The sequence below is a fragment of the Pectobacterium carotovorum genome (assembly GCF_900129615.1).
GTDB classification, from domain to species: Bacteria; Pseudomonadota; Gammaproteobacteria; order Enterobacterales; family Enterobacteriaceae; genus Pectobacterium; species Pectobacterium carotovorum.
Window position 1 is genome coordinate 173,015 of the sequence record NZ_FQWI01000001.1, and the last position, 230,686, is coordinate 403,700.

The following is a 230,686-nucleotide window of genomic DNA, read 5'->3' on the forward strand; positions in this document are numbered from 1 at the left end:
TTTTTTGTATCAGCCGCTGACTTTTACGCCCGCAGCAACGCGCTTGGCGATTGCTACAGCATCATCCGTGGTTTCCGCACTGGCTAATGCGACACCCATACGGCGTTTACCGCTGATGTCCGGTTTACCAAACAGGCGAATTTGCGTATGAGGGAGCAGTGCGCTTTCCAGTCCCTGATAACGCACGTTGTTGCTATCCAGTTCCGGTAAAATCACGGCGGAAGCCGATGCGCCATACTGACGAACTGCGCCAATGGGCAGCCCCAGAAAAGCACGAACGTGTAGCGCAAACTCGGACAAGTCCTGAGAAATCATCGTCACCATGCCGGTATCGTGCGGGCGAGGGGAGACTTCGCTGAAAATAACCTCATCGCCGCAGACGAACAGCTCAACGCCGAACAGGCCATAGCCGCCGAGCGCTTTCACAACATCGCTGGCCATTTTCTGCGCGCGTTCCTGCGCCAGCGCACTCATCTGCTGTGGCTGCCAGGATTCACGATAGTCGCCGTCTTCCTGTCTGTGGCCGATTGGCGCACAGAAATGAATGCCGTCAACCGCATGGATGGTCAGTAAGGTGATCTCAAAATCAAAATTAACCAGTCCTTCCACGATGACGCGTCCGCCACCTGCACGTCCCCCCTGTTGGGCGTAGCTCCACGCCTGATCTAACTGCTCCGCAGAGCGAATCAGGCTTTGCCCTTTGCCAGAAGAACTCATGACAGGTTTAACAATACAAGGATAGCCAATCGCATCTACCGCCTGACGGAAGTTCTCTTCGCTGTCGGCAAAACGGTAGGTGGAAGTGGGAACGCCGAGTGTCTCGGCAGCCAGACGACGGATGCCTTCACGATTCATTGTCAGGTGCGTCGCTTCAGCACAAGGAACAACATGGTGACCCTGCTTTTCCAGCGTCACCAGCATGTCGGTCGCGATGGCTTCAATTTCCGGCACGATGTAATCAGGGCGTTCGGCTTCAACTAACGCTTTTAATGCATCGCCATCCAACATATTGATGACGTGGCTGCGGTGCGCAACCTGCATGGCGGGAGCATCGGCATAGCGATCGACCGCAATCACTTCGATTCCCAAGCGCTGACACTCAATCGCCACTTCTTTGCCTAATTCACCGGAGCCAAGCAGCATCACTCGTGTGGCATCCGCACGCAGGGCGGTTCCAATTGTTAACATAACCTTATACCTGATCGGGTTGTGAAAAATGGCCGCAGTATAAACGAAAACGTTTGCGTGCGCATTAAAGAGGGCGTGCAGTGGAATGCGATGCGCAAAAGCGCACCAAGAGACAAGGACGTGGCTTGGCATTGCTGGGCAATCGTGCCACTCTTCTTACAAAGCGAAAATTTTATGTCAAGACAACGAGATCCGACGCCATGAAGACACCGCAAGCTGAAAAAAGACCCCATGCACTAAGTACACATGGCGATACGCGCATCGACAATTATTACTGGCTGCGTGATGACCAGCGTACCGATCCGCAGGTGTTGGACTATCTGACGCAGGAAAACGCCTACAGCGAAGCCGTCATGGCACCTCATGAAGCACGTAAACGGTCGCTGTATGACGAAATGGTCAAACGCATTCCGTCGACGGATATGTCTGTACCGTATGTCAGAAAAGGCTATCGCTACCAAAGTCGCTATGAGCAGGGTAAAGAGTACGCTATCTATCTGCGTCAACCTGAGCAGGCAACAGACACGTGGGAAACGTTGCTGGATGGGAATCAACGTGCGGAAGGGCATGAGTTTTATAGCCTCGGCACGCTTGAGGTTAGCCCTGACAACACGCTGCTGGCGCTCTCGGAGGACTTTTTATCCCGTCGGCAGTACACGCTTCGTTTTCGCGATCTGAACAGCGGCGAGTGGCTGCCTGATGTGATCGAAAATGTGACTGCAGGGGCGGAATGGGCGGCGGATTCGACGGTTCTGTATTACGTGCGCAAACATGAGCAAACGCTGTTGCCGTATCAGGTCTATCGCCACCGTCTGGGTAGCGATCCGGCGTTGGATGAATTGGTCTATGAAGAGAAAGACGACACCTATTACGTTAGCCTGAGTAAAACGACCTCAGAGCACTACATCACCATTTATCTCAGTAGCACAACGACGAGTGAGGTGCTATTGCTCGACGCTACGCGCCCGGATGCGGTGCCGCAGGTATGCATTCCACGTCGAAAAGATCATGAATATGGCATCGATCACTATCAGGACACGTTTTATCTACGTTCCAATCGGGAAGGGAAAAACTTTGGCCTCTACCGTTCAGATAGGCCCGATGAGCAAGCGTTGGAAACGCTGATTGCGCCACATGAACACCGCGTGTTGGAAGGCTTTGAGCTGTTCCGTGACTGGCTGGTGGTTGAAGAACGGGAACGCGGTTTGACCAGCTTGCGCCAGATTCACTGGCATACGCGGGAAGAGAAAGCGATCACCTTTAATGATGCGAGCTATGTGACGTGGCTGTCGTACAACCCTACGCCAGAAACGACACTAATGCGGTATGGTTATTCATCAATGACGACCCCCAGCACGCAGTATGAATTGAATCTGGATACGGGCGAACAGCAGTTACTTAAGCAAGCCGAAGTGAAAGATTTCTCCCCGGACAATTACCGGAGTGAACGCTTGTGGATCACGGTTCGGGATGGCGTCGACGTTCCGGTTTCCCTTGTTTATCATCGCGATCATTTCAGCCCAGGTAAGAACCCGATACTGGTCTACGGCTATGGCGCGTACAGTCATAGCCTGGATCCCGATTTTAGCGTTAGCCGTCTGAGCCTGCTGGACAGAGGGTTCGTCTTTGCCTTAACGCACATTCGTGGTGGCGGCGAGCTGGGTCAACAGTGGTACGACGATGGCCGCCTGCTCAATAAAATGCATTCCTTCACCGATTTCATCGATGTGTCTCAGGCATTGATAGAAAAAGGTTATGGCGACAGGGACAATATGTTCGCGATGGGGGGCAGCGCGGGCGGACTATTGATGGGCGCGGTAGTGAACATGGCTCCCGATCTATTTAAGGGTGTCGTTGCTCAGGTTCCATTCGTTGATGTGCTGACGACAATGCTGGATGAGTCTATCCCGTTGACGACCGGAGAGTATGACGAGTGGGGCGATCCGAATGAACAAATCTATTATGACTACATCAAACAATATAGCCCCTATGACGGCATTACCGCGCAGCGCTATCCGCATTTGCTGGTAACTACTGGGTTACACGACTCTCAGGTTCAGTATTGGGAACCTGCGAAGTGGGTGGCGAAATTGCGCGAAGTCAAAACGGACGATCGTCTGGTGCTGCTATACACCGATATGGATGCTGGGCACGGCGGAAAATCCGGTCGCTTCAAACGGTATGATGATATTGCGTTGGAATATGCTTTTCTGCTGATGGTGCTTGAAATGGCTGCGGACGATCACGAATAAGGGCGAGCAACTGCGATTATGAGGGTAAACCCGTCTTCGGGTTTACCCTATCAGCATGGCATATTACTTAGGTAATAACAGTACTCAGGTAATATCAGCCTGTGGTTTCTTCGCCTTTTTATCGGCACGTTTTTCGGCTGCCGTTTTTAGTGGCTTCTTCTTACTGTTCTTTTTGCTATCCAAACCTTTACTCATATCTTGCCTCGTGTGATAAAGGGGTAGGTTGCTACTCCATTAACCTCTTGTGCGGGCCGATATGCAAGCAGAAAATCGTTTTTGCTGTGTAAGAATGTAACCCGTGGAAAGGGATGTTTTCCGCGGCAAGGTCGTCGTAGGTTGGAATAATGAAGGGATAAGCCTACTTAGACTTAGGTTCGTAGGGTAAACGAGAGAACTGCAGTGAACGCTGGCGATAAAACATCACGCGTTCGCGAAAATAGTCACGCAAGTACTCGGGTTGCTCTCTCTCAACGACCTCGGGAATGACTGGCATATTGTAACGTTCTTTGAAGGCTACGCCTGACGCCGCCAAGTCTACGTTAACTTTATCCATCTCTTCTTTGGACAATTCTGCCAGATTGTATCCCATATCGTTTTCTCCTGCCTATTGGCCACAGACTGATGCGTGTCACGGTAAAGTAGTGACAGGAAAATGGCAAGCGTTCACCTTGTTATGTGGATGTTTATTATCCTCATTACGAAATGGGAATCATTTTTAATACAAAAGTGTCATAAATGACATCGTTCACGGTTGTTATTTTTGATAATAAAAATGATTCGCAATAATATATTTACCCCAAGACTTAAGTGATAATAAATATCAATAACATAAATATTAACTTGTTGTTTAAATGAGGTTTTTTGTCAATTTGATATCAATGTTAATAAAGTGTTTTTTATTTTATTTTTTCAGGCATAATGCCCTGAATAATTTCACCTGCCGGGAAAATAGGGAGTTAATATGTTAAAAAAAGAAATGATTCAGAAGCTGAATGAGCAACTTAATCTGGAGTTTTATTCCGCGAATTTGTATCTGCAAATGAGCGCATGGTGCGGTGACAAAGGTTTTGAAGGCGCATCCAGTTTCCTGAAGACGCATTCTCAGGAAGAAATGCAACATATGCAGCGCCTGTTTGACTATCTGGACGATACCGGAAGTCTGCCTATATTAGGCGCGATTGCTGCACCGCCGATTGATTTCGATTCACTGGCTGATGTCTTCAAGCTGACCTATGAACACGAACAACTGATCACTGCAAAAATTAATGAGCTGGCGCATGAAGCGATGGCGCTGCAGGATTACTCTACATTTAACTTCCTGCAATGGTACGTTGCTGAGCAGCACGAAGAAGAGAAATTGTTCCGTTCTATTCTGGACAAATTGGCGTTAGTCAAAGCCAGCGAAGGCGGCCTGTTCTTCATCGATCAGGACCTGAAAAAAATGTCTGCGGCAGCGCCGTCAACCTAATGACAAGCGACGCTTCTGTCGGCCAATAATTAGTTGAATGACGCGGGATAACGCTTTTCTTATCCCGCCATTTTCCTCTCCCGAACGACCTTTCTGCCAGTACTAAACTACCGATATTATTCCTGAAATCCGCACTCGACTTCACCTTCCTCTGTCGCTATGATCGCATCAGTCGTGATATACAACGTTATGTTTTATAAGGGTTGAAGCTGTCTTTCTCTGATTCGGATAAGGCTGCAAAACCCACACATCATTGTTTGAATACGCCATGTCGGGAATACATGATGAAGAAATTTTTGCTATCTATCGTGCTTACTTCACTTTCTGTGAATGCTTTTGCTGCCGCTAAACTGGCAAATATCAGCCGGTTTGAGTACGGCGATCGCTGGGCTTTCACGCGTGAAGAAGTTCAACTGATTTGCCGCCCTGGCAATGCGCTGTACGCCTTACATACCGGTACGCTGATGCAATATCCGCTGAACGATGTCGCGATTGCGCAAATGAAATCTGGGCAGGTGAGTGCGCAGCCGATAGACGCGATCTGGCTGGACGATCCTAAGCATCCCGGACAGAAAAAAAGCCTTCAACCATTTATCGAACGTGCAGAGCAGTTATGTCAGCCAGACGATAAGCCATGAAGTGATTGATTTACTTATCAATGTTAAATAATTACTTCTTTATGGTTAAGATAAAGTGTGAAATCTGTTCCATTTGTGATGATTGCGAATAGGTTAAGGCTGGAAAACGCGAGGGAGTTGGCTAAGCTTAAGTCTACAGGGCTAGTACAGCTTGTATAAATGCCAACTTTTAGCGCACGGCTCTCCCAAGAGCCATTTCCCTAGACTGAATACAGGAATCGTATTCAGTCTTTTTTTTTGCTTCAAAAAATCAATGTACGAAATAAAGGATCTAACCTTCCATGTCTTTGGCTTACTCTGTACTTTGTATGTGCTCATAAAATAGTGCTGGTGGGTCTTTTAAAGGTTTTTAAAAATAAATGCTTGCTAAAGATATTGATACATGAGTTAATGACTCGTCGGTTTGATTCGCAGACGTAAAAAGCAGTTTAGTAAAGCAGTTCTCATTTCAAAGTGTTATCCATAGATATCCCTTCTTTTGAGCCTCCTTATTGTTGCTAATTAAATTCTGTGCACAGGCCCTATTTGCCGGAAGGCGCTATAAAATTAAGGTAATTTCTATGTCTAATAAAATGACTGGTTTAGTAAAATGGTTTGACGCTGGTAAAGGTTTTGGTTTCATTACTCCTGACAACGGCAGCAAAGATGTATTCGTACATTTCTCTGCTATTCAGAGCAACGATTTCAAAACGCTGGACGAAGGCCAAAAGGTTGAGTTCACCATTGAAAATGGTCAGAAAGGTCCATCAGCTGGCAACGTTGTCGCACTGTAAAAAGTCGCGCTACAATAAAGCCAAATGAATTAATGCTTCTCTTGCGATAGCGATGATGGTTTAACCGGAGCGGTCAAGAAAAGCACTGAAAACCCCTAGCGTAAAGCTGGGGGTTTTTGTTTTTATATCTCATCGCCGCTTACTGCATTTTATGTTCAGTACTCAGCAGCCTATATTTTTTATTCCTCATCATCCGTAAGTATTCAGCTTCATTAACTGTTGCATAGCGAACGGACATAATTCCTCTACCTTCATTATAAAATGCCTTTTATCACAATCTAATCGACAGGTTTATATCCCGTTTATAGCAGTTATCGACTAAATTGATAGAACACGACGTAATGGGAGGAAACAATGACTGAGAAAAATACGGGTACTAAACACAAGGATGAAAATGATCATCCGGCAAAAGATGCGCCAAAAGATCAGGGTGAGATTCCGCGCAAACGTGATGACAGCAAAGATGATGTCGAAGATCCGTTTGATGCGAATCAGGATTAATAGGTTGGCGACAGGCTTCTGTCGCCAATGTACAACGAAAGATTAGTGCGCTTTAGACGCCACGGTGACAGCTGAATCGGGAGTGAAATAATCGCTCTCATCCACAATCGGAATATAAACTCTGACCCATTCAGATCCTTCAACCATCTCCCAGCTATGTCCTTCTCCCTGCGTATCGGCGGCAATCAAGACAGTCCCAGGAGAAAGCAGAAAAGTGGAACCATCGCTGACCCGAAATTTCAACGTGCCTTTCAGCGTGATGACATATTGTTTGCGCGGTGCCGGGTGAACGTTCATCTCCCAGGCTTCAGTGGAATTACTAAGCCAAAATTTTTGCGCGGTAATTTTTTCCAGAGCGGGAACACTGCCTGTTACGAAGGCTGAGTGATTGTCTGGCGTATTGATCAGTTTGATGGCCGGTATCCGAGTTTCCTCCGGATGAGTTGGAGAGGGCGTTGCGGAATAAGCAGTAATGGAAACCAATAATCCGGCAAGCGCCAGAAGAAAACGCGATGTCTTTTTCATTTAAATAAAATCCATATTATTTACGCCCGATAAATGGGCAACTCTGTCTATGTCAGCCGTCTATGCACACGTCTTACAATATCGTGGATGGTACTGTTGGGGGATATTCTTCACCAGATGGTTAAAGCAATCACACTGATTGGTATATCGCTTGATTTGTTTATATTTTATTCATTCCGGTTCCGCAGTAGGATGAAATCGGTGAAGAATAAATCAGTAGATGAAGGGAAGAGATATGCAGATTTCAGCCAGTCGTCTGATGGCGACGATGCAAAGCGTATTGCAAAAAGCAGGATGTGAAGAACACGAAGCTCGTACTGTCACCGAACACCTCGTGGCGGCTAATCTGAAAGGGCATGACAGCCATGGCGTGGGGATGTTGCCACACTATGTGGAGTTCATCGAGAAAGGCATCATGCACCCGAATACGCCCGCGCGTTTAGTGCGTGACAGTGGGGCGGTGCTGCAATTTACCGGCGATCGCGGCTTTGGTCAGCGTACGGGCAAAGAAGCGATGCAGGCGGCTATCGATCGGGTAAAAACGACGGGCGTGTGTTTAATGACGCTGTCGTCGACCTGCCATTTGGGACGCATCGGCACTTATGGAGAAATGGCGGCGGACGCCGGGCTTGTGTCGATACACTTCGTCAACGTTAACGATCTCGACCCGATTGTGGCTCCCTGGTGTGGCAGTGAAGCTCGTTTCGGGACGAACCCTATCTGCATTGCATTCCCGCCAACGGATAATAATGCGGCTTTTGTTCTGGATTTCGCCACCAGCGTGGTTGCGCTGGGGAAAACGCGGGTCGCGTATCTGGCAGGCAAAACGTTTGATGAAGAGGTCATGTTGGATTGCCACGGTGTTTCCACTAACGATCCGAAAGTCATGTGGGAAGGTGAAAAGCACGGTGCCTTGAAACCCATCGCGAAACATAAAGGCGGCGGGTTGATTTTAGCGGCTGAAATGCTGGCAGGACTGTTGTCTGGCGGCGGAACGATTCAACCGGAGAATGCGCGTCAGGGGGCGATAGTGAATAACATGACGACGATTGTTATCGATCCCGCCAGTATGGTTTCTATGGCGTGGTTGCAGAAAGAATATGATGCGATGCTGGATTACGTTCGCACGTCAACGGCTCCCGATCCGACACAGCCTATTTTAATCGCCGGTGAACCGGAACGTATTTCGCAGGCGCAACGTAACGCTGATGGTATTGATTTGTCCGATCAGGAGTGGCAGAAAATCGTGGAGGCGGGGATCGCTTTGGGGATGAATCCGGCCGAATTCGCGTTAATAGCATAATATTATTCAGGAGAAGACAATAATCGGGAGGGGGTACTGATGCGGGGATGGGTAATCGTTGTGGTGATATTGGGGGCGTTAGTCGCTCTGGCGCCCTGGATCCAACGTCAACTCCCGCCCGGCTATGATCCTCTTTCTCCGCTGTCCGTCGATGACCCACCTACGTTTATTACCCGGCTGAAAATGAAGTCTGTCGCCAACGATCCTGAAGCCTGTTTGGCCGTGTTAAAGCAGGCGCAGGAGAACGGGCGTCTGCGATTCTCCGAGGCCAATGACATCAATGGACAATGTCCGGTCGCGTCACCCGTGCGGATACAAGGCTTTGGTGCGGTCACGCTCAGTTCCAGTTTTCTTGCCAGTTGCGCGCTGGCGCTGAGTAGCACCATGTTTGTTTCGCAAGTTGCGGTGCCGCAGGCGCAGTCTCTTGGCACGTCGCTAGCGCGCATCGACCATATGGGCAGCTATGCTTGTCGAAATGTTTATCACCGACCGGAAGGGCGTTTGAGCGAGCATGCGACGGCAGATGCGTGGGATATTGCCGCTTTTCGTCTCTCTGACGGTCGGCAGGTCAGCGTCCTGAATCAGTGGTCAGAAGCGGACGATCGTGGTAGCTACTTGCGTACCACGTTCAGAGAAAGCTGTCGTTTTTTCGGTAACTCGTTGGGGCCGGAATACAATGCCGCACACGCTAATCACTTTCATTTTGGCATGCGCGGTTTTGGTGTGTGTCGATGAGAATACTCAGGCGGGAAAACTAAAAATCAGCGTACTCCTGGGCGGGGATCCAGAAGCCATCAATATACTCTTCAATGGGGAAGCAACCCGCGCGGCGCAGGCGTTGTTCATCCATCGCTTGCAGACATTGCGCTTCGGTGTTGTAGGCACCGATGACCAAATCGTCACAGCCATGCCCGAGATAACAAACAAATATCACTAACGCAAACATGTCGCTCTCCAGACATTACCGAGTTTCTTCTGTCAGGATAATTGTAGATGAAAATCAGTGAGGAAAGGGAGAATGGGTGGTTCATCAGGTGGTTTTATCGCCACCTGATGCAGAAACCGCATTTATTCTTTAGAAAGAGGCTGGGCGGAGGCTGCGCCATCTCGCACTAAGTCGCGCGGCAGGCTGTTTTTTATCCGGCTGCTGATGCGTTTTGCCAGACCGACAGGCGTATTCTGGTAAGTTAAAATCAGCTCATCCGCAGCAGGAAGCGGTTCCGGATAGCTGTCTTTCCCCTGAAACCACTCGCAGGCGATGCGATCGGCCAGCGCGTAGGCATTCTTCGCGTTCGGATCGGCCAGCGCGACAATCGCTTCATGCTGCCAGCGGAAACCTTTAGGGAAGCGTTCAGCAAGCTTAATACCAATTCGTGAGAATTTGATATTGCCAAAAGCGGAAGTCAGCGCCGCAGGGAAGAGCCAGATTTCGCTATCACGCTGCCACAGTTGAAGTAACGCCTCATCCCAATGAATCCCCTGTTTACCTGCTGCCTGTGCGAGTAACGCAGACTCTTTGGGGGCAACCGGAGAAAACGGAAATTTACCGACTTTATAACTCGGACGCGGCAGGGGCGGCACGCTGGCGGTTTTCCGTAAGCGGGCAACAAAGAAGCCTTCGCTGTCATAAATCTGTGGGAAGACGTGCAGGAAGCCTTCTTCGGTTGTAGCGCGTTCGGCGTCGGTGAAGAGATCGTGTAACGATTCAAATTCGCACGCATCAGGAAACTGCGCCTGTAGCCAATGGCAGACCTGCTGGTTTTCGTGCCGATTCAGCGTACAGGTAGAGTAAATCATCACGCCGCCGGGCTTCAGAGCATGAAACGCGCTCATAATCAGGTCGCGCTGTGTGGCGGCAATATCGGTAATGCTTTCTTGCGACCAGTGGCTCATCGCCGCCGGATCCTTACGCACCACGCCTTCACCCGAACATGGGGCATCCAGCAGAATCGCATCAAAATACTCCGGCAGTGCCGCGCCGAAAACCCGCCCGTCGAAGTGTGTAATCGCGGTATTGCTGACGCCGCAGCGGCTGATGTTGGCATGCAACACTTTTACCCGGCTGGCTGAATACTCATTGGCGATGATAGCCCCTTCATTATTCAGTCTCGCCGCAATCTGCGTTGTCTTGGAGCCCGGCGCAGCCGCGACGTCCAAAACCGTTTCAAGCGCATCGTTACGATGGAACAGGGCGCTGACGGGCAGCATGGAGCTGGCTTCCTGAATATAAAACAGCCCACTCAGGTGTTCGAGCGTATTGCCTAGCCGCGTGTTTTCTTCTTCTGCATTCAGCAGCCAGAAACCTTCCTGACACCAGGGAATCGGCTCAAGCTGCCAGCCATAGGGTTGCACAAGCTGAAGAAAGGCATCGACGCTGATTTTTAACGTATTCACGCGGATGCTCCGACGCAGCGGACGCTGGCAGGCGGCAATAAAATCCTCCATCGAAAGCGATGAAGGCATGATGTCCCGCATTGTGTCGAGAAATTCAGCAGGCAGGTTGGCTGGGGTAAATTTTGCCACGGCGTGGTTCCGTACAGGTTATTCAGTAAAACGAGGGGAAGAAGCGGCGAAGTGTAGCACGGATCCTTCATACATCATGTGAAAACGGCAAAGCGACGCGTGAAAACGACAGGGCAACGATCGCTGCCCTGTCCGGTGGTGAGGTTAATTATTCGGTGTCGGAATCGCCGTACCCCATTGCCGCCACTCTTTGGGCTCTTCGTTCCTCAGCAGGAAATGTTTTCCTTCCTGTGCTTTGGGGGCGAGCGGCGTGCTGGGTGGCGTGGCAAACGCGATACCGCCGCGAATGAACTGCTGGAAGGTTCCGCTCTTGATGACGCCCCCCGTCAGGCCGAATTCCAGGTTGTAACCCGAAGCCAGCCAGAAGACGGAATTGTCGCGTACCAGATGCTGATAGCGTTTGCTGATGCGCAGCGACACGGCGATACGATCCGAAAGCGTGCCCAGAGACAGTCCGGTTACCGTACCGACTTCAATGCCGCGGAACAGCACTGGCGTACCGACCTGCAATGCGCCTGCTTCTGGCGCATCAACGCTGATATTCAAGCCGTCCTGATAGCGAGAGTCGGAGATAGTGGCCTGTTGCAGCTCAAAATTGCGCGTTACGCTGCCGTTACCCGGCTCGACGTTGATATAAGGCTGGAATAGCGTTTCCAGATGATTCACACCAGCGGCGGAAATTTCTGGCGTAACGACGGAAAAACGTGTCCCGGAGCGAGCGAAATTACGCACATATTCAGGGTAGAGTACGGCCTGCACCAGCACTTCGTTACGCTGATCGGACAACTTCAGCGAATCCAACTGACCGATATCGATTCCCAGATAGCGGATCGGCATGCCCGGCGCGAGTTTGCTGGCATCGTAGGTGCGCAGAATGATGCGGCTCCCCACAGCGCGCGCCGCCGTTTCGTTGTTGTAGAGGACGCGTTTACCGCCTTTAATTTCCGGTGCACCTTCCAGATTATCAAAACTGATCGCACCTTTAAGCGCTCGGTTCAGCGGGGAGGCTTGCACGGTCAGGCCCGACGTATTCAACTGCACACGAGCCCCGCCTTCTGCCCAGAACACGCTGTTTTCCGTCAGCAGTTTGCGGTGTTCAGGGCGAATATAAACTTCAACTTCAAAAGTATCCGCCTTTGGCCGCACCCGCATGATTTCGCCGACCTGGAACTTACGGTACAGCACGATGGATCCATCCTGAATATCCGGCAGGCTGTCGGTCACTAAGGTGAGAGTCGGAGAAGGCGTGGCACCGCGAATGCCTTCCTCGGCTTTTTCGAGATCGCTGAACAGCGGATAGCGCGCCTGAACGTCACCTTTGCTGCCCGGTAAAACCTGAATACCGCCGCTGACCCATTCTTGCGCGCTGGCACCCAGCACTTGAATCCCATCTAGCCCCATCTTCACATTCACACGGCTGTTAACGATGAATTTGCTGTCGCGGTGTAATAGCTGGCGATATCGTGGCTCGATCACCAAAAGGAAGCTGACACCTTGTTCGTCCAGCGTGCGCTTCACGACCTGACCGACCTGCACGCCGTGCAACAGCACGGGTTGACCGCTATCAATGCCATAGCTTTGTGCGGCCGTGAGCTGAATAGAAAGCGCGCCGGGCTGAGCGAGCTGCTGCTGTCCGCTATCCAGCACGTCAAAATGCTGGCGTGGTTCGCCTTCACCGGGGATGAGCGTCAGCGTTGGGCCGCTCAGCAGACGTGAAACATTCAGGTCGCTGAGAGAAAGCTGAGGTTTACTGAGTTCGATACGCGTACCTTCCCGCATCAGCGAAACCACGGAAGGATCGATGATGAGCTCCCCGCTGACCTTGCCGTCGTCCGGATTCAACGTAATTTTACTTAGCGTGCCGACTTCCAGCCCCTGATACATCAGCGGGGTGCGGCCTTCGGATAGGCTGTCGCCAGAAGGTAAGTCCAGCGTAATTTTCACACCGCGCTGGCTTTGTGCCAGATCGGGGTAGAGGCGGTAGGATTGCTCGGCACTGGCATCCTCGCTCTCTTCCGGCGAATCGAACGCGATCGCACCGTTAACCAACGCCGCCAGATTTTCCATCTCAATTTTTGCGCCGCTGACGCTGATGTCGGCATTAAAGCCGGACACATTCCAGAAGCGGCTGTTCTTCTTCACCAGATGGGTAAAGCGGCGTTCCACCAGCACGTCAATCATCACACCGCGGCGATCCTGAGAAACCGTGTAATCGTAGACTTTCCCTACCGGAATTTTACGGTAATAAACCAGTGAGCCGGTATTCAGTGAACCCAGATCGTCCGCATGGAGATGAATCAGCAGTTCCCCGGTATTCACGCGGTATTTGGGTTGTGTATCCAGTGCAGAAAAGTGCTCTTGCGGCTCGCCAGAACCGGGCATCATCCCGATGTAATTACCGCCCACCAGCGCATCCAGCCCTGAAACCCCAGCGAGAGACGCCTTCGGGGTCACCAGCCAGAACTGTGTGCCGCTGCGTAACGCTTCCTTCATATCGCTTTTGATACTGGTTTCGACCTGTATGGTGCGCAGATCTTCACTCAGCTTGATATTTTGCACGGTACCGACTTCAACGCCCTGATAGCGCACGGGCGTACGCCCGGCGACAATGCCGTCAGCGGAGACAAAATCGATGGTGACCGTGGTGCCGCGCTCCTGCTGATTGGTGTAAATCAGCCAGCCAGCAATCATCAACGCAATCAGCGGCAGTAGCCAAAAGGGCGACAGGCGGCGTTTGTTCTTCACGGTAGCTTCAGTTGGTGTCCCAGGCGTATTATCTTGCATTGTTATTCCACATCAGTGTTATCCCACATCAGTCGGCTATCCAGCCATTCAACGGCAAGGATAGTGAGAATCACCGCCGCGCCAAAGTAAAAAGCAGCAGGCCCCATGGTGAAAGCGAGTAATTGATCGCGGTTGACGAGCGACATCGTCAGAGCAATCACGAATAAATCGAGCATGGACCAGCGGCCGATCCAACGGATAACGCGCAGCATCTTCATGCGCATCATTATGTTGCCTTCCGATCGGAGATGGATACTCACCAGCAGCCCGAACAGCACAATAACCTTAGTAAACGGCACCAGAATACTGGCGATAAAGACCACCAGCGCGATCGGAACATTGCCTGAGGCAAGCGAAAGAATACCGGAAAAAATCGTGTCCTCCGTACGCGCACCGTTGACATAAATAATCGATATGGGCAACAGGTTAGCGGGGAACAGTAAAACGATAGAAGCAATGAGCGCTGCCCAGGATTTTTGCAGGCTTTGCCGCTGACGCAAGCGAAGAGGAATATGGCAACGGGGGCAGCGCCCCCGGTTGTCGGGTGAACTGGTGAAATGGCAGGAAAGGCAGATTCGGTAGCGATCCGGCGAAATCAACGGTCTCATGCGCGGATAAAACCGCTGCCAAAGCTGGTCGGTATTTAAGTGAATCAGCGTCAACAGGCTTAAGATCATCAGCGCCAGAAAGGCGACCAGCCCGATTCCCGCCTGAACATCCGCGAATTCACGGACTTTGATTGCGGCAACGGCCATGCCGACCAGATAGATATCCAACATCATCCACTCTTTTAGCCGTTCTAGCATGAGCAGGATGGGGCGAAGGTTCATCCCGATTCGGGGAGCAAAAAACAGGTAGAGCAGAGAAAAAACCAGCGTCAGCGGTGCGCCAACGGTACAGAAGGCGACCATGCTTGCCGTGAGCGGATGCCCTTGACGGGTGATTTGCCAAATGCCTTCAAACAGGCTGGCATTGATGGTGACGCCCAGCAATCGAATACTGATCAACGGTTCAGTGAAGGCAAACGGCATCAGTACCAGCATGGCGACGGCCATCGCAGCCAGCCGAGAAATATTCCAATCTCGGCCTGAACTGACTTTGGCATCGCAGCGTGGACAATTCGCCGTCTGGGTTCGCTTCAACGGCGGCAGCGCAAAAAAGGCATCGCATTCCGGGCAGCGATGATAGCGATCGACCGCAGGTACGGCACTTTTCGATCCCCCGGTTAACGGCGGCCGGGGAGAAGGAAACGGCGCAGGGCTGGCTATACTCTGTATTTTCATCTTTCCTGCGATCCGATAGAAAGTGTTAGTCTACGATGGATAACGTATTCACAGCTATTCAGTGTAACTGAAGGCTAACTGAATGATAAATTCATAAAAGGATATGATCTCTGACCGATATTATTTTACAGGTGGAAATAGCACGATATGCACGACAGCGGTACAGTAAAGCGGATGATTCTTCGCGCGAAGGCGCTAATCTTATGGCATTCTGTAACCGATGCTAATGCAGTTTGTGCGGGAATGGTTCGCACTGTTTTGAAAAGACAACGATATATTTTATGAATAAACAAGAATTTTATCAGGATCTCATCCGCGACATGTCATCGCTTATCGCGGATGAAAACCGTTTTATTACGATTTTATCAAACAGTAGTGCGCTGCTGTTTGAGCGTTTGGATGGGGTTAACTGGGCAGGGTTTTACCTGTTGGATAACGACACGCTTTTCCTGGGACCGTTTCAGGGCAAGGTTGCTTGTGTGCGTATTCCGGTTGGCAAAGGTGTATGCGGTACGGCAATAGCTGAAAATCGCATTCAACGTGTGGATGATGTCCATGCGTTCCCTGGTCATATCGCCTGTGATGCCGCGAGTAATGCTGAAATTGTGCTACCGCTTGTCGTTAACGGGCAACCGATTGGCGTTCTGGATATTGACAGTACCCTTTATCAGCGTTTTGACGCAGATGATGAAGAAGGGCTGAAGGCCGTGGTGAGCGTACTTTGTGCTCAACTGGAAGCGAGCGATGTGATGACATTCATCAATTCTCTCACGTTGAGACAAGGTTAACGTGGCAATTGCCGATGGCGTCATTATAATGACGCCTGTTCATGCCTGCGCCGGTTGGCAAACCCGTTGTAATCAGGAAATTTCATGGAAAATCAACCTAAGTTGAACAGTAGTAAAGAAGTCATTGCCTTTTTGGCAGAGCGATTCCCGCTTTGTTTCACCACTGAAGGTGAAACTCGTCCGTTAAAGATCGGTATTTTTCAGGATCTTGTTGAGCGTGTGCCGGAGTCCGATAACGTCAGTAAGACGCAATTACGCTCTGCGCTGCGTCTTTACACCTCAAGCTGGCGGTATCTGTACGGTGTAAAATTGGGTGCCCAACGTGTGGATCTGGATGGTAACCCATGCGGTGAGTTGGAACAGCAGCATGTCGATCATGCTCGTAAGCAGTTGGAAGAAGCTAAAGCACGAGTTCAGGCTCAGCGTGCTGAGCAACAGGCGAAAAAACGTGAAGCGGCCGGAGAATCGGCAGAAGCGGCGCGTACCCCTCGTCCCGCTCAGAAACGTGCGCCGCGCCGTGATGCTTCAAACAATGCATCCCAAAACCGTGGATCCCAAAACAGCGCATCACGTAAACCACGTCAGCCTTCTTCCGGCCAATCGCAGTCCTCTTCTCAGCAATCCGCTAATGCTCAATCTCGTCAGGCAAAGCCTGCCAGCAATGAGCCTCAACGGGTAGCGGTTACGGATGTTTCCAAACTGCAAATCGGTCAGGAAATCAAAGTCAGAGCCGGCAAAGACGCCATGGATGCCACCGTGCTTGAAATTGCCAAAGGCGAAGTCAGAGTACAATTGGCTTCTGGACTGGCAATGATTGTACGCGCAGAACACTTGCAGTTCTGATACGGAGGCCAACCTGGGCATGAACAACTTAGTCAAAATAACCGCCATCGCAGGCTTACTGCTGGCGGGCTCTAGTTTTGCAAATGAAAACATGACGCGTGTTGAACAGATTCCTCAGCTACATCAGGAACCTCAACATGCTACCGTTAGCGACAGGGTGGCCTCACGTTTCCTGCGTTCGCACTATCGCCAGTTTATGCTGGATGCGCAGTTCTCTGAGAAAATTTTTAACCGCTACCTCAATATGCTGGACTACAGTCACAACGTGCTGTTGGCCTCTGATGTGGCACAATTTTCCGGGCAAAAAGCCCAGTTGGGCGACGCGCTGAAATCCGGTCAACTGGATGTTCCGTACGCGTTGTACAATCTGGCGCAGAAGCGTCGGTTTGAGCGTTTTCAATATGCACTGTCGCTGCTGGATAAACCGGTCGATCTGACGGGCAATGAGACGTTTGAACTCGATCGCAGCAAAGCCCCTTGGCCGCAGAACGTGGGTGAACTTAACCGCCTGTGGGATGCCAAGGTAAAATATGACTGGCTCAGCCTGAAGCTGACCGGTAAAGATGATAAAGACATCAAAGAGACGCTGACCAAGCGTTACCAATTTGCGATTCGTCGTCTGGCGCAGAGCAACAGCGAAGATGTTTTCCAACTCGTCATGAACGCCTTTGCGCGTGAAATTGACCCGCACACCAGCTACCTGTCACCGCGTAACACCGAGCAATTCAATACCGAAATGAGCCTGTCGCTCGAAGGGATTGGTGCGGTGCTGCAGATGGATGACGACTACACCATGATCAATTCCATGGTGCCCGGTGGTCCGGCAGCGAAAAGCAAAAACATTACCGTCGGTGACCGCGTGGTTGGCGTAGGCCAAAACGGCAAGCCGATGGTGGATGTTATCGGCTGGCGTCTGGATGATGTTGTTGCGCTGATTAAAGGGCCGAAAGGCAGTAAGGTGCGTCTGGAAATCCTGCCTGCGGGCAAGGGGACGAAAACCCGCATTGTCACGCTGACGCGTGAACGCATTCGCCTTGAAGACCGCGCGGTTAAAATGTCCGTCAAGACGGTCGGCAAGGATAAAGTCGGCGTGCTGGATATCCCCGGTTTCTATGTCGGCCTGACGGATGACGTGAAAGTTCAGCTTCAGAAGCTGGAAAAACAGAACGTCAGCAGCATTGTGATTGACTTACGGACTAACGGCGGCGGCGCGCTGACGGAAGCAGTAGGGCTTTCTGGTCTGTTTATCCCCGGCGGCCCTGTGGTTCAGGTGCGTGATAACAATGGCAAAGTGCGCGAAGACAGCGACACCGACGGCATTGTCTATTACAAAGGCCCGCTGGTGGTGCTGGTAGACCGCTTCAGTGCTTCCGCTTCTGAGATCTTCGCGGCGGCAATGCAGGATTATGGCCGCGCTTTAATCGTGGGTGAGCCGACGTTTGGTAAAGGCACCGTGCAGCAGTATCGCTCGCTGAATCGGATTTACGATCAGATGCTGCGTCCTGACTGGCCAGCGCTGGGTTCCGTGCAATATACGATTCAGAAATTCTATCGCATTGACGGCGGCAGCACGCAGATGAAAGGTGTGACGCCTGACGTGATGATGCCAACCGGCACGGAAACGGTAGATACCGGTGAGAAGTTTGAAGACAACGCGCTACCGTGGGACAGCATCAAAGCGGCCAACTACACGAAGAGCGGCGATCTGAAGGCACTGATTAGCAAACTGAATGAACATCATCAGGAGCGTATCGCTAAAGATCCTGAGTTCCAGTATGTGGCGCAAGATATTGCCCGCTACAACGCGCTGAAGGATAAGCGCAATCTCGTGTCGCTCAATCTGGCCCAGCGCGAGAAAGAGAATGACGATGATGAAGCGATGCGTCTGAAGCGGATTAACGATCGACTGGCGAGAGAAGGTAAAAAACCGCTCAAATCGCTGGAAGATCTGCCGAAAGACTATCAGGCACCCGATCCTTATCTGGATGAAACGGTGAAAATCGCTAACGATTTGGCGCAGGAAGAGAAAGAGTAAAGCGTAAAAAGTAATACGTTAAAATCGTTCTGATCATCTGAGATCATCAAGCGCCTTGTGGGTTTATCCAACAGGGCGCTTTTTTTTTGAACCTGATCGTTGTTTTTGACGATGGTTGTTGTTGAGTGTTACAGGATGACCGCGCTGTACCGTCAATGACGGATTAACGAATCTTGGTTGGCGAACAGCCAAAACGATTTTTAAACCGTTCGGAAAAACGCGCTGAGGATTTATACCCACAGGCTTCGGCCAGACGTTGCATACTCCATGATGTCGTCTGTACCAGCATCATCGCGTGTTGCATGCGCGTCTCCAGCAACAGCACTTCAAAGCGTGTCTGCTCGGCGGATAACCTCCGGCGCAGCGTGGCTTCGCTCATCGCCAGTCGTCGCCCCGCAGACTGCGCGGTCCAGTGGCGCTCCGGCTCTTCGCTGATAAGCGTACGTAGCTGAGCGGTAACGCCGGGCTGTGGCGGTACGCCAAAGCGGTATCCCCGTTCCGACAGCACAAGCAGCATATCCATCAGCCGCAGTTCGAGACGTGATGCATTGAGCTTGTTGCTCGTTATTCCTTCAACCAGATGTTGTAATGTGCTGATAAGATCGTCATCCAGCGCGAGAGTAGTGAAGGGGCGCGGAGGATAAGTCGGAACGCATTCATCAGGATAGCGATGATAAAAACGCGCCAAAAGCGTGGGCGAAAATGTCAGAAAGATTGACCGGAAAGCGGAGTCGTGACCACCGGGCATTTTCGTCAAATCGGCACTTGCGTCAGGTGTAATCAGGCAGAGCTGAGACGATGTGTCGATAACCGTCGCTGTATCCTGCTCAAGAATGGTTAATTGGCCAGAGAGAACCAGCAGGAGCGTGGCCTCATAGAAATGGAAACACGTTGTCTGCTGCGGTGTACGCAAGTGGGGCTGAGCGAGTGCGCACAGGCCATACCGTTGCAGCGGCTGGCCTGATGGCAATCGCCAGTCCGCCTCTGCAATGAGAGACGGAGAAGCGGGGCGTAAAGCGGTCACGCTCATAGCCAGCCATTCTTATAACAAGTCATTATCATAACTTATTGTTATCACAACAATGCGGGATTCAGCGTATACAGCCCGGTGAGTGTCGCTTCTGCCAATACTGGCGCGCTAGCCAGCGCAGCGCGGACATTCGCTCCATTAAGCTCACCTTCTATTGCTAAAACAGGCGTCGCGATAGCGTAGAGAGTGAAGATGTAATGGTGGACGATCGCATCGTTCCACGGTGGGCAAGGGCCATCATAACCATAGTAGGTGCCATTCATCTGCTCATCGCTGGCGAACCAGGCGGTGTAATCGTTGACGCCGTGTCGGATCCCTGTCGGTGCATCCGGGCCTGCTTTACCACGTGGCGTGATGCCAGTGGAATGAGAGGCGGCAGGAATTTCATTGACGCTGGCTGGAATATCGAGCAATAGCCAATGGTAGAAATCGACACGCGGTAGAGAAGCGCTCACCTCGCGGCCTTCCTGATTCACATCGTCACCCCGGCTGGGGACATCCGGATCGTGGCAGATCAATACGAAAGACTGTGTCCCTTCGGGCGCGCCGTGCCAGGCAAGGTGGGGATTGTGGTTAGAAGACAGCGCAATGTGGCTAGTTGCGTCCGGTACAGCAAAGGCAAATTCGCCCGGGATAGTTTCGCCGTCCTGAAAACTGTGGCTGGAGAGTTGCAGCATGGTGGTACTCCTTATCGTGATTCCGGTGGGTGTGGAATCATTATAGAAGAAGCCGAACATAATTATTTTCCTAATACCGTCAGGATAATGCTTTTGGCTGTCAATTTGAGGGCTTGAGATATTATTGCTCGCTAATCGATATGAAAAAAACGGCTTCCGATAAGGGAAGCCGCCGTGACTTAGCCGATCTGCATCGCGATAGCGTGCGCGATTAACGACCCGCTTTTAGCTGCTGGAAGTAGGTTTCATACAGCGTGCTGGCGCTGCCGACGTCGTTCTGCCATTCGCCTTTCGCGATGGTTTCATCATCCGGGTACAGTGTTTTGTCCCCTGAAACCTCCGGTGGCAGTAATTTTTTCGCTGCCAGATTCGGCGTCGGGTAGCCGATAGTTTCCGCGACCTGTGCTGCTACTTCCGGGCGCAGCAGGAAGTCGATCAGCTTCATTGCGCCGTCAACGTTTTTGGCGTTGGCCGGAATCGCCAGACTGTCCATCCAGAAGATACCGCCTTCTTTGGGCCAAATGACATCCAGCGGTGTACCTGCCTGACGTGCCACGTAGGCAGAACCGTTCCACACCATACCCAAATTGACTTCACCTTCGATGAACGGGTTGCCGGGGTTGTCTGAGTTGAACGTCAGCACGTTCGGCATCAGGGCTTGCAGCTCTTTATAGGCCGCCTCAATCTCTTTAGGGTCAGTGGTATTCGCGGAGTAACCCAGTTTACGCAGGGCGATTTGGAACACCTCACGCGCGTCGTCCGTCAGCAGCAGGCTGTTTTTGTACTTGGTATCCCACAGATCGGCCCAACGGGTGACGCTGGCAGGGTCAATCATTTCATGATTAATACCAATCGCCGTTGCGCCCCAAATATAGGGAATGGAGTAGTCGTTATTTGGGTCGAAGGATTTGTGCAACAGATTCGGATCGAGATTATGGAAATTGCTGAGCTTGCTGGTATCAATCTTTTGCAGCATGCCTTCTTTGCTCATCTTAGAGATGAAATAAGTCGAAGGCACGACTAAATCGTAAGCGCCATCCTTATAGGTCTTCAGCTTGGCATACATACTCTCGTTGGATTCATAGGTGGAGTAAATCACCTTGATGCCCGTTTCTTTAGTGAACTGTTCCAACAGGCCCGGCGGCACATATTCGGTCCAGTTATAGAAATAGAGCGTTTTGCTGTCGTCGGCATTGGCGGTGCTGATGCCAAACGCCATTGCGCAGGCTGCCAGTAGGTGTGGCCACTTTTTCATTATGTTTACCTCCTTACGAGTCCCAAAGGAAATACCCGCCTGGAACCTATCCCATTAGGCTATTTTGTTTGCCATTTTGAACCAGGGCAGTGCTCGAAATCCTCACGTACTACGTGTACGCTCCGGTTTCTGTGCGCTGTCCGTGTCCAAACTGGCTGCACCAATAACGCCTACTGGAATAGGTCCTTACAAGCAGATATGAAAATAACAGTATTCATCGTGCTTACCGCAACCTTATTTTCCGGTGCGGTCGCGTAAAATCAGCTGGCTACTGAGCACCAGCACGAGCGATAGAATCAGCAAAATCGTTGCCAGCGCGTTGACTTCAGGGGAGACGCCGACCTTCACCATCGAGTAAATCTTCAACGGTAGAATCTCATACGCGGGCCCGGTGACAAACGAGGACACCACCACGTCATCCATCGACAGCGTAAAGCTGAGCAGCCAACTGGCGGCTACTGCCGGCATAGCTAGCGGTAGAATGATTTTGCGCAGAATAATCACTTCGCTAGCACCCAAATCGCGCGCGGCTTCCAGCATCCGCACGTCAAAGCCTTTCAGGCGCGAATAGACGGTCACCACCACAAACGGCAGGCAGAACGTGATGTGGGAAAACAGCAGCGACCAGAATCCAAGCGATATGCCCAGCAGCATGAAGAGCACCAGCAGTGAAATCGCCATCACGATATCCGGCGACATCATCACCACGAACAGCATGCCGCCGACAAAAGGTTTGCCGCGAAAGCGGTAGCGATACAGCGCGACGGCCGTCAGGGAGCCAATCATCGTGGCGAACGTCGCGGAAAAAACGGCCATCGTCAGTGAGTGTTGCGCGGCCTGGAGCAGGCTGTCGTTGTTTATCAGCAGCCGATACCAGTCTAGTGTAAATCCCTGCCAGTTGATGCCGAAACGCGCTTGGTTAAACGAGTTCACGATCAGAATAACGATCGGGATGTACAGGTAAGCGTAAATGATGGACATAAATCCACCGCGGATTAAGCGTCCGGTCATTCCAGCTCTCCTTTTTTATTCAGCAGGCGGGCTGTGCGGTAGTAGATAAAGAGCAGCACGCCCATGACCAGCGTAAGGCAGATGCTGGTGGCGGCACCAAACGGCCAGTCGCGGATATTGAGGAACTGGCTTTTAATAATGTTACCGATCAGCAAATTCTTGGCACCGCCCATCAGATCGGCAACAAAGAACAAGCCCATGGCAGGCAGCAGCACCAGCAGGCAGCCGGCGATAATCCCCGGCATGGTCAGCGGGATGACGACGCGAATGAAGGTTTGCCACTTATTGGCACCCAGATCGCGGGCGGCTTCAAGGTAGGATTTATCGAGTTTTTCAATGCTGGAGTAGAGCGGTAGCACCATGAACGGCAGCAGGATGTAAATCAGACCGAGAATCACCGCTTCAGAGGTATACATAATCCGCAGCGGCGTATCGATAAGACCCGTCCAGAGCAGAAACTCATTCAGATGTCCGCGTGTACTCAGAAAGATTTTCAGGCCGTAAATACGGATCAGCGAGTTGGTCCAAAAGGGCACAATCAGCAGAAACAGCATCAGCGGCTGAATTTTTTTCGGTAAACGCGCCAGAATAAAGGCAAACGGATAGCCCAGCAGCAGACAGCAGAGCGTGGCGATAACGGCCATGTTCAGCGAATGCAGCAGCACAGAGGCATAAAGCGGATCGGCCAGTCGCGTATAGTTTTCCAGCGTAAAGACCAGGCTGACGAAATGGGTGTCATCGCGCGTCAGGAAACTGGTTCCGATGATCATCAGGTTGGGCAGGAAAACAAACAGCACCAGCCAGGCCACGATGAGTGTGATAATGATGTTTTGAAAGCGTTTACGCGACTTCTTCATCGTGCAGGACTACCTCCCAACTTTCCACCCAGGTGACGTCTACTTTCTGGTTGAGTGAATGGTCGAAGTCGGGATCGTCTTCGTTAAAGAACTCGCTGACCATGACCATCTTGCCGTTTTCCAGCTCAATGTTGGATTCCAGCGTCATGCCTTTATAGTTACGCTCGCGCACATAGCCAACCATACCTTCCGCCTGCATGCCGTCGCCAAGCTCTTCGACGCGTAAATCTTCCGGTCGTAGCAGTACGTTGAGGTGTTGGCCGACGTTGACCGGAAAGCTGACGGTGATAACGCAGTCGTGGCCTTCGACCTGAGCGCGTACCCGCTGTTCGTTCAACAATTCCAGCACCACAGCATCAAAGATATTGATTTCACCGATAAAGCTAGCGACGAACAGATTTTTTGGCTCTTCGTAGATTTCACGCGGCGTGCCGTCTTGCTCGATGCGTCCATCGCGCATTACCACGATGCGATCGGACATGGTCAGCGCTTCTTCCTGATCGTGCGTGACGAAAATAAAGGTGATACCCAGCTTACGTTGCAGCGCCTTCAGTTCGTTCTGCATCTGCTTACGCAGTTTATAGTCGAGCGCGGACAGGGATTCATCCAGCAGCAGAACCTTCGGCTGATTGACGACGGCGCGGGCGATGGCAACGCGCTGTTGCTGGCCACCAGACAACTGGTGCGGGCGACGCTGCGCCAGCTCTTCCAGTTGCACCATTTTCAGCGCCTCAATCACGCGCGGCGCAATCTCTGCGGCGGGTGTTTTCTGCATGCGCAGGCCGAATGCCACGTTCTCAAACACGCTGAGATGAGGAAACAGGGCGTAACTTTGAAATACGGTATTCACGTGTCGCTGTTCAGCAGGCTGGTGGGTAATGTCCTGCTTTTCCAGCATGACGTTGCCGCTATCGACCGTTTCCAGACCGGCAATCAAACGCAGTACAGTGGTTTTGCCGCAGCCGGATGGCCCGAGGATCGTCAGAAACTCACCGTTATTAATGGTGAGATTAAAATGTGAAATGATGTCTTTGCCATCAAAGCCTTTATGGACGTTGAGCAATTCAACGACCGGCACAGTCAGGGAGTTTTCTTTCATTAAGGTATAGCTCTATGTCCTGATTTGGCCGATCAACGGTATCTCCGTTGCGATCGTACCAAGGGTTATCACCTTTCAGCCAGCGTGCGCAGTTAAGGGCGGCATTTTACGGGAAACGCTGCCTGACGCCAACTTGTGTGGCCCCACTTCTGCCAATGGATGTGTGAATGGTGACAATTCAGTCAATGAATTCGCGCACATGTTTCCTGATTGTTACCTGATTTAGAGGTTCTTCGTGACACGGTCGCTGCTTTTTGGCCTGAATTCTGGTCTGGCAGTTTGTTAAATCGGGAAAAAACTGACCTGACGCAATATCTACCGGGGTAGCCCTATCCATAATGCCTTTCAGGGTTCAGGGGGCATAAATAAGATGGATAAATTACTCGACAGATTTTTGAATTACGTTTCATTTGATACGCAGTCTAAATCCGGCGTTCGGCAGGTGCCGAGCACCGACGGTCAGTTGAAACTGGCGCGTGCGTTGCAGCAGGAACTGCTCGAACTGGGATTTGAGCAAGTTGCGCTGAGCAAGCAGGGCTGCTTGATGGCGACGCTTCCGGCAAACGTTGCCTGGCCCGTTCCGGCCATCGGTTTTATTTCACATATGGATACGTCACCGGATTTTAGCGGCAAGAATGTTAATCCGCAGATTCTGGAAAACTACCGCGGCGGCGATATTGCCTTGGGCGTGGGGGATGAAGTGCTGTCACCCGTGATGTTCCCGGTGTTACACCAGCTACTGGGGCACACGCTGATTACCACAGACGGCAAAACGCTGCTGGGAGCGGATGATAAGGCGGGAATCGCGGAAATTATGACCGCGCTGGTGCGTTTGAAGAAAAGCCAGCTCCCGCACGGCGATATTCGCGTTGCCTTTACGCCTGATGAAGAAATTGGCAAGGGCGCTCAGTTTTTTGATGTCAACGCGTTTAACGCACAGTGGGCCTATACCGTGGACGGCGGCGGTGTTGGCGAACTGGAGTATGAGAATTTTAATGCCGCATCGGTTCAGGTGAAAATCGTGGGCAATAACGTGCATCCCGGTAGCGCCAAAGGCGTGATGGTGAACGCGCTGACGCTGGCCTCGCGCTATCACCAACATGTGCCGGAGAGTCAATCACCGGAGCAGACGGACGGCTATCAGGGGTTCTACCACCTTCACAGCATGAAAGGCTCTGTGGAACGCGCAGATTTGCATTACATCGTCCGGGATTTTGACCGCAACGGCTTTGAACAGCGTAAACAGACGATGCTGGATATTGCGGAAAAAGTCGGCGCGGGGCTGCACCCAGATTGCTATATTGAAGTCACGATTACCGATACCTATTACAACATGCGTGAGCAGGTTGAGCAGCATCCGCACATTATTGCGTTGGCGCAGCAAGCGATGCGGGATTGTGACATTGAGCCGAATATGAAGCCGATTCGCGGCGGCACCGACGGCGCACACCTGTCATTTCAAGGGCTACCGTGCCCAAATCTGTTTACCGGCGGCTACAACTATCATGGCAAACACGAATTTGTCACGTTGGAAGGCATGGAAAAGGCGGTGTCTGTGATTATGCGCATTGCTGAACTGACGGCGCTGCGCGCGAAGCCGTAAGAGTTTCCATTTTGCAGAGACGAATAAGGCGGGATATTCCCGCCTTATCTTTGTAACCAGTATTCAAGATGGGTCTTAATCCGCAAAGTACCAGTAACCGCTGTTAATCAGCACAGTAAGCTGCGCGAGGAAAGAGGGGTCTTCCAGCGCATCGCCCAGCTGTTCTGCATCAATAGCAGGATGCTCAGCCAGCGCAAACAGCGCCGCTTTGTGCGTGCTATTCACTTTTTCCCCGTTAACGAAGCAGCTATCTCCAACGCAGATGACACGCAGGCCACCTAAACGACGCAGTGGTTCACCCTGTTGCAGATATTCATACACTTCGCCTGCCTGATAAGGCGGCTCCGGCGGTGAGAGATCGAGCTCGTGACGGGACTGGGAAATAAATTCGCCAAACCAGTTCTGGAAATGCTCCGGCTGCTGCACCAAATCCAACATCATTTTTTGCAGCGCATCCAGCTCTTGCGGCAGTACGCTGGCGATATGATCGCGGGATGGCACATCAGGATCGCTGTAGCGATAGCTGCCGAGTTCACGGGAAAGCACATAATCCGCAAAGCCGCTCACCAACTCGCGAGCATTCGGCGCTCGGAAACCTACCGAGTAGTTCAGCGAGTTCTCCAGCGAATAGCCTTCGTGCGGGAAACCCGGTGGAATATAGACGATATCGCCCGGCTCCAGCTCTTCATCAATAATGGCGTCAAACGGATCGACCTGAAGCAGATCGGGATGCGGACAGTGCTGCTTCATCGGTATTTTTTCACCGACGCGCCAGCGGCGACGCCCCGTTCCCTGAATGATGAACACATCATACTGATCCAGATGCGGCCCTACGCCACCGCCGGGAACGGAAAAAGAAATCATCAAATCATCGGTACGCCAGTCCGGCAGTTGTCGAAAGGGCAGCATCAAGGCAGAAGAGGGCTCATGCCAGTGATCGACGGCCTGCACTAACAGCGACCAGTTGCTTTCCCCCAGATGATCGTAGCTCTCGAAAGGACCGTGGCTTACCTGCCAGCGTCCGTTCTGATGGCTGACCAGACGGCTATCAACCTCATTTTCCAACGCCAGCCCGGCGAGTTCGTCGGGTGAAATCGGGTCGATAAAATGCGTGAAACCGCCTTTAATCAGGAGCGGACGTTTTTGCCAGTAGTTCGCTAAAAAATCCTGCCAGTCGAGATTGAGCTGATAGTCCATACTGTTTTCCAGAAACGTGTTTTTTTGAGGAAATGACTGTTCTTGAAGATATGATTTTTCTTGAAATAATCAGTATTTTAAAACAATCAGTATTTTGGCGATAAGTATAGCGGAAGCATCGCGCGCTGTACTGCCTTTCATCCCTCATTCTGGCTCAGGTTCTGGCGGGAGAAAATAGCTTCGACTCGGGCACCGCCCAGTGCGCTGTCGCTGATGAGTATCTCACCCTGATATTGTTCGATAATTTCGACGGCAACGGCAAGGCCGATACCTTGTCCGGGGCGCATACGGTCGGCGCGTTGCCCACGCAGGAAGATCATTTCGCGCTTGCTTTCGTGGATGCCGGGGCCATCGTCATCGATAATCAGATGCAGTTTGTGATCGGAGTATTGCACGCTAATTTCGACAAATTCCAGGCAGTACTTGCAGGCGTTATCAAGAATATTGCCCATAACTTCCATAAAGTCATTCTTCTCGCCCACGAAGGTCAGTTCTGGCGGAATATCGAGCGTCAACACTACGCCCTTGCGCTGATACACCTTATTTAATGCAGAACACAGGCCATCCAGCAGCGCTGGAACCGAGTGTACTTCGCGTATCAGCAGATTATGTTCGGAGCGTACGCTGGCGCGATGTAGGTAATAGCCAATCTGCTGCGAGATGCGGCTGATCTGCGACAGCATAATAGGCTCGGCCTGATCGATAGTGATCTCTTTACCGGTTCGCAGCGCACGTAACGTGGTCTGCAAAACCGCCAGTGGCGTTTTTAAACTGTGGGTGAGATCGGTGAGCGTTGTGCGGTACTTATGGTAGCGCTGGCGTTCGTTATTCAGCAAGATATTCAGGTTTTTTACCAGACTGAACAATTCGCGCGGCGGATTTTCATCCAGTTGATCGCGCGTCCCTTTTTCCAGCTCGGCGATCTGTTTTACCAGATGCTGAATAGGACGTAGGCTCCAGTGAGCGCCCAGCCACAGCAGGGGAAGCACCAGCAGAAGGTTGGCGATCAACACATAGCTGAACCATTCCCACACCACATCTTCCTGTTGCAGTTCCTGCGGGATGCGGTCAACCACGACAATGGTGATGGAAGGGAGATGCTCGGTCTTCGGGTAAACGTTCACGGCGATAGAATGCGTTAACGCATTGCTATGCGCACCGTTCAGCGCCCGCAGGCTGCTAAGCAGTAAGGTATTGCCCGTTAATACCGCGCTGCTGGTATCGGTATCGGTATCCAACTCGTGATAGGCCGTCTTATTCAGCCATTCCGGCTTGATTAGCGCTTCCAACTCGGGAACGTGTTTTTCGCGCCAGAGCACGTTGCCATTCTCATCGTATATCAACACCAGCGTGGGGAAATTGATGTCAACGTCGGGTGGTGTGACGATATTCAGTTGGTTATCGCGCCACTGCGCAAGGCTGTAGTAGAGGTTACTTTCGCCGCGCAGCAAGCGGAATGAGGTTTTATCAAAGTTGACGCTGTAACCGATAATGGCGACGACGCCATAGGCGAGCGACAGCGCCAGTACGATGGCCGCTGTCGCGAGTAAAAAACGAATACGAAGCGAGAAGGGCAGCTTCTTATCGCTCATGCTGAGCCTGAGGGTGTATCAATATCAAAGCGATATCCTTGTCCGCGCACGGTAGTGATCACATCCGGGGCTTCTGCCTGCTGAATTTTCTTACGTAATCGCCCCATCAACACGTCGATGGTGTGGCTTTCCCGCAGTTCTGCATCGGGGTACAACTGCAACATCAGCGACTCTTTGCTGACGACTTTGCCTTTATTGCGAATCAACGTCTCGATAATCGTGTATTCAAACGCGGTGAGTTTGATTGGACCGCCGTGGATTACCAGCTCGCGGCGCGATAAGTCGATCTCAAAGGGCGGCAGGCTGATGACTTGCGATGCCAGCCCGCTGTTACGCCGCATCAGTGCCTGCAGGCGCGCCACGACTTCTTCCATATGGAAGGGCTTGGTCACGTAATCGTCCGCTCCCGCTTCCAGCACCGCAACTTTGTCCTGCCAGCCTTCACGGGCGGTCAGCACCAGAATTGGGAGCTTGACCTGATGGGCGCGCCAGCGGCGGATCATGCTCATGCCGTCTTCATCGGGTAGCCCGAGGTCGACAATGGCGATATCCGGCATATTTTCATGCAGAAAATAATCCGCTTCTTTGGCGTCAGACGCCGAGTCAACCTGATGCCCCATTTCGTTCATCTGAACGGTTAAATGGTGGCGCAATAATACATTATCTTCAACGACCAGAATTCGCATCGCTATATCCTCTGTCGAATAGAAATGGCCATGTTTATCGAAATACTGCTATGCGCCATATCTTTCACGTATGTCGCCCCTGCGTATCAACATTATACGCAGAGAACGTTATTTATTTTATTTGTTAAATTATCCACAGGGAGGGTAAACCGGGTATAAACAGGCTGGAAATGCTTGGTCTTATGCAAAACTGGCGGGCAGGGCGCCCGCCAGAGAGGGATTGCGATCGGGTTTAAGAACGGTTATTTCAGGTCATCGACCATCGCGATAGCACGGCCGATATAGTTGGCTGGTGTCATCGCCTTCAGACGCGTTTTTTCCGCTTCTGGCAATTCCAAACTATCGATAAATTCCTGAATACCGGCAGCATCAACACGTTTGCCACGAGTCAGCTCTTTCAGTTTTTCGTACGGCTTTTCAATCCCGTAGCGGCGCATCACGGTTTGGATCGGCTCTGCCAACACTTCCCAGTTGTGATCCAGTTCGTCAGCCAGACGATCGCGGTTCACTTCCAGTTTGCTGATGCCTTTCATCGTTGCCTGATACGCAATCAGCGCATAGCCCACGCCTACGCCCAGATTGCGCAGCACGGTAGAGTCGGTGAGGTCACGCTGCCAGCGGGAAACCGGCAGTTTGCTAGCCAGATGCCCCAGAACGGCGTTCGCCAGACCCAGGTTGCCTTCCGAGTTTTCGAAGTCGATCGGGTTAACCTTGTGCGGCATGGTGGAAGAACCGATTTCGCCGGCAATAGTTTTCTGTTTGAAGTGATTCAGGGCAATGTAGCCCCAAATATCACGGTCAAAGTCGATCAGAATGGTGTTGAAACGCGCGATGCAGTCAAACAGTTCGGCGATGTAATCGTGCGGCTCGATCTGCGTGGTGTACGGGTTCCAGTTGATGCCCAGCGAGGTAACAAAGCTTTCGCTGAACTGGTGCCAGTCCACTTCCGGATAGGCCGCCAGATGGGCGTTATAGTTACCGACGGCACCATTAATCTTGCCCAGAATCTCAACCTGTTGCAGCTGGCGATATTGGCGATCCATACGGTAAGCCACGTTAGCGAACTCTTTACCGATAGTGGACGGCGTAGCTGGTTGGCCGTGTGTACGGGAAAGCAGCGGGATATCGCGATATTCCTGCGCCAGCGTTTTCAGCGCATCAATGATTTGACGCCAGTGCGGCAGGATCACATCGCGGCGAGCGGTATCCAGCATCAGCGCATGAGACAGGTTGTTGATGTCTTCTGACGTACAGGCAAAGTGGATGAATTCGTTGACGGCGTGCAGCGCGGGAATTGCGGCAACTTTCTCTTTCAGGAAGTACTCAACGGCTTTCACGTCGTGGTTGGTCGTACGCTCGATCGTTTTAATGCGCGCTGCATCTTCTTCACTGAATTCGGCGACAATTTTATCAAGGAAAGCGTTTGCGTCAGCGTCAAATGCAGGAACTTCCTGGATCTCTGCACAGGCTGCCAGTTTTTGCAGCCAACGTACTTCAACCTGCACACGGAATTTCAGCAAACCGAATTCGCTGAAAATGGTGCGCAACGTGCTGACTTTATCGCCGTAGCGTCCATCAATAGGGGAAACGGCGGTCAGTGAGGATAATTCCATCGCAAGCAACTCCTGAGATTGGTTTCAATAACGATTAATTTCGATAAGGACAATGAATTATTAACAATAATCAATTTCGTGACGCTGGCGTTACTCACACCAGCGTCGATCATAGCGGCAAGAATACCATCAAACGGACGGGCAACGCGCCAATATCTGTTTCGCTTCTTTGACCAACTGGCTGCGTGAGAACATCAGCTGCAAGCGTCCGCCGCCAATCTGTTGCCAGAGCACCGTAGAGCGGATACCGGCCAGCAGCGCGGCACGCACTTTAGCCTGCACCTGACTGTTTTTCAGCACTTCCGGTGAACCAGTAACCTGAATACGTGGCCCCAGCGTACTAATGACATCCACATAAATCGCGGCCAGCGCACTCACAATCGTCTCGGAGAGCAGCTCGAAATGCTCCAGTTGGCGCTCCAACTGCCCGATGCGTTTGCCCAATTCGTCAAGCGCGGCAGACTTCGCATTCAGCTTGCGTTCTAACGCAATCAGGCTGAAAGCGTAGCGTGATAGCTCTGCACCCGCGCCTTTATTGCTGCTGCTATTCAGAATGCCGAGCAGCGTTTCCAGCCCAACTTTCAGGTTCTGCTCGTCATTACCGTAAACGGCCAGCGTAGACGCCGGATTGAGATTCAAAACGCTGTTCAGCGAGGTATGCAGCACATCGTTATTACAGTTCCCGGTGTGGGCCAACTGTTGGACTAAGTGTGCCGACTGACAAACGCCCGCTAGTGCTAGCGTGATTTCATAATAGTTCTTAGCCACGGTTACTCCTGTAAGCGCTCTTCGATGATGCCGCCGCCAAGGCAAACGTCGTCCAGATAAAACACGGCAGATTGGCCCGGAGTTACGGCTGCGACGGGCTCATCAAAACGCACGGTAATGCGATCGTCGCCAAGTGGCGTGACGGTGCAGGGGATATCCGCCTGACGATAACGGGTTTTCACCGTACAACGTAATTCAGCGGTGAGCGGCTGACGATCGACCCAGTGTAGCTGCTGTGCGATTAAACCGTACGACATTAGGCGAGGATGTTCGTGACCCTGCGCGACGTACAGAATATTGTTGGCGACATCTTTATCCACTACGTACCAAGGGTCTTCGCCGCCGTCTTTGACGCCGCCAATACCCAGACCTTTGCGTTGCCCCAGCGTGTGGTACATCAGCCCTTGATGCTGCCCCATCGGTTTGTTGTCGTCGACGGACAGAATCGGACCGGGCTGTGCGGGCAGGTAGCGCGCCAGAAAATCGGTGAATTTGCGCTCACCGATGAAGCAAATACCGGTAGAGTCTTTTTTCTTCGCGGTTGCCAGTTCCAACTCTTCGGCAATTTTACGTACCTGCGGTTTTTCCAGCTCACCGACCGGGAACAGGCTTTGAGCGATCTGTTCGTGGCTCAGCGTATAAAGAAAATAGCTCTGGTCTTTGTTGCCGTCCATGCCGCGTAGCAAACGGCTTTTACCGTCAACGTCGTGACGACGGACATAGTGGCCTGTCGCGATATAGTCTGCGCCGAGATCTTCAGCGGCGAATTCCAGAAAGGCTTTGAATTTGATTTCTTTGTTGCACAGGATATCGGGATTGGGGGTACGGCCCGCTTTGTATTCTTCAAGGAAGAGTTCAAAAACGTTGTCCCAATATTCGGCGGCAAAGTTGACGGTATGTAATTCGATACCCAGCTTGTCGCAAACAGCCTGTGCATCGGCAAGGTCTGTGGCCGCTGAGCAATATTCCGTGTCGTCGTCCTCTTCCCAGTTCTTCATGAACAGGCCTTCAACATGATAGCCCTGTTGCTGTAACAGGTAAGCGGAAACGGAGGAATCAACACCGCCGGACATACCGACAATCACTTTTTTCTGGCTGTTATCTGACATGGAAGTCTCACGAACTGAAATTTACTGACGCATTGATGCGAAAAACAAGCGGCGTATTTTAGCATGTTGAACCGAGGGCTGCATCGCTATTCCTGCCGTACGGTGGTTAAGTCCGCTCACGGCAGGAATAGCAAGATGCCTAAAATGGCCAGTTAAACGCGCTCAATACGGTTAATGGATAGCGCTCTGGCTGCTGGTAGCAGCGAATACTTTCGGCTACCAGCGGCGAACGAAGCTGATGCGAATGCAGAATGTCCTCGGCGGTCAGCCAGCGGCAGCATTCGATATCGCTGTCATGCGGCTGGGTATCGACCCGCGCAGGCAGATCGAGCGCGAAGCAAAAGCGCAGAAACGGTGTGCTGTCGGGGGCGATCCATTGGTGCAGACGCAAGAAACTCTGCGGTGTGGCCTGAATGCCTGTTTCTTCCCACAGCTCACGGCTTGCAGCCTGAATCAGTGTTTCGTCGGCTTCCAGATGGCCCGCGGGCTGGTTCCACAATAATTTGTCGTTAATTAACTCTTCGACGACCAGAAAATGGTTTTCGGCCTGTACCACACAGGCGACTGTCACATGGGGTTTAAACATCCGTTATCTCCTTCCATTCTCCGGGTAACAGGTTTTCTACGGTCTGATTGGCCATGCCGTATCGAATCAGACGTAATGTAGGATACCCGATATTTGCCGTCATACGACGAACTTGCCGATTACGGCCTTCATGCAGAGTGATTTTTAACCAGCAGTCGGGAATGCTTTTACGCTCGCGGATGGGCGGATTACGCGGCCACAGCCAGTCAGGTTCCGGGACGATCTCCGCACTGGCGGGCAGCGTTTTGCCATCATTTAGGTCCAGACCCGTACGAAAGCGCGTCAGTGCGTCGTCGTCAGGAATACCTTCGACCTGCACATAGTAAATTTTGGCTGTTTTCTTCGTTGGCTGGGTTAGCTGTGCCTGAAGCTTGCCGTCATTGGTGAGAATCATCAGGCCTTCGCTATCGCGATCCAGACGCCCGGCAGCATAAATACCGCTAACCGGAATGTAATCTTTCAGCGTCCGGCGTCCGGCTTCATCAGTGAATTGCGGTAGCACATCGAAGGGTTTATTGAACAAAACGATGCGGCGCGGCGCGTTGTCAGGCTGCCTTTTTCTTGCCGGCTGTGAGCTGAATCGTTTAACTTTGTGATTTTTAACAGAGAATTTATTCATCATCTTTATAGTCGCGGATAACAAAAGCATTATACTCAAATGGTTTGCGATTGGCGCGGGCTAAATATTCAAGTAGTATTGACACGCATCTTACAAGTCATTAACAAAATTGCGCTCGAAGGAGAGGTTAATGGAAAGCAAAGTAGTTGTACCGACAGAAGGTCAGAAAATCACGGTTGACGCTCAAGGCAAACTGGTTGTTCCAAACAATCCGGTCATTCCGTTTATCGAAGGCGACGGCATCGGTATCGATGTAACGCCAGCCATGATCAACGTCGTTGACGCCGCCGTGAAGAAAGCCTATCAGGGCAAGCGCGCGATTTCCTGGATGGAGATCTATACGGGTGAAAAATCCACGCAGGTCTACGGTAAAGATGTCTGGCTGCCGGAAGAAACACTGGATTTGATCCGTGAATACCGTGTGGCGATTAAGGGCCCGCTGACAACGCCAGTCGGTGGTGGTATTCGTTCTCTGAACGTTGCACTGCGCCAACAGTTGGATCTGTACGTTTGCCTGCGTCCGGTACGCTACTACGAAGGTACACCTAGCCCGGTTAAACAGCCTGAGCTGACCGACATGGTGATCTTCCGCGAAAACGCCGAAGACATCTATGCAGGTATCGAGTGGAAAGCTGGCTCTGCTGAAGCAGACAAAGTGATCAAATTCCTGCGTGAAGAAATGGGCGTTAGCAAAATCCGTTTCCCTGAGCAGTGTGGTATCGGCGTGAAGCCGTGTTCCGAAGAAGGTACCAAACGTCTGGTTCGCGCCGCAATCGAATACGCGATCACCAACGACCGTGATTCCGTCACGCTGGTACACAAAGGCAACATCATGAAATTCACCGAAGGCGCGTTCAAAGACTGGGGCTACCAGTTGGCGCGTGAAGAATTCGGCGGTGAGCTGATCGATGGCGGCCCGTGGGTGAAAATCAAGAACCCGAACACCGGCAAAGAGATCGTGGTAAAAGACGTGATCGCCGATGCGTTCTTGCAACAAATCCTGCTGCGTCCTGCTGAATACGATGTGATCGCCTGTATGAACCTGAATGGTGACTACATTTCTGATGCCCTGGCGGCACAGGTTGGCGGTATCGGTATTGCTCCGGGCGCGAACATCGGTGACGAATGTGCACTGTTTGAAGCCACGCACGGTACGGCACCGAAATATGCGGGTCAGGATAAAGTGAACCCAGGTTCCGTTATTCTGTCTGCTGAAATGATGCTGCGTCACCTGCAATGGTTCGAAGCGGCTGACCTGATTGTTAAGGGCGTTGAAGGCGCGATCAAGAACAAGACCGTGACTTACGATTTCGAACGTCTGATGGAAGGCGCTAAACTACGGAAATGTAGCGAGTTTGCGCAGGACATCATCGATAACATGTAATCCAGTGTTAAGCATGGGTTAACAATAGGGGCCTCGATTGGCCCCTTATTTTTTGTGTTAAAAACCTTTCCCCAAAACCCTCCCCAAAATGTTTCCCCAAAACCGTTCAATAACTAGGCTAGTTTTGTGCCGATAATCACCTAATCCTTACCTCTGTCATCGTTATATTTGTCAGTCATTTTCCTCGATCTGTGACCTGGTAGTTTCTGAGTGTCGATCCCTCGATCGCGATAAAGCCTTTCTGAAAGAAATCGCTGTTCGTGAAAGGTTGGCTCAGTTCCCTAATCCCATATCGATCCGCTTTTATCTCTGACTTTTTGAATGTAGAAGTCAGTATTTTTGTTGATACGCGTTGCGTATACGGGCGGTTGTTGGAGAAAAATAATGTTGGAGGCGGTGTTATACGGAGTTTTCACACTAGCGGTGATTTTCGCTCTGGAATATCACGACGTCCACAATGAGATTGCCCATCAGGACAATCAGCACAGCACAAATATTAAAGTGAATTCAGATGAAACACAGATCGTTTATTGGACAATTATCAAATGTGACCCAATCGGTCGTCAGTGCGTTAGCGATGATGTTGCGGATCGGTTGCTTGACTACACGTACCGTTTACGTGCTAGCACAATACGTCCCGTTACAAGCGGAACTGACTTTCACTGCCACCGGTTGCAAACTGACGTATGCGCAGGTTGTTTATTGGGTTGATCCGCTATTGACGGCAATTGATCAAGCTAACAATCAGCTTTCTGGAATACGTAGAACGGAATCCATTTATTCCTCGCAATAGTGGGGATCTTTTATCAAGAGGAAGTGAAATGAAAAAATACGCTATTGCGTTAATGTGCCTGTTTTCGGTTTCAGCATTTGCCGAGACCTATAAAGGCTATCCTGATATCCCAGGCAATGCAGTTGGTTTTGCTACAGAGGTCATCAGTTATACTCCAGGGAAAAATGTAGACTCAAATCGTAAAGTGCCAGAGCGGGTTTTGGGGGAGCCTACTGTTTACAGTACCGGTAATGCGTCATTATCTCTTGGTTCAGCAGGCAGTATGGTTGTCGGTTTTGCTCCGTACGCTATTAAGAAAAGTGGCACAGCAGACGCTGATTTTTATATTTATGAAGTTGGGATTTACGAATCATGGGATGCTTATGTTTCTAATGATGGCAATTTATGGATCAAGGCTACTGCGGTATTTACTGAGATCAATCCTGAGCCGGACAGTATCGTCGCAACTCGTGGTTCAGTTATTGGCTATGATGTTGACGTTATTGATTCGACAGAAGATTCATTTGCCTATCTAAAAATTGTAGACACGAGCCTATCATCCTATACAGGGTCAGCCGGTTCAGATATTGATTCTATTGTTATTACGAGTGCTAAAGCACTCGGCACTGAAATATTTGTCGACACCGACTCACGCAACGGCAAGGTTTACAATCTGTATCAGAATGATGTCACTGGAGCAGTAGGCGTCAAAATCATTAATAAAGATAACGTTGTGTCGTATGTCCCTTTCTCTACCGATGACTCTTTGAAGGCTATGGCATTATCGCTACAAGGTGATTTCAATTGTGATGATGAAAAAGATATTAACGTCTTGGCAGCGCGTAAATCTGATAACATCCACTTAAACATCATCAAGCAGCAAAATGGCACAGCCATTAGGACTATCGATAACTCAGTTATCAAATAAGGCATTACAGCAGGCATTCACTGAGTGCCTGTGATAATGACTGACCTCAATGCAGCGCTTCATCAGCACCAGTGGTAAATGTAACACCGTTCCTCCTATAGCGAGCCTGGATGGGTTGTATTTTAACCAAATAACGCCATTAATCGGTAAGTCTCAATTCAGGGGAAACTACACTGGGCCGATTTGGCCCCTTTTTTACGGATGACCAATCCCCTGTGAGTCGGGAATGAGCCGGAAGTACATGTGTTCGGGAATCGGACTGTCCCAACTGCCGATATACATTGCAAAACCGATCATGCCAAAAAGAATGCCGAGCACCAGTACCGTCATCGCAATACCGGACAGCGCAGTTTGTCGCCATAGCGGTTTAGTTGTTTCGCTGCCTTTTCCCTGCGAGCCTGAGGGCTTCATCAGCGAAAAATGGAGCGTTGAGGCCACCGGGCAGGATTCGACGCAGGTCATGCAGGCCGTGCATTCCGCCGTTCTCACCTGAATCAGTTTATCTACCGGAATGTTAGACGGGCAGGCCTTGGCGCACTTGCCGCAATCGATACAACTGGTGGCGTTGCGGCGAATCTTGAAAGGCGACAGCAGCGAAAATACCCCCAAGAGCGCACCATAAGGACAGAGGTAGCGGCACCAAAAATGGCGGACGAACAGGCTGACAAACGTAAAAAGAAAAACGCAAACTAACGTGATGGTGCCGATATTACGGAAGAAGCCGAGCATTTTGACGTCGGCGATCAAACCGTAGGGCGACATCAGGAACATATAAATACCCTGTGCCGGCATCGATAAGGCGATATAGAGGAAAAAACCTAATAATAGATATTTCAGGCTACGCAGCGGAATATCCAGCCACTTCGGAAGAATGAAATGACGTCCAACTATCTTTTTCCCCACAGCGCCCACACACTCGGAAATCGTGCCGATAGGGCACAGCCAGGAGCAGAACGATTTCTTCAGCAACAGGCTGGTGAGAATAAATGCGATAAGTAATAGCATTGACGCAAGGTGGATAGGGGGAAAATTACCCGTTTCCCACGTGAATTTAACGTTCATCAATCCGGCAATTGGCAACCAGCCTTCAATACCACCGGGCCTCGACATATAAAGGCTCGTTCCGCCAGTTTCAAAGTAGCGTACCCAAAAATAGAAGGTGATGCCGATATAAACGTTGATTGCCAATAGCAGAACTTGCGTCGCTCTGCGCCAGGTCAGGGCGTTGCGCCAGTCATTCCAGGGAAGTTTACCGCCAGTGGTTCCTGGGCGGCGTTGCCACCGCTTTCTTGCTTTCTCGCTCATTGCTCTCAATTGCCCCCATTTATTTTTTTCACTCGGCGCTTTCAATACACCGAAGGGATTGTGGGGCAACGTTATCACGCTCGGAATGGTTAAAAATTGATTTGTGCATTGTAAATGCATGTTTGTGGTTTTTTTAGCTGATTGATTTGAATAAGAAGAGAGACAAGAGTGCAGAAGGACGATTTTTCTAAGAGCAAAATGAGAGATATAAAAAAGAATGGATACGCAAACGTACCCATTCTATTAATTACCAGACGGTATTATCTTGAATATATCTTTTATGCTTCAAATTGCGTATGTTGCCCGACGTCAGCGTATAGGAATACCTTGCTACATTTGCACAATTCTTATGATTTAGGTCATTTTTATTAAAAGCAAAGATTATAGTTATTATTAAATAATCTTTTTTATTTTTTTCTTTTAATTAGCGCCTGAGAGTTTAATTCATGAGTTTTTGCATTATGCCTGGGTATGCTGTTTTGCCTGTAGTTCCTCTTTTCGCATCGTTCTGACAATTTTATAAATCCATTGCAGTGAGACATTATATTTTTTAGCCAGAGCGCTGTGATTGCGCCCGTCAAACTCTTCATAGATTTGAAGATCGCGTTGAGACGCGCGCCAAGAGATTCCCATCGGGAAATAAACGTTTTGCCCACCCCATACGGTCATCATATGTTTGGCAACGGCATTGCCGACCAACTCAGCGGTTTGTGGATCTAACTCCGTGACGTTTTTGACCGTATCGGCAACGTGTTGAGAAAGTTCGACCAGAAGCTCAGGACCTTTACTGCGAAATTGTGGTTCAGTCATAAATCACCCTATTGTTATGTGTGTTGTTACTGACGTGAAAACTGGGTTGTTACCTTTGCAGGGATGCCCTGCTGCTATGTGTCTATTTAAAACTATAGTTGTTTTTGTGTCAACATCTTTAGTTTTAATTTGAGTTGTTTTTGGTTGTAAAAAGAAATGACAACCCGCGAGGCTACACGCAAAAGAGGCCAGATGAGGGGCAAAAAAAATCCCGCCACAGGGCGGGAAAGGAACAACATAGACAGGATGAATAACACAACATCAACAAGGGTTGATGAAACAATAGCACGGGGATTGTATAAAATTGTTGCGCGTAGGTAAGGTTACTTGGGCGGGGGTAAACGTTTTTTAGCGCTGAAACGTTTATTGGTAAAGCGGTTACTGGCAGCCCTTTTATTGGCAAAAAATGTATTGATCAAACAAGCCGGCGTCCGTATTGGTCCGCCGGCTTTGATGAGAGAAAAGATAGAACTATGGCGCGGGATACCGGCCAATACAGGACTACAGCAGCACCGAATACCAGAACACGCGGCCAATGATCTCGACTTCGGATTCGTAGGCTTCTTCGTCAGCCTCGCGATTGAAGCTATGGATGACGAGAAGACCGCCAGGCTTGCGATAAAGTTGTTTGATTCGTTTTAGTTTGTCGTTGCCGCCGCCTTCCTGAGCGATGGCGTAGAGCTTTCCATCAATGATGCGTTTGTTGTTGGTATCAACCGCGACAGTCGTTCCATCAGGAATGATGGGTTCCATACTGTCACCCGCAGCCGGGAAGCAAAGAACGCCTGAACCGTCCGTATTTGCACCAACCTTACGCAGTGTAGCTTTAGAGAAACGGAGCTTAAAGCCGTTGTAATCCTCACTTTGAATGCGTCCGTCGCCGCAGGCAAACTCAATATCCTTTAAAAAGGGCACTTCCACCTCGTCCTCTGATAGTTCTGTCGTGCTGTCCCAAGCTGATACGGTGCCCCATTCGGATTTTGGCGGAATACTGGGTTCCTGGAGCGAGCGAGTGACTTCGCTGCTACGCATTGGGTCTTCGCCGTTTGCCAACCATTCAGGACGAACATGTAGTGCATTGGAAAGCTCAACAATTTTGGTTGTCTGCGACGCTTTCCCCACCTCGATCTTCTGTATGGCGGCCTGAGATACGCCAATCATGTCGCCAAGTGCTTTTTGACTAAGCCCTTGGGCAGTTCTGGCGGTCTTTAATCGTTCTGCAAGTGTCGTTTTCATTCGTTCAATGTACAACCTAGGTTGTCATTTATCAAGCGGGTATTAATCTTGTTTAAAAAAAACCAACGCCATTCGTCATTACTACGTGTGAAAATCGCGCATAAATACAACTTAAAATACGACTTAGGTTGTTATGTTGTAAGGCTAACCTTGTGTGGCTGGACGAGATAGCGTCGACATCCCTAAACGCTATCGCTCAATTATCAAAAATCCTAATAAGTATCAGGCAACCATAGTATCGTCTTATTCCACCCCTGATTTGCTTTAAACGTGAGCGTCACTTGATCTAAATCACAATCTGAACGTATGCATTTTGCTTTTATGGAAATCCCGCTGTGGGAAATATAACCAATAAATTCGTTTCATTAAGCATACGCATGACTGCGTGTCGCGGAGGATGTATGTCTGTAATTCGCACGTGTTTAAGTCTGTTTGGTGGTGATACGGTAATTGTTCGGTGTACAAATACATTTGAAGTGCAAATGAGCAGTAGTGAACAGGCAACCATGACCGAAGAGAATAGTGCAACGCAGGATTCTATTTGCCGTCATGCAGAAGGCGAAGTGTATTTAACTGTGCCTTATACCGGGATCTGGGATGTCGTGATCCGAGCAAAAAATGATACACCTGAGCATTCAATAACCTATTTCCCCGCCTGATGACGTTCTGGTTGGTTATATTCTGTTAATAACTTGATAATACGTTGTCGTTATCTGGTCATGAGCACTTGAATATACCAACCTTCTCCTTCCTTTTCTTCCCCCATCGCTCAACGTTGTGAGTACGTCGGTATCTTTCTATTTCGCTTTTTATCTATTATCTTAATTGATTCTTTCACTTGTTATTATTAATGATTTTCAGGGAGGATAGAGTCTGGATCTTTTGCCATACTCATACCCAGCCACCATGCATTTTGACTCTTGGCAAGATAGGGGGCTTTGGTTTGTTAACGTTGGCTTGCTGTTCTTATCGTGCTCATTACTGCAACATTTTGGATTTATCGCTAAATTTTTGTCTAATCTGAACATTAATACGGTGGGAGGGGGGAACCCATGAGTCGTGCCCCAATAAGCAAAGATGAAGACAAACGTCTTGCTGCTCTTCGTGAGTATGGAATTAAGAACGTATTATTCGACCCGGGTTTGAGTAACCTGATTAGTCTGGCCGCTAACATCTTCAGCGTGCCTATCGTTTTAGTGTCGTTGGTAGAGGCTGAACGCCAACTGTTTGCCGCGAGCGTGGGCGTTCCTTTTTGCGAAACGCCTCGCGATATCTCTTTTTGCGCGCATACGATCCTAAAGAAAAAGATTATGGTAGTGCCCGATGCCCTTAAGGATGCGCGTTTTAAAAACAACCCGCTGGTTGTGGGCGTTCCCTACATTCGTTTTTATGCCGGTATTCCATTAATTACACCGTCCGGGCATGCCATCGGCACCTTGTGCATTATCGATTTGAAACCCAGAACGACATTCACCAAACGTGATGAACATAATTTGCAGGATCTGGCTTCATTAGTCATGGATAAGCTGGAGATGCGACGTCTGGAACTGGCGCGGAAAGCCAGTCAGGTGCGTTTTGAAAATATTGCCAATACCTCGCCCGATACCATTTTGTGCGTTAATGAGAAGGGGATGATCACCTTCTGGAATACCGCCGCGGAACACATGCTGGAATATACTGACGAGGAGATTATTGGCCGCAGTATTAATACCATCGTGCCCGATGCCTTTGTCGTGCAGCTCAATCATCTGGTCACCGATCGGGATTCGATGATGAAAGGCGTGACGCTGGAACTGAACGTACAAGCCAAAGGCGGTAGCCTGGTTCCAGTCGAATTGTCGGTTTCGATGTGGGAAGACAACGACAATGTTAGCTATGGCGCGATACTACGTGACATTACAGAACGGCGACGCAATGAAGAGCGGCTGTTTTTGCTGGCGCATCTGGATCCACTAACCGGATTGGCAAACCGCACGTTGCTGACATCCAATCTGGAAACTGCACTAAAGAATGAACCTGCAGTTTGTATCATGATGGTCGATCTGGACGGGTTTAAGGATGTGAATGACAGTTTGGGGCATTCCAGCGGCGATAATATTCTGGTGCATGTCGCCAAAAAAATAAAAGCCACGGTTCGCTCCGGTGATGTTGTGGCGAGAATGGGTGGGGATGAGTTTGCGCTGTTGTTTCCCGGTCTGAGTGACAAAAAGGTCGCGGGCAAAATTGCCGAGCAAATCATCCATGAAATTTCGCAGGCGATGATTATTGACGATCATCAAATCAATATTAGTGCCAGTATTGGCGCGGTGCTGTACCCAGAATACGGGTTGACCGTGCAGGATCTGTTGACCAGCGCGGATTTAGCACTGTATCAGGCGAAGTCTGAAGGTCGAAACTGCTACCGCTTTTTTACGCGCGAGCTGCTTGAGGTCTTTCAGGCTAAGCATGCCTTCCAGTTAGAATTTGTGCGCGCTTACGAGCAGCATGAATTTGAGATGTTCTACCAGCCACAGGTTAAACTGGCGACGAATGAGATTGTGGGTGCCGAGGCGCTGCTGCGCTGGCGTCATCCGGAAAGAGGGCTGCTTAGCCCCGCGGCATTTCTTACCGCACTGGAAAATGGCCCGTGGGCAGAACGAGTCGGGGATTGGATCGTCGAAACGGCATGCAGGCAGGCGGCGGAATGGTGCCAGGCGAGCGACAGCTATTTTCGTATCAGCATTAATCTTTTCAGCGCACAGTTTCGTACCGGTATGTTGGCGCAAAAGATTATGGATATTCTTTCGCGTACAGGGTTACAGCCAAGTTCGCTGGAGCTGGAAATCACGGAAAATATCATCCTGCGTTACGACGAAAGTATGCTACAGCCGTTAAATACGTTGCGTGAAGCAGGAATCGGTATTGCCTTTGATGATTATGGAACGGGCTATGCGTCGCTCAGTATGCTTAAAAACTACCCGGTGACTCGGCTGAAGATCGATCAAACTTTTGTCCGAACCATGTGCGAGTCTCCGCCGGATGCGGCGATTGTTCGAGCGATCCTGTATCTCGGGAAAAGTTTTGGTCTGGGTGTGATTGCAGAGGGGGTGGAAACATTAGAGCAGAGCGAGCGTCTGCGGGGTAAAGGGTGTGAGGAAGCGCAGGGATATCTGTTTGGACATCCAATGCCTGCAGAGGAATTTACCCAGTTACTGAAACTGAATAAGCCAATAGACGTTTAAGCAAGATAGACGAACAGCGGTTTTACCATCCCGCCTCACCAGAAAGCCAGCGTCCGCTGGCTTTCATACTTTGCGCTCCCCGCGCGGTTCACAGACTAAAAAGTGGAATATGGATCACATTTTTTCTATAGTGCTGGCTCGTAACCCAGTACCGGATGTCCCGTGCACGAAATATTTGAGATGCTCCTTGCGGTCTTTGACCGCGCCGCGCTGATGCTGATTTGTCTGTTTTTCCTGACCAGAACGCGCCAGTTCCGGCAATTACTGCAAAAAGAGCAACACTCGCCAGGAGAGCGAGTGACGGTGACGGCCATTTTTTCACTGTTTGCGCTGTTCGGTACGTATTCCGGCATTAATGTTGAAGGGTCGCTCGTCAACGTGCGCGTGATTGCCGTGATGTCCGGCGGTATTCTCTTCGGTCCTTGGGTCGGCATTGCGACGGGTATCATTGCGGGGGCACACCGTTATCTCATTGATATCGATGGCATCACCTCCGTCCCTTGCCTGATTACCAGCATCATCGCCGGTATCACTTCTGGCTACATCAATAAGAAAGTCAAAAAAGAACAGCAGTGGAGCATCGGTATTCTGGGCGGCATGCTGTGTGAGTCGTTAACCATGCTGCTGGTTGTAGCATGGGCGACGCCAATCGAGTTAGGGCTGGATATTGTTTCAAAAATTGCGGTGCCAATGATTCTTGGCTCCGTTTGTATTGGCCTGATTGTCCTGCTGGTGCAAAGCGTGGCGAATGAAAAAGAGGTCATTGCCGCCAGACAGGCTAAACTCGCGCTGGATATCGCGCACAAGACACTGCCATATTTCCGCAATATCAACAGCGATTCGCTGACGGCCATCTGTAGAATCATTCGGACTGAAATTAATGCAGATGCGGTGGCAATAACGAACACGCAGCACATTCAGGCGTATGTGGGGATTGGGGAAGAAAAGTATAATATCGGCCACGACATTATTAGCCCAATGACACAGCAGGCGATTCATGACGGGAAAATCATCATTAAAAATAATGATGAACAGCACCTGACGCCGGAAATCCATTCGATGATCGTCATCCCGCTGTGGGAACACGGGCAGGTAACCGGCACGCTGAAAATCTATTATCGCCATGCGCATAAAATTACCTATTCACTACGCGTGATGGCCGTCGGTTTATCGCAAATCATGTCAACGCAAATTGAAGTGTCCCGCACCGAGCAACTGCGTGATATGGCAAATAAAGCGGAGCTGAGAGCGCTGCAAAGTAAGATCAATCCGCATTTTCTTTTTAATGCGCTGAATGCGATCTCCTCATCTATTCGTATTAATCCCGATACCGCGCGCCAACTGGTGATCAATCTGTCTCGCTATTTGCGCTATAACCTCGAACTCAACGACGATGCGCTGATCGATATAAAGAAAGAGCTGTACCAGATTCAGGATTATATCGCGATTGAGCAGGCGCGGTTCGGCGCCAAGCTAACGGTGATTTACGATATCGACGACGATTTAGCGTACAAAATCCCCAGCTTGTTAATTCAGCCGCTGGTAGAAAACGCGATTGTGCATGGTATTCAGCCTTGCAGGGGCAAAGGAACCGTTGTGCTATCCGTGAAGGAGCAGGGCGATAAGCTGCTGGTGGCGGTAAAAGACACGGGTAATGGCATTAGTCAGGAAACGATGGATCGCGTTGCGCGTAACGAATTGCCCGGGAATAGAATTGGTCTGCTAAATGTCCATCACCGGGTTCGCTTGCTCTATGGCGACGGTTTGCATATTCGCCGGCTGGAACCTGGGACTGAAATTTATTTCTACATTCCACGAGAAGATAAAACCCCGTCGGCGTTGCCGGATGCCGTTCAGGTGCCGCAGCCGGGATATTCTGCTGCTGAACAAACAGGAGGCAACCCATGAAAGCCATTATTGTTGAAGATGAGTTCCTCGCGCAGCAAGAGCTGAGTTACCTTATCAAACAGCACAGTGATATTACGATTGCGGCGACATTCGATGACGGGCTGGATGTACTGAAATACCTGCAACATAACGACGTTGATGCGATCTTTTTGGATATCAATATTCCTTCGTTAGATGGCGTCTGGCTGGCGCAAAATATCAGCAAATTCGCGCATAAGCCTTACATCATTTTTATTACGGCGTACAAAGAACACGCAGTTGAAGCATTTGAAGTCGAAGCCTTCGATTACATTCTTAAGCCGTATCATGAATCGCGCATCATCACGATGCTGCGCAAACTGGAAACGACCTGGCAACAGCGACAAATGGCACCGGCTGTTGAAACAGGCACGCAGGCGGGGGCTCCGAGAGGCGCACAGCAAACCATTAATTTGATGAAGGACGAACGGATTATCGTCACGGATATTAACAATATCTACTATGCGGCCGCGCAGGAAAAGGTCACGCTGGTTTATACCCGGCGTGAGGAATTCATCATGCCGATGAATATTACGGAGTTTTGCAGCCGCTTGCCGGAAGACTATTTCTTCCGCTGCCATCGTTCTTACTGCGTCAACCTGACTAAAATCCGTGAAATTGTGCCGTGGTTTAACAATACCTATATTCTGCGATTGAACGATCTGGATTTTGAAGTCCCGGTAAGCCGAAGCAAGATAAAGGCGTTCAGGTCATTGATGCGTCTTTAACGGCATTTCATTCCGCGTTTCAGGCATCTCATTCCCCATTCGATCAACCACTGTCAGCCCGCTTGTATACTGGCCTCAGCCCATAAGCTGACAGTGTTTTGATGGATTTTCTCTTCTCCACATCAGCTTATATTTTTTAGCGTGCCGAGTGAATCGGACCAATTTTTGATGTAGGGGAAAGCCCATGAATACCAAACCTGTAAACCGGGGATTGATTGTCCTCGGTACTATCATCACCCAAATGGGACTCGGCACGATTTACACCTGGAGTTTATTCAACCAGCCGCTGGTGGACAAATTCGGCTGGACGCTGAGCTCTGTGGCGACGACGTTTTCTATTACCAGTTTCTGTCTGGCCTTTGCCACGCTGTTTGCCGGTAAATTTCAGGAACGTATTGGTCTGCGCCGATTAACAATGATCGCCGGTATCGCGCTGGGCGCGGGGCTGATGGCGAGTGCAGCAAGCCCGTCTCTGACGCTGATTTATCTGCTGATGGGGGGTGTTGTCGGTTTTGCAGACGGCACGGCTTACATTACGACGCTGTCCAATTTGATCAAATGGTTCCCTAACCGTAAAGGGCTGATTGCGGGCATTTCTGTTGGCGCATTCGGTACCGGAAGCCTGCTGTTCAAATACGTAAACAGTTTTTTGATTGCGGAAGTCGGTGTGTCAGAAGCCTTTTTCTACTGGGGCATTATCGTCATGGCGATGATTCTGGTCGGTAGTTCACTGCTGAAAGAACCTGCTGCGGTACCGGTTCAACAGGCTTCGGTTCAGGGGCAGACGCGTGATTTCTCACTGGCTGAAATGTTGGCGACCAAAGAATCGTATTTGCTGTTTATTATTTTCTTCACCGCATGCATGAGCGGCCTGTATTTGATTGGCATTGTGAAAGATATCGGTGTGCAAATGGCCGGAATGGATATGGCGACGGCGGCCAACGCCGTGTCTGCGATTGCGATTTTTAATACCGTTGGACGTATTGTGCTTGGCGCGCTTTCCGATAATGTCGGACGTATGCGGGTGATCAGTTTTACCCTGTTCGTGACGATTCTAGCGGTATCCGTGATGACATTCCTGCCGCTTAATCCGCTTCTGTTCTTTACCTGTGTCAGCGCCATTGCCTTCTGCTTTGGTGGCAATATCACGGTGTTCCCGGCGATTGTTGGTGACTTCTTCGGCCTGAAAAATCACAGCAAAAACTACGGCGTGATTTATCAGGGGTTCGGTATCGGTGCGCTGTCTGGCTCGTTTATTGCCGCACAGTTAGGGGGCTTCCAGGCCACCTTTATGGCCATCATCATTATGTCGGTTATCTCGCTACTGATTACCCTGTGGGTGAAACCACCGAAACATCAACCCGTTGAGGCCTCAATGCGTACGGATATGGCACACGCACAGAGCTAATCGAATACCGTGGCGGGCAGTCGAAAGGCTGCCCGCCACCACATTTTTCTGACATAAGGTTTTTCTGCCACACGATTTCCCCTCACTTACCTGCTGAAATATCGCGATACAGTTCATCACCTTCCCAGTCATCTACGTGTCACAGGCGAACCCTAGCGTCGTTATCAGCACGCCTTTTTCCTAAAACACGTTTTCCAAAATGAAATTTTCCTAAAAATAACGCGATTTTCCTAAAAACAAATCGTACCGGAGAAAACATCATGATGATTCGGTTTGGGTTCACGTCTGTCTTTTTGATGCTGTTAAGTGTGGTCTTGTTCATTCCGCTGTCTGCCAAGGCGGCTGTTGAACTGACGTTTTGGCATGGTATGGACAGCAACCTGAATACGGAATTGATACGGCTGGTCAACCGGTTTAACGAGTCTCAGACGATGTATCACGTTGAGCCTATCTATAAGGGCAGCTATGAACAGACGCTGGCTACTGGCATTGCGGCTTACCGCACGGGTAACGCGCCAGATATTTTGCAGGTTTATGATGTCGGTACACCGAATATGATGCACAGCGGGGCGATTATCCCGGTGTTCGATTTGTTCAAGCTGGTTGGTATCGATAATGACGAAAAAGCCTTTTTGCCTGCGGTGGAGTTGTTTTACAGCGATAGCCAGACTGGGCACCTGATTTCCCAGCCGTTTAACAGTTCAACCCCCGTCCTCTACTACAACAAAGATGCGTTTATTAAAGCGGGGCTCGATCCTGATAAGCCGCCACGCACCTGGAATGAGCTGGCGTACGACGCGATGCGGCTGCGTGAGAGTGGAATGACATGCGGCTATACGAATGCAGGTCAGCAGGGCTGGATATTACTGGAAGCCTTTAGCGTCTGGAACGGATTGCCGATTGCGACGAAAAACAATGGCTTCGATGGTGTCGACGCGCACCTGTTGGTGAATGGTCCGTTGCAGGTTGCGCACATCACCCAGCTTGCGGAGATGATGAAGAAGAAGGAATTCAGCTATTTCGGCCGCAATGATGAAGGCGCCACGCGCTTTTATAACGGTGACTGCGGAATATTGACCACGTCATCGGGCGGGCTACGCAAGATTCAGAACTATGCCAAATTTCACTACGGTGTCGGGATGCTGCCCTACAGCGAAGAAGCGAAAGGTGCGCCGCAGAATACGTTCATCGGAGGGGCAAGCCTCTGGGTCATGAAAGGGAAAGCGGCATCGCATTATCAAGGGATCGCTGAGTTCCTGCATTTCCTCACGCTGCCGGAAAATGCCGCAGAATGGCATCAGATGACGGGCTATATGCCCGTGACACAGCCTGCCTACGATCTCACGCGCGAGCAGGGGTTTTATGCCCGATATCCCGGCAGCGATGTTGCCATGAAACAGCTCACTAATAAACCGCCACTGCCTTATACGCGTGGGTTCCGCTTGGGCAACATGCCGCAAATTCGTACCATTATGGATGAAGAACTGGAGAAGGTCTGGGCAGAACAAGAAACGCCGCAGCAGGCGCTGGACAATGTGGTTTCGCGGGGCGATCTCCTGTTGCAGCATTTCGCGCAGTCGGTTTCCCGTCACTCGTGATATTTCCCGTTGATTTGGAGTTTTCGACAGATGACAAGGCAAAATAGAGGCATAACTCAGGACGTGATTGCGGCGCAAAACGCGACGGTTCTGGCAGTAGCACATCGCGGCGTGTGGGATTCGGCACCGGAAAATTCGCTGGCGGCGCTGCGTGAGGCGATTCGTCTGGGTGTTGATATCGTGGAAATTGATGCGCAATTAACGGCAGATAGCCACGTTGTCGTGATTCATGATGATACGCTCGATCGCACGAGCGATATGAGTGGCTGCATTGGCAAGATGACGCTGGCGGAGATTCGTCAGGCTCGTCTACGCGGGAGCGATGGCGGTTCTGCATGGCCATTGAGTAACGAAAAAGTCCCGCTGTTGTATGAAGTTCTCGAAGAGGCGCGGGGGCGTATTGTCATCAATGTGGATGTCAAACATGAGCAGGAATTTGGTGTGATTGCCCGCGATATTCGCGATAAAGGCCTGAGTACTGGCGTGATCATGAAAAGCCCGGTTGATCTTGCCTCTGCCCGTTTTCCCCTTGCATCACCGTCGCTGGATACCCAGGTGCCCTATATGCCGATGATCCACCTCAAACGGGGGAAAACCGTCGATATCTTGCGACAGATTGATGATATTGGCGTCGCCATGGTGGAAGCCAATTTTGATCATATTGATGCGGTGACCGAAGCGTATGCCGAGTTTCAACGGCTTGGGGTACGGATTTGGGTGAACACGCTGGATTGCTCGCATTCGCTCGACTATAGCGACACGCGAGCCTTAGCCGAACCTGACGCCGTATGGGGCGCATTAATTCGCGCTGGGGTGGGGGCGATTCAGGTGGATCACGCTGCCGAATTTATCGAGTTTCGCTCAACGTTGTCGCGCTGACATATTAGGATGACAGCCGGCAGGATGCCGCTTTCCTTTTGAAAAGTGTAAAGTTATGTGGATTTAGTAACTGAAAAGTTAAGAATGCTTGAAAATGCCACGGCAACCCATACGATGTATGGGTGCAAACTTTATCTTTCTGCAAGAGGAAATCAGACCTTTATGATGCGTATTGCGCTTTTCCTGATCACCAACCTGGCGGTGATGTTGGTTTTCGGGCTGGTACTCAGCCTGACGGGAATTCAGTCCAGCAGTGTCCAGGGCTTAATGATTATGGCTGGGCTGTTTGGCTTTGGCGGTGCGTTTGTTTCACTGCTGATGTCTAAATGGATGGCGTTACGGTCCGTTGGCGGTGAAGTCATTGAACAACCACGTAACGAAACTGAACGCTGGCTGATGGAAACGGTTCGTTCACAGTCACAGCAGGCTGGGATCGCGATGCCACAGGTGGCAATCTACCATGCACCGGACATTAATGCGTTCGCGACGGGAGCCCGTCGTGATGCATCGCTGGTGGCGGTGAGTACCGGTTTGCTACAAAACATGAGCCGTGACGAAGCGGAAGCGGTTATCGCGCATGAAATTAGCCATATCGCGAATGGCGACATGGTGACCATGACGTTGGTTCAGGGGATCGTCAACACCTTCGTTATCTTTATCTCTCGTCTGATCGCGCAGGTCGTTTCCGGCTTCCTGTCCGGCAACCGTGACGAAGGTGAAAGCAGCAATGGCAACCCGTTGGTTTACTTTGCTGTCGCGACCGTGTTGGAACTGGTGTTTGGTATTCTTGCCAGCATCATCACCATGTGGTTCTCACGCTACCGTGAATTCCATGCGGATGCCGGTTCAGCCAAGCTGGTGGGGCGTGAAAAAATGATCGCTGCACTGCAACGCTTGAAGACCAGCTATGAGCCGCAGGAAGAGAGCAGCATGATGGCTTTCTGCATTAACGGAAAATCGAAATCCTTCAGTGAACTGTTCATGTCACACCCGCCGTTGGATAAGCGTATCGAAGCGCTGCGCTCCGGCGAATACCTGAAGTAATTCAGGGAACTGTCTTCCCAACACTCTCATCCCAAAGGCTCATTCGGGCCTTTGTTATTTCTGCGTTTATGAGTTCATCGATTCTGCATTTTCTCCGCCTGAATGTTTTCATTAGATCTGAAACAGGTGGTGAAAATATGAAGAATGTTTTATAAAATAAAACCACGATCACGGAAAAATGAAACATTGTTTCTATAATGCCGATATAACAGGCGTCTCGCGTGAGATTGGTGGCCTGATTTTTGAACAACCGGTGTCGGGATGACCGATTTATCGGGCGATCGAAATGTCAGGTTATCGAAGAGTATGCGCGTGTGGCGTCAGATTCTTCATGATAAGTTCTAAGGATTTACGGATGGCCAAAGGTAACAAGATCCCCCTAACGTTCCATACCTATCAAGATTCAGCAACCGGCACCGAAGTTGTGCGTTTAACCCCGCCCGATGTTATCTGCCATCGCAACTATTTCTATCAGAAGTGTTTCTTCAATGACGGCAGCAAGCTGCTGTTTGGCGCTGCGTTTGATGGCCCGTGGAATTACTATCTGCTGGATTTAAAAGAGCAGAGCGCCACGCAACTGACGGAAGGCAAAGGCGACAACACCTTCGGTGGCTTCCTGTCTCCGAATGACGATGCGCTGTATTACGTTAAAAATACCCGTAATCTGATGCGTGTCGATCTGGCGACGCTGGAAGAGAAAACAATTTATCAGGTGCCTGACGACTGGGTCGGCTACGGTACCTGGGTTGCCAACTCCGATTGCACCAAAATGGTCGGTATTGAGATCAAAAAAGAAGACTGGAAACCACTGACCGATTGGAAAAAATTCCAGGAATTCTATTTCACCAATCCTTGCTGTCGTCTGATTCGCGTCGATTTGATAACGGGCGAGGCTGAGACCATCCTTCAGGAAAACCAGTGGCTGGGTCACCCAATCTACCGTCCGGGCGATGACAACACGGTGGCTTTCTGCCACGAAGGTCCGCATGACCTGGTGGATGCGCGTATGTGGTTCATCAACGAAGATGGCACCAACATGCGTAAAGTGAAAGAGCATGCAGAAGGCGAAAGCTGCACTCACGAATTCTGGGTTCCAGATGGTTCAGCGATGATTTACGTCTCTTACCTTAAAGACGATACCAATCGCTACATTCGCAGCATCGATCCCGTTACGCTGGAAGATCGTCAACTGCGCGTCATGCCGCCGTGTTCTCACCTGATGAGTAACTATGACGGTACGCTGCTGGTGGGTGATGGCTCCGATGCGCCGGTCGACGTGCAGGACGATGGCGGCTACAAAATTGAGAACGATCCGTTCCTGTATGTTTTCAACCTGAAAACTGGCAAAGAACATCGTATTGCGCAGCACAATACCTCTTGGGACGTGTTGGAAGGGGACCGTCAGGTTACTCACCCGCACCCGTCTTTCACGCCGGATAATAAACAAGTCCTGTTTACTTCTGACGTAGATGGAAAACCTGCGCTGTATCTGGCGAAGGTTCCTGATTCAGTCTGGCACTAATAATACTAATAAATCCGCGTCACATTTTATGGCGCGGATTATTTTAAAATATTTTCTTACATATTATTTTATTAAGTCTCTGACGCGGTTATTTCTCAAACTTAACTTGATTATCGTTATTGCTCCATTGCCATAATCAAAGCGTTCCCTTTATACTAAAACCATTGTTCTATTTTTTTTAAAACAAAAAAACCTGAGTAGGGTAACCACAAAAATGGCTAGTGCAGATTTAGATAAACAACCCGATTCCGTGTCGTCCGTTTTAAAGGTTTTTGGTATTTTACAGGCATTAGGTGAAGAGAGAGAAATTGGTATTACCGAGCTTTCTCAGCGCGTCATGATGTCCAAGAGTACCGTTTACCGCTTCTTGCAGACGATGAAATCCCTGGGCTATGTTGCGCAGGAAGGTGAATCAGAGAAATATTCGCTGACGCTCAAGTTGTTTGAACTTGGGGCAAAAGCATTGCAGAACGTAGATTTAATCCGCAGTGCGGATATACAGATGCGTGAGTTGTCTGCACTAACGCGGGAAACGATCCACCTTGGCGCGTTGGATGAAGACGGCATCGTTTATATCCACAAGATTGATTCGATGTATAACCTGCGTATGTATTCACGTATTGGCCGCCGCAATCCGTTGCACAGTACCGCAATTGGTAAAGTGCTGTTGGCATGGCGCGATCGTAGCGAAGTGGAAGAGGTTCTGTCGACCGTCGAATTTACTCGCAGTACGCCACACACGCTGTGTTCTGCTGAAGCGCTTCTCAACCAATTGGATGTCGTGCGTGAGCAAGGCTACGGAGAAGACAACGAAGAGCAAGAAGAAGGGCTGCGTTGTATCGCCGTGCCGGTATTCGATCGCTTTGGCGTGGTGATTGCGGGCCTCAGTATTTCTTTCCCAACGATTCGTTTTTCAGAAGAAAACAAACACGAATATGTCGCAACGCTGCACACCGCAGCCAGAAATATCTCTGAGCAAATGGGCTACCACGATTACCCTTTCTGATATTCCCTATCAATGCCTGAGCCTGTCCTTGCCGACAGGCTTTTTTTATTTTTGCACCAATATGATAGCGATGCGCATCAACACGATGTGGATAACGGATAGGGTTGGGTATCGAACTTGGCTATGCCACGGTGGTAAGATAGCCCACAGGTACCTGTCATAAGTGGTTATAAGTGGAGTCGTTGTGAACATATTAGAAGTGGTTTTTGTCTTGCTGATTGTGCTGCTGGCCGCGCTGGTCTGGTTTTTTGTTAATCGGGCGAGTGTCAGAGCGAATGAGCAAGTGAAATTGCTGCAGGAAATCGTAGAGCAGCAACGCCAGCAGTTAGCGTTATTGAAAAAATTGCTGCCCCAGAATGCAGAGAAAAGTGAGCCTGAAGCGCTTGCCGCTGAGCGCGATCGTGATGATGTGGAGTTAACGTTTAAAAGCGTCATCCCGGAACGTTAATGGCTCAATCACTGTGTAACGCGTAAAACACCTATCCCTTTGCCTGCTTACGTCATTCTTCATGCTGATGGCGTGAGCGGGCATTGTTATAAAATGAAGAAGGCTTTACAGGAAGCACAAAAACAACATGGCAAATGCTCAAAACAACATAGCAACTGATCAACAGGAATTGGTTTTAAAACGAGGGTTAAAGAACCGACATATTCAACTGATTGCGCTGGGTGGCGCGATTGGTACCGGATTGTTTTTAGGGATATCGCAGACTATCCAAATGGCAGGGCCGTCCGTTTTATTGGGTTATGCGATTGCTGGAATGATTGCGTTTCTGATTATGCGACAGCTGGGTGAGATGGTGGTGGAAGAGCCGGTAGCGGGTTCGTTTAGCCATTTTGCCTATAAGTATTGGGGCGATTTTGCGGGCTTTCTGGCTGGCTGGAACTACTGGGCGATGTTTATTCTGGTCGGAATGGCTGAGCTGACGGCCGTGGGGATTTATATCCAATACTGGTGGCCTGAAACGCCAACCTGGCTGTCCGCCGCAATATTCTTCGTGCTGATCAACCTTATCAATCTGGTCAATGTGCGGATGTTTGGGGAAACAGAATTCTGGTTTGCCCTCATCAAAGTCCTTGCCATCGTTGGGATGATTGTCTTCGGCAGTTGGTTGCTGCTGAGTGGCAATGGCGGTGAAACGGCGACGGTGCGTAACTTATGGATCCACGGTGGATTCATGCCGAATGGCGCAAGCGGATTGATCATGGCGATGGCTGTGATCATGTTTTCATTCGGCGGTCTGGAATTGGTGGGGATTACCGCTGCCGAAGCGGCCGATCCGAAACGTTCTATTCCGCAGGCGACCAATCAGGTGGTCTATCGCATCCTGATTTTCTATATCGGTGCGCTGTCTATTTTGTTATCACTTTATCCGTGGGGAAAGGTTGTCGATGGTGGGAGCCCGTTTGTCCTGATTTTCCAGGCGCTGAATAGCAATATAGTGGCAAACGTCCTTAACATCGTGGTACTCACGGCGGCATTATCGGTCTACAACAGCGGCGTATACTGCAATAGCCGGATGCTGTACGGTTTGGCAAAACAGGGAAATGCGCCAAAATCTCTTGCGAAGGTCAATGCGCGCGGTGTCCCTGTCCGTTCTATCGTGCTGTCCGCATTAGCGACATCGTTCGGTGTAGCGATCAACTACCTGATACCAGGCAAAGCCTTTGAGCTGTTGATGGCGCTGGTGGTATCGACGCTGGTGATTAACTGGATCATGATCTGCTTTGCGCACCTGCGTTTTCGTCAGGCGATGATAGAGAAGGGGATTGTCCCTGCGTTTAAAGCCTTCTGGTATCCGTGGGGCAACTACCTGTGTCTGGCGTTTTTGGCGGGGATTCTGGTGATTATGCTGTTGTCTCCGGGGATTCGTATTTCAGTCATCTTAATTCCGTTCTGGATTGCCGTTATTTGGTTTGGCTTCCGATTCTCCCGCAAAAATAATGCAGCGCTGAAGTCGGTGCAGACACCGTAAACACCCCGTGGCCTGTTCATCACGATGCAAAGATGAACAGGCTACCCATCCAGCTTTAACACGCAAGTTATAAGGTGTATTATTGCCCCGACGTTATCCATGTCACGCTAATGCGCTCCTTTAGTGTTCGCATCATGTGTATATATTTCACAGAGTAAAGAGAAATAGCATGGTTAACACTTTTGATTTTCAATTGATATACGATTTTTTGCATGTGAGCTTTCGTGTGGCTCACCACTGTAAATAAGGGAATTATAATGCCAGTTATCACCCTTCCTGATGGAAGTCAGCGTCATTACGACCACGCCGTTTCTCCCCTCGATGTTGCACTTGATATTGGTCCCGGCCTGGCAAAAGCCTGTATCGCTGGACGTGTCAATGGCGAGCTGGTTGACGCTAGCGATAAGATCGATACTGATGCGCAGTTAGCCATCATCACTGCCAAAGATGAAGCCGGTCTGGAAATTATTCGCCACTCCTGTGCGCACCTGCTGGGCCATGCGATTAAGCAACTGTGGCCAGATACCAAAATGGCGATTGGTCCAGTTATCGATAACGGTTTTTACTATGACGTTGATATCGACCGTACCCTGACTCAGGAAGATATTGAGCTGCTCGAAAAGCGTATGCACGAGCTTGCTGACACCGACTATGACGTCATTAAGAAAAAAGTCAGCTGGCAGGAAGCACGCGATGCGTTCGCTGCACGCGGTGAGACCTACAAAATTGCGATTCTGGATGAGAACATCAGTCGTGACGATCGTCCAGGTCTGTATCACCATGAAGAATACATCGATATGTGCCGTGGTCCGCACGTACCGAATATGCGTTTCTGCCATCATTTCAAATTGCAGAAAACATCCGGTGCTTACTGGCGTGGCGACAGCAAAAACAAAATGCTGCAACGCATCTACGGCACCGCATGGGCGGATAAAAAGCAACTGGCTGCTTACCTGCAACGTCTTGAAGAAGCGTCTAAGCGCGACCACCGCAAGATCGGCAAACAGCTTGACCTGTACCATATGCAGGAAGAAGCGCCGGGTATGGTGTTCTGGCACAACGACGGCTGGACGATCTTCCGCGAGCTGGAAGCATTTGTCCGCATGAAGCTGAAGTCGTACCAGTATCAGGAAGTAAAAGGTCCATTCATGATGGACCGTGTGATGTGGGAAAAAACCGGTCACTGGGAAAACTACAAAGAAGCGATGTTCACGACGTCATCAGAAAACCGTGAATACTGCATCAAGCCAATGAACTGCCCAGGTCATGTACAGATTTTCAATCAGGGATTGAAATCATACCGCGATCTGCCGCTGCGTATGGCTGAGTTCGGTAGCTGTCACCGTAATGAACCGTCAGGCTCTCTGCATGGCTTAATGCGCGTGCGTGGCTTCACTCAGGACGATGCACACATCTTCTGTACGGAAGAGCAGGTTCGTGATGAAGTGAACAGCTGCATCAAGATGGTGTATGACATGTACAGCACCTTCGGTTTTGAAAAAATCGTGGTGAAACTGTCTACGCGTCCTGAAAAACGTATTGGTAGCGATGAGATGTGGGATCGCGCTGAAGCCGACTTGGCCGCTGCGTTGACTGAAAACAACATCGAATTCGCCTATCAGCCGGGTGAAGGGGCGTTCTACGGCCCAAAAATTGAATTTACCCTGCATGACTGTTTGGATCGTGCGTGGCAGTGTGGTACGGTGCAACTCGACTTTTCATTACCGGGCCGTCTGAACGCGTCTTACGTTGGCGAAAGCAACGAGCGTCAGGTGCCGGTTATGATTCACCGGGCTATTTTGGGATCAATGGAGCGTTTCATCGGTATTCTGACCGAAGAATTCGCCGGTTTCTTCCCAACCTGGTTAGCCCCGGTTCAAGCGGTGATTATAAATATCACCGATAGCCAGTCTGATTATGTCAACGAATTGACCCGAAAACTGCAAGAAGCGGGCATTCGTGTAAAAGCAGACTTGAGAAATGAGAAGATAGGCTTTAAAATCCGCGAACACACTTTACGCCGGGTTCCCTACATGCTGGTTTGTGGCGACAAAGAGGTCGAGACAGGAAAAGTTGCTGTCCGCACTCGTCGTGGTAAAGACCTTGGGAGCATGGATGTCAGTGAAGTCATCAGTAAGCTGCAGCAAGAGATTCGCAGCCGTAGTCTTCATCAATTGGAGGTATAGGTATTAAAGGCGGAAAACGAGTTCAACCGGCGCGTCCTAATCGCATCAACAGAGAGATTCGCGCACATGAGGTACGCCTGTCAGGCGTCGAAGGCGAACAGCTGGGCATCGTAAGTCTAAATGAAGCATTAGAAAAAGCCGAAGAAGCAGGTGTTGATTTAGTTGAAATCAGTCCGAACGCCGAGCCGCCGGTTTGCCGAATTATGGATTACGGCAAGTTCCTTTATGAGAAGAGTAAGGCCACAAAGGAACAGAAGAAAAAACAAAAAGTTATTCAGGTCAAGGAAATCAAATTCCGACCTGGTACCGATGATGGCGACTATCAGGTCAAACTACGCAACCTGATTCGCTTTCTTGAAGATGGTGACAAAGCCAAAATCACACTGCGTTTCCGCGGTCGTGAAATGGCGCACCAACAGATTGGTATCGAAGTGCTTAACCGCGTTCGTGACGATCTGAGTGAACTGGCAGTTGTCGAATCCTTCCCATCGAAGATCGAAGGCCGTCAGATGATCATGGTGCTAGCACCGAAGAAGAAACAGTAAGGCATTCAAGTAGCAAGACCGTACAACCTTTGTGTTGTACGGCTTTGTTCGCCTTACCTGATTCGTTTTATTAACAATGCGAAGTGGAAATAACAATGCCAAAGATTAAAACAGTACGTGGCGCCGCTAAACGCTTTAAAAAAACCGCAAGCGGTGGTTTTAAGCGTAAGCATGCTAACCTGCGTCATATTCTGACCAAAAAGTCAACTAAGCGTAAACGTCACCTGCGTCCAAAAGGTCTGGTCTCCAAAGGGGATCTGGGTCTTGTTATCGCATGTCTGCCGTACGCATAAGTAACCTTTTTTTAATTCAGAATAAGACTTTAGGAGAGAGCATATGGCTCGCGTAAAACGTGGTGTAGTTGCCCGTGCACGTCACAAGAAAATATTGAAACAAGCGAAAGGTTACTACGGTGCCCGTTCGCGTGTTTATCGTGTTGCCTTCCAGGCAGTAATCAAAGCTGGTCAATACGCTTACCGCGACCGTCGTCAACGTAAACGTCAATTCCGCCAGCTGTGGATTGCACGTATCAATGCGGCAGCTCGTCAAAACGGCTTGTCTTACAGCAAATTCATCAACGGCCTGAAAAAAGCCTCTGTTGAAATTGACCGTAAGATTCTGGCTGATATCGCAGTATTCGATAAGTTAGCGTTCAGCGCGCTGGTCGAAAAAGCGAAAGCAGCACTGGCGTAAGTCAGTTGAGAGAGGGAGCTTTGGCTCCCTCTTTTCGTCGAGCTCTACACGTTTAGTTTTTATTATTTATAAGACAAAGGTAACGCAAGTATGAACGCTGCTATTTTCCGTTTCTTTTTTTACTTTAGCGCCTGAATTCAGGGGGCTTTGCGCGTAAGAAAAGAAACGAAAAGTAGCGCTTAAGCCTCCCCATAGGGAGGCTTTTTTGTTTACAATAATCGGTTTTTACTCTTGTTTTTAGTAACATTTATCGTTTTGAGTAAAACGACATTCTTCAATCATGACCGTTGGCCACATAGGCAGAAAAAGAGGAACACAATGCCACATCTCGCAGAGCTGGTTGCCAAAGCCAGAACAGCTATAGAAGAGGCTCAGGATGTTACCGCACTGGAAAATGTGCGTGTCGAATATCTGGGCAAAAAAGGTCACTTAACCCTTCAGATGACCTCGCTGCGCGAGTTGCCGGCTGAAGAACGCCCTGCGGCTGGTGCTGTCATTAACCAGGCTAAGCAAGACGTTCAGGACGCGCTGAATGCCCGTAAGCACATGCTGGAATCCGCTGAGTTAAATGCGCGTCTGGCACAAGAAACCATCGACGTTTCCCTGCCGGGCCGCACCATTGAAAATGGTGGCTTGCATCCGGTGACCCGTACCATAGATCGCATCGAAACCTTTTTCGGCGAGCTGGGTTTTTCAGTCGTAACCGGGCCAGAAATCGAGGACGACTATCACAACTTTGATGCGCTGAATATTCCAGGGCATCACCCTGCGCGGGCTGACCACGACACGTTCTGGTTTGATGCTACACGTCTGCTGCGTACACAGACTTCAGGCGTTCAGATTCGTACCATGGAAAAGCAGCAACCGCCTATCCGTATCATCGCGCCGGGCCGTGTTTATCGTAACGATTACGATCAGACCCACACGCCGATGTTCCATCAGATGGAAGGGTTGATCGTCGATAAAGACATCAGCTTCACCAACCTGAAAGGCACGTTGCATGATTTCCTGCGTAATTTCTTTGAGGAAGATTTGCAGGTTCGCTTCCGTCCGTCTTATTTCCCGTTTACCGAACCGTCTGCTGAAGTGGATGTGATGGGTAAAAACGGTAAATGGCTGGAAGTCCTGGGCTGCGGCATGGTGCACCCGAATGTCCTGCGTAATGTTGGTATCGACCCAGAAGTGTATTCCGGCTTCGCGTTCGGTATGGGCATGGAGCGTCTGACGATGCTGCGCTATGGCGTGACCGATCTACGTGCATTCTTCGAAAACGATCTGCGTTTCCTCAAACAGTTTAAGTAAGGCGGGTATACATCATGAAATTCAGTGAACTCTGGTTACGCGAGTGGGTAAACCCGGCAGTTGACAGTGAAACGCTATCTGAACAGATCACGATGGCAGGGTTGGAAGTGGATGGCGTTGAGCCTGTTGCTGGCGCATTCCACGGTGTGGTTGTCGGTGAAGTCGTCGAATGTGGGCAACACCCGAACGCAGACAAACTGCGTGTGACGAAAGTCAATGTAGGCGGTGAGCGCCTGCTGGATATCGTCTGTGGCGCGCCGAACTGCCGCCAGGGTCTGAAAGTGGCCGTGGCGACGGTCGGTGCTGTGCTGCCGGGCGATTTCAAAATTAAAGCCGCCAAACTGCGTGGCGAGCCGTCTGAAGGCATGCTGTGCTCATTTTCCGAGTTGGGCATTTCCGACGATCACGATGGCATCATCGAGCTGCCAGTCGATGCGCCGATTGGCACGGATATTCGTGAGTACCTTAAGCTGGATGACAACGCGATTGAAATCAGCGTGACGCCAAACCGTGCTGATTGCCTAGGCATTATCGGTGTGGCGCGTGATGTCGCCGTGTTGAATCAACTGACGTTGAATGAACCGACTATTGAGCCCGTTACCGCAACGATTCAGGATACTTTCCCGATTCAGGTCGATGCGCCGCAGGCATGCCCACGTTACTTAGGCCGTGTGGTGAAAGGCATCAATGTTAAGGCGGCAACGCCGCTGTGGATGCGTGAAAAACTGCGCCGCTGTGGTATTCGTTCTATCGATCCGGTGGTGGACGTGACTAACTACGTTCTGCTGGAGCTCGGCCAGCCGATGCACGCGTTCGATCTTGACCGTCTCAATGGCGGCATTATCGTGCGTATGGCGAAAGAGGGCGAAACCCTGACGCTGCTGGATGGTAACGAAGCGAAGCTGAACGCAGATACGCTGGTTATCGCTGACCAACAGAGTGCGTTGGCGATGGGCGGTATCTTTGGTGGCGAGCATTCTGGCGTCAATGAAGAGACACAAAACGTTCTACTGGAATGCGCTTACTTCAATCCTCTGTCGATTACTGGACGCGCACGTCGTCACGGTTTGCACACCGATGCGTCTCACCGCTACGAGCGTGGTGTCGATCCGGCGTTACAACACAAAGCTATTGAACGTGCGACTCGTCTGCTGATCGATATCTGTGGTGGTGAAGCGGGGCCAGTCGTTGATGTGACCAGCGAAGCAGATTTGCCGACGCGCGCAACGATTACGCTGCGCCGTGAGAAGCTGGATCGTCTGATTGGCCATGTGATTGCCGATGAGCAGGTGAGCGATATTCTGCAACGTCTGGGCTGTAACGTCGCGAAAACCGATGCAGGTTGGCAGGCGACGGCACCAAGCTGGCGCTTCGACATGGAAATTGAAGAAGATCTGGTTGAAGAAGTCGCGCGTATTTACGGCTACAACAACATTCCGAATATTCCGACTCAAGCTCCGTTGATTATGACCTCGCATCGCGAAGCGTCACTGTCATTGAAGCGCGTGAAGACATTATTAGTCGATCACGGCTACCAGGAAGCAATTACTTACAGTTTTGTTGACCCGAAAATTCAGGGACTCATCCACCCTAATGAAGCGTCTCTGAGCCTGCCGAGCCCGATTTCCGCAGAGATGTCAGTGATGCGTTTATCGCTGTGGAGTGGCTTGCTGAGCGCTGCGGTGTATAACCAAAACCGTCAACAAAGCCGCCTGCGCCTGTTTGAAAGCGGTCTGCGTTTTGTACCGGACACCAGTGCTGACCTGGGTATTCGTCAGGATCTGATGCTGGCGGGTGTGATTACTGGCACGCGTTATGAAGAGCATTGGGATCTGGTGCGTCAGGCCGTTGACTTCTATGATTTAAAAGGTGATTTGGAAGCGGTACTGGCATTGACGGGCAAGTTGTCTGAAGTTGAGTTCAAGGCCGAAAATAATCCGGCATTGCATCCAGGACAAAGTGCTGCTATTTATCTGTGCGGAGAACGCATTGGATTTATTGGCGTTATTCACCCAGAACTGGAGCGCAAGTTGGATCTTAACGGGCGCACCGTGGTGTTCGAATTGTTGTGGGATAAGGTCGCAGACCGCGTATTGCCTGAGGCGAACGAGATTTCCCGCTTCCCGGCGAACCGTCGCGATATCGCCGTTGTGGTCGCTGAAAATGTCCCTGCGGGCGATATTTTGGCCGAGTGTAAGAAAGTTGGCGCAAATCAGTTAGTTGGCGTAAACTTATTCGACGTGTACCGAGGGAAGGGCGTAGCGGAAGGTTATAAGAGTCTGGCTATCAGTCTGACCCTGCAAGATACCACGCGTACACTGGCAGAAGAGGAAATTGCCGCTACCGTTGCAGAATGCGTAGCAGCATTAAAACAGCGATTCCAAGCATCCTTGAGGGATTGAACCTATGGCGCTTACTAAAGCTGAAATGTCAGAATACCTGTTTGAGAAGCTCGGGCTGAGCAAACGGGATGCCAAAGAGCTAGTCGAGCTGTTTTTTGAAGAAGTTCGTCGCGCTTTGGAAAATGGCGAGCAGGTCAAGTTGTCAGGTTTTGGCAATTTTGATTTGCGAGACAAGAACCAACGTCCGGGACGTAACCCAAAAACTGGCGAAGATATTCCGATTACGGCGCGCCGTGTGGTCACGTTCCGTCCGGGGCAAAAGCTAAAAAGCAGGGTAGAGAACGCCTCTCCCAAAGAGTAACAGAGTCACCCAAAAAGGCCGCGCAAGCGGCCTTTTCCTATCTTATTCGTCTTCACATTATCTATTTCAACGTCGCGTCGGTATCCGCTGGTGCCGTATGCTGCGAGGCTAAACGGGTTGCTCGTCCATTTGGCGTTTTTGGCGCGGTCTCTTTTTTCGGATAATCAGGTACTGGCCGATGATCGTCAATTAAATGGCGTATTGCCAGAATCGGGTGGCGTAACAACATCCGTGGCCCCGACCAGCGCATAATCGATTTTATCGCCTCACGTCTGGCGGGTTGATAGCAGTGAATGGGGCAATGCTTACACGCGGGTTTATCTTCACCGAACTGGCAGCGTTCCAGACGTTTGATGGCGTAATTGAATAAGTCTTTATACTGCGCGTTATCGTCGGTTTCAGGATGATGCTTTTCATACAGCTCGATCATCAATCCGACGGTACGAATCTCCCGCTGTCGGTATTTTCCCAGGGGGTTTCTCGCCATGTGCGTCATGTCCTGATGAAATCATAATAGATGTATTTTAAATGCAATTTATTACAAGGGAAACCTCTGAAGTCACATCTATGTGGTAAAGCGGAGAGAAAAAGGCGAGGAGAACCCTCGCCGAGGGAGATAGCAATCAGGCCTGACCGAACTGCGCCTGATGTAATCTGGCATAGATGCCACTTTGATCCAACAGTACCTGATGGCTGCCTTGCTCAATGATGCTGCCGTTATCCACCACCACAATGCGTCCAGCATTCTGTATGGTTGCCAGCCTGTGGGCGATGACCAACGTGGTACGTCCTGCGGAAAGCTCGCTGAGCGATTGCTGTATCGCCTGCTCTGTCGCGGTATCCAACGCAGATGTCGCTTCGTCCAGAATCAAGATCGGCGGGTTTTTCAGGAAAATTCGCGCGATAGATAAACGCTGCTTTTGCCCGCCTGAGAGCTTAACGCCGCGCTCGCCGACCACAGTATCCAGCCCGTCAGGCAGATTTTCGATCAGCTCATCTAACCGTGCACGGCGTGCGGCTTCCAAGATTTCTTCATCGCTGGCATCAAGCTTGCCGTAGGCGATGTTTTCCCGAATGGTGCCGCCGAACAGGAAGACATCCTGCTGTACGATGCCGATTTGGCTGCGTAGCGACGCCTGTGTCATCTGGCGGATATCCATGCCGTCAATAGTGATGGCTCCGCTGGTTAAATCGTAGAAGCGGGGAAGCAGGGAACAGAGCGTGGTTTTGCCCGCACCGGATGGGCCAACAAACGCCACGGTTTCCCCTGCGCGAATCGATAGGTCGATATTGCGCAGAATCGGACGATCGGCAGAATAACCAAAGCTCACCTGATTAAAGCGGATATCGCCTTTCAGCGGCCCGGCATCATGCGCATCGGGCGCGTCGGCAATCTCAGGAACGGTGTCGATCAGTTGAGTAAAGCGTTTGAATCCCGCAATCCCTTTGGGATAGCTCTCCAGCACCGAGGTAATTTTGGCGACCGGACGAAAGAACACTTCAATCAGCAACAGGAAGCCGATAAAACCGCCGTAGCTGAGTTCGCCCTGAATGACATACCAAATACCGGCCAGCATCACGATAAGCTGTATCAGGCGTGTGCTGAGGTAACTGAGTGTCATGCTGGCGGTCATGATGCGATAGGCCTGCAACTTGGTACGACGGTAGTTTTCGTTGTCGTGAGAGAACAGCTTCTTCTCATGGTCTTCATTGGCAAAGGCTTTAACGACACGAATACCACCCACGCTCTCTTCAATTCGGGCGTTGAAGTTGCCCACCTGACCGAAAAGCTGGCGCCAGGTCTCCGTCATACGCGCGCCGTAACGGCTGACGAGATACGTCATGAACGGCACGATAATAATCGTCAGCAGCGCCAGATTCAGGTGAACCGTCGCCATCAGGATGAACGCACCAATAAACGTCATGATTGCGAGGAAGAGGTCTTCCGGGCCGTGATGGGCAATTTCCCCGACTTCTTCCAGATCTTTGGTGACGTGGGTGATGATATGGCCGGTCTTCATATTGTCGTAGTAACGGAACGGCAAATTTTGCAGATGCTCAAATGCCTGCCGCCGCATATCGGTTTCAATACCTACGCCTAGCGCATGTCCCCAATAGTTGACGATGGCCATCAGCGCGGTATTCAGAAGATATACCGCCAATAGCGCCACCGACGCTAACAGGATCAGCGACCAGTCCTGAGCGGGTAATAGTTTATCAATGAACGCTTTAATCGCCATTGGAAACCCTAATTCAAGCAGGCCAGCGATAATGGCACAGCCGAAATCGAGGACGAACAACCCTTTGTAAGGGGAATAGTAGGAAAAGAAACGCCTTAACATGTGTGACTATTTTTTAGGTAACGAAATGTGGGGATGACTATAACAGGTTAGCGTGAAGAATGTGACCGCGAGCAGATTAGGGGCTTTGTTGGTCAGGAAATCCAGACGAAAACCGTGGGAACGGTTGGGGATCAACTTGTCGGCGTACGCGTCGCATACCAGCAGAGCAGTGAACCTGCCGTGACCATTGCGACGCCTTGCCAGAATGAAATGGCGGGCGTGATATTGAGCCAGAGCGCAGCCAATAGTGTGGAAAGCACGGGCGTGAAATAAGAGGCGGTTGCCAGTAAAGTCAGATTGCCATGCTGAATACCAGCATTCCAGGCGGAATAGGCCAAGGCGGTTGATGCGCCCATAAAGATCAGTTGCAGCGAACTCGGCAAGGTTAATGAAATCGCACTTTCGCCACTGAAGGAATACTGCGTCCAGAGTATGAGGGCGGTGATGAGAAAGAACAGCGAGACGCCGCTTTTTCCCTGCCCATAACGCTTAGTGATATTGCAGTAGAGCGCCCAGGTTAAGGCCGCAGAAAATGCCAGGCTGTAGGCCAGTGGGTTAGCAAGAACGTTGTTCCACAGCAGTTCTGGTGTCCAGTCGCTTTCTCCTTTCATAATCCACACGATGCCGCCCAGCGCGAGCGCGAGACCGGGCCAGAGCAGGAAACGGCTTTTCTGCTGATTGATAAAAAGAGAAAAAAGAATGGTCAAACTGGGCCACAAATAGTTAATCATCCCTATTTCTATCGCCTGCATGCGGCTATCTGCCAGCCCGATGGACAGCGACAGGAATATCTCGTAGCAGACAAACATCGCACCGCCTGCGAATAAATAGATTCTGGGCAGCGTTTTAATGCGGGGAAGACCATAAAAGGCCAAGAGACATAGCGTGCTGGTGGAATAAATCATCGCGGCGCCGCCGATGGGGCCGAGCGCTTCTGTCAGACTACGAATAAGTCCGACGGATGTGCTCCATAAAACGATCGCCAGTAAGCCCGTGAGCGTGGCGCGCTGTGGCGTCATATTCATACCCGGTTATGAAGTCTGTGCAGAAGAAACCAAAAACAAACCAGACGCCGTTATCTGCGTCCGGTTTGCTCATCACGATGATTTATCGCCAGAAATCATCAAAAACGGTAATTGGCGGACGACGCTTGTGTTCAGTTTTGCGATACCAGTTTTCGATAATGGCCGCATCGTTGGCCTCGATCTGCTTACCTTCCAGATAGTCGTCGATCTTTTCATAGGTGACGCCCAATGCGACTTCATCCGGGAGGGACGGACGGTCTTCTTCCAGATCGGCGGTGGGGGCTTTGGTATAAAGATGAGAAGGGCAGCCCAGTTCGCGTAGCAGCGCTTTGCCCTGTCGCTTGTTCAGTCGGAAAATCGGGTTGATATCGGTACCGCCATCACCGTATTTGGTGAAAAAGCCCGTTACCGCCTCTGCCGCATGATCGGTGCCGACGACAAGCCCGGCATTCATGCCTGCGATGCTGTACTGCGCTTTCATACGTTCTCTGGCTTTCTCGTTGCCTTTAACAAAATCGGAAAGCTCTACGCCAATGGCACGTAAGGTGGCTTCACTGGCCTCGATAGCAGGCTTGATGTTGACGGTTAATACGCGGTCTGGTTGGATAAAAGCGATGGCGTCCTGACAATCGGCTTCATCCGCCTGCACGCCGTAAGGCAGGCGCACGGCGATGAACTGATAGCGAGAATTTCCGGTTTCATTGCGTAATTCCGTGATAGCCGTCTGGCACAGTTTGCCGGTCAACGTCGAATCCTGACCTCCGCTGATACCCAAAACTAACGACGTAACGAACGGGTGAGCGTTCAGATAATTCTTTAAAAAATCAACGCTAACACGGATTTCCTGTGCTGGTTCGATGCTGCTTTTCACTCCCAACGCAGTGATAATGTCGTTTTGTAATGACATGTCATCCCCTCCTGAACTTATTGATACTGCAAAAGATTTATTACGATTACCTGAGTGTAAAACGAATTGGCGTGAAGAAAAAGAACAAGCTGTCAGGTAGTCATTTTCCCTATAGATAACCCGTTTTTGACTATCGGCGAATATGTTACATCCCTGCGTTATGATTTGAAAAAGTGGTCGCCGCCGACTAGCCTTAGGGTGACCCATTAATAATGAGGTGATGAGATGAAGAATAACAGATTACTGGTATGTATTGCGGCAGCTGGTGCTGTCATGCTGGCGGGATGTTCGGCTTATAACAAGGCAGAAAGCTATGTGAATGAGCCTGTGGTGAAAGATGTGAAAGTGGGAATGACGAAGCAGCAGGTTCATCAACTTGCAGGTAGCGGAGTGGAAAAAAGACTGGTGAATGCCAAAGGCACCTGTAGCGATTATCTGCTGAAGAACCGTGATGGTACTGCGCAGAACTATTTTGTGAGTTACGGCGAGACTGGTCATGTTCTCAATAAAGGCTTCCAGAGCTGCCAGGCTTACGATACTAACCCGCAGCGCTAGCTAGCCCGATGGCACGATATCGTTGTTAGATTCGCGTCATAAAGAAAACGCCGACAGCATCAGCCGTCGGCGTTTTCTTTTGTGCAGCAAGCGTGACTTAGCGGTGCGTCAACTCAGCGTCATCCTGAGCGTTGAAAACCGTTTTGTCCGTCTGCTTCATCAACTGGCTGGTGACGGTACCTGCCGTCATGGATCCGCTGACGTTAAGCGCGGTACGGCCCATATCGATAAGCGGCTCAATGGAGATGAGCAGCGCGACAAGCGTCACTGGCAGCCCCATTGCGGGCAGAACGATTAATGCGGCAAAGGTGGCACCTCCGCCCACACCGGCTACGCCAGCAGAACTGATGGTGACGATACCGACCAGCGTTGCGATCCAGACTGGATCCAGCGGGTTGATGCCAACCGTTGGTGCGACCATCACGGCCAGCATCGCTGGATAAAGCCCGGCACAGCCGTTCTGACCGATTGTCGTGCCGAAAGACGCCGCAAAGCTGGCGATAGATTGTGGTACGCCAATGCGGCGCGTTTGCGCCTCAATGCTGAGTGGAATGGTCGCTGCGCTGGAACGGCTGGTAAATGCGAACGTCAGTACCGGCCAGATTTTGCGATAAAAACGTGCCGGATTAATGCCTGTGAAAGACAGAATCAGTGCATGAACGCCGAACATAATCGCCAGCCCCAGATAGGAGGCGACAACGAAGCTGCCTAACTTGAGGATGTCTTGCAGGTTAGAACTGGCGACCATCTTGGTCATCAGCGCCATGACGCCGTACGGGGTCAACCTCATCACCAGACGAACAAGCTTCATCACCCAGGATTGCAGCGTGTCAATGGCGGTTAAAACGCGTTCGCCTTTGACGGCGTCATCTTTCAACAGCTGTAGCGCCGCGACGCCAAGGAAGGCTGCAAAGACGACGACGCTGATGATAGACGTCGGGTTCGCGCCAGTCAGCTCGGCAAACGGATTTTTAGGAATGAATGACAGGATAAGCTGAGGCACATTAAGGTCAGCGACTTTACCCGCATAGTTGCTTTCGATTGCCGTTAATCGCGCGGTTTCCTGCGCACCTTGCACCAGCCCGGTAGCCGTCAGGCCAAACAGGTTAGTCACAAATACGCCGACCAACGCAGAAATCAGCGTGGTGATCAGTAGAGTGGACAGCGTCAATACGCTGATTTTCCCTAATGACGAGGCGTTATGCAATTTGGCAACGGAATTGAGGATGGAGATAAAGACCAGCGGCATGACGATCATCTGCAACAGCTGCACATAGCCATTACCGACGATGTTAAACCAGGAAATGGACTGCTTAACAACCGGATTGTCGCCACCATAAATCAGATGCAGTGCCAGACCAAATAGCACCCCGACAACCAAACCCAGCAACACTTTCTTGGCCAGACTCCAGGATGGGTTACGGCTGGCGTAACCTAATCCGAGCAGTAATACGACAAATAGCAGAATATTTATGAGTAGCGGAAAATTCATCCGGCTTTGCTCCCTATCAGTGAGTCGCGTCACGCTGCCCACGATCTCGCGCGATAATGGAGATCGGCGGAGGTAGCGTGATTTTTTGCGATGAAAAATAACAAACGCGCACAGGATAGCAGGTCTTTTGCCATCATGTTACAGGGATATGTCTGACGGTAGGTAACGCTGTTACTTCACGTATTGAAAGAGGTAGGTTTGCGCTGACTGTAAAAAGCGAAATGACTGCTCATAGGTGCAGCAATCCAGATTCTTTTGTGGCTGATACAGCGAAAAGCCGATACAGGCAAGACATAGAAAGCGTTCTAATTGATTGCCCTTTTGGCTGTTTAAAATCGGCAAGCGGAAACGCCAGCGACAGGGCCAGAGCAGAGGGACGCCAGAGGGCGTCAGCATATCTGCGAGAATGTGGCTCAGATAACCGACGATCATGGCATGGTAGGCATCGGCTGGAATCGGCCAGTCTGGCGGCAGACGCGTCTGAATAAAGAAAATACCGGCGGCGATGGCAAGAAGGCTGTGCGTAAACCCGCGATGGCCAAAGAGGCGGGCAATTGGCGAAGACAGCCACTTCAGGCGCTGCCCGAGGACGGATTTAGGGTGATCGATATCGGGCAGCAGCGCGGTAAGGAGTGCACCGGGAATAATGTGCCACCAGTCTCCGGTAGCCAGCGCTGGCGATAGCTCAACTTTTTTAGCCAGAATCGCGCAGGCAACAGAAAACAGCAGGTGTCCTTCCGCAGTCATGAAACTTCTCAAATAAAACTGTTATTTTATACAGTATAAGAGATTATCCCTGCCTGCGGAAGCGGTGACGGCGTAACGATTTATTTCGGCTGTTCGTTACTTACCGGTAAAACACGCAGCCAGTTGTCCAGCAACTGAGGCCAGGCTGCCGTAGGAAGTCCTTTGGTACCGCGCAGGCCGAAACCGTGTTTCCCTTTCTCAAACAGATGCATTTCGACGGGAATCTGTTTTTCCCGCAGCGCGCTGAACATCACCAGACTGTTATCAACCGACACTGACGGGTCGTCAACGGCATGCACCAGAAATGTGGGCGGCGTCTGAGCGGTAACCTGCTTCTCTGGAGAATAACGCAGCACCTGCGCCTCCGTCGGTTGCTCACCGATTAACTGTTTGCGCGAACCTGCGTGTGCAATGTCCGCCTGCATCGAAATAACGGGGTACATCAGCACCATGAAATCAGGGCGTGCGCTTACGTTATCAATGGCATCCGTCGCGGGGTAAACGGACTGGGCGAATCGGGTTCCAAGGCTGGCAGCAACATGACCACCGGCGGAGAATCCCATAATGCCGATGCGCTGTGGATTAATGTGCCACTTATCGGCGTTGGCTCTCAGGGTTCTGATGGCTCGCTGGGCATCGGCTAACGGGGCGTCAGCACCTTCTTTATGACCTTCACCGGGCATGCGATAAGTCATCACGAAAAGGGTATAGCCATGTTGATTAAAGAACGGTGCCAGATCGCTGCCTTCTTTATCCAACACGACGCGCTGGTAAGAACCGCCAGGCGTAATGAGCAAAGCCATGCCATTGGGCTTCTCTGCCGGATAAACGGTAATTTCGGGACTGCGAATCCCAGTTGCAGCCCGATCGGGAAGAGAGGGATCCTTGCTACGCTCGACCACTTGCGGCTGCGCCGTTGAAGAAGAGGCACCTGGCGCTTCGCCATGTGGCCAGACAGGAAAAACAGGTTGGGCGTAACTTAATCCATTTACAGACATCATAATGGCCCCGACAAGCAGAGAACGAACAATCATGATAGATCACCTGACAAAGGGAAGAAGGGGGGAAATCGTTGGGCGATGGTAAAAAAATAGGGTAGCCATCACATCGGAGAAAAAATGACTACCCTGAACCGCAAACTTTAATAAAGAAATAACATTCATACACGAAGAGGGTAAATCAGACACAGCAATTCCAACAGCTAAAACGCATGTAGCTAAATCGCATTTAACGACACCACATGTAACAACGAAACTAACCTGCTAACCTACGACGGACATCATAATAAAGGGATGCTAATGATAAATCTGAGTGAATCAATTAACAATAACATCCCTTTTGCCAACTAATAACGCTTATTTAAATAATAAAGCTGTTATTAGAAGCTGTATTGCACACCAACACGGTAACGAGTTTGACGCTCGTCGGTGTTTTTATCACCGACAACGTTACCGACAGCCATATAAGGTTTCCAGTTTTTATCTAACTTATAAGCCAGTTTGACATCATGTTCGATTTTCCAGTTTTCTTTGTCTGCTTGAAAACCACTCGGTCCTGCTTTGTTAGCTTTTTTGTAGTCCAGCTCGTAATCAATCTGGTAATCTTTCAGGAATTTATAGCTAACAACTGCAGTCAGGTTGTAACCAGTTTCTTGAGTATAGTTGCTGGCACCTGTTTTATTCGTATTTCCGCTTTTTCTTAAATAGTAAGGACGGTAGCGGAGAGAGGTTGACAGATCGTCAGTAATATTCACTTTACCGCGCAGATAAGGGCGGTAGTTGTTGGAGTCAGAGCTTGAATCTAAAGAGAAACCTGGCTCCAGAGAAAAGGTTTTGTTGAAGTTGTACACATAGCTGGCAACCACTTCAGTACCGTTGCTGACGGTTTCATTAAATGGTTTATTTGGTGTGTTATCTGAACCAGACTGCTTCCATTTAGCTTCAGCAGATAAACCGAAACCATTGGCGAAACGGTGAGACATTGAAAGACGATCTTTATGGTCGTTTTTGACAGTGTCTTGCATTTCATGACGATAATCGATCGTTACAGCCATTGCATTCACACTAATTAATGACGTAACAGCCAGAGCTAGTAATTTAAATTTCATTGTTATATTCCCTATTGGTTAGGATATCTCTAATAAAAAACACGCATTATGCTTTTTGGGACAAGTTCTATTTTATTTATTATTAAACTACGTTCTGTGATCGAGATCGGCTTGGGTAACAAAAAGTAAAATGGGGTTTCAAATTGTGAGGGAGATCGAATTGAATATAGCGGTTGTTTTAATTTAAATGAAAAATCCCTGCCGTCAGTGCGGCAGGGATGAATTACAGTCTAAATGAGGTACGACATTACTTCATTGCACGTTTCAGAATACGTTCTGATTGACGCTGGAAGTATTTCGCTGCGTCTTCCACAGATTTCTGACCGTAATCGATAGACTGGATGGTATCACCAAACAGAGAAACGATTTGCGGGTCGTCGAAATAAGGGGAAACGGCAACGTCATGTGGCAGAGCCAGCGCCAGTTTCAACCCGGCAACGGCTGGTGCATCATCTTTGATGACGCCATCCGCAGTCAGCTGAGCCACAGCGGCTTTACTCAACGGCACACCACGTTCCAGACCCAGAGCCTGAGCACCTTCTTTACTGTTCAGCAGGAAGTTGATCAACTGAGCAGATTCTTTAGGATGCTTGGTTGACTTACCGATAGACAGCATCTGTGCAGGTTTGAAGAACAAGCCGGCATCTTTCGCACCAGGCAGCATTGGGTAGTTACCCAATGCCAGTTTTGCTGGTGGTTGCAGGTTGTCAGAGTACTTGGTAATGGTGGAGTTCCACATGTAAGTACCAGACCACTCACCGTTGATCCATGGCTTCATCTCATACATGTTGCTCTTACCGAAAGAGGCATAGTATTTCGCATCAGGCATGACATGGCTGTCGATCAATTTCTTATACATGCCAAAGAATTCAACCCATTGCGCATCGGTGTAGGCGAATTTCTGACCTTTTACATCAATAGCTGGAATGTTGTATTTCTGAACCATGTAAGAGTTCAGCAGTGCCAGAGAATCCTGGTGTTCCAACACGATAGGGTAGTATTGGTCGCCCAGTTTTTCTTTGAACACTTTACCGGCGTTCAGCAGCTCGTCCCACGTTTTCGGATATTCCAGTCCCGCTTTTTGCCAGCTTTCGGTGTTGAAGTAGAACACGCGAGCAGTAACGGAAATTGGAATACCGTTCAGTTTCCCTTCGACCGTGGTGCTTTGCAGCTCTTTCGGATCGAACTGTGTCAGATCCAGGGTATCTTTCACTTTGTTCAGGTCATAAAAACCCGTACCGTTTTTAGAGAAAATCGGCAGCCAGTTCCAGTTAGTCTGCATCACATCTGGCTCGGTGTTACCGGCAATCTGTGTAGTCAGACGAGACAGGTGACCATCCCATCCGGTGTATTCCGCTTTCACCGTGATGTTCGGATGCTGTTTGTGGAACTCTTCAATGGCTTTGAGCGTCTGTTGGTGACGGCTGTTGCCGCCCCACCAGGACATTCTCAATTCAACATTATCAGCGGCGAAAGAAGGCATTGCCACTAATGACGCCAGAGATGAAGCTATTAACGTGTGTAGGATCGCTTTTTTCATCGGTTACTACTCCTGTTAAAGAGAGATATTTTTTTCTGTTTTTGCATCAAAAATATGGCATTTTTCCATGTCGAACTGGAAATACACCGGACGATGCAGTCCCTTCTCGATAATCAGCCGACCTTCGTCATAAGGAATGCGGCTGGTTAATTCAAAGCCATCGACTTTAATGTACATAAAGAATTCGTGCCCCATGTTTTCTACGCGAACCAACTCACCCTGTGAGTGGCTGCCTTCAAATGGCGTATCTGACACGGAAACATAGTCTGGGCGAACGCCGAAGAATACGTCTTGTCCGATATAGCTGCGCACTTTATCTTGTTTTTCAGCATTTAACACCAGCGCGTTATTACCCACCACAACGCCAATCTGACCGTCTTTCTCGACCAGTTTGCACGGCTTAATGTTCATTTCTGGTGAGCCAATGAAGCCAGCCACGAACATGTTGACAGGGAAGTGGTACAGGTTATCCGGCGTATCAACCTGCATGATGTGACCGAGTTTCATCACGCAGATACGGTCACCCATGGTCATTGCTTCAGTCTGATCGTGGGTAACATATACGCTTGTCGCCGCTTTACCGCTTTTCTTCAACTGCTTATGCAGGTCGGAAATACGGATACGCATGGAAGCACGCAGTTTGGCATCCAGGTTTGACAACGGTTCGTCAAACAGGAACACATCTGGTTTTTTAACGATGGCGCGGCCTACGGCCACACGCTGAGCCTGACCACCAGACAGCTGGCGCGGCAGACGATCCATCAGTTCTTCCAGCTCCAGAATTTTGGCCGCTTCTGCTACCTGCGCTTCGATTTGCTCTTTAGGAATTTTGCTCAGTTTCAGACCAAACGCCAGGTTCTCTTTTACCGTCATGTGAGGGTAGAGGGCATAGTTCTGGAACACCATCGCAATCCCACGCTCTTTTGGCGCCAGATTGTTAACAACGCGATCACCGATGCGAACTTCACCGCCGCTAATGGTTTCCAGACCTGCCAGCATGCGCAGCGTGGTGGATTTCGCACAGCCAGACGGGCCGACGATAACCATGAATTCGCCGTCTTTAATCGTCAGGTCGATGCCATGAACGGCTTTGAAACCGTTGGAGTATACTTTTTCCAGTTTATTGAAAATAACTTCAGCCATGATAAATCCTCTATTAACCTTTAATTCCGCTGCTGGTCACGCCTTGTACGAAGTAGCGCTGTGCCAGGAAGAAAACAATGATGGATGGCAGAATGGAGATGCTGGACATGGCCAGGATTTCATTCCACGGAGCGCCTTCAGTAACGTCGATAGACATTTTCAGCGCCAGCGCAATCGGATATTTATCCACGCTATAAACATAAATCAGCGGACCGATGAAGTCGTTCATTGACCACATGAACTGGAACAGCGCAACAGAGATGATGGCTGGTTTCAAAATCGGCACGACCACATACCACAGTACCTGGAAGGAATTACAGCCATCGATCTGGGCGGCTTCTTCCATATCACGTGGTACACCACGCAGGAACTGGATCAGCATGAACACAAAGAACCCTTGTGTTGCAAACGCGACCGGCAAGTACAGTGGCAGATAGCTGTTCAGCATGCCCATTTCACGAAACATGAGGTACTGCGGAATCAGCAACACGGTGCTTGGCAGCAGCATGGTGGCAATCAGCGTAGCAAACCAGAAGTTCTTCCACGGAATGTCAAAGCGAGCGAAGCCATAAGCCACAATCACCGAGGAGATGACGGTCAGAACCACTTTCGGAATCACATACTGGAAAGTGTTAATCATGTAGTGACCGAAATTGTATTCCGTACCGGTTTTCCAACCGTTAACGAAACCGTCCCAGGTGGCGTGAGCAGGCCACAGACCCAACGTAGTGAAAATCTCGTGGTTAGGTTTGAACGATGCTGAGAACATCCACGCCAGTGGATAAAGCATCAGTAAACCAACGAACAGCAGTATCACGTAACGGATAGCGGCACTGAGTTTTTCTTTACGCAGCGTGCGGCGTACTTCTGCAGCAGCAACTTCTTGTGCTGTAGTCAGGTTTGAATGCATGTCAGCCATTTTTTCCTCCTTTATCAGCGGAGTAGAACACCCAGTATTTCGACGACTTAAAGGAGATAGACGCAAATACCGCAACAACCAGGAACAGAACCCATGCTAAGGCAGCACCATAACCCATATCGAAATACTTGAACGCCGTATCATAGATATAGAGCGAGAACAGGTAGGTGTAGTGCGTTGGACCGCCGCCAGTAATGACGTAAGGTGCCGTAAACTCCTGGAATGCCTGAGTGGTCTGCATGATAAAGTTAAAGAAAATAACTGGCGTAATCAGCGGTACCGTTACTTTCAGGAACATTTGCCATTTGGATGCACCGTCGATCATTGCCGCTTCATACTGAGATTGCGGAACGTTCTGCAATGCAGCCAGGAAGATAACCATCGCGGAACCGAACTGCCATACGCGCAACAGTGTTACCGACATCAGTGCCAGCGACGGCTCGCCCAGCCAGTTGATGGCGTCAAAGCCAAACACGCCGAGGAAGCTGTTTAACAAGCCATCGATAGCGAACAGTGCACGCCACAGAACGGCAATTGCCACGCTACTGCCCAGAATAGAAGGCACATAGTAAGCAGTACGGAAGAAACCGATACCACGTAATTTGAAATTAAGTACAAACGCAATTAACAATGCGAAGATTAATTTCAATGGAATGGTCAGAAATACATAGGCAAAGGTGACGCCCATGGATTTCCAAAAGAGATCATCTTCCAGGAACATACGGTGATAGTTTTCTAGCCCCGTAAATTCAGGCGGATTGATCAAATCATACTCAGTAAAACTGAGGATAAATGACGAAACAAAGGGGAAAGCGGTAAAAACTATCAGCCCTATAATATAGGGGGAGATATAGGCTAACCCCAGCATTCTGTTTTCATTCATAATGCTTACCTATTGATTAATTGTGAACCATTAAAAAAAACATAAAATTAAGCTGTTAATAACTCTGGATAAATTAATTCCACGTCATAAACAATTCTATTTTCCCCATTAACGTGAAAATCCCCGTGAACATATCCACCTTGTGTCAGATACTGCGGGATGTCGTTTAATTTGTTGCGACAAGCGGCAACGAAAGTCAGTAAAGCCAGCGGATAGGTATCATCCAGACGAACATAACGATGCTGTGCGGAGCGAACGAACAAACCACGATGGAAATGTTGTTCAAACAGAACGCCAGCCAACTGCGCGGCGTAATGTGCCCAGGATTCTGATTGTTTGTGATCGGCCAGTTCGATAACGGTCAATAAAAGTACCGGGCTGGCGATGTGCTGAATCTCTTCTTTGTTCAGCCGCGTCAGCATGGTGTTAACCAGTGCATACAGGTCCTCATCGCCGCTCAGACGATAAGCACGAACCAGCGGTAATAAATAATCACCTTCTAATGCAAACGGTTTTAATTCCGTACCCGCTTTACCATAATAGCCATCGCGTTTAAAACGGTAGCCCGTCATGTCCTGGCCGTTGTTCCACATCGGGCGCAGTGTATTGCTGGTGACATCGTAGGCGTACTGATAGTAATTTTTTAACCCTGAAATAACCCAATCCAGCATTTCTGCATCAGGCTGCGTGCGGAGAATATCCAACATTGCCAGTGGGTTATCAATCAGCAGTGGGCGCATATCACGGAACAGCACATTGGCTTCACGCGCGATTTCACCGAACTCTGGGCCAAACTGGCGTTGAGCACGATCGCCAAACCAGGATTGCGTCTGGTTATCGTCTTCCGGCACCGGCTGACGCTGCTGTGGTGAACTGAACTGATACACCGGCATACCGGTTTCTGGGTTGCGAGCCAAAACGTATTGGCGATAAAGATGCTTACCCCAGGCCGCGGCGTGACTATCGCCCGTATATTCTGCGTATTTGAACGCGGCATAAATCAGGTCTGTGCCTGCATTAACAAAAGTCAGCCCCTTCGTTAATGGCAAAACAGGCCACTGTGCCGGATCGACGACATCATGGCGGGCATGCAGGAAAACATTCGGATCGCGTTTTTTGCTGTAATCACCATGACGACCCAGATCCAGTGACTCCCAGTCTTCAACGTGTGCGTTCCAGAAACCCTGAAAGAAATTCAGCGTCTTTTCCGCATTAACACGGTGCAACAACGCGTAATAGGGTAGGTGGTGCTTTAATTCATGCACCTGAGCTTTGGATTCTGGCCCTTCGCCTGCCAGCGTATCCAAGTTAATAAAGCGGTGACCGCCCCAGAAGAACAGGCCGCTATTGTCATCAACGAAATGATCCAGGAAATATTCGCTTTGTGCGATAGCGTGTTGCTGGTAACTCTCATTACCCGTAACGACGCTCATGGCGCATAGCGTTCTTAGCCAATTTTGCTGGCTGGCAAAATTAGAAATAGGTGCGCTATGTCCATCTGGGAATTGCCACATCGCAGGTGCATAATTTTCCACATCAAAACCGTCAGCCAATAATAACGTCGGCTGACTTTGGCTGCGGCCTTTATCCTGAACGCAGGCAATGTGGCTATCGAGTGCTGCAACCCATTCGTCGAGCTGCGACTTCCTGCTGGTGTATAAGTTTTCAAAAATACTCATGGAGTACCTTCTTATGGAACCGTGTGAACAGTTCCTTATAAATAGAAACACTGTTTTGATTGATTATATTGCGCTATTAACCTTGTCGTCATGCACGCAATATCGAAAGTGTGATCAAAGTCGGAACGTTGTTTTGATTTTTTTTTAAGAAAGGATTTTGGCAGGAGAAAGAATCATGAAAAGCGAAATAACAACTTGAAAAACAAATAAAAAGCACAACCGGAATTGTGCTTTTTATCGTAGGTTGGCGAAATGCTGCTAAGAAAAACTGCGCTTAGCGAGCCAGCCAGCCACCATCAACGGCAATCGTGTAACCATTGATGTAGTCAGATGCGCTGGATGCCAGGAAGACGGACGGGCCCATCAGATCCTGTGGCAAACCCCAACGGCCAGCTGGGATACGATCCAGAATTTCTTTGCTGCGTTCTTCATCGGCGCGCAGTTGCTGGGTATTGTTGGTAGCCATATATCCCGGTGCAATTGCGTTGACGTTGATACCGTGTTTTGCCCACTCGTTCGCCATCAGACGGGTTACGCCCATAACAGCGCTTTTTGATGCGGTATAAGAAGGTACGCGGATACCACCCTGGAAGGACAGCATAGAAGCGATATTGATGATCTTACCGCCTTTACCTTGCTTGATGAACTGGCGAGCAACGGTCTGAGACATAAAGAAAACGCTCTTAATGTTCAGGTTCATTACGTCGTCCCAGTTTTTCTCACTGAAATCGATCGCATCTTCACGACGGATGATACCGGCGTTGTTAACCAGAATGTCAACGTGGCCAAATTCAGCAACGGCTTTCTCTACCAGCTCTGCATGACCAGAGACATTGCTCATGTCGGCAGTCAGGCTCAGGAAACGACGTCCCAGTGCGGTGACTTTTTCGATAGTGTCTTTCGGTTCAACGATGTTGACGCCGACGATATCACAACCTGCTTGTGCCAGACCGATAGCCATGCCTTGACCCAAACCCGTATCACAACCCGTGATCAGAGCAACTTTACCTTGCAAATCAAAAGAATTTAAAATCATATCTGTAATCTCTCTATAAGCGACAAAATACTTAGTCGTTAGCTGTTACTGTAGGGAACACCGGTAATTCCGGTTGAAAGCGATTAACGTAACTCGCTAACCTTGACGTGATCCATGTCACCGAAAACGTGATTCTCGCCAACCATGCCCCAGATAAAGGTGTAGCGTCTGGTGCCAACACCGGAATGCATCGACCAGATCGGTGTAATCACCGTCCGCTCGTTTTTTATGCGCTATGACGGGCTTCCTGCTGCTAACCCACCATGTGGAAAACTGCCGTTTCATTACTTACTGTTTCTGGTGAAAGCGCCGGGCGAAACAGATGATGTCGCGTGGCAGTGACAACGTCACCTGTTCCTCAACCTGCCCGGTTCTTTCTTGTTATGCGGGATGATAGTTTGGATGGGATGTGAATTCAATAAAAATGAAATAATGTTTTATTTATTTCTTGAGGGCCGTCATGGTTTTGCTTATTTTATGTTTCTTCTGGTACTGATGTGGCTAAAATGTCGCAATCCATAATCATACCCTCGTTGTCGTGCACGGTTTGTTGACGCAATCGAAGGTATGGGCAATAAAAGCGTTAGAGGAGAGATGACGATGAGAAGATACTTTATTGATGATGAAACGCCGTGGGAAGAGTTGGGCGGTGGCATTAAACGTAAAATCATGACCTGGAGCGATGAGCTGATGATGGTTTACGTGCACTTTGATAAAGGTGCGATTGGTACGCCGCACTTCCATGAGATTCACGATCAGATTGCTTATGTTGCCGCTGGCAGCTTTGAAGTCGTGATCGAAGGTGAGAAACGTATCCTGAAAACGGGTGATGCTTATCTGGCAGTGAAAAACGAGATGCACGGTGTGGTCTCGCTGGAAGACGGCAGCGTCCTGATCGATGCTTTCTCGCCTAAGCGAGCGGATTTCCTGTAATGCTTCAAAGCGTGGTCAGCCAGTAGACTGGCCACGCTTTCGTCATATCCCACGATGTCTGCTTTTCTCTTCTTTTACTTCTACTTCTTTATTCCTAATTCCTAGACTACATGTTCGGCGGTCAGATGATTAAGGGAATCCAGCTTATAGTCTGCCAGCGCCCAGCGAGCGTCATCGCGAAAGTCAGCCTGTGGAATAACGATTGAACGCATGCGTGCCGCTTTGGTTGCGATCATGCCGTTCACCGAATCTTCCAGCGTCACACAGTGTGTCGGAGGAATGCCGAGTCCGTTTGCGGCATTCAAATAGACCTCTGGATGAGGCTTGCTATACGGCAGTGTCTCGGCTGACATTAGGACATCAAAGTAGTGTTCCAGATTAAACATGCGCAGCACCTGCTGCTGCATGCGGAGCGGCGAAGCGGAAGCCAGCCCAATTTTGAGATTCTGTTCACGACACAGTTGCAGCGCATGTTCGACGCCGGGTAAGAGGGGGCGCTGTTCGGCAACGAGTTCAATCGCGCGATCGATAATACGGCGGACGACCTCGTCCCGGGTGGGTGTCCCCCAGGGAGAACGCTGATACCAGAGTTCGACCACCATATCGATGCGTAAACCCAAAGTATCTTTCATGGATTCTCGTAGTGAAATGTCTACGCCAAGCGAGGCGATAACCTCGAGTTCGGCCTTGTCCCACAGCGGTTCTGAATCAATCAGCAGCCCATCCATATCGAAAATCGCCGCTCGTATAGAAGAATCAAAGGACATACCACTGGCTCCGTCAGCAAAGGAAAAGAAAATTTACTGATAAACTATACCCTAATAAGTCGAGTTGCAGGGTACGACTCTGGCTATGCGGGAGATAAAGTGTTGACTGCGCGTAAAGTTACAGTAGGCTACCCGTCGTACTAAAACGATATATTACCGATGTTGCGTCGCTAAGAAGGGGTTCTCATGACGTATCAACAGGCTGGCCGAATTGCCGTCGTTAAACGCATTGCCGGATGGATCCTTTTTATTCCCGCGCTGCTTTCAACCTTCGTCTCGCTGGCTAATTATCTCTACGCTTATACCCAGAAAAAACAGGGCATTGATGCTGTTCTTCTGGATTTTGTGCACCTGATGGTCGACATGGTGCGCTTTAATACGCCTTTCCTGAATATTTTTTGGTACAACTCGCCGGTACCGGATTTTACGCGTTTTTTCAGTGGGGCGACGCTGATGTTTTGGCTGATCTACATCCTGATTTTTATTGGTCTGGCTTTACAGGTTTCGGGTGCCCGGATGTCTCGTCAGGCGAAGGCTATTAAGGAAGGCGTTGAAGATCAACTGATTCTGGAAAAGATGAAAGGTGATGGTGGGAACACGCGTGAGACGCTGGAATCACGTGTTATTGTTCCTGGACACACGATTTTTGTGCAATTCTTTCCGCTTTATATCCTGCCGGTGATTATCGCGGGTATTGGCTATCTGGTGTTACGTTTATTAGGGCTGCCAGTCTGATTAACGGTCTGGCGCAGCCGTTGCGCCAGACGCGGTATTCTTTTCACCTTAGATCAAGCATCTTATATCAGCGCAACCATTTCGCCTTAGATTAAAAGCTGCCTCTCAATGAGCTGTTGTGCTTCAACAATATGTTTGCCGCCGAAAAGATTGGCGCGGTTAAGCAGATAATAAATCTGGTAAATGGGCTGGCGATCGATAAAGCCTTTATCCAACGGCCACACGCTCTGGTAACCATCATAAATCTGTGGCGGCAGGGCCGGGTAGCGTGGCAGCATCGCTAAGTCACATTCTCTGTCTCCCCAATAGCAGGCTGGATCGAACAGATAAGCGCCATCCTGACTATTTGCACAGTTATCTGGCCATAAGTCACCGTGCAAGAGCGACGGCTGGGGCTGATGTCCTGCCAGACGTTCCTCAACGCGGGCGATTAGCGTTTCAATATGACCAAAATGCATCCCTTTTTCTGCCGCCAGCTGTAACTGCCAGCCAATACGCTGTTCGGCAAAAAAGGTCGCCCAGCGCCGCTGCCAACTGTTTGGCTGAGGCGTTGTTGAGAGGTCGTTATCGAAATCCAGTCCAAATTGTGGCTGATCGCTCCATTGATGCAGGCGTGCTAACTGTTCACCCAGGCACCAGGCGCTGTGCGCATCCAACGGTTTGACGGGCAGATATTGCAGAAGCAAGAAGCTGTGATCGCGTGAACTACCGACACCATAGACGGCGGGTACACGCACCGTATTGCTGCGGCTCAGCAAGTGAAGTTGATCGGCTTCAGCAGTGAATTTGGCCAGCATTTCACGACTATCGCATTTTACGAAAACGTCATGCTCGCCGTAGCGGACATACCAGGCTGGATGTATTTCACCGCCGGATAATTCGTGATGCTCCTGAATATCCGCAGTACCGTGATGCTCTTCCAAAAGTCGGCTGATAGCTTGCCACATAAGGTCATCCTCCCGTTGATGTTGCCCGATACGATGCTGTTCACTGGGGTGATTCGTTTACGGTAACCCATTGAGCACAATAAAAATGGAATCTATCGCACAGTGATAACCGATAGGCCGAGATAACGAGAAACAAGTATAGTCGGAATTAAAAATAGCGGAGTTAGGACGACGCTCAATCCGGTAGATAAGGCAATGAAATAGCGCATTAATGACGTAACCGACGGCTGCTTTCCGGTTACGTCATGCTAAAAGGCTGAGGGCGAAAGGATTACAACGCGTCGGTGATGGCCTGAGATGCCGCCTGACGACGTTGCTTAAGCTGGTGGTAAGTCAGCGCCAGCGTGAAGAACAGTGCCTGAACGATCACAATGCAAGGGCCGGTTGCGCCATCAATATAGAAACTGATCAGGGTGCCGGCAATACAGGAAATGACGGAAACCAGCGTGGCAACAAGCACCATGCGCTCGAAACGTTTACAGACCATGAAGGCAATAATGCCCGGTGCAATCAGCATCGCGATCACCAGAATAACGCCGACGGCCTGTAAGGATGCGACAATCGTCATCGCCAGCAGGCTCAGCAATCCGTAGTGCAGCAGCTTAACGGGCAGGCCGATAACGCGGGCATGATTGGGATCGAAGCAGTACAGCATGAAATCTCGGCGCTTTAACAAGATGATGGCCAGCGTCACCCCTGCAATCAGTAAGATTTGCGTCAGCTCTTGCTGAGTGATGCCCAGCACGTTACCAAACAGAATATGGTTCAGGTGCTGATCGGTATCGATACGCGCAAACATGACGAGCCCCAGCGCAAACATGCCGGAAAAGATGATCCCCATGACCGTGTCTTCTTTAACCCGGCTGTGTTCTTTTACGTATCCCGTCGCTACCGCACAAAAAATACCGGAAACGAAAGCCCCGATGACTAACGGAATCCCCAGTAAAAACGCGACAACGATACCGGGCAGAACGGCATGGGAAATGGCATCACCCATTAGCGACCAGCCTTTCAGCACCAGATAACACGACAGCACTGCACAGACCGTACCGGTGACGACGGCAGCGAGTAACGCACGCTGCATGAACGGGTAGGACAGGGGATCGATGAGCCAGCTAATGAGCGTCATAATGCATCTCCTGATTGATCGCGTAACCGCAGGCGGCGCGATGCCAATAACCCATGCTTGGGTGCAAAGACAAACGCCAACAGGAAGACGACGGTTTGCAACGTGACAATCACGCCGCCGGTTGCACCATCAAGGAAGAAGCTCAGGTAAGCCCCGACCGCGCTGGTGATCGCGCCCAGTGCAATAGAAATCACAACCAGACGACCAAAGCGATCGGTGAGCAGGTAAGCCGTGGCACCCGGCGTAATCACCATCGCGATCACCAAAATCGCACCGACGGTTTGCAACGCCGCGACCGTACAGGCACTCAGTAGCGTAAAGAACAGAATTTTCAGCTTCAGTGGAGAAAGGCCAATCGAACGGGCATGGTTCTCATCAAAGAACACGGCCAGCAGATCTTTCCACAGCAGGCAGAGAATCACGAACGTTACGCCGATGATGATTTCAACTTGCAGAATATCTTCATCGGCAATGCCCAAAATATTGCCAAAAATGATGGATTGCACGTTAACCGATGTCGGGTTGAGCGAAATAATCAGCAGGCCGACAGCGAAAAACGTTGAGAAAATAAAGCCGATAATTGCATCTTCACGCAATCGGGTAATGTGACGGATGAGCGTCATTGCCAGCGCGGCAAGCATGCCGGTAAAAAATGCACCCGCCGCGTAGGGCAGGCCCAGCGCATAGGCTCCTGCGACGCCGGGGACGACGGAGTGGGAAAGTGCATCGCCCATCAGCGACCAGCCTTTCAGCATCAGGTACGCCGAAAGAAAAGCACACACGCCGCCGACAATCGCGCTGACCCAGATCGCCTTGACCATGTAGTTATAGCTGAATGGCTGTAACAGGATATCGATCATCAGGGCTTTTTCTCCTCCGGTATAGCGCGTGATGCAGGAGGATCGCTCTTGGTCGACCCATAGAACACAGCCGGACGCTCATCGTCTGTTAACACCGTCACCGATCGGACATCGTCATCATCGTGAAGATGAGAGCCTCCGAGGTTGATGTGTCGCAGAACACCGCCGAACGTTTTCTCCAAATTGCTTTGGGTAAAGGTGCTGTGCGTCGGTCCTGCGGCTAAAACGGTGCGATTGACTAAAATAACGTTGTCGCAAAACTCAGGAACGCTGCCTAGGTTATGAGTCGCTACCAGAATCAAATGCCCTTCATCGCGCAAGGTGCGAAGCAGGTCGATAATGGCATTCTCCGTTTTAACGTCTACGCCGGTGAAAGGCTCATCCAGCAGCAACACGCTGCCTTGTTGAGCCAGCGCCCGCGCCAGAAAGACACGCTTTTTCTGTCCACCGGACAGTTCACCGATCTGGCGATGTTGCAGCGTCGATAGCCCGACGCGTTCCAGCGACTCCGCTACAATAGCGCGGTCCTGTTTACTGGGAATACGCAGGAAATTCATCCTCCCGTAGCGTCCCATCATGACCACGTCGGAAACCAGAACGGGGAAATTCCAGTCCACGTCTTCTGTTTGTGGAACATAAGCAACCAGATTCTGTTTCAGTGCCTGGTAGATCGGTTGCTGGTTGAGCAGTACCTGCCCTGAGGTTGGCTTGACCAACCCCATGATGCTTTTGAACAACGTCGATTTTCCACTGCCGTTTACGCCAACCAAGGCGCAAATCGTACCGCCAGTCAGGGAAAAAGAGGCATGGCGAATAGCCTGATGCCCGTTGCTGTAAGTAACCGAAACATCATTGACTTCTAATGACTGTGCGGCTCGATCACTACTCATTGATTAAATCCTTTAGCGATGGTTTCCACCGTCACTTTTAACAGGTCGATATAGGTCGGCACGGGGCCTTTTTCTGTAGACAGCGAATCAACATACAGCACGCCGCCATATTTCGCCCCCGTTTCTTTACTAACCTGTTTTGCCGGCTTATCGGAAACGGTGCTTTCGCTGAATACGACAGGGATCGCCTTCTCACGCACGGTATCAATAACTCGACGCACTTGCTGCGGTGAACCTTGCTCGTCGGCATTGATTGGCCAGAGGTAGACTTCATTGAACTGATAATCCTTTGCCAGATAGCTGAACGCCCCTTCACTGGTGACTAACCAGCGTTGCTGTTCTGGGATACGGGCAAGACGTTCACGCAGCGGCGCGTCGAGAGCCTTAATTTTTTCCGCATAAGCTTTGGCGTTACGATTATACGTTTCTGCATTCGCGGGATCGGCTTGCACCAGACCTTTACGGATATTTTCAATATAGATTAATGCATTGGAAGGCGACATCCAGGCATGCGGATTTGGGTTGCCATTATAGGCACCTTCGCGGATAGGAAGCGGCGTGATGCCTTCCGTCACCACAACGGCTGGCACATTTTTCACGTTCTCGAAAAAGCGCGTAAACCAACGTTCGAGATTCATGCCGTTCCACAGCACCAGCTGTGCAGACTGTGTTTTAACAATATCGCGTGGTGTCGGCTGATAATCATGAATCTCCGCACCGGGTTTGGTGATGGACTCAACCGTTGCTGCATCGCCTGCAATATTCTGTGCGATATCCTGAATGATGGTAAAGGTCGTGATGACTTTAAGCTTTTCAGCCGCCTGAGCGGAGGTGCTGGCTAAAAGCAGTAAAGCGCATGGCAGTGCCATACGGCGGAACAGAGCAGGTAAATGAGCGTGAAAGCCAATCATGCGGATATCCTTACAAACCGTGAAAGTGTTACTTGAGAATAATTATCAATATCATTTAAGTCAAGAGGCAGAGAAGGGCGGGGAGCGAATATTGGAAGGTGTCTCATGACACAAGAAATCACTGTTCGCAGGCACGTAGCACGCGCTTGCGCGGGTAAGGAACGCATCATGCTCCTTTGATAACAGAAATGTTGCTTTAATTTAATGAATCGTACTTAAGGTTACAACGAAAGTCTAACGGTAACGGTAGTGAACTGTCGCGCAACTATACATAGCTATACACATGGTGAAATTTACGCCAAAAGAAGAGAGAAATCTGATGCAGCCTTAAGAAAATACCGACGACTGCCGATAAACCATAAAGAATGTGAGAGATGCCTCTATTGGATACAAAAGGACTGTAAGTGATATGAGCACAAAATCAGAACGACGTTGGAAGTTGGCAAGTTTAGTTTTATTGACTTTTTTGGTGGCATTATTAGCGCTGCTGGTTCAAAGCAGTTAATTCCTAACGCGACGAAATGTTAGGTTATAAATAATTTCCATTATGTAATGTATTAATGCAACAGATACAGATAGCATAAAAATGACAATCGATTTTAAGCATTGATATAAGCGCGCCTGCAGTCGGGCGCGCTTTTTGTTAATGGTCAATATGCTTTCATAACAGAACGCCAATTATAGCTTTTTGTTATGATTGCCGATGCTGCTGTGCCAGAAATGCGACGGTTGTCGCGTATTTTTTTGCATAATAGAATCTGACGTGTGCTTATTGTGTCGTACCAGAAACCGCCTGTGAATATAGGTGTCAGCGAGCATTATCGTGTATTAATGAATCAAGGATGACGCGAATTTGTGCGGCATGTCCACGACTGATAAAAAAGCCCTTGCCATCGTTTACATAGTGTGTAATAACGCTTCTGGGTAAAACGAGGTACAGTTCTGTATATGAATGGCATTTTCAGTAAAGAAGACTTAAATACAACCTTTAGTGTTGCATGCTGCTTCTCTGCCGATCCTTATCTTAGTGCCTCAAGCAGTAACGACTTTGGTTTGTCTGTATAACGCCTTTTTGGCGGTTTAAACAATTAAAGGAAATATTTGAAATGGCAAAGATTAAAGGTCAGGTTAAGTGGTTCAACGAGTCTAAAGGCTTTGGTTTCATCACTCCTGCTGACGGCAGCAAAGATGTATTCGTACACTTCTCTGCAATTCAAGGCAACGGCTTCAAAACTCTGGCTGAAGGCCAGAACGTAGAATTCGAAATTCAGGATGGCCAGAAAGGTCCTTCTGCAGTAAACGTCACTGCGCTGTAATTTTACAGCTCTGTTGCAAAACCCGCCATGGTGCGGGTTTTTTGTTGTCTGCGTTTTATCTGGACCTGTGATGCAATGAAGACGTTGTTAATGAGGAAAATGTGCCGATGAGTTATCAGTGTCCGCTATGCCAGTTACCTCTGGAGCGACACCCGCGGCAATGGACGTGTGGTAAACATAGCTTTGACTGTGCGAAAGAAGGGTACGTCAACCTGTTGCCGGTACAGTTTAAACGTTCAAAACAGCCTGGCGATAGCGCTGAAATGATGCAGGCGCGGCGCAGCTTTCTGGAAGCGGGTCACTATCAACCGCTACGCGACGCCGTTGCGCAGCATGTTGATCGTATTGTGACGGATGACGCTGCGGCGCTGCTGGATATCGGCTGTGGCGAAGGGTATTACACTGCCGAGCTGGCTCAGCGTCTCACATCGCGCAGAACGATGACGATATACGGTCTGGATGTCTCCAAAGCGGCGATTCAGCGCGCGGCAAAACGGTATGATAACGTTGAGTTTTGCGTCGCCTCCAGCCAGCGGTTGCCTTTTCAGGACCAATCCCTTGATGCTGTGGTAAAAATTTATGCGCCGTGTAATGACGCGGAATTGCAGCGCACCGTTAAGGTTGGCGGTTGGGTGGTGACGGTATCGCCGGGGCCACGACACCTTTATAAACTGAAAGCGGAAGTCTACGATGAGGTGTTATTACACCCGAGCAAAGATGAAGTGCTCGCAGGCTTTCAGCTTATGGATCAGCAAACGCTCGCGTATCCGATGCAGTTATCTGGGAATGAAGCTGCGGCGCTATTGCAAATGACGCCCTTTGCCTGGCGAGCAACGCCAGACGTTAGCGAGCGACTGCAGGCGGCCACCGCGTTTAGTTGTGAAACGGACTTTATTATCCGCTTGCATCAGCGCATTGATGGCGGTGCGGTAGCGTAATCGAGAAGAATAAAAAACGGGCAGCGCGATAATCGGGCTGCCCGTTGATGTAAGTCGTGTTTTATCAGGCGGCGTAGCCGAGGTGTTCGTACAGGATATTGCAGCCAATACCAATCAGAACCAACCCGCCCATCACTTCTGCTTTTTTGCCGAGAATCGGACCGATATAGCGGCCAATCATCATTCCGAGCGTCACCATAATCATGGTGGCACAGCCTATTACCATCGCGGTATGGAAAATATTGACCTGAAGGAAGGCCAGACCAACGCCGATTGCCATGGCATCCAGGCTGGTGGCGACGGCGGTACAGATTAACAGCGCCAGACTATGATTTTTGACTTTTTCGCAGCGGCAGTCTGAAGAACCTTTGAGGCCTTCAACGATCATGCGACCACCCAGAATCAATAACAGCGTAAAGGCAACCCAGTGATCCCATTCGAGAATATATTGACTGGCAAAAAAACCGAGTGCCCAGCCGATGAGCGGGGTAATAGCTTCGATAACACCAAAGATGAGGCCAGTGCGAATGGCATCGCGGAAACGGGGATTATGCAGTACGGCACCTTTACCGATTGACGCGGCGAAGGCATCCATTGACATACCAAATGCTAGGATAAGTGTTGCTGACATATTCATTGTAAATAGCCTCGGCTGGACGATTAACCATATACACGCAGATCATCCCCAACCCGAATGACGATCTTACGTGTCTATGGTCTCGCCTGCCAATCACGCTTGGCCGCCCGCACCACGTCTATGCTCCGATGATAGGAGATAAAACGAGTATGTTGATACGAGCATTTCTGATGAATTATTGTGAATGTTAATTAATCAGAAATCGGCTACTCCCCAATGACGGCGCAACCTTACCATATTATTTATGGTGCAAACAACACTAAAAGTTTTACGTGTTAATAATGCAATTGATAATTATTTTCATTTGATTGCCGAAATAAAACAATCGTACAAAATAACGCCAAGGTTAATGGGGTTAAAATACCATCTAAAGAGAAGGTGTATAGCCGTGGTTATTTGAAATAATTAGTCAGATAAATTTACCTTATTGATTCTCAATCATAAATTTATATATTTTTTCTAAATCATCCAGCTGTGTAACCTGTATCAATAAACGGCGTTTCTCTAATTCGATGACTAATACACCATCCTCAGATAAGTTCATATTTTTAATTCTGGTATAAGGAATGAATATATTCGCATAAAAGAAACCGGTTGATTTAAAAACCAGTTTGGGACGACGAATATAAGCCAGATAGCACGCCATGAAGGCCAGCGAAATCAAAAGATAGGTGGTGATAATGGCACCGTTATTGATCACATTTTGATAAATAAGAATCCCCACTAAGCCGATGAAAATCAGCGTATCGAGCCGGTTAATCCGCTTCAGCGGGACGAGGAGCTGTGTTTTCCCTTTGAGTTTGTCCATGATGAACTCATCATAGATGGCATAAACCAATGCTAACGCAATCAACACAACCAGCGTGATATCTGTCATTGTCATCCGTATTACCTTTGTCCGTCATAAAAAATGGCCGGGCGTATTGGCACCCGGCCATTGAACATTACACGCCGAGCAGGCCGATCCAGTATCCAAAGATACCAATGGCGAAGAAGCCCATAATCAGCCACAACGCGTTTACCTTGCGCCGTAACAGCCACATACAGCCGAACGTCAGCAGTAGGGGAACAAGTCCTGGCATGAGCTGGTCAAGGATGGATTGCACGGTGGTTACTGTGGTTTCCCCGTTCTGGTTTGTTACCGTCGACACCACCATCGGTATGTTGACGTGAGTCCATTTATTGACCAATGCCCCCATGACGAATAAGCCGAGGATAGAAGCCGCTTCGGTCATTTTTTGCAGGAAACCGCCGCCCATATCGCTGACGATATCGATCCCCTTGCGGTAGCCGTAGGCGACGCCATAGTAACGCACCAGCAGGCGAACCAGGTTAAACAAGACGAAGAAGAGAACCGGCCCCAGCAGGCTGCCGCTCATGGCAATCCCTGCGCCTAGCGCAGCGAATACCGGGCGGGCGGTACCCCAGAATATCGGGTCGCCGACGCCAGCGAGTGGCCCCATCAGCCCGACTTTCAGACCGTTTATTGCCGCGTCATCTATAGGAGCACCGTTCGCACGTTGCTCTTCCATCGCCATCGTTACGCCGAGTATCGGAGCGGCAACAAAAGGCTGCGTATTAAAGAACTCCAGATGGCGCTTGATTGCTTGTTTACGCTCTTCTGAATTTTCAGGATAAAGACGGCGAATCACTGGCACCATGGAAAAACAGAAGCCGAGCGCCTGCATACGTTCAAAGTTCCAGGAGCCTTGAAACAGGTTGGAACGGATAAACACCGCGCGGATGTCGCTGTCAGTGAGTTTTTTAACATTCGTATTTTCGACCATTTTTCTCACTCCTGTTAATCCAGTTCGTTATCAAGGCTGTTATTGCCTGATGAAACAGGCTGGCCTTGAACCTTGTTATATTTCGGGCTGAGCTGGATATACAGCACCGCCATCACAATACCAATTACGCCCAGTGCCACCAGGTTAAACTCGGTGAACGCAGCGGTAACGAAGCCAAGATAGAAGAACGGCATCAGATAGCCCGCGCGCATCATGTTGATGACCATCGCGTAACCCACTACGACAATCATGCCCCCGGCGATATTCAGGCCGTTGGTCACCACTTCCGGGATGGAGTTCAGCAGCGCGTGAACAGCGTCGGTACCAACGGAAACGGCAACGATTACCGCAGGAATCGCGATACGCATTGCCTGTAGCAGTAGGGCAGAAACGTGAATCCAACTGATAGCCGTTAGATTACCGCGCTCTGCTGCGCTGTCTGCCGCATGCTGGAACGCAACGGTGATGGTACGAACAATGATGGTTAAGACTTGCCCAGCGGCAGCGAGCGGAATTGCCAGAGCAATCCCTGCGCCGATCCCCTGACCGCCGGCGATAACCAGAATGGTTGAGATAATGGACGCCAGCGCCGCATCCGGTGCTACGGCCGCACCGATGTTCATCCAGCCTAATGCGATCATTTCCAGCGTACCGCCGATAATGATCCCGGTTTTTAAATCACCTAATACAGCACCAATCAGCGTACAGGCGACGAGTGGACGGTGGAACTGGAATTCATCAAGAATCGAACCCATCCCCGAAACACACGCGACGAGAAATATCAGCACAATTTGAAGTGTGGTAATCTCCATCGTACTTCTCCTATAAAATGTGTCTGAGTAAAAATAAATCGCCATCCCGTTGATTTTCTATTTGAACATAAATACCTATCTTGAAAATCGCCAGGTCTATAAAGCTATTATTGATGGTGACATTAGCGTTAATACCCTTCGTAGCACGATAGGTATCAACGCGGCATTTTGTTAATCAAGTCCATCATTTTAATCCGGGAATCGGTTGATACTTTCCGAACCTCCAATTCAATACCGCGTTTATCTAGTTCACGGAACGCCGCAATATCCTTCTCATCGATAGAGACAGCATTATTGACCTGCGTTTTCCCCTGCTTGAATGCCATCCCGCCAATATTGACCGAGGTGATGTTTACGCCATTTTCGATCAGCGTTAATACATCCGTCGGATTGGTGAACAGCAGCATCACGCGGTCGGCGGCATATTTCGGGTTGTCATAAACACGAACGGCTTTTGCCACATCCACTACGTGCGCGGTAACGCCCGGCGGCGCAACCTGAGTCAGCAACGTTTTACGCACGTGATCGGCGGCGACTTCATCGCTGACAACAATAATGCGCGAAACATTGGTTTCTTTCGTCCAGCGGGTGGCGACCTGACCATGAATCAAGCGGTCGTCGATACGAGCCAGCCCAATCTTCATGTGTTCGCCGGGTCCTGCCGGTGTGGGGACTGCTTTTAGGGGCGGTGGAGGAGAAGGGGGGGCTACTTTGGCTTTTTCCTGATGCTTTAGCGCTTTTACGCCATCTCTGCCGGCTTCCAATGCAATAGAAACCAGATCGGAAAAGGACGGATTATCATCCCGAGCCATAAAGGTTTCCGCTAGCATGGGAATATTCACGCCGGCGATAACATCATGGTTTTCTTTGTCGGTGACGAGGCGGCTGGCTGCGTTGAATGGGCTGCCGCCCCAGGTATCAACGAGAAACAGCACGCCTTGTGATGTGTCTAACTGCGTGAGTTTTTCCTGATATTTTTCTATCAATGTTTCGGCGTTTTCTCCAGGAACGAAATCAATCCAGGCGACATTACTTTGCTCGCCAAGAATCATTTCTGCTGTCTTTAACAGCGGTCCCGCAGTGGCGCCGTGAGTGCATAACATGATTGCAATACTCACTTGCTACCTCCTCACGTTCACGATCAAAAAAGAGTCAATGTGTCAGGAAACCGGGTTAGCGTTTCGATAGTGAAAACGTTAACCGTTGCGGTATTAGTATGGCTGCAAGAAAAAATTTTACCGTGGATTCATGACATTCACTGTGTTCCTCCAGGTTGTCAGGCTAGAAATCGTGACTGACAGATTTATTTTACTTATCGAAAAAATAAATAGTGTGATGATGCTCTAATGCTGACCAGTTAAACCAAGGGCTAAAAGGGCGTGGAACGGGAAAATTTGGGCGCGTTATCAATACGAAACCGGCCGAAGAAATTCTTTGTGAAAATTGGTAACAACCTGTTAGAGTAAACGTCCCTTAAATTGCTTAGGAGCACCGGGCATCAGCCCTTCCCATGGACTGTCACCGACAAAACGTTCTCTGTTTCCCCGCTAATGCTGGCGGTTTTCTGTACTCAGCTGGTCACTCAGACCACATTCAGAATCTCTCTGATTCACACCAACTCTTTTTATTACCATTCAATGCGGCTCATGCATTGATGTCATCTGCTCGTTCATTTTCTGGAGTCTGACATGGAATTTTTGCTAGATCCTTCAATCTGGGCAGGCTTATTGACGCTGGTGGTACTTGAAATTGTTCTGGGTATCGACAATTTGGTGTTTATCGCCATTTTGGCGGATAAATTACCCCCCAAGCAGCGAGATAAAGCCCGCATTATCGGTTTAAGCCTGGCGCTGTTAATGCGTCTGGGGCTGTTGTCTTTGATTTCCTGGATGGTCACACTGACGCGTCCACTGTTTAGCCTTGGCGATTTCAGCTTCTCGGGTCGTGACCTGATTTTGCTGTTCGGCGGCGTGTTCCTCTTGTTCAAAGCCACGATGGAGCTACATGAACGGCTAGAGAATAAAACGCACGATGGCAACGGTAATCGCGCCCACGCCAGTTTCTGGGCCGTGGTGGCGCAGATCGTCGTGCTGGACGCCGTGTTCTCGCTGGATGCCGTGATTACTGCGGTGGGCATGGTCGATCACTTAGGCGTCATGATGACGGCGGTGATCATTGCAATGGGTGTCATGCTGATTGCTTCTAAGCCGTTGACCCGATTCGTCAACGAACATCCAACGGTGGTGGTCCTGTGTCTCAGCTTCTTGCTGATGATTGGTTTGAGCCTGATGGCGGAAGGTCTTGGCTTCCATATTCCGAAAGGTTATCTGTACGCGGCGATTGGCTTCTCTATCCTGATTGAAATGTTTAATCAGATTGCCCGTCATAACTTTATGAAGCATCAGTCGCACCGTCCTTTGCGTGAACGTACCGCAGAGGCCATTCTGCGCCTGATGGGCTCACGGAAAAACACGGACGACGTGGATGCGGATGAACCGCAAAAGAAACTCACAACCGAGGAATTCGCCGAAGAAGAGCGCAATATGATCAGCGGTGTGCTGACGTTAGCCTCGCGTTCGCTGCGCAGCGTGATGACGCCGCGTACTGAAATTTCCTGGGTGGATAGCGCAAGTTCTGTCGAACAGATCCGTATGCAGTTGCTGGACACGCCTCACAGCCTGTTCCCAATCTGTCGCGGCTCGCTAGATGAACTGATCGGTGTTGTCCGTGCGAAGGATCTGCTGGTGGCGCTGGAAACGCAGACCGATGTGGAAAGCTTTGCGGCGGCTAACCCACCGATCGTCGTGCCGGAAACGCTGGATGTGATTAACCTGCTGCCCGTTCTGCGTCGTGCGAAAGGTAGCCTGGTCATCATCGCCAACGAATTTGGTGTGGTGCAAGGATTGGTCACGCCGCTGGACGTGCTGGAAGCGATCGCGGGTGAATTCCCGGATGAAGACGAAACGCTGGATATCATTCCAGACGGCGAAGGCTGGCTGGTGAAAGGCGGAACGGATCTACACGCTCTGCAACAGGTAGTGGATAGCAGCGATCTGGTTGATCCGAAGGAGGAGTATGCTTCACTGGCCGGAATGCTGCTGGCAAACAGTGATGAGTTCCTGAAAGTCGGTGACACCATTGAATTGCACCGTCTGCGTTTCCATATCCTCGAAGTGTCCGAATACCGTATCGAGCTGGTACGAGTGGAACGCATTGTGGATGAGGAAGACGCAGAAGAAGCGTAATGAGATCTGCGTAAGTCGATTGCAAAATGAAGCCCCGCCAATTTGGCGGGGCTTTTTCATAGATGGAAATAAAAGCAGAAGCGGGGGTGATGACTCATCACTCTGCTTTCTAATTACAGAGTGTGTTAATCACACTGCACTTTAATCGCCAGCCCGCCCCGTGAGGTTTCGCGGTATTTGGCGTTCATGTCTTTACCCGTCTCGTACATGGTTTCAATCACCTTATCCAGCGAGACGCGTGCTTCGCTGGTGCGGCGGGTTGCCATGCGAGCGGCGTTAATCGCCTTAACGGAAGCAATTGCGTTACGCTCGATGCACGGGACCTGTACTTGGCCCGCAACTGGATCGCAGGTTAAGCCCAGATTATGTTCCATACCGATCTCGGCGGCGACGCAAACCTGTTCAGGGCTCGCGCCCATCAGCTCTGCCAATCCAGCGGCGGCCATGGAGCAGGCGACGCCCACTTCACCCTGACAGCCTACTTCAGCACCGGAGATGGAGGCGTTCATTTTGTACAGAATGCCAACCGCGCCCGCCGCGAGGAAATAACGAATATAAATGGTCGGGCTAACCGGCTCGATGAAGTGGTCGTAATAGGCTAGGACAGCGGGGACGATGCCGCATGCGCCGTTCGTTGGCGCGGTAACCACACGGCCACCTGCGGCGTTTTCTTCATTCACCGCCAGCGCGAACATATTGACCCAGTCCACTACGTTCATCGGGTCGTTGGACAGTTTATCGGAAGACACTAGCATACGGCGCAGCGCAGAGGCACGACGTGGTACGCGCAGTGGGCCTGGCAATACACCTTCGGTGTTCATGCCGCGATCGATACAGGCACGCATCGTCTGCCAGATATCGGCAAAGTAGGCGTCAATTTCCTGACGGCTGTGCAGCGCCAGCTCGTTACGCATCACCATCCCAGAAAGTGACAGGCCACTTTGTTTGCAGTGATCCAGCATCTCTTTGGCGGAATTGAACGTATAGGGAACGGATACATCCGTGGCGCTGTCTTTGCCAAAATTCTCTGCATCGACGATGAAACCGCCACCGATGGAGTAATAGGTTTTGCTATAAATTTCTTTATTGTTGGCAAAAGCGGTGATGGTCATGCCGTTTTCGTGCAGCGGCAGATTTTCACTGCGGAAAACCATACCGCCTTCGCGTGGGAAATCCACTTCATGCTGCCCGTTAGCCAGCAGCAGGCGTTCGCGTTGCTCAACATCGCGGATGAAGCCGGGAATGGCATCAATATCCACGGTATCCGGCATGTTGCCTGCCAGACCCATAATAATGGCGATATCTGTATGGTGGCCTTTACCCGTCAGCGACAGCGAGCCATACACATCGACGGCAATATGCGTGGTCGCGGTCAGTCGATCCAGGTTGATCAATTCATCGACAAATTGCTTACCGGCTTTCATCGGTCCAACCGTATGAGAGCTAGAGGGGCCAATACCGATCTTAAACATGTCGAAAACGCTTATCACGCGAAACTCCTTAAAGACTCAAGGTCGTATCCACTCTTTATTATCTGGTCGCCAGCATCTGGTTCCTTCATCACAATCAGATAATTATGCTGCGAATTATCTGATGATTTCGGTTCCAGCGAGACATGACCTGAATTTTAGTGGATATATACCCAAAGATTAGAATAAAACTCGTTAAATCGCGCTATTGTAGTGTGGAATATGTCGTGTGGCTTTCTTTTTCGCATGAAATAAACTTATGTCATCGCATAATTTAACTTATCCTAAATACGACCTAAGTCATTGTAAATGCTATGCCTGGATGCTTTTTGATCGCAAAGGCCGCTTTTAGAATAGGGATATTTAGTGAAGGAAAAGAAGTGGTGGGCTAAACGCCGCTGAACGCGGCATTGAGCTTAGGGCCTGTCGGAAATCTGTAAGGCGAGCTGGTGGATGATGGCGGCGGTTAGCCCCCAGACAAACTGCTGCTGGTACCAGGAAAGATAAACGCGATGGCGCTGCTGCTTGCGCTCGATATCCAGCGGGTAATAGCGCGTTAGCGCGAAGGCCTCATCCAGCGGCATTTCAAACAGTTCGGCGACTTCATCTTCATTGGGATGGAAGCGAGTCTGTGGGGCGATCAGCCCGACGACGGGTGTGACCTGAAAACCGCTGACGCTATCCAGAGGCGGTAATACGCCCAGTACCTGTACGTTTTCCGGTGGGATAGCCACTTCTTCCTGAGCTTCACGCAGCGCCGTTTCAATAATTGAACGATCTTCTTTATCCGCCGCCCCGCCGGGGAACGCCACTTGCCCGGCATGCTTACGCAGATCGGCAGAGCGTCGGGTCAATAGCAGCGTGGGCGTAGGGTGACAAATAATCGGCACCAAAACCGCGGCCTGACGCTGCTGGTGCACGGGTCGCAGCGATGGCGGAAGCTGTAACTGAAAGCGCGTAATAAAGTCATTCAACGCAAAAGCCGTTGGCGGCAAAGCGATCTCACTCATTGACTCAGTACCTGAATTGTCTGGGAACCATCCAGCAGGGGAAGTATACGGCCTACTTTATCAAACGTTTCCTGATATTCAGCCTGTTCCTGACTGTCGGCGACGATGCCGCCGCCCGCCCAGCAGTAGATTCTGCCGCGTTCGGTTAGTAACGTCCTGATGGTGATATTGGTGTCCATAGTGCCACACAGGCTGATATAGCCGACGCTGCCGCAGTAGGCATTGCGGCGCTGAGGCTCCAGCTCTTCAATAATCTGCATGGCGCGGATTTTGGGCGCGCCGGTAATCGAGCCGCCGGGGAAACAGGCGCGTAGCAGCGTGGTTGCAGGGCAATCTTCCGGTAGCTGTGCTTCAATCGTGCTGACCAGATGGTGCACTGCGGGGAAAGGCTCGACGACGAACAGCTCCGGCACGCGGACGCTGCCCGGCACCGCGACACGACCGATATCGTTACGCAGGAGATCGACAATCATCAGGTTTTCTGAGCGATCTTTCTCCGAATTAGCGAGCCGCACTGCCTGTTGTTTATCGGCATCCGGCTCTGCGAGGCGCGGCAGTGTGCCTTTAATCGGACGCGTTTGAATGCGGTGATTTTCCAGCCAGAGAAAACGCTCCGGCGATACGCTGATGACGGCATTTTCTGGCAAGCGCAGGAAAGCGGAAAAGGGCGCTTTATTGCCTGCTGACAGTCGTAAAAACGCCTGCCATTCATCACCGTCGTAAGCCGCGGAAAAGCGCTGCGCTAGATTGATCTGATAGCAATCGCCGGCCAGAAGATAGTCCTGTATTTTGCGGAATTTATCACCGTACTCTGCGCGTGACATATTCGGCTGCCAGGCGCTGGTGAGGCTGAAATCGGCTTTCGGGGTATCAATGGGCGGGGTCGCTAACCAGTCGAGTCGTACCTGAAGAGAATGATGTACGATCAGCGTTAACGTTTGTCGATGGTGGTCGGCAATCAGCGCCCAGTCGTATAGACCTATCGCCATATCCGGCAAATCAATATCTTGCCCAGCTTTTGCGGGCAGCGTTTCAATCTGACGCCCCAGATCATAGCCGAACAGGCCAAGTGCGCCCCCCTGAAAAGGGAAATCAGGATGTGTTTCCGCGGGCAACGCGAGTGAATCAAGCTGTTCTTGCAATAAGGTAAACGGATCTCCTTCTACGGTATTCGTGACGCCGTCACGTGTAATTTCCGTCTTGTCTCCGCGCGTGCAAAGCGTAACTCGCGGGTCAGCGACCATAATATCGAAGCGGTTGTGCGGATGATCGGCAAACCCGGAATGCAGCAACATCGCCCACGGCTGTTGGGAAAAAGGCGCAAAGCGTTCGAGCAGCACCGTCGGGTAGTAAGGCAGCGCGTGATAGATAACGGCGGAGCCCGTTGCGGTGGTTGAATCGCTTGCGTTAGGTACGTGAGTCGTATTGGCGGCAGTCATGTTTTTCGTGTTGTGTTCACTGTGTGGTTGTGTCGATAGCGTGTCGATTTTACTGACCACAGCGTACCACAAAGCGGAAATGCTGGTGTATGCCGAAGCGGGCGTGCGATGATACAGGCGAATTTATCAACCAGGAAACTATCATGATTGCAGGTATGCCCGCGCTGACGCACAAACAGCAACAAGATGCCGTAGAGCGTATTCAGGAACTAATGTCTGAGGGCATGAGCAGCGGCCAGGCGATAGCACAGGTTGCAGCGGAGATCCGTCAGAATCATCAAGGTGGCAACGTCGCAGTGATGTTTGACGAAGATGATGACGCGTTTAATGACAGTAATGACAGCGACGAAGAACACCATTTCGATGATGGTGAAGAGGAAGAAGAGCAATAACCACATTTCTTCCTCTTCAGATTATATAAGACGATAGCTATACCGCCGCGATCGCTTTGATTTCGACTTTGAATTGCGGATGCATCAATTTAGCCTGCACGGTGCAGCGTACAGGCGCGCTACCCGCCACGACCCAGGCATCCCACGCGGCGTTCATCGCAGCAAAATCATCCGCATCGGCGAGAAAAATCGTCACGTCTAACAGCTTGCTCTTATCCGTTCCCGCCTGTTGTAGGATCGCATCTAACGCGCCCAGCGCGTTTTCCGTTTGCGCCTGTGCGTCGTCATCCAGATTTTCCGGTACGCTGGTGTAATAGATCGTGTTGTTGTGGATGACGGCGTCTGACCAACGTGCTTCAGGATTAATTCGTGTGATCGCCATGAGGTGGGGGTTCTCCATGTGGGGATAATTAAAATAGTGACATCAATCAATACCAGCCGCCAAGCCTAACACAGCATGTTCCGGCACGCTTTCCTGATTTAGGGTGGTAGCGTCGGGTGACTCTTGGCATAATCAGCGCGATATTTTGCCACGGCCTGAAACGGTCAGGGGCTTACGGATACAGCATTCCCTTGAAAAAGAGAGCAGGCGTGACGAACGATCGTGTAATTGATGATTTTGCTAATGACGGCGCGCTGGCGAAAGCGATCACGGGCTTCAAGCCTCGTGAGCCACAGCGACAGATGGCGCAGGCCGTCATGCGGGCTATCGACGATAAAACGGCGCTGGTGGTGGAAGCGGGGACCGGAACCGGTAAAACCTATGCCTACCTTGCGCCCGCCTTGCGTTCAGATAAAAAAGTCATCATTTCGACCGGTTCGAAAGCGCTACAGGATCAGCTCTATAGCCGCGATTTACCGACGATCGCGCAGGCGCTGAAGTACAAAGGCAAATTAGCGCTGCTGAAAGGTCGCTCGAACTACCTCTGTCTGGAACGACTTGAACAGCAATCGCTGGGCGGCGGTGATTTACCCGGCGAAACGCTGAGCGAACTGGTCCGGCTGCGCGGCTGGTCGTCGGAAACGACGGAAGGCGATGTCACGACCTGTTCAGGCGTGGCAGAAGACAGCGCGATCTGGCCGTTAGTGACCAGCACCAACGATAACTGTCTGGGCAGCGACTGCCCGCACTATAAAGAATGCTTCGTGGTGAAAGCACGGCGTAAAGCGATGGATGCCGACATCGTGGTGGTCAACCATCATCTCTATCTGGCCGATATGGTCGTGAAGGAGAGCGGTTTTGCGGAGCTGATCCCAGAAAGTGACGTCGTCATTTTCGATGAAGCCCATCAGATTCCCGATATCGCCAGCCAATATTTCGGCCAGCAGCTTTCCAGCCGCCAACTGCTTGATCTGGCGAAAGACATCATCATTGCTTACCGCACCGAAGTGCGCGATGCCTCTCAACTGCAAAAAAGTGCCGATCGCCTGACGCAAAGTACGCAGGATTTTCGGCTGGCGCTGGGCGATCCAGGGTTTCGCGGTAATCTGCGCGATGTGCTCGAACAGCCTTCGCTTCAGCGTGCGCTGGTGTTGCTGGATGATGCGCTGGAGCTGTGTTACGACGTCGCGAAACTGTCGCTCGGGCGTTCAGCGCTGCTGGATGCTGCCTTTGAGCGCGCCACGCTTTATCGCAACCGCCTGAAACGGTTGAAAGACGTGCAGCTACCGGGTTACAGCTACTGGTACGAATGTAATTCACGCCATTTCGTGTTGGCGCTGACGCCGTTGTCCGTCTCCGATCGCTTTCGTGAATTAATAAAAGAGAAACCTGCTGCTTGGGTGTTTACCTCCGCGACCCTGTCGGTTAACGACCAACTCTTCCACTTCACCGATAGGCTGGGGCTGGATAACGCGAACACGCTCCTATTACCCAGCCCGTTTGATTATGCCAATCAGGCGCTGCTCTGCGTTCCCCGTAATTTGCCGGAAACCAATCGCCCCGGTGCGGCAAAAAGGCTGGCGACGATGCTGCGGCCGTTGATTGAAGCGAATCAGGGGCGCTGCTTTATGCTGTGTACCTCGCATCAGATGATGCGCGATTTGGCGGCCGAGTTCCGCGCCACGCTGACGCTGCCGGTGCTGTTGCAGGGAGAAACCGGCAAGGCGCAACTGCTGTCGCAGTTTGTGTCGGCGGGTAATGCCTTGCTGGTGGCGACCAGCAGCTTCTGGGAAGGTGTAGATGTGCGCGGCGATACGCTCTCCTGCGTCATTATCGATAAACTGCCGTTTACTTCGCCGGACGATCCGCTGCTGAAGGCGCGTATTGAAGACTGCCGCCTGCGCGGCGGCGAGCCTTTCGACGATGTGCAGGTTCCCGATGCGGTGATTACCCTGAAGCAAGGCGTGGGTCGCCTCATCCGTGATGTTGAGGATCGCGGTGTGATTGTGATTTGCGATAATCGACTAGTGATGCGCCCGTACGGTGCCGTGTTCCTTAACAGCCTGCCGCCGACGCCGCGTACCCGCGATATTGGGCAGGCGATTAATTTCCTGACGCGTAACACATAATTCCCAACTGGCGATTGCCGCATGGCCTGACCGATGGTGGCAAGGGCTGCGGCACGACAGGGGCTTATGCTATGATACGGGTTGTTAAGATTTATTTATCCTGCCTGAGGTTGGCATGTCTACGCGAATTCTAGCGCTTGATACCGCAACGGAAGCCTGTTCCGTCGCACTCTGGAATGAAGGTGAAATTCACTCTCTGTTCGAAATTTGTCCCCGTGAACACACACAACGTATTCTGCCGATGGTTCAGCAGGTGCTGGCCGACAGCGGCCTGACGCTCAAGGATCTTGATGCGCTGGCCTTTGGTCAGGGGCCGGGAAGTTTTACCGGCGTGCGGATTGGTATCGGCATTGCCCAAGGGCTGGCGCTGGGAGCGGATTTACCGATGCTCGGCGTATCGTCACTGGCGACGATGGCGCAGGGCGCTTTCCGTCTCACGGAGGCAACGCAGGTGCTGGCGGCCATTGATGCGCGGATGGGAGAAGTGTACTGGGGCTGCTATCAGCGTGATGCTGACGGTAGCTGGCAGGGCGAGTCCGAGGAAGCTGTATTGAAACCTGAACAGGTGCAGGCGTTAACTGCCGCGCTGTCAGGCGAATGGGCCACGGTAGGCACCGGATGGGAAGCCTATCCTGAACTGGTCAGTCATTCTTCGTTGGTGTTAGCGAAGGGCGACGTGCTGTTGCCGCAGGCGCAGGACATGTTGCCTCTGGCCTGTCAGCTATGGCAGGCAGGAAAAGCGGTCAGCGTTGAGAATGCGCAACCGCGCTACCTGCGCAATGAAGTGACCTGGAAAAAGTTGCCCGGACGCGACTAGTCAGAATAGGCATTCTGCGCGAACTATACCTGTCATAAACAGCAACTTATTCGATGCTGAGCAGTCTAACTACCAGATATCTGAAGAAGGGGTTGTGCCATGTTTGTACAGATAGAAAGCGTACAGATGAAGCGTGTGCATCTGAATCAGAAAAAAGCACGTCTCGGTATGGTGGTTGCGACAGTGCTGCTGCTTTCAGGCTGCGTCACGGTGCCGGATGCCATTAAAGGCACCTCACCAACGCCGCAGGACGATTTGGTGCGTGTGATGAATGCGCCGCAGATTTATGTCGGTCAGGAATCACGCTTCGGTGGGCGAGTGGTCAGCATCCGCAATGAAGCGAATAAAACGCGTCTGGAAATTGCCAGTATGCCGCTGGATAGCGGCGCGAAACCGCGGTTGGATATGCCGTCAGAAGGGCGCTTTATTGCCTATGTAAATCGCTTTCTTGAACCTGTCGATTTTAAAGACCAACTGGTCACCGTTGTCGGGCCGATTGTCGGCACCGAACAGGGCGCTATTGGTGATAAACCCTATCGCTACGTCGTGATCGATGCGCAGGGCTACAAGCGTTGGAATGTTGTGCAGCGTCTGATAACACCACCCGGCGGCTATGGCTATGGCCCGTGGGGATGGCGAGCGGGTTACGGCTATGGTTGGGGGCCTGGATGGGGATTTGACGGCGGTTGGCCTGGTCCGGCACGGATTGAGAATGTCGTGACAGAATAAGAATGTACCCAGTAGGCTATTGAGATCAGGCGACGCAGGTTGCCTGATTTTTTTTGAATAAAGAATAAATTAGTGATCGATCTCGCAACCTTAACATTGTTTGTTAGCTAACTGGTAGGCTGAGTTAAAATAATGTTAATAACAATAAGCCTCTGAGGGCGACGACGATGCCACTAAAAAAATATCTCGGGAGTGACGTCTTGGAAAAAATTTGGTTATCACGCTATCCGGCGGATGTGCCGGCGGAAATCGATCCAGATCGCTATTCGTCGTTGATTGAAATGTTCGAAAGTAGCGTGAAGCGTTATGCCGACCGACCTGCATTCGTCAACATGGGTGAAGTGATGACGTTTCGTAAGTTGGAAGAGCGGAGTCGGGCGTTTGCGGCCTATTTGCAAAACCAGCTTAAATTGCAAAAGGGCGATCGTGTCGCGTTGATGATGCCCAACCTGCTGCAATATCCCGTTGCGCTGTTTGGCGTGTTGCGCGCGGGTCTGGTGGTGGTTAACGTTAACCCACTGTATACGCCGCGTGAGCTGGAACATCAGCTAAAAGACAGCGGTGCCAGCACGATTGTTATCGTGTCGAACTTCGCGCATACGCTGGAAAAAGTCGTCCATAACACGGCGGTGAAGCACGTAATCCTGACCCGTATGGGAGATCAGCTCTCCACGGCGAAAGGGACGCTGGTCAACTTCGTGGTGAAGTACATTAAGCGACTGGTGCCTAAATACCATCTGCCGGATGCGATATCGTTCCGTCGTGTTTTGCAGGAAGGACGGCGTCAGCAGTATATTCGCCCCGATATTATCAATACCGATCTGGCATTTCTGCAATACACCGGCGGCACCACAGGCGTCGCTAAAGGTGCCATGCTTACGCACCGCAATATGCTGGCGAATCTCGAACAGTGTAAAGGGGCATACGGCGCTATTCTGCAGGAAGGCAATGAGCTGGTGATCACGGCGTTGCCGCTCTATCATATTTTCGCGCTCACGGTGAACGGCCTTCTGTTCCTTGAATTGGGCGGGAAGAACCTGTTGATCACTAATCCCCGTGATATCCCGGCGGTCGTGAAAGAAATGAAGCAATACCCGTTCACGGCTATCACCGGCGTCAATACCTTATTTAATGCGCTGCTCAACAACAAAGAGTTCCACGAACTGGATTTCTCAACGTTGCGTTTATCGGTAGGCGGTGGCGCGTCGGTTCAGCAAGCGGTGGCAGAACGTTGGGAAAAACTAACGGGTAAGCATCTGCTTGAGGGATATGGACTAACGGAAAGTTCACCTCTGGTGGCCGTAAACCCCTACGATCTCAAACATTACAGCGGCAGTATTGGGCTACCGGTGTCATCAACGGACGTCAAAATCATTGACGATGACGGCAACGACGCCGGGCCGGGGGAATCCGGCGAGCTGTGGGTACGCGGGCCGCAGGTGATGTTAGGGTACTGGCAGCAGCCTGCTGCGACGGATGAGGTGTTAAAAGACGGCTGGCTGGCAACGGGTGACATTGTCACGTCTGATGATGAAGGATTCCTGCGGGTCATCGACCGTAAGAAAGACATGATTCTGGTTTCCGGCTTTAACGTCTACCCGACGGAAATTGAAGATGTGATCAGCCGTCATCCCAAAGTCTCCGAATCGGCAGTGATTGGGGTGGACAATGAGGTCTCCGGCGAAGCAGTAAAAGCCTTTGTGGTCAGGCGTGACAACTCGTTAACGAAAGAGGAACTCATTACGCACTGCCGCCGTAATCTTACGGGTTACAAAGTGCCGAAAGAGATCGAATTCTGCGACGATTTGCCGAAATCTAACGTTGGGAAAATCCTGCGCCGCGAATTACGTGGCGAGAAGAAACCGAAGAAAGACGTTGCAGCTTGACGATTTTCCACGAAAAACGACTGCCAGAGAGAGGCAGGACGCGATATGATGTTTTCACGCCGGTTTATCCGGCGTTCTTTTTTATGGCGAATTTATACTCGTCATCCTATGGGCCGTCGCTTGCGACGTTAAAAATGTCCGCCGGGAATTTTTTACGGCGATACGGATTTGACCCAGAACCGTAAAGTAAAACAACCAAGAGAATGACGTTTTGAATTATCAGTTGATCACTTCCGACATCGGGTTACAACAGGTTTGCTCCCAGGCGCGACGCTTTCCGCAGGTGGCATTGGACACGGAGTTCGTCAGAACCCGAACGTATTACCCGCAATTAGGGTTGATTCAATTGTATGACGGCGAACAGCTTTCACTTATCGATCCGTTAACGATTACCGACTGGGCACCCTTTCAGGCGTTACTGCGTGACGAACAGGTTACTAAATTCCTGCATGCGGGCAGCGAAGATCTGGAAGTGTTTCTCAATGCGTTTGGAACACTGCCGACGCCTTTCATCGATACACAGATTCTGGCCGCATTTTTAGGCAAGCCGCTTTCTTATGGATTTGCTGCGCTGGTGGCCGACTACATGGGCGTGACGCTGGATAAAAGCGAGTCGAGAACGGACTGGCTTGCTCGTCCGCTGAGCGAGAAACAGTGTGATTATGCTGCTGCCGATGTGTTCTATCTGCTGCCGATGGCCATTCAACTGGTGGCCGATACGGAAGCCGCAGGGTGGATGAATGCCGCGCTGGATGAGTGTCTCCTGTTGTGTCAGCGTAAACAGGATATTTTGGCACCGGCGCTGGCCTATCGCGAATTTGGCAACGCCTGGCAGCTGCGTGGCCGAAATCTGGCTTGCCTTCAGCGCCTGGCTGAGTGGCGTTTGCGTAAAGCGCGTGAGCGAGACAGTGCGGTGAATTTTGTCGTACGTGAAGAGAACCTCTTGCAGGTGGCGCGTTGTCTGCCGACGTCGCTGGGTGAACTGAGCTCGCTGGGGCTGAGCGGCCCGGAAATCCGCTACCACGGCAAAACGCTGTTGGACTGTGTTACACAGACGGACGGTATTGCTGATGCGGATTGCCCACCTCCGGTGATGAATTTAATCGACTATCCCGGCTATAAAAAGGCGTTTAAAGATATCAAAGCGCTAGTGCAGCGCGTGAGCGAACAGAGTGGATTATCCGCTGAGCTTTTGGCTTCACGTCGCCAAATTAATCGTCTGCTGAACTGGCACTGGAAATTAAGCGGGCAAGATGCGGGGATGCCGGAAATGTTGTCTGGCTGGCGCGGCCAGTTATATGGTGATGAACTGCGTGAAATTGTGCAGGGCTATTAATCACCGGTAAACACGTCTTATCAATACGCCTTATTTGCTGTGATGATGTAATCATAAAAAAGCAGCAAATAGGGTGATAAGAATGCGGTGAAAAAATAAAACAAGAAATAAAAGACTGGCTAAATATACAGTCTATTGTGAAATGAAACGCACTTAATTTGATGTATGACGGGAATAGATATCCCCTACGTAAAAGCAGGGGATATCACAGCAGAAAAATCATTTAGGCGTTTCTTCCGCTTCCGGTAATGTAACGTTCAACTCAAGCACGGAAATATCATCTCCTTTTTGCTCAAGCTGAACTGTCACCATCTCAGGATCAATCTGTACATATCTACAGATAACCTCAAGAATGTCTCGCTTTAATTGCGGCAGATAATGGGGCTCGCTATCTCCCCGGCGTCGCTCCGCGACAATAATTTGCAGCCGTTCCTTGGCAATATTGGCTGTCGTTTTTTTGCGGGACAGAAAGAAGTCCAGTAAAGCCATAATTTATCCCCCAAAAAGTCGTTTAAGAAAACCCTTCTTCTCTTCTTCAACAAAACGGAAAGGACGCTCTTCACCAAGCAGACGTTCAACGGTATCCGCGTAGGCTTTGCCTGCATCGGCTTCCGCATCCAGAATGACGGGTTCACCCTGGTTAGAGGCGCGGAGTACGGATTGGTCTTCCGGGATCACGCCAACCAGTGGAATCCGCAGAATCTCAAGAACGTCTTCCATACTCAGCATGTCGCCACGGCTCACCCGGCCTGGGTTGTAGCGCGTCAACAGCAGATGCTCTTTAATCGGATCTTCAGAACGTTCTGCGCGACGTGATTTCGAAGACAGAATGCCCAGAATACGGTCAGAGTCGCGAACGGAAGAGACTTCTGGGTTGGTGGTGATAATCGCTTCGTCGGCAAAATAGAGCGCCATCAATGCACCGGTTTCAATCCCAGCGGGTGAATCACACACGATAAAATCAAATTCCATGTCGCCCAGATCGTTGAGCACTTTCTCTACGCCTTCATGCGTTAATGCATCTTTATCACGCGTTTGTGATGCGGGCAGAATGTAGAGATTATCCGTTCTCTTATCTTTGATCAGCGCTTGATTCAGCGTGGCATCACCCTGAATAACGTTGACGAAGTCATACACCACGCGACGCTCACATCCCATGATCAGGTCGAGGTTACGCAGACCAATGTCAAAATCGATGACAACCGTCTTTTTTCCTTTCTGGGCTAAACCGGTAGCAATGGCCGCGCTTGATGTGGTCTTGCCAACGCCCCCTTTACCCGATGTAACAACAATGATGCGTGCCATAAATGTTTCCTTGGGAGATTCTAGTCTAGAGGTTTTATCGTTAAAACATTGTCCAGCTGGTTCAGGTTGATCCGTGCTGGCTGCCCAAAATACGCTTCAGGAATCTGATCGCTCAGCCAGTAACGGCCAGCAATCGAAACCAATTCTGCGGCCAGATGCGTACAGAATATCTGGCTCTGAACATCGCCAGAAACGCCTGCGAGGGCTCGGCCGCGCATCATGCCGTAAATATGAATATTGCCATCGGCAATCACCTCAGCACCCGCGCTCACGCTGCTCGTGACGATTAAGTCACAGTTCCGGGCGTAAATCTGTTGGCCGGAGCGAACGGGGGTGTTGATGACTTTCGTTTTCACCGCAGCAGGAACGGCGGCGACGGGTTCGACGACCCGCCGTTGTGCTTTACCTTCGCTCAGAAGGGGAAGCCCCGCCTGCGCAATGATTTTCTTTAATGCGTCGTCGGTGCATCCGCTGACGCCAACGACATGCAGGCCGGTTGACGAAATGGCCTGCTGTAATTTTATCCAGTCGGTTTCCGCTGTTAATGCAGCAACATTAATGACAACGGGGGCATTTTTCAGGAAAGCAGGCGCTTGCTCTATTTTTTCCTGTAGTGCCTGGTAAATTACCTCGGGTTGGGAATCATGCAAATGAACAACCGATAAGGTAAAGCTGCTGCCTTTTAGCTCTATTGGCGTTTGTGACATCTATCCTGACTCAGTTTCAGCATCTTTTAATCCCTAGAGTAACATTTAAGGCATGATATTCCAGAGCGCTGTAAGCATGTTATAGTCACAATTATATACAGGCAAGATGGCATTCCCATCAAATAGAGTAAAAAAAATGTTTTGTGTGATCTATCGAAGTGCTAAACGCGATCAGACCTATCTTTATGTTGAAAAAAAAGACGATTTCTCACGCGTGCCGGAAGAATTAATGAAAAGTTTCGGCACGCCGCAGTTAGCCATGGTTTTACCGCTGGATGGGCGTAAAAAACTGGCGAATGCCGATATAGAAAAAGTGAAACTTGCGTTACAGGATCAGGGCTTTTATCTGCAAGTTCCTCCGCCGGTCGAAAGCTTATTAAACACGCCTGTATAAGTGTAAAAAAATAATACCAAGGCGTACTTTCAGATAAAGCCGCAAACATAATTTGGCGTGGAATATCTCAGCCGTTCGCATGATATTCCGCGCGATAAATATTCACTTTTTGAGTTTTTCCCCGCCACAATTTAATTGTTTCCCTTTTTGATGGGATAGGACTTCGTTTCTCGTTCATAGGATCCCCAGCCTTGCTCACCTGAAATCTGTTGGGGTAACCCCCGTTGCGATGATATAACGATGGTTTTGCACCATCGTGTTCTTATATACACCCTAAATAATTCGGGTTGCAGGAAGGCGGCAAGAGAGGGAATCCCGATGAGCTTACTCAAGTAAGTGATTCGGGTGACTGAACGTAGCCAACGCACGTGCAGCTTGAAGTATGACGGGTATAGCTGTTTTCCTTTTGGGCGAGTTGTACGCCATGAAGGCAGCGATAATCCAACAGACAGGGCAGGAGAATACCCATGTATCAACACAGAGACTGGCAGGGCGCGCTGCTTGATTTCCCGGTAAATAAAGTCGTTTGCGTAGGAAGTAACTACTCAGAACACATCAAAGAAATGGGAAATGCGACCCCGAGCGAGCCCGTTTTATTCATCAAGCCTGAAACCGCACTGTGTGACTTACGCCAGCCCGTTGCCATTCCCAAAAATCTGGGCTCGGTTCACCACGAAGTCGAGCTGGCTGTGCTGATCGGTACGCCGCTCAAGCAGGCGAATGAGGAGCGCGTCGCCCGGGCGATTGCGGGTTATGGTGTGGCGCTGGATCTGACGCTGCGTGATTTGCAGTCCGACTTCAAAAAAGCGGGTCAGCCGTGGGAGAAAGCAAAAGCGTTCGACGGTTCTTGCCCGATCTCCGGTTTTATTCCGGTTGCCGAGTTTGGCGATCCGCAGCAAACCGATCTGGGTGTAAAAGTGAATGATGAAGTGCGCCAGCAGGGCAACACGCGTGATATGATTACGCCGATTCTGCCGCTGATTGCTTACATGAGCCGTTTCTTTACGCTGCGCGCGGGCGATATTATTTTAACGGGTACGCCAAAAGGGGTCGGTCCGATCCTGTCTGGCGATATGCTGACGATTACGGTCAATGACCGGACGTTAAGCACGCGTATTATCTAACGCTCCCCTTGCTGCCCGTGTTGAAGACGGGCAGCCACATTTCCCCGCCGCGCCTGCCAGAATCACGCATCTTTATTTACAACGCTATCGATTTAACAACTAAGGTAACTGGAAGAGACATGACTGAACGCCCTTTTTGGCAGCAAAAAACGTTGTCTGAGATGTCTGACGATGAATGGGAGTCGCTGTGCGATGGCTGCGGTCAGTGCTGTTTGCATAAACTGATTGATGAGGATACGGAGGAGATCTACTTTACCAACGTCGCCTGTAATCAACTGAATATTAAAAGCTGCCAGTGCCGTAACTATGAGAAACGCTTCGAGTACGAGCCGGACTGCATCAAGCTGACGCGTGAAAATCTGCTGACGTTTAACTGGCTACCCGCGACCTGCGCTTATCGCCTGATTCATGAACGTGAAGATTTACCGCAGTGGCACCCGCTGGTCTGCGGTACTAAAACGGCAATGCACCGTGAGCGCATCTCCGTGCGTCATATCGCCGTACGCGAGAATGAGGTGGTGGACTGGCAGGACCATATTTTAAACAAACCTGAATGGGCACGATAGTGTTTGATTACTCACTAATAGAATAAAAAAGATGCGAATTCTTTATCATTTGATAAACTTGTGACAGGTTTAAAAGGAGTTGAAAAATGAGCAATGTATATCGCATGCCAACTCTCAGCCCTGAAGAAATTCGCAATATTTCCAGATCCGCTGTTGCGGATGTGGCAGCACAACGAATAACTTCATCAGCTAATTCTGTTGTAAAAAGTGGTTCAACAGGTGCTGTATTATCTCAGGCTCAGGGACGTGAAATATTCAAGGATGCCTTTAACAAGGTACGAAAAGGGTAACTTCGTCATTTCACATGGACTTCGCCCCTTGTTGGGGCGTTTTTGTTTTCAGGAAGAGAAATGTCTCAGCAACCAAAGAGATGGGTGTTTTCAGAACTTGTAAAAGACCCCAATGATCCAGAACAGCTTATTGCCTATGCCATGTATAAAGGTGATAAAGATGAACTTGCGGTTAAATCTCGGCAGGAGCGTGGGCTCAGTGAAGCTCAGATAGAAAAAGAGCTGCAACAGTTTCATGACCACATTGTTATATCCCCCCGGTCGTTTGCAGTCTTACCGTGACAAAGCTCAGGCTATGGTTGATGAGCTGACAACGAGAGTAAGTAATCGAGTCGATCTTTCTTATGCCGATCGTATTAAAAAACTTGAACAGGACATTTGGTTAAAATGGGGTGAGCGCGCTTCAGATTATAGCGATCATCTACAAAAGCCAGGCTTCGGAAAAAAGTGGGCCGCTGGCTGGTTTCTGGCGTTCCAGGTCTTCTGGCAACCGTGGTGACGACGGTCATAATTGTTGGCGGCTTTGCGCTACTTAGCGATGAACCTACTGCAGTAGCACGAAAAGGAATTGATAAAGCGCTCGATACAATGTTGCCCCGGCATGGTGTTGATCTTCCTTTAGGCGATGAACCGTCAACCAATAAGTCTGAATCCAAATTGTAAAATAATGACTCTCGTCACACAGTTTGACTGAAATACTTATTTATTGTTTTTTCTAAGCATTTTTTCTCATCGTGTGTAGAAATGTATTAGGAAGCAATAAGTTTTACTGGTTTCTGATGAGCCGCAGAAGGAATAGCAAGTGTTTCCGCTATGTAATCGCCAGCGTGTTGTATAATTTTAGAGCCACGTAACCAGCAGGAGGGAGAGCATGTGATTAACTTTGAGAAAATTATTCTTGAGTACAGCGAGCAGTACACCGACTTTGCTGCCTCCACCATTGCTTTTATGGAAAGTCAGGAAAAAAAGATCGACGCAGATGAAATATCACGAAGAATCCCGCAGGAAAAAAGGCCTTTTTTTAACGAACGATTAGGCCATTATCGCGATATCTACAGACCACAGCAGTGATGGTCAGCACAAGCCTGTGAGGCGTAGAAACAGTTACCAGAAGCCCGACATATTGTCGGGCTTTTCGGATAATAATTAACGGCTGAAGAGGTCGCGACGCTTAGGACGGAAAGGCTGAGCGATCAATACCAGCACAGCAATCAACAGATAAGCGGCAAAGATGCCAAGTAACCATTGCGGCATTTCCAGCGAAAGGAATTCCCACTGACGCACTGAGCAATCACCTGTCGCATTGAAAATGGCCGGAAGCCATTTGTCCAAAGGCAACCATGACGGGAAGCTGACAAAGAAATCACAGGTGGTAAACGGCGACGGATTTAACAAAATATCCGTGTGTTTCCAGGCCAGTCGGAACCCTTCATAAGAACTGTATATCCATAGCGCGATGGCTGGGTAACGCAACGCCGTTGATGGCGCGATGGCACCAACAATACCTGCCGCGAACACGCCCCACAGCGCACAGCGCTGGTAGATACACAGCACGCATGGTTTTAATAACATCACATGCTGAAAATAGAGCGCGGTCAATTCCAACGCTAAAGCAGTAAACGCCAGCAGTAGCCACGCACCACGCCCGCGTGAGCAACGATTAAGAAATCGCAACATAAAAATATTCCATGCTAAACATGATTAAAGCAGCAGTGTAAACCGTTCTGGCTTCACTGCCATCATTTCACTGCGCAAAACGTAACGATATGTTTATTTGATGCTTTTCTGTCATTCTGCGGCGGCGAAAAGGGTGTTGATAACATCATCAAGGCCGAAATTGTCGCTGCCGCGATTACTATACACGATCGTGATTATGAGTGACTGCCCGATATGGTCAAGTCTGGCAAAGAAATCCATTGTTTATTCATCAAAAAATCGGTGAATGGTACCAGCGTGAACTCAACGCAAAGTAGCCCCACCAACGTCATCACAATGGTGTAAGGCAGCGCCATCACCACCATGCGTCCGTAAGACAGGCGGATAAGCGGTGCCAGAGAGGACGTCAGCAGGAACAGAAACGCCGCTTGCCCATTCGGTGTGGCGACGGAAGGGAGGTTGGTGCCGGTATTGATCGCGACAGCGAGCAGTTCGAACTGGGGTAGCGAGATCTGACCGTTTTCAAAGGCGTTGCGCGCTTCGTTAATATAAACTGAGCCAACGAAGACGTTATCGGATATCGATGAGAGCAGGCCGTTGAACAGATAAAATTGCGTCAGCTGCGCGCTCTCAGAAGATTGCAAGACGTAATGGATAATCGGTGAGAACAGCTGCTGATCGATAATGACGGCGACGATAGCAAAGAAGACCGTCAGCAACGCGGTAAACGGCATGGCATCCTGAAACGCTTTACCAATCGCATGTTCTTCCGTCACGCCGCAGAACGTCGTAACCATAATAATGACGGAAAGGCCAATCAACCCGACCTCAGCCAGATGAAACGCCAGTGCGACGATGAGCCAGACGCCAATCACCGCCTGTATGATTAAACGCGCTTTATCCTGCTGTGTGCGCTTTTCTGTCATGTCCCGATCGTAATCCTCAAGCACGCGACGCACATTGTCTGGCAGGTTTACGCCGTAGCCGAAGAGTTTAAAACGCTCGACCAGCCCGCAGGTCAGGATACCGCAAATAAACACCGGGACGGTCACGGGTGACATGCGCAGGAAGAAACTGACGAAATCCCAGCCTGCGCTTTTCGCGATAATCAGGTTCTGAGGTTCGCCAACCATCGTCATTACGCCGCCCAGTGCCGTACCGACGCCAGCGTGCATGAGCAGGCTGCGTAAGAATGCCCGGAACTGCTCCAGCGTACGATGATGCTCCTCGCTGCTTAGTGCGCTGTCATCGCTGATATCGGTTTCGTCTTCACCCTGTTGGGAAGCGAAGCGGTGGTAAATACCATAAAACCCGATAGCGACGCTGATAACAACGGCAATCACGGTCAGCGCATCAAGGAATGCGGAAAGAAAGGCGGCGGCGATACAGAAAGCAAGTGAAAGCAGCGTTTTGGAATGAATGCGCAGCAGCAGTTTGGTAAACACAAAGAGCAGCAGCTGCTTCATGAAGTAGATGCCTGCCACCATAAACACCAGCAGCATGAGGACTTCAATATTCCCGGTGACTTCATGCCACACTTGCTGCGGGCTGGTCATACCGATGAGGATGGCCTGTAGTGCCAGCAGGCCGCCAGGTTGTAATGGGTAACACTTCAGTGCCATACCTAGCGTAAAAATAAACTCCACGACGAGTAACCAACCGGCCCAAAACGGGCTGACAAAATAGAACAGCAGCGGATTAATCAGCAAGAAGCAAAAAATAGTCAATTTGTACCAGTCTGGCGCGTATCCGAGGAAATTTTTTAATAGCGCACGGTGGAGGGGCATGCCGCTCATAATGGAAGAGGAATCCTTATTCGTTAGAATAGTTTGATGGTTTTTATCATATCGTAAAAACTTTACAAACGGGCAGAAGTCTACCGTTCTACGCCGCAAGAGGGCGGTTTGCAGTCACAATTTTTCATTGAAATGGTTCGGTGCCCGAGTGCGGCGCTATATCATGATTCTTTCGTCTGGTATTATGACTTGGCTTTTTTCGGCAATCACCGCTACGGATTATCAAACACATGGTTATAAAGGCGCAAAGTCCGGCTGGATTCGCGGAAGAATACATTATCGAAAGTATATGGAATAACCGCTTTCCTCCTGGCTCTATTTTGCCCGCGGAAAGAGAGCTTTCCGAACTGATTGGCGTGACACGTACTACCCTGCGTGAAGTACTTCAGCGCCTGGCTCGCGATGGCTGGCTGACGATACAGCACGGGAAACCCACAAAAATTAACAATTTTTGGGAAACCTCGGGGCTCAATATTCTGGAAACGCTGGCGCGACTCGATCACGATAGCGTGCCGCAACTGATCGATAACCTGCTGGCCGTGCGTACCAACATCGCCGCTATTTTTATTCGGACGGCGTTACGCCATAACCCGGAAAAAGTGCGTGATGTATTAACTCAGGCAAGCGCGGTAGACGATAGCGCAGAAGCTTTTGCGCAGCTTGACTACAACGTGTTCCGTGGTTTGGCCTTTGCCTCTGGCAATCCGATTTATGGTCTGATCCTGAACGGTCTGAAAGGGCTATATATCCGCGTAGGGCGCTACTATTTTTCCAATCCGGAAGCCCGCAAGCTGGCGGTGAATTTTTACGGTCGGTTGGAAGCGTTGCGCAGCGAAGAGCTCTACGATCAGGTGATGGATGTCGTCAGACATTACGGTAAAGAAAGTGGAGCGATCTGGCACAGTATGCAGAGCGCGATCCCGCGGGATATCGCGGAAGTACGCCGCTAAGGCTCATACCGCAGTTTCATTGTGAAAAGGGGATTCAGGTTGTTGCCTGAATCCCCTTTGTCTTTGGTCGTGTCGCTGACCTGCGAACCGAGTTCCGTTATGTGGATGCCGTCCCGTTACGCGGCGGGCAGCGTTCAATCAACTCGATGCTGCCATCCGTGTTAGCCTGTTCCAGATAGACGTCAAATCCCCACAGGCGGTGGACGTGCTTCAACACTTCCTGGCTACTTTTATCCAGCGGTGCGCGATTATGCGGAACATAGCGCAGCGTCAGCGCCCGATTACCGCGCAAATCCACATTCCAGACCTGAATGTTCGGTTCCAGATGGCTCAGGTTGTACTGCGCGGAGAGCTCCTGCCGGATCAAACGATAGCCTTCTTCGTCGTGAATCGCGGCAATTTCCAGATAGTTATTGCGGTCGTCGTCCAGCACCGTAAATAGCCGGAAATCACGCATCAGCTTCGGCGACAGGAATTGGCTGATGAAACTCTCGTCCTTGAAGTTCTGCATCGCAAAATGCAGCGTATCGAGCCAGTCTTTACCCGCGATATCGGGGAACCAGTAGCGGTCTTCGTCGGTCGGTGACTGACAAATACGCTTGATGTCCTGAAACATCGCGAAGCCCAGCGCATACGGATTAATTCCGTTGTAGTAAGGGCTATTGTACGGCGGCTGATAGATCACATTGGTATGACTATGCAGGAACTCCAGCATGAAGCGTTCAGTGACCCGGCCTTCATCATAGAGATGGTTCAGAATGGTGTAGTGCCAGAACGTGGCCCAGCCTTCATTCATCACCTGAGTCTGCTTCTGCGGATAGAAATACTGGCTGACTTTCCGCACGATACGCAGAACCTCACGCTGCCAGGGTTCCAGCAGCGGCGCATTTTTCTCCATAAAATAGAGCAGGTTTTCCTGTGGCTCTTGAGGAAAACGTCTGGCTTGTTCTGGTGCGGCACCCTGTTCGCGCCGCGGTAATGTTTTCCAGAGATCGTTAACCTGGCTTTGCAGGTAGGCCTCACGACTTTTCTGGCGGGACTTTTCCTCTTCGAGCGAAATCTTCTGCGGACGCTTATAGCGGTCAACGCCGTAATTCATCAGCGCATGGCAGGAATCTAACAGGCGCTCCACCTCGTCCACACCATAACGCTCTTCGCATTGCGCGATATACTGCCGGGCAAACAGCAGGTAATCGACGATGGAGCTGGCATCGGTCCAACTGCGGAACAGGTAGTTACCTTTGAAGAATGAGTTGTGCCCGTAGCAGGCATGCGCCATCACCAGCGCCTGCATCGGCAGCGTGTTTTCTTCCATCAAATACGCGATACAGGGATCGGAGTTAATGACGATTTCGTACGCCAGCCCCTGCTGCCCGTGTTTGTAGCGCTGTTCGGTTTCGATAAATTTCTTCCCGAACGACCAGTGGGCATAGTTGATCGGCATGCCTATACTGGAATAGGCATCCATCATTTGTTCTGAAGTGATGACTTCAATCTGATGAGGATAGGTCGCCAGACGATACGACTTGGCCACCCGATCAATCTCATCAAGGTAAACCTGCAATAACTCAAACGTCCAGTCCGGTCCATCACTCAGGCGAAGTGTTTTTTTTACCTGATTATCCGTCGATATAGCCATCAGCGCGCCCCCTAACATAACAAGTCTGTACGTGAGATCTCGTTTACTGCCTTCCCGCTGGCTCCTGTCAAAAAATCATCGTTGTTCATTTAGTTATAGCTGAGCTTTGGCAACGCGGCAATTGACGAATTGAGCGTGTTTGATGGGAAAAGGTCGCTGAGGTGATAAAAAAGAAACCGGTATTACGCTGTCTATTGATAGGGAAATGCTGATAGGGAAATGCGCTCCCCGAAGAGAGCGCGAAAGACCGTTTGGGCTAGCGGTGTTGATACCGTTTTAACAGCGCCTGAATATCGTTGAGGCGGGAAACGGCAATCGTAGACAGCTTCTCTTTAGAAACGTTGCGATCGAGCGAGATGCAATCCTTCCACAGAGAACGACCGGCAATCACGCCAGAGGCACCATTTTTCAACGCACTTTCTACCTGAGGGAGAAAGGTAGCGTGATCGACACCCGCAGACAGAACGGCCCAGGGAATGTCACCGCACAGTGTGGTGACGCGTGCGCAGGCTTCATCAGACCCAGGATAAGGAATCTTCAAGACTTTTGCACCTTGCTCGATACAAGCCTGGCAGCCTGCCGGAATAAGTTCGGGCAAGAGGCGGGTATAGGCTTCGCGAGATTCATTTTCCAGAGGGTAGGTCAGAAACTCAACGACGAGCAGTAAATCTTCCTGCGCAAAGTCCTGAATCACGGTACGGAGTGTGGCAAGGTTACGGGTATTGGCGTCGGGTATATCCGGGCGAAGGTAGATCATGATTTTTCCGCCAGTGGCACCCCATTCGCGGACTTTACGTGCCGTTACGCCTTCAACCATCGTGGAGATCCGGTAGCCTTCTGGCGTCGTTTCCCACCCTGACGCATCAAGCCCGATGAGCAGGCCGGTATCGCGGGGCAGAATGTCTTCATCTATAAGACCCGGTATGGCGCAGATCGGATCAACCAGTACACAGCCCGCCTCAGCCGCCAGATAGCGGGTGATGTCGTATTTTGTATTTCCTAATATTTCATTGGTAATCGCGGCCTGTGCTTCTGATGTCGGTGCTAATAATGTTCGCATGCCGCCACGTTGATCGCAGGCAATAACCATCATTGCCCCCGTCGCGTTACAAATTAATTGGTATCCCCGGTGCTCAGCGGTTGTCATGGTGTTCATGATAATTACCCTCATAAAAGTAATGTAAATAAGCGATTAATCCAGGTGTGTTTTTATCCATTGAATTAATTCCTGATAATTAATTTCCTTATCCTGATCAACCGTGTAACATTTCCCCATACCCATCGGCTGTGCCTGATGCGCGAGTGAAATTAATTCCGGCAGATACTCACTGCCGGGATGGCCTTTTATCCTTTCATTAATTCTGGTCTGATACCGCTCAGCTACCCGGTCAGGTGAAATGGCATTCCATATTTCAAGCGTATGCTGGATATCACACGAAATCAGATAGTCCTGTAATAGCGATTTTTCGCGAAAACCGAACCAGGCATCAAGAATGAAAATACTATTTTCAGGAGCCTGTCTAACGATATTAAACATGGCCTGATAGGCGGCGACCCCCAGTTTTCTGTTTAACGTTCTGTCAATCGTGTCGCAGAACTGCATCATGAACGGCTCTTTTATTTCATCGAGGCTTAACCGTGGGAGACTCAATTCATCCGCAATGATACGTGCTACCGTGCTTTTCCCTGATGCAGGGATACCATTTACTAAAATAAGTTTTTTCATAATACCCCGACAATATCATCTGACGTAGTAGCGCATCGAATACGAGAGAGCATGTCGTCCTTTTCTAATAGATTGACGATTGAGGCGATACCTTCCGTAATATGCGCATCACTGTTAACCCCACCAAACATAATTAAGATATCCACCGGTTCACTTCCATTAATAGAGAGCGGCGTCTGTAACGTCAGTAAACTAAAACAATTCTCTCGAACGCCACATTCAGGGCGCGCATGGGGAATAGCGATGCCTTCATCAAATACATAATAAGGGCCGTATTCCTTCGTGTTTTCTATCACCGCGATGGGATACGCCTTCGTAATACATCCCGCGCTGATTAATGGTTGAGCGGCACAATAAATAGCGTCTTCCCATGTCTTACATATCACGCCGAGTTGAATGCAATTGTGCTGCAAAAGGAAATTTTTTATGCTCATAAAACCTCATATATTTTTCCGAATGGTGTTTCTGAGTTCATCTATCTGAATAAAAATACGATCAACGCGCTCCCGATAGTCAGGATGAGAAGAAAATAGTTGAATGGCCTGATTGTATTTAATCATTAGCCTTTTTTGCGTTTCACTATGACCCGGATCTTGTGCTAACCGAGATTCAAGCTCCGCTAATTCTTCCTCAATTTCCCTGACGCGATTGTCATCCTTATTATCGCGATTGTCGGAAGAGGGACCAGGGGATAAAAAGCGTTTGAGTAGAGAAAACATAGTGACTCCTTAAGCTATTTGCATAATGACGACAGGCCAGCACGCTATTGCGATAGTTTACGGTTCGCAATAAAAGCAATGAATGCAACGAACGCGACAAAGGCGGCGACAAATAACCAATCTTGCTGGAAGGCGTGTCCTAAGATCAGACCAGTACTGATGACATCGGAATCGCTGAAGGTGACGCCAGTAAAGCCGAAAACTTCCAGTAATGGCACCAGAATGGCGGGCAATAGCGTAATGAAAAGGCCATGAACGACACCGCCGATGACAGCACCACGTCGTCCTCCCAGCGCGTTACCGAAAATACCGGCTGTTCCGCCCGCAAAGAAGTTGGTCAATAAACCCGGCAAAATCATTGCCAGCCCAAACATCGGGAAGATCAGCATCCCCAGAATGGAACCGACGGTGGTCGCGAGGAACCCGACAATCACGGCGTTCGGCGCATAAGGGAAGAGCACCGGGCAATCCAATGCAGGTTTGGCGTTAGGCACCAGACGCATGGCGATACCTCGAAAGGCGGGAACCAGCTCATTAAGCAGCAGGCGTACACCGCTGTAGAGAACGAAAACGCCTGCGACAAACTGCATGGACTGCATGAAGGAATACATCAGATAATTGACGCCGTTGGCGTACTGCGCGATGTAGGCCGGTCCTGCCGCCACGGCGGGGATGAGATACATCGGCACCATGACGACGGCCATCGACAGGTAGGTATCCTGCAAGAATTTGAAGTTATCAGGCAGCGTTAAATCTTCCGTGGATTTGGAGTTTTTACCGACGACCCGAGCGACGGCGGCCTGCACCAGATACCCGATGGTACAAAAATGTCCCAGCGCAACATCATCGGAATTCGTGATTTTACGTACAATTGGCTGCGCCAGCGCTGGCATCAGTACCGCCATAATGCCGCCAAATATGCCTCCGGTTAGGATCAGAGTCGCACCGGTCAAACCTGATTTATAGCCGATCACGGTACCGATTGTTGCCATCCACAGCAGAGCCTGTCCCGTCAGGAAGATATATTTAAAGGGGGTGATTCGCGCGATAAGGATGTTAACGGCAAAGATCACCATGAGCGTCAACGCGACTTCTGATCCGAGCTCGCGGTTTGCCAACCCGGCGATGGCGGCGACATCAGTGATGTAGCCTTTCATGCCAAAGCCTTGGGTAAAGATGCTGTTCAAATACGTCAGGGTATCAACGATGATGTTAATCCCCGCCATCATGATGAGGAAACCCAGCAGTGTCTTGAATGTCCCCTCGGCAGTTTTTCCTACCGATTTCTTCTGTAAAATCAACCCGATCATGGCGATCAGCGCGATTAATATGGATGCCTGGCCTAATAAATCTTTCACAATGAAATTGATAACGGTGTTCATTTTTCACCTCATGCTATTGATGAGCCTGGATATACGCTAAAATTTTTTCTTCTATTTCATCTTTGTCGGTCAATTTATTAAGAATGATGATTCTTTTTTTCTCATCTTCACTGGCATCGCTATTCAGAATGTCAGCAAATATTTTCTGGGTTAGAATGACGTCATAATTGAAGGCAGAAGCTTCTGAAATCGTGGTGTGATTTATTTCTGCATCAATCCCTAGTTTTTTTAGTACGGATTTCGCACTCATTTCGATAGCGAAACTGGAACCTAATCCACAGCCGCAAACGCAAAGTACTTTCAACATAATCATGGCCTCATATAAGGTGATGAGATTTCGCGAGCTTATAAAAGTGACTGTCGACATCAACCAAACGTCGTTCGGAATCCTCCAGGTCGATAGGAATAGCTTTGTTGTTATTATTGATAATGATGATTTTATTGGTGAGTCCGGTATTAATGCACCGAACCACTTCTTCTGCTAACAGGGTGCCCTGAATAATTTCTTCCCCGGTGGGCGCGCCATTTCGTAAACCATATCCCAAAATAGTTTTTCGGATACGGATGCCAATCTTATGCTCTAGTTTCTTGATAATGGTGTCGATAGCGCCCTGAAAGCCAGGAGTATATTCATGGGTATAACCTTCAGAGCATAAAATGATTACACTGTTTTGTTCCGCGATTTTCTCCCGAATACGTTGCGATAATTGATCAATATCCCACGGTGATTCTGGAATGAGTGCGATATCTGCGTTGCTCTTTAATGCCGCCTGCAAGGTTAATTCGCCACAATAACCGCCGAGTAATTCAATCATGAATACCCGTCCTTGTAGTCCACGGCCTGTATTTCGCAATTTCTCTACTTCACTCATTACCTGCTCGCAGGCGGTAGAAAAACCGATCGTATAGCTGTTCCCTGAAATATCATTATCAATCGTCATGCCTACGCCATAGCAATGAATACCATAGTGACTGAGTTTTTTTAGAAATTGGAATGAACCATCTCCTCCCGCCATAATGAGTGCGTCGAGTTTTTGTTTTTGAATGTTTTTGACGATGTGCTCATAGTCTGTTTTTCTACATTTTCCGGTTTTTCTCCCTGAAGTGATCAAGGGCATTGCTGAGAGAGAATAATCTACCAAATCGCGGCGAGTGAGCACTTTACAGCAGTTATCGATAAGGCCATTAATTCCACCATCGAAAATGACGATGTCGGAGGCAGTCATTCTATTCACCTGAAAGATGAAGTTATTTATTCCGCTAACGTCGCCGCCGCTAATGACTAATCCAATTTTCATCGTCGCCCTCTGGATATATGAATAACCACCGTGTGAACACAATGTTATTAAACTGATAGGGCGCTTTTTTGATGAATGTCGCAAATTTGTATTTAATTACGGGGCTGAATGTCTTGACAGTGATGTTATTAATTCAATTATTGTGATTATTATCACGATTTAAAAATAAGAAAATTAACTAACTTGTTAATTAGTTAGGGATTTAACATTTTCATCTTTTTTATTCTTCTTTAGCTTCCCAGCTAAAAAGCGAATACGCATTTTGTGAATGATTTCACAGTTATTTCGTTACGATCTCAGTGGAGAATCAACGGTTCGAAGAGATAACAATAGATAAATGTTATCGTCGAGGCGGGTGACAATTCCTTCCCAAATGCTAGAGTAGTCTTCAGTTTTACCTTTTAACTAGTGTTTTATTCCATTAAATAAGCATTTTTCCAGTAGATTAGACGGTCTTTAACGGAGAGAAAGGGAGAGCGGTAGCATGCGGGTTGTGATTCTGGGAAGTGGCGTCGTTGGCGTAAGTACCGCCTGGTATCTTGCGCAGGCAGGGCATGATGTTACCGTTATTGACAGGCAACCGGAGCCCGCGTTGGAAACCAGCGCCGGAAATGCCGGACAAATTTCTCCTGGCTATGCCGCACCTTGGGCTGCGCCGGGAATACCGCTGAAAGCGATAAAGTGGATGTTTCAGCGCCATGCACCGCTGGCCATCCGGCCGGACTTTACGGCTGCACAGCTTTGCTGGATGTGGCAAATGTTGATCAACTGCGATGCGCGCCACTATAAAACCAATAAAGCGCGGATGGTGCGTCTAGCGGAATACAGCCGCGACTGTTTGCAAGCGCTGCGGCAGGATACCGGTATCCAGTACGAAGGTCGGCAAGGCGGAACGCTGCAACTGTTCCGCACTGAGCAGCAGTATGAAAACGCGACACGGGATATCGCTGTGCTGGAAGAGGCTGGCGTACCGTATCAACTGCTGACTCGTCATGAGCTAGCCTCGGTTGAACCTGCGCTGGCGAACGTGGCGGATAAACTGACTGGCGGGCTACGTTTACCGCATGACGAGACAGGCGACTGCCAGCTGTTTACTCGCCAACTGGCGGCGATGTCCGCCGAGGCCGGCGTCACCTTTAAACTGGGGCGTAACGTTCGTCAGCTGCGGGTTGAAGGGCAGAGTGTCACGGGCGTGCAGTGCGACGACGAAATCATCGTGGCAGATGCCTATGTGATGGCCTGCGGCTCTTATTCAACGGGACTCCTGCGTCAGTGGTTCGATATTCCGGTTTATCCGCTGAAGGGCTATTCACTGACGATCCCGCTAGCTGATGACGCCTCGGCACCGGTTTCTACCGTACTGGATGAAACCTATAAAATAGCGATTACCCGTTTTGATCGTCGTATCCGCGTTGGTGGAATGGCAGAGGTCGTGGGCTTCAACACTGAACTGAATCCCAAGCGCCGTGAAACGCTGGAAATGGTGGTGCGCGATCTCTATCCTCATTGCGGCCCGATTGAGCAAGCAACATTCTGGACGGGGCTGCGTCCGATGACGCCGGACGGCACGCCGCTGGTAGGGCGCTCACCGCTGAAAAATCTGTATCTGAATACGGGACACGGCACGTTGGGCTGGACGATGGCCTGTGGATCGGGGAAGCTACTGGCGGATATTCTGTCGGACAAATCACCGGAGATTGAGTCCGATGATTTGTCCGTGGAAAGGTATGTTCGTTAGTTTTGAACTACTTATTTTTGAACTACGTACGGGGCAGCGATGTAATGCTGCTCTTATGGTGCCGCGTAAGCAGGCGGGCGCGTATCGCCAGCAAGGCGGCACAGAGCATCACCAGCGCCAGTGATATTTTTGACGGCAGAGGGAGCGCCATAGCAATCAGCCCCAGCGCTGCACCGCCCGCCATTTGCACAAATCCTACCATCGCCGACGCAATTCCCGCCTCATTGGAATAAGGCTCCAGCGCATAGCTGGTGGACGGCCCGATCAAAAATGCCAGACCGGCACAGGCCAGCGCGACGGGCAGCATGTAGGTTGGCCAGGTGTTTTGCATCGCTTCGGGTAAAAGAACGACGCCGCTAAGCAGCGAAAGAAAACCCGCCCCCATCAGCAGGCTACCGATAGCCAGACAGCGCGGCCGGCCGACTTTACGGATAATACGATTCGCAAAGAAGCTGACCAGCATGATCCAAAAACCGTTTACGCCAAAGGCAACGGAAAACTCAAGCGGCGTGAGCTGGGCCTCATTCATCAACACCACAGGAGAGAAGGTGACATAGGTTAACGCCATCCCCATCGCGCCCGCGTTGACTGAGGCGAATCCCAGAAAGTGGCGATCGGATAACAGACGTGCGTATTGGCGCAGCGGCAAACCGTGTACGGGCAACGTTGAATCCGGTCGCGTTTCGGGAAGAAAGCGGATGACGAGTGCCAGAACCAAAATGCTGTAGCCCGCGAGGAACCAGAAGGGGGCACGCCAGCCTAAGGCTTCGGCCAAAAGCCCACCGAATAGCGGCGCCAGCGCTGGCACAATGTTCAACGTGCCGTTAAGAAAGCCATAGGTTCTGGCGGCATCGTCGCCGTTCAGTTTGTCACGCACGCTGCTGAAAATGGCGACGGCGGTACAACAGACGGCCAGGCCCTGAAAAAGGCGTGAGAGGATGAACAGTGTGGCGTTGGTCGCCAGCGCAGCCATGACCGCGCCGATGAGATAGATAATCACACCAGCCAGCGCCATTGGACGTCGACCGTACTTATCGACCAGCGGTCCCGCCAGAAGTTGGCCTAATCCCATGATCAGAATAAACAGTGCGACGGTGGACTGAATCAGCGATTCTGGGCTGTTCAGCGCCACGGCGATGGCGGGAATAAGCGGTAAATAGATGTCAATGCCCAGCGGGCCGAGTAGAACCAGAGCCAGTAAAATCAGAACAAATCGTTGCATAACAAAACAGAAATCTACGTTTTATGGGTTCGACAGGGTAATGCGCACCGTGGCGGAAGGAAAGTGTTATCTTTGTGACAACGTCACGATAATGTGAGGGGTATGGCGTAGCAAGGCAGCATGAAGGCGGTAATCAACAGGGCGGAGCGTCGTCAGCCAGAAATTCTCCGCCCTTTAGTCAATTGTGCTTAATCCACTCAGGCCGTTTCAATGCGGGGATAAAAATCATGATTCTCCCGCTGCATGCGTTCATAGACCTTACGCAGCACGTTATTGGCATCAGCCCGAAAATCCCTGTCGTGACCAACCAGCTGTGAAGCCGTATTCCAGCGGCGGGAAAATGCATCGTAATCTGCGGCAATGGTTTGCATTTCATTCTGGTAATGCTGGCTCATCTTCGTTAACTGCTCGTCACCGCTGCGCTGAAGTGAAGGGTAAAGCACGCGATCTTCTGCGGAAAGGTGCAGCTTGATGATTGAGCTCATGGCGACGATGGCGCGAGCGATATCCGCAGCATTTTCTGTCACGCCGGCCTTAGACAGCCGGCGCAGGGTATCAATGCTTTCAAGGATGTCGTTGTGCTGGTGTTTGAATTTATCAATGTTCATAAGCGATTCTCTGTGCAGGTATAATGCCATTTATAATACATGTATTTTAAATGCATGTTTATAGAAAAATGCCCAGAGAGAGAAAATCAGCCAGCTAACTATTAATCATTAACAGATAACTGGCCGACTGAGAGGGAGTTAATGTCCTACCGTTTGTTTACGGAAGAGTTCACGGAAGACAGGGTAAATATCATCCTGATCGCGGATATGCTGCATAGCGAAATTATCGAACGTATCGCGCAGCGTTTCATATTCGCGCCAGAGTGTCTGGTGTGAACGCCGGGTGATTTCAATGTAGCTATAGTAACGGACCATCGGCAGAAGCTGATTCGCCAGAATCTGGTGACACAGCGGGGAGTCATCAGCCCAGTTATCACCATCCGAGGCCTGTGCCGCGTAGATATTCCACTGCGACGGATCGTAACGCTCGCGAACCACTTCCTCCATCAGCTTTAATGCACTGGAGACAATGGTGCCGCCGGTTTCCTGAGAGTAGAAGAACTCCTGTTCATCGACCTCTTTCGCCTGCGTATGGTGGCGAATGTAGACGACGTCGACGTTTTTATAATTTCTGCTGAGGAACAGATACAGCAGAATATAAAAGCGCTTCGCCATGTCTTTCGTCGCCTGATCCATCGAGCCGGACACATCCATCAAACAGAACATCACGGCCTGGCTCGACGGCTCGGCCCGGCGCTCGTAGTTCCTGTAGCGCAGGTCAAACGTATCGATAAAAGGCACGCGGGCGATTTTCTGGCGCAGTTCGGTAATTTCCTGCCGCAGCCGTTCCTCTTCCAGCAATTGTGCAGGTTCGGTATGCGCCAGCTGCTCCAGTGACTCTTCCAGCTCATGCAGCGTGCGCCGTTTACCCGCTGTCATCGCCATACGGCGTGCCAGCGAGTTTTGCAGCGAGCGCACCACGCTGATATTGGCAGGAACACCGTTAGCGGTGTACCCGGCGCGGTGCGTTTTGTACTCGGTCATCTGCCGATGCTGGGTCTTCTTCAGATTTGGCAGCGCCAGATCTTCAAACAGCAGGTCCAGATATTCGTCTTTGGAGATTTGAAAGACAAATTCATCCTCGCCTTCGCCATCTTTACTGGCATCCCCCTGACCGGAACCACCGCCGCCACCTCCTTGTGGCCGCTCGATTTTGTCGTTCTGTACAAAGTGATCGTTGCCCGGGTGGACGCGGTGGCGGCGTCCTCCACGGCCCTGATGGAACATCGGTTCGTTGATGTCTGCATTGGGGATCGAGACGGACTCCCCGCTTTCGATGTCGGTCACCGAACGCTTATTAATGGCCTCGGAAATCGACTGTTTTATTTGCGACTTATAGCGGCGCAGAAAGCGTTGGCGGTTCACCGTGCTTTTGTTTTTGCCGTTCAGTCGTCGGTCAATAAAATAGGCCATGTTTCCCCCAAACGCTGTTGCCAGCATCGTGCGTCATTATGATGACTTCCTCACCCGCAGATACCATTCGCACAGCAAACGCACCTGTTTCCGGGTGTAGCCTTTCTCCATCATGCGATCGACGAAATCATCATGTTTTTTCTGTTCATCCGTTGAGGTTTTGGTATTAAACGAAATCACAGGCAGCAGCTCTTCCGTATTGGAGAACATCTTCTTCTCAATGACCGTGCGCAGCTTCTCGTAACTGGTCCAGTTTGGATTCCGGCCGCTGTTGCTGGCACGGGCGCGCAGGACAAAGTTGACGATCTCGTTACGGAAGTCTTTAGGGTTGCTGATGCCCGCAGGCTTCTCGATTTTTTCCAGCTCGGCGTTTAACGATTCGCGGTCAAACAGCTGGCCAGTATCTGGATCACGGTACTCCTGATCCTGAATCCAGAAATCCGCATAGGTAACATAACGGTCAAAAATGTTCTGGCCGTATTCGGAATAGGATTCGAGATAGGCGGTCTGGATCTCTTTACCGATAAATTCAGCGTACTTCGGTGTGAGATAGCCTTTCAGGTGCTCCAGATACTTCTCTGCAAGCTCCTGCGGGAACTGCTCGCGCTCGATCTGCTGCTCCAGCACGTAGAACAGGTGTACTGGGTTGGCCGCGACTTCGCTGTGATCGAAGTTAAAGACGCGCGACAGAATCTTGAACGCAAAGCGGGTCGACAGGCCGTTCATTCCCTCATCGACGCCTGCATAGTCGCGATACTCCTGATAGGACTTCGCCTTCGGATCGGTATCTTTCAGGCTTTCCCCGTCGTACACCCGCATCTTGGAGTAGATGCTGGAGTTTTCCGGATCTTTCAGGCGTGACAGAATGGAGAAACGGGCCAGCGTTTCCAGCGTGCCGGGCGCACAAGGGGCATGCGTCAGCTCGCTGTGATCCAGCAATTTGTCGTAGATTTTGACCTCTTCGGATACGCGCAGGCAGTACGGCACCTTCACGATATACACGCGGTCAAGAAACGCTTCATTGTTCTTGTTGTTACGGAATTGCACCCACTCAGATTCATTGGAGTGCGCCAGAATAATCCCGTTGAACGGCAGGGCGGCAATGCCTTCCGTCCCGTTATAGTTGCCTTCCTGTGTTGCGGTCAGCAGTGGATGGAGCACCTTGATTGGCGCTTTGAACATTTCGACGAACTCCATAATGCCCTGGTTCGCGCGGCACAGTGCACCGGAGTAGCCGTAGGCATCGGGATCGTTCTGGGCAAAATGTTCCAGCTTGCGGATATCGACTTTACCGACCAGTGCTGAAATATCCTGATTATTCTCATCACCGGGCTCGGTCTTCGCGATCCCAATTTGCGCCAGAATTGATGGCCACACTTTGACAACTCTGAACTTGGTAATGTCGCCGCCAAATTCCTGAAGGCGCTTGGCTGCCCACGGTGACATGATGGTGCCGAGGTAGCGCCGTGGGATGGCATACTCTTTCTCAAGTATCGCGGCATCTTCCTGCGGGTTGAACAGGCAGAGCGGGTGGTCATTCACCGGGCTGCGTTCGCCGTTGGCGCTGAGGATGTAAATCGGTACGCGCTGCATTAGCGCTTTCAGGCGTTCGGCCAGAGAGGATTTCCCGCCGCCGACCGGCCCCAACAGATACAGAATCTGTTTCTTCTCTTCTAATCCCTGCGCGGCATGTTTCAGGTAAGAGACAATCTGTTCGATGGCCTCTTCCATACCGTAAAATTCTTCAAAAGCAGGGTAGCGAGCAATCACCCGGTTTGAGAATAGGCGCGACATTCGTGATTCTTGGGCGGTATCCACCATTACAGGCTCACCGATAGCCGTTAACAATCGTTCAGCCGCGTTCGCATAAGCGTTGCGATCCTGCTGACAGATAGTAAGGAATTCCTGCAGAGTGAACTCTTCATCCTTGGCAGCGTCGTAGCGCTGGCGGTAGTGATCAAATATGTTCATAGCGATGCCCGTCCTTCGTCGATTAGCACAGATTAAGAGAGCGTGTGGAATATATGCCTATTAATGTATTGCCCTCCGAAAGAAGAAATCTCCTGAGTCCAGCAACCCTTATGCCAACTTGTAGCGTCAGGGCGTCGTGATTTTATTCATTCCTGCTGGTCAGGAAGACGTCACCTTCTGTATTAAAGCGTAGTTTGCATCCGTAAAATTTCCTCTAGTCCACGGACGTATTTTTAAGATATTTCAAGGACTCACTTTCAGGAAAATCCGTGTAACATTATACAGAATGGGCGTTCCGCCTTAAGGACACGGCCTATTACCGACGTTAGCGCACGTAAAACCTATCGAATATATAGGTTATTCGTTAATGTTATTTTTATATAACCTGAACGCGAACGTGTGTAATTGGCTTATCATGTTTCATGATATTTATCTGTAATAGGAAATAGAAAACTGTGAAAAAACCTCAACTATGTATGCTGGCCGCACTGGTTTCTGGTGCTGTGCTCCTGCCTTCAGCCTATGCCGCAGACGTCTCGCTGGGCCTTGGCGCTGCGGGTTCAACGTCTGTGTACCGTGGTGTTGATAATGACGTTTATCCGCTTCCTGTACTGAATTATGAAAGTGAAAGTTTTTATTTCCGCGGGCTGGGTGGTGGATACTACCTGTGGAATGACGGCGCAAATCGTTTCTCTTTAACGGCGTACTACCTGCCTTTAGGGTTTAAGCCGGGAGATAGCGACGATCTGCGTATGAAGCAGTTGGACAAACGCCGCGGCACGCTGATGGCGGGTGCGGCTTATCGTCATACTGCCGACTGGGGTGAAATTCGTACCGTGCTGGCAGGGGATACGCTGGATTACAGCAACGGCTTTGCGTGGGATACCGCTTACCTTTACCGCTTCTCAATGGGCGATCTGAGCATCACCCCGGGTATCGGCGCCACTTGGTTCAGTGAAAACATGAACCAGTATTACTACGGCGTTAGCGCACAAGAATCTGCTCGTTCCGGCTTTAACCAATATAGCCCTGGCGATGGCTGGGCTCCGTATCTTGAACTGAGTGCGGGCTATCAGATTAACCAAAGCTGGAGCGCCTGGGCCGTGGGTCGTTACACGCGTCTGTCTGACGAAATGAAAGACAGCCCGATTGTTGATAGTAACCACAGCATCTTAATGAGCGCGGGCGTCAGCTATCGCTTCTGATGTTTTTCATGAGCGCTTTTAATGCTCTTCGTAAGCATGGTGCATCTGCCGTACAATAATGGGGTGATATCACCCCATTTGCACATTTATGGTGCGCCGAATGCCATGTTAGGTTTGACGATAAACTGGTTACGTTGACGGTATAACAAGGAGGACTCGTGGCAAAAGCGATTCGTTTTCCAGATAACACTCGCGTACCGGCGATCGGTCAGGGAACGTGGTACATGGGCGAAGATGCCCGAATGAAAATGCAGGAAGTGACGGCGCTGCAAGCAGGTATCGACCTTGGGTTAACGTTGATTGATACCGCCGAAATGTATGCGGAAGGCAGGGCGGAGGACGTAGTCGGCGACGCAATCCGCGGCCGTCGTGACAGCGTTTATCTGGTATCGAAAGTGTACCCGCACAATGCGGGAGGCGAAAAAGCGATACAGGCATGTGAACGCAGCCTGAAGCGGCTGAAAACCGAGCGCATTGATCTGTATCTGCTGCACTGGCGTGGCGGCATCCCGTTAGTGGATACGATTGCCGCAATGGAACGGCTACAGCAGGCGGGCAAAATCGGCCAGTGGGGCGTGTCCAATCTCGACCTTGAGGATATGCAGGAGCTGTGGTCGCTAAATGGCGGACAGCACTGCATGACCAATCAGGTGCTTTACCATTTGGCCTCGCGCGGTATTGAATTTGATTTGTTGCCGTGGTGTCAGCAACAACAGCTTCCCGTGATGGCATATTGCCCGCTGGCGCAGGCAGGGCGCTTGCGTGAGGGATTATTCTCGCATCCGGTGGTGAACCGCATTGCGCGTGAACATAACATCACGCCTGCTCAACTTCTACTGGCGTGGGTGATTCGCCAGCCGGGCGTGCTCGCGATTCCAAAAGCCAGTTCTGTGAAGCATGTGCAGGAAAATGCGAAAGCGCTGGACGTGGTGTTGTCTGAGGACGATCTCGGGCAGTTGGATCAGGCTTTTCCACCGCCGACGCGCAAACAGCATTTGGATGTGGTGTAGCAGAAGATAAAGGATTTGCAGAAGAGGTGTATGGCGGTTTCGCTATACACCCATATAGCTACGTTATAGCCGTGGTTATTTCTTGATGCGGATAACCGCTGCCAAACGAGCCGGAGCCTTGGCGGATGCGACAAACGGTTGATTAATCCGTGCGGTTTCCACACACACGAACGTCTTATATCCCTCATCGGTCATATCGCTAATCGTACGAGACAGCTCTGCACCGGGGTTCCATGACACCACATCGCTATGGTGCGTATGGTGTACTTCGATAGCGCGTTTCAGTACCGCATCATGTACCACGCTGGTGTCTTGCGGTTGGGTATAAATACGGTCTGTACGGTCGGTAAAGACTAAATCGCCTTGCTGCGTTGCCAGCTTGCCCTGATCCACTTTATCGATGAATGATTCACCCAGACCGGCAATGCGAATATCGCTGATGTCGCCGATGTTGAAATAGGTGTGCAGCGCGCTGGTGATGCTGTAATCGCCATGCGCTTCCAGCTCAATGCCGCACTCTTTACCCAGTTTAAAGCGAGCGATGAGTGTGAATTCATGCGGCCAGCTCTTACGCGTTTCTTCATTGTCTCGCAGCGTGAATGTGAGCTGCACACCGTGCTCATCTTCGCTGTGAGCGGTAAATTCCCACGGCAGCAGACGGGCAAAACCGTGGTTAGGATCGGCGAAAGGGCCAAACCAAGGGAAACAAATCGGTACACCGCCGCGAATCGCAACGTGATGAGTAAAAGGCGTATTGTCGCTCAACCAGAGCACGGGCTCTTCGTTTGTCGGCTGCCAACTGAGTAGGTGCGCCCCTTGCAATGCGACCGCTGCGCGCACTTCTGGATGATCAACGACGATGATAGGTAGTTGGTCCAGCTGACGCTCGCTGAGGGTTGCGCTAATTTGCTTAGTGGCGGGGAGTGAGAAAATTGTGTTATGCATGATAGTGCCTTTTTTTGATTGTTTTTCGTGGTAAAAAGAAATCTGCAATTAACAATAAAAAAGGGCGACATTACGTCGCCCTTTTTTCACAGAATCATCGCTGACGCTTATTTAGAGATGTGAGCGATCAGATCCAGAACTTTGTTTGAGTAACCTGTTTCGTTGTCGTACCAGGAAACCAGTTTCACAAAGTTATCGCTCAGTGCGATACCGGCTTTAGCATCGAATACAGAAGTCAGTTTTTCACCGTTGAAATCGGTAGAAACAACTTCGTCTTCGGTGTAACCCAGAACGCCTTTCAGCTCGCCTTCAGAAGCGGCTTTGATGGCTGCACAGATTTCTTTGTAAGACGCTGGTTTTTCCAGACGTGCAGTCAGGTCAACAACAGAAACGTTCGGGGTAGGAACGCGGAACGCCATACCAGTCAGTTTGCCGTTCAGCTCAGGAATCACTTTACCTACTGCTTTAGCAGCACCGGTAGAAGATGGGATGATGTTCTGTGCTGCGCCGCGGCCGCCGCGCCAGTCTTTGTGAGACGGGCCATCAACCGTTTTCTGCGTTGCAGTGGTTGCGTGAACGGTGGTCATCAGTGCTTCAACGATACCGAAGTTGTCGTTGATAACTTTTGCCAGCGGTGCCAGGCAGTTGGTGGTGCAAGATGCGTTAGAAACGATTTCCTGACCAGCGTAAGTTTTGTGGTTTACGCCCATAACGAACATCGGGGTGTCATCTTTAGATGGACCAGTCAGAACGACTTTCTTCGCACCAGCAGCGATGTGTTTACGTGCAGTGTCGTCAGTCAGGAACAGGCCAGTTGCTTCAGCAACAACGTCCACGTTGACTTCGTTCCATTTCAGGTTTGCAGGATCGCGCTCTGCGGTAACACGAATGGTTTTGCCGTTAACAACCAGGTGGCCATCTTTAACTTCAACGGTGCCGTCGAAACGACCATGAGTTGAGTCGTACTTCAGCATATACGCCATGTACTCAGCATCTAACAGGTCGTTGATTGCAACGATCTCGATGTCAGAACGCTCTTGTGCAGCGCGAAAAACAATACGGCCGATACGGCCAAAACCGTTGATACCTACTTTGATAGTCATATATTCCACCAGCTATTGGTTTGTGAATAAAAGGTTGGTTGTAAAATTACAAAAACCTTGCTGAGCGTCAAGCGGAATCGTGTCAATAGTTGCTGTAAGTCAAACCTATGACCAAACTTTGTGCGAAAACCGCTCGACCCTGTAACTAAGTAACATCTAAGACTGATATGAGGGCGGAATGCATCATATAAAGCCTGTGTTGTCTCAATATGTGATGTGCATCACAATTAAATATTCATGCTAATAACATTCCTAATATTAGGCCAGAACGGCCTGTTAGGTTGTTAATTTTTTGTTATAATCAATGATTAATTGAATTGATAACACCCGCTGTGAGACTTCCAATGACTAACGACTCTGCTTCGCGTACCCCGTCCGACAACACTGAATTGACAGAGATGCAGCGCTATGTCACCCAGCAACGCGGTACGGAGCCTGCGTTCTCAGGCAAATTGTTGCATAACAAGCGCACTGGCGCTTATCACTGCCTGTGCTGTCAGGCTCCGCTGTTTTATTCCGACAGCAAATATGACTCTGGCTGTGGCTGGCCGAGCTTCGATCAGCCTGTTTCCTCAGAAGCGATTCGCTATCTGGAAGATGATTCACACAATATGCGCCGCATCGAGATCCGCTGCGGGCAGTGTGATGCGCATCTGGGGCACGTTTTCCCTGATGGCCCGAAAACCACGGGAGAACGCTACTGCGTGAATTCGGCTTCACTGAGTTTCATCGACGACGTTGATGGCGAACGCGTTGACGGGTAATCTGTTTGCTATAGGTGCGACGGCGATAAGCTAGATGATATCTTGCTTTAAACGATTCAGCTACTAAAAACGCTGTTAGCACAAGAACTCAGTAAGAATAAACCTGATCTTTCTCGGAGCAGAAACCGGATATGGAACTCAATGATCTGATCGACGCCATGACGCCAGAAATTTACCAACGGTTAGTCACGGCGGTGGAGTTAGGCAAATGGCCAGACGGTGTCGCGTTGACGGCTGAACAGAAAGAAAACTGCCTGCAAATGGTAATGATGTGGCAGGCTCGCCATAATGAGCAGGCTGAGCACATGACGATTGGCACTGATGGCGAAATCGTGATGAAGAGCAAGCAGGAGCTGAAGCGCGAGTTTAACATCGCTGACGCCATTATTACGCTGAAACCCAACGCGTAATGTGTGAGCAGGCAGCCTCATTGGCTGCCGCTATTTTCAGTTGTCAGTCGCGCTAACGGGCAGAAGACAACGTAGCAAGAAACTGTGTCATATCCGTCAGTATCGCGCCACGTTGCGCCATTTCCCGTAACGCAGATTCGCTGTCATCAGGCGAAAGATTCACGCCACGACAGCCCTCCACCAGGACTTCGGTGTGGTAGCCCAGCGCAATGGCATCCAATACGCTGAACTTGACGCAATAATCTGTTGCCAGCCCCAGAATCGTCAAATGGGTGATGTGATTAGCGTGTAGCCACGCATCCAATTCGGTTTTAATCCGATGCCCATTATCGAAAAAAGCGCTATAGCTATCGATCTCCGGCTGCGTCCCTTTTTGTACGATCCACTGAATGGCCGACTGATTAAGCGCTGGATGAAAATCAGCCCCGGTGGTTCCCTGCACACAGTGAACCGGCCACCAGATCTGCGGCCATCCGTTTAATTCACCGAGTTCTCCAACCTTGGTATTCGCATTAACCGCAAAGCTGCCGTGATTAGCCGGATGCCAATCCTGACTGGCAATCACCGTAACGCCAGCGTCCAGACAAGCCTCAATAGCACGATTGGCAACATCAATGACGCAGTCGCCTTCGTTAACAGCCAATGCGCCGCCGGGGCAAAAATCATTTTGCAAATCAACTAATAGCAATGCTTTTTTCATTATCTACTCCGTGATTAACTCAATCTTTATCGCTTAATTCCCCATGCAGGTTCTGCTGCATCAACTGGCGGATTTCATCGGCACTTAAGTCTTGCTGGCTCAATAAGTAATGCAGCTTGGTCAAGGCGGCTTCGACTGTCATATCAAAGCCACTGATGACGCCCGCATGCGCCAGCGCATTGCCCGTCGCATAGCCGCCCATGTTCACGCGTCCGGAAATGCACTGCGTCAGGTTGACGACCACAATGCCGCGAGCGGAGGCTTCACGTAGCTCGTGCAGCAGCCCGGGGCTTTGCGGCGCGTTGCCAACGCCGTAGGAGCGCAGGATGAGCGCTTTTACTGGCTGGCGGAGGAAATTGCTGATGACATCGGCAGAAATGCCAGGATAAATCGTAATCACCCCGATAGGCTGTGGCGTAATGTGATGCACTTTGAGCGGCGGACAGTTGCTACATTCCACAGTCGGTGCCAGCCGACGAATATGGATACCGGCTTCCAGCAGCGGCGGATAGTTGGGGGAGGCGAAGGCATCAAAGCCGTCCGCGTGGGCTTTGGTGGTGCGGTTACCGCGCAGCAGTTTGTTATTGAAGAAGAGGGCGACTTCATTAATCGGATGATTAGCGGCAACGTATAGCGCGTTCAGCAGGTTGGTTTGGCCGTCCGAGCGCAATTCCGCCAACGGAATTTGTGACCCTGTCACGATAACCGGCTTGGCAAGATTTTCCAGCATAAATGAGAGCGCAGATGCGGTGAACGCCATCGTGTCAGTACCATGCAGAATCACGAAACCGTCATAATCATCGTAGTGGTTTTGAATATCGTCCGCGATGGATTGCCAATCCGCTGGCGTCATGTCAGACGAATCGATTAGCGGGTCATATTCATGAATCGTGAACGATGGCATTTCTTCGCGGTGGAATTCCGGCATTTTTGCCAACTGCTGCTGTAAATGGCCGGATACTGGTACATAGCCATTAGCAGAGCGCTGCATACCGATGGTGCCGCCCGTATAGGCGACATAAATGGATTTCTTTCGCATGGTGGTGTGAGTCAGGATTAAACCGAGAATTATAGAGGGAAAAACAGCCCGGTAATACTATCATAAGCAATGACTATTACCGGGCTATACCCGTCATACTTCAAGCTGCTTGTGCGTTGGCTTCCCTTACTCACCCCAGTCACTTACTGGTGTAAGCTCCTGAGGGTTCGTTCGGTTGCCGCCTTCACGCAACTCGAATTATTTAGGGTACATATGGGCGGCTACTGTAAACGCTACCGGACTTCTCCGCAGGTGAGGCAAAATGCGTAACGGTTCTGCGGGTCGTTCAGGTTATTCATGATGGACGGCTGTGACTGCATGGCTTCCGCTAGTTGTGCGACCGGTGCTGGCAGCATAGACTGGACGGCAACGGGCAGCAGGGCATAAACGGAAGCGTTCACCTGATTCAGCATCGTGTCGAGCAAACCTGGCTGTTCGGCATACCAGTTCAACTGATACTGTCCCAGTTTTGCCAGCTCGGCTGCTTTCTTCACGGCGTCATCAAAATCACCGATCTGATCGACTAACCCGTTTTCTTTCGCGTCGCTACCGACCCAGACGTGACCTTGTGCGATCTGATCGATCTGCTCTGGCGTTTTCTTACGTGCCTGCGCCACGATATCGATGAAGTTCTTATAACCGCGTTCGATACTCAGCTGCATCATCTGCGAGAATTCAGGCGGCAGCGATTTCGTAATTGACAGATCGGCGAGCGGAGAAGTGGCAACGCCATCCGTGTGGACGCCAAGGCTTTCCAGCGAATCCTCGAACGTGGTAATCACGCCAAAAATACCGATAGAACCAGTCAGAGTACTGGCGCTGGAGATGATTGCGTTCGCTGGTGTTGAGATCCAGTAGCCGCCCGATGCTGCCATACCGCCCATAGATACCACGATCGGTTTACCTGCCAAACGGAGTGCCATCAGTTCTGAGCGAATCAGCTCTGACGCAGTGACGCTACCGCCGGGGCTATTGACGCGCAGTACCAGCGCTTTGACTTTAGGATCGAGGCGCGCGGCGCGAATTTGTGCTGCCGTGGTATCGCCGCCGACCATTCCCGGCGTTTCCGGACCGTCAATGATTGCCCCATTAGCAAACACCACCGCGATCTGGCTGTTGTTTTGCACTGGCGGTTTGATGGCGTAGTCGTAAATGCTGATGAAATTAAAGTTGTTCTTCTGGCTATTCCAGCCGAACGCTTTAACCAGCGATTGCTCGGTCACGGAACGTGATGCCACTTCATCGACCAGCTTGTTATCCAGCGCATAGCGTGCTGTATCGCCCTGAACGGCCTGCAAGCCTGCAATGATGCTGGTTGCGCCCGGGAAGAGCTGCTGAGGTGTAATCTGGCGGTTAGCAGAAACGGTATTTAAATACTGCTGCCACAGGGCGTTGATCCAACGGCCATCGGCATCGCGCGCAGCAGGTGACATATCGTCACGCAGATACGGCTCAACGGCTGACTTATAGGTTCCCACACGGAAGATATTGGTGGTCACTTTCAGCTTGTCCAGCATGGACTTGAAGTAGAGATTGTTGGTCGCGAAACCGTGTAGATCAACACTGCCTTGTGGCGTCAATGACACCGTATTGGCAAAACTGGCCAAATAGTATTGAGACTGGTTGTAGCTGTCGCCGACCGCATAAATAGGCTTGCCGCTATCGCGGAATTCGCGCAGCGCTTTACCGATGTATTGCAGAGACGGTTGGTCGGCACCGGTAAAGTCGCTGAGATCCAGCACCATGCCCGTGATGTTGTCGTCACTCTTTGCCTGACGAATACTGTCGACGATATCGAACAGTGAGTTCTCCTGGCGACGGTTGTTCGATGCGCCGAAGAATTCGCGTCCTAGTTGACGCAGTTTATTGTTAACGGTGGGTTGATCAACGACCACGCCCGTCAGATCGACCAACAGCGCACCTTTCGTGGTCTCTTCCGGCGTCGTTTTTACCTGTGAGTAGATCCCAACACCCACTAAAATCAGAGCAATAAGGAAAATATTGAGAATAAATTCTCTGATAAAATTAAGCAGACGCCATGTCCACTTAAAAAATCCGCTAAAAATTCGCCACAATGTGCGCATGATATCTCCATGAACGGGTAAACAGCGTGTGCCCTACGTCCTTCAACTCGCCCTCTGGCAAGTGATGAAGCACAAGGAGTGATAGTATCCTAATGAGCGGACAGTAAAAAGTCAGCATTAAATCGCCGCAGAAGCGCGCCCTGTCAGGGTTATCTTGTAACAAAACTTCTACTTGTGCTAACGTGGCGCGCAACGTTGCCGTACAGTCATTTCTACTGTAGAAGTGGCTTGCCGTAGAACTGAATTGTACCGCAGAAATTATATTGCCAGACAGGAGATGTGCGATGGATGCTCTTGAATTGCTATTGAATCGTCGTTCGGCCTCGCGCCTGACCGCACCAGCACCGACGGGTGACGCATTGAATAACATTATCCACGCTGGTATGCGTGCGCCGGATCATGGTGCGATGCAGCCGTGGCGCTTTTTTATGATCGAAAATGACGGTCTGGATCGTTTTAGTTCGCTACTGACCCGTGCGGCGCAGCAGGAAGGGTTGGATGAAGCAGGTATTGATAAAGCGCGTCAGGCGCCTTATCGTGCGCCGCTGATTATCACCGTTGTTGCCCATTGCGAAGAGAACCCGAAAGTCCCGCTGTGGGAGCAAATTGTCTCCGCAGGCTGTGCGGTTCAGGCCATGCAGATGGCGGCATTGGCGCAGGGCTTTAACGGCATCTGGCGTAGCGGTGCCTGGACGCACAATGCTTTGGTGCGCGAAGCGTTCAACTGCCGTGAGCAGGATGAAATTGTCGGTTTCCTCTATCTGGGGACTCCACAGCTCAAAGCCTCGACGACAGTCACGCCGCTTGATACCGACGCGTTTGTTCACTACTTCTGATCGTCATCTCTTGAATAATATCGATTTCCACCCCGTTTTACAGCGTGCTTTCCCGCGAGTTGCGCGGGAAATGCCCAGTCTGCTTGATGGTGAATAATGCGACTTTTTATTGCCGAAAAGCCCAGCCTTGCGCGGGCGATTGCAGACGTGTTACCCAAACCGCATCGACGCGGCGATGGCTTTATTGCCTGCGGCCAGAATGATGTTGTGACGTGGTGCGTGGGACACCTGCTGGAGCAGGCGCAACCGGATGTTTATGATGCGCGCTATGCTCGCTGGTCGCTCACCGATCTCCCTATCATTCCCCAGAAATGGCTGTTGCAGCCGCGACCCTCGGTCAGTAAGCAGCTCAACACCATAAAAAAGCTCCTGAATGACGCCACCGAAGTGATTCATGCGGGAGACCCCGATCGTGAAGGACAACTGCTGGTGGATGAGGTACTGGAATACCTTTCCCTGCCGGAAGAAAAACGCCAGCAGGTACATCGTTGCCTGGTTAACGATCTCAATCCACAGGCGGTAGAACGTGCCGTTTCTCGTCTTCGTGAGAACCGAGAATTTATCCCCCTGTGTGTGTCGGCGCTGGCGCGTTCCCGAGCGGACTGGTTGTACGGTATTAACATGACCCGCGCCTATACGATATTAGGGCGCAATGCGGGCTATGACGGCGTGCTGTCGGTTGGCCGCGTGCAGACACCGGTGCTGGGACTGGTGGTGCGACGAGATGAAGAGATAGAAAACTTCGTTTCCAAAGATTATTTTGAAGTGAAAGCCCATATCGTAACGCCTGCCGATGAGCGTTTTGTCGCGCTATGGCAGCCCAGCGAATCCTGCGAACCTTATCAGGATGAAGAAGGGCGCTTATTGCATCGTTCGCTGGCGGATCATGTCGTCAAGCGTATCGAAGGCCAGCCCGCATTTGTCACCAGCTATAATGATAAACGGGAATCAGAAACCGCACCGCTGCCTTATTCGCTGTCGACGTTACAGATCGAAGCTGCGAAGCGTTTCGGGCTTAGCGCACAGCAGGTGCTGGACGTGTGCCAGAAGCTCTATGAAACCCATAAGCTGATTACGTACCCGCGTTCCGACTGTCGCTATTTGCCAGAGGAGCATTTTGCTGGACGTCATGCCGTCTTGAATGCCATATCCGTACACCAGCCAGACCTGTTGCCACAGCCGGTTATGGATGTGGATCGGCGTAACCGCTGCTGGGACGATGGTAAGGTCGATGCTCACCATGCGATTATTCCTACCGCCCGCAGTGCAAGTGCCTCGCTGACGGAGAATGAGCGCAAGGTGTATGGTTTAGTCGCGCGGCAGTACATCATGCAGTTCTGCCCAGACACCGTGTTTCGCAAGTGCGTCATTGAACTGGATATCGCGGGCGGTAAATTTATTGCCAAAGCGCGATTCCTGGCCGAAGCCGGGTGGCGCACGTTGTTAGGCGGCAAAGAGCGGGACGAAGAAAACGAAGGCATGCCGTTGCCCGTAGTGGCAAAAGGTGATGAATTACTGTGTGAACGCGGTGAGGTCGTTGAGCGCCAAACACAGCCACCGCGGCCGTTTACCGATGCCACATTGTTATCGGCGATGACGGGTATCGCGCGTTTTGTGCAGGACAAAGAACTAAAGAAAATCCTGCGGGCGACCGATGGGTTAGGAACCGAAGCGACGCGCGCGGGTATTATCGAGTTATTGTTTAAACGGACATTCTTGTTTAAGAAAGCTCGCTATATTCACGCGAGTGAAGCGGGGCGGGCGTTAATTCACTCACTGCCTGCGAGCGCGGCGCATCCTGACATGACCGCACATTGGGAAGCCACGTTGACGCAAATTAGCGAGAAAAAATGTCGCTATCAGGATTTTATGCAACCGCTGACGAACTCCTTGCAGGAGTTGATCCAGCAAGCGAAACAAAACGGTGCGGTGAGGGCGTTTAAAGGGCTTTCTGCACCGCCGTCGGGTGCATCAAAACGGCGCAAGCCTCAGACTAAAAAAGCGAAGGAGCAGGAGCAATGAAATCGTTAGTGTCTTTGTGTGTCGCCAGTGTGATGCTAGTGCTGCCCACGCTGGCGCAGGCTAATCGTGGCGGAACAGATATTGTTGTTCCCGTTCCACCGGAAGTGTGGGGAGCAGGGACGGCGGTGCGTGAGCAAAATAACAACTGCCTGCGCTGCTGCGTGTATGAAAACAGGAACTATTCTGAAGGCGCGGTAGTAAAGGTCGAAGGAGTGATTCTGCAATGCGTGCGAGACAAGCAAACGCTGGGAACGAATAACCTGATATGGCAGTTGGTTAAGCAATAACCGTGCGTTAAAAAGCACTACGACTAATACTTCTACGAATTTTAATCACCGCTGTGGCTTTGATGCACAGCGGTGATGTTATTTTTACTGCGTACTATCTCTACAGCGAAAATTTCTACAACGAAAACTGCGCCCAGATCGGTGCATGGTCGGACGGTTTTTCCATCCCTCGAATATCGTAATCAATACCGGTAGCGACGCAGCGTTCGGCCAGGAACGTACTGGCAAGAATCAGGTCAATACGCAGGCCACGGTTGTCATCGAACCCGGCAGAACGGTAGTCAAACCACGAAAAACGATCGTTGCTGTCTGGATTCGCGGCACGGAAGGTGTCGATAAGCCCCCAGCCTTGCAAACGCGCCATCCATTCGCGCTCTTCCGGCAGGAAAGAACATTTACCAGTACGCAACCAGCGCTTACGGTTCTCTTCGCCGATGCCGATATCCAGATCGGTGGGGCTGATATTGACATCACCCATCACAATCAGCGGTTGTGTTGCACTATGGTGCTGTTCCAGATAGGTTTGCAGATCCTGATAGAAGCGCGTCTTGGCGGGGAATTTCACCGGGTGGTCGCGGCTTTCTCCCTGCGGAAAATAGCCGTTAACGACAGTGAGTGTGCCGTGCTCGGTGGCAAAATCTGCCATGATGATCCGGCGCTGTGCATCGTCTTCATCCGTTGGGAAACCGCGACGAACCGCAATGGGCTGCTCTTTACACAGGAGTGCGACGCCGTAGTGACCTTTTTGTCCGTGATAATAAACGTGGTAGCCGTACTGGCTGACATCCTCTAACGGAAACATGTCATCGTGGACTTTCGTTTCCTGCAACCCGATCACATCCGGCTGGTGTTGTTCGATAATGGCGGCCAACTGATGAGGGCGCGCCCGCAGGCCATTGATATTAAAAGATACAACTTTCATGTTCGCTGCCATTCGCTAAAAAATGTGACCAGATGGTAGCAGAAAATGGGGCATGGCGTCACGGCGAGGCTACGCTTTCGAATGGGGTTACTGGGCTTATTGCTGTGGCTTCAGAGACGGTTGGCGCAGATGAGAATCGTTAAAAATAAGATTCACTTATATTCAGTTGAACATGAGGCTTGTCGACCGCTATACTCCGCACCTCGCAGGAGAGAGGGCGCATACCCGTCATTATTTAGGGTATAAAATGACGCTCCGCCGAAGGCGCAAACTCCCATAATCGCTCAGGCTACCCTAACTGCGAATTCCATTGAAGCCAACTGGAGAGAGGTTGCCATGCAACCCACCGAAGGGGCAAGCAGCACTGCTGCGTAAACTCTCAGGTAAAGCGGACAGAGGGAGTGGCACATTTCACAGGATAACTTGTGTGCTGACTTACATCTATCTGATCGCGATTACGGCAGAGGGGATGTCCGGGGCGCTGGCCGCTGGACGTCGTAATATGGATATTTTTGGGGTAGGCATGATTGCCTTCATCACCGCGCTTGGCGGTGGCACCGTTCGCGATATTCTCCTTGGTAATTATCCCATCGGCTGGACGCAGCATCCCGGCTATATCTACCTCACCATTGGTGCGGGTCTTTTCACGATTATCATTGCGCGCTTCATGCACCATTTGCACCGACTCTTTCTGGTGCTGGATGCGATGGGACTGATTGCCTTTACGGTCATTGGTTGTAACGTCGCACTGCAACTGAATTATTCAACGACGGTGGTGGTTATGGCGGGTATCGTAACCGGGATTTTCGGTGGGATATTGCGTGATATTTTCTGTAACCGTACGCCAATGGTGCTGAAAAAAGAGCTGTACGCCAGCGTCTCACTTTTAGTCGCACTTCTCTATCTTGGGTTAAAGTCGCTTAACGTTAATCACGATATTAACCTGCTGGCGTCATTCAGCATCGGTTTGGCCGTGCGTCTGGCGGCCATTCGCTGGTCGTGGCAACTCCCGGTGTTTTCTTATGTTCCGGGACGCTGGAAAGGGAAGGCGTAAGGTTATCTTTCCCCATTCCATACAATTACGCTGATTATTGGTGCGAGTGGCAGTGGGGAAATAACGCTATGCGTTGCCGAACCCTGGTCGAAGGTTCTCACCTTCCCCTAATGGGAATCTAGTACTTTGGCGTTGGGATTTAATTCAGAAGTGTTGCTTTGAAATGGTGGTGGGGGAAGGATTCGAACCTTCGAAGTCTGTGACGGCAGATTTACAGTCTGCTCCCTTTGGCCGCTCGGGAACCCCACCACTGGCCTTGCTGCAAGACGCTTTCGCTTCAAGCGGGGCGCATCATATCAAATGACGCGCCCCTGTAAAGCGGTATATATCAAAAATAAATGCGGTTGCCGTTTTTTTATTCCGTTCGGCGCATCCTTATACAAAAAGATGGCCGATCAACCAATTACAGAATAATGGTGCGGTTACCGTAGACAAAAACACGCTGTCCGAGCACGCGGTACAGCGCACGACTCAGGACATTTTTCTCAACGTCTCGGCCGGCACGCATCATGTCGTCGCCCGAATAAGTATGGTCGACATGAATAACGTCCTGCATGATGATCGGACCTTCATCCAGATTATCGTTGACGTAGTGTGCCGTCGCACCAATGATTTTTACACCGCGCTCGTAAGCCTGATGGTACGGGCGAGCACCGATAAAAGCGGGTAAGAACGAATGGTGAATGTTGATCACCTGATTCGGGTAGTGCTGAACAAAGGCCGGTGTCAGCACTCGCATATATTTCGCCAGCACGACGTAATCAGGTTTGTATTGGTCGATCTGCGCGATCATCTTTTGATCGTGCTCTTCGCGAGTCAGTCCTTCATGGCTGACCAGATGGAAAGGAATATCAAACCGCTCGACCAGCGTCTGTAAGGTATCGTGGTTGCCGATGACGGCAGAGATTTCGACATCCAAACCACCGTAGGCGCTTTTCATCAACAGATCGCCCAAACAGTGGGCCTCTTTCGTCACCAGAACGACGATGCGACGACGGCCAGCTGCGGTTAATTCGCGAGAAGATCCTTCGGGAAGCGCGCTATCCAGATCGGCTAACAGCGTGGTGTCGTTGAAAATCCCTTCCAACTCGGTCCGCATGAAAAAGCGGCCAGTGCGATGATCGACAAACTCATTGTTTTGCACGATGTTCAGTTCGTGCTTATAACAAATATTCGTAATTTTCGCGATGAGCCCTTTTGCGTCGGGGCAAATGGTTCGTAATACTTTTCTTTGTATATTTTGGGATTGCATGAGCGTGTGGATCCTGTCCAAAAACTAAAATAACGATCTTATGGTAACGCAGCAATAAGGCCGCGTGGGCGACTGCCTGTGTTCTATTGTCCGCAACACTTTTTGTATTTTTTGCCGGAACCACACGGGCAAGGTTCATTTCTGCCTGTCTGCAAATGAACGCCGTCTATATAGTACCAGCGATCCTGCTGGCGAAGGAAGCGTGAGCGCTCTCGCATCACTTCTGTTCGCTGATTGTCGCTTTCAGATATATAACGTGCGGCGAATTCCACATAGCCCTCATCGGGTGTTTTTCCGGGAGACGTTGCCAGTATAGTAAGGCCGAGCCACTGTGAATTCTGGCAGCTTTCCGCGAGGGATTCGCGCCATTTCTCGGGCTGAAGATCGGGATGCCAGGTGGCGATAAGGTAATCGACATCGTGTTTGACATAGGCGGTATAGCGCGATCGCATTAAGATGGCGGGCTCAGCCGCTGTTGCGGCATGCGTGAGGTAGGGTTGACAGCATGCGTTATACTGCAATCCACTGCAACAGGGGCAAGATTCTGACACGACGTCTCCTGAAGAAAATTTAAGATAAAAACTGATAGATAATAAACAGATCACTATGCAGGATGCCGATATGTTACCTAAGAAACTCTACGTGTAGCAATGTGCGCTAAAATGAAGGCAGGTGGATCGATCATGCAGCGGAAAAAAATTGGAATAGCCTTGGGATCTGGGGCAGCGAAAGGATGGGCGCATATTGGTGTATTTAATGCGTTAACAGAAATGGGGATAGAGGTTGATGTTGTGGCTGGTTGTTCTATCGGCGCGCTGGTTGGTGCGGCGTATGCCACAAACAATCTCTCCTCAGTGGATCGCTGGGTCAGGGCGTTTGGCTACTGGGACGTGATTCGACTGATGGATCTCTCCTGGCAGCGCGGCAGTTTGTTGCGTGGCGATCGTGTTTTTAATAGTGTGAAGCATTTGTTACATACAACACAGATTGAAGACTGTGCTATTAAATATGGCGTAGTGACGACCAACCTCAGTACAGGGCGTGAGCTCTGGCTGACCGAAGGTGACTTGCATCAGGCTATGCGGGCGTCTTGCAGTATGCCCGGCCTGCTATCCCCCGTTCGATTTAACGATTACTGGCTGGTGGATGGCGCGGTGGTTAACCCTGTTCCCGTTTCTTTGGCGCGGGCAATGGGAGCCGATATCGTGATCGCAGTTGATCTCCAGCACGACGCTAGCCTTAATCATCAGGATTTGCTGTCGATCAAACCGACGGCGTCAGACATTGATGTGGAGAATGTTCCGCAAGATTGGCGTAGCAAAATTCGGGAACGCTTACTGCGGGGCCGCCGTCAGCAAGCGGAAAGTTCGCCAACGGCGATGGAGATAATGAGTACGTCTATCCAAATTCTGGAAAATCGGTTGAAGATGACGCGGATGGCTGGCGATCCGCCTGATGTGCTGCTGCAACCACATTGTCCCCAGATTGCTACCTTAGATTTTCATCGGGCGCAGGAGGCGATTGAGGCGGGTTATAAAGCGGTGGAAAAGATGCGTGATGAATTGTTGCCGCTAGCGAAAAAGGCATAGTGAAACGCGCTGCATGGAGTTAAAGCACACGCAGTGAAGAAGACAGGGTGTGCCGTCTATTCGGCACACTGGCGCTAAAGCAGGTGTGATTATTCGGTGTTTGAAGTAAGGGGTACTGATGGAACAACCACTAGCGGGTAAGCATATTTTAGTCATTGATGACGAGGCCGTTTTTCGATCTGTGCTCGCTGGTTATCTGACTTCTCTTGGGGCGTCAGTTCAGGAAGCAGTTAATGGATTAGATGCGCTAAGTACTCTTGAACATTACCAACCCGATTTAATGATTTGCGATCTGAATATGCCGACGATGGGAGGAATCGAGTTCCTTGAACGTCTGCGCCTGAAAGACAACGACACGCCAATACTGATCATTTCTGCAACCAGCCAGATGGCGGACATCGCCAAAGTCTTGCGGCTTGGTGTTCAGGATGTGTTGCTGAAGCCGATTCGTGACTATGCACGTTTGCGTGAAGCAGTGATGTCCTGCCTGTATCCTGATATGTTCACCTCACAGCTGAATGAGATGGATCAACTCATGCAGGACATGGATTCCCTGAATCAATCTCCTGAAGCCGTCACCAAACTGCTTGCTCAGCTACAGCCGCCCGTTCAGCAAACGCTTGCTCGTTGCCGTGTTAACTATCGTCAGTTGACGGCAGCGGAACAACCGGCGCTGGTGTTGGATATTGCCGCGCTTTCGGAGACTGAGTTAGCGTTCTATTGCCTTGATGTTACCCAGGGCGTCAATAATAGTGGGACGCTGGCAGCGTTACTGCTTCGAACCTTGTTCAATGGGGTGCTTCAGGAGCATTTGGCCGATCAACAACACCGTTTGCCGTATCTGCCGACGTTATTAAAGCAGGTAAACCAACTGTTGCGGCAGGCGAGCCTGGACGGTCGTTTTCCTTTACTTGTTGGGTATTATCATCAGCAGTTAAAACAGTTGATACTGATTTCCGCCGGGCTAAATGCGACGCTGAACGTTAACGGACAGCAGATAGCGTTGAATAGCGGTGTCCCTTTAGGAACGCTTGAAGGCGCTTATCTCAACCAATTGAATTATCAGTGTGAAGCATGGCAATGCCAGATATGGGGCGGTGGCGGTCGTTTACGACTGATGTTGACGACAGAATAGTCTGATAGCGCGAGATGGTACGGGTTTCAGGTAATACCCCTCTTTCGGTATTATTTTTTATTTCCTACTATGTAGGGAGTTATCTTATTTTTATTGAACGGTAACGTTGGGACAAGCGTGCTCTTGTTAAAGTCGTTATACTCTTGCGGTTATCTTGATTAGATAAATAAAGTTCATTATTTGAACGGTATATAAGAGGCTGTTTATGTCTATTGTGAATAAAAAAGTAAAAAAAGCGGTCATACCGGTTGCTGGATTAGGGACGCGTATGCTGCCTGCCACCAAAGCCATTCCTAAAGAAATGCTGCCGTTGGTAGATAAACCGCTGATCCAATATGTTGTTAATGAGTGTATCGCAGCAGGGATTAATGAAATTATTCTCGTTACACACTCTTCTAAGAATTCTATCGAGAACCATTTCGATACCAGTTTTGAACTGGAAGCCATACTGGAAAAACGCGTTAAACGTCAGCTGTTGGAAGAGATCCAATCCATCTGTCCTAAGCACGTCACCATTATGCAAGTGCGTCAGGGGTTAGCCAAAGGGCTTGGCCATGCCGTATTGTGCGCGCATCCGTTAGTCGGGGATGAGCCTGTCGCGGTTATTCTGCCAGATGTGATTATTGATGAATATGAATCCGATCTGAAGAAAGATAACCTGAGCGAAATGCTGCAGCGCTTCTCTACGACAGGCCATAGCCAGATTATGGTTGAGCCTGTTGAAAATGTAAGTAGCTATGGTGTGGTTGATTGCAAAGGCGTGGAATTAAAAGCAGGGGATAGCGTACCAATGGTGGGCGTGGTTGAAAAACCTAAGGCTTCCGAAGCTCCTTCTAATTTAGCCGTCGTTGGTCGTTATGTACTCTCTGCGGATATTTGGTCTCTGCTGGAGAAAACACCGCCAGGCGCAGGTAATGAAATTCAGTTAACCGATGCCATCGCAATGTTGATGGAAAAAGAAACAGTAGAAGCGTATCACCTGAAAGGTGTGAGCCATGACTGTGGTAATAAATTAGGCTATATGCAGGCATTCGTTGAATATGGTTTACGCCATGATGGTTTAGGCCAGGAATTTGCGCAGTGGTTGCAGGAAACGATTGAAGCCGAAGAAAAATAACAAAATGTAATGATTGCTCTCTGTTTACAAAAAACAGAGAGCAGCCAAAAATGGCGACATATCTGTTTTTCTTTGCAATATGCGTTACCAAAGAAAAACCCCCGATAGTTATCGGGGGTTTTTTCGTATTCAGTACTTATAAACGATTACAGCAGGAAATCGTCTAAAGATTTGCCTTGCTCTTCGATCGCTTTCTTGATTACTGCCGGTGTACGACCCTGGCCAGTCCAGGTTTTAAGTTCGCCGTTTTCGTCAGTGTATTGATATTTTGCTGGACGGGCAGCGCGCTTGCTTTTACCTGCAACCTTAACTGAACCTAAAGACTGCAATAATTCGTTAGGATCAATACCGTCTGCAATCAGCATATCGCGATATTGCTGCAATTTACGCGCACGTTCTTCAACTTCAGCCTGAACCTGGCTATCTTCTTCGCGGCGTTCATTAACCACGACTTCCAGTTTTTCCAGCATTTCTTCCAAAGTATCCAGGGTACATTCTCTTGCCTGGGCACGCAGAGTACGGATGTTGTTAAGAATCTTTAGTGCTTCGCTCATTGTGATAATCTCAAATAATATTATTGGTGGCGTGTAGTGTGATAATAGAGTGCTATTTTCCTTTCTGCAATAGTCAAATTTGTAAGTTTGTTAAAAAACATCATTTTTAAAACAGAACTCACATCGTATGTTACATAAATATAAATACTTTCCTGTTATCAAAAAAATACATTTGGTATGCCGTTTTTCTCCCTCAAACGGCAGAGAATGACTTATTGATGCCGCACCGTTGTTATAAGGAACGTTTATATCCTTTATCATAACAGACCGTTGCTGGCGGGCGTATGGACAAAAATGTGGCCGAGGAATAGCCCATTGCGCAGCGTGAAGACGAGTTGTTACAATAAGTGTTTACGACACGAAGATCATATAGCCTGCCTTTTGGAGTAACCGAGTGGCCCAACTTTATTTTTATTATTCTGCAATGAATGCAGGGAAATCGACGGCGCTATTGCAGTCATCATATAACTATCAGGAGCGCGGGATGCGCACGCTGGTGTTCACTGCAGAAATAGATAATCGGCATGGCGTGGGGATCGTAAGTTCACGGATCGGCCTTTCTTCCCCAGCATTATTGTTTAATCCGCAGACATCCTTATTTGGATTGCTGGAGAAAGAGCACCGTGCTCAGCCTGTCGATTGTGTATTAATTGATGAATGTCAATTTTTAACCCGTGAGCAGGTAAGTGAGCTTTCCGATGTCGTGGACCAATTAGATATCCCGGTATTGTGCTACGGGTTGCGGACTGATTTTCGTGGCGACTTGTTTTCCGGGAGTCACTATTTATTAGCGTGGGCAGATAAGCTGATCGAGTTAAAAACGGTCTGCCATTGCGGCCGTAAAGCCAACTGCGTATTGCGGTTAGATGCACAAGGTAATGCTGTCCACGAAGGGGAGCAGGTCGTTATTGGCGGCAATGAGAGCTATGTTTCCGTGTGCCGCAAGCATTATAAAATTGCGCTGGGATTAACCCGTAAAGAAAGCGAGTAAGTCGGTTAAATATCCGGCAGGCGGGGCGATTAATAAACGGCGTATTGATGCGTGTCTATGCTGAGTACGAGTAATAAAAATGCCCAACCTTAAAGAGGTTGGGCATCATTGAGAGATAAACCGCCTTTAGGCTAAGGCGGTGACAGCCAGAACGTTAATGTGCAGCTTTCTTGCTGGTTTTAGCAGCCTTGGCTACAGGCTCAACCGCTTCCGTTTTTTCTTCTTCAGAGAACTTACGACCATAGTATGTATCCAGCAGAATCTGTTTCAGTTCGGAAATCAGCGGGTAACGCGGGTTAGCGCCGGTACACTGATCGTCGAACGCATCTTCTGACAGCTTATCGACCTTAGCCAGGAAATCGGCTTCCTGTACGCCCGCTTCACGAATAGACGTTGGAATCCCCAGTTCGGTCTTCATTTCTTCCAGCCAGTTCAGCAATTTCTCGATTTTCTGCGCGGTACGATCGCTTGGTGCGGTCAAACGCAAGTGGTCGGCTATTTCCGCGTAGCGACGGCGAGCCTGCGGACGGTCATACTGGCTGAACGTCGTCTGCTTGGTCGGGTTGTCGTTCGCGTTATAGCGAATTACGTTTGAGATCAGCAGGGCGTTAGCCAGGCCGTGCGGAATATGGAATTCTGAACCCAGCTTATGCGCCATGGAGTGACAGACGCCGAGGAAGGCGTTGGCAAATGCGATACCTGCAATTGTCGCGGCGTTATGCACACGCTCACGGGCAACCGGGTTTTTCGCGCCGTCACGGTAGCTGTCTGGCAAGTTTTCCTTCAGGAGTTTCAGCGCTTGTAACGCCTGTCCATCTGAATATTCGTTTGCTAGCACAGAAACATAGGCTTCCAGTGAGTGGGTTACGGCATCAAGCCCGCCAAACGCACACAGCGATTTCGGCATATTCATGACCAAATTGGCATCAACAATTGCCATATCTGGCGTCAGCGCGTAGTCCGCCAACGGATATTTCTGCCCGGTGGCATCGTCGGTCACTACGGCAAACGGTGTGACTTCAGAACCGGTACCGGATGTAGTGGTGATCGCCACCATTTTGGCTTTGACGCCCATTTTCGGGAACTTGTAGATACGTTTACGGATATCCATAAAGCGCAGCGCCAGCTCTTCGAAGTGTGTCGTAGGATGCTCATACATCACCCACATGATCTTCGCGGCATCCATCGGAGAGCCGCCGCCCAGCGCAATAATCACATCCGGTTTGAAGGAATGCATTTGTTCCGCGCCTTTACGCACGATGCTCAGCGTTGGGTCAGCTTCAACTTCGAAGAACACTTCGGTCTCCAGTCCGTGCTGTTTCAGTACAGACGTCACCTGATCGACATAGCCGTTGTTGAACAGGAAGCGGTCGGTCACGATAAATGCACGTTTTGCACCATCGGAGGCGACTTCTTCAAGGGCGATAGGCAGTGAACCACGACGGAAATAAATGGATTTAGGAAGTTTATGCCACAACATATTCTCTGCTCGCTTGGCTACCGTTTTCTTGTTGATCAAGTGCTTCGGACCGACGTTTTCGGAGATGGAGTTTCCGCCCCAAGAGCCACAGCCCAGCGTCAGAGACGGAGCGAGTTTGAAGTTGTAGAGATCGCCGATCCCCCCCTGAGAAGCCGGGGTGTTAATCAGGATTCGCGCCGTTTTCATCATATTGCCGAAATGATTCACGCGTTCTGGCTGATTGTCCTGATCGGTATACAGGCAGGATGTGTGACCGATGCCACCCATTGCGACCAGTTTTTCCGCTTTAATGACGGCGTCATTGAAGTCTTTCGCACGGTACATCGCCAGCGTTGGAGACAGTTTTTCATGGGCAAACGGTTCGGATTCATCGACGGCCGTCACTTCACCGATCAGCACTTTGGTGTTTGCAGGGACGGTGATCCCTGCCATTTCTGCGATCTTCGGCGCAGGCTGACCCACAATATCGGCGTTCAGCGAACCGTTTTTCAGCAGAATACCCTGTACGGCATGCAGTTCTTTGCCTTTCAGCATGTAGCCGCCGTGGGTGGCAAAACGTTCACGTACAGCATCATAGACGCTGTCTACCACGATGACTGACTGTTCTGACGCACAAATTACACCGTTATCGAAGGTTTTCGACATCAGAATAGACGCCACGGCACGCTTGATATCCGCGGTTTCGTCAACGACAACAGGCGTGTTACCGGCACCTACGCCAATTGCTGGTTTACCGGAGCTGTATGCGGCTTTCACCATACCCGGGCCGCCAGTCGCCAGAATCAGGTTGATATCGGGGTGGTGCATAAGCTGGTTGGACAGCTCGACAGAAGGCTGATCGATCCAGCCGATGATGTCTTTCGGCGCGCCTGCTGCAATGGCTGCTTGCAGAACAATATCGGCAGCTTTATTGGTCGCATTTTTTGCACGCGGATGAGGAGAGAAGATAATCCCGTTACGGGTCTTCAGGCTGATCAACGCTTTAAAAATCGCGGTAGACGTGGGGTTAGTGGTGGGCACAATACCGCAAATCAGGCCAATCGGCTCGGCAATCGTAATGGTACCGAAAGTGTCATCAGTAGAGAGGATGCCGCAGGTTTTTTCATCCTGGTAGGCGTTATAAATGTACTCGGAGGCGAAGTGGTTTTTGATGACTTTGTCTTCCACGATCCCCATGCCAGATTCGGCAACCGCCATTTTTGCCAGCGGGATACGGGCATCTGATGCAGCGAGTGCGGCAGCGCGGAAGATTTTGTCCACTTGTTCCTGAGTGTAAGTGGCAAATTCCTGCTGTGCCTTTTTCACTCTTTCGACCAATGCGTTAAGTTCAGCAACGTTGGTTACGGCCATAATGCTCTCCTGATAAATGTTAAACTCTTTCAGTCAATTGTTCGCCGGATAGAACAGTATAGATAAACGAGCGGGGTACGTTTCCGTTACTGGGCTATTCTTTTCTGCCTATTTCGCATTAATTGACTCAAAGAGCTTGTCAGCCGCCGTTGTGGCGTGATTGTTGCTTTTTAAAATACTGTAACCGCCGATATCGTAATTTTTTGAAATATTGTTTTGAAATTACGTAAAAATTAAGAAGATATGCGTGTCTGTTACGGTATGAGTTGAGCATACCTATTTGTGGGTGCCTTTTTTGTGATCAATATCGAATTTTCTTTAAGCTGACACCATTCAGCAGATTGGTGTTGATAACGACTATCATTAACAGGACAAGATCAGTGGCTTTCTACTCAAAAGGGATTGTAAGGGATGGGGCGGGCACTAGAGCGGAACATTGTTAGGGGGACATTCCGGACACGACATTGTGCACATCATGGGAATGACCTGTTCGTATAAAACGTATTCGTATAAACGATGCTTATATCTTAATCGGGTTAGTTATTTTACGCGCACCCTACCGTAAGGGAATCGCGTGCTACTGTCGTGCAAGATGAGTAACGAAGTTGTTAAAATAATAACATTCCGGTCAGATAATGACGCGGACAGGTAAGCATGCATCATCATTTTTGTGCTGTGAAAATGATAAAACCCACTACGATGTTTTTTTGTTCAAAATCTATAAATTGCTGAATATTTAAAAAATATCTGCAAATAAATAGAAAAAACATTGTTTATCATAGGGTTAATGATTGAGTCGAATGATTGAAATAAAACGTTTACCGAGCTATAGTAAAGAAAATTAAGCAACATCAATGTAAAAATATTGGCGAATGTGTCTGCTTTTGATAGCTTCGAGTGTCGACCTGCTATTCGTTATTCACCCATAAATTAATTTTATGATTTATTTGGATAATGGGCGATCTTTTCTGCTCTATGTGACGGCGATTTTTACGCGTAGAGTCCGGTATGGCGTTGTATCAAGACAGGGGCGTTTATAAAGTGAAAACTCGCAAAACAAAACGATGCTTTGTTACCAGTATGATTGCCGCAGCAGTGATGGCGTCATGCGTGAATGTTCAGGCTGCTACTGTACCTGCCGGTGTTGAGCTGGCGAAAGAGCAGGTTCTGGTGAGAAACAATGGCGCTGAGGTGTCATCACTGGATCCGCATAAAATAGAAGGTGTGCCGGAATCCAACGTCGCGCGCGATCTATATGAAGGGTTGGTGATTTCCGATCCGGATGGACACCCGATTCCTGGCGTGGCTGAGCGTTGGGAAAGCAGCGATTTTAAAGTCTGGACATTCCATTTACGCAAAGACGCCAAATGGTCGAATGGCGAACCGGTTACCGCACAAGATTTCGTTTATAGCTGGCAGCGTCTGGCCGATCCGAAAACCGTTTCTCCTTATGCTAGCTATTTGCAATATGGTCATCTGCTGAATATTGATGACATTATCGCCAGCAAAAAATCTCCCGATACACTGGGCGTAAAAGCACTCGACGACCATACGCTGGAAGTGACATTAAGCGAGCCGATCCCTTACTTTTATAAATTACTGAATCACTCATCTCTGTCTCCGGTAAATAAAGCGGCGGTAGAGAAGTTTGGTGATAAATGGACCCAGCCGGAAAATTGGGTAGGGAATGGCGCCTACCGCCTGAAATCCTGGGTCGTGAATGAGCGGCTTGTGCTGGAGCGTAATACCCAATATTGGGATAACGCCAAGACCGTGATTAATCAGGTCACCTATCTGCCGATTGCTTCTGAAGTGACAGATGTTAACCGTTACCGTGCGGGTGAAATTGATGTCACCAATAATAAGTTGCCCATTGAGCTATTTCAGAAGCTAAAAAAAGAAATCCCACAAGAAGTTAACATCAATCCCTACCTCTGCACGTATTATTACGAAATCAATAATCAGAAACCGCCATTTAACGATGTTCGGGTACGTACGGCTCTGCGCATGGGGCTTGATCAAGACATATTGACCAACAAAGTGAAAAATCAGGGCGATATTCCTGCCTATGGTTATATTCCTCCGTTTACGGACGGCTTGAAAGCGCATACGCCAGAGTGGTTTACCTGGCCACAGGCGAAACGTAATGAAGAAGCGAAAAAACTGTTGGCGGAAGCGGGCTATACCGCAGAGAAACCGCTGACGTTTAATTTGCTCTATAACTCGTCAGATTTGCATAAAAAAATGGCGATTGCGGCGGCATCGATCTGGAAACAGAATCTGGGCGTTGACGCGAAGTTGGAAAACCAGGAATGGAAAACTTATCTCAGCACGCGTCATCAAGGCAATTATGACGTTGCGCGTGCCGGATGGTGTGCGGACTATAACGAACCGACATCGTTCCTGAATAGCATGCTGTCAGACAGTAGTAACAACACGGCGCATTATAAGAGCGCGGCGTTCGACAAGCTGATGGAGCAGGCGGTTCAGGCGAAAACGGACGATGAACGTGCGCAAGTTTATCAGCAGGCAGAATCGCAGTTGGATAAAGATGCGGCGATTGTACCGGTCTATTATTACGCGAACGCTAGACTGATAAAACCTTATGTCGGTGGTATTACTGGCAAGGATCCGTTGGATAATCTACGGGTGAAGGATCTCTATATCATTAAGCATTAATCCGCTGTTGTTTACGGTTTGATGCAAATGAAGTGAGCAAGCAGTGATTAATTTGGTGTTTAATCTCTGGTTACCCATTCCTGCCATGTGGGAATGGGTCGTGAGTCGAATCGATTAATCGTTTTCTCACAGTGCTCTAATTCAGGAATCGTGCTGGGATAACTAACACGACAACATTACAGGAGAAAATAATGACACACATCACAACTAAAAAAAGAGTAGCTGCCGCTATTATCGCGGCATTAAGTAGCACGATGGCTGTTTCTGCCTTTGCCGCGACCGTTCCCGCAGGCGTTCAGTTAGCAGAAAAACAGGAATTGGTTCGTAACAACGGTGCTGAAGTATCCTCTCTTGACCCGCATAAAATCGAAGGCGTGCCGGAATCCAACGTGTCGCGCGACCTGCTGGAAGGGTTGGTGATTTCCGACGTTAACGGCAAAACCAGTCCCGGCGTAGCAGAAAGCTGGGATAACAAAGATTTTAAAGTGTGGACATTCCACCTGCGTAAAGATGCCAAATGGTCCAACGGTGAGCCGGTTACCGCACACGATTTCGTCTATAGCTGGCAGCGTCTGGCCGATCCAAAGACGGCATCGCCTTACGCCAGCTATCTGCAATATGGTCATCTGCTGAATATCGATGACATCATCGCCGGCAAAAAATCTCCAGATACGCTGGGCGTAAAAGCGATCGACGATCATACCTTTGAGGTGACGCTCTCCGAAGCGGTGCCTTACTTCTATAAGCTGCCTGTTTACGTTGCGATGTCCCCAATCAATAAAGCCGTCGTTGAAAAATTCGGTGAAAAATGGACGCAGCCGCAAAACTGGGTCGGCAATGGTGCTTACAAGCTGAAAAGCTGGGTCGTAAACGAAAAAATGGTGCTGGAGCGTAACCCGCAATATTGGGACAACGCCCATACCGTGATTAACCAAGTGACGTATTTGCCGATCGCGTCTGAAGTGACGGACGTTAACCGCTACCGCAGCGGTGAAATTGACATGACGTACAACAACCTGCCGATCGAACTCTTCCAAAAGCTGAAGAAAGAAATCCCGGATGAAGTGAAGGTTAACCCGTACCTGTGTACCTACTACTACGAAGTTAACAACCAGAAGCCGCCGTTTAACGACGTACGAGTCCGTACCGCGCTGCGTCTGGGTCTGAGCCAGGATATTCTGACCAACAAGGTGAAGAATCAGGGCGACATTCCTGCCTATGGTTTTGTTCCTCCGTATATCGATGGCCTGAAAGCGTCAGTACCGGAGTGGTTCACCTGGCCACAGGCGAAACGTAATGAAGAAGCGAAAAAACTGTTGGCAGAAGCGGGCTATACCGCCGACAAACCGCTGACGTTGAACCTGCTGTACAACACCTCCGATCTGCATAAAAAGATGGCGATTGCCGCGGCTTCTATTTGGAAACAGAATATCGGTGTGGACGTTAAGCTGGAAAACCAGGAATGGAAAACCTTCCTCAGCACCCGTCATCAGGGAACCTATGATGTTGCACGTGCCGGATGGTGTGCGGACTATAACGAACCTTCAACCTTCCTGAACAGCATGCTGTCCGACAGCAGCAGTAACACCTCACACTATAAGAGCAAAGAGTTTGATGCACTGGTGGCGAAATCCTTGCAGGTGAAAACCGATGAGGAGCGCGCTGCGGTTTACCAGCAGGCGGAGTCGCAGCTGGATAAAGACGCTGTCACCATACCGGTCTATTACTATGCGAATACCCGACTGGTGAAACCTTATGTTGGTGGATTAACGGGCAACGATCCGCAGGATAATGTTTACGTGAAAGATCTTTATATCATCAAGCACTAATAATAATGGCTGGCGCACGCTGTTGTGCTGCCAGCCTTTTATAGGTACGAGCAATGTTAAAATTTATTCTTCGCCGCTGTTTAGAGGCGATTCCGACACTATTTATCCTGATCACCATCTCGTTTTTCATGATGCGATTGGCACCCGGTAGCCCTTTTACCGGTGAGCGTAACTTACCGCCGGAAGTGATGGCGAATATTGAAGCCAAATACCATCTGAACGATCCTATCATGACGCAGTACGGTAACTACTTGCTGCAATTGGTGCAGGGTGATTTCGGCCCTTCCTTTAAATACAAAGACTATTCCGTGAACGATCTGGTCGCGACGTCTTTCCCGGTTTCTGCAAAACTGGGGGCTGCTGCATTTATTCTGGCGGTTATTTTTGGTGTGAGTGCTGGTGTGATCGCCGCGCTGAATCAGAATACGAAATGGGACTATACCGTGATGGGCTTTGCCATGACGGGGGTGGTGATACCCAGCTTTGTTGTCGCGCCGTTACTGGTGCTGATTTTTGCCATTACGCTGCGGTGGCTGCCCGGTGGTGGCTGGAACGGCGGGGCACCCAAATATATGATTTTACCGATGGTGGCGCTGTCGTTGTCTTATATCGCCAGCATCGCGCGTATTACTCGGGGATCGATGATCGAGGTTTTACACTCTAACTTTATCCGCACCGCGCGCGCCAAAGGGCTGCCGATGCGCCGCATCGTTCTGCGCCATGCGTTAAAGCCAGCGTTGCTGCCTGTGCTTTCCTATATGGGGCCGGCGTTTGTGGGGATTATTACCGGTTCGATGGTGATTGAAACCATTTTTGGTTTACCCGGCATTGGGCAACTGTTTGTGAACGGCGCACTGAACCGTGACTATTCACTGGTACTGAGTCTGACGATTCTGGTCGGCGGCTTAACTATTTTATTTAATGCGATCATTGACGTGCTCTACGCTGTTATCGATCCGAAAATTCGCTATTAATTGGGGGCGTTATGTTTTGGAATCGAAAAAACGTTGAAGCGTTAGAGAACTTCACCGAGCAGGCTGAGATTGAAGGGCGCAGTTTGTGGCAGGATGCGCGTCTGCGCTTTATCCACAACCGTGCGGCGCTGGCCAGTCTGTTTGTTTTAGCTGTGATTACCGTGTTCGTGATTTTCGCCCCGATGTTATCTGCATTTGACTACGCGGATACCGACTGGGGAATGATGTCAGCCGCGCCGGATATGACATCTGGCCACTACTTTGGTACGGATTCCTCCGGTCGTGATCTGCTGGTACGTGTTGCCATCGGTGGACGTGTGTCGCTGATGGTTGGCGTAGCCGCGGCGCTGGTTGCCGTAATCGTCGGAACGCTGTATGGCGCGATGTCAGGTTATCTGGGCGGGAAAGTGGATTCGGTGATGATGCGTCTGCTGGAAATCCTCAACTCATTCCCGTTCATGTTCTTCGTTATTCTGCTGGTGACGTTCTTCGGGCAGAACATGCTGTTGATCTTCGTGGCTATCGGTATGGTGTCCTGGCTGGATATGGCGCGTATCGTGCGCGGCCAGACGCTGAGCCTGAAACGTAAAGAGTTCATTGAAGCGGCGATGGTTTCCGGTGTCTCCACGCGCGGTATCGTATTACGCCACGTTGTGCCTAACGTGCTGGGTGTGGTGGTCGTTTACGCCTCTCTGCTGGTGCCAAGTATGATCCTGTTCGAGTCCTTCCTGAGCTTCCTGGGTCTGGGAACGCAGGAACCGTTAAGCAGCTGGGGGGCCTTGCTGAATGATGGTGCGAACTCAATGGAAGTGTCGCCGTGGTTACTGTTCTATCCGGCGGCGTTTTTGGTTGTCACGCTGTTTTGTTTTAACTTTATCGGCGATGGCCTGCGTGATGCCCTCGACCCGAAAGATCGCTGAGGAATATCAACATGAGCAAAATTGAGTTAACTGGCGCGCACGACGCGCTGCTACATGTTCAGGATCTCCGGGTAACGTTCAAAACGCAGGACGGTGATGTGACGGCGGTTAACGACCTGAACTTCACGCTCAATGCCGGTGAAACGCTGGGGATTGTTGGGGAATCTGGCTCCGGTAAATCACAAACCGCGTTTGCGTTGATGGGGCTACTCGCGCGTAATGGTCGTATTGGCGGCTCGGCGCGTTTTCGTGGCAAAGAGATTCTCAATTTGCCGGAAAGCCAACTGAATAAGCTGCGTGCTGAAGAAATCAGTATGATTTTCCAGGACCCGATGACCTCGCTGAACCCGTATATGCGCGTCGGCGAACAGCTGATGGAAGTGCTGATGTTGCACAAACGCCTGAGCAAAAGCGAAGCGTTTGAAGAGTCGGTCAAAATGCTGGATGCGGTCAAAATGCCGGAAGCGCGCAAGCGCATGAAGATGTATCCGCATGAGTTTTCCGGCGGGATGCGTCAGCGCGTGATGATCGCAATGGCGCTGCTGTGCCGTCCGAAGCTGCTGATTGCCGATGAACCGACCACGGCATTGGATGTAACGGTTCAGGCGCAGATTATGACGCTGCTGAACGAGCTGAAGCGCGAGTTTAATACCGCCATCATCATGATTACCCATGATCTGGGCGTGGTCGCCGGTATTTGTGACAAAGTGCTGGTGATGTATGCCGGGCGCACGATGGAATACGGTGTTGCACGCGATGTCTTTTATCACCCGAGCCACCCGTATTCCGTCGGCCTGCTTAATGCTGTGCCACGTCTGGATGCGGAAGATGAAGTGCTGGCAACCATTCCGGGTAATCCGCCTAACTTATTACGCTTGCCGAAAGGGTGTCCGTTCCAACCCCGCTGCCCGTATGCGATGGATGTCTGCCATAGCGCACCGGCGCTGGAATCTTTTGGTGATGGCCGCTTGCGCGCCTGCTTTAGAGCGATTGAGGAGGTGGTATGAACAACGCGGACGAAAAAAAGGTGTTGTTAGAAGTGGACGATCTGAAAGTCCACTTTGACGTCAGAGATGATAAGCAGTGGTTCTGGCAGCCGCCGAAAAAACTGAAAGCGGTCGATGGTGTGACGCTGCGTTTATATGAAGGCGAAACGCTGGGCGTGGTGGGCGAGTCTGGCTGCGGCAAGTCTACGCTGGCGCGTGCCATTATCGGTCTGGTAAAAGCGACCGACGGACGCGTCACCTGGCTGGGGAAAGACCTGCTGGGCATGAGCGCCGATGAGTGGCGCGCCGCGCGTAGTGACATTCAGATGATATTCCAGGATCCGCTGGCATCGCTGAACCCGCGTATGACGATCGGCGAGATTATTGCTGAGCCGTTAAAGGTTTATCATCCAGAACTGGATCGACAGACGGTAAAGGATCGTGTGAAAGCGATGATGCTGAAGGTTGGGCTGCTGCCAAACCTGATCAACCGCTATCCGCATGAATTCTCTGGCGGGCAGTGTCAGCGTATCGGCATCGCACGCGCGCTGATTCTGGAGCCGAAGCTGATTATTTGTGATGAACCGGTTTCCGCACTGGACGTGTCGATTCAGGCACAGGTGGTTAACCTGCTGCGTCAGTTGCAGCGTGAAATGCGCCTGTCGCTGATTTTTATCGCCCATGACTTATCGGTTGTGAAGCACATTTCCGATCGCGTGCTGGTGATGTATCTGGGTCATGCGGTAGAGCTGGGAACGTACGATCAGGTCTATCAAAACCCGCAGCACCCGTATACGCGTGCGCTGATGTCTGCTGTGCCGATTCCCGATCCCGATCAGGAACGAAACAAGCAGATACAGCTGCTGGAAGGGGATTTACCGTCACCGATTAATCCGCCATCGGGCTGTGTGTTCTGCACCCGCTGTCCGATTGTCGGCCCTGAGTGTTCGAAAACCCGACCATTGCTGGAAGGGAGCTTTACGCACGCGGTTTCGTGTTTGAAGGTCGATCCGCAGGCATTGTTACCGGCGCAGGAAGCAGAAGTTCAGTAACCCGTTTATCGGTGACTGATGTAAAAAAGGCGTCTCCTGCGGGAGACGCCTTGCATTGCTGACAATGTACGTTGAGCGTTGATAATGGATAGATCGTAAAGACGCTGTGAATACATCCTTGTACGCTCGAGCCGCGTAGATATGAATCTCATCCCTGAGATTCACCCTTGCAGGGCCGTCGCAAGCGACGTTCAAAGGCGTTCCTGACGCCTTTGTCCCTGTCGCGGACGCTTTACTCTTCTATTCCATTATCACCGTTTTCGTTTCGTAAATAGAATTACCCGAGTTTTCAGACGCTTTGCATTGAGGCGAAACGAATTATTCTTTCCACAAAATGTGGCAAAGTTTGTGATCTTTTTCCCGGCAAATCAGCACGCGGGCAAAAATATCGGTAATTTCTTCACCTTCATTCTCGGCCAGCCCAATAACGACTTCGGCAAAAAAGTCAGGGTTCAGGTCGAAATCAACGTGCTCGGCCCAGTCTTCCGCAGGGTCGAACAACTCTGCGCCGCCGCGCTCTTCGAATTGCAGGTTGAACAGCAGAATATCTGCCGGATCGAGATTATCAGCCGCGAGTTCTAAAAAGATATCGTAGGCCTGTTCCAATGCTTCGTCTTCGGTCAGGCGATTATTCAAATCCATAACGTAATTCCTGTTAATTCCCAATAGCCTTATTAGAACACGGGAAAACGCGTATTTATAGCAGGGGGCTGAAAAAGTAGAACAGCCGCTCGACGATGCGTTGCCAGTAAGGGCGATTTTGCCACTGCGTGGCGTTTAACAGACGTGAGCGGGCGATATAGTCTTCCTGTACGCAGGCTAAATCGCTGCCGAATCCGGCATCGTCAATCACCAGCGTGATTTCAAAATTCAGCCACAGGCTGCGCATATCCAGATTCACCGTACCGACCAGGCTGAGCTGTCCATCAACCAGTACGCTTTTGGTGTGCAGCAGTCCGTCCTTGAATTGATAAATTTTTACGCCAGCGGCCAGCAGCTCTGTGAAGAATGCACGGCTGGCCCAGCCGACCAATACCGAGTCGTTTTTGTGTGGAACAATAATGCTGACATCGACCCCACGCTGTGCGGCGGTGCAGATGGCGTGCAACAGGTCGTCGCTGGGCACGAAGTAGGGGGTTGTCATGATCAACTGCTTACGCGCCGAATAGACGGACGTCAGCAGCGCCTGATGAATCATCTCTTCTGGGTAACCGGGGCCGGAAGCAATAACCTGAATGGTGTGGCCGCTCTCCTGTTCGAACGGCATAACGTTAACATCCGGCGGCGGTGGAAGCAGACGCTTGCCCGTCTCCATTTCCCAGTCGCAGCAGTAAATAATCCCCAGCGTAGTTGCCACAGGGCCTTCAATACGCGCCATCAGATCGATCCATTGCCCGACGCCAGCATCTTGTTTGAAGAAGCGGGGATCGACCATATTCATGCTGCCGGTATAGGCGATACGGTTGTCGATCAGGATAATTTTACGGTGCTGCCGCAAATCCATGCGGCGCAGGAACGCACGGAATAGATTCACTTTCAGGGCTTCAACCACTTCAATCCCGGCGGTGCGCATCAGCTCGGGATGATGCTGACGGAAAAATTGTACGCTGCCGGCAGAGTCCAGCAGAATGCGGCAGTGCACCCCGCGTCGTGCCGCGGCGATAAGGGAAGAAGAGACTTGATCAACTAGGCCGCCGGGTTGCCAAATGTAGAACACCATTTCGATGTTGCTGCGTGCGAGTTCAATATCACGCAATAGCGCTTTAATAGTGTCATCAAACGTGGTCATCAACTGCAACTGATTGCCTTTAACGCCACCAACGCCTTGTCGTCTTTCACACAGCTGAAATAACGCGCTGGCGACTTCACTGTTTTCCGTTGCGAAAATACGGCGATATTCTTTTAATTCGCGTAGCCATTTTGCCGTTGATGGCCACATTTTGCTGGCGCGTTCGGCTCGGCGTTTGCCGAGATGGAGCTCGCCAAACGAAAGATAAGCGACAATACCGACAAGTGGCAGAATATAAATCACCAGCAGCCAGGCCATCGCAGAAGGCACCGCCCGACGTTTCATCAGAATACGCAAGGTCACACCAGCGATCAGCAACCAATAGCTAAAAACCAGTAACCAACTTATTACGGTATAAAATGTCGACATAAAAGCAGCACAGTTCCCTTCTGCAAAGAATTAACAAAGTGTACGCATAGATTTATAAAAGGGGAAATGCCTTTCCTCTGAATATCCCCGTCATACTTCAAGCTGCATGTACGTTGGCTGCGTTCAGTCACCCGAATCACTTACTTATGTAAGCTCATCGGGATTCCCTCTCTTGCCGCCTTCACGCAACTCGAATTATTTAGGGGATAAACGTTATATAAGAAGAGAATGGCGGAGAGCGTGATTCACTGATTGTCGTCACGCAGTCGGGGGGTATAATGCCCAGCGCGAGTGGATTAACAAGAGTCGCATAATGAAACGCAGTCGGAATGAAGTGGGTCGCTGGCGGATGCTACGTCAGGTCCAGCGTAGAAGAAGTCGCTGGTTGGAGGCTCAATCACGTACGTATCGTCATATTCGCTCTGCCCGTTATCTGCAACAAAAGCAGCAACGACGAGCATTGCTCTATGCGGTAACCTACGACTGGTAAGCCAGTGAGGAAAATAGCGACCCGAGGTATGGTCGCTATTTTTTTAGCTTATTCCCTTATCGGCTCATCCCATAGCCGGAATGCGCGGTGTCATTTCTCTCTGATCAATCATCAGATTAACCTCAGACTCTGTTGAGGGCAGGATGAACAGCGATACCGAGGTATTTAAGCGTTCCGTTTGCTCCAGCAGTGAGGCGAAAGTGTGTGCGGAGGCTTCAACCTGTCCCGCATTTTCTCTGACGGTATCGTTCAGCGTGCTAAGTCGGGCGGTGACTTCATGAATGCTTTCGTTCTGCTGATGCGATATTTCCGAGATTTCGCTCAGAAACGTGCCCGTGCCTTTCGCCGTCTGAATGATATTCTGCAGGCTGTCATTCAGTTTGTTCACCAGTCGTGTTCCGGCGGTTACGCTGTTGTCTGAATCACGAATCAGCACATTAATATTTTGTGCAGAATGGCTGCTTTGCGAAGCCAATGTACCGACTTCCCGCGCGACAACCGCAAAGCCTCGTCCCATCGTCCCGGCTCGTGCGGCTTCAATTGCGGCATTCAACGACAAAATGTGCGTCTGAAACGCCACGTTCTCTATCATCCCAATGGCTTCTGTCATCTCACGCGTTCTGCCTGCAATGTCTGACATCGCCACCTTGACGTCATTCATCATCGTCTCACCCTGTGCGGCAATCTTGCTGGTATCTTCCGCGTGCAAATTAGCCTGTTGAGTATGCTGGGTATTTTGTTCCAGATGCTGACTAAGCTGAATAATATGTTCTGTGGTGACTTTGAGCTCGTGGGATTGGCGGTTCGCCTGTTCGGAAAGCCGGTGGTTATCTGTCGCGACCCGATCAACCTGCGTCACCATGTGGTCAACGCCCTGACGAACCTGATTGACCAAGGTCACCAGACCTTCCTGCATTTGGATAACGCTGGTATTGAGCTGTTCAACTTCGCGTGTACCGCGTGTCTTTGTACTGACCGAATGCGAAAGGTCACCCGCGGCGATCAGTTTTAAATGAGCGATGATGTGCGTCAGCGGACGAATAATGATCCGACTCACGCCAATCCACACGGCGATGGCGATAACCAGCAAGAGGCCTAGAACCGTAATGAAAATTGTTTTTGCGTTATCGAGAGAGGATAAAAATTGTTGGCCATGCTGTTTTTGTAGCGCATCGGTATCTTGCAAATAGTGTGAATACTTCTGGGTAAAATCACTTTGATAGGCCTGTACCGGGACGGCAAAGAAAATATCGATCTGATTAGTGGTTTTTATTCCCTCAGCTAGCTCGACGAGCCCGGAATAAAGCTGGCTGTAGCTCTTTTTCAAATCCACAAAAGCCGTCGTGTCTGCTTCAGGTGTCGTAGTTGTTTCCAGTTGCTGGTAATGCGCTTGTGCCTGTTTGAGAGACACTTCGGCCTCATCCATCAGGCTGTGCCAGCTACCTTCAGATCCAGTTTCTTTGTCTACCAACAAATAAATGCCCGCGCGGTTGAGCTTGTCGCTGGCATTCATCACTTCCATCCGCGCCTTATCCATCAACGCTTGCTGCTGGCGGAGGCCCTCGTTAGCGGAAATATCCTGCCGAACCTGAGTCATTGTTTGAGAAATGACACCGACGGAAACCAATTGCAGTAAAGAAAATAACCCAATGATCAATAACAATCCGGAGAGAATACTGAGGCGATGACGGCGGCGGATAGTAGCAACTCCGTTTCGCAAAATCGCAGGCATTAACATGATTGCTGACCCTCTGTAAATGAATAGCGGTCAAACTATCACTGTTAAATGACTAAAATATTTCAGCTTTTGACGGGGAGGTAAAGGGCCATGATTTTCTGGTGCAACCATGACCTGTATCAATTGAACCCTTAAAACACTTTCTTGAATGGCTTCACGCTGACGTGTTTATAGACGCCTGCCGTGATGTAAGGGTCGGCGTTGGCCCATGCCGTTGCCTCATCCAGCGATGTGAATTCGGCGATAATCACGGAACCGCTAAAGCCAGCCTGACCGGGATCGTCGCTGTCGATCGCAGGTAACGGGCCTGCAGTAATCAGTCGGCCCTGATCGCGTAATGCCTGTAAACGGGCAAGATGATCCGGCCGGACCGACAGGCGTTTTGCTAATGAATCAACATTATCTTCAGCATAAATGACGTAGAGCATAGCGACCTCACTGGTGGGAAGGTACCCTTTTTCGTTTTGGGGCCGGGGTTGAGACCCAGCGGTCAAACGCTATCGGGTAAGAGAAACGTGTTTCTACCATCATACGTGATGTTGTTTGAAGACAATAGTGCGAGGACAATAGGTTGATTTGTCAGAGTAATCCCCCCACGACTTCGGTTTTTTTAACAATTCCACGGGTTGTTATTGAATATGATTGCTATTTGCATTTAAACTTGGGCGGCGTAAGAGGATAAAGACAGACTATGCCGCAAAAAAAGTTTTTTTTGACCCGCCGTTACTCATGGCCATTCATACTTTCAGTCGGTTTTCACGGTTCACTGATTGCAGGCTTGCTGTACGCATCATTTAATAATTCAATCGAATTACCGCAGGAATCTAAGCCCATCAGCGTTGTGATGGTGAACCCGGCGGCCTATGAAGCGGCACCTGCTGCTAAATCTGCCCCGGAGCCAGAGCCGGTTAAGCAGCCAGAACCTGAGCCGGAACCCATACCAGAACCGGAGCCATTGCCGCAGCCGGTTCCTATGCCATTACCTGAACCAAAGCCCAAGCCGAAACCTAAACCGGAACCTAAGCCGGTGAAGAAGGTCGAGCAACCGAAGCCGGTTAAACGTGAACCGACCGTTGAAAAACAGCCGCCTTCGCCGTTTACCAGCGAAGAGCCAACGCGCAATGTGACTAATGCTCCGGTGAAGCAGGCACCTGCGCCCGCAGCAAGCACGCAGTCAAGTGGACCGCGTCCGTTGAGCCGTGCGCAGCCTCAGTATCCGGCGCGCGCGTTTTCCCTGCGCGTTGAAGGGCGGGTAAAAATGCAGTTTGATGTGGATGACTCCGGACGTGTTGACAACGTGCGCGTGCTTTCTGCTGAGCCACGTAATATGTTCGAGCGCGATATCAAACAGGCCATGCGTAAATGGCGTTATGAGGCCGGTAAGCCAGGCAAAGATTTGGTTGTGACCATCGTCTTTAAAATTGACGGTGGGGCGGCAGTTGAATAATTCACGCTGATATGAAAAAGAAACGGGGCGCCATCTTTGCAGATGACGCCCCGTTTTCGTTATGCCTTTATATCCGGTAACAACACATCAATTAACAAATTAAGTGCTTACGCTACCCGATATCACTCGCTTGGCGTGAAGTTGCTCTTACCTGCGGGTAGTTCACGCGGATGACCTTCTTCATCTACGGCAACGTAGGTGAATAACGCTTCGGTAGCCCGATAGCGCTGACCAATCGGCTCAGAAGAGACTTTCTTTACCCATACTTCAACGTTGACGTTTATAGAGCTACGGCCAGTGCGTAAACAACGGGCATAGCAGCAAACTACATCGCCGACGGCGACAGGTTTTAAGAACGACATCCCATCAACCCGTACGGTAACGACACGTCCCTCGGCAATTTCTTTCGCCAAAATCGCGCCGCCGATGTCCATTTGCGACATCAGCCAGCCGCCAAAAATATCTCCGTTCGCATTGGTATCGGCTGGCATTGCCAGCGTGCGGAGAACCAGTTCGCCCTGTGGTAACACGTTTTGTGTGCTCATTGTGTCTATCTCGCTTTGGCTATTGCTGTTGCTCGCTTTTTTCTTCTTCTGACTTTTCCTGATCGTTAGGCAAGTGACGATAGATATAAACGCCACAAATCAGCGTAAACAGCAGCGTCACACCGGTCAGACCAAAGACTTTGAAATTAACCCAAACGTTTTGCGGTAACCAGAAAGCAATATAGATGTTAACCAGTCCACACACCAGAAAGAACATAGCCCAGGCAAAATTCAGTTTCCCCCAGACGGGCTGCGGCAAGGTTAATTCTTTACCCAGCATTTTCTGAATCAGGGTCTGTTTCATCACAAACTGGCTAACCAGCAGGGCAATGGCGAACAAGGCGTAGATGATGGTGACTTTCCACTTGATAAACAGATCGTTATGGAACACCAGCGTAAGCGAACCGAAAACGACGACCATTGCAAAGGTGACCAGCGTCATTTTCTCTATTTTACGATACATCACCCAGGTGACCACGAGTGACAACGCCGTTGCCGCAATCAGTGCACCCGATGCGATATAGATGTCATAAAGTTTATAGGCCGCAAAAAAAACGACCAACGGTATAAAATCAAGAAGTTGCTTCATTATGTCAATCCATCACTCAACAGTGTCGTAATCATAACCCGCGAGAGTTATCCGATAGCTCGTGCCATTATCCTTTATTGTGGAACACCATTCCCGAGATATTGTAATAATTTGCAGAAAATTACGATTGGGTAGATAGCGAAGGAGATCTGGCGGAACTTATGCCACCAAAGCGGTGGCATAAGCAAAGGGCGGTAATTAAGCGCGCAGCAGCATATAAAGGCGGAACAGATAAATGAGCAGGATTGCGGAGATCAGGTTGCCCAAGCCGTTCAGAACCACGCCGAGCACAGTCGGTGAGGAAATCGGTAACTTCGACACAATCAGCAAAATAGCGATTTTAGCCAGTAGCCACATCACGATGGCAGGCGCGGTTGCACGCAGGTTACCGTAAGCCAGTTTGGTACTCACTTTAATGGCATTGAAAATCCCGCTTTTTTCCGTGACCACAATCACGGGGGACAAACTCAGCGCAATAGCGAGCAGCACGCCAGGAATGACCAGAAGCATCATGCCAAGCTGGATGAGCAGGGTGCACAGCAGGATCAGGATAAGCAGACGCAGTAAAAAAGGTGCAGAGGCGCCAATTGCTCGCAGTGCACTGGTGCGATGTCCGTCAGAAACCAGCTGGATCAGCATCAGAACCCCGCCTGTCAGCAGCGCATTGCCCACTAACGCAGCAAAGGTGCCTGCTGCCGACATTTTCAGTAACACGGTTTGTTGTTCCGGTGTCATCTGCTGAATCATATCCATCAAGCCAGCTTCGACAGAAGATGACAGATCGCTGCTGGAACTGCTCAGAATCCGTAACTCGTCTCCAGAAGGCGATAGTGCATGATTCAGTATGACAGTAATGAATGCCGTCAACAGTGACATCATTAAGATGCTGATGAACTGGTTGCGGGTGAAATTCATTGTGTCACGGTACAACGTGTTAGCCGTGATAGGCATGCAGGCTCCTTGAAAAAGATAAATCGACAGAGAGAACTTAACTCCCAATTGTAACCTGTTAATTCGCGCTGTGGCACCCCGTCAACGATGCAATGCTGCTTTTCCCTTCACTAATAAATAAGCATGACTTGGTTACCAAGAGTGGTTTTCCTTGCCAGCGGCGGCGTATTTTATGCGTTGCTGCCATTCTTGATCTGGATCAATTCCATGAATTTTAATCAGTTAGTGATAAATGATTCAGTTCAATTTGGGCGTAAAATCTTTAAAAGATGTGATCTGGCTTAAAACAAGAATACCTACTTAGGGGTATATTTCGCTCGAAATTTAAACCCTATAAATGGAGTGGGTAATGAAAAAGACATCTTTCTTATTGTTGGCAGCGGCGCTCATGCCTGCATTGGCACAGGCTCATCAAGCGGGTGATTTCATTGTTCGGGCGGGTACGGCCACTGTGCATCCAAGTGAAAGTTCGGACAATGTGCTGGGGTTGGGAGAATTTCAGGTAAACAACAATACGCAGTTGGGCCTGACCTTCAGTTACATGGTGACAGATAATATTGGCGTTGAATTACTCGCCGCCACGCCGTTCAAACATAAAGTCGGAACACCTGGTACCGGAACGATTGCGGAAGTGAAACACCTGCCGCCTTCACTGGTTGCGCAGTACTATTTTGGTGATGCTCAAGATAAATTACGTCCCTATTTAGGCGTTGGCCTGAATTACACCCTGTTCTTCGATGAGAAATTTAATGATACGGGGAAAGGGGCTGGGTTGAGCGATCTGAACCTGAAAAACTCTTGGGGTGTTGCTGCACAAGCGGGCTTGGATTACAACCTGGATAAAAATTGGTTGGTAAATATGTCCGTGTGGTGGATGGATATCGATACCGATGTGAAGTTTAAAGCCGGTAACGATCAGCAAAGTATCCATACGAAGATTGACCCGTGGGCATTTATGTTTGGTGTCGGTTATCGTTTCTGATTGCTAGCTTAATTTCTCTCAACGAATAAAAAAACGGCGAAGTAAATAGCTTCGCCGTTTTTATAGACAGGAAATAACAAACCAATAAAGAGAACGCTATTTTATTACAGCAATTATCTAAATGGCGTTAGCCATTAGAAATTGTATTGAACACCAACGCGGTAGCGAGTTTGACGCTCGTCAGTAGTTTTGCTACCAGAAACGTTACCGACTTGAACGTAAGGTGTCCAATTTTTGTCGAATTTATAAGCCAGCTTAACATCGTGGGTCATGTCATAGTTCTCGTTGTCAGCGAGGTAGCCAACAGAACCGGATTTAGTTTTCTTGTCGTATTCAAATTCGTATTCAATGACAAAATTCGCTGGCAGTTTGTAACCCAATGTACTGGTGATTGTGTAGCCTTTCATATCAGAAGGGGCTGAAGTACCAATGCTGTCACTTTTGCGCAGGTAGGATGCACGGTAGCGCAGGCCATAGTACAGAGAATCTGTGATGTTGGCTGTGCCTTTGATATAAGGACGATAGTTGTTGTCTTTTGAAGAGGAAACCATATTTAAGCCAGCTTCCAAACCAAAGGTTTTATCGAATTTGTACAGGTAGCTAGCGGTGACTTCGGTACCGGTGCTGACCGTTTCGTTAAACGGTTTATTTGGTGTCTTGTCGTTATCAGATTGACCCCATTTAGCTTCCATGGACAAGCCAAAGCCGTTGTCAAAACGGTGTGACATCAGCAGGCGATCTTTATGATCGTTCTTTGCTGTATCTTTCATTTCGTGACGATAGTCAATCGTCACAGCCATGGAGCTTAAGCTGATTAAGGAGGTTACCACCATCGTCAATATTTTAACTTTCATTTTATTATCCCAAGTCAAAGAGAATTATTATTTAAAAACGCGCTGCCACTTTTGTTCAGCGGTTCCATTCTATTTATTATTTCTTACAGTAATGTGAACAAGATCGTTAAAAAGAGATAATTTTAAATGATCTCAGTTCTGTGATTTTCTTCGTGTTTTACTGGAGGGATTTATGCAATTTAAAAAATAAATAGTTACTTGGTTTATTTCTTTGTGATGGGTTTTAATAATTATTTCAATTTGAAAATATTTCTTACAATTATAATAAATTAGACATTAAATAATAATTGCGGATATTTCATTTTAATTAAATGGGAAATATTTTGAAACACTATTAGGCGCGCGATAGAACTTGCGTTAAGCACAAATCGCGCGCCTGAAAAGTGTTATGAACGCGTAGCGGCTTTCATTTCACTCACAAAGGCGTGTAACTCGGACAGCATCACATCAGGCTGGTTCAGATTTTTTTCGATAATCCGTACGATCGCGGAGCCAGAAATAGCCCCCGCTGCGCCTGAGGCTAACGTTTCCCGCACTTGGGCAGGATCGGAGATGCCAAATCCTTGCAAAGGCGGGGCAGCATGATATGCGTTCAGTTTGGCAACCAGATGATTCAGCGGCAGCTGTGCGCGCTTTTCTGCCCCGGTTACACCTGCGCGTGACACTAAATAGGTATAGCCGCGGCTATAAGAGGCGATCTCGCGCAGCAATTCATCGTCAGCATTGGGCGGACAGATAAAAATGGGGGCAATGCCGTGTCGAAGCGCCGCCGTACGGAATGGGGCTGACTCCACCACTGGCACATCTGCCACCAAAACTGAATCGACGCCAACCTGCGCACAGCGCTGATAAAATTCATCAATGCCGTTGCTGAAGACCAGATTGGCATACATCAGCAGGCCAATCGGGATTTCCGGGTATTTTTGACGTATAGCCGCCAGCATTTCGAAGCATTGGTCTGGTGTGACGCCTGCGGCAAAGGCGCGCAGATTGGCGTCCTGAATGGTCGGGCCATCCGCCAACGGGTCAGAGAAGGGCACGCCCAGCTCTAACGCGTCGGCACCGGCGGCAATCAGCGTGTCGATAATTTTCAGGGATTGCTCGGAAGAGGGATCGCCCAGCGTAACAAATGGAACGAACGCGCCTTCTTTTTTCTCTGACAGGCGGTTAAATAACTGTTGATAGCGCTCCATTAGATTTCTCCCCGATCTTTCAAAATATCATGCACGGTAAAGATGTCTTTATCACCACGGCCGGACAGGTTGACCACCAGCAGTTGCTCTTTTTCCGGTTCCGCTTTAATCATCTTCAAGGCGTGTGCCAGCGCGTGGGAAGATTCCAGCGCGGGTATAATCCCTTCACCGCGGCAGAGCGCTTTGAAGGCATCCAGCGCTTCGTCATCAGTAATCGAGACATAGTCAGCGCGGCCGATGCTGTTCAGGTAGGCGTGCTGCGGCCCTACGGACGGGAAATCCAGCCCGGCGGAAATCGAGTAGGACTCTTCAATTTGTCCGTCAGACGTTTGCATCATTGGAGACTTCATTCCGAAATAGATGCCGAGGCGACCATGTTTTAACGGCGCGCCGTGCTGCCCGGATTCAATGCCCAAGCCGCCAGGCTCAATGCCGATCAGGCGGACGTCAGTATCATCGATGAAATCAGCAAACATCCCAATCGCGTTAGAGCCACCGCCGACGCAGGCGAGTACCGCATCCGGCAAGCGACCTTCTTTTTCCAGAATCTGCGCTTTGGTTTCCTCACCAATCATGCGTTGAAACTCGCGCACGATAGTCGGGTAAGGATGCGGACCAGCGGCCGTTCCCAGCAGATAGTGTGCCGTTTCGTAGCTGCCAGACCAGTCACGTAGCGCTTCGTTGCAGGCATCTTTCAGCGTGGAGGAGCCGCTGTGAACTGGGATCACTTCTGCACCCATCAGACGCATGCGGAAGACGTTCGGCGACTGACGCTCAACGTCTTTTGCACCCATATAAACGCGGCATCTCAGGCCGAGCAGGGCGCAAGCCAGCGCCGTTGCGACACCGTGTTGGCCCGCACCCGTTTCGGCGATGATTTCGCTTTTACCCATGCGCTTAGCCAGCAGAGCCTGTCCGAGCACCTGATTGGTTTTGTGCGCACCGCCGTGCAGTAAATCTTCACGTTTCAGGTACAGCTTGGTTTTCGTCCCAGCGGTCAGGTTTTTACACAAGGTTAACGCTGTTGGGCGACCCGCGTAGTTTTTCAGCAGATCGGTAAATTCGGCCTGAAATTCAGGATCTTTCTGTGCACTGACGAAAGCCTCTTCCAACTGGCGTAACGCCGGGATGAGGATCTGCGGAACAAACTGCCCGCCGAATTCACCGAAGTAAGGGTTGAGTAATGTCATAATTTTCCCGTCTGTTTTAGTGTTGCGGCTGACGTAATGTCGCAAAAACCGCAGCAATTTTATGTGAGTCTTTTTTTCCCGGTTCGCTTTCTACCCCGGAATTGAAATCCAGTCCTGCGCAACCTTGCTGTGCCGCTAGTGCGCAGTTATCGCTATTCAGGCCACCGGCCAACAGCACGTTATCCAATGACTGATTCGCCAGCAGCGACCAATTAAAGGTTTTACCGCTGCCGCCCTGACCGTTGTCAAACAGGTAACGATCGACGTGGGTGAGGCTGCGTTCTGGCAGCACATCCGCGATGCTCAGCGCTTTCCAAATCTGGCAGGTCGCTGGTAATTGCTGACGTAACCGGTCGATGGTCTGTTGATCTTCATCACCGTGCAGTTGAACGGCTGCTAACCCTAACTGCGTTGTGATAGCAACGATGTGTTCGACGGGCGCATTGCGGAAAACACCGACATAGCGCAGTGGGGCGCCTGTCATCACGTCGGCGGCTTGTTTGGCGTCAACATAGCGTGGGGAACTGGCGACGAAGATTAACCCGCCGTAGAGCGCACCCGCTTGATAGGCTGCCTGTGCGTCTGCAGCGCGCGTCAGGCCGCAGACTTTGTTCTCACCTAGAATAACGCGGCGTACTGCGTCGTTCAGATCCGGCTCGGACATCAGTGAGCTGCCGATCAGGAAGCCCTGAGCAAACGCGCTGAGTTCACGAATCTGCGCCTGGCAGTTGATACCGGATTCACTGATCACAGTGACGCCTGCGGGCAGACGCGGCGCAAGCATCCGGGTACGGTTGAGGTCAATGGATAGATCGCGCAGGTCGCGGTTGTTGATCCCGACGACGCGCGCTTCGAGCTGAATGGCCCGCAGTAGCTCTTCTTCGTTACTGACTTCTGTTAACACGCCTAGCTTCAGGCTGTGCGCTACCTCGGCCAGTTGCTGATACTGCTCGTCGTCCAGCACGGACAACATCAGCAGAATGGCATCGGCCTGATAGTAGCGAGCCAGATAGATCTGGTAGGGCGAAATAATAAAGTCTTTGCACAACACCGGCTGATGTACTGCCGCGCTAACCTGTGGCAGGAAGGCAAAATCGCCCTGAAAATACTTCTCGTCGGTTAAAACGGAAATAGCAGACGCGTAACCTTTATAGACCTGAGCAATCGCTACCGGGTCGAAATCGTCGCGAATCAATCCCTTCGACGGTGAAGCCTTTTTGCATTCAAGAATAAAGGCGGGCTTATCTTGTTTCAGCGCCTGATAAAAGTCGCGCTGGCTGGGAACGATCTCATGCTGAAAAGAGGCCAGCGGCTGTGCTTTTTCTCGTTCTGCAACCCAGAGCGCTTTATCACGCACAATTTTATGTAATACGGTTTCCTGCATGGTTCCATTATCCTCTGGCGGACAGGGCGATAACGCGCTGATAAGCCTGTCCACTATGAATGACTTCAAGCGCCTGTTGCGCATTCTGGCGCAGATCTTCCTGTCCGAATAATCTCAGAAGCAGCGCAACGTTGGCGGCAACCGCCGCGGCGTGCGCGCGTTCACCTTTACCTTGTAGCAGTGACGCGAGAATGTCACGATTTTCTTCTGGCGTACCGCCTTGTAATGCCGACAGCGGATACGCATCCAGCCCGAAATCGCGGTGCGTCAGTTCGTAGGTTTCGATCTCGCCATTGTTTAACTCGGCAACCTGCGTTGGCGCATGAATCGCGACTTCATCCATCCCGCCGCCGTGTACGACCGCGGCACGCTGGTAGCCCAGCACCTTCAACGTTTCGGCGATAGGGCGAACTAATTCGGGGCTATACACGCCAATCAGCGCCAGCGGTGGGCGTGCCGGGTTAACCAACGGCCCCAGCACGTTGAAGACGGTGCGGGTTTTGAGCTGCTGACGAACCGGCATGGCATGGCGGAATCCCAGGTGATATTGCGGGGCAAACAGGAAACACACGCCCAGATCGTCCAGCGCCTGACGGGAATCCTGCGCGCTCATATCCAGCTTAATGCCGAAAGCGGAGAGCAAGTCGGAAGAACCGGAGCGGCTGGATACGCTGCGGTTGCCGTGCTTGGCGATTTTCAGGCCACAGCTGGCAGCAACGAAGGCACTGGCCGTCGAAATGTTGATGCTGTTGGTACCGTCACCGCCCGTACCGACGATATCGGCAAATAAATAGTCAGGGCGCGGGAACGGCTGCGCATCGGCCAGCAAGGCCGTGGCGGCACCGGCGATCTCATCGGGATGCTCGCCGCGCACTTTCATGCTAATCAGCGCCGCTGCCAATTGGCTGGCTTCCAGTTCACCGCGGATAATGGCACCAAACAGCGCCTGGCTTTCCTGACGGCTGATGCTTTCCGCACGGTATAATTTTTCCAGTATGTGTTGCATGGTCATGACATCCTGAGCAGTAGACGGTTCCCGGGTCTTAGAAGACTCTTGCGTAGAAGACAGTTGCATAATCGTATCCCTCGTTAAGCGAGCGCCCAGTCCAGCGTTTGTTCCAGCAGTCGAGCGCCGTGCGTGGTCAGAATCGACTCAGGATGGAATTGAAAACCACAGACGCGATCCGCATCGTTGCGCACGGCCATGACCATCGTGTTGAAGTGTGCGTTGACGGTCAGCGTCGACGGAATGTTGCTGCCGACCAGCGAGTGGTAGCGGGCAACGGGCAACGGATGCGGTAAACCGCTAAACATACCGCTGGCATCGTGGTCGATGGCAGACGCTTTGCCGTGCAGGATTTCACCCGCCTGACCGACATGGCCGCCGTAGGCTTCCACGATGGCCTGATGGCCGAGGCAAATGCCGATAATCGGCAGCTGGCCGCGTAAACGTTGCAGCAGTTCAGGCATACAACCCGCTTCGGCTGGCGTACCGGGGCCTGGGGAGAGCATCAGGATCGGTTTTTCCATTTGCTGTAAGCGCGCGATGATGACGTCGGCAGGCAGATGGTTACGGTAAATCACGACCTGATGACCGCTGGCACGCAGTTGATCCACCAGGTTGTAGGTGAATGAATCGATATTATCGAGCAGCAGGATGTCAGCCATCAGAAAATCTCCTTTGCATGGTGCGCACTAGCAATGGCTCGCAGTACGGCTCGGGCTTTATTACGCGTTTCGTCGGCTTCGGCCTGAGGGTTAGAATCCAGAACCACGCCCGCACCGGCCTGAACGGTGGCAATACCGTCTTCGACATAGGCGGAACGAATGACGATGCAGGTGTCCAGATCGCCGTGCGCGGTGAAGTAGCCGACGGCGCCGCCGTAGCTGCCGCGCCGGGTTTTCTCACTTTCGGCAATCAGCTGCATGGCCCGGACTTTCGGTGCGCCGCTCAGCGTGCCCATATTCATGCAGGCGCGGTAGGCGTGCAGCACATCTAAATCTTCACGCAATGTGCCCACCACGCGGGAGACCAGATGCATCACAAAGGAATAGCGGTCAACTTTGGTTAGGTCAGCAACGTAACGGCTGCCAGGCTGACAGATGCGCGCCAGATCGTTACGGGCTAAATCTACCAGCATCAAATGCTCAGCCAGCTCTTTATGGTCGGTACGCATTTCTAGTTCAATGCGGCTATCGAGATCGCGATCCAGTGAACCATCGGCACGGCGACCGCGCGGGCGAGTACCGGCAATGGGATAGATTTCGATTTGGCGGCTGTCGGCATCGTATTTCAGCGAGCTTTCCGGCGAGGCACCGAACAGCGTGAAATCCTGATCCTGCATGTAAAACATGTAAGGGCTGGGATTGCTATCCTTCAGCGTTTGGTAGGCGGCCAGCGGTGAAGGACACGGCAGAGAGAAACGACGCGACGGCACGACCTGGAAAATTTCACCGATGCGGATGGCTTCCTGCATCTGGCTGACGACTTCCCCGAAGGCTTCATCGCTCTGGTTGCAGCTCAGCGTCATGTCTTCGATGGATTGGCGCGGCAGCGCCGGCGCTGGCTGGGTGAGCTGAATTTGCAGTTGTTCCAGACGCTGTTGCAGACGCTGCTTTTCGCTCTGGCTCGGCGTAAACAGGCTGGCTTGCAGGGCGGTCACACGTTTTTGGTGGTCAAGCACCAGCAGCGTTTCTGCCAGATAGAAGCAAAAATCCGGGCAACGCTGCTGCTGGCTCAGCGCGGGTAGTTCTTCAAACCCAGCGACCAAATCGTAGGCGAACAGGCCGCCGAGGAACATGGCTTCACGCTCGTCTGTCGGGCAGGTGACCAGCGTCAGAATCTGGCGTAAGGCATCAAACACGGACAGCGAGCGCAGGCGAGCATCTTCGTCCTGCATCGCATCTGCCAGCGGGAAGGTGAGTTCACGGCCATTTGGACGCGGCTGATTGGTAATTTCTACTGGCAGCGCGGCATCCAGAAGCGGCAGAAGGCTGGCGCCGTTTGCCGTGAGTGCCTGAATGGAAACGTGCTGGCCTAGTGCGGTGATGCGCAGCGCGCTATCTACGATTAACAGGCTTTTCAGGTTTTCCTTGCTGTCGATTTCAGCCGACTCTAACAGCAACGTTGCAGGTCTGGCACCGCAGAGCTGATGGAAGATGGCGCTGGGGTCGTTACGATAAACGGCCTCGGTACGCAGCAGTTCCAGTTTAGGTTGTGTTGTTTGCATTCTTACTACCCGTTTAATGTTGTGCCCATCAAATAAAAAGCCCGCTTAATTAAGCGGGCCTGGGAATATCTGCATGTGTGATAACAGCAATGCGTGATTAGTCCACCCGCGAGAGGGAAGAGCGCCACCAACCATGCTTCATCATTTTCTGCGTTGCCATTATCATCATCTCACTGTTTGTATACTGGTTACTGTCCGCTTACTGCGCTTGCGTACTAGTTAACGGGTTCGGCGATGAAATGTCAACACCTTCAATATGATTATTTTATTACTCGGAAAAACGGTGGGCATTACCATTTGCTTCCTATTAATGGCATCATGCGGCCTTCGCATTATTCTTGTTAATGGATAGGCTTGTGCCAGAAGATTCTCAACCGATATCGTCATTTCCACTTTATGATTTGCATAGCCATACCACGGCATCTGATGGCCTTTTAACGCCGACGGCGCTGGTCAGTCGGGCGGTAGACATGCGGGTGAGCGTGCTGGCGATTACCGATCACGACACGACGGCTGGGCTTGACGAAGCGCAGAATGCGATTGCACAGCAGGGGTTGCCGCTGAGATTGATTCCCGGCGTGGAGATCTCCACGCTGTGGGAAAACCATGAGATCCATATTGTCGGGTTGGGGATGGATAGTGCACACCCAGCGTTAACGGGGTTGCTGCAACAGCAGGCGGCGTGTCGGCAGAATCGGGCGGAACAGATCGCTGCCCGGCTGGAAAAAAACCGCATTCCCGATGCGCTGGCTGGCGCACAGCGTCTGGCGACCGGAGGGCAGATTACGCGGGCGCATTTTGCGCGTTATCTGATCGAACTGGGCATCGCGACGAATATGAATCAGGTGTTCAAGAAATATCTGGCGAAAGGCAAAATCGGTTACGTGCCACCGCAGTGGTGCACTATCCCGCAAGCGATCGAGGCGATTCATCAATCTGGTGGTGTGTCGGTGTTGGCGCATCCGGGGCGCTACGATTTGACGGCCAAATGGCTAAAGCGCCTGTTAGCGACGTTTGCAGAAAGCGGCGGGATCGCAATGGAAGTGGCGCAATGCCAACAGGCCCCGGATGAACGTACGCAGTTGGGGCGCTATGCGCGTGACTTCAACCTGATGGCGTCGCAAGGATCGGATTTCCACCTGCCGTGCGCCTGGATTGAGCTGGGCCGCAAGCTGTGGCTGCCTGCCGATGTCGAGCCAGTCTGGCACCATCCCGTGTTGGTCGACTAGCGGTACATCATTGCGTAATGGCATCGCTATCTCATGAAATAACAATCTTTTACCATCAACACGTTCTATAATAACCCTATTGCACGATGACGCGGGTTGGAATGCACAACGCCGCGAAATGTCAGACGTATGAGGTAGGGTCATGAGCCAGTTTTTCTATATTCACCCACAGAATCCGCAGCCGCGATTGATCAATCAATCGGTGGAATTTTTGCATAAAGGTGGGGTGATTGTTTATCCAACGGATTCCGGTTACGCATTGGGCTGCATGTTGGGCGAAAAGAACGCGCTGGAACGCATCTGCCGGATACGCGATCTGGGTAGCGATCATAACTTCACGCTGATGTGTCGCGATCTGTCAGAACTGTCGACGTATGCCCATGTTGATAACTCGGCTTTTCGATTGATTAAAAATAATACGCCCGGTAATTACACGTTTATTCTGAAAGCGACGAAAGAGGTTCCTCGCCGCTTAATGAATGAAAAGCGTAAAACTATCGGCCTGCGCGTGCCGTCCAATCCTATCGCACTGGAGTTGCTGGCTGCGCTGAATGAACCGTTGATGTCGACAACGCTGATGTTGCCGGGAAATGATTTCGCCGAATCCGATCCAGAAGAAATTCAGGAAAGATTGGGAAAACAGGTGGACTTGATTATTCATGGTGGTTCTCTGGGTCAACAGCCGACGACGGTTATCGACTTGACCGAGTCCGTGCCGCGCGTCGCCCGTGAAGGCACCGGTGATGTCACGCCGTTCCTATAAGCGCTACGACAGGCTGTAACAATGGGAATACAAATGGCGCGAAGATCGGTATAATCGCGCCAGCATTGAATACGATGAACGATTTTTACGTACACATTATTTTTACGTAACTTGTTGAATTTTATCAGCAGTTATGACTCCCCCCGACGCCTGGGAAGGCGACACTAGAGGTTGCTCAATGAGCGAAAAGTTACAAAAAGTTCTGGCGCGCGCCGGACATGGCTCACGCCGCGAAATTGAAGTTATCATTCAGGCTGGACGCGTCAGCGTTGACGGTAAGATTGCCACTCTGGGCGATCGCGTTGAAGTGACGAAAGCCACCAAAATCCGTATTGATGGCCATGTGGTTACCGTTAAGGAAACCGAAGAGTCTGTGTGCCGCGTACTGATGTACTACAAACCGGAAGGTGAACTGTGCACGCGTAACGATCCTGATGGTCGCCCGACGGTATTTGACCGTCTGCCCAAAATTCAGGGTTCTCGCTGGGTTGCGGTAGGGCGTCTGGACGTAAACACATCTGGCCTGCTGCTGTTCACGACCGACGGTGAGTTAGCGAACCGCCTGATGCACCCAAGTCGTGAGGTTGAGCGCGAATACGCCGTGCGTGTCTTCGGGGAAGTTGACGACGAAAAGATCAAACAGCTGAGCAAGGGCGTACAGTTGGAAGACGGTCCGGCATCGTTCCGCACTATCCGCTATCAGGGCGGCGAAGGTCTGAACCAGTGGTATAACGTGACGCTGACCGAAGGGCGAAACCGTGAAGTTCGCCGTCTGTGGGAAGCGGTTGGCGTGCAGGTTAGCCGCCTGATTCGTGTACGCTACGGCGACATCACGCTGCCGAAAGGCATTCCACGCGGTGGCTGGACAGAAATGCCGCTGGAACAGCTGAACTATCTACGTGAATTAGTGCAGCTTCCGGCAGAAACGGTATCGAAACTGCCGGTTGAGCGCGAGCGCCGCCGGGTGAAGGCGAATCAGATCCGTCGTGCGGTAAAACGTCACAGCCAGATCAACAGTGCTCCGGCACGCCGCACTTCGCCAAAACCTAAGCGCAACGGGTAATACCGTTATCCTTACGCTTTACGGGCAGCTTTCGCTGCCCGTTTTCATTTCGCTTTGCTTATCAGCAATAAAAACTAACGACTACCAGTCAATACCTTGCTGTGCTTGAATCCCGCTATCAAACGCGTGTTTTACCGGACGCATTTCCGTCACGGTATCCGCCATTTCCAGCAAGTCACGATGGCAACCTCGTCCGGTAATAATGACCGTCTGCCCGGCAGGCCGTTGCTTTAAGGCAGTGACAACGTCACTTAAATCCAAGTAATCATAGCTAATCATATACGTCAGTTCGTCCAATACGACGAGGTCGAGCTGTGGATCGGCCAGCATGCGTTTGCCATGCTGCCAGACGTGTTGTGCCGCTTCGGTATCTGTCTGGCGATTCTGCGTATCCCAGGTAAAGCCTGTCGCCATTACCTGAAATTCCACGCCATGCTGTTGCAGCAGATTCTTCTCGCCGTTTGGCCATTCGCCTTTAATAAACTGGATCACGCCTGCCTGCAATCCGTGGCCTATCGCTCGCGTGACGGTGCCAAAAGCCGCCGTGGTTTTTCCTTTCCCGTTACCAGTGAAGACGATCAGGATACCGCGCGTTTCATTTGCGGCGGCAATACGGGCATCGACCTTTTCTTTCAGGCGCTGTTGGCGTTGCTGGTGGCGTTCATCGCTCATTGTGCGTGCTCTTCTCTATTATTCTGCTGGACCGGCTTTTCTGCCCGGCTGTGCATCAAAACTCATCCCCGTCTTGCGGCGGCTGTCATCGCCCATCAGATAGAGATACAGCGGCATAATATCTGCCGGCGTTTTCAGTCTCATCGGATCTTCGTTAGGGAAGGCTGACGCACGCATTCCTGTACGCGTTCCGCCGGGGTTAATACAGTTCACCCGCAGATTTTGTGAACGATACTCTTCGGCCAGCACTTGCATCAGGCCTTCTGTCGCAAACTTGGAGACGGAATAGGCTCCCCAGCCGGCGCGACCTTCGCGACCCACGCTGGAACTGGTGAAAACCAGAGAAGAGCAAGGTGATTTCAATAACAGCGGCAGCAGCGCCTGCGTCAGCATAAAGGTCGCATTGACGTTGACCTGCATAACCTGATGCCAGATCTCTGGCGTTTGCTGCACGATAGGGGTGATTTCCCCGAGCAACCCGGCGTTGTGGAGAACGCCATCCAGGTGTGGCACAACCTGCGCCAGTTCGTCAGCCAGTTGAAAGCACTGCGCGGAGGATAAGGCCAGCATATCGCAGACCACAACGTGCGCAGGCGTACCATGTTCCTGCTCGATCTGCTGTTTAACCGACTGAAGTTTACTTTCTGTCCGTCCTAATAAAATAACGTGTGCGCCGTAGCGAGCGTAGGTCAGCGCGGCTTCCCGGCCAATGCCGTCGCCAGCACCGGTGACCAGAATGATACGGTTTTGCAGTAAATCGATTTTAGGCTGGTAATGCACAATGAATTCCTCTTACCGTGGCGCAAAACAGCCACGTTTCAGATATATAGACCTGCCATCGCGTATACGGCATGGCGAGATGCGTCGGTCGTGCCACTCGGAACGTCAGATAACGGTGCATCCGGGCAGGGTGAATGGGGGTGTTATGCCTCAAATATCGACTGTTTTCAATGAGACTGCCTCTATTTATCCCCGTGCTGTTGTAAAAAGCAGCAGTAGGCGTAAAAACCACAGGAATAACATCGCCATATTGCGTGCCATCAGTTAGGTTATAGGAAGGGAATGGCGCACGACGTCAACGCCATGGTTGGTGAATAAACCAACATTAATTAATACGCAGTCAATGAGGACGGTGTTTGTGGAATTACTTTCTCTGTACGGTTTATTCCTGGCTAAGGTACTCACCATCGTGGTGGCTATTGGTGCGTTAGTCGTTTTGGCATTCGGGATGACGCAGCGTAAGCGTCCACATAAAGGTGAGTTGCAGGTCACGAATCTGGGTGAACAATATCAGGAAATGCAGCGCGAAATGCAGACTGCCTGTATGAGCGACACCGAGCGTAAGCTGTTATCCAAACAAGAAAAGAAGAAAGAAAAAGAAACCGCGAAGCAAGATAAACAGCGTGCCAAGCGCGGCGAAGAGAAAAGTGTCAAACCGTGCCTGTACGTACTCGATTTCAACGGCAGTATGGATGCGGGCGAAGTCAGTTCGCTGCGTGAAGAGATCTCCGCCGTACTCGCCGTAGCGAAACCGAAAGATGAAGTATTGCTGCGTCTGGAAAGCCCCGGCGGTGTGGTTCACGGCTATGGATTGGCGGCTTCGCAGTTACAGCGTCTACGTCAGGGCGGCGTGCGGTTGACTGTCTCGGTGGATAAAGTGGCTGCCAGCGGCGGATATATGATGGCCTGCGTGGCTGACCGCATCGTAGCGGCACCGTTTGCGATTGTAGGGTCTATTGGCGTCGTGGCACAAATTCCCAATTTCCACCGTTTGCTGAAAAACAAAGACATTGATGTTGAGCTGCACACCGCGGGTGAATTCAAGCGTACGTTGACGCTGTTTGGTGAGAACACTGAACAAGGCCGTGAGAAATTCCGCGAAGATCTGAATGTCACCCACACGCTGTTTAAGGATTTTGTGCAGCAGATGCGCCCCTCTCTGGATATTGATTCGGTGGCGACGGGAGAGCACTGGTTTGGCACTCAGGCGAAAGATCTGGGGTTGGTTGATGCTATCGGCACCAGTGACGATCTGCTGATTGCGGAAATGGCCAGCCATGAGGTATTAAGCGTTCGCTATACACGACGTAAACGCCTGCTGGATCGTCTGACGGGCAGCGCAGGTGATACCGCCGAACGACTGATGCTGCGCTGGTGGCAACGCGGTTCCAAGCCCCTGCTGTAATCGATGCAATATTAAGCCGTACGTAATCAAATGCCCGCGAATTTGCGGGCATTTGCATTTAATCGATCAAATCGTATTTTTCGGATAAAACATGCGCAAGATGTTTGAACATGTTAAATACCGCGGTGCTTTTTAAGGTCGGTATTCCGTTCTCATCGAGAAAAAATTCACCGCGAAAAACCAATACGCCGTTTTTTTGTTCTACGCTATCAGCGACCATGCCATGCAAATAATCATCGTGATGTTTAATGATGTTATTGGCTTCAATTAATAAGCTCTGGCGGTCAATAGGGCGCTTTTCTTCGTTAACCTGATGTTCAGGTGACATGATTGTTACTCCTGTACTCACCCTTGAAAAAGGGGGGCGTTGCACTATATCAACAAGGTTATTTCTAAAATCAACACCGCGATTTCAAAACGCAATGCGGTTATTTCAAAAGTCGCATCAAGAGAAAGGGTACTGCGATACGGTTTCAGCGTAAAGCGTAGATTATGATGCAAATGGACTACATTTTAGGCGCTTACCTGCCGATATTCAGTGTGGCAGGAAGCGGATAAAACAGGGTTTCCATGCTAATTAGGTTGCGTGCCAATATTTATCAGGTAGAGTGTGGGATTTTGCGCAGTCAGTAGAATCCGCTCTGGATGCCCCGAAAAATATCTGATTTTCAGAAGAATTCAGCAGGTAATAGTACATATGGGTAAAGCTCTCGTTATCGTCGAGTCCCCGGCAAAAGCCAAAACGATCAATAAGTATTTAGGCAATGACTACGTGGTGAAATCCAGCGTCGGTCATGTGCGCGATCTGCCGACGAGTGGCTCAGTCAGTAAAAAGAGCGCGGACTCAACGACTAAAGATAAAACGAAAAAGAAAGTCAAAAAGGATGAGAAATCCGCGCTAGTTAATCGTATGGGCGTCGACCCTTATCATGGCTGGAAAGCCAACTACGAAATACTGCCGGGTAAGGAGAAGGTTGTCTCCGAATTAAAAACGCTGGCGGAAAATGCCGACCACATCTATCTCGCAACCGACCTTGACCGCGAAGGGGAAGCCATTGCCTGGCACCTGCGGGAAATCATTGGTGGTGACGATCAGCGTTTTAGCCGCGTGGTGTTTAACGAAATCACGAAAAATGCCATTAAACAGGCATTTGAAAAACCAGACACGTTGAATATTGACCGCGTGAATGCCCAGCAGGCGCGCCGGTTTATGGATCGTGTGGTGGGTTACATGGTTTCCCCGCTGCTGTGGAAAAAAATTGCCCGTGGTCTGTCCGCGGGGCGCGTGCAGTCAGTTGCGGTACGTCTGATTGTCGATCGCGAGCGTGAAATTAAAGCGTTCGTGCCGGAAGAATATTGGGAACTGCACGCTGATTTGCTGGCAGGCAGCGATATTCAACTGCAAATGCAGGTGACGCACCATAACAGCAAGCCGTTTAAACCGGTTAATAAAGAACAAACGCATGCGGCGGTCAGTCTGCTTGAGAACGCGCGCTATGTGGTTGCCGATCGTGAAGATAAACCGACCAGCAGCAAACCGGGCGCGCCGTTCATCACCTCCACGCTGCAACAGGCGGCCAGTACGCGTCTTGGCTTCGGCGTGAAAAAGACCATGATGATGGCGCAGCGTCTGTACGAAGCGGGTTACATTACCTACATGCGTACCGACTCGACGAACCTCAGTCAGGATGCCTTGACGATGGTGCGTGGCTATATTGGCGAAGAATTCGGTAAGCGCTATCTGCCGGAATCAGCGAACCTTTACAGCAGCAAAGAAAACTCACAGGAAGCGCACGAAGCGATTCGTCCTTCCGATGTTGGCGTGCTGGCCGACAGTCTGAAAGATATGGAAGCTGATGCGCAGAAACTGTATCAGCTGATCTGGCGCCAGTTCGTCGCCTGCCAAATGACGCCTGCGCAATACGACTCCACCACGCTAATCGTGGAAGCGGCCGATTATCAGCTGCGTGCCAAAGGTCGTACGCTGCGTTTCGATGGTTGGACGAAAGTCATGCCTGCGTTGCGTAAAAATGATGAAGATCGCACGTTGCCGACCGTGGCCGTGGGCGAAGTGCTGTCGCTGCAAAAACTGCTGCCAGGGCAACACTTCACCAAACCACCGGCACGCTACAGCGATGCCTCTCTGGTTAAAGAGCTGGAAAAACGTGGGATTGGTCGTCCGTCTACCTACGCGTCTATTATTTCAACCATTCAAGATCGCGGCTACGTTCGAGTGGAGAACCGCCGTTTCTATGCCGAGAAAATGGGTGAAATCGTTACCGATCGACTGGAAGAAAACTTCCGCGAATTGATGAATTACGATTTTACCGCACGGATGGAAAGCCGCCTCGATCAGGTCGCCAATAATCAGGCGGAATGGAAAGCGGTATTGGATGAGTTCTTTAACGAATTTAGCCAGCAGTTGGAAAAGGCAGAACAGGATCCTGAAGAAGGCGGTATGCGCCCCAATGCGATGGTGTTAACCAGCATTGACTGCCCAACCTGCTCTCGTCAAATGGGGATCCGTACTGCCAGTACTGGCGTGTTCCTGGGTTGTTCCGGCTATGCACTGCCGCCGAAAGAGCGCTGTAAAACCACGATCAACCTGATACCAGAAACCGAAGTGCTGAACGTGTTGGAAGGCGATGATGCCGAAACCAACGCGTTGCGTGCCCGCCGCCGCTGTGAAAAATGTGGTACGGCGATGGACAGCTATCTGATTGATAATCAGCGCAAGCTGCACGTTTGCGGGAATAACCCAGCCTGTGACGGATATGAGATCGAAGCTGGTGAGTTCCGCATCAAGGGCTATGATGGCCCGATTGTTGAGTGCGAGAAATGTGGCTCAGAGATGCATCTCAAAATGGGACGCTTCGGTAAATACATGGCGTGCACCAGCGAGACATGTAGCAACACGCGTAAGATCCTGCGTAATGGCGATGTGGCTCCACCGAAAGAAGATCCGGTGCCGTTGCCTGAGTTGCCTTGCGAGAAGTCTGATGCCTATTTCGTATTGCGTGACGGCGCGGCAGGGGTCTTCCTTGCGGCCAATACGTTCCCGAAATCTCGCGAAACGCGGGCACCGCTGGTAGAAGAACTGGTGCGATTCAAAGATCGTTTACCGGAAAAACTGCGCTATCTGGCTGATGCTCCTGCGGCCGATAACGACGGCAACAAAACGCAGGTGCGTTTCAGCCGTAAGACCAAACAGCAATATGTCTCGTCAGAGAAAGACGGTAAGGCAACAGGCTGGTCAGCGTTTTACATTGATGGCAAATGGGTTGAAGGGAAGAAGTAACCTCTTTCTGTCACCCCGCGCATAACCCGGTTATGTGTAAGACATCGCTAAATCAAGCCAGCCGCAAGGCTGGCTTTTTCGATCGCAGAAAATCTCCAGATAAAACAGGTGCATGAAGATTGTCCTGCGGTAGCATGAGGATTGTTGATCCGTGATAGAGAATCATGCGGTTTACCTCGGTGATAATCGCACGCACCGCGTTCTTTATCGCTGCCGCCATGCAAAAATGGTTATATAAAAATAATTTTTATGATTAAATGACATTAATTGATGGAAATATGCGCCAGACGGTTAAGACGCAATCAAATCAATAAAACGGAACGTCGTCAGAACGTCGTGAGATGCCACGCGCACACTTCAATTGGGAATGGGATAAATTATGAAACTACAACAGCTTCGTTATATTGTTGAAGTTGTTAATCACAACCTGAATGTATCTTCTACCGCAGAAGGGTTGTACACCTCCCAGCCGGGGATCAGTAAACAGGTCCGCATGCTGGAGGATGAGTTGGGCATTCAGATTTTTGCCCGTAGTGGAAAACACCTGACACAGGTGACGCCAGCCGGACAGGAAGTCATCCGCATTGCACGTGAAGTGTTGTCGAAAGTCGATGCTATCAAAGCGGTCGCCGGAGAACATACCTATCCCGATAAAGGGTCGCTGTACGTGGCGACTACGCATACGCAGGCGCGCTACGCGCTGCCAAGCGTCATTAAAGGCTTCATCGATCGCTATCCTCGCGTGTCGCTGCACATGCATCAGGGCTCGCCGACGCAGATTGCTGAGGCCGTTGCGAAAGGATCTGCGGATTTTGCTATTGCGACCGAAGCGCTGCATTTGTACGACGATCTGATCATGCTGCCGTGCTACCACTGGAATCGCGCGGTGGTAGTAAAACCTGATCACCCGCTGGCGTCCAAAACCGATATTTCCATCGAAGAATTGGCCGCTTATCCTATCGTCACCTATACCTTTGGTTTTACGGGGCGCTCCGAACTGGATACCGCGTTTAACCGCGCTGGCCTCACGCCGCGTATCGTCTTTACCGCAACGGATGCCGATGTGATTAAGACCTACGTGCGTTTAGGGTTGGGTGTCGGGGTGATTGCGAATATGGCGGTCGATCCGCAGACGGAAACCGATCTGGTGACCATCAACGCGAACAGCATCTTCAGCTACAGCACGACGAAAATTGGCTTCCGCCGCAGCACGTTCCTGCGCAGCTACATGTACGATTTCATCCAGCGGTTTGCCCCGCATTTAACGCGCGATGTCGTCGATTCTGCCGTGGCGCTGCGTTCGAATGATGAAATTGAAGCGATGTTCAAAGATGTGACGCTGCCCGTGAAGTAAGCGTTATCAGACGTGCATGAGCACTAACGTAAAAAAGCCAGACAGTGTCTGGCTTTTTGTCATCTGGCGATCACTCACTCTTCACCAATAACACTTCACACAATCATTTCCGTAAAGTGTTCTGCCTGGTTATCAGGCAGAGGCTGTCGTCGTGACGGCGTCCGCAGGGGCATCGGTGACATCCTGCGTCATACGTGTCAGTTTCGGCGCAGTCAGCAGCATCAGAACGGCGATGATGCCCGTAACGATACCAATCTGCATGAAGACAGTGCTGTAAACCTCAAGAGACGCGTGCGGGTCTACAACGTTCTCAGGCACGGCCATCATATTCGCAACGTAGCCTGCGATAATCGCAGCACCGGCTGTAGTCAGGAACCAGGCACCCATGATAAAACCCATCAGACGCTGTGGCACCAGTTGGGCGACCATCGCCAGACCCAGACCGGAAATCATCAGCTCACCGATGCTTTGTAGCCCGTAGCAGAGGATCAGCCAGTTGACGGACACAATACCCTGATCGTTCGCCATGCTGGCACCCCACGGCAGCACCAGAAACGCGCCGGAGCACAGCACCATACCAACCGCAAACTTGTGCGCCATCGGCAACTGGTCGCCCATTTTGTTATAAATCGCAGCCAGAAGCGGGCTGGCTACCATGATCCAGAACGGGTTGAGCGCCTGGTACTGCTCCGGCTCAAAAGCAAAACCTAAAATTGAATGCTCAACGTTGCGAATGGCAAAGAAGTTCAGCGATGTTGGCATTTGGCTATACAACACAAAGAAGACAACGGCTTCTAACATTAGCAATAACGCGACGATCATTTTCCGCCGTTCAGCGCCTTGAACAGCAAACATCTCTTTGATGAAAATAATCACGACGACCATGGCAATTAAGGCCAAAATCCAGCGAGCGATACTTTGATGGTGTAACAACCAAGTGGACACCGCGATCAAAGCAGCAATACCAATCAGCGAATTCAATAGTTTTGGCAAATGAATCGGTTGGAAATCTGGCTGAGAACCTTGTGTGTTGACCCACTTGCGGCAGAACATAAAGTTAACCAGCGTCAGAATCATACCGACTACGCTAAGAGAGAAGGCCACGCTCCAGCCATAGTGTGCGGCAAGCCACGGCGTAGCCAGCATAGAAAAGAAGGAGCCGATATTTATCGCCATATAGTACATGGTGAAGGCACCGTCCAGACGCGGATCGTCTTTCGCATAGCAGGTAGACAGCAGGGCCGACGGGTTAGCTTTAAACAATCCGTTACCAACGGCGATGGTGGCCATACCGATATACACCCACGTCACACTGTGGCCTGAATAAGCAATCATGGTGTAACCGATCGCCAGCACGATAGCACCCAGTACGATCACACGTTTAGTGCCGAGGACTTTATCACCCAGCCAGCCGCCAATGGCGACGAAACCGTAGACCAGCGCACTGAATGAGGAGAAAAGGGTAATGGAGTCGGTTTCGGACATACCCAGCATTTTGACCAGATAGACCGCCATAATGCCTTGCAGACCGTAGTAGCCAAAACGCTCCCACAGCTCGATGCTAAAGATGAGATAAAACGCTTTTGGTTGTTTGAAGGCGTTCATGCTGACGCTTTCAGGGGATTCGCTGTTGTTGTTTGCTGTTGACACAAAGACCTCTGATTTTACCTGTCTCGTTTTTTTTAACGAGAAAATAACAAGAGTGAGGCAGTGAAACTGCAACCTCTTTTGACTAGTTATGGGAAGGAAAAACGGCGCTATATTGACGTGATTTTACGGACAGACAAGTCATTTGACATGTTTTGTTACAAGTGGTTTTTGTCGCGGGATAAAACCAGAAATTAAATGTTATGCAGAGTTTAATTTCATAACTTGCTTTTGCTTCAAATTATTATCTCGGTTTGTTGTATTTTGTTTTTCAAAAAGGGATATAATCTGCCTTTTTGTTGAAATCAAGATAATATCATTAACTATGAATGAATATGCGGTTTAATCTTTTGCATATCACTAAATATGTAGTGAGTATAAAAATCCATCAAATGCGTACGATAAAATAAAATACGACATAATCACGCAAGGTGACATTCAATCACTAAATTTTCTATTAAAAATAACTTATTAGCCTTAAATAGTGGTTACTTGTACTTTTATACAGGCTTTTGGGTAGAAGAATCCGCTACAACGCATCGAATAAACCGTCAGAGCAGAGTTGCCTGAGCAATAGGACGCAGAGAACACGCGGTTCACGTTGAGAGTGAGAGAGCGAAAGACAAAGTGGAGTGTGGAATAACCGATAAAGAAGGTCTGGCGCTCCAGACCACAGCAGATTAGGCGTCGACCTTTTCGCCGAACTCACATAGATCTTCAATCAGGCAGGAGCCACAGCGCGGTTTACGGGCAATGCAGGTGTAACGACCATGCAGGATTAACCAGTGATGGCAGTCGACTTTAAATTCTGCCGGAACGACTTTCAGCAGTTTTTCCTCTACCTGTTCGACATTTTTACCCGGAGCGAATCCTGTCCGGTTACTGACGCGAAAGATGTGAGTATCAACGGCAATCGTCGGCCAGCCAAATGCGGTATTCAGAACGACGTTTGCTGTTTTTCGGCCTACACCGGGTAAGGCTTCCAGTGCGGTGCGATCTTCGGGAACCTGCCCCTGATGCTTTTCCAGTAACAAACGGCAGGTCTTAATGACGTTCTCCGCTTTGCTGTTAAACAGGCCAATCGTCTTGATGTAGCCTTTAACGCCGTCTACACCGAGTTCAAGCAGGGCTTCCGGCGTGTTGGCAACAGGGTAGAGCTTTGCCGTTGCTTTGTTGACGCTGACATCGGTTGCCTGTGCGGAAAGCAGTACGGCGATCAGCAATTCAAACGGCGTGCTGAAATGTAGTTCAGTCGTCGGATGGGGATTGTTGTCGCGTAAACGCGTTAAGATCTCAATCCGCTTGGTCTTGTTCACAGCGATTCCCCTACGGCACCGGTCACCGGTGCAGTTTTCCCTTCGGCAACAGCAGCACGGGCTCGGCGTTGTTTCATTTTCTCATCGATCAAATATTTCACTGCCAGCAACAGTCCCAGACCGATAAATGCGCCCGGTGGCAACATCGCCAGCAGGAAAGGGGAATCAAGGTGGACAACCTCAATGCGGAGAACCTTAGCCCAACTGCCCAGCAGCAAATCCGCGCCGTCGAATAGCGTGCCGTTACCCAGAATCTCACGTAAAGAACCGAGTACCACCAGTGCGCTGGTCGCCCCCAGGCCCATTGCCATACCGTCAATGGCGGAAGGGAAAACCGCATTCTTGGAGGCAAAGGCTTCTGCCCGGCCGATAACGATACAGTTCGTCACGATCAGCGGAATAAAAATCCCCAAAGATTGATATAACCCGTAGGCGTAGGCGTTGATCAGCATCTGTACGGTGCTGACCACCGAGGCGATGATCATGACGTAAATGGGAATACGGATTTCCGCTGGCACCCAGCGGCGTAGCGCGGAGACAGCCATGTTGGTACAGGTGAGAACCAGCGTGGTTGCCAGCCCTAATCCCAGCGCGTTAGTCGCGGTTGATGACACAGCCAGCAGGGGACACAGGCCCAGCAATTGAACCAGTGCTGAGTTGTTTTTCCATAACCCTTCAACGAAAAGTGCTTTGGTTTGACTCATTGGTTCTCTCCACAGGCGGACAGCGTATTGATTTGTGATGGCAGCGTTTGCAGGTAAAGGGCGCTGCGTTTTACGCTATTAATAACGGCGCGTGGCGTAATGGTGGCGCCGGTAAATTGATCAAACATTCCGCCTTCCTTTTTCACTGCCCAGCGGGTGTCATGCTCGCCCTGTACCACTAGCCCAGTAAACCGAGTGATCCAGTCAGAAATCCGCACTTCGATTTTATCACCCAGCCCCGGTGTTTCATGGTGTTCGGTCACGCGGACGCCGAGTACCTTACCGTGAAAATCGGCACCAACCAGCAGCCGAATCGCTCCAGAATAACCATCCGGCGCGGTACTTTCCAGTGCGGCGGCGACCGGTTCACCATTCTGACGAGCGATGAAAACGCGGTGCGGTGCTGACGACCCCAATGCTGGATTAGTGACAACGTAACACTCTTTCTGAATGTCACTATTGTATAACTCGGCGGGAACGACCTGATCCAACAGCATCTTTTGTTGCAGCATCGCCTGATGCGAAATTGTGGGTTCCGTTAACATGTTCACGATGGCTGTAATTGCCGTCGTGAATGCCGCAAACAGAGCCAGTGTCATCGCGTGGCGGCGCATAGTGGTAAACATGGTCTGCTCCTTAGCGATGATGGCCGTAAGCGCGTGGCTTGGTGTAATAGTCGATCAGCGGCACGGTGATATTTGCCAGCAGAACGGCAAATGCGACGCCATCTGGGTAGCCGCCGTAGGTACGAATCAACCAGACCAGTAACCCAATCAGCGCCCCGAAAATCAGACGACCCCGGTTCGTGGTTGATGCGGTAACGGGATCGGTCGCAATGAAAAATGCGCCAAGCATAGTGGCACCGGACAGCAGGTGTAGCAGCGGTGGCGCGAATTTCTCCGGTGCGATGATCCAGCTTAGTGAGGCGCAGAACATCAGCGACAGCAGGAAACTGACCGGAATATGCCAGCGAATGGTGCCGCGCATCAGCAAAAACAGCCCGCCGATGAGAAAACCGATATTCACCCACTGCCAGCCAATACCGGACAGCGATTGGGCAAACATCGGCTGTTGCAGAATGTCCTGCGGCGTTTGGCCTGAGCGCAGGCTGGTTTTAAACGTATCCAGCGGGGTGGCCTGACTGACGCCATCAACATTGTGCATCAACTGCTGCATGGTGTGTCCGTCAGGCGTGTGTCCGGTAAAGATGATCACTAACGCATCATGAAAATCGACGGCAATGGTTTGCAGCGGCACAGGTGGCAGCCAGCTCGTCATCTGAACCGGGAAAGAGATCAGCAGCACTACATAGCCAATCATCGCGGGGTTAAAGGGGTTCTGCCCTAAGCCGCCATATAGCTGTTTGGCGATAATGATAGCGAAGACAGTTGCCATGACCACCATCCACCAGGGGGCTAGCGGCGGCAGACTGATGCCAAGCAGCACGGCGGTCAGTAGGGCGGAATTATCAGCCAGCGTGGTGCGTACGGCAAATTTTCTCAGTGACAATGTCACGCCTTCTGCGATAAGCGCAGTGGCGGACGCCAGCCCAACCTGAATCAGGTTACCGTAACCAAAGAAATAGACCTGCGCCAGCATGCCAGGCAGGCAGGCCAGAATGACCAACAGCATGATGCGCTGTGTGCGCTGCTGGTTATGTGTGAACGGTGAACTCGCAATTCTAAAAGCCATTTATTCCTCTTGATATGACGATGCCTGCGCGGCTTTACGGGCTTTACGGGCTTTAACGCGAGCGATAGCGGCGGCAACGGCAGCCTTACGCGGATCTTCCGGTTCTTGTACTTCCACGACGGCGATCGGCTCTGGCACCACGTCAGGGGTAGCCGACGGAACAGGCTCTTCCACGTTTGTTGTAGATTGCTGCGCGGCTTTACGAGCTTTAACGCGAGCGATAGCGGCAGCCACGGCAGCCTTACGCGGATCTTCTGGCTCTTGTACTTCAACAACGGCGACGGGTTCTGCTACTACGTCAGGGGCAGACGCCGGAACAGACTCCTCCGTGTTTGTTGTCGATTGCTGCGCGGCTTTACGAGCTTTAACACGCGCGATAGCGGCAGCCACGGCAGCCTTGCGTGGATCTTCTGGCTCCTGTGCTTCCACGATGGAGATAGGTTCTGCCACTACGTTGGAAACCGCAGGCGCCGCCGCTTCTTCCGTACTTTCCGGGCTTACCTCAGACTGCTGTGCAGCCTTACGCGCTTTAACGCGTGCCAGAGCGGCGGCCACGGCGGCTTTGCGTGGATCGTCAAGCTCGGCAGAGGGAACATCAACTGCTGGCGTTTCTTGCTGCACCTGTTTTTCACGTGACCGTTCTTCACGCAGCTGTTCTTCACGTATTAATGCTTTGCGGGCAGCGCGCGCGGCGATGGCGGCACTGTTATCCGGCTGTGCATCAGGGATTACCTCGATTGGCGAACCGACCTCTGTTGCGGCGGTTTGCTTACGGCGTACGCGCTCCAACGCCGCCTGAACGGCATCTTTATCCGTGGTGGATACGCCAGCCGCAGCCTGTTTATGGCGCAATTCGCGAGCCGCTTTTTCTCGTTCCAGACGGGCCTGTTTAGCATCAAAACGTACTTTGGCTTGCGCGGCACGCTGTGCCTCTTCGTCGATGGCCCGAATTTCGGCCTTTTCCTGACGGTAATACTGTACCAGCGGAATATTGCTGGGGCAGACGTAAGCACAGGCACCACACTCGATGCAGTCAAAAAGATGGTGATTGCGGGCTTTTTCGTGTTCCTGCCCACGGCTGAACCAGTAAAGCTGCTGCGGCAAGAGTCCCGCCGGACAGGCATCGGCACATTTGCTACAGCGAATACAGGATTGTTCTTCGGCAACCGGCTCCATTTCCGTGTGTGACGGCGCGAGCAGGCAGTTGCTGATTTTGACGATAGGCACATCCAGCGACGGCAGGGTAAAGCCCATCAGCGGCCCCCCCATCACCACCATCGGCTGCTTATTGACGTGGAAGCCGCCCTGTTTGAGCAGGTGACGTACTGGCGTACCCAGTCGTGCCCAGACGTTGCCGGGCTGACGCAAGGCTTCACCCGTTAGCGTCACCACGCGTTCGGTGAGCGATTCGCCGTCGATCACGGCACGTTTGATAGCAAAAGCCGTACCGACGTTCTGCATCAGCACGCCAATGGCGGCGGAGTGTTTACCGAACGGCACTTCTTTGCCAGTCAGAATCTTGGTGAGCTGCTTGGCACCGCCTGACGGATATTTGGTTGGGATGACGCGCAGCTGCATGTCGCTGCGCTTACCCAAGGCCAGCCGCAGGGCGCTGATGGCTTCCGGTTTGTTATCTTCTATCCCAATAAGAATGCGTTTTGGCTGCAATAGGAATGACAAAATCTCGACGCCCTGAATAATCTCCTCGGCGCACTCCTGCATGAGTCGATCGTCGGCGGTAATATAGGGTTCACACTCTGCGCCGTTGATAATCAGGGTTTCAATCCCGCGCATCCCGCCTTGTAACTTGGCTGCGGTAGGGAAACCTGCACCGCCTAAGCCTGCAATGCCAGCCTGATGCAGATGGGCAAGCAGGGTATCAACGCTTTGTGCGCGATAATCCGTAAAGGTCTGGCGCTCGCACCAGCGATCGTCGCCATCCGGCACGATGATGATGCTGAGTTCGGACAGACCAGATGGATGCGCCGTCGTGTGCTGACGAATCGCGTTCACCGTTCCCGACGTCGGTGCGTGAACGGGCAACGTGCGGCCTTTTCCCCGCGTTAACGGCTGACCGCGCAGGACTTTATCGCCGACGCTGACGCAGATCTCGCCTTCAGGGCCAAGATGCTGCTTGAGCGGAATAATGAACTGTTCTGGCAGCGGAATCTGGCGCAGTGGTATCTGGCTGGACTGCGTCTTCATTTCCGGCGGATGAATGCCTCCGTCGAAATCCCAGATCCTGTCTTTTTTAAAGGCGGAAAACAGCTTAAGCATGTCGTTCTACTTGAATAACGCGTACTGGAATCGTATCGAGATCCCATTTCCAGTTAGCGGGAGTCGGCGCGATAGGACGTAATTCGATACAGTCTGTCGGGCAAGGGGAGACGCAGAGATCGCAGCCGGTGCACAAATCGCTGACGACGGTGTGTACCGCTTTGGTACTGCCGATGATGGCATCAACCGGACAGGCCTGAATGCACTTGGTGCAGCCGATGCAGTTGCTTTCATCGATCCAGGCAACATGGCGTGCGGGGGCTTGAACATCGGCGTCGCCTTCCAGCGGCTGCGGATCGACGTTGAGCTTTTCAGCCAGCTTCAACATCATCGCTTCGCCGCCGGGGCCACACTTATTAATACTTTCACCATTCAGCGCGACCGCTTCGGCGTAAGGCCGACAGCCGGGGTAACCGCACTGGCCGCACTGACTTTGTGGCAGCATGGCTTCCACTTCTTCCACGATCGGATCGTTTTCGACTTCAAACCGACGGGAGGCGTAACCGAGCACCAGACCGAATGCCAGCGCGAGTGCGCTTAATGCCGCAATGGCGATCCAGATAGCGGTCATCAGAATTTCACCAATCCGGTAAAGCCCATAAACGCCAGCGACATGAGGCCGGCGGTGATCAGTGCGATAGACGAGCCTCGGAAGGGCGCGGGAATATCCGACACGGCGAGACGTTCCCTAATGGCGGCAAAGAGCACCATCACCAGCGAGAAGCCGGCCGCGCCGCCGAAACCATAAATCGTCGATTGCAGGAAACCGTGTGACAGGTTGATGTTGAGCAGAACGACGCCAAGCACTGCACAGTTGGTGGTAATCAGCGGCAGGAAAATCCCCAGCAGGCGATATAGCTCAGGGCTGACTTTGCGTACGAACATCTCGGAGAACTGTACCACCACGGCAAGCACCAAAATAAAAGCCATGGTGCGCAAATAGAGAATATCGAGCGGAACCAGAATAAATTCGTTGATAAGCCAGGAGAACATGGAGCCCAACGTCATAACAAACGTGGTCGCCATGCCCATGCCAATCGCCGTCTCGAGTTTTTTGGACACACCCATAAAGGGGCACAGCCCAAGAAACTTCACTAAGACGAAATTATTTACCAGAAGGATGCTAACAAAGAGCAATGCGTATTCGGTCATTACGGTGCCTAGAAAACAAAACCGGACTATTATCAGGCATTGTTGGGTTTTCGACAACATACCCAAAGTAGGGTTATCGCCGTCCCCTTCAAGGGGCGGAAGGTCAGATTCGCTTAATAAGAGAAGCGCCGGGCTATTATACAGTAACGAGCAGGGCGTTCTGCGTAATATCCCGGAAGTAAATTATTGCATAACTATGCTTTTTATTGCTAACAACTACAGAACGTGATGCCAGACGGATTTTGGCACGCAGCCGAGATCGAACAAGCGTCCGCCGGATGCCAACTCAGCCCGCCGATGGTCCGCCGCACGATACATGTTGATGATTTCCTGACTGTCTGTCAGAGAATAATTGAGGTGATCAAAGAGTTTTTCCAGACTTTCTGTTGAGCTGACTTTCCTGAATTTGAGCAAATAGTCATTAACGGTCATGGTGATTGGTCTAATAGTTATGTGGTTGAGATGACTAAGTATATTCAAGCAAGAAAGCCTGTCTAGAGGGCGATGTAATAAAGTCCGCTTATTTTTCAACAACAAACAAATGAAAATGAAAAATAACGGATTGACAGAAAAATGTTATGGCGTTTCGGGCAATGTCGGGCGACAGGGGGAGGGAAAATCAAAACGTGGGATGGCGAATACCGATAAAGAGGCAGATTGTTCACGGACGATTAATCCATAGACAATCTGCCCCTGAGAGCGGGCTTAGCGGCTACAAAGTTTGTAATACACCTCGTTCCAGCGCACCGCATCTTTGAATTCGTGGAGTCGGGTTTCGTTGTCGATCACCAGCAGTTCAATGTTCTGCATCTCGGCGTAGAGCCGCATGTGTTCGAGATCCAACGCCTGACTAAAGACGGTGTGGTGCGCACCGCCAGCCAGAATCCAGGCTTCGGCCGCCACTTCCAGCGACGGTTGCGCTTTCCAGATGGCTCGGGCAACCGGCAGTTTCGGCAACGGGCGTGGCTGTTCGATGGTATCGACCAGATTAACCAGCATTCTGAAACGGTCGCCCATGTCGATCACGCTGGCGTTGAGGGACGGCCCAGCCGGCGTTGAGAAAATCAAACGGGCAGGGTCGGCTTTTCCGCCAATGCCCAGGTATTGCGCATCCAGAATCGGTTTCTGCTCTTTCGCAATCGTCGGGCAAACTTCCAGCATGTGGGAACCGACGACCAGATCGTTACCGTTCTGGAAGTTATAGGTGTAGTCCTCCATGAAGGACGTACCGCCCGACAGCCCGCCCGCCATCACTTTCATAATGCGCAGCAGCGCGGCGGTTTTCCAGTCGCCTTCGCCACCAAAACCATAGCCTTGCTGCATTAGACGCTGTACCGCCAGACCCGGCAGCTGTTTCAAGCCGTACAGGTTTTCAAAATCGGTGGTGAACGCCTGATAGCCGCCCTGTTCCAGAAAGCGTTTCATTCCGAGTTCAATCTGTGCCGCATCCAGCAGATTCTGGCGGTTAGCCCCGTTGAGTTTCACCGCATCTGTTAACTGGTAGCTGGCTTCGTACTCTTCGACCAGCGCATCGATATCGCCTTTGGAGACGGCATCAACCACGGCGGTTAAATCGCCCAGACCCCAGGCGCTGACGGAGTAGCCGAACTGGATCTGCGCGCCGACTTTATCGCCTTCGGTGACGGCGACTTCACGCATGTTGTCGCCAAAGCGCGCCACCTTCAGCTGTTTGCTTTCCTGAATGGCAGCGGCAACCCGCATCCATTTGCCAATACGGGCATGGGCGTTCTTATCCTGCCAGTGGCCGACGACAACCTGATGCGCCTGCCGCATCCGAGCACCGATGAAGCCAAATTCACGTCCACCGTGCGCCGTCTGGTTCAGGTTCATGAAATCCATGTCCATGGTGTCCCACGGCACTTCGGCATTGAACTGGGTGTGGAATTGCAACAGCGGTTTACTGAGTACGCTCAGGCCGCCGATCCACATTTTGGCTGGAGAGAAGGTATGCAGCCAGGTCAGCAGGCCGATACAGTTATCCTGATAGTTGGCATCGCGACACAACGCCAGAATTTCGTCCGGCGTTTTCACCAGCGGCTTCAGCACCAGCTTAACCGGCAGGTTGGCCTGTTGATTCAATCCGGCGACGACTTTTTCCGCGTTCTCTTTTACCTGACGTAACGTTTCCGGCCCGTAGAGATGCTGGCTACCGATGACGAACCAGACTTCAAGCTGCTTAAAATGATCCATGATGACTCCTGTAACGTGATCCCCAGAGGGATAAAAATTAGTTTTTTGCCGTAGACGCTGGGCTATAGGCCGGTTCCGCAAGGCGGCACCACTGCTGATAGCGCTCATAAAGCTGCTGATAACGGGCAACGCGCTGGCTGTCTGGCATTAAGGTGCGCTCTATACCGCTGGCCATATGCTGCTGTGCCGTTGGGATATCGCCGTGAACGCCAGCGGCGACGGCGGCAAAGATCGCCGCGCCAAGTGCACAGCACTGATCGGAGGCGACGATCTGCAAAGGACGATTCATCACGTCGGTACACACTTGCATGATGACGGGGGATTTCCGCGCGATGCCGCCCAGCGCCAGCACGTTCTCGACGGGAACGCCCTGATCTTCAAAGCACTCCATAATCGCGCGTGCGCCAAAGGCCGTGGCAGCAATGAAACCGCCGAACAGCGTGGGGGCATCGGTGCCCAGATTGAGATCGGTAATCACGCCTTTGAGTCGCTGATTGGCGAACGGCGTTCTGCGACCGTTGAACCAGTCCAGCACGATCGGCAGGTGATCCAACGTGGGGTTCTCTGCCCAGCTGTGAGTCAGTCGCTCCAGCAGTTTGGCTTCCATCGCCTGTAATGACGTTTTGAGTTCAGGATGGTCTTTCGCTGCTTCCTGCAACGACCAGCCCAGCAGCCGTCCAAACCAGGCGTACATATCACCAAAAGCGGACTGCCCGGCTTCGAGACCGATATAACCGGGAACAACGCTGCCGTCGACCTGCCCACAGATACCGGCGATGGTGCGATCGGCAATGCGTGCGTCGTCGGCGATCAGAATGTCGCAGGTAGAAGTGCCAATCACTTTGACCAGCGTATAAGGCTGTGCGCCCGCGCCGACGGTGCCAACGTGACAGTCAAACGCGCCGCCCGCCAGAATGACCGTTTCGGGGATGCCGAGCCGCTGCGCCCATTCTGCGGTGATGGTGCCGACTGGTTGTTCGGCGGTCCAGGTATCGGTAAATAGCGGGTATTGCAATGTCTCGGTCAAGCAGGGATCGAGTGCGTGCAAGAAGTCTTTCGGCGGCAATCCGCCCCAGCTCGGGTGCCAGAGTGATTTGTGTCCGGCGCTGCACCGGCCACGGCGAATATCGGCAGGTGCTTGCGTGCCGGAAAGCAGGGCGGGCACCCAGTCACACAGTTCGATCCAGGAAACGGCGGCCTGACGCACGGCTTTATCGTCGCGCGAGACATGCAGGATCTTGGCCCAGAACCACTCAGACGAGTAAACGCCGCCGATATAACGAGTGTAATCCGGGAACTGGCCGCTCCGGCACAGCGCGTTGATGGCTTCTGCTTCTTCTATTGCCGTGTGGTCTTTCCACAGCACGAACATCGCATTGGGGTTGTCGGTAAACTCGGGGCGTAGCGCCAGGATCTGACCTTGCTCATCAATCGGCGCGGGGGTTGACCCGGTTGAATCCACGCCAATACCGATGATGCTCTTCCGCTGTTCGTCCGTCAGGCGGGAAACCACGACCTTAACCGCCTGCTCCAGCGATTCGATGTAGTCCAGCGGGTGGTGTCGGAACTGGTTGTTGGCAGGCTGACAATATTTCCCCTCGCGCCAGCGGGGATAGTAGACCACTTCTGTTTCCAACTCTTGCCCGCTTTGGCAGTCAACGGCTAAGGCGCGTACCGAATCACTGCCGAAGTCGAGACCAATCGTAATAGCGCCCGCACTCATGCTTTGCTCCTCATTAATCCCAGATCGTTGCTGTTTACGATGGCAGGGATAACGAGAGGTGGTGAGGAGCGGTTAGCTGGAAGTATGTATTTTTCTGTCGCCAGCAGCCATTTTGTGAAGCGGGTCAAAGGTTAATGATTGGTTAAATTCGCTAAATGTATGCACAAACCTGTCATTGTTCCGGACTGTGATAAAGCTCTACATTCTTGCCGGGAATAACGACTAAAACATAAAGCGTCTGAATGCTACTGAGTAAAGGAATCGTGCTAAGTCTGTGTTTTTCCTTTATCCAGACCGGAAATACCCTACCAGGAACTCGAACTCGTTTCAGCGTTGCTGACGAATGAAAAGATAATTACACCGGAGAACATCATGCATAAATTCACTAAGGCGCTGGCAGCAATCGGGTTGGCTGCTGTTATGTCACAATCAGCTATGGCAGAGAACTTAAAGCTGGGCTTTCTGGTTAAACAGCCGGAAGAACCCTGGTTCCAGACAGAATGGAAATTCGCTGATAAAGCAGGAAAAGACCTTGGTTTTGATGTGATAAAAATCGCGGTTCCCGATGGTGAAAAGACCCTGAATGCGATCGACAGTCTGGCGGCCAGTGGCGCGAAAGGTTTCGTTATCTGTACGCCGGATCCGAAGTTGGGGCCAGCGATTATGGCGAAAGCGCGCAGCTACGATCTGAAAGTGATCGCGGTTGATGACCAGTTCGTGAATGCCAAAGGCCAGCCGATGGATACCGTGCCGTTGGTGATGATGGCGGCCACCAAAATTGGCGAGCGTCAGGGGCAGGAACTGTATAAAGAGATGAACAAACGCGGCTGGAAAGTAGAGGAAACCGCCGTGATGGCGATTACCGCTGATGAGCTGGACACCGCACGTCGCCGTACGACGGGCTCCATGGACGCGCTGAAAACCGCAGGATTCCCGGAAAAACAGATCTACAAAGTACCGACCAAATCTAACGATATCCCCGGTGCGTTTGACGCCGCTAACTCCATGTTGGTTCAGCACCCTGGCGTGAAAAACTGGCTGATTATCGGCATGAACGACAACACCGTGCTGGGTGGCGTACGTGCAACGGAAGGTCAGGGCTTTAAAGCGGACAACGTGATTGGGATCGGTATCAACGGCGTGGATGCAGTCAGCGAGTTGTCCAAAGATAAGGCAACAGGCTTCTTTGGTTCACTGCTGCCGAGCCCGGATATTCACGGTTACAAGAGTATCCAGATGCTGAATGACTGGGTCACCAAAGGCGTGGAGCCGGAGAAATTCACCGAAGTGACCGACGTGGTGCTGATCACTCGTGACAACTTTAAGGTCGAACTGGAGAAAAAAGGCCTGATGTAATCACGCCTGATTTCGTAAAGACGCGGATAACGCCGGTCAGCATGACGCTGGTCGACGTTATCCTGATCGAAGTTATCCGCGCTCTACCTGCATCGTTATGAGGAAACAGACATGACAGCACAGTCACCCTATTTGTCGTTTCATGGGATTGGTAAAGAATTTCCCGGTGTTAAGGCGCTTTCGGATATCAGTTTTTCCTGCCATGCCGGCCAGATCCATGCATTGATGGGGGAAAACGGAGCGGGCAAGTCGACGCTGTTAAAGATCCTGAGCGGTAACTATTCACCGTCAGCGGGCGAAATTCATATTCAGGGCAAGCCCGTGCAGTTCAACAACACGATGGATGCCCTGAATGCGGGCGTTGCCATCATTTATCAGGAACTGCATCTGGTGCCGGAAATGACGGTCGCCGAGAACATCTATTTAGGTCAACTGCCGCATAAATACGGCATGGTGAACTATTCGCTGCTGCGCTATGAAGCCAAACTTCAGTTGCAGCATCTGGGATTGGATATCGATCCTGATACCCCGCTGAAATACCTGTCTATCGGGCAGTGGCAGATGGTAGAAATCGCCAAGGCGCTGGCCCGTAACGCCAAAATTATTGCTTTTGATGAGCCGACTAGTTCGCTGTCTGCCCGTGAAATCGAGCAGCTTTTCCGCGTGATTACGGAATTGCGCAGTGAAGGCCGGGTCATTTTGTACGTTTCGCACCGGATGGAAGAAATTTTTGCGCTGAGCGATGCCATTACCGTGTTTAAAGATGGCCGCTATGTGCGCACGTTCGACGATATGCAGCAGGTTAACCATGAGTCGCTGGTACAGGCGATGGTAGGGCGTAACCTGGGGGATATCTATGGCTATACGCCGCGTCCGCACGGCGAAGAGCGTTTGACGCTGAAAGACGTAAAAGCGCCGGGCGTGAAATCCACGGTTTCCCTGAACGTGAAGCAGGGGGAAATTGTCGGGCTATTTGGTCTAGTGGGGGCTGGCCGCAGCGAACTGATGAAAGGGCTGTTTGGCGCGACCAAAATCACCAGCGGTCAGGTGTTGTTGGATGGCAAACCGCTGGTGGTGAATTCTCCGATTGATGCGATTCGCCAGGGCGTGATGCTTTGCCCGGAAGATCGCAAGGCGGACGGCATCATTCCGGTGCACTCGGTGCGTGACAACATCAATATCAGCGCAAGGCGCAAGAGCCTGAAAGCCGGTTTTATTATTAATAATCAGTGGGAAGCTGATAACGCCTCGAAGCGCATTGCGGCGTTGAACATCAAAACGCCGTCCGATGAACAGCTGATTATGAATCTTTCCGGGGGAAACCAGCAGAAAGCCATTCTTGGCCGCTGGCTGTCCGAAGAGATGAAGGTCATTTTGCTCGATGAACCTACGCGCGGCATCGACGTCGGCGCGAAGCACGAAATTTATCATGTCATCTATGAACTGGCGAATCAGGGGATCGCGGTGCTGTTTGCCTCCAGCGATTTACCAGAAGTGCTTGGGCTGGCCGACCGGATTATCGTCATGCGCGAAGGTGCCGTTTCCGGCGAATTGCTGCACGCCGATGCCACAGAGCAGCAGGTGCTCAGTCTGGCTATGTTACGAACCCCCGATATCGAATCTGCGGTTGCTTGACCGCGAAGGAGCAAAATAATGTCAACGGTTACGTCTGCAACCTCAGAAAAGAAGAAAAACGGTATGGGATTATCCCGCATTTGGGATAACTACGGCATGCTGGTGGTGTTTGCCGTGCTGTTTCTTGGCTGCGCGATTTTCGTCCCGAACTTCGCCTCATTTATCAATATGAAAGGGCTGGGGCTGGCGATCTCCATGTCCGGCATGGTGGCCTGCGGGATGCTGTTCTGTCTGGCTTCCGGTGACTTTGACCTGTCGGTCGCGTCCATCATTGCCTGTGCTGGCGTGGCGACGGCGGTGGTGATCAATATCAGTGAAAGTCTGTGGATCGGCGTCAGTGCTGGGCTGCTGCTGGGTGTGGCGTTCGGCTTGCTCAATGGTTTCGTGATTGCCCGTCTGAAGATTAACGCGCTGATCACGACGCTGGCGACGATGCAGATTGCGCGCGGCCTGGCGTACATCATTTCCGATGGTAAAGCGGTAGGGATTGAAGATGAGCGCTTCTTCGAACTGGGCTATGCCAACTGGCTGGGTTTGCCCGCGCCAATCTGGATCACCATCGGCTGCATGATTCTGTTTGGCCTGTTGCTGAACAAAACCACCTTTGGCCGTAATACGCTGGCGATTGGGGGCAATGAAGAGGCGGCGCGTCTGGCCGGGGTACCGGTGGTACGTACCAAGATCATCATTTTCGCCTTGTCCGGTCTGGTATCGGCGGCGGCAGGGATCATTCTGGCATCGCGCATGACCAGCGGCCAGCCGATGACCTCCATCGGGTATGAGCTGATCGTGATTTCTGCCTGTGTGCTGGGTGGTGTGTCGCTGAAAGGCGGGATTGGTAAAATTTCCTACGTGGTGGCTGGCGTGCTGATTTTGGGTACGGTGGAGAACGCGATGAACCTGCTGAATATCTCGCCGTTTGCCCAGTATGTGGTGCGCGGTCTGATTCTGCTGGCGGCGGTTATCTTCGACCGCTACAAACAGCTGGCGAAGAAAACGGTATAAATGCCCGTGCGGCAGGTAAGAACCTGCCGCTTTCTCTCATAATTAGCGTGTACCGGAGGCTCGATGTATCACCGTATGGCGCATGAATCTCAGCCTAATCCGCTGCTGCCGGGATATTCGTTCAACGCTTACCTTGTGGCTGGCATGACGCCGATTCTGGCAGAAGGGCCGCTCGACTTCTTTATCGATCGTCCCGATGGGATGAAAGGCTACATCATTAACCTCACCATGAAAGGACAAGGTCAGGTCTTTGATGGTGATGAGACCTTTTTTTGTAATCCCGGTGACCTGCTGTTGTTCCCGCCGAAATCGAAGCATTTTTATGGTCGATCGCCGAGCAGCGATTGCTGGTATCACCGCTGGGTCTATTTTCGCCCGCGCGCCTACTGGGCCGACTGGCTGGAATGGCATACCAAAAGCAGCGGCATTGGTCGCATGAGCCTGCCGAATAACCAACTGCTGCTGGAATTCGACAGGCTATTTGCCAATATCGAGCAGACGCAGCGTTCCGGACGTCGTTTTTCCGAAGAGTTGGGTATGAATCTGCTGGAGCGTCTGTTGCTCCGCGCGATGGAAGAAGATCCGCAAAGCCCGCAGAAGATCATGGATCCACGCGTGATAGAAGCCTGCCAGTTTATTACCAGCAATCTGGCCGGAGAGCTGCGTATTGATGAAGTGGCGCGGCACGTTTGCCTGTCGCCGTCGCGGCTGGCGCATCTGTTCCGTGAGCAGGTGGGCATTAATATTTTACGCTGGCGTGAAGATCAACGCGTGATTCGCGCCAAGCTGTTATTGCAGACAACGCAGGAGTCTATCGCCAACATTGGTCGCGTGGTGGGGTATGACGATCAGCTGTATTTCTCACGCGTGTTCCGTAAGCGGGTCGGCGTCAGCCCCAGCGATTTCCGTCGTCGCAGCAGTGAAATTAACTATCCGGCGGCCAAAACGCTGCCCGTGGCATGGGGAGAGCGGATGCCCAGCGCCGTGAGCGGCTAACCAATCAGAGCAGGCCAGATTTCCCGACGCTTATCCCTTCCTGCAATCTGCTGGATGACGGGTATATACTAAGTGAGAAATCACAAAGTCAAAATAAGCTAAGGGGAATCGTCATGAGTGAGACCGTTCGTGTTGGGCTGCTGGGCTACGGTTATGCCAGTAAGACATTCCACGCGCCGTTAATTGCCGGTACGGCAGGTATGGAGCTGGTGGCTGTGTCCAGCAGCAGTGCTGAAAAAGTGCATGCAGATTGGGCAAATCTGCGAGTAGAGAAAGATCCTCAGGCGTTATTTAACGATCCCGATATTGACCTCATTGTTATTCCTACCCCCAATGACACGCACTTCCCGCTGGCGAAACAGGCTCTGGAAGCGGGCAAGCATGTCATCGTCGATAAACCTTTTACAGTGACGTTGTCACAAGCATACGATCTGGGTGCGATTGCCGACCGTGTCGGAAAAATGCTTTCTGTTTTCCATAACCGTCGTTGGGACAGCGATTTTCTGACGCTGAAGCAACTGTTGGCGGCGGGAACGTTAGGAAATGTGGTCTATATGGAATCGCATTTCGATCGCTTCCGCCCCGAAGTGCGCCAGCGCTGGCGAGAAGACGGCAGCGAAGGCAGCGGGATTTGGTACGACCTTGGGCCGCACTTGCTGGATCAGGCGCTGGAGCTGTTTGGCTTACCGGTAGCGATTCAGGTGGATATGGCGCAGCTAAGGCCGGGCAGTAAGGCTACAGATTATTTCCACGCGACGCTGATTTACCCGCAACGTCGGGTTGTCCTGCACGCCAGCATGCTGGTGGCGGCGGCTTCTGCACGCTATACCGTGCATGGTACGCGCGGCAGCTTTGTCAAATACGGGCTCGACCCGCAGGAAGATCGTCTGAAAGCAGGTGAACGCCCACCGCTGGCCGACTGGGGACAAGATAAGCACGATGGCGTGCTGACGCTGTCGCGCGATGGTATAACGGCAGAACAAACCATCGCCACGATTCCGGGTAATTATCCGGCTTACTATGCGGCAGTGCGCGATGCGCTGCTCGGCAAGGGGGAAAACCCCGTCAGCGTGCATCAGGCGATTCAGGTGATGGAACTGATCGAGCTAGGGCTGCTTTCCCACGAGCAGAAAAAAGCCATCACGGTGAAAAATAGCTAGATTTACTGCGTTTTATTCCAGATAGTTAATGGTTTGTTTAAACAGGCGATCTTAGGATCGTCCTAGACTGCTGAGAAAATCAATCGAACGGTGATAATGGTCGAGGGTAAAATGCGGTACAACGTCTTTTACGCTCGATTTACGATGTTCAGAAGGCGCTTCTGATGCCTTTATCTCATTACCACTGTTTTCTGTCTGTAAACAGATTTATCGGCTCAGATTTCTAGATTCACATTTAGTCATAGATAACTTTGGGCGATCTTCGGATCGCCCGTCTTGTTAGGGTGTTCATTCGGCTGATAACAGACTAGGGGAAAGGTGTTGGGCATGGGGTGGTTACAACGGTTACGCATTGATAAGTTCTTATTGGTTCTGATTCTGGTGGTGGTGACGGCGTCGATTCTTCCTGCTGAAGGCTCCGTGAAGGTTTTCTTTGAGCACCTGACAACCGCGGCGATTGCTCTGCTGTTCTTTATGCACGGTGCGAAGCTATCGCGTGAAGCGATTACCACCGGCATGGGGCACTGGCGTTTGCATCTGGTGGTATTTGCCAGCACGTTTATTCTGTTCCCGCTGCTGGGAATAGGCATGAGCCTGCTGTCGCCAGTTGTGCTGACGCCAACCTTGTATCTGGGGTTCCTCTATCTGTGTGCGCTACCGGCGACAGTGCAGTCGGCGATTGCTTATACCTCAATGGCCGGTGGTAACGTCGCAGCGGCGATTTGTAGCGCTTCGGCATCCAGTATTTTGGGCGTATTTCTCTCGCCGATTCTGGTCGGTTTGCTGATGCATACGCAAGGGGGAGAAACGGATACGCTGCACGCTATTGGCTCTATTATCATGCAGTTAATGGTGCCTTTCGTGATTGGTCATCTGTCTCGTCCGTTGATTGCCAAGTGGGTTGAACGTAACCGTAAGCTGATTAATATTACTGACCGGTCATCGATTCTTTTGGTGGTGTATGTCGCCTTCAGCGAAGCGGTTGTGCAGGGGATTTGGGGACAGATCAATGTCTGGTCATTGCTCGCCGTCGTCGGCTGTTCGATAGTGTTGCTAGCGATTGTTCTGGTGGTGAATACGCTGGTTGCCCGTAAGATGGGCTTTAATACCGCCGATGAAATCACCATCGTATTCTGCGGTTCGAAGAAGAGCTTGGCGAATGGGATCCCGATGGCAAACGTGCTGTTTCCTGCAGCCGCCGTCGGTGCGATGGTGCTGCCGCTGATGATTTTCCATCAAATTCAACTGATGGTCTGCGCTGCGCTGGCTCAGCGCTATGCCAAGCGGATAAACAAAGAACAGGATACGCCTCGTCAGTAAGAGATTATCGGTCTCTCGCATCATGCAAAACGCCCTCGGTCTTACACAGGCCGAGGGCGTTGTCATTTGTAACAAACACTTGTAACTACACGGAAACACAAAAAATAATCTATTACAGTGATAGTTTCATTGTGGTGTTACTTTTTTGTTGCGTTACGTTATAACAATAGTCGCTCATCGAGAGGTGTTGGCGATAGAGCAAGACACAGTTAATGATAATTATTATTTTGAGATCGAGGGAAATATGTTTAAAAAAACGGTGTTAACTTTAGCGATGTTAGGGACGCTGGCTTCTGCATCTGTGCAGGCTGCTCAGGGTGCACAATGCGTAAAAACCAGTCAAAAAGAGATTGCGTCGTTATTTGACCGTTGGAATGCATCGCTGAAAACGGGCGATGCGAAGCAAGTTGCGAAAAACTATGCGTCAGACGCGGTGCTGCTGCCAACGCTGTCCGATCAACCGCGTACGACTGACGCAGAACGTATTGATTACTTCGAACATTTCCTGGCGAAAAAGCCAGTTGGTAAGATTGACACCAGCACGATCCGCATCGGCTGTAATAAGGCCGTTGATACCGGAACCTACACCTTTACATTCGGTGATGGTAGCGTAGCCAAAGCGCGCTATACCTACACTTACGCTTGGGACGCGAAACAGAAGCAGTGGTTGATTACGTCGCACCACTCCTCAGCAAACCCAAGCAGCTGATCTCTGTAATTTATCTTTAACAATTGCATATCAAGCGGCTAACAAAAGTTAGCCGTTTTTTATGGCTTGGAGATACACGCTACTGTGTGGCACCGCGTTTACGCAGAACCTTTTCACGCAGCAGCTGCTTTTCCTGCTCGCTGATAAACGCAATGTTCAGGCCATTTTCCTGCGCTTTGCGAGTTTCTACCGCTGTCAGGCCGGCAAGTGGGGCCGCGACTTCATATTCGTGACGGATCTCTATGCCCTGAACGGCAGGATCGTCCGTGTTGATGGTGGCGGGGATTTCATAGCGCAGGAAGTGGACGAGCGGGTGCTTATCCAGTGATTCCACGGTGCTGGTTTGAATGTTAGAGGTCAGGCAGGATTCAATGCCGATCCCATGCTCCGCCATGTGTGTCATCAGGCGAGGATCGATAATGGCGGTGACGCCGTGTCCGATGCGCTCGGCACCCAGATGGTTAATCGCCTGCCAAATACTTTCCGGCCCGGCCGCTTCACCCGCGTGAACCGTGATGTGCCAGCCGGCATCGCGGGCTTGCCGGAAATGCGAAGTAAACTGCGCACCGGGGTAACCCAATTCATCACCTGCCAGATCGAGCGCAACGATGCGATCGCGCTGGGACAGCAGGGCGTCCAGCTCTTGCTGGCAGGCTTCGGTGCCGAATGTCCGACTCATGATGCCAATCAGACGGATATCGGTATCGAAATCACGGCTGCCTGCGGTAATGCCATCGATCACCGCTTCAACCACGCCAGCAATCGGCAGCTTATGATTCATCGCCATATAGTAGGGAGAGAAACGCAGTTCTGCGTAATCCAGCCCGGCTTTCATGGCATCTTCAACGTTCTCGTAAGCCACGCGGCGGCAGGCATCCAGTGAACCGAGTACGGCCACACCCCAGTCGAGTTTTTGTAAAAAACTCAGTAAGTCAGGTTCGTTTTTGGTGACCTGAACGTGAGGTCGGAGTGCGTCAAGATCGTGGGCAGGTAACGCTATATTGTACTGGCGCCCTAGGTCCAGAATACTCTGGGCGCGGATATTACCATCTAAATGGCGGTGGATATCCGTCAACGGCAGGAGTGAATCAATCATAATGTTATTGTCTGATTACTGTTTTTCGTACGACAAAGTATAAAAAGAAATCGTGGTAAATAGCCAACGGTTACCGCCGAAACTCAGCCACTCTGAACAATCATTGAGCAAAAACAACCTGTTATTGTTTTTCCTGCCCCATAGAACGGGCGTTCAACTTAGGGATTACCCGGATATAAATGAGTTCACTGAGCAATTCTACTAACGTTTGGCTGACGATCACGGCCGGAAGTAGCGGCAGTGCGCCCGGGATTGCCAACGCCAGCGGCAGAATAACCAGAGAGTTGCGCGTGCTGGCGCTAAAAGCGACGGCGCGCCCGCCAGCCGAATCTAACCGGAATAGTTGGCTAGTGAACCAGCCGAGCAGCGGTGCCAGCAGCGCGAAGAGCAGGTAAAACGGCACCGCGAGTAACACCGACGCCCAGGTGGTGCGCAGTTGGGGAATGACCGCCGCAACGACGATAAACAGCACCAGAGCGGTAGCCGGAACGGGAAGATAGCCTAATGCATCCGCAAATGTCGACATCGTGCGCCGCCGCGCCGCTAGCGATTGCAGAAACGCGGCCAGCGCTAAAGGCAAGGCAATCAGCCAGATAAAGGCATCGATAAAGGGCGCAAAGGCGATGAGTCCGGCGGCGTCGTGGCCGAGAAATAGCGTCAGGTAGAAGGGCAAGACCAGCATTTGCAGCAACAGTAAAATAGGCGTTGCGGCCAACAGGCGGGCGGCATCTGCGCGCCCCAGGTGCGCGAATGTCACCACGTAGTCAATACAGGGGGCGAGTAACACCAATATGATGCCCAATTTCACCAGTGGGGCGGCGGGGAGAAAGGGCAACAGCGCTGCAACCAGCAAGGGAATCACGATGAAGTTGGCAGTCAGCAACGCGCCGATGAATCTGACCTGAGTGATGCTCTTTCCGATCGTGGTCAGCGGCACTTGCAGGAACGTGACAAACAGCATCAGTGCCAGCACTGGATTAATCACGACATCCAGTTGCTCCGTTCCTGGCAGCACCAGAGCTGTTGCCACTGCCGCGATCACGGCAACAAAATAGATCGCGGCCTGATGGGCTTCCATGAAGGGTTTCAACGCGGACATGGTGTTATCTCAAAATCAAACTGGAGAGGTAGGGCAGGAAAAACGGTGGCGGCAAGTGCGGCCACCGTGTGTTTTAGCACGTCATACGATGTGCTGACTTATTGCGCCGGTGGTGTGACGGGTTCTTCCTGTGCGCCAGGCAGAGACTCTTCACCTTGTTCCGTTGGAACGGAGAAATACGGTGCGATGAAATCAGCCAGTGCTATTTTGTTGCCGTTGAAATCAATTTGACCATCGGCATAGTGCAGTGAACTGGTAATGGCGTTGTCTTTTGTGACGCTCAGTTGGTTACCCTCACCAATCTGGGCCATCATTTCAACCTGTTGTTTCGCCATGTCAGCAAGCTGCTTTTGCTCTTCATCGTTCGCCGGTTTCGGCCCTGCTTGTACCATTAGCTCTGCCAGCATATCCAGCGGAACATTGAGTTTGGCATCGAGTTTTTTGACCGACTGACGAATAATTTTTTCTTCATCCGACAGGGTGGCATCGTTCGCTTTATCTGTGCTCTGCAACGGATCGGTTAAATCCAGCGCCAGCGTGAACGTGCCTTCACCTTTACTGTTTTTCCAACTGATCGGGGAGATCGCAATGCTTGGGTTGCCTTTCAGCAACTGTGGCAGATATTGCAGAACCGACATGGCAACGTCATGCTGATAAGCGTCAGGATCGATAGCGGTCGGATCCTGCAACAGTTTCTGCACTTTTTCCTGATAGGCGGTGAGGAACTGTTTGGTACCCGCGCCGTCAAGCTGTGAAATGGACATGCTGACGTTACCAGAGCCCAGGTTGCGATCGCCAATGATTAACGATCCCAGCGTTACGGACATTTTGCCTGCCAGATTTTTGTCGTCTTCCGTTGCGCTACTTTTCAGGGAGAAATCGTTCAACGTAACGGGATCGCCGCCTTCTACGGTAAACGTCATCGCTTTGAAGGACAGATTACCATCGCCTAAATCAAGATCGAATTTGCCTTTTTGATTGGTGCCTTTGATGGAGAAATCGGTGAGATCGACGTTCTCTGTTTGGCCCCAGGCATTTTTCCTTTCCATCTTCACGCTGCTGATGGTGGTATCCAGCTTACTGCTGCGCAGGTCGTGCCCGATATCCACCAAGGCTTGCGCGCCGCTGAAGGAAAATTTCTGTTCTGGCGACTGATGATCAATAGGGGCCAGCGTAACGAGTGACTGCGTATCACCGCTGTAAGCGACGCGAGTTTCGGCCGTAAAGAACGGCTTATCTTTCGTCAGCTCAAACCAGGCTTTGATGGCGGGTGTGTTGGCCAACTCGGTATGGACAGATGCCATCGCCGGAGCGAGGTTGAATTTCTTGAGCTGTGCTAGCGGGAACGGCCCGTGAGACACGGTTTCGTTGAAGACAAGTTCTTCACCGGGCGCAAGGATCTTCGCGCCTTCTGCTGTGCCTATCGAGCCATCCGCTTGCAGCACATAGGATAGCGTACTGCTGAATACGCCACCCTGGTAGTCGCGATAGACCACTTTCAGGCCCGCGTTCGGGTAGGCTTGCTTGAGCTTGGTATTCAGCGTATCGGTAAAACCATCAATTTGCTGAGCCATCTGTTTGCCGGTGTACCAGGAGGCGCCGGTCCAGACTGCACCCAGAGCAACAATAACGCCTACGGCGACTAACGACTTCTTCATTTTTATTCATCCTTTAGTAAAAAAATGCGCGTTTTCAACGCGAAACGCTGGCAGCTTACCCAGAGATAACTGCGGCGTATGGAACAAGTTATCGGTTAAATACGCGAGCGAGACGCCCCTGTCCCTCAACCGTTATCGGTGACTCACTGGCTGAAATGAAGCAGGACTCTCCCGGACGTAGCGAGATCCGCTGCTCATTTTTTTGCAGGACGGCATCGCCGTCAATACAAAATACAATGGCGGCACTGTTCTGGCTGAGCGTCTGTGGGCTCTGGCTCAGTTCGTGCAGCGAAAAAGCAAAATCCTCAACAGGAATCGGGAAGCTGAGTTCATTACCCTGTCGGTGTGGTGTCGTGAGCAGTTGGTTTGCGGGTTTGGCTTCGAACACGACATTATCCAGTAGCTCTGGAATATCAATGTATTTCGGCGTTAACCCAGCACGCAGCACGTTATCCGAATTCGCCATGACTTCTAATGCTACGCCTTTCAGATAAGCATGCGGCGTTTGTGCAAACAGGAACATGGCTTCGCCGGGTTGAAGCGTAATAACGTTCAGCAGCAGAGGGGAGAACAATCCGCTGTCGTCGGAATAATATTGTGTGATCGCGCGGATGGTCGCCCAAGGCTCGTCATTTTGACTATTTAGCGCGGCCTTCAAGACGCCGAGCGCACGCGATTTTTGCTCACCTTCCATACTCAGCAGGTTGGTGAAGAGCATGGCGAGATTCTTCGCGTCGGGCTGTTGTAAAAAGGCGGTGATTGACGGATGTGCACCGGCAACCGGCTCCAGCAACTGCACAATTTCAGATAATTCCCGGAACCCATTCATGGCCTGAAAGGGCGTTAATGCGTAGACCAATTCCGGTTTGTGATTGGCATCTTTGTAGTTTCTTTCGGCTGCATCGAGCGGGATGCCCGCGGCATTTTCTTTCGCAAAGCCTTGTTCTGCCGACGATTTACTGGGATGAACCTGAATGGAAAGGGGCTGTTCCGCGCACAAGACCTTAAATAAAAAGGGCAATTCGCCAAAACGTTGCGCGATCGTTGCGCCAAGATGGGCGGTCGCGTCTTCGGCAATCACGTCTCGCAGGCTGCGGGTGTTGCCTTTTTCATCAATAATCGCCGAACTGCTTTTAGGATGGGCACCCATCCAAAGTTCTGCCATCGGTAAATCGTTAGGGTTATCAATGCCATATAGCTCAGTTAAGGCGTGCTTGCTGCCCCAGGCGTAGTGCTGGACGCAATTGAGCATTTTTTGCATGTCGGCTCCCTGCTATTACATTAATTGTTAATTTCTGTGATGCTGGCTGTTAATTACCTGAGTGATTATGAATACACTGCATCTTCTTCGCTTCATGGTAATGTTTTATGTAGCGCGATACCAGACAGTGTTAGTAGACCAATAAGCGTGATAAGGCCAGCGAGTGTTATCAGAATAGGCCCAGCGATGTGATTCGATGTCTTCTACTAGTTGAATGTGTATTTTAAGGAGGAAAGGTAATGAGCACGACGCGTAGTGAAAAAGACTCAATGGGACCGATTGATGTTCCTGCTGAACGGTTATGGGGCGCACAAACGCAACGATCGCTGGAACACTTCCGTATTTCTGAAGAGAAAATGCCACGTGCCCTGATTTATGCGCTGGCACAAACCAAACGAGCGGCAGCCCGCGTCAACATGGATCTCACGCTTCTGCCTGCCGATCGGGGAAATGCGATTATTCAGGCGGCGGACGAAGTGTTGGCAGGCCAGCATGCCGAGGAGTTCCCGTTAGCGATCTGGCAGACGGGGTCTGGCACGCAAAGCAATATGAATATGAACGAGGTGTTGGCCAACCGCGCCAGTGAACTGCTGGGGGGAGAGCGGGGCAACAATCGGCTGGTTCACCCCAATGATGATGTCAACAAAAGTCAGAGTTCCAACGACGTCTTCCCGACGGCGATGCATGTCGCGGCCGTAGTGGCGATCAACGAACACCTGATTCCTGAGTTGAAAGCGCTGCACGCCACGCTGGCGTCCAAGGCGGAGCAGTTTAAGGATATCGTCAAGATCGGCCGTACGCATTTACAGGATGCCACGCCACTGACGCTGGGGCAGGAAATCTCCGGCTGGGCCGCGATGTTGCAGCATAATCTGAAGCATATCGAGAACAGCGTGCCGCACATTTGTGAGTTGGCGCTGGGCGGTACTGCTGTCGGAACAGGGCTAAACACGCATCCTGAATACGCGGTGCGCGTGGCGGCGGAACTGGCGAAACTAACCGGTCAGCCGTTTATCACCTCGCCGAATAAATTCGAAGCGCTGGCGACCTGTGATGCGTTGGTTCACGGGCATGGTGCTTTGAAGGGGCTGGCTGCATCGTTAATGAAGATTGCTAACGATGTACGCTGGCTGGCGTCTGGTCCGCGCTGTGGTATCGGCGAGCTGAGTATTCCCGAAAATGAACCGGGTAGTTCCATCATGCCGGGCAAGGTCAACCCGACCCAGTGTGAAGCACTGACGATGCTGTGTTGCCAGGTGATGGGTAACGATGTCGCGGTGAATATCGGCGGGGCGTCTGGTAACTTTGAGCTGAACGTGTATCGCCCTATGGTGATTCATAATTTCCTGCAATCGATTCGTTTGCTGGCTGATGGCATGAAGAGCTTCGATGAGCACTGTGCGGTGGGGATTGAACCGAACCACGATCGCATCACTCAGTTGCTGAACGAATCGCTGATGCTGGTGACCGCGCTCAACACGCATATTGGCTATGACAAAGCAGCAGAAATTGCCAAAAAAGCGCACAAAGAAGGGCTGACGCTGAAGGCGGCTGCGCTCAAACTGAACTACCTCACAGAAGCACAGTTTGATGAGTGGGTTCGACCGGAAGAGATGGTCGGTAGCCTGAAAAAGTAATAGCGCGGTAGTCAGCGTTTTATCCTATAGCCTGCCGGTGTTTACCCGCAGGCTTTTTCTTTTTCATTCCGGTGCATCGGTATACAGGTGCAAACGTGGAATGAGCAGGCGAAGCTCGGCCGCTTTAGGTTTGTGCTTATGCTTGATGTTGTTGGCGTCATAAGGATTGAGTTCGCCGATAATGGGCACGTCGCAGCCATATTCCTGCTGACAAAGCACGAGCAGAGGGGACGGGCAGGGATGCTGAATCTGTTTCTGCTGTTCGGGATACCATACTCGCGCGATGGGCTGCACTTTTACCGGCCGTTTGATTTTCAAAACGGCGTCTTCCGGCAGTGACAATACCGCGTCTCTCTCCTGCTCGACATGCTCAATCCACTGCGCTTTGGTATACGGTGCCGCGTTTTTTGCCGCATTCAGGCTTTTGGTCAGTTTCTCCAATAGCTCCACACGTGTCATGTTCTTGATGATGTGCTTATTCGCCCAGCCAAAGCGGACTGACGCCGGGTTGGTTATGAGCATCAACGAACGATAAGCACTCAGCGTGATCAACCCTTTTAAATGCGTGTGGACGAACTCAAAGCGTTGTTCCGGTTCCAGCCCTGATTCGACGGTAATAATCTGCTCCAGCTCTTTTTTCAGCGCATTAATTTCCGCAATGAGTGAGTCTGCCTGCTGATACTGTATAGCGTTGACGGAAAAACAGAGTGCGCCCGGCAAACGGATCGCGCTTTTGCTGCTGAGCGTTTCTGGATAGTGGTGAATGAAAAGACGCTGAAAATGGGCTAGCCCTTTATCGCGAGCCTCTTGTCCAACGTACTGCGTGACGGCGATATGCTCGATAGGGTCATGCTCCGTTCCTTTTTCCACATGGGGAAGGGAATAGACGCGACCAACTAGCAGCCGATATTCGGCAAACTGTTGTTGCATCAGAGCCAGCTTGGTCTCTAACGTTTGGAAACAGCGGTTCATGCGATCGATTAGCGCGTAGCGATTCATAGTCAGATTTATTTTAGTTACAACATACTTATCTTTATACTGATAAATGAACACTTCAGCAATCGTGATCGTCATTATTTCAAGCAGGGTTGACGGGAACATCGAGGGAGTAGGAAGGTACTACTCGGAGTTTACCTGATTCAGGCAAACTCCGGTAAGAAAGGGGTTTAAAGGCGCTGTTTGAGTATCAGGCTTACTGCCAGCGCGAGAAATAAGAGGGCGCTCAGAAACACGGTGATCCCCATCCAGCCGAATGAATGCCAGAAAAATCCCCCTAGCGTACCGGCCAGACTTGAACCCAGATAGTAAGAAAAGAGATACATTGATGACGCCTGACCTTTCGCGCGCCGCGCCCGTTGGCCAATCCAACTGCTGGCTACCGAATGAGCGGCAAAGAATCCTGCGGTAAAGAGCATCATCCCGCCAAAGATCGCGAATAGCGAGCTTAGTGCCGTCATTCCCAGTCCCGCTAGCATCAGGAGGATCGCAATGCTCAGCACCGGGCCGCGTCCGTAGCGGGCCGTTAATGCTCCGGCTTTCGGCGAGCTGTAACTTCCGGTGAGATAGACGACGGAAAGTAAGCCAACCACCGCCTGGCTGAGTAAATAAGGCGGAGCCAGCAACCGATACCCAATGTAGTTAAACAGGGTAACGAACGCCCCCATCAGCAAAAATCCCTCAAGGAACAGCAGCGGCAAACCCGCGTCGCGCCAGTGCAGTTTGCTGTTCAGCAGCAGCGTTTTCGGGCGCAGCGAACCGGGTCGGAAATGACGTGATTCCGGCAGGATACGCCAGAACGTGATCGCTGCTATGAGTGCCAGTACGCCGATCGTGCCGATAGCAACCCGCCACGGGAAATAGTCCGTTAAAACGCCGCTAACCAGACGTCCGCTCATGCCGCCAATCGAGTTTCCGCTGATATATAACCCCATCGAAAACGCCAGCACGCTGGGGTGAATTTCTTCACTCAGGTAGCTCATGGCAACGGCCGCGACACCGCTTAACGACAAGCCCATCATCGCCCGCATAATCAACACGCCGTTCCAACTGGTCATAAACGCGCAAATGATGGTGCAGATTGCAGCCAGCATTAAGGACACAACCATCACATTCTTACGACCGATTGTGTCGGAGAGTGGGCCGGTGAACAGTAACCCAAACGCGAGCATCACGGTCGATACGGAAAGCGACAGGCTGCTGGTCGCTGGCGAAATACCGAAATCCTGAGATAGCACGGGCAGCAGCGGCTGAACACAATACAGCAGGGCAAACGTCGCTAGCCCGGCAGAAAACAGCGCCAGCGTGACGCGCATAAATTGCGGCGTACCACGCGTGATATAGGGCGTTTTAGCAGAGGATTTCGGGGCAATATCATCCGCATCGTCGGGCGCAGAAATAGGCCAGTCGTTCGGTGCAGAAGATGGCAGGTTACTCACAATAATTCCTTACCAGAAAAGGTAAATCAGGCGTAAAACCACAATGAGAGGATCATAGAAGAGTGATATTATTTTGTATAATATATTAATAATCATGATTGATATGTTTAACATATGAATATCGAACTACGTCACCTTCGCTATTTTATTGCGGTCGCCGAAGAGCTGCATTTCGGCCGAGCCGCAGAAAGATTACGCATTTCTCAGCCGCCACTGAGCCAGCAGATTCAAATTCTGGAGGAACAGGTGGGCGCAAAATTGTTGGCACGCAACAACCGGAATGTTCAGCTCACGCCAGCAGGTGAGATGTTCCTGAAAGAGGCCTGGTCGATTATCAGTCAGGTTGATCAGGCAGCAGAGCGGGCGTCCCGCATTCAGCGCGGCGAAATAGGGGAATTAACGATCGGCTTTACGTCGTCTGCGCCGTTTATCAAGAAGATCTCCAGCAGCCTGCTGCGTTTTCGCCAAACCTACCCGGAAGTGCATATTCAGATGATGGAGCTCAACACCAAACAGCAAATCGAACCGCTGCTGAACGGTAAGCTCGATATCGGCATCATGCGTAATAATCCGTTACCGGACGCGCTGGATCATCAGTTGCTGTTGCGTGAGCCGCTGATTGCCGTCGTACAGGAGTCCCATCCGTTAGCGCAGCAGGACGCAGGGCGGGCAATCAACATCACACAGTTGGCAAATGAGCCGTTCGTTTTCTTCTCTCGCGCGGTTGGAACAGCGCTGTATGACGATACGCTGACGCTGCTGAAACGCTATGGCATCAGCCCCTACATTACGCAAGAAGTGGGCGAGGCGATGACCATCGTTGGGTTGGTATCCGCGGGATTAGGCGTGTCCATCTTGCCTGCGTCGTTTTTGCGTATTCGGGTCGATGGCGTGAAATATTTGCTGCTGGAAGAAGAGGACGCCACAACGGAAGTCTGGCTGGTTACGGCACGACATCAGCCGCAAAGTGCAGCAGCGAAAGTGCTGATGTCGCTGATGCTGGGCGGATAATCGTTAAAATATGCGCGCTAAATCACATAACGAATCAAATATTTGACGAGTTTAGTGAAAAGCCCCACCATACCCGCAGTTTTTTTATTTTGCAGCGTGAAAAATAGTCATGCCGCAATAATAAAGATAAATTTTTCAACAGCAGTGCCAGATATAATGCGAATGCGTAGGAGCCAGGTTTGTGATTGCCGACGGTCAACCAGGACACATCGATCAAATCAAACAAATGAATGCCGGTGCAGTGTATCGGCTGATCGATAAGTACGGCCCGATATCACGTATCGAACTGTCCAAACGCGCTCAGCTCGCGCCCGCCAGTATTACTAAAATCGTCCGTGAACTGCTGGAAGCCCATCTGGTGCAGGAAACTGAATACCAGGATGTGGGCAGCAGAGGGCGTCCCGCAATCGGCCTGATTCTGGATACTGAGGCCTGGCACTATCTTTCCGCCCGCATTAGCCACAATACCCTGTTATTGGCGCTGCGCGATCTCAGCAGCAAGCTGGTTGTGGAAGAAGAAATCCCACTTCCCGCCGCGTCGTCACAGCCGCTGCTCGATCGTATTCTGAATGAAATTGATCAGTTTTTTATTCGTCATCAAAAGCGGCTGGAGCGACTAACCGCAATCGCGATTACCGCGCCGGGCATGATTGATGCCAGCAAGGGCATCATTCACCGGATGCCGTTTTATGACGTTGAGGAAATGGCGATTGGCCCGGCACTGGAACAGCGCACGGGGCTACCGGTGTATTTGCAGCACGATATCTGCGCCTGGACGATGGCCGAAGCGCTATACGGCGCCTCGCGCGATTGCCAAAATGTGATTCAGGTGGTGATCGACCATAACGTCGGTGCGGGCGTGATTACCGGCGGTCGCATCCTGCATGCAGGGAGTCGGAATCTGGTCGAAATCGGACACACGCAGGTCGATCCTTACGGCAAACGTTGCTATTGCGGCAACCACGGCTGTCTGGAAACGGTCGCCAGCACGGAAAATATGCTGGAACTGGCGCAACAGCGCATGAATACGTCCATGAGTTCGCTTCTGCACGGCTCACCGCTTAGCGTTGAGAACCTGTGTGACGCCGCGCTCAAGGGCGATCAGTTAGCCAAAGATATCATTAATGATGTCGGTCATAACGTAGGCCGCATTGTCGCCATCATGGTGAATCTCTTTAATCCCGATAAAATTCTGGTGGGATCTCCTCTGAATAAAGCGGCCAGCATTTTACACCCCGCCATTTTAGGCTGTATTCAACAGCAATCATTCCCGCCCTATAGCCACAACATTCAGGTGGAGGCGACCCAATTCTACAATCAGGGCACGATGCCTGGAGCCGCACTGGTAAAAGACGCGCTTTATAACGGATCGCTGCTGGTTAAACTGCTACAGGGATAACCATAAAGGCGTAGAGCAACAAAACATTGCGCTAACGCAAACTGCCTGAATGAGGCATAGCCTAGACTTTCACGCTTGGAAAGCATTTTAGCTGTGCTTGTTTTTTGGTATTCAGGTGGTCTGGAGTTATCCCATGTTGAAACGTATTTTTGTCACTGGTACTGATACCGCCGTTGGCAAAACAGTGGTATCCAAGGCGCTACTGCAAAAACTGGCGCTGGCAGGCAAATCGGTTGCGGGCTACAAACCGATAGCAAAAGGGTGCGAAGAGACAGAAGCGGGGCTGCGTAATAAAGACGCGCTGTTGTTACAAGCCGCCTCCACGCTCGAATTGCCCTATAACATGGTTAACCCCATCGCACTGCGGGAAGATGAAATCAGCGCCAGTGAAGGAACCATTGATTACTGCACGATGACGCAAGGCCTGCGCCACATGGGCGAGGCGGTCGATGTCGTAGTCGTTGAAGGTACGGGCGGATGGCGGACCGTCATGAACGATCTGCGTCCGTATTCCGAATGGGTCGTGCAGGAACAGCTGCCTGTCGTGCTGGTTGTTGGCATCAAACTCGGCTGCATCAGCCATGCGCTGCTGACCGCGCAGGCGATCATCAACGATGGTTTACCGCTGGTCGGCTGGGTCGCTAACCGTATTAACCCCGGACTGGCGAATTACGCAGAAATCATTCACGTTCTGCGAAAAAAAATTCCAGCACCACAGCTGGGTGAACTGCCTTACTTGCCGCGTGCCGAACAACGGGATCTCTCGTCTTATATCGATCTTTCTGCCGTCAGCTATTAATTTCTTTCGTTTTCTATTCCCGCTTCTCTGCGGGAATAAATTTTCTCCGCCACGCCACCTGTTATACTCACAGGCAGTTTTTCTTCTTATCTTGAAAATATAATGAAAACAGAGAATAACCAGCAGCAAACACCTGTCCCACATCGCCATTGGATTTTAATTGCCTGTATGTTGGCCATGTTTACGGCAGCAATTGAAGTGACGATTGTCGCCACCGCGCTGCCCACCATCATCGCGGATTTAGGTGGGTTTTCCCTGTTAGGGTGGGTCTTTGCGAGTTATTTGCTGACGCAGTCGATCAGTATTCCGATTTATGGTCGCTTGGCCGATCTCTATGGTCGCAAAAAAGTTTTCTTCTTCGGCATGATCGTGTTCCTGCTGGGGTCGGTTCTGTGCGGATTTTCGACACAGATGGGCTGGCTGATTGTCTTCCGCACCTTGCAAGGGCTGGGCGCAGGCGCAATAACCCCGATTGCGTTCACCATTGTTGCCGATGTATACAGCTCGACCGAGCGCCCGAAAATTCAGGGCTATTTGTCCAGCGTGTGGGGCGTTTCCGCGATTATCGGCCCGCTGCTGGGGGCGTTTATCGTGCAACATTTCAACTGGGCGCTGGTCTTCTGGGTTAACGTGCCGATTGGGCTATTCTCCATCTTCCTACTGGCTCGCTATCTGCCAACGATGAATGCCGTGCGCCAGCATCAGTTGGACTGGATGGGGGCATTTTATCTGATCGTATCCGTCGCCAGTTTACTGATGGCGTTGCTACAGGCTGAGGTGTTTGGCTACTGGGTGATCCCGCTGCTTGCGATCTCCGCCGTGGGCAGCATTCTGCTGGTTCGACAGGAAAAACGTACGCCGGAGCCGCTGTTTCCGCTGGCGCTGTGGCGCAATCGGGTCATTATCGCCGGTAATCTCGGCGGGTTAGTCGTCGGGGCAGCCATGATGGGTGTGAGCGCCTTTTTGCCGACGTTTATTCAGGGCGTAATGGGTAAAACGCCGCTGGAAGCCGGCAGTATTCTGGCGATGATGTCGATTGGCTGGCCGCTGGCCAGCACGCTAAGCGGGCGCTTAATGCTGTGGACGTCTTACCGGTTTACGGCAATGCTCGGCGGTATTGTGCTGATTATCGGTAGTCTGACTCTTCTGACCGTTCAACCGGACAGCAATCTTATGTGGGCACGGCTCGCGGCATTTTTGATCGGTTCGGGAATGGGGCTGAGTAGCACCACGTTTCTGGTATCAATACAAAACTCGGTGGACTACTCCATCCGCGGCATTGCAACGGCCTCCGCCATGTTTACCCGGATGCTGGGTTCCGCGTTGGGAACGGCAATCCTTGGCGCCACGCTGAACATCAGTCTGCACTGGCGATTGCCGGACGTGAGCGATCCACTCCAGACGCTCATGGATCCGGCCAAACGCATCCTACTGAGCGTAAATCAGCTCGATACGCTGGCATCGCAAGTCGCCTCGTCAATCCACGGCGTATTTATCGTTTCCGCACTCATCGCGGCTATCACGTTGCTTTCCGCCAGAATGATCCCGGTAAGCCAGCGACCGGGGCAGGCTGAAACCGGACAAAAGTAACGGTAAAAGAAAAGGCGCGAAAGCGCCTTTTGAACATCTATGCTGAACATCCAGAGGAAGGGTTACGGTGTGGTCGTCGGCTGACCTTCTGCTGGCGCTGGCGCACTTTCCGTATTGGCGTCGCCCTCAGCATGGCGAGTGTAAACAATCTTGTGAGTATCACTCTCGCAGTGACCGACCACCTGACCACCGGCCTGATTCACCTGATCGTTCGGTACGATATCCAGCGTAAAACCGGATTCTGGTACGCCATTGGCGATGATTTTCTGGGCAATATCCGCTTTCACACTTTCGCAAGATGCCTGTGCAGCCAACGGAGCAACCAGGAATAACGCGGCACCAAAAATGACGTTTTTTTTCATCTTTTGATCCTTTTCTCTGAAAAAGTCCCTTTGAGTATATCAAACGATGACGATAACGCGAAAAAGCCGCGAAACCCGGCCATCACTGATGGCCGGAGAAGGTTAAACGCAGGGCCCAGTGGCGCAGCCATACATCATAAAGAGTGGGAAAAGGATAACAGCCGGAACCATGAGGGGAGCAAGTAGCACTTCTTCGCCGGAGTTATCGCTGTTATTGATAACCACAGGAATGGGCTGCGGTAGGCGACCCTGTGTTGTCGGGCTGACCAGTGAGCCGTCTTTTTTACTAAATGTGCCATTCGCGCTAAACGTGACTTCACCTTTTCCCATTGCTGAAGGAATTCTCGCCGCGTAAAGCTCGCGTAAATCGACCAACTGCTCTTTGGTTAGTTGGCGTGTGTCGATCATGTTTTTATAGCTTGCATAGACTTGACCATTATTACGGAGAGAAAAATCGACCCTCACGCCCGTGATGATGTCTTTGTAATCACGATAAAACGCGTAATAGTCCTGATACTCTTTTTGAGCGCGGGCGTCAGAGAATTTATAAACGTAGGTAGCAGACTCCGCGATAAGTGTCCCGTTGTCATTGGTGATCGCCGTGATGTTATCCGTCTTCGGATAGGTGCTTGCGCACGAACTGACCAATAGACACATGATAAACACACCCCACAGTTTGATGTGAAAAGGGCGTGAAAATAATCGAGCTAAATCCATATTCATCCTGATGCACTCCATTTGGGATAAAAATGCGTGTTGCTACGATATAGCGATAATCGTTGAGTGTAACGGTGATGTCACCTTCGGATACAGGCTAATTTGCTGCACCATTTTTTTGTACTACAAAGAGAAAAGGGGAAACCCACGCCAGAAGGCGTGGGTGAAAAATCAGGGGGTAACGGGGCGGCCAGTACGACGATCGAGGCAGCGATCGGTGGTGTTTTCCCAGTAAGCATTGACGTTGTAGCTGGCGTTGCATTTTTCACGCCCATCAATCGCTTTTTCAGTTTTATCGAATTCCTTCTCAACGCGGTTATTGACTTTATTACGCAATGAGCGGGTTGAATCCCATTGTTCCTTGCTTTGGCGCGCCGCTTCTTTTGATAACGCGCTGTCGCCGGAATCAACAATGATATGGCGCGTCTCTGCCAGTGCAGCAGGCTGCCAGGCAGCGGAAACGATAACCAAAGAAAGCGGGATGAAGGCCCGAATCAAAGAAGAAAAAGAGTAGTGGTTCATGTTTCACCTTGACAGAACGAATGATAAAAACAAACGCCGATGCTGCAGAACGATAAAGCGCACGGCAAGCGATAGACAACAAAAGACGACCGCCGTTCCCTGTAACCCCCGCGCTTCGTGCAAAACGAAAGGTTACCTATAGTTAGAAGTATACATCCTTCGCTTCAACTGTATCTCAATAACTTCGCCAGAGAGTGCTTTCCAAAGAGGAAAAACACCCTGCCAGCGAGCCGCTGGCAGGGTGAGAGACTATGACCTTACGTTGTTCAATACGCTAACTAATCGATATGTTGGGCCTCAATTTCTTTGCTATCAATTTCCGTTATGGTAATCGCGTTATGCGCTTCAAAAGCACTATCGACAATTTTCTCCATCAAGTGACTCTCGGTCATCCTTAACGAGTTGGTTTTTAAATTAACGCTATTTTTGAAATTGATCTGTATGGTGTTATTACGCACGGTTTGGCTCATGTTTACCAGGCTCATTTCTTATCTCCATGTATTTATAAAATTGGCTCAGGCGTATATTCAGCATCAATGGCCGTGGCCATTAGCACACTGTTTGTTAAGTCTGTTCTGGTAAGCGGGTTGACACAGGCACTATCCACTAAATCAATTCTCACTGAATTATTAATCAGGCTGGCACAATCAATAATCTCATCCAAGAGTTGACTATTGACCATTTTCAATGTGTTGTTGTTCACATTTGCGCTGCTGTTAATGTGTATGTTAATGCTTGAGTTATCACTTAATACCGCGCTATCAATAATTTCGTCAATGAGCTCTGCCTCATTCAAATTAAGCGTATCACCGATGACTTCGGCAGAGCGCTCCAGTCTTATATCTATGGTTGACGTCGAGATATCGGTAGTATCGATGATTTCATCAATAAGTTCTCCTGCAATAATTTCTACCATGTTCGATTTAACACGAACAGACTCTCTGATAATAATATTTATTGCGCTTGATTTAATCGTTCCACTTGCGTCTATTAGCTCATCAATTAACTCTCCTTCATATATCCGAATAGTATCCGCATCGACGTTAGCCAGTTTTTGTAAAGTAATTTCTATACTACTATCGTGAACGGATAGCGTATCAATGAGCTCATCGACCAACTCTCCCGAAATGACCTCCACCGTATTGGCTTTAACACAGGCTGACTCCTCGAAAACAATCGTTATATGGCTTGTGTTGATTGTGCCGCTGGCATCGATTAGTTCGTCAATTAACTCGCCTTCGTTTATTCTCACGTTATCTGCATAGACATTTGCGATATTGTGCAAGGTGATCTCTATGTTGCTATTGCTAATTGATTGAGTATCAATCAGTTCATCAATCAGCTCTCCTTCATATATTTTTACCGTGTGGGCATGTACCGTTGCGACATCCGACGCCTTTATGTAAATTTGGCTATTGGCAATATCAAGACAATCAAGCGTCTCGTTGAGTAGTTGCCCTGCATAGATGGTTAACTGTCCCTGGTTATTGAGACTCTTTACCTGAGCACTACTTCTGACCTCAATGTGCAGTTCCACATTATCCAGCTGACTACCATTTTCAGGTATATTGATTAACTCCTCAATTAAACTTCCGCCATCAATGATTAATATACTGGAGGCATTTAACAGATTTACATTGGCCGAGTTTTCAATTTTTATACTGACAATAGCATGCTTGCCAATTGTGCCATTGATAATAGAGGCAATGAGCGAGGACTCCTCATCATCTGTTTCATTAATCGGAGTAGTGGCTAGCGTTAAACTTCGGCTGACTTCCACATTAGCGCTATTAGAAATAGTCACATTAACTTTCGCACGTTCACCAACGTTTTCAATTAATGGAGGGATTAATGCGTGCTTTATTTGTCGAAACTCAGCGATATCGACAACTTGGTTAGCGACGTCAGTTATGAAAATATCTAATTCTTCATCTGCATTCACAGTGAGCGGTTGTTTAAAATCATAAGGCTGACGTTCGCTTTTATTTCGAGAGAAATACATTCCTTGAGCAGTGCTCATGACTGAATCCTATAATTAAATGAATTGGGAATAGGTATGGCATTACGCCAATATAGCGTTTTATCTATATTGATTTCACGGTAATGCGTGGGGGGATAATACGTCCAGCTCATCTTTATTCATGTAAAGTGAATTGCAAATAGAAACAGACGAATTCATTAATTAATAATAAATGGCTCAGTGATTATATTTATCGGAATGTTTAATGTGATAATTATTTTCGACCAAATTAAAAGATGTGGTTGCCCAATAGAAAAGGGCATGAAACAGCGTTCATGCCCTTAATTTTTGTGTTTCGGTAATGATTAACCTTCGCGATGTACACTTAGCCCAGCAAAAGATTGGCTGACCGGCATCATTTCCAGCGTGTTGATGTTGACGTGTGCTGGCAGCGTGGCAACCCAGAAAACAGCTTCAGACACATCTTCAGCCGTCAGCGGCGTTGTGTTGTCATAGGTTTTACTGACTTTGTCGTCGTTACCTTTGAAACGCACGGCCGAGAACTCGGTTCCACCGACCAGACCCGGTTCGATATTCGTTACGCGGATTCGGGTACCAGACAGATCGGCACGTAATCCCAGGCTAAACTGCTGTACGAACGCCTTGCTGGCACCGTACACGTTACCGCCCGCATAAGGCCAGTTTCCTGCGGTAGAACCGATGTTGATGACGTGACCGATATTACGCTCCACCATAGCTGGCAGCAGCGCGCGTGTCATGAACACCAGCCCTTTGTTGTTGGTATCGATCATATTTTCCCAATCGTCTACCGATGCTTTATGCGCAGGCTCCAGACCCAGCGCCAGCCCGGCGTTGTTCACCAGCACATCAATCGTCCGCCATTCGGCTGGCAGGGTGGCAACGGCCTGTTCAATCGCCTGACGGTCGCGCACATCCAGTTTTAACGGATACAGCGCATCGCCCAATTCCGCTTTTAGCGCATCCAGACGTTCCTGACGGCGGCCGGTCGCGATCACTTTATGACCCGCACTAATAAATTTACGTGTAATTGACTCACCAAACCCAGCCGTTGCACCGGTAACAAAAATAATCATGCTCTTATTTCTCCCTGACCGTTTTCATATTTTGCTTGTGCCTGATATCACTATAAATAATGAAAGGCATGCGATCATTTAGCCGCGCAATTCCCCGTGGGTCAAGCGTTACTCCGGTTTCAACGATGTGGTTTGGGAAGAATCGCCCCTCAGAACGAGGGGCGGATCTCGAGCCATAGCGAGTGCAAGAGCGGTATGACGGAGGATTAAATCCAGTTTTTGTTACGGAATTCACGCATGGTATCCGCAACCCACTGCATTTCCTGCGGTGTCCCCAACGAAATGCGACACCAGTTATCCGCAGGAGGAAACGCACGGCCAATCAGTACACCCGCGTCTGCCATATGCTTTTGGTAATCCTTGAGCGGCACGACCAATTGGTGGAAAACAAAGTTTCCCTCCGACGGTAAGTACGGCAATTTCAGGTCATCGAGCGCTTTCAGCAGGATTTGGCGCGACACATCATTACTCTTTTTGCTGTAAGTAATGAATGCCGAGTCGTCCATAGATGCTAATGCGGCATCCACGCCGCTAAAGTTGATTTTTTCGCCCGCGACATACTTTCCCATCAACGCAATGACGTTGGGATGGGCGACGGCATACCCAACGCGCATACCGGCCATCGCGTGTATTTTGGAGAAGGTTTTGAGCAAAATAATGTTCTCTGCGCCTTGGGTAATCATCGGCGAAATAGAACGAAAACGTGGATCGTTGACAAACTCGGCGTAGGCCTCGTCAACGATAAACATCGTATTGGCTGGCTTGCTGGCAATCCACGGTTCAATTACATCCGCAGGCGTAATCGTGCCCGTTGGGTTATTCGGATTGACCAGATAAACGATGGAAGGGCCGCTGTAACCAGCAACGGCCGCTTTTAGCCCTTCAATATCGAACGCCCAATTGTCGAGCATTTTGACTTTCGTGACTTTAATGCCGGCAATTTTGGCAAAATGTTCGCCGTCGCCATAGGTTAATTCAGGAATCACCAGTTGTGCATTCAGCGATGCGTAGGCTTCAATTGCCGCCCGGATGCCTTCGGACGATCCGGCCGTCAACAAGATGGAAGGGGCCTCGACCTGATGATGCGCCGCCAGCTTATCGCCAAGCAGTAAAATTTCATTCTTTGCATAGCGGTTGGCTTTCACGACGGCCTCACGCGCGGCGGCCTGCGCCTTGGGCGACATACCCAGTGGGTTTTCATTAAAGTTAATACGGATTGGATTAGCGGCCGACGGTGCGGTAAATGCAGCATTCTCAGGCTGTGTCTCGGCAAAAACCCGCGAGCTTAACCCTGTCGTTACCGCCGCCGTTCCCAGCAGGGCGCCAGAAAGTTTTAATAATGCTCTGCGTTTCGGGTTTAACACG

At 50.7% G+C, this 230,686-nt stretch carries 213 protein-coding genes, 1 tRNA gene, 4 pseudogenes, 1 riboswitch and 2 other annotated features (1 of these 221 only partly in view); of the genes and pseudogenes, 95 read left to right on the forward strand and 123 right to left on the reverse strand.

Going from position 1 to position 230,686, the window contains the following annotated elements; translation table 11 throughout:
* Positions 1-9 precede the first annotated feature (9 nt).
* Complete coding sequence (gene purT / locus BUB06_RS00740) at positions 10-1,188, reverse strand: formate-dependent phosphoribosylglycinamide formyltransferase (RefSeq protein WP_039472833.1); 1,179 nt, start codon at positions 1,186-1,188, stop codon at positions 10-12.
* Positions 1,189-1,388: 200 nt separating this feature from the next.
* On the opposite strand from purT, the gene BUB06_RS00745 reads away from it, so the two are divergent.
* On the forward strand, positions 1,389-3,440 hold the full coding sequence (locus BUB06_RS00745; RefSeq protein ID WP_039472836.1) for a S9 family peptidase: 2,052 nt from the start codon (positions 1,389-1,391) through the stop codon (positions 3,438-3,440).
* A 358-nt stretch (positions 3,441-3,798) separates the two neighbouring features.
* Here the strand turns inward: BUB06_RS00745 and BUB06_RS00750 are convergent, their stop codons facing one another.
* Positions 3,799-4,029 (reverse strand): DNA polymerase III subunit theta, encoded by a 231-nt coding sequence (locus BUB06_RS00750; RefSeq protein ID WP_010275841.1) that lies wholly within the window; start codon positions 4,027-4,029, stop codon positions 3,799-3,801.
* A gap of 372 nt (positions 4,030-4,401) precedes the next feature.
* Here BUB06_RS00750 and ftnA point away from each other — a divergent pair, with 372 nt between their 5' ends.
* From ftnA to BUB06_RS22060, 4 genes are all read left to right on the forward strand, one after another.
* Positions 4,402-4,908 (forward strand): non-heme ferritin, encoded by a 507-nt coding sequence (gene ftnA / locus BUB06_RS00755; protein ID WP_039472838.1) that lies wholly within the window; start codon positions 4,402-4,404, stop codon positions 4,906-4,908.
* Positions 4,909-5,189: 281 nt separating this feature from the next.
* Positions 5,190-5,546: a YebY family protein gene (locus tag BUB06_RS00760; RefSeq protein ID WP_080726784.1), complete on the forward strand. Its 357-nt coding sequence runs from the start codon at positions 5,190-5,192 to the stop codon at positions 5,544-5,546.
* Positions 5,547-6,106: 560 nt separating this feature from the next.
* Positions 6,107-6,319, forward strand: coding sequence for a transcription antiterminator/RNA stability regulator CspE (gene cspE / locus BUB06_RS00765; RefSeq protein WP_005967874.1), 213 nt, complete (start codon positions 6,107-6,109; stop codon positions 6,317-6,319).
* 354 nt (positions 6,320-6,673) lie between these two features.
* Positions 6,674-6,820: a hypothetical protein gene (locus BUB06_RS22060; RefSeq protein ID WP_010302639.1), complete on the forward strand. Its 147-nt coding sequence runs from the start codon at positions 6,674-6,676 to the stop codon at positions 6,818-6,820.
* Between the two features lie 42 nt (positions 6,821-6,862).
* Here BUB06_RS22060 and BUB06_RS00770 read toward each other — a convergent pair whose 3' ends face one another.
* Complete coding sequence (locus BUB06_RS00770; protein ID WP_039472840.1) at positions 6,863-7,345, reverse strand: cupin domain-containing protein; 483 nt, start codon at positions 7,343-7,345, stop codon at positions 6,863-6,865.
* Between the two features lie 235 nt (positions 7,346-7,580).
* Between BUB06_RS00770 and BUB06_RS00775 the strand changes: the two genes are divergently transcribed.
* Together BUB06_RS00775 and BUB06_RS00780 are read left to right on the forward strand one after the other, a co-directional pair.
* Positions 7,581-8,648 (forward strand): malate/lactate/ureidoglycolate dehydrogenase, encoded by a 1,068-nt coding sequence (locus tag BUB06_RS00775; protein ID WP_039472842.1) that lies wholly within the window; start codon positions 7,581-7,583, stop codon positions 8,646-8,648.
* Between the two features lie 39 nt (positions 8,649-8,687).
* Complete coding sequence (locus BUB06_RS00780) at positions 8,688-9,383, forward strand: extensin-like domain-containing protein (RefSeq protein ID WP_039472845.1); 696 nt, start codon at positions 8,688-8,690, stop codon at positions 9,381-9,383.
* A 19-nt stretch (positions 9,384-9,402) separates the two neighbouring features.
* Here the strand turns inward: BUB06_RS00780 and BUB06_RS00785 are convergent, their stop codons facing one another.
* The 4 genes from BUB06_RS00785 to yebS all read right to left on the reverse strand — a co-directional run bounded on the left by BUB06_RS00785 (position 9,403) and on the right by yebS (position 15,238).
* Positions 9,403-9,594 (reverse strand): YdfD/YebW family protein, encoded by a 192-nt coding sequence (locus BUB06_RS00785; RefSeq protein ID WP_039472847.1) that lies wholly within the window; start codon positions 9,592-9,594, stop codon positions 9,403-9,405.
* A gap of 122 nt (positions 9,595-9,716) precedes the next feature.
* On the reverse strand, positions 9,717-11,171 hold the full coding sequence (rsmF, locus tag BUB06_RS00790; RefSeq protein WP_039472849.1) for a 16S rRNA (cytosine(1407)-C(5))-methyltransferase RsmF: 1,455 nt from the start codon (positions 11,169-11,171) through the stop codon (positions 9,717-9,719).
* 144 nt (positions 11,172-11,315) lie between these two features.
* Positions 11,316-13,955 (reverse strand): PqiB family protein, encoded by a 2,640-nt coding sequence (locus BUB06_RS00795; protein ID WP_039472851.1) that lies wholly within the window; start codon positions 13,953-13,955, stop codon positions 11,316-11,318.
* A gap of 2 nt (positions 13,956-13,957) precedes the next feature.
* Positions 13,958-15,238 carry a membrane integrity lipid transport subunit YebS gene (gene yebS, locus BUB06_RS00800; RefSeq protein WP_039472853.1) on the reverse strand — a complete coding sequence of 427 codons (1,281 nt, stop codon included), beginning with the start codon at positions 15,236-15,238 and terminating at the stop codon, positions 13,958-13,960.
* Between the two features lie 281 nt (positions 15,239-15,519).
* Between yebS and BUB06_RS00805 the strand changes: the two genes are divergently transcribed.
* The 3 genes from BUB06_RS00805 to prc all read left to right on the forward strand — a co-directional run bounded on the left by BUB06_RS00805 (position 15,520) and on the right by prc (position 18,904).
* Entirely contained in the window at positions 15,520-16,026 is a 507-nt protein-coding gene (locus tag BUB06_RS00805) for a GAF domain-containing protein (protein ID WP_010302619.1), read from the forward strand.
* Positions 16,027-16,110: 84 nt separating this feature from the next.
* Complete coding sequence (gene proQ, locus BUB06_RS00810; RefSeq protein WP_010302617.1) at positions 16,111-16,869, forward strand: RNA chaperone ProQ; 759 nt, start codon at positions 16,111-16,113, stop codon at positions 16,867-16,869.
* Between the two features lie 19 nt (positions 16,870-16,888).
* Positions 16,889-18,904 carry a carboxy terminal-processing peptidase gene (gene prc / locus BUB06_RS00815; protein ID WP_039472856.1) on the forward strand — a complete coding sequence of 672 codons (2,016 nt, stop codon included), beginning with the start codon at positions 16,889-16,891 and terminating at the stop codon, positions 18,902-18,904.
* A 163-nt stretch (positions 18,905-19,067) separates the two neighbouring features.
* Here the strand turns inward: prc and BUB06_RS00820 are convergent, their stop codons facing one another.
* From BUB06_RS00820 to potA, 6 genes are all read right to left on the reverse strand, one after another.
* The gene (locus tag BUB06_RS00820) at positions 19,068-19,934 is read right to left on the reverse strand and encodes a helix-turn-helix transcriptional regulator (protein WP_039472858.1); all 867 of its coding nucleotides are present in this window, start codon (positions 19,932-19,934) and stop codon (positions 19,068-19,070) included.
* A gap of 44 nt (positions 19,935-19,978) precedes the next feature.
* Positions 19,979-20,611, reverse strand: a complete 633-nt coding sequence (locus BUB06_RS00825; RefSeq protein ID WP_080726785.1) for a YbhB/YbcL family Raf kinase inhibitor-like protein — start codon at positions 20,609-20,611, stop codon at positions 19,979-19,981.
* Between the two features lie 211 nt (positions 20,612-20,822).
* A complete protein-coding gene (gene potD / locus BUB06_RS00830; protein ID WP_010302610.1) occupies positions 20,823-21,866 on the reverse strand; it encodes a spermidine/putrescine ABC transporter substrate-binding protein PotD in 1,044 nt (347 codons plus the stop codon).
* Between the two features lie 234 nt (positions 21,867-22,100).
* Positions 22,101-22,877: a spermidine/putrescine ABC transporter permease PotC gene (potC, locus tag BUB06_RS00840; RefSeq protein ID WP_039472861.1), complete on the reverse strand. Its 777-nt coding sequence runs from the start codon at positions 22,875-22,877 to the stop codon at positions 22,101-22,103.
* Positions 22,874-23,734, reverse strand: a complete 861-nt coding sequence (gene potB, locus BUB06_RS00845) for a spermidine/putrescine ABC transporter permease PotB (RefSeq protein WP_039472864.1) — start codon at positions 23,732-23,734, stop codon at positions 22,874-22,876. Before potB ends, potC begins: the two co-directional genes overlap by 4 nt.
* Positions 23,718-24,833: a spermidine/putrescine ABC transporter ATP-binding protein PotA gene (gene potA / locus BUB06_RS00850; RefSeq protein ID WP_010309752.1), complete on the reverse strand. Its 1,116-nt coding sequence runs from the start codon at positions 24,831-24,833 to the stop codon at positions 23,718-23,720. Before potA ends, potB begins: the two co-directional genes overlap by 17 nt.
* Positions 24,834-25,203: 370 nt before the next feature.
* Between potA and pepT the strand changes: the two genes are divergently transcribed.
* Positions 25,204-26,436 (forward strand): peptidase T, encoded by a 1,233-nt coding sequence (gene pepT / locus BUB06_RS00855; protein WP_039472867.1) that lies wholly within the window; start codon positions 25,204-25,206, stop codon positions 26,434-26,436.
* A gap of 75 nt (positions 26,437-26,511) precedes the next feature.
* Here pepT and BUB06_RS00860 read toward each other — a convergent pair whose 3' ends face one another.
* The 8 genes from BUB06_RS00860 to rluE form a co-directional block, all read right to left on the reverse strand.
* Positions 26,512-27,633, reverse strand: coding sequence for a ribosomal protein uL16 3-hydroxylase (locus BUB06_RS00860; RefSeq protein WP_039472870.1), 1,122 nt, complete (start codon positions 27,631-27,633; stop codon positions 26,512-26,514).
* Between the two features lie 137 nt (positions 27,634-27,770).
* Positions 27,771-29,225, reverse strand: coding sequence for a two-component system sensor histidine kinase PhoQ (gene phoQ, locus BUB06_RS00865; RefSeq protein WP_039472873.1), 1,455 nt, complete (start codon positions 29,223-29,225; stop codon positions 27,771-27,773).
* Positions 29,222-29,911 carry a two-component system response regulator PhoP gene (gene phoP / locus BUB06_RS00870; RefSeq protein WP_039472876.1) on the reverse strand — a complete coding sequence of 230 codons (690 nt, stop codon included), beginning with the start codon at positions 29,909-29,911 and terminating at the stop codon, positions 29,222-29,224. Before phoP ends, phoQ begins: the two co-directional genes overlap by 4 nt.
* A 242-nt stretch (positions 29,912-30,153) precedes the next feature.
* On the reverse strand, positions 30,154-31,524 hold the full coding sequence (gene purB, locus BUB06_RS00875; RefSeq protein ID WP_010297910.1) for an adenylosuccinate lyase: 1,371 nt from the start codon (positions 31,522-31,524) through the stop codon (positions 30,154-30,156).
* 129 nt (positions 31,525-31,653) lie between these two features.
* Positions 31,654-32,292: a high frequency lysogenization protein HflD gene (hflD, locus tag BUB06_RS00880; RefSeq protein ID WP_039472878.1), complete on the reverse strand. Its 639-nt coding sequence runs from the start codon at positions 32,290-32,292 to the stop codon at positions 31,654-31,656.
* Between the two features lie 2 nt (positions 32,293-32,294).
* A complete protein-coding gene (gene mnmA, locus BUB06_RS00885; protein WP_010275749.1) occupies positions 32,295-33,401 on the reverse strand; it encodes a tRNA 2-thiouridine(34) synthase MnmA in 1,107 nt (368 codons plus the stop codon).
* Positions 33,402-33,540: 139 nt separating this feature from the next.
* Positions 33,541-33,987, reverse strand: coding sequence for an NUDIX hydrolase (locus BUB06_RS00890; protein ID WP_039472882.1), 447 nt, complete (start codon positions 33,985-33,987; stop codon positions 33,541-33,543).
* Positions 33,980-34,606: a 23S rRNA pseudouridine(2457) synthase RluE gene (gene rluE, locus BUB06_RS00895; protein WP_039473343.1), complete on the reverse strand. Its 627-nt coding sequence runs from the start codon at positions 34,604-34,606 to the stop codon at positions 33,980-33,982. Before rluE ends, BUB06_RS00890 begins: the two co-directional genes overlap by 8 nt.
* Before the next feature lie 130 nt (positions 34,607-34,736).
* Here rluE and icd point away from each other — a divergent pair, with 130 nt between their 5' ends.
* Complete coding sequence (gene icd / locus BUB06_RS00900; RefSeq protein ID WP_010297897.1) at positions 34,737-35,990, forward strand: NADP-dependent isocitrate dehydrogenase; 1,254 nt, start codon at positions 34,737-34,739, stop codon at positions 35,988-35,990.
* Positions 35,991-36,130: 140 nt separating this feature from the next.
* On the opposite strand, the pseudogene BUB06_RS22225 reads toward icd, so the two are convergent.
* Positions 36,131-36,342: pseudogene (locus BUB06_RS22225) on the reverse strand (site-specific integrase); the annotation flags it as partial.
* A 32-nt stretch (positions 36,343-36,374) separates the two neighbouring features.
* Between BUB06_RS22225 and BUB06_RS22195 the strand changes: the two are divergent.
* Positions 36,375-36,701, forward strand: a complete 327-nt coding sequence (locus BUB06_RS22195; RefSeq protein WP_039472885.1) for a hypothetical protein — start codon at positions 36,375-36,377, stop codon at positions 36,699-36,701.
* 110 nt (positions 36,702-36,811) lie between these two features.
* Entirely contained in the window at positions 36,812-37,690 is an 879-nt protein-coding gene (locus BUB06_RS00915) for a hypothetical protein (protein ID WP_010297890.1), read from the forward strand.
* 195 nt (positions 37,691-37,885) lie between these two features.
* On the opposite strand, the gene BUB06_RS00920 is transcribed toward BUB06_RS00915, so the two are convergent.
* The 3 genes from BUB06_RS00920 to BUB06_RS00930 all read right to left on the reverse strand — a co-directional run bounded on the left by BUB06_RS00920 (position 37,886) and on the right by BUB06_RS00930 (position 41,041).
* The gene (locus tag BUB06_RS00920) at positions 37,886-38,995 is read right to left on the reverse strand and encodes a 4Fe-4S binding protein (RefSeq protein ID WP_039472888.1); all 1,110 of its coding nucleotides are present in this window, start codon (positions 38,993-38,995) and stop codon (positions 37,886-37,888) included.
* 459 nt (positions 38,996-39,454) lie between these two features.
* Positions 39,455-39,805 carry a Mor transcription activator family protein gene (locus tag BUB06_RS00925; protein WP_010297884.1) on the reverse strand — a complete coding sequence of 117 codons (351 nt, stop codon included), beginning with the start codon at positions 39,803-39,805 and terminating at the stop codon, positions 39,455-39,457.
* Between the two features lie 501 nt (positions 39,806-40,306).
* Positions 40,307-41,041: an XRE family transcriptional regulator gene (locus tag BUB06_RS00930; RefSeq protein WP_039472890.1), complete on the reverse strand. Its 735-nt coding sequence runs from the start codon at positions 41,039-41,041 to the stop codon at positions 40,307-40,309.
* A gap of 401 nt (positions 41,042-41,442) precedes the next feature.
* On the opposite strand from BUB06_RS00930, the gene BUB06_RS00935 reads away from it, so the two are divergent.
* The 20 genes from BUB06_RS00935 (at position 41,443) to ihfA (ending at position 63,778) form a co-directional block, all read left to right on the forward strand.
* Positions 41,443-41,700 carry a hypothetical protein gene (locus BUB06_RS00935; protein WP_072013010.1) on the forward strand — a complete coding sequence of 86 codons (258 nt, stop codon included), beginning with the start codon at positions 41,443-41,445 and terminating at the stop codon, positions 41,698-41,700.
* 393 nt (positions 41,701-42,093) lie between these two features.
* Entirely contained in the window at positions 42,094-44,262 is a 2,169-nt protein-coding gene (locus BUB06_RS00940) for a sensor domain-containing phosphodiesterase (RefSeq protein WP_039472892.1), read from the forward strand.
* Positions 44,263-44,424: 162 nt separating this feature from the next.
* Entirely contained in the window at positions 44,425-46,170 is a 1,746-nt protein-coding gene (locus BUB06_RS00945; RefSeq protein WP_039472895.1) for a sensor histidine kinase, read from the forward strand.
* Positions 46,167-46,916, forward strand: coding sequence for a LytR/AlgR family response regulator transcription factor (locus tag BUB06_RS00950; protein ID WP_039472898.1), 750 nt, complete (start codon positions 46,167-46,169; stop codon positions 46,914-46,916). Before BUB06_RS00945 ends, BUB06_RS00950 begins: the two co-directional genes overlap by 4 nt.
* 184 nt (positions 46,917-47,100) lie before the next feature.
* Positions 47,101-48,324 carry an L-lactate MFS transporter gene (locus BUB06_RS00955; protein WP_039472901.1) on the forward strand — a complete coding sequence of 408 codons (1,224 nt, stop codon included), beginning with the start codon at positions 47,101-47,103 and terminating at the stop codon, positions 48,322-48,324.
* A 296-nt stretch (positions 48,325-48,620) separates the two neighbouring features.
* The gene (ugpB, locus tag BUB06_RS00960; protein WP_236689872.1) at positions 48,621-49,922 is read left to right on the forward strand and encodes a sn-glycerol-3-phosphate ABC transporter substrate-binding protein UgpB; all 1,302 of its coding nucleotides are present in this window, start codon (positions 48,621-48,623) and stop codon (positions 49,920-49,922) included.
* Positions 49,923-49,952: 30 nt separating this feature from the next.
* Entirely contained in the window at positions 49,953-50,801 is an 849-nt protein-coding gene (locus BUB06_RS00965; protein ID WP_039472904.1) for a glycerophosphodiester phosphodiesterase family protein, read from the forward strand.
* A gap of 162 nt (positions 50,802-50,963) precedes the next feature.
* Complete coding sequence (gene htpX, locus BUB06_RS00970; protein ID WP_010297866.1) at positions 50,964-51,845, forward strand: protease HtpX; 882 nt, start codon at positions 50,964-50,966, stop codon at positions 51,843-51,845.
* A 355-nt stretch (positions 51,846-52,200) separates the two neighbouring features.
* On the forward strand, positions 52,201-53,367 hold the full coding sequence (gene ogl, locus BUB06_RS00975; RefSeq protein WP_010275714.1) for an oligogalacturonate lyase: 1,167 nt from the start codon (positions 52,201-52,203) through the stop codon (positions 53,365-53,367).
* 214 nt (positions 53,368-53,581) lie between these two features.
* The gene (gene kdgR, locus BUB06_RS00980) at positions 53,582-54,373 is read left to right on the forward strand and encodes a DNA-binding transcriptional regulator KdgR (protein WP_010297863.1); all 792 of its coding nucleotides are present in this window, start codon (positions 53,582-53,584) and stop codon (positions 54,371-54,373) included.
* A 184-nt stretch (positions 54,374-54,557) separates the two neighbouring features.
* Entirely contained in the window at positions 54,558-54,821 is a 264-nt protein-coding gene (locus BUB06_RS00985; RefSeq protein ID WP_010275709.1) for a YebO family protein, read from the forward strand.
* Between the two features lie 127 nt (positions 54,822-54,948).
* Entirely contained in the window at positions 54,949-56,349 is a 1,401-nt protein-coding gene (locus tag BUB06_RS00990; RefSeq protein WP_039472906.1) for an amino acid permease, read from the forward strand.
* 257 nt (positions 56,350-56,606) lie between these two features.
* A complete protein-coding gene (gene thrS, locus BUB06_RS00995) occupies positions 56,607-58,535 on the forward strand; it encodes a threonine--tRNA ligase (protein WP_010297851.1) in 1,929 nt (642 codons plus the stop codon).
* Between the two features lie 2 nt (positions 58,536-58,537).
* On the forward strand, positions 58,538-59,080 hold the full coding sequence (gene infC, locus BUB06_RS01000; RefSeq protein ID WP_071822580.1) for a translation initiation factor IF-3: 543 nt from the start codon (positions 58,538-58,540) through the stop codon (positions 59,078-59,080).
* A 95-nt stretch (positions 59,081-59,175) separates the two neighbouring features.
* On the forward strand, positions 59,176-59,373 hold the full coding sequence (rpmI, locus tag BUB06_RS01005) for a 50S ribosomal protein L35 (protein WP_010275699.1): 198 nt from the start codon (positions 59,176-59,178) through the stop codon (positions 59,371-59,373).
* A 43-nt stretch (positions 59,374-59,416) separates the two neighbouring features.
* A complete protein-coding gene (gene rplT, locus BUB06_RS01010; RefSeq protein ID WP_005968887.1) occupies positions 59,417-59,773 on the forward strand; it encodes a 50S ribosomal protein L20 in 357 nt (118 codons plus the stop codon).
* A gap of 85 nt (positions 59,774-59,858) precedes the next feature.
* Positions 59,859-59,983, forward strand: a sequence feature (Phe leader region).
* A complete protein-coding gene (gene pheM / locus BUB06_RS21840) occupies positions 59,864-59,908 on the forward strand; it encodes a pheST operon leader peptide PheM (RefSeq protein ID WP_106120997.1) in 45 nt (14 codons plus the stop codon). (Overlaps the previous feature by 45 nt.)
* Before the next feature lie 108 nt (positions 59,984-60,091).
* Positions 60,092-61,075 carry a phenylalanine--tRNA ligase subunit alpha gene (gene pheS / locus BUB06_RS01015; protein WP_010275686.1) on the forward strand — a complete coding sequence of 328 codons (984 nt, stop codon included), beginning with the start codon at positions 60,092-60,094 and terminating at the stop codon, positions 61,073-61,075.
* Positions 61,076-61,089: 14 nt separating this feature from the next.
* On the forward strand, positions 61,090-63,477 hold the full coding sequence (gene pheT / locus BUB06_RS01020) for a phenylalanine--tRNA ligase subunit beta (RefSeq protein WP_039472912.1): 2,388 nt from the start codon (positions 61,090-61,092) through the stop codon (positions 63,475-63,477).
* A 4-nt stretch (positions 63,478-63,481) separates the two neighbouring features.
* On the forward strand, positions 63,482-63,778 hold the full coding sequence (ihfA, locus tag BUB06_RS01025; protein WP_009112984.1) for an integration host factor subunit alpha: 297 nt from the start codon (positions 63,482-63,484) through the stop codon (positions 63,776-63,778).
* A 61-nt stretch (positions 63,779-63,839) separates the two neighbouring features.
* Here the strand turns inward: ihfA and BUB06_RS01030 are convergent, their stop codons facing one another.
* The 4 genes from BUB06_RS01030 to nadE all read right to left on the reverse strand — a co-directional run bounded on the left by BUB06_RS01030 (position 63,840) and on the right by nadE (position 68,052).
* Positions 63,840-64,265, reverse strand: coding sequence for a nitrous oxide-stimulated promoter family protein (locus tag BUB06_RS01030; RefSeq protein WP_072013011.1), 426 nt, complete (start codon positions 64,263-64,265; stop codon positions 63,840-63,842).
* 136 nt (positions 64,266-64,401) lie between these two features.
* Positions 64,402-66,120, reverse strand: coding sequence for an ABC transporter ATP-binding protein (locus BUB06_RS01035; protein WP_039472915.1), 1,719 nt, complete (start codon positions 66,118-66,120; stop codon positions 64,402-64,404).
* A 131-nt stretch (positions 66,121-66,251) separates the two neighbouring features.
* Entirely contained in the window at positions 66,252-67,139 is an 888-nt protein-coding gene (gene yddG, locus BUB06_RS01040; RefSeq protein ID WP_039472917.1) for an aromatic amino acid DMT transporter YddG, read from the reverse strand.
* An 88-nt stretch (positions 67,140-67,227) separates the two neighbouring features.
* The gene (gene nadE / locus BUB06_RS01045) at positions 67,228-68,052 is read right to left on the reverse strand and encodes an ammonia-dependent NAD(+) synthetase (protein ID WP_010297831.1); all 825 of its coding nucleotides are present in this window, start codon (positions 68,050-68,052) and stop codon (positions 67,228-67,230) included.
* A gap of 225 nt (positions 68,053-68,277) precedes the next feature.
* On the opposite strand from nadE, the gene osmE reads away from it, so the two are divergent.
* The gene (gene osmE, locus BUB06_RS01050; protein WP_010297828.1) at positions 68,278-68,607 is read left to right on the forward strand and encodes an osmotically-inducible lipoprotein OsmE; all 330 of its coding nucleotides are present in this window, start codon (positions 68,278-68,280) and stop codon (positions 68,605-68,607) included.
* Positions 68,608-68,704: 97 nt separating this feature from the next.
* Here the strand turns inward: osmE and BUB06_RS01055 are convergent, their stop codons facing one another.
* The 11 genes and pseudogenes from BUB06_RS01055 to BUB06_RS01105 all read right to left on the reverse strand — a co-directional run.
* Positions 68,705-70,099: an L-cystine transporter gene (locus BUB06_RS01055; protein ID WP_039472919.1), complete on the reverse strand. Its 1,395-nt coding sequence runs from the start codon at positions 70,097-70,099 to the stop codon at positions 68,705-68,707.
* Positions 70,100-70,339: 240 nt separating this feature from the next.
* Positions 70,340-70,846: pseudogene (locus BUB06_RS01060) on the reverse strand (metal-dependent hydrolase); the annotation flags it as partial.
* Positions 70,847-70,926: 80 nt separating this feature from the next.
* Complete coding sequence (paeX, locus tag BUB06_RS01065) at positions 70,927-71,880, reverse strand: pectin acetylesterase PaeX (RefSeq protein WP_039472923.1); 954 nt, start codon at positions 71,878-71,880, stop codon at positions 70,927-70,929.
* 344 nt (positions 71,881-72,224) lie between these two features.
* Complete coding sequence (locus BUB06_RS01070) at positions 72,225-72,953, reverse strand: oligogalacturonate-specific porin KdgM family protein (RefSeq protein WP_039472925.1); 729 nt, start codon at positions 72,951-72,953, stop codon at positions 72,225-72,227.
* Positions 72,954-73,200: 247 nt separating this feature from the next.
* Positions 73,201-74,493: an ABC transporter substrate-binding protein gene (locus tag BUB06_RS01075; protein ID WP_010299972.1), complete on the reverse strand. Its 1,293-nt coding sequence runs from the start codon at positions 74,491-74,493 to the stop codon at positions 73,201-73,203.
* 15 nt (positions 74,494-74,508) lie between these two features.
* Entirely contained in the window at positions 74,509-75,636 is a 1,128-nt protein-coding gene (locus tag BUB06_RS01080) for an ABC transporter ATP-binding protein (RefSeq protein ID WP_039472928.1), read from the reverse strand.
* Between the two features lie 13 nt (positions 75,637-75,649).
* Positions 75,650-76,555 carry a carbohydrate ABC transporter permease gene (locus tag BUB06_RS01085; protein ID WP_010299968.1) on the reverse strand — a complete coding sequence of 302 codons (906 nt, stop codon included), beginning with the start codon at positions 76,553-76,555 and terminating at the stop codon, positions 75,650-75,652.
* Entirely contained in the window at positions 76,548-77,438 is an 891-nt protein-coding gene (locus tag BUB06_RS01090) for a carbohydrate ABC transporter permease (protein ID WP_005968854.1), read from the reverse strand. Before BUB06_RS01090 ends, BUB06_RS01085 begins: the two co-directional genes overlap by 8 nt.
* A 47-nt stretch (positions 77,439-77,485) precedes the next feature.
* Positions 77,486-79,117: a pectate disaccharide-lyase PelW gene (gene pelW / locus BUB06_RS01095; protein ID WP_039472931.1), complete on the reverse strand. Its 1,632-nt coding sequence runs from the start codon at positions 79,115-79,117 to the stop codon at positions 77,486-77,488.
* 274 nt (positions 79,118-79,391) lie between these two features.
* Positions 79,392-80,153, reverse strand: a complete 762-nt coding sequence (gene kduD, locus BUB06_RS01100) for a 2-dehydro-3-deoxy-D-gluconate 5-dehydrogenase KduD (RefSeq protein WP_010299965.1) — start codon at positions 80,151-80,153, stop codon at positions 79,392-79,394.
* A gap of 83 nt (positions 80,154-80,236) precedes the next feature.
* Positions 80,237-80,445, reverse strand: a pseudogene (locus BUB06_RS01105) (5-dehydro-4-deoxy-D-glucuronate isomerase); the annotation flags it as partial.
* A 308-nt stretch (positions 80,446-80,753) separates the two neighbouring features.
* Between BUB06_RS01105 and BUB06_RS01110 the strand changes: the two are divergent.
* On the forward strand, positions 80,754-81,086 hold the full coding sequence (locus BUB06_RS01110; protein ID WP_010275594.1) for a cupin domain-containing protein: 333 nt from the start codon (positions 80,754-80,756) through the stop codon (positions 81,084-81,086).
* Between the two features lie 101 nt (positions 81,087-81,187).
* On the opposite strand, the gene hxpB is transcribed toward BUB06_RS01110, so the two are convergent.
* Positions 81,188-81,853: a hexitol phosphatase HxpB gene (hxpB, locus tag BUB06_RS01115; protein ID WP_039472934.1), complete on the reverse strand. Its 666-nt coding sequence runs from the start codon at positions 81,851-81,853 to the stop codon at positions 81,188-81,190.
* Positions 81,854-82,039: 186 nt separating this feature from the next.
* Here hxpB and BUB06_RS01120 point away from each other — a divergent pair, with 186 nt between their 5' ends.
* Positions 82,040-82,588 (forward strand): YniB family protein, encoded by a 549-nt coding sequence (locus tag BUB06_RS01120; RefSeq protein WP_039472937.1) that lies wholly within the window; start codon positions 82,040-82,042, stop codon positions 82,586-82,588.
* 86 nt (positions 82,589-82,674) lie between these two features.
* On the opposite strand, the gene BUB06_RS01125 is transcribed toward BUB06_RS01120, so the two are convergent.
* The 5 genes from BUB06_RS01125 to BUB06_RS01145 all read right to left on the reverse strand — a co-directional run bounded on the left by BUB06_RS01125 (position 82,675) and on the right by BUB06_RS01145 (position 87,325).
* Positions 82,675-83,535, reverse strand: coding sequence for a fructosamine kinase family protein (locus BUB06_RS01125; RefSeq protein WP_039472940.1), 861 nt, complete (start codon positions 83,533-83,535; stop codon positions 82,675-82,677).
* Between the two features lie 271 nt (positions 83,536-83,806).
* Positions 83,807-84,664, reverse strand: a complete 858-nt coding sequence (locus BUB06_RS01130; protein ID WP_039472943.1) for a metal ABC transporter permease — start codon at positions 84,662-84,664, stop codon at positions 83,807-83,809.
* Positions 84,661-85,524, reverse strand: coding sequence for a metal ABC transporter permease (locus tag BUB06_RS01135; protein ID WP_010275570.1), 864 nt, complete (start codon positions 85,522-85,524; stop codon positions 84,661-84,663). Before BUB06_RS01135 ends, BUB06_RS01130 begins: the two co-directional genes overlap by 4 nt.
* Positions 85,524-86,414 (reverse strand): manganese/iron ABC transporter ATP-binding protein, encoded by an 891-nt coding sequence (locus BUB06_RS01140; RefSeq protein ID WP_010299951.1) that lies wholly within the window; start codon positions 86,412-86,414, stop codon positions 85,524-85,526. The genes BUB06_RS01135 and BUB06_RS01140 overlap by 1 nt, the downstream gene beginning before the upstream one ends.
* Positions 86,411-87,325: a metal ABC transporter substrate-binding protein gene (locus BUB06_RS01145; protein ID WP_010299949.1), complete on the reverse strand. Its 915-nt coding sequence runs from the start codon at positions 87,323-87,325 to the stop codon at positions 86,411-86,413. The genes BUB06_RS01140 and BUB06_RS01145 overlap by 4 nt, the downstream gene beginning before the upstream one ends.
* A gap of 948 nt (positions 87,326-88,273) precedes the next feature.
* On the opposite strand from BUB06_RS01145, the gene BUB06_RS21845 reads away from it, so the two are divergent.
* The 3 genes from BUB06_RS21845 to rlmA all read left to right on the forward strand — a co-directional run bounded on the left by BUB06_RS21845 (position 88,274) and on the right by rlmA (position 89,579).
* Positions 88,274-88,390: a DUF2627 domain-containing protein gene (locus BUB06_RS21845; RefSeq protein ID WP_117588407.1), complete on the forward strand. Its 117-nt coding sequence runs from the start codon at positions 88,274-88,276 to the stop codon at positions 88,388-88,390.
* Positions 88,391-88,431: 41 nt separating this feature from the next.
* Complete coding sequence (gene cspE / locus BUB06_RS01150) at positions 88,432-88,641, forward strand: transcription antiterminator/RNA stability regulator CspE (RefSeq protein WP_005968829.1); 210 nt, start codon at positions 88,432-88,434, stop codon at positions 88,639-88,641.
* Between the two features lie 107 nt (positions 88,642-88,748).
* Positions 88,749-89,579 carry a 23S rRNA (guanine(745)-N(1))-methyltransferase gene (gene rlmA / locus BUB06_RS01155; RefSeq protein ID WP_039472946.1) on the forward strand — a complete coding sequence of 277 codons (831 nt, stop codon included), beginning with the start codon at positions 88,749-88,751 and terminating at the stop codon, positions 89,577-89,579.
* Positions 89,580-89,643: 64 nt separating this feature from the next.
* On the opposite strand, the gene mntP is transcribed toward rlmA, so the two are convergent.
* The 5 genes from mntP to manX form a co-directional block, all read right to left on the reverse strand.
* A complete protein-coding gene (mntP, locus tag BUB06_RS01160; protein WP_010275549.1) occupies positions 89,644-90,216 on the reverse strand; it encodes a manganese efflux pump MntP in 573 nt (190 codons plus the stop codon).
* Positions 90,217-90,640: 424 nt separating this feature from the next.
* Positions 90,641-91,099 carry a DUF986 family protein gene (locus BUB06_RS01165; RefSeq protein ID WP_010299945.1) on the reverse strand — a complete coding sequence of 153 codons (459 nt, stop codon included), beginning with the start codon at positions 91,097-91,099 and terminating at the stop codon, positions 90,641-90,643.
* A gap of 61 nt (positions 91,100-91,160) precedes the next feature.
* The gene (locus tag BUB06_RS01170) at positions 91,161-92,003 is read right to left on the reverse strand and encodes a PTS mannose transporter subunit IID (RefSeq protein ID WP_010299943.1); all 843 of its coding nucleotides are present in this window, start codon (positions 92,001-92,003) and stop codon (positions 91,161-91,163) included.
* 14 nt (positions 92,004-92,017) lie between these two features.
* Positions 92,018-92,815: a PTS mannose/fructose/sorbose transporter subunit IIC gene (locus BUB06_RS01175; RefSeq protein ID WP_039472949.1), complete on the reverse strand. Its 798-nt coding sequence runs from the start codon at positions 92,813-92,815 to the stop codon at positions 92,018-92,020.
* A gap of 155 nt (positions 92,816-92,970) precedes the next feature.
* Entirely contained in the window at positions 92,971-93,933 is a 963-nt protein-coding gene (gene manX / locus BUB06_RS01180) for a PTS mannose transporter subunit IIAB (protein ID WP_039472950.1), read from the reverse strand.
* Between the two features lie 570 nt (positions 93,934-94,503).
* Here manX and BUB06_RS01185 point away from each other — a divergent pair.
* On the forward strand, positions 94,504-96,060 hold the full coding sequence (locus tag BUB06_RS01185; protein WP_010299936.1) for a TerC family protein: 1,557 nt from the start codon (positions 94,504-94,506) through the stop codon (positions 96,058-96,060).
* A 125-nt stretch (positions 96,061-96,185) separates the two neighbouring features.
* Here BUB06_RS01185 and BUB06_RS01190 read toward each other — a convergent pair whose 3' ends face one another.
* From BUB06_RS01190 to pabB, 3 genes are all read right to left on the reverse strand, one after another.
* Entirely contained in the window at positions 96,186-97,550 is a 1,365-nt protein-coding gene (locus BUB06_RS01190; protein ID WP_039472952.1) for an L-serine ammonia-lyase, read from the reverse strand.
* A 395-nt stretch (positions 97,551-97,945) separates the two neighbouring features.
* Complete coding sequence (locus BUB06_RS01195; RefSeq protein WP_039472954.1) at positions 97,946-98,539, reverse strand: CoA pyrophosphatase; 594 nt, start codon at positions 98,537-98,539, stop codon at positions 97,946-97,948.
* Positions 98,536-99,978, reverse strand: a complete 1,443-nt coding sequence (pabB, locus tag BUB06_RS01200; RefSeq protein ID WP_039472956.1) for an aminodeoxychorismate synthase component 1 — start codon at positions 99,976-99,978, stop codon at positions 98,536-98,538. Before pabB ends, BUB06_RS01195 begins: the two co-directional genes overlap by 4 nt.
* Positions 99,979-100,121: 143 nt before the next feature.
* On the opposite strand from pabB, the gene BUB06_RS01205 reads away from it, so the two are divergent.
* Entirely contained in the window at positions 100,122-100,370 is a 249-nt protein-coding gene (locus tag BUB06_RS01205; RefSeq protein WP_039473351.1) for a YoaH family protein, read from the forward strand.
* Positions 100,371-100,407: 37 nt separating this feature from the next.
* Here BUB06_RS01205 and BUB06_RS01210 read toward each other — a convergent pair whose 3' ends face one another.
* On the reverse strand, positions 100,408-100,752 hold the full coding sequence (locus tag BUB06_RS01210; protein WP_010299926.1) for a RidA family protein: 345 nt from the start codon (positions 100,750-100,752) through the stop codon (positions 100,408-100,410).
* Positions 100,753-100,961: 209 nt separating this feature from the next.
* On the opposite strand from BUB06_RS01210, the gene BUB06_RS01215 reads away from it, so the two are divergent.
* The 5 genes from BUB06_RS01215 to rnd all read left to right on the forward strand — a co-directional run bounded on the left by BUB06_RS01215 (position 100,962) and on the right by rnd (position 107,649).
* Positions 100,962-102,881 (forward strand): DNA repair helicase YoaA, encoded by a 1,920-nt coding sequence (locus BUB06_RS01215; protein ID WP_039472957.1) that lies wholly within the window; start codon positions 100,962-100,964, stop codon positions 102,879-102,881.
* A 115-nt stretch (positions 102,882-102,996) separates the two neighbouring features.
* A complete protein-coding gene (gene tsaB, locus BUB06_RS01220) occupies positions 102,997-103,698 on the forward strand; it encodes a tRNA (adenosine(37)-N6)-threonylcarbamoyltransferase complex dimerization subunit type 1 TsaB (protein WP_039472959.1) in 702 nt (233 codons plus the stop codon).
* A gap of 99 nt (positions 103,699-103,797) precedes the next feature.
* The gene (locus BUB06_RS01225; RefSeq protein WP_039472961.1) at positions 103,798-104,427 is read left to right on the forward strand and encodes a Slp family lipoprotein; all 630 of its coding nucleotides are present in this window, start codon (positions 103,798-103,800) and stop codon (positions 104,425-104,427) included.
* 200 nt (positions 104,428-104,627) lie between these two features.
* On the forward strand, positions 104,628-106,313 hold the full coding sequence (fadD, locus tag BUB06_RS01230; protein WP_039531439.1) for a long-chain-fatty-acid--CoA ligase FadD: 1,686 nt from the start codon (positions 104,628-104,630) through the stop codon (positions 106,311-106,313).
* Between the two features lie 211 nt (positions 106,314-106,524).
* On the forward strand, positions 106,525-107,649 hold the full coding sequence (gene rnd, locus BUB06_RS01235; RefSeq protein ID WP_039472964.1) for a ribonuclease D: 1,125 nt from the start codon (positions 106,525-106,527) through the stop codon (positions 107,647-107,649).
* A gap of 219 nt (positions 107,650-107,868) precedes the next feature.
* Here rnd and minE read toward each other — a convergent pair whose 3' ends face one another.
* The 3 genes from minE to minC are packed head-to-tail and all read right to left on the reverse strand — an operon-like array spanning position 107,869 to position 109,661.
* Positions 107,869-108,138, reverse strand: a complete 270-nt coding sequence (gene minE, locus BUB06_RS01240; RefSeq protein WP_005968801.1) for a cell division topological specificity factor MinE — start codon at positions 108,136-108,138, stop codon at positions 107,869-107,871.
* A 3-nt stretch (positions 108,139-108,141) separates the two neighbouring features.
* On the reverse strand, positions 108,142-108,954 hold the full coding sequence (gene minD, locus BUB06_RS01245) for a septum site-determining protein MinD (RefSeq protein WP_010299911.1): 813 nt from the start codon (positions 108,952-108,954) through the stop codon (positions 108,142-108,144).
* Positions 108,955-108,974: 20 nt separating this feature from the next.
* Complete coding sequence (gene minC, locus BUB06_RS01250; protein WP_039472966.1) at positions 108,975-109,661, reverse strand: septum site-determining protein MinC; 687 nt, start codon at positions 109,659-109,661, stop codon at positions 108,975-108,977.
* Positions 109,662-109,797: 136 nt separating this feature from the next.
* Here minC and BUB06_RS01255 point away from each other — a divergent pair, with 136 nt between their 5' ends.
* The 7 genes from BUB06_RS01255 to BUB06_RS01285 all read left to right on the forward strand — a co-directional run bounded on the left by BUB06_RS01255 (position 109,798) and on the right by BUB06_RS01285 (position 113,106).
* Complete coding sequence (locus BUB06_RS01255; RefSeq protein WP_039472968.1) at positions 109,798-110,055, forward strand: YcgL domain-containing protein; 258 nt, start codon at positions 109,798-109,800, stop codon at positions 110,053-110,055.
* Positions 110,056-110,522: 467 nt separating this feature from the next.
* A complete protein-coding gene (locus BUB06_RS01265) occupies positions 110,523-111,179 on the forward strand; it encodes a fumarylacetoacetate hydrolase family protein (RefSeq protein ID WP_010295272.1) in 657 nt (218 codons plus the stop codon).
* Positions 111,180-111,298: 119 nt separating this feature from the next.
* Positions 111,299-111,745 carry a YcgN family cysteine cluster protein gene (locus BUB06_RS01270; protein WP_039472970.1) on the forward strand — a complete coding sequence of 149 codons (447 nt, stop codon included), beginning with the start codon at positions 111,299-111,301 and terminating at the stop codon, positions 111,743-111,745.
* Positions 111,746-111,831: 86 nt separating this feature from the next.
* The gene (locus BUB06_RS21740; protein ID WP_080726787.1) at positions 111,832-112,035 is read left to right on the forward strand and encodes a hypothetical protein; all 204 of its coding nucleotides are present in this window, start codon (positions 111,832-111,834) and stop codon (positions 112,033-112,035) included.
* A 60-nt stretch (positions 112,036-112,095) separates the two neighbouring features.
* Positions 112,096-112,317, forward strand: a complete 222-nt coding sequence (locus tag BUB06_RS01275) for a hypothetical protein (RefSeq protein WP_039472973.1) — start codon at positions 112,096-112,098, stop codon at positions 112,315-112,317.
* Between the two features lie 165 nt (positions 112,318-112,482).
* Entirely contained in the window at positions 112,483-112,698 is a 216-nt protein-coding gene (locus BUB06_RS01280) for a hypothetical protein (protein ID WP_039472975.1), read from the forward strand.
* A 210-nt stretch (positions 112,699-112,908) separates the two neighbouring features.
* On the forward strand, positions 112,909-113,106 hold the full coding sequence (locus BUB06_RS01285; RefSeq protein WP_010275471.1) for a DNA polymerase III subunit theta: 198 nt from the start codon (positions 112,909-112,911) through the stop codon (positions 113,104-113,106).
* Positions 113,107-113,181: 75 nt separating this feature from the next.
* On the opposite strand, the gene dsbB is transcribed toward BUB06_RS01285, so the two are convergent.
* Both dsbB and nhaB read right to left on the reverse strand, forming a co-directional pair.
* The gene (gene dsbB / locus BUB06_RS01290) at positions 113,182-113,712 is read right to left on the reverse strand and encodes a disulfide bond formation protein DsbB (protein WP_039472977.1); all 531 of its coding nucleotides are present in this window, start codon (positions 113,710-113,712) and stop codon (positions 113,182-113,184) included.
* Between the two features lie 194 nt (positions 113,713-113,906).
* Positions 113,907-115,487, reverse strand: coding sequence for a sodium/proton antiporter NhaB (gene nhaB, locus BUB06_RS01295; RefSeq protein WP_039472978.1), 1,581 nt, complete (start codon positions 115,485-115,487; stop codon positions 113,907-113,909).
* A 230-nt stretch (positions 115,488-115,717) separates the two neighbouring features.
* On the opposite strand from nhaB, the gene fadR reads away from it, so the two are divergent.
* Positions 115,718-116,437 (forward strand): fatty acid metabolism transcriptional regulator FadR, encoded by a 720-nt coding sequence (fadR, locus tag BUB06_RS01300; RefSeq protein ID WP_010295265.1) that lies wholly within the window; start codon positions 115,718-115,720, stop codon positions 116,435-116,437.
* Between the two features lie 97 nt (positions 116,438-116,534).
* Here fadR and BUB06_RS01305 read toward each other — a convergent pair whose 3' ends face one another.
* The 8 genes from BUB06_RS01305 to BUB06_RS01340 form a co-directional block, all read right to left on the reverse strand.
* Positions 116,535-118,076 carry a SpoVR family protein gene (locus BUB06_RS01305; protein WP_039473353.1) on the reverse strand — a complete coding sequence of 514 codons (1,542 nt, stop codon included), beginning with the start codon at positions 118,074-118,076 and terminating at the stop codon, positions 116,535-116,537.
* Positions 118,077-118,332: 256 nt separating this feature from the next.
* Entirely contained in the window at positions 118,333-119,232 is a 900-nt protein-coding gene (locus BUB06_RS01310; protein WP_039472980.1) for a tagatose-bisphosphate aldolase, read from the reverse strand.
* A gap of 36 nt (positions 119,233-119,268) precedes the next feature.
* Positions 119,269-119,802, reverse strand: coding sequence for an AAA family ATPase (locus BUB06_RS01315; RefSeq protein ID WP_039472982.1), 534 nt, complete (start codon positions 119,800-119,802; stop codon positions 119,269-119,271).
* A complete protein-coding gene (locus BUB06_RS01320; protein WP_039472984.1) occupies positions 119,799-120,236 on the reverse strand; it encodes a PTS sugar transporter subunit IIA in 438 nt (145 codons plus the stop codon). The genes BUB06_RS01315 and BUB06_RS01320 overlap by 4 nt, the downstream gene beginning before the upstream one ends.
* A 6-nt stretch (positions 120,237-120,242) precedes the next feature.
* Positions 120,243-120,521 (reverse strand): hypothetical protein, encoded by a 279-nt coding sequence (locus tag BUB06_RS01325; protein ID WP_039472986.1) that lies wholly within the window; start codon positions 120,519-120,521, stop codon positions 120,243-120,245.
* 44 nt (positions 120,522-120,565) lie between these two features.
* Complete coding sequence (locus BUB06_RS01330) at positions 120,566-121,903, reverse strand: PTS sugar transporter subunit IIC (RefSeq protein ID WP_010295259.1); 1,338 nt, start codon at positions 121,901-121,903, stop codon at positions 120,566-120,568.
* 13 nt (positions 121,904-121,916) lie between these two features.
* Positions 121,917-122,210 (reverse strand): PTS sugar transporter subunit IIB, encoded by a 294-nt coding sequence (locus BUB06_RS01335; RefSeq protein WP_010295258.1) that lies wholly within the window; start codon positions 122,208-122,210, stop codon positions 121,917-121,919.
* A gap of 10 nt (positions 122,211-122,220) precedes the next feature.
* Positions 122,221-123,201: a 6-phosphofructokinase gene (locus BUB06_RS01340; protein WP_039472987.1), complete on the reverse strand. Its 981-nt coding sequence runs from the start codon at positions 123,199-123,201 to the stop codon at positions 122,221-122,223.
* Between the two features lie 484 nt (positions 123,202-123,685).
* Between BUB06_RS01340 and BUB06_RS01345 the strand changes: the two genes are divergently transcribed.
* Positions 123,686-124,939: a D-amino acid dehydrogenase gene (locus BUB06_RS01345; protein ID WP_039472990.1), complete on the forward strand. Its 1,254-nt coding sequence runs from the start codon at positions 123,686-123,688 to the stop codon at positions 124,937-124,939.
* Positions 124,940-124,961: 22 nt separating this feature from the next.
* On the opposite strand, the gene BUB06_RS01350 is transcribed toward BUB06_RS01345, so the two are convergent.
* From BUB06_RS01350 to yeaG, 4 genes are all read right to left on the reverse strand, one after another.
* On the reverse strand, positions 124,962-126,161 hold the full coding sequence (locus BUB06_RS01350; RefSeq protein WP_039472992.1) for a multidrug effflux MFS transporter: 1,200 nt from the start codon (positions 126,159-126,161) through the stop codon (positions 124,962-124,964).
* Positions 126,162-126,358: 197 nt separating this feature from the next.
* Positions 126,359-126,769, reverse strand: a complete 411-nt coding sequence (locus BUB06_RS01355) for a hemerythrin domain-containing protein (RefSeq protein WP_039472994.1) — start codon at positions 126,767-126,769, stop codon at positions 126,359-126,361.
* A gap of 138 nt (positions 126,770-126,907) precedes the next feature.
* On the reverse strand, positions 126,908-128,182 hold the full coding sequence (locus tag BUB06_RS01360; RefSeq protein ID WP_010295252.1) for a YeaH/YhbH family protein: 1,275 nt from the start codon (positions 128,180-128,182) through the stop codon (positions 126,908-126,910).
* A 36-nt stretch (positions 128,183-128,218) separates the two neighbouring features.
* Entirely contained in the window at positions 128,219-130,153 is a 1,935-nt protein-coding gene (gene yeaG / locus BUB06_RS01365) for a protein kinase YeaG (protein ID WP_010295250.1), read from the reverse strand.
* A gap of 455 nt (positions 130,154-130,608) precedes the next feature.
* On the opposite strand from yeaG, the gene BUB06_RS01370 reads away from it, so the two are divergent.
* On the forward strand, positions 130,609-131,358 hold the full coding sequence (locus BUB06_RS01370) for a MipA/OmpV family protein (RefSeq protein WP_039472997.1): 750 nt from the start codon (positions 130,609-130,611) through the stop codon (positions 131,356-131,358).
* 158 nt (positions 131,359-131,516) lie between these two features.
* Positions 131,517-132,368 carry an aldo/keto reductase gene (locus BUB06_RS01375; RefSeq protein ID WP_039473002.1) on the forward strand — a complete coding sequence of 284 codons (852 nt, stop codon included), beginning with the start codon at positions 131,517-131,519 and terminating at the stop codon, positions 132,366-132,368.
* 75 nt (positions 132,369-132,443) lie between these two features.
* On the opposite strand, the gene BUB06_RS01380 is transcribed toward BUB06_RS01375, so the two are convergent.
* Both BUB06_RS01380 and gapA read right to left on the reverse strand, forming a co-directional pair.
* A complete protein-coding gene (locus BUB06_RS01380) occupies positions 132,444-133,313 on the reverse strand; it encodes a D-hexose-6-phosphate mutarotase (RefSeq protein ID WP_039473004.1) in 870 nt (289 codons plus the stop codon).
* Between the two features lie 107 nt (positions 133,314-133,420).
* Positions 133,421-134,416: a glyceraldehyde-3-phosphate dehydrogenase gene (gene gapA / locus BUB06_RS01385; protein WP_039473006.1), complete on the reverse strand. Its 996-nt coding sequence runs from the start codon at positions 134,414-134,416 to the stop codon at positions 133,421-133,423.
* A 344-nt stretch (positions 134,417-134,760) separates the two neighbouring features.
* On the opposite strand from gapA, the gene msrB reads away from it, so the two are divergent.
* Both msrB and BUB06_RS01395 read left to right on the forward strand, forming a co-directional pair.
* Entirely contained in the window at positions 134,761-135,180 is a 420-nt protein-coding gene (gene msrB, locus BUB06_RS01390; protein ID WP_029367374.1) for a peptide-methionine (R)-S-oxide reductase MsrB, read from the forward strand.
* 131 nt (positions 135,181-135,311) lie between these two features.
* Positions 135,312-135,590 (forward strand): YeaC family protein, encoded by a 279-nt coding sequence (locus BUB06_RS01395; protein ID WP_010295246.1) that lies wholly within the window; start codon positions 135,312-135,314, stop codon positions 135,588-135,590.
* 52 nt (positions 135,591-135,642) lie between these two features.
* On the opposite strand, the gene pncA is transcribed toward BUB06_RS01395, so the two are convergent.
* From pncA to sppA, 3 genes are all read right to left on the reverse strand, one after another.
* Positions 135,643-136,290, reverse strand: a complete 648-nt coding sequence (gene pncA, locus BUB06_RS01400) for a bifunctional nicotinamidase/pyrazinamidase (protein ID WP_039473009.1) — start codon at positions 136,288-136,290, stop codon at positions 135,643-135,645.
* Between the two features lie 19 nt (positions 136,291-136,309).
* Positions 136,310-137,329 carry an asparaginase gene (gene ansA, locus BUB06_RS01405; protein WP_010295244.1) on the reverse strand — a complete coding sequence of 340 codons (1,020 nt, stop codon included), beginning with the start codon at positions 137,327-137,329 and terminating at the stop codon, positions 136,310-136,312.
* Between the two features lie 233 nt (positions 137,330-137,562).
* On the reverse strand, positions 137,563-139,413 hold the full coding sequence (gene sppA, locus BUB06_RS01415) for a signal peptide peptidase SppA (RefSeq protein WP_039473011.1): 1,851 nt from the start codon (positions 139,411-139,413) through the stop codon (positions 137,563-137,565).
* Between the two features lie 284 nt (positions 139,414-139,697).
* Between sppA and BUB06_RS01420 the strand changes: the two genes are divergently transcribed.
* The 3 genes from BUB06_RS01420 (at position 139,698) to BUB06_RS01430 (ending at position 142,558) form a co-directional block, all read left to right on the forward strand.
* Positions 139,698-140,249: an NAD(P)H nitroreductase gene (locus BUB06_RS01420; RefSeq protein ID WP_039473013.1), complete on the forward strand. Its 552-nt coding sequence runs from the start codon at positions 139,698-139,700 to the stop codon at positions 140,247-140,249.
* 96 nt (positions 140,250-140,345) lie between these two features.
* Entirely contained in the window at positions 140,346-142,271 is a 1,926-nt protein-coding gene (locus BUB06_RS01425; RefSeq protein WP_039473015.1) for a DNA topoisomerase III, read from the forward strand.
* Positions 142,268-142,558, forward strand: coding sequence for a YnjH family protein (locus BUB06_RS01430; RefSeq protein ID WP_010295238.1), 291 nt, complete (start codon positions 142,268-142,270; stop codon positions 142,556-142,558). The genes BUB06_RS01425 and BUB06_RS01430 overlap by 4 nt, the downstream gene beginning before the upstream one ends.
* A 115-nt stretch (positions 142,559-142,673) precedes the next feature.
* Here the strand turns inward: BUB06_RS01430 and xthA are convergent, their stop codons facing one another.
* On the reverse strand, positions 142,674-143,480 hold the full coding sequence (gene xthA, locus BUB06_RS01435) for an exodeoxyribonuclease III (RefSeq protein WP_039473017.1): 807 nt from the start codon (positions 143,478-143,480) through the stop codon (positions 142,674-142,676).
* 310 nt (positions 143,481-143,790) lie between these two features.
* Positions 143,791-143,886: riboswitch (glycine riboswitch) on the forward strand.
* A gap of 21 nt (positions 143,887-143,907) precedes the next feature.
* Between xthA and BUB06_RS01440 the strand changes: the two genes are divergently transcribed.
* The gene (locus tag BUB06_RS01440; protein ID WP_039277547.1) at positions 143,908-144,534 is read left to right on the forward strand and encodes a trimeric intracellular cation channel family protein; all 627 of its coding nucleotides are present in this window, start codon (positions 143,908-143,910) and stop codon (positions 144,532-144,534) included.
* A gap of 164 nt (positions 144,535-144,698) precedes the next feature.
* Here BUB06_RS01440 and BUB06_RS01445 read toward each other — a convergent pair.
* The 3 genes from BUB06_RS01445 to BUB06_RS01455 form a co-directional block, all read right to left on the reverse strand.
* Positions 144,699-144,783, reverse strand: a tRNA-Tyr gene (locus BUB06_RS01445).
* A gap of 154 nt (positions 144,784-144,937) precedes the next feature.
* Positions 144,938-145,786 carry a formyltetrahydrofolate deformylase gene (gene purU / locus BUB06_RS01450; RefSeq protein WP_010295235.1) on the reverse strand — a complete coding sequence of 283 codons (849 nt, stop codon included), beginning with the start codon at positions 145,784-145,786 and terminating at the stop codon, positions 144,938-144,940.
* An 83-nt stretch (positions 145,787-145,869) separates the two neighbouring features.
* A complete protein-coding gene (locus tag BUB06_RS01455; RefSeq protein WP_072013013.1) occupies positions 145,870-146,337 on the reverse strand; it encodes a YchJ family protein in 468 nt (155 codons plus the stop codon).
* Between the two features lie 132 nt (positions 146,338-146,469).
* On the opposite strand from BUB06_RS01455, the gene rssA reads away from it, so the two are divergent.
* The 3 genes from rssA to galU all read left to right on the forward strand — a co-directional run bounded on the left by rssA (position 146,470) and on the right by galU (position 149,627).
* A complete protein-coding gene (gene rssA / locus BUB06_RS01460) occupies positions 146,470-147,375 on the forward strand; it encodes a patatin-like phospholipase RssA (RefSeq protein ID WP_010295233.1) in 906 nt (301 codons plus the stop codon).
* A 118-nt stretch (positions 147,376-147,493) separates the two neighbouring features.
* Positions 147,494-148,510: a two-component system response regulator RssB gene (gene rssB / locus BUB06_RS01465; protein ID WP_010295232.1), complete on the forward strand. Its 1,017-nt coding sequence runs from the start codon at positions 147,494-147,496 to the stop codon at positions 148,508-148,510.
* A 205-nt stretch (positions 148,511-148,715) separates the two neighbouring features.
* Complete coding sequence (gene galU / locus BUB06_RS01470; RefSeq protein WP_039473018.1) at positions 148,716-149,627, forward strand: UTP--glucose-1-phosphate uridylyltransferase GalU; 912 nt, start codon at positions 148,716-148,718, stop codon at positions 149,625-149,627.
* Positions 149,628-149,773: 146 nt separating this feature from the next.
* Here galU and hns read toward each other — a convergent pair whose 3' ends face one another.
* Positions 149,774-150,181 (reverse strand): histone-like nucleoid-structuring protein H-NS, encoded by a 408-nt coding sequence (gene hns / locus BUB06_RS01475; protein ID WP_010275331.1) that lies wholly within the window; start codon positions 150,179-150,181, stop codon positions 149,774-149,776.
* A gap of 394 nt (positions 150,182-150,575) precedes the next feature.
* Between hns and BUB06_RS01480 the strand changes: the two genes are divergently transcribed.
* A complete protein-coding gene (locus tag BUB06_RS01480) occupies positions 150,576-151,172 on the forward strand; it encodes a thymidine kinase (RefSeq protein WP_015840216.1) in 597 nt (198 codons plus the stop codon).
* A gap of 154 nt (positions 151,173-151,326) precedes the next feature.
* Here BUB06_RS01480 and adhE read toward each other — a convergent pair whose 3' ends face one another.
* A complete protein-coding gene (gene adhE / locus BUB06_RS01485) occupies positions 151,327-154,002 on the reverse strand; it encodes a bifunctional acetaldehyde-CoA/alcohol dehydrogenase (protein WP_010295224.1) in 2,676 nt (891 codons plus the stop codon).
* Between the two features lie 1,008 nt (positions 154,003-155,010).
* Here adhE and oppA (BUB06_RS01490) point away from each other — a divergent pair.
* The 6 genes from oppA (BUB06_RS01490) to oppF all read left to right on the forward strand — a co-directional run bounded on the left by oppA (BUB06_RS01490) (position 155,011) and on the right by oppF (position 162,442).
* Complete coding sequence (oppA, locus tag BUB06_RS01490) at positions 155,011-156,681, forward strand: oligopeptide ABC transporter substrate-binding protein OppA (protein ID WP_048329297.1); 1,671 nt, start codon at positions 155,011-155,013, stop codon at positions 156,679-156,681.
* A 191-nt stretch (positions 156,682-156,872) separates the two neighbouring features.
* Positions 156,873-158,510 carry an oligopeptide ABC transporter substrate-binding protein OppA gene (gene oppA / locus BUB06_RS01495; RefSeq protein ID WP_039473021.1) on the forward strand — a complete coding sequence of 546 codons (1,638 nt, stop codon included), beginning with the start codon at positions 156,873-156,875 and terminating at the stop codon, positions 158,508-158,510.
* A 53-nt stretch (positions 158,511-158,563) separates the two neighbouring features.
* On the forward strand, positions 158,564-159,484 hold the full coding sequence (gene oppB, locus BUB06_RS01500) for an oligopeptide ABC transporter permease OppB (RefSeq protein WP_010295220.1): 921 nt from the start codon (positions 158,564-158,566) through the stop codon (positions 159,482-159,484).
* 11 nt (positions 159,485-159,495) lie between these two features.
* On the forward strand, positions 159,496-160,404 hold the full coding sequence (gene oppC / locus BUB06_RS01505) for an oligopeptide ABC transporter permease OppC (RefSeq protein WP_010295218.1): 909 nt from the start codon (positions 159,496-159,498) through the stop codon (positions 160,402-160,404).
* A gap of 11 nt (positions 160,405-160,415) precedes the next feature.
* Entirely contained in the window at positions 160,416-161,411 is a 996-nt protein-coding gene (gene oppD, locus BUB06_RS01510) for an ABC transporter ATP-binding protein (protein WP_010295217.1), read from the forward strand.
* Positions 161,408-162,442, forward strand: a complete 1,035-nt coding sequence (gene oppF, locus BUB06_RS01515; RefSeq protein ID WP_039473023.1) for a murein tripeptide/oligopeptide ABC transporter ATP binding protein OppF — start codon at positions 161,408-161,410, stop codon at positions 162,440-162,442. Before oppD ends, oppF begins: the two co-directional genes overlap by 4 nt.
* A gap of 318 nt (positions 162,443-162,760) precedes the next feature.
* Here oppF and BUB06_RS01520 read toward each other — a convergent pair whose 3' ends face one another.
* Together BUB06_RS01520 and cls are read right to left on the reverse strand one after the other, a co-directional pair.
* Entirely contained in the window at positions 162,761-163,084 is a 324-nt protein-coding gene (locus tag BUB06_RS01520; protein ID WP_010295213.1) for an HI1450 family dsDNA-mimic protein, read from the reverse strand.
* A 55-nt stretch (positions 163,085-163,139) separates the two neighbouring features.
* Positions 163,140-164,600: a cardiolipin synthase gene (gene cls / locus BUB06_RS01525; RefSeq protein WP_010295211.1), complete on the reverse strand. Its 1,461-nt coding sequence runs from the start codon at positions 164,598-164,600 to the stop codon at positions 163,140-163,142.
* A 313-nt stretch (positions 164,601-164,913) separates the two neighbouring features.
* On the opposite strand from cls, the gene BUB06_RS21850 reads away from it, so the two are divergent.
* On the forward strand, positions 164,914-165,090 hold the full coding sequence (locus BUB06_RS21850) for a YciY family protein (RefSeq protein ID WP_085996914.1): 177 nt from the start codon (positions 164,914-164,916) through the stop codon (positions 165,088-165,090).
* A 64-nt stretch (positions 165,091-165,154) separates the two neighbouring features.
* Here the strand turns inward: BUB06_RS21850 and BUB06_RS01530 are convergent, their stop codons facing one another.
* On the reverse strand, positions 165,155-166,828 hold the full coding sequence (locus BUB06_RS01530; RefSeq protein WP_039473025.1) for a Tar ligand binding domain-containing protein: 1,674 nt from the start codon (positions 166,826-166,828) through the stop codon (positions 165,155-165,157).
* A gap of 131 nt (positions 166,829-166,959) precedes the next feature.
* The gene (locus BUB06_RS01535; RefSeq protein ID WP_010295206.1) at positions 166,960-167,256 is read right to left on the reverse strand and encodes a YciI family protein; all 297 of its coding nucleotides are present in this window, start codon (positions 167,254-167,256) and stop codon (positions 166,960-166,962) included.
* A gap of 263 nt (positions 167,257-167,519) precedes the next feature.
* Between BUB06_RS01535 and tonB the strand changes: the two genes are divergently transcribed.
* Positions 167,520-168,275, forward strand: a complete 756-nt coding sequence (gene tonB / locus BUB06_RS01540) for a TonB system transport protein TonB (RefSeq protein ID WP_010295204.1) — start codon at positions 167,520-167,522, stop codon at positions 168,273-168,275.
* Between the two features lie 122 nt (positions 168,276-168,397).
* Here tonB and yciA read toward each other — a convergent pair whose 3' ends face one another.
* The 3 genes from yciA to BUB06_RS01555 all read right to left on the reverse strand — a co-directional run bounded on the left by yciA (position 168,398) and on the right by BUB06_RS01555 (position 170,360).
* Positions 168,398-168,820 (reverse strand): acyl-CoA thioester hydrolase YciA, encoded by a 423-nt coding sequence (gene yciA / locus BUB06_RS01545; protein WP_010275288.1) that lies wholly within the window; start codon positions 168,818-168,820, stop codon positions 168,398-168,400.
* 19 nt (positions 168,821-168,839) lie between these two features.
* A complete protein-coding gene (locus tag BUB06_RS01550; protein ID WP_010295202.1) occupies positions 168,840-169,409 on the reverse strand; it encodes a septation protein A in 570 nt (189 codons plus the stop codon).
* Between the two features lie 198 nt (positions 169,410-169,607).
* Positions 169,608-170,360: a YciC family protein gene (locus tag BUB06_RS01555; RefSeq protein WP_039473027.1), complete on the reverse strand. Its 753-nt coding sequence runs from the start codon at positions 170,358-170,360 to the stop codon at positions 169,608-169,610.
* 349 nt (positions 170,361-170,709) lie between these two features.
* Here BUB06_RS01555 and ompW point away from each other — a divergent pair, with 349 nt between their 5' ends.
* Complete coding sequence (gene ompW, locus BUB06_RS01560; RefSeq protein WP_039473029.1) at positions 170,710-171,342, forward strand: outer membrane protein OmpW; 633 nt, start codon at positions 170,710-170,712, stop codon at positions 171,340-171,342.
* Between the two features lie 134 nt (positions 171,343-171,476).
* On the opposite strand, the gene BUB06_RS01565 is transcribed toward ompW, so the two are convergent.
* The 6 genes and pseudogenes from BUB06_RS01565 to BUB06_RS01595 form a co-directional block, all read right to left on the reverse strand.
* The gene (locus BUB06_RS01565; protein WP_039473030.1) at positions 171,477-172,196 is read right to left on the reverse strand and encodes an oligogalacturonate-specific porin KdgM family protein; all 720 of its coding nucleotides are present in this window, start codon (positions 172,194-172,196) and stop codon (positions 171,477-171,479) included.
* Positions 172,197-172,582: 386 nt separating this feature from the next.
* Positions 172,583-173,389, reverse strand: a complete 807-nt coding sequence (trpA, locus tag BUB06_RS01570; protein WP_039473032.1) for a tryptophan synthase subunit alpha — start codon at positions 173,387-173,389, stop codon at positions 172,583-172,585.
* A complete protein-coding gene (gene trpB / locus BUB06_RS01575; protein ID WP_174447485.1) occupies positions 173,389-174,582 on the reverse strand; it encodes a tryptophan synthase subunit beta in 1,194 nt (397 codons plus the stop codon). Before trpB ends, trpA begins: the two co-directional genes overlap by 1 nt.
* Positions 174,583-174,595: 13 nt before the next feature.
* Positions 174,596-175,963 carry a bifunctional indole-3-glycerol-phosphate synthase TrpC/phosphoribosylanthranilate isomerase TrpF gene (gene trpCF, locus BUB06_RS01580; RefSeq protein ID WP_039473035.1) on the reverse strand — a complete coding sequence of 456 codons (1,368 nt, stop codon included), beginning with the start codon at positions 175,961-175,963 and terminating at the stop codon, positions 174,596-174,598.
* Positions 175,964-175,970: 7 nt separating this feature from the next.
* A pseudogene (gene trpD / locus BUB06_RS22230) lies at positions 175,971-177,631 on the reverse strand (bifunctional anthranilate synthase glutamate amidotransferase component TrpG/anthranilate phosphoribosyltransferase TrpD).
* Entirely contained in the window at positions 177,631-179,193 is a 1,563-nt protein-coding gene (locus BUB06_RS01595; RefSeq protein ID WP_039473038.1) for an anthranilate synthase component 1, read from the reverse strand. Before BUB06_RS01595 ends, trpD begins: the two are co-directional and overlap by 1 nt.
* Before the next feature lie 31 nt (positions 179,194-179,224).
* Positions 179,225-179,329, reverse strand: a sequence feature (Trp leader region).
* A gap of 220 nt (positions 179,330-179,549) precedes the next feature.
* Here BUB06_RS01595 and rnm point away from each other — a divergent pair.
* The 3 genes from rnm to rluB all read left to right on the forward strand — a co-directional run bounded on the left by rnm (position 179,550) and on the right by rluB (position 182,248).
* Entirely contained in the window at positions 179,550-180,422 is an 873-nt protein-coding gene (gene rnm, locus BUB06_RS01600; RefSeq protein ID WP_039473040.1) for an RNase RNM, read from the forward strand.
* Positions 180,423-180,564: 142 nt separating this feature from the next.
* Positions 180,565-181,185, forward strand: a complete 621-nt coding sequence (locus BUB06_RS01605) for an L-threonylcarbamoyladenylate synthase (RefSeq protein ID WP_039473043.1) — start codon at positions 180,565-180,567, stop codon at positions 181,183-181,185.
* A gap of 178 nt (positions 181,186-181,363) precedes the next feature.
* The gene (gene rluB / locus BUB06_RS01610; protein WP_010295189.1) at positions 181,364-182,248 is read left to right on the forward strand and encodes a 23S rRNA pseudouridine(2605) synthase RluB; all 885 of its coding nucleotides are present in this window, start codon (positions 181,364-181,366) and stop codon (positions 182,246-182,248) included.
* A gap of 81 nt (positions 182,249-182,329) precedes the next feature.
* On the opposite strand, the gene cobO is transcribed toward rluB, so the two are convergent.
* Positions 182,330-182,920 carry a cob(I)yrinic acid a,c-diamide adenosyltransferase gene (cobO, locus tag BUB06_RS01615; RefSeq protein ID WP_039473046.1) on the reverse strand — a complete coding sequence of 197 codons (591 nt, stop codon included), beginning with the start codon at positions 182,918-182,920 and terminating at the stop codon, positions 182,330-182,332.
* Positions 182,921-182,938: 18 nt separating this feature from the next.
* Positions 182,939-183,700 (reverse strand): YciK family oxidoreductase, encoded by a 762-nt coding sequence (locus tag BUB06_RS01620; RefSeq protein ID WP_039473049.1) that lies wholly within the window; start codon positions 183,698-183,700, stop codon positions 182,939-182,941.
* A 358-nt stretch (positions 183,701-184,058) separates the two neighbouring features.
* On the opposite strand from BUB06_RS01620, the gene sohB reads away from it, so the two are divergent.
* Positions 184,059-185,105, forward strand: coding sequence for a protease SohB (gene sohB / locus BUB06_RS01625; RefSeq protein ID WP_010295186.1), 1,047 nt, complete (start codon positions 184,059-184,061; stop codon positions 185,103-185,105).
* A 58-nt stretch (positions 185,106-185,163) separates the two neighbouring features.
* On the opposite strand, the gene BUB06_RS01630 is transcribed toward sohB, so the two are convergent.
* Positions 185,164-185,433, reverse strand: coding sequence for a YciN family protein (locus BUB06_RS01630; protein ID WP_010295185.1), 270 nt, complete (start codon positions 185,431-185,433; stop codon positions 185,164-185,166).
* A 369-nt stretch (positions 185,434-185,802) separates the two neighbouring features.
* Between BUB06_RS01630 and topA the strand changes: the two genes are divergently transcribed.
* Positions 185,803-188,403, forward strand: coding sequence for a type I DNA topoisomerase (topA, locus tag BUB06_RS01635; protein ID WP_039473052.1), 2,601 nt, complete (start codon positions 185,803-185,805; stop codon positions 188,401-188,403).
* 379 nt (positions 188,404-188,782) lie between these two features.
* On the forward strand, positions 188,783-189,757 hold the full coding sequence (gene cysB, locus BUB06_RS01640; RefSeq protein WP_010295182.1) for an HTH-type transcriptional regulator CysB: 975 nt from the start codon (positions 188,783-188,785) through the stop codon (positions 189,755-189,757).
* Positions 189,758-189,889: 132 nt separating this feature from the next.
* Here the strand turns inward: cysB and dtpA are convergent, their stop codons facing one another.
* The 11 genes from dtpA to BUB06_RS01695 all read right to left on the reverse strand — a co-directional run bounded on the left by dtpA (position 189,890) and on the right by BUB06_RS01695 (position 202,479).
* Positions 189,890-191,407 carry a dipeptide/tripeptide permease DtpA gene (gene dtpA / locus BUB06_RS01645; RefSeq protein WP_039473054.1) on the reverse strand — a complete coding sequence of 506 codons (1,518 nt, stop codon included), beginning with the start codon at positions 191,405-191,407 and terminating at the stop codon, positions 189,890-189,892.
* Positions 191,408-192,084: 677 nt separating this feature from the next.
* Positions 192,085-192,720, reverse strand: a complete 636-nt coding sequence (gene nth / locus BUB06_RS01650; protein ID WP_039473056.1) for an endonuclease III — start codon at positions 192,718-192,720, stop codon at positions 192,085-192,087.
* Positions 192,717-193,424: an electron transport complex subunit E gene (locus BUB06_RS01655; protein WP_039473058.1), complete on the reverse strand. Its 708-nt coding sequence runs from the start codon at positions 193,422-193,424 to the stop codon at positions 192,717-192,719. Before BUB06_RS01655 ends, nth begins: the two co-directional genes overlap by 4 nt.
* Positions 193,421-194,050 (reverse strand): electron transport complex subunit RsxG, encoded by a 630-nt coding sequence (gene rsxG / locus BUB06_RS01660; protein ID WP_010295173.1) that lies wholly within the window; start codon positions 194,048-194,050, stop codon positions 193,421-193,423. The genes BUB06_RS01655 and rsxG overlap by 4 nt, the downstream gene beginning before the upstream one ends.
* Positions 194,051-194,060: 10 nt before the next feature.
* Positions 194,061-195,116 (reverse strand): electron transport complex subunit RsxD, encoded by a 1,056-nt coding sequence (gene rsxD / locus BUB06_RS01665; protein ID WP_039473061.1) that lies wholly within the window; start codon positions 195,114-195,116, stop codon positions 194,061-194,063.
* Positions 195,117-197,393, reverse strand: a complete 2,277-nt coding sequence (gene rsxC / locus BUB06_RS01670; RefSeq protein WP_039473063.1) for an electron transport complex subunit RsxC — start codon at positions 197,391-197,393, stop codon at positions 195,117-195,119. It lies immediately after the preceding gene.
* On the reverse strand, positions 197,386-197,964 hold the full coding sequence (gene rsxB, locus BUB06_RS01675; RefSeq protein WP_039473065.1) for an electron transport complex subunit RsxB: 579 nt from the start codon (positions 197,962-197,964) through the stop codon (positions 197,386-197,388). Before rsxB ends, rsxC begins: the two co-directional genes overlap by 8 nt.
* Complete coding sequence (gene rsxA / locus BUB06_RS01680; RefSeq protein ID WP_011093834.1) at positions 197,964-198,545, reverse strand: electron transport complex subunit RsxA; 582 nt, start codon at positions 198,543-198,545, stop codon at positions 197,964-197,966. Before rsxA ends, rsxB begins: the two co-directional genes overlap by 1 nt.
* Positions 198,546-198,761: 216 nt before the next feature.
* Entirely contained in the window at positions 198,762-198,977 is a 216-nt protein-coding gene (gene ydgT / locus BUB06_RS01685; protein ID WP_010296120.1) for a transcription modulator YdgT, read from the reverse strand.
* A 273-nt stretch (positions 198,978-199,250) separates the two neighbouring features.
* On the reverse strand, positions 199,251-200,756 hold the full coding sequence (gene araA / locus BUB06_RS01690) for an L-arabinose isomerase (protein WP_039473069.1): 1,506 nt from the start codon (positions 200,754-200,756) through the stop codon (positions 199,251-199,253).
* 37 nt (positions 200,757-200,793) lie between these two features.
* Entirely contained in the window at positions 200,794-202,479 is a 1,686-nt protein-coding gene (locus BUB06_RS01695; RefSeq protein ID WP_039473072.1) for a ribulokinase, read from the reverse strand.
* Between the two features lie 372 nt (positions 202,480-202,851).
* On the opposite strand from BUB06_RS01695, the gene BUB06_RS01700 reads away from it, so the two are divergent.
* From BUB06_RS01700 to BUB06_RS01730, 7 genes are all read left to right on the forward strand, one after another.
* Positions 202,852-203,835: an arabinose ABC transporter substrate-binding protein gene (locus tag BUB06_RS01700; RefSeq protein ID WP_010296113.1), complete on the forward strand. Its 984-nt coding sequence runs from the start codon at positions 202,852-202,854 to the stop codon at positions 203,833-203,835.
* Positions 203,836-203,946: 111 nt separating this feature from the next.
* The gene (gene araG / locus BUB06_RS01705; protein WP_039473076.1) at positions 203,947-205,470 is read left to right on the forward strand and encodes an L-arabinose ABC transporter ATP-binding protein AraG; all 1,524 of its coding nucleotides are present in this window, start codon (positions 203,947-203,949) and stop codon (positions 205,468-205,470) included.
* 18 nt (positions 205,471-205,488) lie between these two features.
* The gene (gene araH / locus BUB06_RS01710) at positions 205,489-206,475 is read left to right on the forward strand and encodes an L-arabinose ABC transporter permease AraH (RefSeq protein WP_010296111.1); all 987 of its coding nucleotides are present in this window, start codon (positions 205,489-205,491) and stop codon (positions 206,473-206,475) included.
* A 63-nt stretch (positions 206,476-206,538) separates the two neighbouring features.
* The gene (araC, locus tag BUB06_RS01715) at positions 206,539-207,471 is read left to right on the forward strand and encodes an arabinose operon transcriptional regulator AraC (RefSeq protein ID WP_039473079.1); all 933 of its coding nucleotides are present in this window, start codon (positions 206,539-206,541) and stop codon (positions 207,469-207,471) included.
* 113 nt (positions 207,472-207,584) lie between these two features.
* On the forward strand, positions 207,585-208,631 hold the full coding sequence (locus BUB06_RS01720; RefSeq protein ID WP_039473082.1) for an oxidoreductase: 1,047 nt from the start codon (positions 207,585-207,587) through the stop codon (positions 208,629-208,631).
* Between the two features lie 327 nt (positions 208,632-208,958).
* Positions 208,959-209,951, forward strand: a complete 993-nt coding sequence (locus BUB06_RS01725; RefSeq protein WP_039473085.1) for a bile acid:sodium symporter family protein — start codon at positions 208,959-208,961, stop codon at positions 209,949-209,951.
* Between the two features lie 244 nt (positions 209,952-210,195).
* The gene (locus tag BUB06_RS01730) at positions 210,196-210,660 is read left to right on the forward strand and encodes an SgcJ/EcaC family oxidoreductase (RefSeq protein ID WP_039473088.1); all 465 of its coding nucleotides are present in this window, start codon (positions 210,196-210,198) and stop codon (positions 210,658-210,660) included.
* A 79-nt stretch (positions 210,661-210,739) separates the two neighbouring features.
* On the opposite strand, the gene add is transcribed toward BUB06_RS01730, so the two are convergent.
* The 4 genes from add to manA all read right to left on the reverse strand — a co-directional run bounded on the left by add (position 210,740) and on the right by manA (position 215,774).
* Complete coding sequence (gene add, locus BUB06_RS01735; protein ID WP_039473091.1) at positions 210,740-211,756, reverse strand: adenosine deaminase; 1,017 nt, start codon at positions 211,754-211,756, stop codon at positions 210,740-210,742.
* Between the two features lie 121 nt (positions 211,757-211,877).
* A complete protein-coding gene (locus tag BUB06_RS01740; protein ID WP_039473093.1) occupies positions 211,878-212,855 on the reverse strand; it encodes a bile acid:sodium symporter in 978 nt (325 codons plus the stop codon).
* Between the two features lie 98 nt (positions 212,856-212,953).
* Positions 212,954-214,513: a YdgA family protein gene (locus BUB06_RS01745; RefSeq protein ID WP_039473094.1), complete on the reverse strand. Its 1,560-nt coding sequence runs from the start codon at positions 214,511-214,513 to the stop codon at positions 212,954-212,956.
* Between the two features lie 88 nt (positions 214,514-214,601).
* The gene (gene manA / locus BUB06_RS01750) at positions 214,602-215,774 is read right to left on the reverse strand and encodes a mannose-6-phosphate isomerase (protein WP_039473096.1); all 1,173 of its coding nucleotides are present in this window, start codon (positions 215,772-215,774) and stop codon (positions 214,602-214,604) included.
* A 239-nt stretch (positions 215,775-216,013) separates the two neighbouring features.
* On the opposite strand from manA, the gene fumC reads away from it, so the two are divergent.
* Positions 216,014-217,411: a class II fumarate hydratase gene (fumC, locus tag BUB06_RS01755; RefSeq protein WP_039473098.1), complete on the forward strand. Its 1,398-nt coding sequence runs from the start codon at positions 216,014-216,016 to the stop codon at positions 217,409-217,411.
* A gap of 63 nt (positions 217,412-217,474) precedes the next feature.
* On the opposite strand, the gene tus is transcribed toward fumC, so the two are convergent.
* Positions 217,475-218,410, reverse strand: coding sequence for a DNA replication terminus site-binding protein (gene tus, locus BUB06_RS01760; RefSeq protein ID WP_039473357.1), 936 nt, complete (start codon positions 218,408-218,410; stop codon positions 217,475-217,477).
* Positions 218,411-218,577: 167 nt separating this feature from the next.
* Positions 218,578-219,846 (reverse strand): MFS transporter, encoded by a 1,269-nt coding sequence (locus BUB06_RS01765; RefSeq protein ID WP_080726788.1) that lies wholly within the window; start codon positions 219,844-219,846, stop codon positions 218,578-218,580.
* A gap of 114 nt (positions 219,847-219,960) precedes the next feature.
* Here BUB06_RS01765 and BUB06_RS01770 point away from each other — a divergent pair, with 114 nt between their 5' ends.
* From BUB06_RS01770 to BUB06_RS01785, 4 genes are all read left to right on the forward strand, one after another.
* Positions 219,961-220,857 carry a LysR family transcriptional regulator gene (locus BUB06_RS01770; protein WP_010275135.1) on the forward strand — a complete coding sequence of 299 codons (897 nt, stop codon included), beginning with the start codon at positions 219,961-219,963 and terminating at the stop codon, positions 220,855-220,857.
* A gap of 181 nt (positions 220,858-221,038) precedes the next feature.
* Positions 221,039-222,256: a sugar metabolism global transcriptional regulator Mlc gene (mlc, locus tag BUB06_RS01775; protein ID WP_039473103.1), complete on the forward strand. Its 1,218-nt coding sequence runs from the start codon at positions 221,039-221,041 to the stop codon at positions 222,254-222,256.
* A 133-nt stretch (positions 222,257-222,389) separates the two neighbouring features.
* Positions 222,390-223,055, forward strand: a complete 666-nt coding sequence (gene bioD / locus BUB06_RS01780; RefSeq protein WP_039473105.1) for a dethiobiotin synthase — start codon at positions 222,390-222,392, stop codon at positions 223,053-223,055.
* A 102-nt stretch (positions 223,056-223,157) separates the two neighbouring features.
* A complete protein-coding gene (locus BUB06_RS01785) occupies positions 223,158-224,645 on the forward strand; it encodes an MDR family MFS transporter (protein ID WP_039473107.1) in 1,488 nt (495 codons plus the stop codon).
* Between the two features lie 62 nt (positions 224,646-224,707).
* Here BUB06_RS01785 and BUB06_RS01790 read toward each other — a convergent pair whose 3' ends face one another.
* The 7 genes from BUB06_RS01790 to BUB06_RS01820 all read right to left on the reverse strand — a co-directional run.
* Entirely contained in the window at positions 224,708-225,007 is a 300-nt protein-coding gene (locus BUB06_RS01790) for a DUF1161 domain-containing protein (protein ID WP_039473109.1), read from the reverse strand.
* 102 nt (positions 225,008-225,109) lie between these two features.
* Positions 225,110-225,730 carry a hypothetical protein gene (locus BUB06_RS01795; RefSeq protein ID WP_010296057.1) on the reverse strand — a complete coding sequence of 207 codons (621 nt, stop codon included), beginning with the start codon at positions 225,728-225,730 and terminating at the stop codon, positions 225,110-225,112.
* Positions 225,731-225,895: 165 nt separating this feature from the next.
* The gene (locus tag BUB06_RS01800; RefSeq protein ID WP_039473112.1) at positions 225,896-226,246 is read right to left on the reverse strand and encodes a DUF1283 family protein; all 351 of its coding nucleotides are present in this window, start codon (positions 226,244-226,246) and stop codon (positions 225,896-225,898) included.
* 278 nt (positions 226,247-226,524) lie between these two features.
* Entirely contained in the window at positions 226,525-226,731 is a 207-nt protein-coding gene (locus tag BUB06_RS01805) for a hypothetical protein (protein ID WP_039473115.1), read from the reverse strand.
* Between the two features lie 17 nt (positions 226,732-226,748).
* Positions 226,749-228,266, reverse strand: coding sequence for a hypothetical protein (locus tag BUB06_RS01810; RefSeq protein WP_039473118.1), 1,518 nt, complete (start codon positions 228,264-228,266; stop codon positions 226,749-226,751).
* Positions 228,267-228,571: 305 nt separating this feature from the next.
* Positions 228,572-229,321 (reverse strand): bifunctional NADP-dependent 3-hydroxy acid dehydrogenase/3-hydroxypropionate dehydrogenase YdfG, encoded by a 750-nt coding sequence (ydfG, locus tag BUB06_RS01815; protein WP_010296052.1) that lies wholly within the window; start codon positions 229,319-229,321, stop codon positions 228,572-228,574.
* A 206-nt stretch (positions 229,322-229,527) separates the two neighbouring features.
* On the reverse strand, positions 229,528-230,686 hold the 3' portion of the coding sequence (locus BUB06_RS01820) for a pyridoxal phosphate-dependent aminotransferase (RefSeq protein WP_039473121.1). It continues 26 nt past the right edge of the window; 1,159 of the gene's 1,185 nt are visible here — the last part of the coding sequence; its start codon lies beyond the right edge, outside the window — the gene reads right to left on this strand; the stop codon is at positions 229,528-229,530.

Coding starts and splice junctions, on each gene's coding strand:
- BUB06_RS01130 (WP_039472943.1), bottom strand. CDS start 84,664: ATGACGCTCATTAGCTGGCTCATCGATCCCCTGTCCTACCCGTTCATG.
- BUB06_RS00940 (WP_039472892.1), top strand. CDS start 42,094: ATGAGTCGTGCCCCAATAAGCAAAGATGAAGACAAACGTCTTGCTGCT.
- kduD (WP_010299965.1), bottom strand. CDS start 80,153: ATGATTTTAAATTCTTTTGATTTGCAAGGTAAAGTTGCTCTGATCACG.
- gapA (WP_039473006.1), bottom strand. CDS start 134,416: ATGACTATCAAAGTAGGTATCAACGGTTTTGGCCGTATCGGCCGTATT.
- BUB06_RS01030 (WP_072013011.1), bottom strand. CDS start 64,265: ATGGCGAGAAACCCCCTGGGAAAATACCGACAGCGGGAGATTCGTACC.
- potD (WP_010302610.1), bottom strand. CDS start 21,866: ATGAAAAAGTGGCCACACCTACTGGCAGCCTGCGCAATGGCGTTTGGC.
- BUB06_RS01790 (WP_039473109.1), bottom strand. CDS start 225,007: ATGAAAAAAAACGTCATTTTTGGTGCCGCGTTATTCCTGGTTGCTCCG.
- oppB (WP_010295220.1), top strand. CDS start 158,564: ATGTTAAAATTTATTCTTCGCCGCTGTTTAGAGGCGATTCCGACACTA.
- minD (WP_010299911.1), bottom strand. CDS start 108,954: ATGGCACGCATCATTGTTGTTACATCGGGTAAAGGGGGCGTTGGCAAG.
- cysB (WP_010295182.1), top strand. CDS start 188,783: ATGAAACTACAACAGCTTCGTTATATTGTTGAAGTTGTTAATCACAAC.
- BUB06_RS01745 (WP_039473094.1), bottom strand. CDS start 214,513: ATGAAGAAGTCGTTAGTCGCCGTAGGCGTTATTGTTGCTCTGGGTGCA.
- BUB06_RS01270 (WP_039472970.1), top strand. CDS start 111,299: ATGACTGAACGCCCTTTTTGGCAGCAAAAAACGTTGTCTGAGATGTCT.
- BUB06_RS01305 (WP_039473353.1), bottom strand. CDS start 118,076: ATGGCTATATCGACGGATAATCAGGTAAAAAAAACACTTCGCCTGAGT.
- hns (WP_010275331.1), bottom strand. CDS start 150,181: ATGAGCGAAGCACTAAAGATTCTTAACAACATCCGTACTCTGCGTGCC.
- BUB06_RS01350 (WP_039472992.1), bottom strand. CDS start 126,161: ATGCAACGATTTGTTCTGATTTTACTGGCTCTGGTTCTACTCGGCCCG.
- BUB06_RS01800 (WP_039473112.1), bottom strand. CDS start 226,246: ATGAACCACTACTCTTTTTCTTCTTTGATTCGGGCCTTCATCCCGCTT.
- BUB06_RS01595 (WP_039473038.1), bottom strand. CDS start 179,193: ATGCAAACAACACAACCTAAACTGGAACTGCTGCGTACCGAGGCCGTT.
- BUB06_RS01275 (WP_039472973.1), top strand. CDS start 112,096: ATGTCTCAGCAACCAAAGAGATGGGTGTTTTCAGAACTTGTAAAAGAC.
- BUB06_RS01135 (WP_010275570.1), bottom strand. CDS start 85,524: ATGATCGATATCCTGTTACAGCCATTCAGCTATAACTACATGGTCAAG.
- osmE (WP_010297828.1), top strand. CDS start 68,278: ATGAAGAATAACAGATTACTGGTATGTATTGCGGCAGCTGGTGCTGTC.
- BUB06_RS00805 (WP_010302619.1), top strand. CDS start 15,520: ATGAATAAACAAGAATTTTATCAGGATCTCATCCGCGACATGTCATCG.
- BUB06_RS01520 (WP_010295213.1), bottom strand. CDS start 163,084: ATGGATTTGAATAATCGCCTGACCGAAGACGAAGCATTGGAACAGGCC.
- oppA (WP_048329297.1), top strand. CDS start 155,011: ATGGCGTTGTATCAAGACAGGGGCGTTTATAAAGTGAAAACTCGCAAA.
- BUB06_RS00825 (WP_080726785.1), bottom strand. CDS start 20,611: ATGCTGCAACTCTCCAGCCACAGTTTTCAGGACGGCGAAACTATCCCG.
- BUB06_RS01185 (WP_010299936.1), top strand. CDS start 94,504: ATGGAATTTTTGCTAGATCCTTCAATCTGGGCAGGCTTATTGACGCTG.
- BUB06_RS01330 (WP_010295259.1), bottom strand. CDS start 121,903: ATGAACACCGTTATCAATTTCATTGTGAAAGATTTATTAGGCCAGGCA.
- rpmI (WP_010275699.1), top strand. CDS start 59,176: ATGCCAAAGATTAAAACAGTACGTGGCGCCGCTAAACGCTTTAAAAAA.
- BUB06_RS01695 (WP_039473072.1), bottom strand. CDS start 202,479: ATGAGTGCGGGCGCTATTACGATTGGTCTCGACTTCGGCAGTGATTCG.
- ompW (WP_039473029.1), top strand. CDS start 170,710: ATGAAAAAGACATCTTTCTTATTGTTGGCAGCGGCGCTCATGCCTGCA.
- BUB06_RS01655 (WP_039473058.1), bottom strand. CDS start 193,424: ATGAGTCAAACCAAAGCACTTTTCGTTGAAGGGTTATGGAAAAACAAC.
- tus (WP_039473357.1), bottom strand. CDS start 218,410: ATGAATCGCTACGCGCTAATCGATCGCATGAACCGCTGTTTCCAAACG.
- yebS (WP_039472853.1), bottom strand. CDS start 15,238: ATGAAAATACAGAGTATAGCCAGCCCTGCGCCGTTTCCTTCTCCCCGG.
- mnmA (WP_010275749.1), bottom strand. CDS start 33,401: ATGTCAGATAACAGCCAGAAAAAAGTGATTGTCGGTATGTCCGGCGGT.
- BUB06_RS01430 (WP_010295238.1), top strand. CDS start 142,268: ATGAAATCGTTAGTGTCTTTGTGTGTCGCCAGTGTGATGCTAGTGCTG.
- BUB06_RS00890 (WP_039472882.1), bottom strand. CDS start 33,987: ATGTTTAAACCCCATGTGACAGTCGCCTGTGTGGTACAGGCCGAAAAC.
- araA (WP_039473069.1), bottom strand. CDS start 200,756: ATGGATCATTTTAAGCAGCTTGAAGTCTGGTTCGTCATCGGTAGCCAG.
- xthA (WP_039473017.1), bottom strand. CDS start 143,480: ATGAAAGTTGTATCTTTTAATATCAATGGCCTGCGGGCGCGCCCTCAT.
- hxpB (WP_039472934.1), bottom strand. CDS start 81,853: ATGTCCTTTGATTCTTCTATACGAGCGGCGATTTTCGATATGGATGGG.
- BUB06_RS01255 (WP_039472968.1), top strand. CDS start 109,798: ATGTTTTGTGTGATCTATCGAAGTGCTAAACGCGATCAGACCTATCTT.
- ugpB (WP_236689872.1), top strand. CDS start 48,621: ATGCTGTTAAGTGTGGTCTTGTTCATTCCGCTGTCTGCCAAGGCGGCT.
- rluE (WP_039473343.1), bottom strand. CDS start 34,606: ATGAATAAATTCTCTGTTAAAAATCACAAAGTTAAACGATTCAGCTCA.
- kdgR (WP_010297863.1), top strand. CDS start 53,582: ATGGCTAGTGCAGATTTAGATAAACAACCCGATTCCGTGTCGTCCGTT.
- proQ (WP_010302617.1), top strand. CDS start 16,111: ATGGAAAATCAACCTAAGTTGAACAGTAGTAAAGAAGTCATTGCCTTT.
- BUB06_RS01395 (WP_010295246.1), top strand. CDS start 135,312: ATGGAACTCAATGATCTGATCGACGCCATGACGCCAGAAATTTACCAA.
- rssA (WP_010295233.1), top strand. CDS start 146,470: ATGCAGCGGAAAAAAATTGGAATAGCCTTGGGATCTGGGGCAGCGAAA.
- pheT (WP_039472912.1), top strand. CDS start 61,090: ATGAAATTCAGTGAACTCTGGTTACGCGAGTGGGTAAACCCGGCAGTT.
- bioD (WP_039473105.1), top strand. CDS start 222,390: ATGTTGAAACGTATTTTTGTCACTGGTACTGATACCGCCGTTGGCAAA.
- BUB06_RS01550 (WP_010295202.1), bottom strand. CDS start 169,409: ATGAAGCAACTTCTTGATTTTATACCGTTGGTCGTTTTTTTTGCGGCC.
- rsxA (WP_011093834.1), bottom strand. CDS start 198,545: ATGACCGAATACGCATTGCTCTTTGTTAGCATCCTTCTGGTAAATAAT.
- BUB06_RS01125 (WP_039472940.1), bottom strand. CDS start 83,535: ATGTGGCAAGCTATCAGCCGACTTTTGGAAGAGCATCACGGTACTGCG.
- rluB (WP_010295189.1), top strand. CDS start 181,364: ATGAGCGAAAAGTTACAAAAAGTTCTGGCGCGCGCCGGACATGGCTCA.
- pncA (WP_039473009.1), bottom strand. CDS start 136,290: ATGAAAAAAGCATTGCTATTAGTTGATTTGCAAAATGATTTTTGCCCC.
- cobO (WP_039473046.1), bottom strand. CDS start 182,920: ATGAGCGATGAACGCCACCAGCAACGCCAACAGCGCCTGAAAGAAAAG.
- araC (WP_039473079.1), top strand. CDS start 206,539: ATGTATCACCGTATGGCGCATGAATCTCAGCCTAATCCGCTGCTGCCG.
- BUB06_RS00860 (WP_039472870.1), bottom strand. CDS start 27,633: ATGGACTATCAGCTCAATCTCGACTGGCAGGATTTTTTAGCGAACTAC.
- BUB06_RS00965 (WP_039472904.1), top strand. CDS start 49,953: ATGACAAGGCAAAATAGAGGCATAACTCAGGACGTGATTGCGGCGCAA.
- BUB06_RS01785 (WP_039473107.1), top strand. CDS start 223,158: ATGAAAACAGAGAATAACCAGCAGCAAACACCTGTCCCACATCGCCAT.
- BUB06_RS01120 (WP_039472937.1), top strand. CDS start 82,040: ATGACGTATCAACAGGCTGGCCGAATTGCCGTCGTTAAACGCATTGCC.
- BUB06_RS00795 (WP_039472851.1), bottom strand. CDS start 13,955: ATGCAAGATAATACGCCTGGGACACCAACTGAAGCTACCGTGAAGAAC.
- purT (WP_039472833.1), bottom strand. CDS start 1,188: ATGTTAACAATTGGAACCGCCCTGCGTGCGGATGCCACACGAGTGATG.
- oppA (WP_039473021.1), top strand. CDS start 156,873: ATGACACACATCACAACTAAAAAAAGAGTAGCTGCCGCTATTATCGCG.
- BUB06_RS00770 (WP_039472840.1), bottom strand. CDS start 7,345: ATGAAAAAGACATCGCGTTTTCTTCTGGCGCTTGCCGGATTATTGGTT.
- BUB06_RS00950 (WP_039472898.1), top strand. CDS start 46,167: ATGAAAGCCATTATTGTTGAAGATGAGTTCCTCGCGCAGCAAGAGCTG.
- rsxG (WP_010295173.1), bottom strand. CDS start 194,050: ATGTTTACCACTATGCGCCGCCACGCGATGACACTGGCTCTGTTTGCG.
- ogl (WP_010275714.1), top strand. CDS start 52,201: ATGGCCAAAGGTAACAAGATCCCCCTAACGTTCCATACCTATCAAGAT.
- BUB06_RS01730 (WP_039473088.1), top strand. CDS start 210,196: ATGTTTAAAAAAACGGTGTTAACTTTAGCGATGTTAGGGACGCTGGCT.
- icd (WP_010297897.1), top strand. CDS start 34,737: ATGGAAAGCAAAGTAGTTGTACCGACAGAAGGTCAGAAAATCACGGTT.
- BUB06_RS00780 (WP_039472845.1), top strand. CDS start 8,688: ATGCGGGGATGGGTAATCGTTGTGGTGATATTGGGGGCGTTAGTCGCT.
- ihfA (WP_009112984.1), top strand. CDS start 63,482: ATGGCGCTTACTAAAGCTGAAATGTCAGAATACCTGTTTGAGAAGCTC.
- cls (WP_010295211.1), bottom strand. CDS start 164,600: ATGTCGACATTTTATACCGTAATAAGTTGGTTACTGGTTTTTAGCTAT.
- BUB06_RS00930 (WP_039472890.1), bottom strand. CDS start 41,041: ATGAAAACGACACTTGCAGAACGATTAAAGACCGCCAGAACTGCCCAA.
- BUB06_RS01555 (WP_039473027.1), bottom strand. CDS start 170,360: ATGCCTATCACGGCTAACACGTTGTACCGTGACACAATGAATTTCACC.
- BUB06_RS01605 (WP_039473043.1), top strand. CDS start 180,565: ATGAGCCAGTTTTTCTATATTCACCCACAGAATCCGCAGCCGCGATTG.
- pepT (WP_039472867.1), top strand. CDS start 25,204: ATGGATAAATTACTCGACAGATTTTTGAATTACGTTTCATTTGATACG.
- add (WP_039473091.1), bottom strand. CDS start 211,756: ATGATTGATTCACTCCTGCCGTTGACGGATATCCACCGCCATTTAGAT.
- BUB06_RS01195 (WP_039472954.1), bottom strand. CDS start 98,539: ATGAGTGAGATCGCTTTGCCGCCAACGGCTTTTGCGTTGAATGACTTT.
- ftnA (WP_039472838.1), top strand. CDS start 4,402: ATGTTAAAAAAAGAAATGATTCAGAAGCTGAATGAGCAACTTAATCTG.
- BUB06_RS01810 (WP_039473118.1), bottom strand. CDS start 228,266: ATGAGCACTGCTCAAGGAATGTATTTCTCTCGAAATAAAAGCGAACGT.
- BUB06_RS01740 (WP_039473093.1), bottom strand. CDS start 212,855: ATGTCCGCGTTGAAACCCTTCATGGAAGCCCATCAGGCCGCGATCTAT.
- BUB06_RS01325 (WP_039472986.1), bottom strand. CDS start 120,521: ATGTTTTCTCTACTCAAACGCTTTTTATCCCCTGGTCCCTCTTCCGAC.
- oppD (WP_010295217.1), top strand. CDS start 160,416: ATGAGCAAAATTGAGTTAACTGGCGCGCACGACGCGCTGCTACATGTT.
- BUB06_RS22195 (WP_039472885.1), top strand. CDS start 36,375: ATGTTGGAGGCGGTGTTATACGGAGTTTTCACACTAGCGGTGATTTTC.
- yddG (WP_039472917.1), bottom strand. CDS start 67,139: ATGACGCCACAGCGCGCCACGCTCACGGGCTTACTGGCGATCGTTTTA.
- BUB06_RS01265 (WP_010295272.1), top strand. CDS start 110,523: ATGTATCAACACAGAGACTGGCAGGGCGCGCTGCTTGATTTCCCGGTA.
- BUB06_RS01335 (WP_010295258.1), bottom strand. CDS start 122,210: ATGTTGAAAGTACTTTGCGTTTGCGGCTGTGGATTAGGTTCCAGTTTC.
- BUB06_RS01110 (WP_010275594.1), top strand. CDS start 80,754: ATGAGAAGATACTTTATTGATGATGAAACGCCGTGGGAAGAGTTGGGC.
- minC (WP_039472966.1), bottom strand. CDS start 109,661: ATGTCACAAACGCCAATAGAGCTAAAAGGCAGCAGCTTTACCTTATCG.
- BUB06_RS00785 (WP_039472847.1), bottom strand. CDS start 9,594: ATGTTTGCGTTAGTGATATTTGTTTGTTATCTCGGGCATGGCTGTGAC.
- pelW (WP_039472931.1), bottom strand. CDS start 79,117: ATGAGTATTTTTGAAAACTTATACACCAGCAGGAAGTCGCAGCTCGAC.
- tonB (WP_010295204.1), top strand. CDS start 167,520: ATGCCGCAAAAAAAGTTTTTTTTGACCCGCCGTTACTCATGGCCATTC.
- araG (WP_039473076.1), top strand. CDS start 203,947: ATGACAGCACAGTCACCCTATTTGTCGTTTCATGGGATTGGTAAAGAA.
- sppA (WP_039473011.1), bottom strand. CDS start 139,413: ATGCGCACATTGTGGCGAATTTTTAGCGGATTTTTTAAGTGGACATGG.
- BUB06_RS21845 (WP_117588407.1), top strand. CDS start 88,274: ATGAATGGCATTTTCAGTAAAGAAGACTTAAATACAACCTTTAGTGTT.
- BUB06_RS01310 (WP_039472980.1), bottom strand. CDS start 119,232: ATGAACACCATGACAACCGCTGAGCACCGGGGATACCAATTAATTTGT.
- BUB06_RS21850 (WP_085996914.1), top strand. CDS start 164,914: ATGAAACGCAGTCGGAATGAAGTGGGTCGCTGGCGGATGCTACGTCAG.
- oppC (WP_010295218.1), top strand. CDS start 159,496: ATGTTTTGGAATCGAAAAAACGTTGAAGCGTTAGAGAACTTCACCGAG.
- BUB06_RS00775 (WP_039472842.1), top strand. CDS start 7,581: ATGCAGATTTCAGCCAGTCGTCTGATGGCGACGATGCAAAGCGTATTG.
- BUB06_RS01085 (WP_010299968.1), bottom strand. CDS start 76,555: ATGGCTGACATGCATTCAAACCTGACTACAGCACAAGAAGTTGCTGCT.
- nadE (WP_010297831.1), bottom strand. CDS start 68,052: ATGTCATTACAAAACGACATTATCACTGCGTTGGGAGTGAAAAGCAGC.
- BUB06_RS01055 (WP_039472919.1), bottom strand. CDS start 70,099: ATGAATTTTCCGCTACTCATAAATATTCTGCTATTTGTCGTATTACTG.
- BUB06_RS01725 (WP_039473085.1), top strand. CDS start 208,959: ATGGGGTGGTTACAACGGTTACGCATTGATAAGTTCTTATTGGTTCTG.
- thrS (WP_010297851.1), top strand. CDS start 56,607: ATGCCAGTTATCACCCTTCCTGATGGAAGTCAGCGTCATTACGACCAC.
- BUB06_RS01090 (WP_005968854.1), bottom strand. CDS start 77,438: ATGAATGAAAACAGAATGCTGGGGTTAGCCTATATCTCCCCCTATATT.
- potB (WP_039472864.1), bottom strand. CDS start 23,734: ATGAAGAAGTCGCGTAAACGCTTTCAAAACATCATTATCACACTCATC.
- galU (WP_039473018.1), top strand. CDS start 148,716: ATGTCTATTGTGAATAAAAAAGTAAAAAAAGCGGTCATACCGGTTGCT.
- BUB06_RS01420 (WP_039473013.1), top strand. CDS start 139,698: ATGGATGCTCTTGAATTGCTATTGAATCGTCGTTCGGCCTCGCGCCTG.
- BUB06_RS01535 (WP_010295206.1), bottom strand. CDS start 167,256: ATGCTCTACGTCATTTATGCTGAAGATAATGTTGATTCATTAGCAAAA.
- BUB06_RS01210 (WP_010299926.1), bottom strand. CDS start 100,752: ATGGCGATCACACGAATTAATCCTGAAGCACGTTGGTCAGACGCCGTC.
- fumC (WP_039473098.1), top strand. CDS start 216,014: ATGAGCACGACGCGTAGTGAAAAAGACTCAATGGGACCGATTGATGTT.
- yciA (WP_010275288.1), bottom strand. CDS start 168,820: ATGAGCACACAAAACGTGTTACCACAGGGCGAACTGGTTCTCCGCACG.
- ansA (WP_010295244.1), bottom strand. CDS start 137,329: ATGCGAAAGAAATCCATTTATGTCGCCTATACGGGCGGCACCATCGGT.
- BUB06_RS01070 (WP_039472925.1), bottom strand. CDS start 72,953: ATGAAATTTAAATTACTAGCTCTGGCTGTTACGTCATTAATTAGTGTG.
- BUB06_RS01720 (WP_039473082.1), top strand. CDS start 207,585: ATGAGTGAGACCGTTCGTGTTGGGCTGCTGGGCTACGGTTATGCCAGT.
- BUB06_RS01175 (WP_039472949.1), bottom strand. CDS start 92,815: ATGGAGATTACCACACTTCAAATTGTGCTGATATTTCTCGTCGCGTGT.
- BUB06_RS01075 (WP_010299972.1), bottom strand. CDS start 74,493: ATGAAAAAAGCGATCCTACACACGTTAATAGCTTCATCTCTGGCGTCA.
- BUB06_RS01630 (WP_010295185.1), bottom strand. CDS start 185,433: ATGTCACCTGAACATCAGGTTAACGAAGAAAAGCGCCCTATTGACCGC.
- BUB06_RS01360 (WP_010295252.1), bottom strand. CDS start 128,182: ATGGCCTATTTTATTGACCGACGACTGAACGGCAAAAACAAAAGCACG.
- BUB06_RS00745 (WP_039472836.1), top strand. CDS start 1,389: ATGAAGACACCGCAAGCTGAAAAAAGACCCCATGCACTAAGTACACAT.
- BUB06_RS00990 (WP_039472906.1), top strand. CDS start 54,949: ATGGCAAATGCTCAAAACAACATAGCAACTGATCAACAGGAATTGGTT.
- BUB06_RS01170 (WP_010299943.1), bottom strand. CDS start 92,003: ATGGTCGAAAATACGAATGTTAAAAAACTCACTGACAGCGACATCCGC.
- BUB06_RS01425 (WP_039473015.1), top strand. CDS start 140,346: ATGCGACTTTTTATTGCCGAAAAGCCCAGCCTTGCGCGGGCGATTGCA.
- potC (WP_039472861.1), bottom strand. CDS start 22,877: ATGACCGGACGCTTAATCCGCGGTGGATTTATGTCCATCATTTACGCT.
- fadR (WP_010295265.1), top strand. CDS start 115,718: ATGGTTATAAAGGCGCAAAGTCCGGCTGGATTCGCGGAAGAATACATT.
- BUB06_RS00935 (WP_072013010.1), top strand. CDS start 41,443: ATGTCTGTAATTCGCACGTGTTTAAGTCTGTTTGGTGGTGATACGGTA.
- BUB06_RS01355 (WP_039472994.1), bottom strand. CDS start 126,769: ATGAACATTGATAAATTCAAACACCAGCACAACGACATCCTTGAAAGC.
- BUB06_RS01140 (WP_010299951.1), bottom strand. CDS start 86,414: ATGAGTAGTGATCGAGCCGCACAGTCATTAGAAGTCAATGATGTTTCG.
- rsxD (WP_039473061.1), bottom strand. CDS start 195,116: ATGGCTTTTAGAATTGCGAGTTCACCGTTCACACATAACCAGCAGCGC.
- manA (WP_039473096.1), bottom strand. CDS start 215,774: ATGCAAAAAATGCTCAATTGCGTCCAGCACTACGCCTGGGGCAGCAAG.
- adhE (WP_010295224.1), bottom strand. CDS start 154,002: ATGGCCGTAACCAACGTTGCTGAACTTAACGCATTGGTCGAAAGAGTG.
- yeaG (WP_010295250.1), bottom strand. CDS start 130,153: ATGAACATATTTGATCACTACCGCCAGCGCTACGACGCTGCCAAGGAT.
- BUB06_RS00925 (WP_010297884.1), bottom strand. CDS start 39,805: ATGACTGAACCACAATTTCGCAGTAAAGGTCCTGAGCTTCTGGTCGAA.
- oppF (WP_039473023.1), top strand. CDS start 161,408: ATGAACAACGCGGACGAAAAAAAGGTGTTGTTAGAAGTGGACGATCTG.
- rssB (WP_010295232.1), top strand. CDS start 147,494: ATGGAACAACCACTAGCGGGTAAGCATATTTTAGTCATTGATGACGAG.
- mntP (WP_010275549.1), bottom strand. CDS start 90,216: ATGAATATGTCAGCAACACTTATCCTAGCATTTGGTATGTCAATGGAT.
- BUB06_RS01700 (WP_010296113.1), top strand. CDS start 202,852: ATGCATAAATTCACTAAGGCGCTGGCAGCAATCGGGTTGGCTGCTGTT.
- BUB06_RS00820 (WP_039472858.1), bottom strand. CDS start 19,934: ATGAGCGTGACCGCTTTACGCCCCGCTTCTCCGTCTCTCATTGCAGAG.
- BUB06_RS01205 (WP_039473351.1), top strand. CDS start 100,122: ATGATTGCAGGTATGCCCGCGCTGACGCACAAACAGCAACAAGATGCC.
- cspE (WP_005968829.1), top strand. CDS start 88,432: ATGGCAAAGATTAAAGGTCAGGTTAAGTGGTTCAACGAGTCTAAAGGC.
- BUB06_RS01565 (WP_039473030.1), bottom strand. CDS start 172,196: ATGAAAGTTAAAATATTGACGATGGTGGTAACCTCCTTAATCAGCTTA.
- BUB06_RS21740 (WP_080726787.1), top strand. CDS start 111,832: ATGAGCAATGTATATCGCATGCCAACTCTCAGCCCTGAAGAAATTCGC.
- rsxB (WP_039473065.1), bottom strand. CDS start 197,964: ATGACCGCTATCTGGATCGCCATTGCGGCATTAAGCGCACTCGCGCTG.
- BUB06_RS01080 (WP_039472928.1), bottom strand. CDS start 75,636: ATGGCTGAAGTTATTTTCAATAAACTGGAAAAAGTATACTCCAACGGT.
- rsxC (WP_039473063.1), bottom strand. CDS start 197,393: ATGCTTAAGCTGTTTTCCGCCTTTAAAAAAGACAGGATCTGGGATTTC.
- nhaB (WP_039472978.1), bottom strand. CDS start 115,487: ATGAGCGGCATGCCCCTCCACCGTGCGCTATTAAAAAATTTCCTCGGA.
- msrB (WP_029367374.1), top strand. CDS start 134,761: ATGACTAACGACTCTGCTTCGCGTACCCCGTCCGACAACACTGAATTG.
- trpA (WP_039473032.1), bottom strand. CDS start 173,389: ATGGAGCGCTATCAACAGTTATTTAACCGCCTGTCAGAGAAAAAAGAA.
- purB (WP_010297910.1), bottom strand. CDS start 31,524: ATGGAATTATCCTCACTGACCGCCGTTTCCCCTATTGATGGACGCTAC.
- topA (WP_039473052.1), top strand. CDS start 185,803: ATGGGTAAAGCTCTCGTTATCGTCGAGTCCCCGGCAAAAGCCAAAACG.
- phoQ (WP_039472873.1), bottom strand. CDS start 29,225: ATGAGCGATAAGAAGCTGCCCTTCTCGCTTCGTATTCGTTTTTTACTC.
- BUB06_RS00920 (WP_039472888.1), bottom strand. CDS start 38,995: ATGAGCGAGAAAGCAAGAAAGCGGTGGCAACGCCGCCCAGGAACCACT.
- BUB06_RS00750 (WP_010275841.1), bottom strand. CDS start 4,029: ATGGGATACAATCTGGCAGAATTGTCCAAAGAAGAGATGGATAAAGTT.
- BUB06_RS01340 (WP_039472987.1), bottom strand. CDS start 123,201: ATGAAAATTGGATTAGTCATTAGCGGCGGCGACGTTAGCGGAATAAAT.
- BUB06_RS01320 (WP_039472984.1), bottom strand. CDS start 120,236: ATGAGCATAAAAAATTTCCTTTTGCAGCACAATTGCATTCAACTCGGC.
- BUB06_RS01225 (WP_039472961.1), top strand. CDS start 103,798: ATGTTTGTACAGATAGAAAGCGTACAGATGAAGCGTGTGCATCTGAAT.
- rplT (WP_005968887.1), top strand. CDS start 59,417: ATGGCTCGCGTAAAACGTGGTGTAGTTGCCCGTGCACGTCACAAGAAA.
- BUB06_RS00760 (WP_080726784.1), top strand. CDS start 5,190: ATGATGAAGAAATTTTTGCTATCTATCGTGCTTACTTCACTTTCTGTG.
- BUB06_RS01165 (WP_010299945.1), bottom strand. CDS start 91,099: ATGACAATGACAGATATCACGCTGGTTGTGTTGATTGCGTTAGCATTG.
- cspE (WP_005967874.1), top strand. CDS start 6,107: ATGTCTAATAAAATGACTGGTTTAGTAAAATGGTTTGACGCTGGTAAA.
- potA (WP_010309752.1), bottom strand. CDS start 24,833: ATGAAAGAAAACTCCCTGACTGTGCCGGTCGTTGAATTGCTCAACGTC.
- dsbB (WP_039472977.1), bottom strand. CDS start 113,712: ATGTTGCGATTTCTTAATCGTTGCTCACGCGGGCGTGGTGCGTGGCTA.
- BUB06_RS22060 (WP_010302639.1), top strand. CDS start 6,674: ATGACTGAGAAAAATACGGGTACTAAACACAAGGATGAAAATGATCAT.
- BUB06_RS00955 (WP_039472901.1), top strand. CDS start 47,101: ATGAATACCAAACCTGTAAACCGGGGATTGATTGTCCTCGGTACTATC.
- pheS (WP_010275686.1), top strand. CDS start 60,092: ATGCCACATCTCGCAGAGCTGGTTGCCAAAGCCAGAACAGCTATAGAA.
- BUB06_RS01770 (WP_010275135.1), top strand. CDS start 219,961: ATGAATATCGAACTACGTCACCTTCGCTATTTTATTGCGGTCGCCGAA.
- rlmA (WP_039472946.1), top strand. CDS start 88,749: ATGAGTTATCAGTGTCCGCTATGCCAGTTACCTCTGGAGCGACACCCG.
- BUB06_RS00915 (WP_010297890.1), top strand. CDS start 36,812: ATGAAAAAATACGCTATTGCGTTAATGTGCCTGTTTTCGGTTTCAGCA.
- tsaB (WP_039472959.1), top strand. CDS start 102,997: ATGTCTACGCGAATTCTAGCGCTTGATACCGCAACGGAAGCCTGTTCC.
- minE (WP_005968801.1), bottom strand. CDS start 108,138: ATGGCTTTACTGGACTTCTTTCTGTCCCGCAAAAAAACGACAGCCAAT.
- pabB (WP_039472956.1), bottom strand. CDS start 99,978: ATGACTGCCGCCAATACGACTCACGTACCTAACGCAAGCGATTCAACC.
- purU (WP_010295235.1), bottom strand. CDS start 145,786: ATGCAATCCCAAAATATACAAAGAAAAGTATTACGAACCATTTGCCCC.
- BUB06_RS01315 (WP_039472982.1), bottom strand. CDS start 119,802: ATGAAAAAACTTATTTTAGTAAATGGTATCCCTGCATCAGGGAAAAGC.
- BUB06_RS01145 (WP_010299949.1), bottom strand. CDS start 87,325: ATGATTGGCTTTCACGCTCATTTACCTGCTCTGTTCCGCCGTATGGCA.
- BUB06_RS01530 (WP_039473025.1), bottom strand. CDS start 166,828: ATGTTAATGCCTGCGATTTTGCGAAACGGAGTTGCTACTATCCGCCGC.
- trpCF (WP_039473035.1), bottom strand. CDS start 175,963: ATGCAGGAAACCGTATTACATAAAATTGTGCGTGATAAAGCGCTCTGG.
- htpX (WP_010297866.1), top strand. CDS start 50,964: ATGATGCGTATTGCGCTTTTCCTGATCACCAACCTGGCGGTGATGTTG.
- araH (WP_010296111.1), top strand. CDS start 205,489: ATGTCAACGGTTACGTCTGCAACCTCAGAAAAGAAGAAAAACGGTATG.
- BUB06_RS01805 (WP_039473115.1), bottom strand. CDS start 226,731: ATGAGCCTGGTAAACATGAGCCAAACCGTGCGTAATAACACCATACAG.
- BUB06_RS01345 (WP_039472990.1), top strand. CDS start 123,686: ATGCGGGTTGTGATTCTGGGAAGTGGCGTCGTTGGCGTAAGTACCGCC.
- prc (WP_039472856.1), top strand. CDS start 16,889: ATGAACAACTTAGTCAAAATAACCGCCATCGCAGGCTTACTGCTGGCG.
- phoP (WP_039472876.1), bottom strand. CDS start 29,911: ATGCGAATTCTGGTCGTTGAAGATAATGTATTATTGCGCCACCATTTA.
- paeX (WP_039472923.1), bottom strand. CDS start 71,880: ATGATTGTTCGTTCTCTGCTTGTCGGGGCCATTATGATGTCTGTAAAT.
- BUB06_RS01035 (WP_039472915.1), bottom strand. CDS start 66,120: ATGTTAAGGCGTTTCTTTTCCTACTATTCCCCTTACAAAGGGTTGTTC.
- BUB06_RS01380 (WP_039473004.1), bottom strand. CDS start 133,313: ATGCATAACACAATTTTCTCACTCCCCGCCACTAAGCAAATTAGCGCA.
- ydgT (WP_010296120.1), bottom strand. CDS start 198,977: ATGACCGTTAATGACTATTTGCTCAAATTCAGGAAAGTCAGCTCAACA.
- ydfG (WP_010296052.1), bottom strand. CDS start 229,321: ATGATTATTTTTGTTACCGGTGCAACGGCTGGGTTTGGTGAGTCAATT.
- BUB06_RS01795 (WP_010296057.1), bottom strand. CDS start 225,730: ATGAATATGGATTTAGCTCGATTATTTTCACGCCCTTTTCACATCAAA.